193 protein-coding genes, 1 tRNA gene, 12 pseudogenes and 1 riboswitch are annotated in these 217985 nt (G+C 70.8%); of the genes and pseudogenes, 125 read left to right on the forward strand and 81 right to left on the reverse strand.

Annotated features, from left to right (window positions below; translation table 11 throughout):
* Window positions 1–403 precede the first annotated feature (403 nt).
* The 6 genes from IEZ19_RS19835 to IEZ19_RS19860 all read left to right on the forward strand — a co-directional run bounded on the left by IEZ19_RS19835 (window position 404) and on the right by IEZ19_RS19860 (window position 5597).
* Window positions 404–1201, forward strand: coding sequence for a metallophosphoesterase family protein (locus IEZ19_RS19835; RefSeq protein WP_189312567.1), 798 nt, complete (start codon window positions 404–406; stop codon window positions 1199–1201).
* Window positions 1202–1324: 123 nt separating this feature from the next.
* On the forward strand, window positions 1325–1768 hold the full coding sequence (locus tag IEZ19_RS19840; protein ID WP_189312568.1) for an SRPBCC family protein: 444 nt from the start codon (window positions 1325–1327) through the stop codon (window positions 1766–1768).
* Between the two features lie 117 nt (window positions 1769–1885).
* Window positions 1886–3106 (forward strand): ArsA family ATPase, encoded by a 1221-nt coding sequence (locus tag IEZ19_RS19845; protein ID WP_189312569.1) that lies wholly within the window; start codon window positions 1886–1888, stop codon window positions 3104–3106.
* Between the two features lie 110 nt (window positions 3107–3216).
* Window positions 3217–3714: a DUF5304 domain-containing protein gene (locus IEZ19_RS19850; RefSeq protein ID WP_189312570.1), complete on the forward strand. Its 498-nt coding sequence runs from the start codon at window positions 3217–3219 to the stop codon at window positions 3712–3714.
* Window positions 3715–3768: 54 nt separating this feature from the next.
* Window positions 3769–4722 (forward strand): ROK family glucokinase, encoded by a 954-nt coding sequence (locus IEZ19_RS19855; protein WP_189312571.1) that lies wholly within the window; start codon window positions 3769–3771, stop codon window positions 4720–4722.
* Between the two features lie 128 nt (window positions 4723–4850).
* Entirely contained in the window at window positions 4851–5597 is a 747-nt protein-coding gene (locus IEZ19_RS19860; protein ID WP_189312572.1) for an endonuclease/exonuclease/phosphatase family protein, read from the forward strand.
* Here the strand turns inward: IEZ19_RS19860 and IEZ19_RS19865 are convergent.
* Both IEZ19_RS19865 and IEZ19_RS19870 read right to left on the reverse strand, forming a co-directional pair.
* The gene (locus IEZ19_RS19865) at window positions 5594–6202 is read right to left on the reverse strand and encodes a hypothetical protein (RefSeq protein ID WP_189312573.1); all 609 of its coding nucleotides are present in this window, start codon (window positions 6200–6202) and stop codon (window positions 5594–5596) included. The two genes, IEZ19_RS19860 and IEZ19_RS19865, sit on opposite strands and share 4 nt — an antisense overlap.
* Entirely contained in the window at window positions 6195–6974 is a 780-nt protein-coding gene (locus IEZ19_RS19870; RefSeq protein WP_189312574.1) for an alpha/beta hydrolase, read from the reverse strand. Before IEZ19_RS19870 ends, IEZ19_RS19865 begins: the two co-directional genes overlap by 8 nt.
* A 149-nt stretch (window positions 6975–7123) precedes the next feature.
* Here IEZ19_RS19870 and IEZ19_RS19875 point away from each other — a divergent pair, with 149 nt between their 5' ends.
* The 5 genes from IEZ19_RS19875 to IEZ19_RS19895 all read left to right on the forward strand — a co-directional run bounded on the left by IEZ19_RS19875 (window position 7124) and on the right by IEZ19_RS19895 (window position 12149).
* Window positions 7124–7861, forward strand: a complete 738-nt coding sequence (locus IEZ19_RS19875; RefSeq protein ID WP_189312575.1) for a lysophospholipid acyltransferase family protein — start codon at window positions 7124–7126, stop codon at window positions 7859–7861.
* Between the two features lie 31 nt (window positions 7862–7892).
* Entirely contained in the window at window positions 7893–9128 is a 1236-nt protein-coding gene (gene macS, locus IEZ19_RS19880; RefSeq protein WP_189312576.1) for a MacS family sensor histidine kinase, read from the forward strand.
* Window positions 9125–9802, forward strand: coding sequence for a response regulator (locus tag IEZ19_RS19885; RefSeq protein ID WP_189312577.1), 678 nt, complete (start codon window positions 9125–9127; stop codon window positions 9800–9802). Before macS ends, IEZ19_RS19885 begins: the two co-directional genes overlap by 4 nt.
* Before the next feature lie 123 nt (window positions 9803–9925).
* Window positions 9926–10954: a 6-phosphofructokinase gene (locus tag IEZ19_RS19890; RefSeq protein WP_189312578.1), complete on the forward strand. Its 1029-nt coding sequence runs from the start codon at window positions 9926–9928 to the stop codon at window positions 10952–10954.
* A 172-nt stretch (window positions 10955–11126) separates the two neighbouring features.
* Complete coding sequence (locus tag IEZ19_RS19895) at window positions 11127–12149, forward strand: 2-hydroxyacid dehydrogenase (protein ID WP_189312579.1); 1023 nt, start codon at window positions 11127–11129, stop codon at window positions 12147–12149.
* On the opposite strand, the gene IEZ19_RS19900 is transcribed toward IEZ19_RS19895, so the two are convergent.
* Together IEZ19_RS19900 and IEZ19_RS53495 are read right to left on the reverse strand one after the other, a co-directional pair.
* Window positions 12101–13981, reverse strand: coding sequence for an anthranilate synthase family protein (locus IEZ19_RS19900; RefSeq protein ID WP_189312580.1), 1881 nt, complete (start codon window positions 13979–13981; stop codon window positions 12101–12103). The two genes, IEZ19_RS19895 and IEZ19_RS19900, sit on opposite strands and share 49 nt — an antisense overlap.
* Window positions 13982–14100: 119 nt before the next feature.
* Entirely contained in the window at window positions 14101–14157 is a 57-nt protein-coding gene (locus IEZ19_RS53495) for a trp operon leader peptide (RefSeq protein WP_189312748.1), read from the reverse strand.
* A gap of 96 nt (window positions 14158–14253) precedes the next feature.
* Between IEZ19_RS53495 and IEZ19_RS19910 the strand changes: the two genes are divergently transcribed.
* Both IEZ19_RS19910 and IEZ19_RS19915 read left to right on the forward strand, forming a co-directional pair.
* The gene (locus tag IEZ19_RS19910; RefSeq protein ID WP_189312581.1) at window positions 14254–15606 is read left to right on the forward strand and encodes a class II 3-deoxy-7-phosphoheptulonate synthase; all 1353 of its coding nucleotides are present in this window, start codon (window positions 14254–14256) and stop codon (window positions 15604–15606) included.
* A 151-nt stretch (window positions 15607–15757) separates the two neighbouring features.
* Window positions 15758–16012, forward strand: coding sequence for a (2Fe-2S)-binding protein (locus tag IEZ19_RS19915; RefSeq protein ID WP_189312582.1), 255 nt, complete (start codon window positions 15758–15760; stop codon window positions 16010–16012).
* Here IEZ19_RS19915 and bfr read toward each other — a convergent pair.
* The gene (gene bfr / locus IEZ19_RS19920) at window positions 16009–16488 is read right to left on the reverse strand and encodes a bacterioferritin (RefSeq protein ID WP_189312583.1); all 480 of its coding nucleotides are present in this window, start codon (window positions 16486–16488) and stop codon (window positions 16009–16011) included. The two genes, IEZ19_RS19915 and bfr, sit on opposite strands and share 4 nt — an antisense overlap.
* A 175-nt stretch (window positions 16489–16663) precedes the next feature.
* On the opposite strand from bfr, the gene IEZ19_RS19925 reads away from it, so the two are divergent.
* Window positions 16664–17305, forward strand: a complete 642-nt coding sequence (locus IEZ19_RS19925) for a sulfite oxidase-like oxidoreductase (protein ID WP_189312584.1) — start codon at window positions 16664–16666, stop codon at window positions 17303–17305.
* A 15-nt stretch (window positions 17306–17320) separates the two neighbouring features.
* Here IEZ19_RS19925 and IEZ19_RS19930 read toward each other — a convergent pair whose 3' ends face one another.
* From IEZ19_RS19930 to thiO, 6 genes are all read right to left on the reverse strand, one after another.
* Window positions 17321–17800, reverse strand: coding sequence for a DUF4396 domain-containing protein (locus IEZ19_RS19930; protein ID WP_189312585.1), 480 nt, complete (start codon window positions 17798–17800; stop codon window positions 17321–17323).
* A gap of 98 nt (window positions 17801–17898) precedes the next feature.
* Window positions 17899–18792 carry a deoxyribonuclease IV gene (locus tag IEZ19_RS19935; protein ID WP_189312586.1) on the reverse strand — a complete coding sequence of 298 codons (894 nt, stop codon included), beginning with the start codon at window positions 18790–18792 and terminating at the stop codon, window positions 17899–17901.
* Window positions 18793–18862: 70 nt separating this feature from the next.
* Entirely contained in the window at window positions 18863–20788 is a 1926-nt protein-coding gene (gene pknB / locus IEZ19_RS19940; RefSeq protein WP_189312587.1) for a Stk1 family PASTA domain-containing Ser/Thr kinase, read from the reverse strand.
* A 235-nt stretch (window positions 20789–21023) separates the two neighbouring features.
* Entirely contained in the window at window positions 21024–21818 is a 795-nt protein-coding gene (locus IEZ19_RS19945; protein WP_189312588.1) for a thiazole synthase, read from the reverse strand.
* Window positions 21819–21821: 3 nt separating this feature from the next.
* Window positions 21822–22034 carry a sulfur carrier protein ThiS gene (gene thiS, locus IEZ19_RS19950; protein ID WP_189312589.1) on the reverse strand — a complete coding sequence of 71 codons (213 nt, stop codon included), beginning with the start codon at window positions 22032–22034 and terminating at the stop codon, window positions 21822–21824.
* Window positions 22031–23191, reverse strand: a complete 1161-nt coding sequence (thiO, locus tag IEZ19_RS19955) for a glycine oxidase ThiO (RefSeq protein WP_189312590.1) — start codon at window positions 23189–23191, stop codon at window positions 22031–22033. Before thiO ends, thiS begins: the two co-directional genes overlap by 4 nt.
* A riboswitch (TPP riboswitch) is annotated at window positions 23189–23300 on the reverse strand. It overlaps the preceding gene by 3 nt.
* A gap of 136 nt (window positions 23301–23436) precedes the next feature.
* Here thiO and IEZ19_RS19960 point away from each other — a divergent pair.
* The 5 genes from IEZ19_RS19960 (at window position 23437) to IEZ19_RS19980 (ending at window position 28011) form a co-directional block, all read left to right on the forward strand.
* The gene (locus IEZ19_RS19960) at window positions 23437–24675 is read left to right on the forward strand and encodes an NAD(P)/FAD-dependent oxidoreductase (RefSeq protein ID WP_189312591.1); all 1239 of its coding nucleotides are present in this window, start codon (window positions 23437–23439) and stop codon (window positions 24673–24675) included.
* A 65-nt stretch (window positions 24676–24740) separates the two neighbouring features.
* A complete protein-coding gene (locus IEZ19_RS19965; RefSeq protein WP_027758504.1) occupies window positions 24741–25106 on the forward strand; it encodes an Rv2175c family DNA-binding protein in 366 nt (121 codons plus the stop codon).
* A gap of 228 nt (window positions 25107–25334) precedes the next feature.
* Entirely contained in the window at window positions 25335–25994 is a 660-nt protein-coding gene (gene thiE, locus IEZ19_RS19970; RefSeq protein WP_189312592.1) for a thiamine phosphate synthase, read from the forward strand.
* A 106-nt stretch (window positions 25995–26100) separates the two neighbouring features.
* Entirely contained in the window at window positions 26101–27024 is a 924-nt protein-coding gene (gene metF, locus IEZ19_RS19975) for a methylenetetrahydrofolate reductase [NAD(P)H] (protein ID WP_189312593.1), read from the forward strand.
* Between the two features lie 57 nt (window positions 27025–27081).
* Window positions 27082–28011, forward strand: coding sequence for an SCO2102 family sporulation regulator (locus tag IEZ19_RS19980; protein WP_189312594.1), 930 nt, complete (start codon window positions 27082–27084; stop codon window positions 28009–28011).
* 18 nt (window positions 28012–28029) lie between these two features.
* On the opposite strand, the gene IEZ19_RS19985 is transcribed toward IEZ19_RS19980, so the two are convergent.
* The 5 genes and pseudogenes from IEZ19_RS19985 to IEZ19_RS20005 form a co-directional block, all read right to left on the reverse strand.
* Window positions 28030–29526 (reverse strand): phytoene desaturase family protein, encoded by a 1497-nt coding sequence (locus tag IEZ19_RS19985; protein WP_189312595.1) that lies wholly within the window; start codon window positions 29524–29526, stop codon window positions 28030–28032.
* Window positions 29527–29572: 46 nt separating this feature from the next.
* On the reverse strand, window positions 29573–30187 hold the full coding sequence (locus IEZ19_RS19990; protein ID WP_189312596.1) for a DUF4126 domain-containing protein: 615 nt from the start codon (window positions 30185–30187) through the stop codon (window positions 29573–29575).
* Between the two features lie 444 nt (window positions 30188–30631).
* A complete protein-coding gene (locus IEZ19_RS19995; RefSeq protein WP_189312597.1) occupies window positions 30632–31261 on the reverse strand; it encodes a TetR/AcrR family transcriptional regulator in 630 nt (209 codons plus the stop codon).
* 47 nt (window positions 31262–31308) lie between these two features.
* Window positions 31309–31490, reverse strand: a pseudogene (locus tag IEZ19_RS20000) (hypothetical protein); the annotation flags it as partial.
* A pseudogene (locus IEZ19_RS20005) lies at window positions 31490–32153 on the reverse strand (ATP-binding cassette domain-containing protein); the annotation flags it as partial. The pseudogenes IEZ19_RS20000 and IEZ19_RS20005, both read right to left, overlap by 1 nt.
* Before the next feature lie 164 nt (window positions 32154–32317).
* Here IEZ19_RS20005 and IEZ19_RS20010 point away from each other — a divergent pair.
* The 3 genes from IEZ19_RS20010 (at window position 32318) to IEZ19_RS20020 (ending at window position 34517) form a co-directional block, all read left to right on the forward strand.
* A complete protein-coding gene (locus IEZ19_RS20010; RefSeq protein WP_189312598.1) occupies window positions 32318–32881 on the forward strand; it encodes an SAV_6107 family HEPN domain-containing protein in 564 nt (187 codons plus the stop codon).
* Between the two features lie 197 nt (window positions 32882–33078).
* Window positions 33079–33849: a methyltransferase gene (locus tag IEZ19_RS20015; protein WP_189312599.1), complete on the forward strand. Its 771-nt coding sequence runs from the start codon at window positions 33079–33081 to the stop codon at window positions 33847–33849.
* Between the two features lie 278 nt (window positions 33850–34127).
* Window positions 34128–34517, forward strand: a complete 390-nt coding sequence (locus IEZ19_RS20020) for an SCO2097 family morphological protein (protein ID WP_189312600.1) — start codon at window positions 34128–34130, stop codon at window positions 34515–34517.
* 107 nt (window positions 34518–34624) lie between these two features.
* Here IEZ19_RS20020 and IEZ19_RS20025 read toward each other — a convergent pair whose 3' ends face one another.
* The 4 genes from IEZ19_RS20025 to IEZ19_RS20040 form a co-directional block, all read right to left on the reverse strand.
* On the reverse strand, window positions 34625–37000 hold the full coding sequence (locus tag IEZ19_RS20025; protein WP_189312601.1) for a transglutaminase TgpA family protein: 2376 nt from the start codon (window positions 36998–37000) through the stop codon (window positions 34625–34627).
* Window positions 37001–37103: 103 nt separating this feature from the next.
* Window positions 37104–38468: a DUF58 domain-containing protein gene (locus IEZ19_RS20030; RefSeq protein ID WP_189312602.1), complete on the reverse strand. Its 1365-nt coding sequence runs from the start codon at window positions 38466–38468 to the stop codon at window positions 37104–37106.
* A complete protein-coding gene (locus tag IEZ19_RS20035; RefSeq protein ID WP_189312603.1) occupies window positions 38468–39505 on the reverse strand; it encodes an AAA family ATPase in 1038 nt (345 codons plus the stop codon). The genes IEZ19_RS20030 and IEZ19_RS20035 overlap by 1 nt, the downstream gene beginning before the upstream one ends.
* 239 nt (window positions 39506–39744) lie before the next feature.
* Window positions 39745–40293: a beta-class carbonic anhydrase gene (locus IEZ19_RS20040; RefSeq protein WP_189312604.1), complete on the reverse strand. Its 549-nt coding sequence runs from the start codon at window positions 40291–40293 to the stop codon at window positions 39745–39747.
* A 443-nt stretch (window positions 40294–40736) separates the two neighbouring features.
* On the opposite strand from IEZ19_RS20040, the gene rsmH reads away from it, so the two are divergent.
* The 16 genes from rsmH to IEZ19_RS20120 all read left to right on the forward strand — a co-directional run bounded on the left by rsmH (window position 40737) and on the right by IEZ19_RS20120 (window position 58614).
* Entirely contained in the window at window positions 40737–41693 is a 957-nt protein-coding gene (gene rsmH / locus IEZ19_RS20045) for a 16S rRNA (cytosine(1402)-N(4))-methyltransferase RsmH (RefSeq protein ID WP_189312605.1), read from the forward strand.
* 33 nt (window positions 41694–41726) lie between these two features.
* A complete protein-coding gene (ftsL, locus tag IEZ19_RS20050; RefSeq protein WP_189312606.1) occupies window positions 41727–42335 on the forward strand; it encodes a cell division protein FtsL in 609 nt (202 codons plus the stop codon).
* Between the two features lie 5 nt (window positions 42336–42340).
* Window positions 42341–44344, forward strand: a complete 2004-nt coding sequence (locus IEZ19_RS20055; RefSeq protein WP_308428978.1) for a peptidoglycan D,D-transpeptidase FtsI family protein — start codon at window positions 42341–42343, stop codon at window positions 44342–44344.
* A 171-nt stretch (window positions 44345–44515) separates the two neighbouring features.
* Window positions 44516–46045 carry a UDP-N-acetylmuramoyl-L-alanyl-D-glutamate--2,6-diaminopimelate ligase gene (locus tag IEZ19_RS20060; RefSeq protein WP_189312608.1) on the forward strand — a complete coding sequence of 510 codons (1530 nt, stop codon included), beginning with the start codon at window positions 44516–44518 and terminating at the stop codon, window positions 46043–46045.
* A gap of 4 nt (window positions 46046–46049) precedes the next feature.
* Window positions 46050–47465 carry a UDP-N-acetylmuramoyl-tripeptide--D-alanyl-D-alanine ligase gene (locus IEZ19_RS20065; RefSeq protein WP_189312609.1) on the forward strand — a complete coding sequence of 472 codons (1416 nt, stop codon included), beginning with the start codon at window positions 46050–46052 and terminating at the stop codon, window positions 47463–47465.
* A complete protein-coding gene (gene mraY, locus IEZ19_RS20070; RefSeq protein ID WP_189312749.1) occupies window positions 47465–48535 on the forward strand; it encodes a phospho-N-acetylmuramoyl-pentapeptide-transferase in 1071 nt (356 codons plus the stop codon). Before IEZ19_RS20065 ends, mraY begins: the two co-directional genes overlap by 1 nt.
* Entirely contained in the window at window positions 48517–49935 is a 1419-nt protein-coding gene (murD, locus tag IEZ19_RS20075) for a UDP-N-acetylmuramoyl-L-alanine--D-glutamate ligase (protein WP_189312610.1), read from the forward strand. The genes mraY and murD overlap by 19 nt, the downstream gene beginning before the upstream one ends.
* A gap of 75 nt (window positions 49936–50010) precedes the next feature.
* Window positions 50011–51375: a putative lipid II flippase FtsW gene (ftsW, locus tag IEZ19_RS20080; protein WP_189312611.1), complete on the forward strand. Its 1365-nt coding sequence runs from the start codon at window positions 50011–50013 to the stop codon at window positions 51373–51375.
* A gap of 6 nt (window positions 51376–51381) precedes the next feature.
* Complete coding sequence (gene murG / locus IEZ19_RS20085; protein WP_189312612.1) at window positions 51382–52470, forward strand: undecaprenyldiphospho-muramoylpentapeptide beta-N-acetylglucosaminyltransferase; 1089 nt, start codon at window positions 51382–51384, stop codon at window positions 52468–52470.
* A 26-nt stretch (window positions 52471–52496) separates the two neighbouring features.
* Window positions 52497–53291, forward strand: coding sequence for a cell division protein FtsQ/DivIB (locus IEZ19_RS20090; RefSeq protein ID WP_189312613.1), 795 nt, complete (start codon window positions 52497–52499; stop codon window positions 53289–53291).
* Between the two features lie 285 nt (window positions 53292–53576).
* A complete protein-coding gene (gene ftsZ / locus IEZ19_RS20095) occupies window positions 53577–54776 on the forward strand; it encodes a cell division protein FtsZ (RefSeq protein ID WP_189312614.1) in 1200 nt (399 codons plus the stop codon).
* Between the two features lie 10 nt (window positions 54777–54786).
* Window positions 54787–55515, forward strand: coding sequence for a peptidoglycan editing factor PgeF (gene pgeF / locus IEZ19_RS20100; protein ID WP_189312615.1), 729 nt, complete (start codon window positions 54787–54789; stop codon window positions 55513–55515).
* A gap of 6 nt (window positions 55516–55521) precedes the next feature.
* A complete protein-coding gene (locus tag IEZ19_RS20105; RefSeq protein ID WP_189312616.1) occupies window positions 55522–56241 on the forward strand; it encodes a YggS family pyridoxal phosphate-dependent enzyme in 720 nt (239 codons plus the stop codon).
* 129 nt (window positions 56242–56370) lie between these two features.
* The gene (locus tag IEZ19_RS20110; RefSeq protein WP_189312617.1) at window positions 56371–57012 is read left to right on the forward strand and encodes a cell division protein SepF; all 642 of its coding nucleotides are present in this window, start codon (window positions 56371–56373) and stop codon (window positions 57010–57012) included.
* Between the two features lie 50 nt (window positions 57013–57062).
* Window positions 57063–57347: a YggT family protein gene (locus tag IEZ19_RS20115; protein ID WP_016435858.1), complete on the forward strand. Its 285-nt coding sequence runs from the start codon at window positions 57063–57065 to the stop codon at window positions 57345–57347.
* Between the two features lie 52 nt (window positions 57348–57399).
* A complete protein-coding gene (locus IEZ19_RS20120) occupies window positions 57400–58614 on the forward strand; it encodes a DivIVA domain-containing protein (RefSeq protein WP_189312618.1) in 1215 nt (404 codons plus the stop codon).
* Window positions 58615–58938: 324 nt separating this feature from the next.
* Here the strand turns inward: IEZ19_RS20120 and ileS are convergent, their stop codons facing one another.
* Window positions 58939–62085, reverse strand: coding sequence for an isoleucine--tRNA ligase (gene ileS / locus IEZ19_RS20125; RefSeq protein WP_189312619.1), 3147 nt, complete (start codon window positions 62083–62085; stop codon window positions 58939–58941).
* Window positions 62086–62687: 602 nt separating this feature from the next.
* Here ileS and IEZ19_RS20130 point away from each other — a divergent pair.
* From IEZ19_RS20130 to IEZ19_RS20155, 6 genes are all read left to right on the forward strand, one after another.
* Window positions 62688–64070, forward strand: coding sequence for a TraR/DksA C4-type zinc finger protein (locus IEZ19_RS20130; protein ID WP_189312620.1), 1383 nt, complete (start codon window positions 62688–62690; stop codon window positions 64068–64070).
* Between the two features lie 151 nt (window positions 64071–64221).
* Window positions 64222–64761: a signal peptidase II gene (gene lspA, locus IEZ19_RS20135; protein WP_373297018.1), complete on the forward strand. Its 540-nt coding sequence runs from the start codon at window positions 64222–64224 to the stop codon at window positions 64759–64761.
* A 55-nt stretch (window positions 64762–64816) separates the two neighbouring features.
* The gene (locus tag IEZ19_RS20140; RefSeq protein WP_189312622.1) at window positions 64817–65761 is read left to right on the forward strand and encodes an RluA family pseudouridine synthase; all 945 of its coding nucleotides are present in this window, start codon (window positions 64817–64819) and stop codon (window positions 65759–65761) included.
* Window positions 65758–66228 carry a GNAT family N-acetyltransferase gene (locus tag IEZ19_RS20145; protein ID WP_189312623.1) on the forward strand — a complete coding sequence of 157 codons (471 nt, stop codon included), beginning with the start codon at window positions 65758–65760 and terminating at the stop codon, window positions 66226–66228. Before IEZ19_RS20140 ends, IEZ19_RS20145 begins: the two co-directional genes overlap by 4 nt.
* A 188-nt stretch (window positions 66229–66416) precedes the next feature.
* Window positions 66417–68003 (forward strand): Na+/H+ antiporter, encoded by a 1587-nt coding sequence (locus IEZ19_RS20150; protein WP_189312624.1) that lies wholly within the window; start codon window positions 66417–66419, stop codon window positions 68001–68003.
* Window positions 68004–68132: 129 nt separating this feature from the next.
* Entirely contained in the window at window positions 68133–68873 is a 741-nt protein-coding gene (locus IEZ19_RS20155; protein ID WP_189312625.1) for an SDR family NAD(P)-dependent oxidoreductase, read from the forward strand.
* Between the two features lie 11 nt (window positions 68874–68884).
* Here the strand turns inward: IEZ19_RS20155 and IEZ19_RS20160 are convergent, their stop codons facing one another.
* Window positions 68885–69931, reverse strand: a complete 1047-nt coding sequence (locus tag IEZ19_RS20160) for a mechanosensitive ion channel family protein (protein ID WP_189312626.1) — start codon at window positions 69929–69931, stop codon at window positions 68885–68887.
* A 106-nt stretch (window positions 69932–70037) separates the two neighbouring features.
* Between IEZ19_RS20160 and IEZ19_RS20165 the strand changes: the two genes are divergently transcribed.
* Window positions 70038–70607, forward strand: a complete 570-nt coding sequence (locus IEZ19_RS20165) for a dienelactone hydrolase family protein (protein WP_189312627.1) — start codon at window positions 70038–70040, stop codon at window positions 70605–70607.
* A 165-nt stretch (window positions 70608–70772) separates the two neighbouring features.
* Here the strand turns inward: IEZ19_RS20165 and IEZ19_RS20170 are convergent, their stop codons facing one another.
* From IEZ19_RS20170 to IEZ19_RS20185, 4 genes are all read right to left on the reverse strand, one after another.
* Window positions 70773–72431: an alkaline phosphatase D family protein gene (locus IEZ19_RS20170; protein ID WP_189312628.1), complete on the reverse strand. Its 1659-nt coding sequence runs from the start codon at window positions 72429–72431 to the stop codon at window positions 70773–70775.
* A gap of 94 nt (window positions 72432–72525) precedes the next feature.
* Window positions 72526–73368 carry a thioredoxin domain-containing protein gene (locus tag IEZ19_RS20175; RefSeq protein WP_189312629.1) on the reverse strand — a complete coding sequence of 281 codons (843 nt, stop codon included), beginning with the start codon at window positions 73366–73368 and terminating at the stop codon, window positions 72526–72528.
* Between the two features lie 95 nt (window positions 73369–73463).
* On the reverse strand, window positions 73464–74150 hold the full coding sequence (locus tag IEZ19_RS20180; protein ID WP_189312630.1) for a hypothetical protein: 687 nt from the start codon (window positions 74148–74150) through the stop codon (window positions 73464–73466).
* 66 nt (window positions 74151–74216) lie between these two features.
* A complete protein-coding gene (locus IEZ19_RS20185; RefSeq protein WP_189312750.1) occupies window positions 74217–75542 on the reverse strand; it encodes a DUF2252 domain-containing protein in 1326 nt (441 codons plus the stop codon).
* A gap of 181 nt (window positions 75543–75723) precedes the next feature.
* On the opposite strand from IEZ19_RS20185, the gene dnaE reads away from it, so the two are divergent.
* Window positions 75724–79263: a DNA polymerase III subunit alpha gene (gene dnaE, locus IEZ19_RS20190; protein ID WP_189312631.1), complete on the forward strand. Its 3540-nt coding sequence runs from the start codon at window positions 75724–75726 to the stop codon at window positions 79261–79263.
* Window positions 79264–79410: 147 nt separating this feature from the next.
* Here the strand turns inward: dnaE and IEZ19_RS20195 are convergent, their stop codons facing one another.
* Window positions 79411–79590: a hypothetical protein gene (locus IEZ19_RS20195; protein ID WP_189312632.1), complete on the reverse strand. Its 180-nt coding sequence runs from the start codon at window positions 79588–79590 to the stop codon at window positions 79411–79413.
* Between the two features lie 225 nt (window positions 79591–79815).
* Between IEZ19_RS20195 and IEZ19_RS20200 the strand changes: the two genes are divergently transcribed.
* From IEZ19_RS20200 to IEZ19_RS20215, 4 genes are all read left to right on the forward strand, one after another.
* The gene (locus IEZ19_RS20200; RefSeq protein ID WP_189312633.1) at window positions 79816–81036 is read left to right on the forward strand and encodes an NYN domain-containing protein; all 1221 of its coding nucleotides are present in this window, start codon (window positions 79816–79818) and stop codon (window positions 81034–81036) included.
* Window positions 81037–81095: 59 nt separating this feature from the next.
* Window positions 81096–82115: an ABC transporter ATP-binding protein gene (locus tag IEZ19_RS20205; RefSeq protein WP_189312634.1), complete on the forward strand. Its 1020-nt coding sequence runs from the start codon at window positions 81096–81098 to the stop codon at window positions 82113–82115.
* A gap of 79 nt (window positions 82116–82194) precedes the next feature.
* The gene (locus IEZ19_RS20210; RefSeq protein WP_189312635.1) at window positions 82195–83016 is read left to right on the forward strand and encodes an ABC transporter permease; all 822 of its coding nucleotides are present in this window, start codon (window positions 82195–82197) and stop codon (window positions 83014–83016) included.
* A gap of 34 nt (window positions 83017–83050) precedes the next feature.
* Window positions 83051–83683 (forward strand): AAA family ATPase, encoded by a 633-nt coding sequence (locus IEZ19_RS20215; protein WP_189312636.1) that lies wholly within the window; start codon window positions 83051–83053, stop codon window positions 83681–83683.
* A 233-nt stretch (window positions 83684–83916) separates the two neighbouring features.
* On the opposite strand, the gene ybaK is transcribed toward IEZ19_RS20215, so the two are convergent.
* From ybaK to IEZ19_RS20235, 4 genes are all read right to left on the reverse strand, one after another.
* Entirely contained in the window at window positions 83917–84417 is a 501-nt protein-coding gene (gene ybaK, locus IEZ19_RS20220) for a Cys-tRNA(Pro) deacylase (RefSeq protein WP_189312637.1), read from the reverse strand.
* Window positions 84418–84431: 14 nt separating this feature from the next.
* Window positions 84432–85172 carry an LON peptidase substrate-binding domain-containing protein gene (locus IEZ19_RS20225; RefSeq protein ID WP_189312638.1) on the reverse strand — a complete coding sequence of 247 codons (741 nt, stop codon included), beginning with the start codon at window positions 85170–85172 and terminating at the stop codon, window positions 84432–84434.
* A gap of 11 nt (window positions 85173–85183) precedes the next feature.
* Window positions 85184–86212, reverse strand: coding sequence for a hypothetical protein (locus tag IEZ19_RS20230; RefSeq protein ID WP_189312639.1), 1029 nt, complete (start codon window positions 86210–86212; stop codon window positions 85184–85186).
* 181 nt (window positions 86213–86393) lie between these two features.
* Window positions 86394–87971, reverse strand: coding sequence for an oxidoreductase (locus tag IEZ19_RS20235; protein ID WP_189312640.1), 1578 nt, complete (start codon window positions 87969–87971; stop codon window positions 86394–86396).
* A gap of 166 nt (window positions 87972–88137) precedes the next feature.
* On the opposite strand from IEZ19_RS20235, the gene hisD reads away from it, so the two are divergent.
* The 10 genes from hisD (at window position 88138) to IEZ19_RS20285 (ending at window position 95943) form a co-directional block, all read left to right on the forward strand.
* Window positions 88138–89463 (forward strand): histidinol dehydrogenase, encoded by a 1326-nt coding sequence (gene hisD / locus IEZ19_RS20240; protein WP_189312641.1) that lies wholly within the window; start codon window positions 88138–88140, stop codon window positions 89461–89463.
* The gene (locus IEZ19_RS20245; RefSeq protein ID WP_189312642.1) at window positions 89460–90575 is read left to right on the forward strand and encodes a histidinol-phosphate transaminase; all 1116 of its coding nucleotides are present in this window, start codon (window positions 89460–89462) and stop codon (window positions 90573–90575) included. Before hisD ends, IEZ19_RS20245 begins: the two co-directional genes overlap by 4 nt.
* Window positions 90572–91165, forward strand: a complete 594-nt coding sequence (gene hisB / locus IEZ19_RS20250; protein WP_189312643.1) for an imidazoleglycerol-phosphate dehydratase HisB — start codon at window positions 90572–90574, stop codon at window positions 91163–91165. The genes IEZ19_RS20245 and hisB overlap by 4 nt, the downstream gene beginning before the upstream one ends.
* 3 nt (window positions 91166–91168) lie before the next feature.
* Window positions 91169–91333 (forward strand): CG2302 family histidine operon protein, encoded by a 165-nt coding sequence (locus IEZ19_RS20255; protein ID WP_189312644.1) that lies wholly within the window; start codon window positions 91169–91171, stop codon window positions 91331–91333.
* On the forward strand, window positions 91330–91974 hold the full coding sequence (hisH, locus tag IEZ19_RS20260) for an imidazole glycerol phosphate synthase subunit HisH (protein WP_373297014.1): 645 nt from the start codon (window positions 91330–91332) through the stop codon (window positions 91972–91974). The genes IEZ19_RS20255 and hisH overlap by 4 nt, the downstream gene beginning before the upstream one ends.
* A 3-nt stretch (window positions 91975–91977) precedes the next feature.
* Window positions 91978–92700, forward strand: a complete 723-nt coding sequence (gene priA, locus IEZ19_RS20265) for a bifunctional 1-(5-phosphoribosyl)-5-((5-phosphoribosylamino)methylideneamino)imidazole-4-carboxamide isomerase/phosphoribosylanthranilate isomerase PriA (RefSeq protein WP_189312646.1) — start codon at window positions 91978–91980, stop codon at window positions 92698–92700.
* Complete coding sequence (locus tag IEZ19_RS20270; RefSeq protein ID WP_189312647.1) at window positions 92697–93092, forward strand: RidA family protein; 396 nt, start codon at window positions 92697–92699, stop codon at window positions 93090–93092. Before priA ends, IEZ19_RS20270 begins: the two co-directional genes overlap by 4 nt.
* The gene (gene hisF / locus IEZ19_RS20275; RefSeq protein ID WP_189312648.1) at window positions 93089–93844 is read left to right on the forward strand and encodes an imidazole glycerol phosphate synthase subunit HisF; all 756 of its coding nucleotides are present in this window, start codon (window positions 93089–93091) and stop codon (window positions 93842–93844) included. Before IEZ19_RS20270 ends, hisF begins: the two co-directional genes overlap by 4 nt.
* A gap of 112 nt (window positions 93845–93956) precedes the next feature.
* Window positions 93957–94544 carry an ArsR/SmtB family transcription factor gene (locus IEZ19_RS20280; RefSeq protein ID WP_189312649.1) on the forward strand — a complete coding sequence of 196 codons (588 nt, stop codon included), beginning with the start codon at window positions 93957–93959 and terminating at the stop codon, window positions 94542–94544.
* Between the two features lie 16 nt (window positions 94545–94560).
* Window positions 94561–95943: an MFS transporter gene (locus IEZ19_RS20285; protein ID WP_189312650.1), complete on the forward strand. Its 1383-nt coding sequence runs from the start codon at window positions 94561–94563 to the stop codon at window positions 95941–95943.
* A gap of 3 nt (window positions 95944–95946) precedes the next feature.
* On the opposite strand, the gene IEZ19_RS20290 is transcribed toward IEZ19_RS20285, so the two are convergent.
* The gene (locus IEZ19_RS20290) at window positions 95947–96345 is read right to left on the reverse strand and encodes a VOC family protein (RefSeq protein ID WP_189312651.1); all 399 of its coding nucleotides are present in this window, start codon (window positions 96343–96345) and stop codon (window positions 95947–95949) included.
* 50 nt (window positions 96346–96395) lie between these two features.
* Window positions 96396–97031: a TIGR03085 family metal-binding protein gene (locus tag IEZ19_RS20295; protein ID WP_189312652.1), complete on the reverse strand. Its 636-nt coding sequence runs from the start codon at window positions 97029–97031 to the stop codon at window positions 96396–96398.
* Window positions 97032–97101: 70 nt separating this feature from the next.
* On the opposite strand from IEZ19_RS20295, the gene hisI reads away from it, so the two are divergent.
* The 11 genes from hisI (at window position 97102) to lgt (ending at window position 106004) form a co-directional block, all read left to right on the forward strand.
* A complete protein-coding gene (gene hisI, locus IEZ19_RS20300; RefSeq protein WP_189312653.1) occupies window positions 97102–97494 on the forward strand; it encodes a phosphoribosyl-AMP cyclohydrolase in 393 nt (130 codons plus the stop codon).
* Between the two features lie 11 nt (window positions 97495–97505).
* Entirely contained in the window at window positions 97506–98996 is a 1491-nt protein-coding gene (locus IEZ19_RS20305; RefSeq protein ID WP_189312654.1) for an anthranilate synthase component I, read from the forward strand.
* Between the two features lie 41 nt (window positions 98997–99037).
* On the forward strand, window positions 99038–99676 hold the full coding sequence (locus tag IEZ19_RS20310) for a TIGR02234 family membrane protein (RefSeq protein ID WP_189312655.1): 639 nt from the start codon (window positions 99038–99040) through the stop codon (window positions 99674–99676).
* A 163-nt stretch (window positions 99677–99839) separates the two neighbouring features.
* The gene (locus IEZ19_RS20315) at window positions 99840–100103 is read left to right on the forward strand and encodes an HGxxPAAW family protein (RefSeq protein WP_189312656.1); all 264 of its coding nucleotides are present in this window, start codon (window positions 99840–99842) and stop codon (window positions 100101–100103) included.
* 95 nt (window positions 100104–100198) lie between these two features.
* Window positions 100199–100639 carry a DUF2752 domain-containing protein gene (locus IEZ19_RS20320; protein WP_189312657.1) on the forward strand — a complete coding sequence of 147 codons (441 nt, stop codon included), beginning with the start codon at window positions 100199–100201 and terminating at the stop codon, window positions 100637–100639.
* A 133-nt stretch (window positions 100640–100772) separates the two neighbouring features.
* Window positions 100773–101582 (forward strand): indole-3-glycerol phosphate synthase TrpC, encoded by an 810-nt coding sequence (gene trpC, locus IEZ19_RS20325; protein WP_189312658.1) that lies wholly within the window; start codon window positions 100773–100775, stop codon window positions 101580–101582.
* 22 nt (window positions 101583–101604) lie between these two features.
* Window positions 101605–101853, forward strand: coding sequence for a tryptophan biosynthesis modulator TrpM (gene trpM / locus IEZ19_RS53500; RefSeq protein WP_373297015.1), 249 nt, complete (start codon window positions 101605–101607; stop codon window positions 101851–101853).
* 60 nt (window positions 101854–101913) lie between these two features.
* The gene (gene trpB / locus IEZ19_RS20330) at window positions 101914–103203 is read left to right on the forward strand and encodes a tryptophan synthase subunit beta (protein ID WP_189312659.1); all 1290 of its coding nucleotides are present in this window, start codon (window positions 101914–101916) and stop codon (window positions 103201–103203) included.
* Complete coding sequence (gene trpA, locus IEZ19_RS20335; RefSeq protein ID WP_189312660.1) at window positions 103200–104018, forward strand: tryptophan synthase subunit alpha; 819 nt, start codon at window positions 103200–103202, stop codon at window positions 104016–104018. Before trpB ends, trpA begins: the two co-directional genes overlap by 4 nt.
* A 133-nt stretch (window positions 104019–104151) precedes the next feature.
* Window positions 104152–104928 (forward strand): DsbA family protein, encoded by a 777-nt coding sequence (locus IEZ19_RS20340; RefSeq protein WP_189312661.1) that lies wholly within the window; start codon window positions 104152–104154, stop codon window positions 104926–104928.
* An 89-nt stretch (window positions 104929–105017) separates the two neighbouring features.
* Window positions 105018–106004 carry a prolipoprotein diacylglyceryl transferase gene (gene lgt / locus IEZ19_RS20345; RefSeq protein WP_189312662.1) on the forward strand — a complete coding sequence of 329 codons (987 nt, stop codon included), beginning with the start codon at window positions 105018–105020 and terminating at the stop codon, window positions 106002–106004.
* 57 nt (window positions 106005–106061) lie between these two features.
* On the opposite strand, the gene IEZ19_RS20350 is transcribed toward lgt, so the two are convergent.
* The 7 genes from IEZ19_RS20350 to IEZ19_RS20380 all read right to left on the reverse strand — a co-directional run bounded on the left by IEZ19_RS20350 (window position 106062) and on the right by IEZ19_RS20380 (window position 113938).
* Window positions 106062–106874: an HpcH/HpaI aldolase/citrate lyase family protein gene (locus tag IEZ19_RS20350; RefSeq protein WP_189312663.1), complete on the reverse strand. Its 813-nt coding sequence runs from the start codon at window positions 106872–106874 to the stop codon at window positions 106062–106064.
* On the reverse strand, window positions 106871–108085 hold the full coding sequence (locus tag IEZ19_RS20355) for a CaiB/BaiF CoA transferase family protein (RefSeq protein ID WP_229840495.1): 1215 nt from the start codon (window positions 108083–108085) through the stop codon (window positions 106871–106873). Before IEZ19_RS20355 ends, IEZ19_RS20350 begins: the two co-directional genes overlap by 4 nt.
* Window positions 108082–108975 (reverse strand): ribokinase, encoded by an 894-nt coding sequence (gene rbsK / locus IEZ19_RS20360; protein ID WP_189312664.1) that lies wholly within the window; start codon window positions 108973–108975, stop codon window positions 108082–108084. Before rbsK ends, IEZ19_RS20355 begins: the two co-directional genes overlap by 4 nt.
* Window positions 108972–110345 carry an ADP-ribosylglycohydrolase family protein gene (locus tag IEZ19_RS20365; protein ID WP_189312665.1) on the reverse strand — a complete coding sequence of 458 codons (1374 nt, stop codon included), beginning with the start codon at window positions 110343–110345 and terminating at the stop codon, window positions 108972–108974. The genes rbsK and IEZ19_RS20365 overlap by 4 nt, the downstream gene beginning before the upstream one ends.
* The gene (locus IEZ19_RS20370) at window positions 110333–111508 is read right to left on the reverse strand and encodes an ADP-ribosylglycohydrolase family protein (RefSeq protein ID WP_189312666.1); all 1176 of its coding nucleotides are present in this window, start codon (window positions 111506–111508) and stop codon (window positions 110333–110335) included. Before IEZ19_RS20370 ends, IEZ19_RS20365 begins: the two co-directional genes overlap by 13 nt.
* Window positions 111509–111516: 8 nt before the next feature.
* Complete coding sequence (locus IEZ19_RS20375; protein WP_189312667.1) at window positions 111517–112632, reverse strand: ADP-ribosylglycohydrolase family protein; 1116 nt, start codon at window positions 112630–112632, stop codon at window positions 111517–111519.
* A 190-nt stretch (window positions 112633–112822) separates the two neighbouring features.
* A complete protein-coding gene (locus tag IEZ19_RS20380; RefSeq protein ID WP_189312668.1) occupies window positions 112823–113938 on the reverse strand; it encodes an ADP-ribosylglycohydrolase family protein in 1116 nt (371 codons plus the stop codon).
* A 239-nt stretch (window positions 113939–114177) separates the two neighbouring features.
* Here IEZ19_RS20380 and IEZ19_RS20385 point away from each other — a divergent pair, with 239 nt between their 5' ends.
* The 3 genes from IEZ19_RS20385 to IEZ19_RS20395 all read left to right on the forward strand — a co-directional run bounded on the left by IEZ19_RS20385 (window position 114178) and on the right by IEZ19_RS20395 (window position 121385).
* Window positions 114178–114909, forward strand: a complete 732-nt coding sequence (locus IEZ19_RS20385) for a VIT1/CCC1 transporter family protein (RefSeq protein ID WP_189312669.1) — start codon at window positions 114178–114180, stop codon at window positions 114907–114909.
* Window positions 114910–115312: 403 nt separating this feature from the next.
* Window positions 115313–119929 carry a glutamate synthase large subunit gene (gene gltB, locus IEZ19_RS20390; protein ID WP_189312752.1) on the forward strand — a complete coding sequence of 1539 codons (4617 nt, stop codon included), beginning with the start codon at window positions 115313–115315 and terminating at the stop codon, window positions 119927–119929.
* Window positions 119922–121385 carry a glutamate synthase subunit beta gene (locus IEZ19_RS20395; protein ID WP_189312670.1) on the forward strand — a complete coding sequence of 488 codons (1464 nt, stop codon included), beginning with the start codon at window positions 119922–119924 and terminating at the stop codon, window positions 121383–121385. Before gltB ends, IEZ19_RS20395 begins: the two co-directional genes overlap by 8 nt.
* Window positions 121386–121506: 121 nt before the next feature.
* Here the strand turns inward: IEZ19_RS20395 and IEZ19_RS20400 are convergent, their stop codons facing one another.
* Together IEZ19_RS20400 and IEZ19_RS20405 are read right to left on the reverse strand one after the other, a co-directional pair.
* Complete coding sequence (locus IEZ19_RS20400) at window positions 121507–122415, reverse strand: chitosanase (RefSeq protein ID WP_229840497.1); 909 nt, start codon at window positions 122413–122415, stop codon at window positions 121507–121509.
* Between the two features lie 22 nt (window positions 122416–122437).
* Complete coding sequence (locus IEZ19_RS20405; RefSeq protein ID WP_189312671.1) at window positions 122438–123352, reverse strand: rhomboid family intramembrane serine protease; 915 nt, start codon at window positions 123350–123352, stop codon at window positions 122438–122440.
* A gap of 144 nt (window positions 123353–123496) precedes the next feature.
* Between IEZ19_RS20405 and IEZ19_RS20410 the strand changes: the two genes are divergently transcribed.
* Both IEZ19_RS20410 and qcrB read left to right on the forward strand, forming a co-directional pair.
* Complete coding sequence (locus IEZ19_RS20410; protein WP_189312672.1) at window positions 123497–124222, forward strand: vWA domain-containing protein; 726 nt, start codon at window positions 123497–123499, stop codon at window positions 124220–124222.
* Between the two features lie 74 nt (window positions 124223–124296).
* Complete coding sequence (qcrB, locus tag IEZ19_RS20415) at window positions 124297–125949, forward strand: cytochrome bc1 complex cytochrome b subunit (RefSeq protein WP_189312673.1); 1653 nt, start codon at window positions 124297–124299, stop codon at window positions 125947–125949.
* Here the strand turns inward: qcrB and IEZ19_RS20420 are convergent.
* Window positions 125924–126475, reverse strand: a pseudogene (locus IEZ19_RS20420) (acyl-CoA dehydrogenase family protein); the annotation flags it as partial. The gene qcrB and the pseudogene IEZ19_RS20420 sit on opposite strands and share 26 nt — an antisense overlap.
* Here IEZ19_RS20420 and IEZ19_RS50780 point away from each other — a divergent pair.
* A pseudogene (locus IEZ19_RS50780) lies at window positions 126452–126597 on the forward strand (short-chain dehydrogenase); the annotation flags it as partial. The pseudogenes IEZ19_RS20420 and IEZ19_RS50780 sit on opposite strands and share 24 nt — an antisense overlap.
* Window positions 126598–126606: 9 nt before the next feature.
* Here the strand turns inward: IEZ19_RS50780 and IEZ19_RS20425 are convergent.
* On the reverse strand, window positions 126607–127488 hold the full coding sequence (locus IEZ19_RS20425) for a hypothetical protein (protein WP_189312674.1): 882 nt from the start codon (window positions 127486–127488) through the stop codon (window positions 126607–126609).
* 149 nt (window positions 127489–127637) lie between these two features.
* Here IEZ19_RS20425 and IEZ19_RS20430 point away from each other — a divergent pair.
* The 4 genes and pseudogenes from IEZ19_RS20430 to pepN form a co-directional block, all read left to right on the forward strand.
* Window positions 127638–128224, forward strand: a pseudogene (locus IEZ19_RS20430) (helix-turn-helix domain-containing protein); the annotation flags it as partial.
* 11 nt (window positions 128225–128235) lie between these two features.
* The gene (locus IEZ19_RS20435; protein ID WP_189312675.1) at window positions 128236–128586 is read left to right on the forward strand and encodes a chorismate mutase; all 351 of its coding nucleotides are present in this window, start codon (window positions 128236–128238) and stop codon (window positions 128584–128586) included.
* 138 nt (window positions 128587–128724) lie between these two features.
* Window positions 128725–129258 carry a response regulator gene (locus IEZ19_RS20440; RefSeq protein ID WP_189312676.1) on the forward strand — a complete coding sequence of 178 codons (534 nt, stop codon included), beginning with the start codon at window positions 128725–128727 and terminating at the stop codon, window positions 129256–129258.
* A gap of 56 nt (window positions 129259–129314) precedes the next feature.
* Window positions 129315–131795 (forward strand): aminopeptidase N, encoded by a 2481-nt coding sequence (pepN, locus tag IEZ19_RS20445; protein WP_189312677.1) that lies wholly within the window; start codon window positions 129315–129317, stop codon window positions 131793–131795.
* A gap of 70 nt (window positions 131796–131865) precedes the next feature.
* Here the strand turns inward: pepN and IEZ19_RS20450 are convergent, their stop codons facing one another.
* On the reverse strand, window positions 131866–132444 hold the full coding sequence (locus IEZ19_RS20450) for a GNAT family N-acetyltransferase (RefSeq protein ID WP_189312678.1): 579 nt from the start codon (window positions 132442–132444) through the stop codon (window positions 131866–131868).
* A gap of 182 nt (window positions 132445–132626) precedes the next feature.
* Between IEZ19_RS20450 and IEZ19_RS20455 the strand changes: the two genes are divergently transcribed.
* Both IEZ19_RS20455 and IEZ19_RS20460 read left to right on the forward strand, forming a co-directional pair.
* A complete protein-coding gene (locus IEZ19_RS20455) occupies window positions 132627–133988 on the forward strand; it encodes a pyridoxal phosphate-dependent decarboxylase family protein (protein WP_189312679.1) in 1362 nt (453 codons plus the stop codon).
* On the forward strand, window positions 133985–135448 hold the full coding sequence (locus IEZ19_RS20460; protein WP_189312680.1) for a lysine N(6)-hydroxylase/L-ornithine N(5)-oxygenase family protein: 1464 nt from the start codon (window positions 133985–133987) through the stop codon (window positions 135446–135448). Before IEZ19_RS20455 ends, IEZ19_RS20460 begins: the two co-directional genes overlap by 4 nt.
* Here the strand turns inward: IEZ19_RS20460 and IEZ19_RS20465 are convergent.
* Window positions 135445–137253, reverse strand: a complete 1809-nt coding sequence (locus tag IEZ19_RS20465) for a bifunctional metallophosphatase/5'-nucleotidase (protein ID WP_189312681.1) — start codon at window positions 137251–137253, stop codon at window positions 135445–135447. The two genes, IEZ19_RS20460 and IEZ19_RS20465, sit on opposite strands and share 4 nt — an antisense overlap.
* A gap of 161 nt (window positions 137254–137414) precedes the next feature.
* Between IEZ19_RS20465 and IEZ19_RS20470 the strand changes: the two genes are divergently transcribed.
* Window positions 137415–138107, forward strand: coding sequence for an SIMPL domain-containing protein (locus tag IEZ19_RS20470; protein WP_189312682.1), 693 nt, complete (start codon window positions 137415–137417; stop codon window positions 138105–138107).
* Window positions 138108–138294: 187 nt separating this feature from the next.
* Window positions 138295–139731 (forward strand): pyruvate kinase, encoded by a 1437-nt coding sequence (gene pyk / locus IEZ19_RS20475; RefSeq protein ID WP_189312683.1) that lies wholly within the window; start codon window positions 138295–138297, stop codon window positions 139729–139731.
* A 269-nt stretch (window positions 139732–140000) separates the two neighbouring features.
* Here pyk and IEZ19_RS20480 read toward each other — a convergent pair.
* Window positions 140001–140084 (reverse strand) — tRNA-Leu (locus IEZ19_RS20480).
* Between the two features lie 101 nt (window positions 140085–140185).
* On the opposite strand from IEZ19_RS20480, the gene IEZ19_RS20485 reads away from it, so the two are divergent.
* Window positions 140186–140845 carry an ANTAR domain-containing response regulator gene (locus tag IEZ19_RS20485; RefSeq protein ID WP_189312684.1) on the forward strand — a complete coding sequence of 220 codons (660 nt, stop codon included), beginning with the start codon at window positions 140186–140188 and terminating at the stop codon, window positions 140843–140845.
* Between the two features lie 72 nt (window positions 140846–140917).
* On the opposite strand, the gene IEZ19_RS20490 is transcribed toward IEZ19_RS20485, so the two are convergent.
* The 8 genes from IEZ19_RS20490 to IEZ19_RS20525 form a co-directional block, all read right to left on the reverse strand.
* Window positions 140918–141634, reverse strand: a complete 717-nt coding sequence (locus tag IEZ19_RS20490; protein WP_189312685.1) for an ABC transporter ATP-binding protein — start codon at window positions 141632–141634, stop codon at window positions 140918–140920.
* On the reverse strand, window positions 141631–142515 hold the full coding sequence (locus IEZ19_RS20495; protein WP_189312686.1) for an ABC transporter ATP-binding protein: 885 nt from the start codon (window positions 142513–142515) through the stop codon (window positions 141631–141633). Before IEZ19_RS20495 ends, IEZ19_RS20490 begins: the two co-directional genes overlap by 4 nt.
* Before the next feature lie 5 nt (window positions 142516–142520).
* Window positions 142521–144347 carry a branched-chain amino acid ABC transporter permease gene (locus tag IEZ19_RS20500; RefSeq protein ID WP_189312687.1) on the reverse strand — a complete coding sequence of 609 codons (1827 nt, stop codon included), beginning with the start codon at window positions 144345–144347 and terminating at the stop codon, window positions 142521–142523.
* Window positions 144348–144352: 5 nt separating this feature from the next.
* Window positions 144353–145282, reverse strand: coding sequence for a branched-chain amino acid ABC transporter permease (locus IEZ19_RS20505; RefSeq protein ID WP_189312688.1), 930 nt, complete (start codon window positions 145280–145282; stop codon window positions 144353–144355).
* Between the two features lie 114 nt (window positions 145283–145396).
* Window positions 145397–146623, reverse strand: a complete 1227-nt coding sequence (locus tag IEZ19_RS20510) for a branched-chain amino acid ABC transporter substrate-binding protein (RefSeq protein ID WP_373297016.1) — start codon at window positions 146621–146623, stop codon at window positions 145397–145399.
* A gap of 471 nt (window positions 146624–147094) precedes the next feature.
* Window positions 147095–147523: a hypothetical protein gene (locus IEZ19_RS20515; protein ID WP_229840499.1), complete on the reverse strand. Its 429-nt coding sequence runs from the start codon at window positions 147521–147523 to the stop codon at window positions 147095–147097.
* A 67-nt stretch (window positions 147524–147590) separates the two neighbouring features.
* Window positions 147591–148079, reverse strand: a complete 489-nt coding sequence (locus IEZ19_RS20520) for a PaaI family thioesterase (RefSeq protein ID WP_189312689.1) — start codon at window positions 148077–148079, stop codon at window positions 147591–147593.
* A gap of 61 nt (window positions 148080–148140) precedes the next feature.
* Window positions 148141–150420 carry an FdhF/YdeP family oxidoreductase gene (locus IEZ19_RS20525; RefSeq protein ID WP_189312690.1) on the reverse strand — a complete coding sequence of 760 codons (2280 nt, stop codon included), beginning with the start codon at window positions 150418–150420 and terminating at the stop codon, window positions 148141–148143.
* A 265-nt stretch (window positions 150421–150685) separates the two neighbouring features.
* Between IEZ19_RS20525 and polA the strand changes: the two genes are divergently transcribed.
* Together polA and IEZ19_RS20535 are read left to right on the forward strand one after the other, a co-directional pair.
* Complete coding sequence (gene polA, locus IEZ19_RS20530) at window positions 150686–153412, forward strand: DNA polymerase I (protein WP_189312691.1); 2727 nt, start codon at window positions 150686–150688, stop codon at window positions 153410–153412.
* A 252-nt stretch (window positions 153413–153664) separates the two neighbouring features.
* On the forward strand, window positions 153665–154075 hold the full coding sequence (locus IEZ19_RS20535; protein ID WP_189312692.1) for a hypothetical protein: 411 nt from the start codon (window positions 153665–153667) through the stop codon (window positions 154073–154075).
* Here the strand turns inward: IEZ19_RS20535 and IEZ19_RS20540 are convergent.
* On the reverse strand, window positions 153996–154847 hold the full coding sequence (locus tag IEZ19_RS20540) for a DUF4184 family protein (RefSeq protein ID WP_189312693.1): 852 nt from the start codon (window positions 154845–154847) through the stop codon (window positions 153996–153998). The two genes, IEZ19_RS20535 and IEZ19_RS20540, sit on opposite strands and share 80 nt — an antisense overlap.
* A 307-nt stretch (window positions 154848–155154) precedes the next feature.
* Between IEZ19_RS20540 and IEZ19_RS20545 the strand changes: the two genes are divergently transcribed.
* The 3 genes from IEZ19_RS20545 (at window position 155155) to pgfA (ending at window position 158189) form a co-directional block, all read left to right on the forward strand.
* Window positions 155155–156855 carry a lytic transglycosylase domain-containing protein gene (locus IEZ19_RS20545; RefSeq protein WP_189312694.1) on the forward strand — a complete coding sequence of 567 codons (1701 nt, stop codon included), beginning with the start codon at window positions 155155–155157 and terminating at the stop codon, window positions 156853–156855.
* Window positions 156856–157022: 167 nt separating this feature from the next.
* On the forward strand, window positions 157023–157157 hold the full coding sequence (locus IEZ19_RS20550; protein WP_189312695.1) for an SPW_0924 family protein: 135 nt from the start codon (window positions 157023–157025) through the stop codon (window positions 157155–157157).
* Window positions 157158–157199: 42 nt separating this feature from the next.
* Window positions 157200–158189, forward strand: coding sequence for a cell envelope lipid trafficking protein PgfA (gene pgfA / locus IEZ19_RS20555; RefSeq protein ID WP_189312696.1), 990 nt, complete (start codon window positions 157200–157202; stop codon window positions 158187–158189).
* On the opposite strand, the gene hrpB is transcribed toward pgfA, so the two are convergent.
* Both hrpB and IEZ19_RS20565 read right to left on the reverse strand, forming a co-directional pair.
* Window positions 158179–160719 carry an ATP-dependent helicase HrpB gene (gene hrpB, locus IEZ19_RS20560; RefSeq protein ID WP_189312697.1) on the reverse strand — a complete coding sequence of 847 codons (2541 nt, stop codon included), beginning with the start codon at window positions 160717–160719 and terminating at the stop codon, window positions 158179–158181. The two genes, pgfA and hrpB, sit on opposite strands and share 11 nt — an antisense overlap.
* 93 nt (window positions 160720–160812) lie before the next feature.
* Entirely contained in the window at window positions 160813–161676 is an 864-nt protein-coding gene (locus IEZ19_RS20565; RefSeq protein WP_189312698.1) for a class I SAM-dependent methyltransferase, read from the reverse strand.
* Between the two features lie 317 nt (window positions 161677–161993).
* Here IEZ19_RS20565 and rpsA point away from each other — a divergent pair, with 317 nt between their 5' ends.
* The 5 genes from rpsA to IEZ19_RS20590 all read left to right on the forward strand — a co-directional run bounded on the left by rpsA (window position 161994) and on the right by IEZ19_RS20590 (window position 167505).
* Complete coding sequence (gene rpsA / locus IEZ19_RS20570; RefSeq protein ID WP_189312699.1) at window positions 161994–163487, forward strand: 30S ribosomal protein S1; 1494 nt, start codon at window positions 161994–161996, stop codon at window positions 163485–163487.
* 201 nt (window positions 163488–163688) lie between these two features.
* A complete protein-coding gene (locus IEZ19_RS20575) occupies window positions 163689–165305 on the forward strand; it encodes a flavin monoamine oxidase family protein (protein WP_189312700.1) in 1617 nt (538 codons plus the stop codon).
* Between the two features lie 134 nt (window positions 165306–165439).
* The gene (locus IEZ19_RS20580) at window positions 165440–166378 is read left to right on the forward strand and encodes a PAC2 family protein (RefSeq protein ID WP_189312701.1); all 939 of its coding nucleotides are present in this window, start codon (window positions 165440–165442) and stop codon (window positions 166376–166378) included.
* 48 nt (window positions 166379–166426) lie between these two features.
* The gene (coaE, locus tag IEZ19_RS20585) at window positions 166427–167074 is read left to right on the forward strand and encodes a dephospho-CoA kinase (RefSeq protein WP_189312702.1); all 648 of its coding nucleotides are present in this window, start codon (window positions 166427–166429) and stop codon (window positions 167072–167074) included.
* Between the two features lie 50 nt (window positions 167075–167124).
* Window positions 167125–167505: a tetratricopeptide repeat protein gene (locus IEZ19_RS20590; RefSeq protein ID WP_189312703.1), complete on the forward strand. Its 381-nt coding sequence runs from the start codon at window positions 167125–167127 to the stop codon at window positions 167503–167505.
* A 157-nt stretch (window positions 167506–167662) separates the two neighbouring features.
* Here IEZ19_RS20590 and IEZ19_RS20595 read toward each other — a convergent pair.
* Window positions 167663–167923, reverse strand: a pseudogene (locus IEZ19_RS20595) (DUF6343 family protein); the annotation flags it as partial.
* A 64-nt stretch (window positions 167924–167987) separates the two neighbouring features.
* Between IEZ19_RS20595 and IEZ19_RS20600 the strand changes: the two are divergent.
* The 3 genes from IEZ19_RS20600 to IEZ19_RS20610 all read left to right on the forward strand — a co-directional run bounded on the left by IEZ19_RS20600 (window position 167988) and on the right by IEZ19_RS20610 (window position 170271).
* Window positions 167988–168953, forward strand: a complete 966-nt coding sequence (locus IEZ19_RS20600) for an acyltransferase domain-containing protein (RefSeq protein ID WP_189312705.1) — start codon at window positions 167988–167990, stop codon at window positions 168951–168953.
* Window positions 168954–169014: 61 nt separating this feature from the next.
* A complete protein-coding gene (locus IEZ19_RS20605) occupies window positions 169015–169695 on the forward strand; it encodes a class I SAM-dependent methyltransferase (RefSeq protein ID WP_189312756.1) in 681 nt (226 codons plus the stop codon).
* A gap of 111 nt (window positions 169696–169806) precedes the next feature.
* Complete coding sequence (locus IEZ19_RS20610; protein ID WP_189312706.1) at window positions 169807–170271, forward strand: DoxX family protein; 465 nt, start codon at window positions 169807–169809, stop codon at window positions 170269–170271.
* Window positions 170272–170358: 87 nt separating this feature from the next.
* Here IEZ19_RS20610 and IEZ19_RS20615 read toward each other — a convergent pair whose 3' ends face one another.
* Window positions 170359–170919 (reverse strand): RNA-binding S4 domain-containing protein, encoded by a 561-nt coding sequence (locus IEZ19_RS20615; RefSeq protein ID WP_189312707.1) that lies wholly within the window; start codon window positions 170917–170919, stop codon window positions 170359–170361.
* 148 nt (window positions 170920–171067) lie between these two features.
* Between IEZ19_RS20615 and IEZ19_RS20620 the strand changes: the two genes are divergently transcribed.
* Both IEZ19_RS20620 and pip read left to right on the forward strand, forming a co-directional pair.
* On the forward strand, window positions 171068–171787 hold the full coding sequence (locus tag IEZ19_RS20620) for a uracil-DNA glycosylase (protein WP_189312708.1): 720 nt from the start codon (window positions 171068–171070) through the stop codon (window positions 171785–171787).
* An 18-nt stretch (window positions 171788–171805) separates the two neighbouring features.
* Window positions 171806–172780, forward strand: coding sequence for a prolyl aminopeptidase (pip, locus tag IEZ19_RS20625; RefSeq protein WP_189312709.1), 975 nt, complete (start codon window positions 171806–171808; stop codon window positions 172778–172780).
* 55 nt (window positions 172781–172835) lie between these two features.
* On the opposite strand, the gene IEZ19_RS20630 is transcribed toward pip, so the two are convergent.
* Together IEZ19_RS20630 and IEZ19_RS20635 are read right to left on the reverse strand one after the other, a co-directional pair.
* A complete protein-coding gene (locus tag IEZ19_RS20630; RefSeq protein WP_189312710.1) occupies window positions 172836–173285 on the reverse strand; it encodes a GNAT family N-acetyltransferase in 450 nt (149 codons plus the stop codon).
* Window positions 173282–173695 (reverse strand): RidA family protein, encoded by a 414-nt coding sequence (locus IEZ19_RS20635; RefSeq protein WP_189312711.1) that lies wholly within the window; start codon window positions 173693–173695, stop codon window positions 173282–173284. Before IEZ19_RS20635 ends, IEZ19_RS20630 begins: the two co-directional genes overlap by 4 nt.
* 166 nt (window positions 173696–173861) lie before the next feature.
* On the opposite strand from IEZ19_RS20635, the gene IEZ19_RS20640 reads away from it, so the two are divergent.
* The gene (locus tag IEZ19_RS20640; protein WP_189312712.1) at window positions 173862–174620 is read left to right on the forward strand and encodes a nucleotidyltransferase domain-containing protein; all 759 of its coding nucleotides are present in this window, start codon (window positions 173862–173864) and stop codon (window positions 174618–174620) included.
* Here the strand turns inward: IEZ19_RS20640 and IEZ19_RS20645 are convergent.
* Window positions 174578–174937 (reverse strand): annotated as a pseudogene (locus IEZ19_RS20645) (type II toxin-antitoxin system PemK/MazF family toxin). The gene IEZ19_RS20640 and the pseudogene IEZ19_RS20645 overlap by 43 nt on opposite strands.
* 160 nt (window positions 174938–175097) lie before the next feature.
* Here IEZ19_RS20645 and IEZ19_RS20650 point away from each other — a divergent pair.
* The 5 genes and pseudogenes from IEZ19_RS20650 to IEZ19_RS20670 all read left to right on the forward strand — a co-directional run.
* A complete protein-coding gene (locus IEZ19_RS20650; protein ID WP_189312713.1) occupies window positions 175098–175406 on the forward strand; it encodes a trypco2 family protein in 309 nt (102 codons plus the stop codon).
* Window positions 175407–175421: 15 nt separating this feature from the next.
* Window positions 175422–179378 (forward strand): trypsin-like peptidase domain-containing protein, encoded by a 3957-nt coding sequence (locus IEZ19_RS20655; RefSeq protein WP_189312714.1) that lies wholly within the window; start codon window positions 175422–175424, stop codon window positions 179376–179378.
* A 4-nt stretch (window positions 179379–179382) separates the two neighbouring features.
* A complete protein-coding gene (locus tag IEZ19_RS20660) occupies window positions 179383–179838 on the forward strand; it encodes a DUF4913 domain-containing protein (RefSeq protein ID WP_189312715.1) in 456 nt (151 codons plus the stop codon).
* A 62-nt stretch (window positions 179839–179900) separates the two neighbouring features.
* On the forward strand, window positions 179901–180632 hold the full coding sequence (locus IEZ19_RS20665) for a DUF7873 family protein (protein WP_189312716.1): 732 nt from the start codon (window positions 179901–179903) through the stop codon (window positions 180630–180632).
* A gap of 361 nt (window positions 180633–180993) precedes the next feature.
* Window positions 180994–181410: pseudogene (locus IEZ19_RS20670) on the forward strand (FUSC family protein); the annotation flags it as partial.
* Window positions 181411–181449: 39 nt separating this feature from the next.
* Here the strand turns inward: IEZ19_RS20670 and IEZ19_RS54170 are convergent.
* A pseudogene (locus IEZ19_RS54170) lies at window positions 181450–181734 on the reverse strand (endonuclease/exonuclease/phosphatase family protein); the annotation flags it as partial.
* A 69-nt stretch (window positions 181735–181803) separates the two neighbouring features.
* Between IEZ19_RS54170 and IEZ19_RS20675 the strand changes: the two are divergent.
* Window positions 181804–182133 (forward strand): annotated as a pseudogene (locus tag IEZ19_RS20675) (DUF899 family protein); the annotation flags it as partial.
* Between the two features lie 153 nt (window positions 182134–182286).
* Window positions 182287–182463 (forward strand): DUF8839 family protein, encoded by a 177-nt coding sequence (locus IEZ19_RS20680; protein ID WP_189312717.1) that lies wholly within the window; start codon window positions 182287–182289, stop codon window positions 182461–182463.
* Window positions 182464–182469: 6 nt separating this feature from the next.
* Here the strand turns inward: IEZ19_RS20680 and IEZ19_RS20685 are convergent, their stop codons facing one another.
* The 3 genes from IEZ19_RS20685 to IEZ19_RS20695 all read right to left on the reverse strand — a co-directional run bounded on the left by IEZ19_RS20685 (window position 182470) and on the right by IEZ19_RS20695 (window position 185801).
* The gene (locus IEZ19_RS20685; protein ID WP_373297019.1) at window positions 182470–184332 is read right to left on the reverse strand and encodes an ABC transporter ATP-binding protein; all 1863 of its coding nucleotides are present in this window, start codon (window positions 184330–184332) and stop codon (window positions 182470–182472) included.
* A gap of 393 nt (window positions 184333–184725) precedes the next feature.
* The gene (locus IEZ19_RS20690; protein ID WP_189312719.1) at window positions 184726–185160 is read right to left on the reverse strand and encodes a hypothetical protein; all 435 of its coding nucleotides are present in this window, start codon (window positions 185158–185160) and stop codon (window positions 184726–184728) included.
* Window positions 185151–185801 (reverse strand): ATP-binding protein, encoded by a 651-nt coding sequence (locus IEZ19_RS20695; protein WP_189312720.1) that lies wholly within the window; start codon window positions 185799–185801, stop codon window positions 185151–185153. Before IEZ19_RS20695 ends, IEZ19_RS20690 begins: the two co-directional genes overlap by 10 nt.
* A 275-nt stretch (window positions 185802–186076) precedes the next feature.
* On the opposite strand from IEZ19_RS20695, the gene IEZ19_RS20700 reads away from it, so the two are divergent.
* The 3 genes and pseudogenes from IEZ19_RS20700 to IEZ19_RS50790 all read left to right on the forward strand — a co-directional run.
* Window positions 186077–186937 carry a Sco1979 family transcriptional regulator gene (locus IEZ19_RS20700; protein ID WP_189312721.1) on the forward strand — a complete coding sequence of 287 codons (861 nt, stop codon included), beginning with the start codon at window positions 186077–186079 and terminating at the stop codon, window positions 186935–186937.
* Window positions 186938–187213 carry a DUF397 domain-containing protein gene (locus IEZ19_RS20705; RefSeq protein WP_189312722.1) on the forward strand — a complete coding sequence of 92 codons (276 nt, stop codon included), beginning with the start codon at window positions 186938–186940 and terminating at the stop codon, window positions 187211–187213.
* A 91-nt stretch (window positions 187214–187304) separates the two neighbouring features.
* Window positions 187305–187688: pseudogene (locus tag IEZ19_RS50790) on the forward strand (SAM-dependent methyltransferase); the annotation flags it as partial.
* A gap of 110 nt (window positions 187689–187798) precedes the next feature.
* Here IEZ19_RS50790 and IEZ19_RS20720 read toward each other — a convergent pair.
* From IEZ19_RS20720 to IEZ19_RS20730, 3 genes are all read right to left on the reverse strand, one after another.
* Window positions 187799–189286 (reverse strand): glutamate synthase subunit beta, encoded by a 1488-nt coding sequence (locus IEZ19_RS20720; RefSeq protein ID WP_189312723.1) that lies wholly within the window; start codon window positions 189284–189286, stop codon window positions 187799–187801.
* Window positions 189287–189427: 141 nt separating this feature from the next.
* Complete coding sequence (locus tag IEZ19_RS20725; protein WP_189312724.1) at window positions 189428–189907, reverse strand: anthrone oxygenase family protein; 480 nt, start codon at window positions 189905–189907, stop codon at window positions 189428–189430.
* Window positions 189908–190081: 174 nt separating this feature from the next.
* Window positions 190082–190777: a DUF2293 domain-containing protein gene (locus IEZ19_RS20730; RefSeq protein ID WP_189312725.1), complete on the reverse strand. Its 696-nt coding sequence runs from the start codon at window positions 190775–190777 to the stop codon at window positions 190082–190084.
* Between the two features lie 159 nt (window positions 190778–190936).
* On the opposite strand from IEZ19_RS20730, the gene IEZ19_RS20735 reads away from it, so the two are divergent.
* The 3 genes from IEZ19_RS20735 (at window position 190937) to IEZ19_RS20745 (ending at window position 192591) form a co-directional block, all read left to right on the forward strand.
* Window positions 190937–191578, forward strand: a complete 642-nt coding sequence (locus IEZ19_RS20735) for a nucleoside/nucleotide kinase family protein (protein WP_189312726.1) — start codon at window positions 190937–190939, stop codon at window positions 191576–191578.
* Window positions 191579–191643: 65 nt separating this feature from the next.
* Entirely contained in the window at window positions 191644–192057 is a 414-nt protein-coding gene (locus tag IEZ19_RS20740) for a PPOX class F420-dependent oxidoreductase (RefSeq protein WP_189312727.1), read from the forward strand.
* Between the two features lie 99 nt (window positions 192058–192156).
* Window positions 192157–192591 (forward strand): CBS domain-containing protein, encoded by a 435-nt coding sequence (locus tag IEZ19_RS20745; protein ID WP_189312728.1) that lies wholly within the window; start codon window positions 192157–192159, stop codon window positions 192589–192591.
* Window positions 192592–192618: 27 nt separating this feature from the next.
* On the opposite strand, the gene IEZ19_RS20750 is transcribed toward IEZ19_RS20745, so the two are convergent.
* Window positions 192619–193746 (reverse strand): magnesium and cobalt transport protein CorA, encoded by a 1128-nt coding sequence (locus tag IEZ19_RS20750; RefSeq protein ID WP_189312729.1) that lies wholly within the window; start codon window positions 193744–193746, stop codon window positions 192619–192621.
* A gap of 215 nt (window positions 193747–193961) precedes the next feature.
* Here IEZ19_RS20750 and IEZ19_RS20755 point away from each other — a divergent pair, with 215 nt between their 5' ends.
* Window positions 193962–194756 (forward strand): methyltransferase, encoded by a 795-nt coding sequence (locus tag IEZ19_RS20755; RefSeq protein WP_189312730.1) that lies wholly within the window; start codon window positions 193962–193964, stop codon window positions 194754–194756.
* Window positions 194757–194924: 168 nt separating this feature from the next.
* On the opposite strand, the pseudogene IEZ19_RS20760 reads toward IEZ19_RS20755, so the two are convergent.
* Together IEZ19_RS20760 and IEZ19_RS20765 are read right to left on the reverse strand one after the other, a co-directional pair.
* A pseudogene (locus IEZ19_RS20760) lies at window positions 194925–195839 on the reverse strand (carbohydrate kinase family protein); the annotation flags it as partial.
* The gene (locus IEZ19_RS20765; protein ID WP_189312731.1) at window positions 195824–196732 is read right to left on the reverse strand and encodes a pseudouridine-5'-phosphate glycosidase; all 909 of its coding nucleotides are present in this window, start codon (window positions 196730–196732) and stop codon (window positions 195824–195826) included. The gene IEZ19_RS20765 and the pseudogene IEZ19_RS20760, both read right to left, overlap by 16 nt.
* Before the next feature lie 99 nt (window positions 196733–196831).
* Here IEZ19_RS20765 and IEZ19_RS20770 point away from each other — a divergent pair, with 99 nt between their 5' ends.
* Window positions 196832–197260 carry a VOC family protein gene (locus IEZ19_RS20770; RefSeq protein WP_189312757.1) on the forward strand — a complete coding sequence of 143 codons (429 nt, stop codon included), beginning with the start codon at window positions 196832–196834 and terminating at the stop codon, window positions 197258–197260.
* Between the two features lie 41 nt (window positions 197261–197301).
* Here the strand turns inward: IEZ19_RS20770 and IEZ19_RS20775 are convergent, their stop codons facing one another.
* Together IEZ19_RS20775 and IEZ19_RS20780 are read right to left on the reverse strand one after the other, a co-directional pair.
* Window positions 197302–197856, reverse strand: coding sequence for a methylated-DNA--[protein]-cysteine S-methyltransferase (locus tag IEZ19_RS20775; protein ID WP_189312732.1), 555 nt, complete (start codon window positions 197854–197856; stop codon window positions 197302–197304).
* 33 nt (window positions 197857–197889) lie between these two features.
* Complete coding sequence (locus IEZ19_RS20780) at window positions 197890–198762, reverse strand: glycerophosphodiester phosphodiesterase (protein ID WP_189312733.1); 873 nt, start codon at window positions 198760–198762, stop codon at window positions 197890–197892.
* A gap of 278 nt (window positions 198763–199040) precedes the next feature.
* On the opposite strand from IEZ19_RS20780, the gene IEZ19_RS20785 reads away from it, so the two are divergent.
* From IEZ19_RS20785 to IEZ19_RS20810, 6 genes are all read left to right on the forward strand, one after another.
* Window positions 199041–199913 carry an MHYT domain-containing protein gene (locus tag IEZ19_RS20785; RefSeq protein ID WP_189312734.1) on the forward strand — a complete coding sequence of 291 codons (873 nt, stop codon included), beginning with the start codon at window positions 199041–199043 and terminating at the stop codon, window positions 199911–199913.
* 49 nt (window positions 199914–199962) lie between these two features.
* Entirely contained in the window at window positions 199963–202119 is a 2157-nt protein-coding gene (uvrB, locus tag IEZ19_RS20790; protein ID WP_189312735.1) for an excinuclease ABC subunit UvrB, read from the forward strand.
* Window positions 202120–202276: 157 nt separating this feature from the next.
* Window positions 202277–202855: a TerD family protein gene (locus tag IEZ19_RS20795; RefSeq protein WP_189312736.1), complete on the forward strand. Its 579-nt coding sequence runs from the start codon at window positions 202277–202279 to the stop codon at window positions 202853–202855.
* Between the two features lie 53 nt (window positions 202856–202908).
* The gene (locus IEZ19_RS20800) at window positions 202909–204960 is read left to right on the forward strand and encodes a TerD family protein (protein ID WP_189312737.1); all 2052 of its coding nucleotides are present in this window, start codon (window positions 202909–202911) and stop codon (window positions 204958–204960) included.
* Window positions 204961–205180: 220 nt separating this feature from the next.
* Complete coding sequence (locus IEZ19_RS20805; protein ID WP_189312738.1) at window positions 205181–206185, forward strand: TerC family protein; 1005 nt, start codon at window positions 205181–205183, stop codon at window positions 206183–206185.
* A 256-nt stretch (window positions 206186–206441) separates the two neighbouring features.
* Entirely contained in the window at window positions 206442–207542 is a 1101-nt protein-coding gene (locus IEZ19_RS20810) for a calcium:cation antiporter (protein ID WP_189312739.1), read from the forward strand.
* A gap of 265 nt (window positions 207543–207807) precedes the next feature.
* Here IEZ19_RS20810 and IEZ19_RS20815 read toward each other — a convergent pair whose 3' ends face one another.
* On the reverse strand, window positions 207808–208854 hold the full coding sequence (locus tag IEZ19_RS20815) for a S66 family peptidase (protein ID WP_189312740.1): 1047 nt from the start codon (window positions 208852–208854) through the stop codon (window positions 207808–207810).
* Between the two features lie 99 nt (window positions 208855–208953).
* Here IEZ19_RS20815 and aroQ point away from each other — a divergent pair, with 99 nt between their 5' ends.
* Window positions 208954–209427, forward strand: a complete 474-nt coding sequence (gene aroQ, locus IEZ19_RS20820; protein ID WP_189312741.1) for a type II 3-dehydroquinate dehydratase — start codon at window positions 208954–208956, stop codon at window positions 209425–209427.
* A gap of 44 nt (window positions 209428–209471) precedes the next feature.
* On the opposite strand, the gene IEZ19_RS20825 is transcribed toward aroQ, so the two are convergent.
* The 5 genes from IEZ19_RS20825 to IEZ19_RS20845 form a co-directional block, all read right to left on the reverse strand.
* Window positions 209472–210242, reverse strand: a complete 771-nt coding sequence (locus IEZ19_RS20825; protein ID WP_189312742.1) for an amino acid ABC transporter ATP-binding protein — start codon at window positions 210240–210242, stop codon at window positions 209472–209474.
* Entirely contained in the window at window positions 210239–211165 is a 927-nt protein-coding gene (locus IEZ19_RS20830) for an amino acid ABC transporter permease (protein WP_189312743.1), read from the reverse strand. The genes IEZ19_RS20825 and IEZ19_RS20830 overlap by 4 nt, the downstream gene beginning before the upstream one ends.
* Window positions 211162–212046 carry an ABC transporter substrate-binding protein gene (locus tag IEZ19_RS20835; RefSeq protein WP_189312744.1) on the reverse strand — a complete coding sequence of 295 codons (885 nt, stop codon included), beginning with the start codon at window positions 212044–212046 and terminating at the stop codon, window positions 211162–211164. Before IEZ19_RS20835 ends, IEZ19_RS20830 begins: the two co-directional genes overlap by 4 nt.
* A 495-nt stretch (window positions 212047–212541) precedes the next feature.
* Entirely contained in the window at window positions 212542–213198 is a 657-nt protein-coding gene (locus IEZ19_RS20840) for an MBL fold metallo-hydrolase (protein ID WP_189312745.1), read from the reverse strand.
* A 47-nt stretch (window positions 213199–213245) separates the two neighbouring features.
* Entirely contained in the window at window positions 213246–213935 is a 690-nt protein-coding gene (locus IEZ19_RS20845; protein WP_189312746.1) for a maleylpyruvate isomerase family mycothiol-dependent enzyme, read from the reverse strand.
* Between the two features lie 224 nt (window positions 213936–214159).
* Between IEZ19_RS20845 and uvrA the strand changes: the two genes are divergently transcribed.
* Window positions 214160–217189 (forward strand): excinuclease ABC subunit UvrA, encoded by a 3030-nt coding sequence (uvrA, locus tag IEZ19_RS20850; RefSeq protein ID WP_189312747.1) that lies wholly within the window; start codon window positions 214160–214162, stop codon window positions 217187–217189.
* Window positions 217190–217985 lie beyond the last annotated feature (796 nt).

Raw genomic sequence — 217985 nt, forward strand, 5'->3', positions numbered from 1 at the left:
ACACACCGTGACACCATGTCAGTGCCCGAGATGAGGCGCACCGCTCAACTTCGAAGACCCTACAAAGCCGGAAGGCTGAACTCGCGCAAGACTGCTGCTCCTCATAGGGCGCCGGCGCCACGACGTTGTGTGTTGCGACGGTGCGGTCCAAGGCTCGGGCAGGTGCCCCGGGGATCACCGGGAGCCTAGGGCCCGGTGGTTGAAATCCAGAGCACGACTGGACTGCCCGGACGTTACCCGTCGGTATGGCCTCTTCGACAGAGGGTCCCGGCGAGATGTTCGCTGCGTCACACAGATGGGTGTTCCTTCGCGCACAGTAGTCCACGCTTTTCCTGACCGGCCAGTAACCAGGGGGCCGGCCGCCACTGTTCACGTATGCCGCACGCGCCTACGCTTGATCGCCATGGCACCCACACCCACCGGTAACCGAAGGAAGCGCGTCCATGTGGTCAGCGACGTGCATGGAAACGCCCGTGACCTGGCCAGAGCCGGCGAGGGTGCCGACGCGCTGATCTGTCTCGGGGACCTCGTCCTCTTCCTCGACTACGCGGACCACTCGCGCGGGATCTTCCCCGAGCTGTTCGGCGTGGAGAACGCCGACCACATCGTCGAGCTGCGCACCGCCCGGCGGTTCGAGGAGGCCCGGGAGTTCGGGGCCCGGCTGTGGGCGGGCATCGGCACCGACCGGGCCGCGGTGATCGAGAAGGCGGTACGCAAGCAGTACGCCGAGATGTTCGCCGTGCTCCCCACCCCGACGTACGCGACGTACGGCAATGTCGACATACCGCCTCTGTGGCCCGAGTACGCCGCACCCGGCACCACGGTCCTGGACGGCGAGCGCGTGGAGATCGGCGGCCGGACCTTCGGCTTCGTCGGCGGCGGTCTGCGCACGCCGATGCGGACGCCGTACGAGATCGGCGACGAGGAGTACGCCGCGAAGATCGAGGCGGTCGGCGAGGTCGACGTGCTGTGCACGCACATCCCGCCCGAGGTGCCCGAACTGGTCTACGACACCGTGGCGCGCCGCTTCGAGCGCGGCAGCCGCGCCCTCCTCGACGCGATCCGCCGCACCCGGCCCCGCTACGCCCTTTTCGGGCACGTCCACCAGCCCCTGGTCCGGCGCATGCGGATCGGCGCCACCGAGTGTGTCAACGTCGGGCACTTCGCCGTCAGCGGGCGGCCCTGGGCCCTCCAATGGTGAGCCGGTCCGGATGGGGGTGAAGTCGGCCGGTCGCCTGCGCGGTAGCCTTCACGCTGCACACTCGTGCGCACGTCCGCGCACCAGCGACCTCACTACCGGCCCGCATCTGGAGGAGCCACGGCGATGGCGGAACACACCAGCTCGAGCATCACGATCGAGGCGGCACCGGCCGACGTCATGGGGGTGATCGCCGACTTCGCCCGCTACCCGGACTGGACCGGCGAGGTGAAGGAGGCGGAGGTCCTGAAGACCGACGAGCGGGGCCGCGCCGAGCAGGTCCGGCTCGTCATGGACGCCGGGGCCATCAAGGACGACCAGACCCTCGCCTACACCTGGACCGGCGAGCACGAGGTCTCCTGGACGCTGGTGAAGTCCCAGATGCTCCGCTCCCTGGACGGCTCCTACCTCCTCAAGCCCGTGGGCTCGGGCGCGACGGAGGTCACCTACCAGCTGACGGTGGACGTCAAGATCCCGATGCTGGGCATGATCAAGCGCAAGGCGGAGAAGGTCATCATCGACCGCGCTCTGGCGGGCCTGAAGAAGCGGGTGGAGTCGGGGGAGGTCTAGTCCGGTCCTGGCTGTGGGCAGTCGTTCCGCAGGGCGATGGGGAGGGTGGGCGCAGCCTGCAGTTCCGGTTGCCGTGCGAACCTCGCCCCGCCCCTGCGTCAGTTACGGTTCACCCCCATGCGCACCCTCCTGATCACAGGCCCTGGCGGCTCCGGTCGTACCACGATCGCCGCCGCGACGGCCCTGCGCGCCGCAGGCACCGGCACCAGGACCCTCGTCCTGAGCGCCGACCGCACCGACACCCTGGGCGCGGCCCTCGGCACCGCGACGGGCCCGACCCCGGTCGGGATCACCCCCGCCCTCACCGCCTGGCGCCCCGACGCAGCCGAACGCTTCCGCGACGACCTCACTGCCTTCCAGACCCGCGCGGCGACCGTCCTCGACCTGCTCGGCACCGACCGCCTGGACGCCGAGGAACTCACTCCGCTCCCCGGCGCAGACGAACTGTCCTTCCTGCGCGCCCTCCGGGACGCCGCCCTCTCGGACCGCTACGACCTCCTCGTCGTCGACCTCCCGCCCACCCCGCAGGCCCTCGCCCTGCTCGCTCTCCCGGGGGAACTGCGCCGCTATCTGCGCCGCCTCCTCCCGCCCGAGCGCCAGGCCGCCCGGGCGCTGCGGCCCGTCCTCGGCCGGCTCGCCGGCGTCCCCATGCCCGCAGAGTGGCTGTACGAGACGGCCGCCCGCTGGGGCGTCGAACTGGCCGCTGTGGAGGCCGTCGTCGCCGACCGTGACACCGCCGTACGACTCGTCGCCGAGCCCGGCCCGGCCGGCGCCGACGCCGTACGCGCCGCCGGTCTCGGCCTCGCCCTGAGCGGCCTGCGCACCGAGGCCCTCGTCGCCAACCGCGTCCTGCCCGAGACCGACCGGGACACCTGGCCGGGCCGCCCGTCGCCCGACCATCACCCTTCAACGAGCTTCGAACCCATCTTTCTGACGCTCGTCGCTCAGCAGCGCAAGACCCTGGCCGACTGGCGGGAGGCGTACGACGTCCACCCGGTCGCCCACCTCGGCCGCGACCCGCGCGGCACCGACGACCTCACCACGCTCCACGTGCCCGGCACCGGCGCACGGCCCACCCCCGTCGAGTGGCAGGTCGCCGACCGCATCGCCGCGGACGGCGTGCTCGTCTGGCACATCCCGCTGCCCGGTGCTATACGCGACGAACTCGACCTGATCCGGCGCGGCGACGAACTCGTCATCACGGCAGGTCCGTTCCGCCGGCTCGTCCCGCTGCCCTCCGCCCTGCGCCGCTGCACCGTCGCCGGAGCCGCGCTGCGGGAGGGCGAACTGCGCATCCGGTTCGCGCCGGATCCGGACCTGTGGCCGCGCGAGAGGTGATTCCGGCTCGCCCGGCACCGGAGCGGGAGCCGAGTCCGGCCCGCACCCGGTGAAGGACGTACGCCCATTCGGGTAACGTCGTAGAGACGAACCGTAGTCAGGAGTCCGTCATGAGCGAAGAGCGCCCCACACCTGACGTTCCGGACGCGGAGGCGGCCCACGAGGTGCGGGCGACCGACGCCGACGCCTGGGCCACGGCGGTCGCCGAGGACCTGGCGGCGGAGAAGGCCCGCCGCCGCGCCGAGTACGGCCCGCCGCCGGGCTCGGCCGCCGAGGAACTGCGCAAACTCGTCGACGCCGTCGCCGACAAGCTGTCCGGCCTCCAGTCCCCGCTCCTGGGGTCGGTCGCCGGGCCCGCCGCCCAGCAGGTGGTGCGGCAGGTCGTGCAGCAGGCGAAGGCCGCCGTCGAGCCCGTCATCGAACGCAACCCGGACGTCTTCGACCACCTGGCCGCGGCCGGCACCGAACTGCTCGCCGCCTACCGCTCCGCCGTCCAGGCCCAGGAGCGCCGCTGGACGAGCCGCGCGGACGACCTGAAGGACGACCCGCGCGACGACCGTGACCGGGGCGAGGGCACCGGTGGCGGGGAACGCATCGACTTGGACTGACAGGGCCTCGGGTACGGTTGGCCGTAGCGGGGCTCGACCGAAACTGAGGGATTCATGGGACTCACCATCGGCGTCGACATCGGCGGCACGAAGATCGCGGCCGGCGTGGTCGATGAGGAAGGCAACATCCTCTCGACCCACAAGGTGCCGACCCCGAGCACGCCCGAGGGGATCGTGGACGCCATCGCCTCCGCCGTCGAGGGCGCGCGTGCCGGGCACGAGATCATCGGCGTGGGCATCGGTGCGGCCGGCTATGTGAACCGGCAGCGCTCCACCGTGTACTTCGCGCCGAACATCGACTGGCGCCAGGAGCCGCTGAAGGAGAAGGTCGAGGCCCGCGTGGGTCTCCCGGTCGTCGTGGAGAACGACGCCAACGCGGCCGCGTGGGGCGAGTACAAGTTCGGTGCGGGCAAGGGCCACCGCAACGTCATCTGCATCACGCTGGGCACCGGCCTCGGCGGCGGCATCATCATCGGCAACAAGCTGCGCCGCGGACACTTCGGCGTGGCCGCCGAGTTCGGCCACATCCGCATGGTCCCGGACGGCCTCCTGTGCGGCTGCGGCTCGCAGGGCTGCTGGGAGCAGTACGCCTCCGGCCGCGCCCTCGTCCGGTACGCCAAGCAGCGCGCCAAGGCCACCCCCGAGAGCGCCGAGATCCTGCTCGCTCTCGGCGACGGCACCCCCGACGGCATCGAGGGCAAGCACATCTCCATGGCCGCCCGCCAGGGCGACCCGGTCGCCGTCGACTCCTACCGGGAGCTGGCCCGCTGGGCCGGTGCCGGCCTCGCCGACCTGGCCTCTCTCTTCGACCCCTCCGCGTTCATCGTCGGCGGTGGCCTGTCCGACGAGGGCGAACTCGTCCTCGACCCGATCCGCAAGTCGTACAAGCGCTGGCTGGTCGGCGGCAACTGGCGTCCGGTGGCCGAGGTGATCGCGGCCCAGCTGGGCAACAAGGCGGGCCTGGTGGGCGCGGCGGACCTGGCCCGCGAGCCGGACCCGATCATGTAACGCCCACTTTCTGTCTTACGGCGACTGCGCCTACCCAGAGGGGCGCGAGGAGTGCGCGACCGGCCACAACGGACCGGCAGTCGCGTGCAGACCTCGCGCCCCGGGTTGGTGGGCGTACATTGATCCACATGCCGCCGCTCCCCAACTCCCACACAGAGCCCGACGGTTCCGCAACGATCCGCGTACTGAGCTACAACATCCGCTCCATGCGTGACGACACGGACGCCCTCGCCCGGGTGATCACCGCCTGCGCTCCCGACCTGGTCCTCATCCAGGAAGCCCCCCGCTTCTTCCGCTGGCGCAAGAAACTCGCCCGGCTCGCGGCGGCCTCCGGGCAGGTCATCCTCACCGGCGGCGCAACGGCGGCCGGTCCCGCGATCCTGTGCAACCTCCGAGCCACGGTCGAGCGCAGCGAGGACGTGCTGCTCCCGCTCACCCCCGGCCAGCACCGCCGCGGCTTCGCCACCGCCGTCGTCCGCTTCGGCGGCGTCCGGCTCGGGGTGCTCAGCTGTCACCTCAGCCTCCAGCAGGACGAGCGCTACGAGCAGGGCGGCATGCTCCTCGACCGGCTCGCCGGACTCGGCACCGAGCACGCCATCGCCGGCGGTGACCTCAACGAGCGCCCCGGCGGCCGCACCTTCCGGCGCCTCGCCGACGGCCTGCAGGACTGCTTCGCCACCGCTCCCTGGGGCGGCGAGTACACCTCCACCCCCGCCGACCCCCGCCGGCGCATCGACGCGATCTTCGCGAGCAAGGGCGTCGAGGTGCTCGGCTGCGGGGTCCCCCTCGACCTCCCCGGCGTCACGGACAAAGACATGAGGGCGGCCACGGACCACCTCCCGGCCCTGGCCGCCCTCAGAATCCCCGCGAACTAGACGACGGCCCCGCGTCCCGGATCGTCGTCCTCGTCGTCGTCCGTCTTCATCCGCGTCACCAGCGTGACGAACCCGCCGAGGAAGCCGCCGATGCCCAGCGTCGCCAGCCACCACGTCATGTCCCAGCCGAGCAGCACCGCCAGCAGGAGCAGGATCGGCCCGCCGACCACGCCCAGCCAGGCGAACCGGGCGGTCGTGTCGGAGGTGGGCAGCGGCGGCGGCTCGGGCGGCACGAAGTGGCCCTCGTCGTCCTCGTCGAAATCGTCCTCGCCCGGCTCGGGCGCCGCGTAGTCGCGCGGACCGACGCCGGGCGCGAACGCTATCGAGCTGCCCAGGGCCTTGGCGGGCCGCTGCTCCCCGGCGTCGCCGTCGCCGTCGCCGTCGCCGTCGCCGTCGGCGTCGTCGTCGGACCGTTCGTCCGTCTCGTTCGGCCCGGTCTCGGGCAGCGCGAGATCCTCGACCGGCTTGAACGGCTTGGCGCCCGGCGGGTCCGGCGGTTCGTCGCCGTATCCGGCGACGATCGCCTGCCAGGCGGCCTCCTCGTCGAAGGGCACGCCCTTCTCGTCCGGCTCGCGGTCCTCGCGGTCGGAGTCGTGCTCAGCCAACTGAGGCCGTCCCTTCCTTGCCGACACTGGGTGCGAGCCGGCCCATGAAGGCGAGGCTCTCCTCGAAGATCCGGTCCGCGTCAAAGTCCAACGTCGCCACGTGGTGGCTCTGTTCCAGCACGACCTCCGTCACGTCCCTCGACGACACCCTGCTCAGCAACCGGGCCGAGTCGGCCGGCGGCACCACATGGTCCCGGGCGCTGTGCAGGAGCAGCAGGGGCTGCGTGACCTGCGGCAGCTCGCCGTCCAGCAGGCGGAAGAACGTCCGCAGGGAGTGGGCCGCGTGCAGCGGCACCCGGTCGTACCCCAGCTCCGCCGCGCCGGGCTTCGCGATGTCGCTCGCGATGCCCTTCCTCGTGCGCACCAGGTGCCGGGCCACCGGAAGGGCGTACGCGGACAGGCCGTGCACCCTGTTCGCCGGGTTGACGACCACCACGCCCGCAACCCCCTCCCCGTGCTTCGCGGCCAGTCGCAGCGCCAGCGCCCCGCCCATCGACAGGCCCGCCACGAACACCCGCGCGCAGCGCTCGCGCAGCAGGCGCAGCTCGCGGTCCACCTCCGCGTACCAGTCCTGCCAGCCGGTGAGCTGCATGTCCTCCCAGCGCGTGCCGTGTCCGGGCAGCAGCGGCAGCGACACGGTCAGGCCGTGCGCGGCGTGGTGCTCCGCCCAGGGGCGCAGCGACTGCGGCGAGCCGGTGAAGCCGTGACAGAGGAGGACACCCACCTCTCCGCCCTCGTGGCGGTACGGCTCGGCTCCGGGGAGAACCGGCACCTTACGGGCTCCTGTTCCTGAGGAGGACGTGAACGACGACTGCGGATGTGCTTCACCGTACGCGACCGCACTGACACCGACCAGGGCCGTCGGCTCCTTCCGCGGTGCTCCGGGTTAAGGTCTGATCGACGGAAACAGGAGGCACTCGGTTGTTGTACGGCACGATGAAGGTCGCCATCGGGGGACCGCTGAGGATTGCCTTCCGACCCTGGGTGGAGGGGATGGAGAACATCCCCGCCGAGGGTCCCGCCATCCTGGCGAGCAATCACCTGTCCTTCTCGGACTCGTTCTTCCTGCCGGCGGTCCTCGACCGCAAGGTCACCTTCATCGCGAAGGCCGAATACTTCACCACACCGGGCGTCAAGGGACGGCTGACCGCGGCCTTCTTCAAGGGCGTCGGCCAGCTCCCGGTGGACCGCTCGGGCGCGCGCGGCGCGGGCGAGGCGGCCGTCAGGAGCGGCATCGAGGTGCTCGAGCGCGGTGAGCTGTTCGGCATCTACCCGGAGGGCACGCGCTCGCCCGACGGCCGGCTGTACCGGGGCAAGCCCGGCGGCCTCGCGCGCGTGGCGCTCGCCACCGGCGCTCCGGTCATCCCCGTGGCGATGATCGACACGGAGAAGATCCAGCCGCCCGGCAAGGTGATGCCGAAGCTGATGCGGCCCGGCATCCGGATCGGCAGGCCGCTGGACTTCAGCCGCTACCAGGGCATGGAGCACGACCGCTTCGTCCTGCGCGCCGTGACCGACGAGGTCATGTACGAGATCATGAAGCTCTCCGGCCAGGAGTACGTCGACGTCTACGCCACCGCCGCCAAGCGGCAGATCGCGGAGGCGGCGAAGACGGCCAAGGCGGAGGAGAAGGCCGAGAAGGCGAAGGCCGAGTCCTAGACAGGCAGTCGGGCACACCGGGGGTGGGGGCGTGGCGAGGCGCGAGCACGTCATGAGGATGTCCGTCGAACAGCCGCTGTGGCGCGCGCTCGCCGGTTACCGCGTACTGACGATGCTGTACGCGATCGGCCTGTTCGCCAGCGCGCACGACCGCTACGACCAGCCCTGGGTCGCCCTCGCCTACTTCGCCGTCCTGTTCGGGTGGACCCTGGCCACCCTTCCCCGGGTCAACAACGCGGCGAGCTGCACCAAGCGCTTCCTCGCCGTCGACCTGACGGTCGCGCTCACCGGCATCCTGCTCACCCCGCTCGCCGACAGCCATCACGTCGCCGAGGGCGGTCCCACCCTGCCGTCGATATGGACCGCGGGCTCCGTGCTGGCCTTCGCCATCAAGGGCGGCTGGCGCTGGGCCGCGTTCGCCTCCACGATCGTCGCCTGCGCCAACCTCGTCGAGCGGGGCGTCCCGGCCCGGGACACGGTCCACAACGTGATCCTCGTATGGGTCGCCTCCATCGGCATCGGGTACGTCGTCGAGGTCGCCCGCGCCTCCGAGCGCACCCTCGCCCGCGCCCTGGAGATCGAGGCCGCGACCCGGGAACGGGAGCGGCTCGCCCGCGACATCCACGACGGCGTGCTGCAGGTGCTGGCCATGGTGCAGCGGCGCGGCGCGGTGATCGGCGGCGAGGCGGCCGAACTCGGGCGCATGGCGGGGGAGCAGGAGGCGGCGCTGCGCACCCTGGTCTCCGGCGGCCTGGTCCCGGTCCCGCGGGTGTCCGAGGACGCGGGCGAGGGCGCCGTCGTACTACGGGCCGCGGCGGAACAGGACGACACCGTCGACCCCACCGCACCAGTCGATCTGCGCACGCTGCTCGCCCCGTACGCCGGTGCCCGGGTCAGCCTCGCCGAGCCCGGCGCGCCGGTGCCGCTGCCGTCCGGCGCCGCGCGGGAGCTGGCCGCGGCCGTCGGCGCCGCCCTGGACAATGTGCGCGAGCACGCCGGACCCGACGCCCGGGCCTGGATCCTGGTCGAGGACGAGCCGGACGCGGTCGTGGTGACCGTACGGGACGACGGCCCCGGCATCCCCGAGGGGCGGCTCGCGCAGGCCGAGGGCGAGGGGCGGCTCGGGGTGGTCCAGTCGATCCGGGGCCGGCTGCGCGACCTGGGCGGCAGTGCCGAGCTGAGCTCGGTGCCCGGCCAGGGCACGGAGGTCGAACTGAACGTACCGAAGAACGCCCGGAAGACGCGGGGGAAGGCGGAGCGGCGATGACGCAGCAGCAGGGCCCGATCAAGGTGATGGTGGTCGACGACCACCCCATGTGGCGCGACGCGGTCGCCCGGGACCTGGCCGAGTCGGGCTTCGAGGTGGTCGCCACCGCCGGGGACGGCGAGCAGGCGGTGCGCCGCGCCCGGGCCGCCGCGCCGGACGTCCTCGTCCTGGACCTCAACCTGCCCGCCAAGCCCGGCGTCCAGGTCTGCAAGGAACTGGTCGGCGCCGACCCGAAGCTGCGCGTCCTGGTGCTGTCGGCCAGCGGCGAGCACGCCGACGTCCTGGAGGCCGTGAAGTCGGGCGCCACGGGTTATCTGCTCAAGTCGGCGTCCACCGGGGAACTCCTGGACGCGGTGCGCCGTACGGCCGTCGGCGACCCGGTGTTCACGCCCGGCCTCGCCGGACTGGTCCTCGGCGAGTACCGGCGGCTGGCCGCCGAGCCCGGCCCCGCCGCCGACACCGACGCGCCGGACGCGCCCCGGCTGACCGACCGCGAGACGGAGGTGCTGCGCCTGGTCGCCAAGGGCCTGAGCTACAAGCAGATCGCCGAACGCCTGGTCATCTCCCACCGCACGGTCCAGAACCACGTTCAGAACACCCTCGGCAAGCTCCAGTTGCACAACAGGGTCGAGCTGGTCCGGTACGCCATAGAGCGCGGCCTCGACGAGGAGTGAGGCCGCCCGACCGAGCGGCGTTCCCACAATTCACCGGAATCACCCTGCCCGCCTCTCGCTGTGTGACGTGACTCACCCTTACCGTGAGTGAGCGTCAAGTCACAGCGGCGAAGGGACATTTCCATGCGGGTCGGAGTACTGACCGGAGGCGGCGACTGCCCCGGACTCAACGCCGTCATCCGGGGCGTCGTCCGCAAGGGCGTGCAGGAGTACGGCCATGACTTCGTCGGCTTCCGGGACGGCTGGCGGGGACCCCTCGAAGGGGACACTGTCCGCCTCGACATCCCCGCCGTGCGCGGCATCCTGCCCCGCGGCGGCACCATCCTCGGCTCCTCGCGGACCAACCCCCTCAAGATGGAGGACGGCATCCGCCGCATCAAGGACAACCTCGCCAAACAGGAGGTCGAGGCGCTGATCGCCATCGGCGGCGAGGACACCCTGGGCGTGGCGGCGCGGCTGTCCGACGAGTACGGCGTGCCCTGCGTCGGCGTGCCGAAGACCATCGACAACGACCTCTCCGCCACCGACTACACCTTCGGCTTCGACACTGCCGTCGGCATCGCCACCGAGGCCATCGACCGGCTGCACACCACCGCCGAGTCCCATATGCGGGTCCTGGTCGTCGAGGTGATGGGCCGCCACGCCGGCTGGATCGCCGTGCACTCCGGGCTCGCCGGCGGCGCCAACGTCATTCTCATCCCCGAGCACCGCTTCGACATCGAGCAGGTCTGCGCCTGGGTGACCTCGCGGTTCAAGGCGTCGTACGCCCCGATCGTGGTCGTCGCCGAGGGTGCCATGCCGAAGGACGGCGACGTCGTGCTCAAGGACGGGTCGCTGGACTCCTTCGGTCATGTGCGGCTGTCCGGCGTCGGCGAGTGGCTGGCCAAGGAGATCGAGAAGCGCACCGGGAAGGAGGCCCGCACCACGGTCCTCGGGCACGTCCAGCGTGGCGGCACCCCCAGTGCCTTCGACCGCTGGCTGGCCACCCGCTTCGGTCTGCACGCCATCGACGCCGTCCACGAGCGCGACTTCGGCAAGATGGTCGCCCTGCGCGGCACGGACATCGTCCGCGTCCCGATCGCTGACGCGACGTCCAGGCTGAAGACGGTCGACCCCGAGCTGTACGCGGAGGTGGGCGTCTTCTTCGGCTGACCCGCAGCACGTCGCACGCCGCGAGGCCCCGCGTCCCGAAGGGGCGCGGGGCTGTATCGATATGCGGCTCCGCCGCGTGGGCGCGAGCAACCACGACAGACCCGCAGCCGCCGGAGAGCCATACCCCCAACCCGCCGGGCGCCCGAACATCTTGCGCCCTATAGTCGCGGCAATGGGACAGCAAACGGCCGAACCGCCGGAGGAGATCGTCGCCTTCGGTGTCCAGTCCGACGAGAAGCCTCTCATCGAGCGCGCCTTCCGCGGTCACCACGAGGTCCGGTGCCTGGACGTCTTCCTGAACGAGGACACCGCCCCCATCGCCGCCGGACACGACGTCATCTGCACCAGCGTCAACTGCGACCTGAACCACCGTGTCCTGCAGACCCTCGCGGCCGGCGGCACGCAGATGATCGCCCAGCGCGCGACCGGCTTCAACAACATCGCCCTCGACGTGGCCGAACGTCTCGGCCTCACGGTCGCCCGCGTCTCGCACTACTCCCCGTACTCGGTCGCCGAGTTCGCCTGGACCCTCGCCATGGCGGTCAACCGCCGTATCGTCCGAGCCTCCACCCGTACGCGTGACTTCGACTTCCGTCTCGACGGTCTGATGGGCCGCGATCTGCACGGCCGTACCGCCGGCGTCATCGGCACCGGCAAGATCGGCGAGGCCTTCACGCGGATCGCGCACGGCTTCGGCATGCGCCTGCTCGGCTGGGACGTCGCCGAGAACCCCGCGTGCCTGGAACTCGGCATGACGTACGTCCCCAAGGAGCGGCTCCTCGCCGAGTCCGACCTGGTCAGCCTGCACGTTCCGCTGCTCCCCGGGACGGAGCGGCTCATCGACGCGGACGCCCTCAAGTCCATGAAGGACGACGCGATCCTGGTGAACTCCAGCCGCGGCGGCCTGATCGACACCGCGGCCCTCGTCGCCGAGCTGCGCGAGGGCCGCTTCACCGGTGTCGGCCTCGACGTCTACGAGGCCGAGGCGGGTCTCTTCTTCCTCGACAAGTCCCTGGAGGCCATGGCGGACGACACCCTGGCCCGCCTGGTCACGTTCCCCAACGTCCTGGTCACCTCGCATCAGGCGTACTACACCCAGGACGCCGTCGACCAGATCATCGGGGCCACGGTGCGCAACGTCCTCGACTACGAGGCCGGCCGCCGCTCCGAGAACGTGCTGGTGCCGCGCAGCTGACCGATCAGGTCGCGCACGACCGCGGCCCCGTCCAGCGTCAGCACCGACTCCGGGTGGAACTGCACGCCGGCGAATCCGGGACCTCGTACGGCGTGCACCTCACCGTTGTCCGCCCGGCTCACCTCGACGTCGTGCGCGGCCAGTTCGCGCAGCGCCTCGTCGTCGCAGTGGGCCACGAAACTGTTGTAGAAGCCGACGGTCTCGGTCCGGCCGAACAGGTCGACCGTCGTCTGCGCCCCCTGGTACGGCACTTCCTTGCGGACGATCTCGAGCCCCAGCTCGGCCGTGATCAGCTCGTGCCCGAGGCACACGCCGAGCACTCCGTGCCGGTGCCCCCTGATCACCTCGGCGGTCAGCTCCCGCAGGAACCGCATCTTCGGGTCGGCCAGGTCGGACGGGTCGCCCGGTCCGGGTCCGAGCACGACCGGCCCCTCGTGCGCGAGCACCGCGTCCCGCAGCCCCGGCTCGTCGTAGCGCCGCACGGTCACGTCGAGGCCGCCCGCGCGCAGCACGTGCGCGAGCATCGCCGTGAAGGTGTCCTCGCCGTCCACGACCAGCGCGTGGCCGCTCAGCACCTCCGACCGCTCCTGCATCCGCAGCCAGAACGGCGCGAGATGTGACCGGCGCCCGTCCAGCGCGGCCCGGACCCGGGGGTCGTCGGCAAGCCGCGGCCGTGCGGACTCCGCACGCGGGCGGGACGGCCGTACGCCGAGGGCGGTCAGCACCCCCGCCGCCTTCGCGTGCGTCTCCGCGACCTCGCCCGCCGGGTCCGACCCGCGCACCAGCGTCGCGCCGACCGGGACGCGCAGCCGTCCGGCCGGGTCGATGTCGGCGGTGCGGATGAGGATGGGGGAGTCCAGGGTCTGGGCGCCCCCGAAGTCACGGCCGAGCAGCGCCAGGGCGCCCGCGTAGTAGCCGCGCCCGCCGGTCTCGTGCCGCTCGATGACCCGGCAGGCGTTCTGCACCGGCGACCCGGTGACGGTCGCGGCGAACATGGTCTCCTTCAGGACCTCCCGCACGTCCAGCGACGACCTGCCGCGCAGCTCGTACTCGGTGTGCGCGAGATGCGCCATCTCCTTCAGCCGCGGTCCCACGACCACCCCGCCCATGTCGCCGACGGTGCACATCATCTTGAGCTCCTCGTCGACGACCATCGACAGCTCCTCGATCTCCTTGCCGTCGGCGAGGAAGTCCAGCAGATGCTCCGGCGTCGGCCCCTCGGCGGGATAGCGGTACGTGCCGCTGATCGGGTTCATCACGACGGTCCCGCCGGACATCCGCACATGCACCTCCGGGCTCGCGCCGACCAGCGTCCTCTCCCCGGTGTGCACGACGAACGTCCAGTACGCGCCCCGCTCGCCCTCGAGCAGCCGCCGGAACAGGGCCAGCGCGTCGGCCCGGCCGAACCCCGGGATCTCGCCCTCGTACGTCCGCCGGATCACGAAGTTCGCGCCCTCACCCCGCCCGATCTCCTCGCGCAGCACTCGCCCGACGATCTCGCCGTACTCCTCGTCCCCGACGTCGAAGCCGCCGCCCTCGACCCGCACCTCGTGCGCCGGCAGCTGGGCCAGGGCCTCCCGCAGCGGCAGCGTGTACGACTCCTCGGGGGTGAGCACCACCAGCGGTGTCCCGTCGTCGCGCACGTCGAAGCCGCGCTCACGGATCTGCCGGTACGGGATCAGTGCCAGCCCCTCGTCGGGCAGGTCGGCGAGACGGTCGTACGTGCCGACCGGGCCGAGGAACAACTCCACGGTGTTCTCGTCATGGCCCGGCGTGCGACGGCGCAGCAGGGCGAACGGGCGGGGATCGTCGAGCAGGTCGAGCAGCTGCATGGGTCCGTGTTCCTTCGGGCTGGGGCCGGCTGGGAGAGATGCCGACGGGGAGGGACGGACCCCGGAAACGCCGAAGGCCGCCCCTCGGGCGGCCTTCGCGACGTCTTGGGTACGCGCAGTCAGTGGGCCGCCGGATGAGCGGTCCACCACCAGTTCTGGTTCGAAAGCGCGAACATGCCAGGCAGAGTACCCCATGTCCGGGTGATGTACCCGGTGTCTCAATTGCTGAGCATGAGGCAGGACGCCCGACACGACCCCGTAATGTTGAGGACGTGACCGTGAACGCTAAGACCAGCGCGAGCGCTGGCAACACCTGGCGAGACCTGCCCGCGGCGCAGCAGCCCGAGTACCCCGACCCCGAGGCTCTGCGCGCAGTGATCGCGGAGCTCGAGTCGTATCCGCCGCTCGTCTTCGCGGGCGAGTGCGACCAGCTGCGTGCCCGTCTGGCGGCCGTCGCCAAGGGCGAGGCGTTCCTCCTCCAGGGCGGCGACTGCGCCGAGGCCTTCGACGCGATCTCCGCCGACCAGATCCGCAACAAGCTCAAGACGCTGCTCCAGATGGGCGCCGTGCTGACGTACGCCGCGTCCGTGCCGGTGGTGAAGGTCGGCCGGATCGCCGGCCAGTACTCCAAGCCGCGCTCCAAGCCGGTCGAGACCCGCGACGGCGTGACGCTCCCGGTGTACCGGGGCGACTCGGTCAACGGCTTCGCCTTCACCGAGGCCAACCGGATCCCGGACCCCGAGCGGCTGAAGCGGATGTACAACGCCTCCGCCTCGACGCTGAACCTGGTGCGCGCGTTCACCACCGGTGGGTACGCCGACCTGCGCCAGGTGCACGCCTGGAACCAGGACTTCGTGAAGTCGTCCCCGTCGGGCCAGCGCTACGAGCAGCTCGCCCGTGAGATCGACAACGCGCTGAACTTCATGCGGGCCTGCGGCGCGGAGCCGGAGGAGTTCCGCACGGTGGAGTTCTACGCCTCGCACGAGGCGCTGCTGCTCGACTACGAGTCCGCCCTGACCAGGGTCGACTCCCGCACGGGCAAGCTGTACGACGTCTCCGGGCACATGGTGTGGATCGGTGAGCGCACCCGGCAGCTGGACGGCGCGCACATCGAGTTCGCCTCGAAGATCCGCAACCCGATCGGCATCAAGCTCGGCCCGACCACGACGGCCGAGGAGGCGCTGCAGTACATCGACCGCCTCGACCCCGAGCGGGAGCCGGGCCGGCTGACCTTCGTCGTGCGCATGGGCGCCGACAAGATCCGCGACAAGCTCCCCGGGCTGGTCGAGAAGGTCACCGCGTCGGGCGCCAACGTGGCCTGGGTGACCGACCCGATGCACGGCAACACCTTCGAGGCGGCCTCCGGCCACAAGACCCGCCGTTTCGACGACGTGCTCGACGAGGTCAAGGGCTTCTTCGAGGTCCACAAGGCGCTGGGCACGCACCCGGGCGGCATCCATGTGGAGCTGACCGGTGACGACGTCACCGAGTGCGTGGGCGGCGGCGACGAGATCTTCGTCGACGACCTGCACCAGCGCTACGAGACGGCCTGTGACCCGCGTCTGAACCGCAGCCAGTCGCTGGACCTGGCGTTCCTCGTCGCCGAGATGTACCGGGACCAGTGAGGGACCGGTAGCCACGGCACTGGGGCGCGGATCACACACGATCCGCGCCCCTCCGCACTTTTGCGGATCCTCCGCGATGGGTAAGGTTAGGTTTGCCTCACCGATAAACGGGATGGCAACGAGGACCGATCCCGGTGGGAGGTGAATCCGCGTGTACGTCTGCAGCTGCTTCGGTGTCACCGAGGCGCAGGTCAAGCAGCACGCGGAGGACGGCGCCTGCACCCCCCGCCAGATAGCCTCCGCCTGCAAGGCGGGCACGGACTGCGGCTCCTGTGTACGGCGCATCCAGGCGATCCTCGGCCGCGGCGCATGCCCCCGCCGTGAACTGGCCGACCAGGGCAGGCCGATCCTCTCCTCGCCGCTCCCGTCCGACCCCGGCTTCGCGAGGCCGGCCGAGGCGGCCTAGGTCTCGGGCTGCTCGATGATCTGCGAGATGTAGAGCGCCTCGCCGAGCTTCTCCACCAGGTCCAGCTGGGTGTCCAGGTAGTCGATGTGGTGCTCCTCGTCCTCGAGGATCGACTCGAAGATGTTTGCGGACGTGATGTCACCCTTCTCGCGCATCATCTTGATGCCGCGCCTGAGCCGGTCGATCGCCTCCACCTCGATCTGCCGGTCGGCCTCGAACATCTCCTTGACGCTCTGCCCCACCCGCACGTGGAACAGCCGCTGGTAGTTCGGCAGCCCTTCCAGGAACAGGATGCGGTCGGTGAGCACTTCCGCGTGCTTCATCTCGTCGAACGACTCGTGCCGCGTGTACTTCGCGAGCTTGTACCAGCCGAGGTTCTCCTGCATCTTCGCGTGCAGGAAGTACTGGTTGATCGCGGTGAGCTCACCGGTGAGCTGCTCGTTGAGGATTTCGATGACTTCGGGGTCGCCCTGCATCGCAGAGGCTCCTTCCGCCTGGGAGGTATGGGGAGGTTGCGGCGGCATGATTGCACCGGCGCCGAAGATCGTCCAGTAAGTGCGCACTTAGTAAGTAAGTGCATGTTTGATGCCGGTTGTCCGGTTCGTGGACGCGTGGTCAAGGGCACTGCCCCAGGTCTGTCAGGATGGAGACATGGGTCACCCGGTGGAGCGCGCGTCTGGAGAATCAGGAGAGGCCGTACGGTCCGAGCTTCCGCCGGGGCAGCGACTGCAGCGCGGCTGGCCGGTCACGCACTACGGCCCGGTCCCCAAGTTCCGTCCCGAGCGCTGGGAGTTCAGGGTCTTCGGCGCCACCGCCGACGGTGACAAGCACTGCTGGACCCACGAGGAGTTCACGGCACTGCCGTACACGACCGTCGTGGCCGATCTGCACTGCGTGACGAAGTTCAGCATGCTCGGCGCCGAGTGGGGCGGGGTCCCGGCGAGCGCGATCCTGGACGCCGCGCCACCTGCGCCCGACGTCACCCATGTGATGGTCTGGGCGGAGTACGGCTTCAGCTCCAACCTGCGTCTCAAGGACTTCACCGCCGATCGCACGATCTTCGCGACCCACAAGGACGGCGAACTCCTCACCGCCGAGCACGGCTTCCCGGCCCGCCTGGTCGTCCCCCACCTCTACGCCTGGAAAGGCCCCAAGTGGGTGCGCGGCGTCGAGTACATGACCGCCGACCGCCGCGGTTTCTGGGAGGAACGCGGCTACCACAACATCGGCGACCCCTGGAAGGAACAGCGCTACTCCTACCAGGAAGAGCCCGGGGACGGCCCCGAGCTCTGATCCCGGTGTCGTACGTCAGTGGTACTGGTGCATCACGGCGTGCCCCTTGCCGCGCCCTATCGTCCACTTGTTGACCGGGGTCGTGACCGCGAAGGCGATGACCAGCGAGATCGCCAGCGAACCCCAGAACAGCAGGTCGTCGAGCTGGGCGTCCATCGCGTCCGGCCAGAGCACGATCACACCGTTGTCGATCAGCTCCATCACGGCGATGGACAGGGTGTCCGCGGCCAGCGCCACGCGGAAGGCGGTACGGAATCCGACGCCGGCCCTGAGGACGCTGCGAAGAGTGAGCGAGTAGCCGAAGAAGAAGGCCAGCATGATCGCGAGGACCGTGGTCGGCAGATTCCCCCACCCGAACGCGGTGCCGATCACCATCCCGAGCACCTCACCGATGGCACAGCCGGTGAGGCAGTGCAGCGTGGCCTGGACGGCCATGGCCCAGCCGGCGGCCGGCATGTGAGCCGCGTGGTGGTGTGCGTGCGCCTCGTGCGTCATCGGTGCCCCCTCTGTCGAACGACGATGTCCACGACGAGTGGGAACCGTATACCCCCATGGGGTATTCCTCAAGGGTCACCTCACGGGGGTCACCCCGGTCAGTGATCTCGCAGCCGCTTCAGCCGCGCCACGTCTGCCGCGTGCCCCTCCTTGCCGCCCGGAGTCTCGATGATCAGCGGGACGCCCGCGGTCGCCGGATGCGTCATCAGGGCGCGGAACGGGTCCTCGCCGATGTGACCGGAGCCGATGTTCTCGTGGCGGTCCTTGTGCGCGCCCGCCACGTCCTTGGAGTCGTTGGCGTGGATCAGCTTCAGCCGCCCCTCGCCGACCGTGTCCACCAGCAGGTCCAGGGTCTGGTGCATACCGCTCGGACCGGTCAGGTCGTGCCCGGCAGCGAAGATGTGACAGGTGTCCAGGCACACGCCCAGCCTCGGATGCGCGTCCAGCGCCTCGAAGTACGGCCCGAAGTCCCAGGTGCGGGAGCACAGCGACGCACCCTGTCCGGCCGTGGACTCGAGGAGCAGATACGGGTCGTCGTCGTGGGTGAGTTCGTCCAGCAGCGGAAGCAGGTGCGCGCGCACCTGCTTGAGCGCGACCTCCCGCGCCCGTCCGCCGGTCGCGCTGCCCGTGTGCACGACGACACCGAGCGCGCCGATCTCGCGCCCGCGCCGCAGCGAGTGCCGCAGCGACTCCACCGACCTTTCGACGGTCGTCTCGGTGTGCGACCCGAAGTTGATCAGGTACGGGGCATGCACATACGCCGGGATCGACTCCTCGGCACACGCCGTCCGGAACTCCTCGTCCTGTCGTGGATTGCCGGCCGGGGTGGCCCACCCGCGCGGATTGGCGACGAAGACCTGCACGGTCTCGGCCTTCAGCTCACGGGCGTAGGACAACCCCACGGAGTGCAGACCGCCGGCCACGGGCACGTGACCGCCGACGGGGTTGCGGGAGGGACCGGGGAGGGGGGTACCGGACTGCTGACTCTTCACCCGTTCAGGGTGTCACGCCGTGCCCAGGGCCCGGGACCGCCCTCCGCGAGGCTGCCGAGGCTCCGATTCCTCACCGAATGGTGATGGTGATCGTCGACCCCTTGGGTGCCGTCTCGCCGCCGTCCACCGACTGCTTCTTCACCGTGTCGCCGAACAGGCCGAGCAGCCCGCGGTCCTCCTCGACCTTGAAGCCGGCCTGCTCCAGCTGCCGCTTCGCGTCGTCGGCACTGGACCCGACCACGTTCGGCACCTCGACCATCTCGGGTCCCTTGGACAGCGTCAGCGTCACCGTGTCGCCCTCGGCGGCCTGGCTGCCGGCCGCCGGGTTCTGCCGGGCGACCGCGCCCTTGTCGAACTCGGAGTTGACCTCCTGCGGGGAGATCTTCACCATGACCCCGGCATCCTCCAGGTCCCCCTTCGCGCTGTCCGGATCCTCACCGGTGACGTCCGGCACGTCCACGGGGCTGCCCTTGCTGACGACGAGCGCGATCGCCGAGCCCGCACGGCGGGTGGTGCCCGACCGCGGGTCCGTACTGATCACCGAGTCGCGCGGCACGCTGTCGCTGAACGCGCGCGTGACCATGCCCGGCTGGAGGCCGTTCTTCCTGAGCAGCGCCCGCGCCGCGACCAGCGTGCGGCCCTCCAGGTCGGGCACCTTCACCGTCTTCGGGCCGTCGGAGATCGTCAGCGTCACCGAGCCGTTGCTGCGGATGCGCCGTCCGGCCGCGGGGTCGGTGCTGATGACCGTGCCGCGTTCCACCGTGTCGCTGTAGGCGTGCTTGACCTGCTTGACGTCGAGCCCGGCCTCCCGCAGGCGTTCCTCGGCCTGGGCCTGCGTCTTCGCCAGCAGGGGCGGGACCCGGGTGAACTGTCCGGAGTTGATGTACCAGACCCCGGTGCCGACACCGAAGACCACCAGCACCGCGACCACCAGCGTGATCAGCCCGCGCCCGGGCCGTGACGACCGCCGGGCGGGCGGCGCGGGCGGAACGTCGAGCCGGCTGGTCCGGTGGACGCTCCCGCCGGGCTCCTCCTCGTTGACGGGCAGCGTTCGCGGCACCGTCAGTGAGCGCGGGATCACGCTCGTACGGTCCTCGGCGATGTCGTGACGCGCGGAGAGCGCCTGCGGCGGCATGGCGTCCAGCTGCTCGTCCGTCAGGCCCGCGCGGGCCTCGCGCGCGCGGGCGAGCAGCGCCACCGCGTCGTGCGGCCGGACGTCAGGGGTGCGCGCTGTGGCCGCGGCGACCAGGTCGTCCAGCCCGTACGCCAGCGCCGGCACGGTGGCCGACGGCGGCGGCACGTCCTCGTGGAGGTGCTTGTAGAGCACGACCGCGGGGGAGTCCCCGTCGTGCGGCTTCTGCCCGGTCAGCATCTCGTACAGGACCACACCGCACGCGTACACGTCGACGCGCGGATCGGCGGTCCCGCTCTCGATCTGCTCGGGCGCCAGGTACGACACGGTCCCGAGGACGGCACCCGTCGTACTGGTCACGGTGTCCACGGACCGCACCAGCCCGAAGTCGGCCACCTTGACCCGGCCGTCGTCGCCTATCAGCACGTTCTCGGGCTTCATGTCCCGGTGCACGAACCCGGCGCGGTGCGCTGCACCGAGCGCGGCGAGCACCGGCTCCAGGATGTCCAGCGCGGCCCGCGGCTGCAGCGCCCCGCGCTCGCGCAGGACGTCACGCAGGGTGCAGCCGGCGATGTACTCCATGGCGAGATAGACGTACGACCCGTCGGTGCCCTGGTCGAAGACCTGCACGACGTTGGGGTGGGCGAGCCGCGCGACGGACTTCGCCTCCCGGATGAACCGCTCCACGAACGCGCCGTCCGCGGCCAGCGCCGGATGCATCACCTTGAGCGCGAGAACCCGGTCGAGCCGGGTGTCCAGGGCCCGGTAGACCGTGGCCATCCCGCCGACGGCGATCCGTGCGTCGACGCGATAACGGCCGTCGAGCACCTGCCCGACGAGAGGGTCCTGAAGGGTCGTATCCACGCAGGCGAGTGTACGAGCAGCCACGGACACACCCACCGGCTTCGCCGGCGATAGCAGCGCTACTGCAGCGGACCTGTGACGGGATCCACGAGAAGCACGTACGGGCCGTCGCCCCGCCCGCCCACGACCCGATCGCCGAGGACCACGCAAAACCCCCACGCGAAGCGGCAGCCTCTCAGCCGACAGTGAAGGGGTGGTGCGCGGGTGGGAGACGAAACGGGACTGCGACCAACGCTCAGAACGCAGGCCGCTCAGGATCAAGGTCGGCCAAGCCCGTCACCGGCGAGGACGCAGAAGCGAGGAACCGCCGAGGTATGCGCCCGGCAACCCGCGCCAGCCTCCCCGCCTCCACCGCATGCCGCATCGCCGACGCCATCAGCTCCGGCTCCCGTGCCCGGGTCACCGCCGACGCCAGCATCACCCCCGCACACCCCAGCTCCATGGCCAACGTCACATCGGACGCCGTACCGGCCCCCGCGTCCAGAATCACCGGCACGCGCGCGTGCTCGACGATCAGCTGGAAGTTGTGCGGATTGCGAATCCCGAGCCCCGACCCGATGGGTGACCCGAGCGGCATCACCGCCGCACACCCCACGTCCTCCAGTTTCCGCGCGAGCACAGGGTCGTCGTTTGTGTACGGCAGCACCGTGAAGCCGTCGTCCACCAGCGTCTCCGCCGCGTCCAGCAGCTCGATCGGATCCGGCAGCAGCGTCCGCTCGTCGGCGATGACCTCCAGCTTGACCAGGGACGTACCCAGCGCCTCCCGCGCGAGCCGCGCCGTCAGCACCGCCTCACCGGCCGTGAAACAGCCCGCCGTGTTCGGCAGCACCCGTACGCCGAGCTTCTCGAGGACCGACAGTACGGAACCGTGCACCCCGGGATCGACACGCCGCATCGCCACGGTCGTCAGCTCCGTGCCGGAGGCGACCAGCGCCCGCTCCAGCACGTCGAGGCTGGGCGCACCGCCCGTACCCATGATCAGGCGGGACGAGAAGGCCGTACCGCCGAGGACAAACGGATCGTCGGCCATGGTTCAGCCTCCTTGGACAGCGGTGAGGACTTCGACGCGGTCGCCGTCACGGAGGGCCGTGGAGGACCACTCCGCGCGCGGGACGACGGTTTCGTTGAGTGCGGCGGCCACGCCGGACGGCGCCGCGGTGAGCGTGTTCACGAGGGCGTCGAGGGCGGTGCCGGCCGCGATCTCCCGGTGCTCCCCGTTGACGGACACGGTGACGGAGGGGGTCATGCGGGCTGCTCCACGAGGACGGCGCCGAAGCGCTTCGGGGTGAAGGGACGGGCCTCCTGGGGCAGCTCCCCGGTGGCGAGGACATGCGCCACGGCGTCGCCGGTGACCGGCGTGAGCAGCACACCGTTGCGGTAGTGCCCGGTGGCCAGCAGCAGCCCGGCGAGAGCGGTCGGCCCGAGCAGCGGCGCGTTGTCGGGGGAGCCCGGCCGCAGCCCGGCCCGGGTCTCGGTCAGCGGCAGCTCGGTGATCCCCGGCATCAGCTCGTGCGCGTCCCGCAGCAGTCCGTACACGCCGCCCGCGGTCACCGTCGTGTCCCAGCCCAGCTCCTCGCTGGTGGCGCCGACGACCAGTTCGCCGTTCTCCCGCGGCACGAGGTAGACCTGGCTGCCGCGCACCACGGCCCGCACGGTCCGGCTCAGGAACGGGGCGTACCGCCTCGGCACGGTCAGCCGCAGCACCTGCCCCTTCACGGGCCGTACGGGCGGCAGGACGTCGTCGGGCACCCCGGCGAGCCGCCCGCTGAGGCTCCCGGCCGCGAGGACCACCTGATCGGCGGCCAGCTCCGTGCCGTCCGCCGTGGTCACACCGGCGGCCCGCTCCCGCACGACCCGGAAGCGCTCCGCCCACGTGCGGTGGAACACCACCCCGGCCCGCTCGCACGCGGCCACCAGCGCCGCCGCCAGCCGCCGCGGGTCGATCTGGTGGTCGCCGTCCACCCGCAGCCCGCCGCGCACACCCGGCGCCAGCATCGGCTCGAGCCGGCGGCAGTCCCGGCCGGACAGCCACTCCGAGTCCAGCCCCGACTCCTGCTGGAGGGCGTGGAGTTCGCGCAGATGGGCGCGGTCGTCGGCGTCCAGCGCGACGGCGAGCGTGCCGCACCGGCGGTAGCCGAGGTCGTGGCCGGTGAGGTCGGTCAACTCGGCCACAAAGTCCGGATAGCGGCGGGCCGACTCGAGGTTGAGGCCGAGCAGGGTCTGCTCGCCGTAGTGCAGTTCCGTGACCGCGGCCAGCATTCCGGCCGCGACCTGCGCGGCCCCACCGCCCGGTTCGGGGTCCACGACGGCCGTCGCGAACCCCCGCTGCGCGGCGCGCCAGGCCGTGACCAGGCCGATGATTCCGCCCCCGATGACGAGGACGTCTGACGTACGTGACGACATGGGCGTCCAGCCCCTCCCTTCGCCGGCATGACCCGGATCAGGTTCGTACGGTCGGAGGCCGCCAGCCTCCCTCTCAGCCCAGTGCGTCCGGGCTCCCGCGAGTGCTTGTACGTCCGCCACCCTAGCCCTTGGCTCCGCGGCTCTGTAAGGGCACCACCCCGCGGGCACGGCCCGGCGGCGGTTGTGCAAAACGTCACCGAACGCACCCACTGACTGACTCTCTGTGTGTTGTCTATGGTGATCAGGTGAGCGAGCAGACGCAGCGACAGGGCACGTCACAGGGGCGGCGCGTGGTCGTCGTCGGAGCGGGCATGGCCGGGGTGCAGACCGCGGTAGCCCTGCGTGAACAAGGCTTCAAGGGCACCGTCACCCTGATCGGCGCCGAGCCGCACCAGCCGTACGACCGGCCGCCGTTGTCCAAGGCCGTGCTGCTCGGCAAGGCCGAGGGTTCCGCCTTCGATGTCGACTTCGAGGCGCTGGGCATCGAGGTCCGGCTGGGCAGCGAGGCCCTCGGCGTGCGCCCCGGCGACCACGAACTCGACACCGAGGGCGGACCGGTGCCGTACGACGTCCTGGTCCTCGCGACCGGCGCCGAACCGATTCGTCTGCCCGGCGCGGAGGGCGTCCCCGGGGTGCATCTGCTGCGCACCCTCGACGACGCCGAACGGCTGCGGCCGGTACTCGCGCGGCAGCACGACATCGTGGTCGTCGGCGCGGGCTGGATCGGCGCCGAGTTCGCCACGGCGGCCCGTGAGGCGGGCTGCGCGGTGACCGTCGTCGAGGCCGCCGACCGGCCGCTCGCGGGCGCGCTGCCGGCGGAGGTGGCCGCGCCCATGACCGCCTGGTACGCCGACAGCGGCACCGCGCTGCGCACCCACGCGCGCGTGGAGCGCGTCGAACCCGGCGCCGTCGTCCTCGACGACGGCGCGCGGCTGCCCGCGGGCGCCGTCGTCGTGGGCATCGGCGCCCGCCCCGCCACGGCCTGGCTGGCCGGCTCCGGCATCGAGCTGGGCGCGCACCGCGAGGTCGTGGCCGACGACCACCTGCGCGCCTCGGCGCCGGACGTGTACGCCGTCGGCGACTGCGCCTCCTTCCCCTCGGGCCGCTACGGCGAGCGGCTGCTCGTCCATCACTGGGACAACGCCCTCCAGGGGCCGCGCACGGTCGCCGCGAACATCGTCGGCGAGGCGTCGGCCGTCTACGACCCGGTGCCGTACTTCTGGTCCGAGCAGTTCGGCCGCTTCGTCCAGTACGCCGGGCACCATGCGGCGGCCGACACGTTGCTGTGGCGCGGCGACCCGGCCGGGCCCGCCTGGAGCGTCTGCTGGCTGCGCGGGGACCGGCTGGTCGCCCTGCTGGCGGTGGGCAGGCCGCGGGACCTGGCGCAGGGGCGGCGGCTGATCGAGGCGGGCCGGGCGATGGATCCGGAGCTGCTGGTGGACCCGGCGCGACCGCTGAAGGAGGCCACCGTGGCCACCGCATGACGTAAAAGTCCCGGTTCGGCGGGGCTCGGCTTCCGACTGTCAGTCCGGGATGGCACGCTGTTTCCGTGACCGAGATTGACGCAAAGATCGATGCTCTCGTCCCCGCCTGGCTCACCCTCCCCGACATCGCCGAGATGCTCGACGTCGAGGTGACGCGTGTGCGGCAGCTGGTCAAGGAGGGCCAGCTCATCGCCGTACGCCGTGGTGAGAACCGGGCGCTGCACGTCCCCGCCGCCTTCATCGACGGGGACAAGGTCGTCAAGGGCCTGTCCGGGACCCTGACGCTCCTGCGGGACGACGGCTTCACGGTCGAAGAGATGATCGAGTGGCTCTTCACCCCCGACCCGACCCTGCCCGGAACCCCCGCCCAGGCCCTGAGTGAGAACCGCGGCACGGAGGTGAAGCGCCGCGCCCAGGCGCTCGCCGTCTGACCGAACACCGTCCGGAACCGGGCCGTGGCCCTTCGGGGCCACGGCCAGGAGGACGTGCGGCGTGCGGCCGGCGGGAGCAGGGCGCACGGCCCGCCGCGCCTGGCCGAATACGCTCACGCCGGGCCGTACGCCACCAGCACCCGACACGGCCGCCGCGCACGCCACCACCGGCCGACCGGGCCACGCAGGCCGGCAGGCCATCCGTACCGCCCCAGGGGGACGCACCGCATGTCCGAAACCGCCGTCACCGCCCGTGCCCGTCTCGCCGACGCCCGTGTCTATCTCTGCACCGACGCCCGAAAGCGGCAGGGTGATCTCGCCGAGTTCCTGGACGCCGTCCTGGCCGGCGGGGTCGACATCGTGCAGTTGCGGGACAAGGGCATGGAGGCGGCCGAGGAGCTGGAGCATCTCGCCGTCCTCGCCGAGGCCTGCGCGCGGCACGGCAAGCTGCTCGCGGTCAACGACCGGGCGGACGTCGCCCACGCCGCCGCATCCGATGTGCTCCACCTCGGTCAGGGCGACCTCCCGGTCCCCGCGGCCCGCGCGATCCTCGGCGACGACGTGATCATCGGCCGCTCCACGCACGCCGAGTCCGAGGCCGCCGCGGCCGCGGTCCAGGAGGGCGTGGACTACTTCTGCACCGGCCCGTGCTGGCCCACCCCCACCAAGCCCGGCCGGTACGCCCCCGGCCTCGACCTGGTCCGGTACACGGACTCGCTGGGCACCGACCGCCCCTGGTTCGCCATCGGCGGCATCGACCTCGGCAACCTCGACGAGGTGCTGGACGCGGGCGCCCGCCGCGTGGTCGTCGTCCGTGCGATCACCGAGGCCGGCGATCCGGGAGCCGCCGCGGCGGAGTTCGCCAAGCGGCTGCGGCAGGTCCCGTAACGCGGCGGGGCGACCGGATGTCCAAGGGGTGAACAATAAGTCGACAAATCGGGCAAATCACAGGCGTCCGGTTGGGGGACCGCCCGCCCCTGGCTAACCTGCCGGTATGGCCCTCGGAACCGCATCCACCAGGACCGATCGCGCACGCACCGTGCGGGACATCATCGGCACCGGCAAGACGACGTACTCGTTCGAGTTCTCGGCGCCGAAAACCCCCAAAGGCGAGCGGAGCCTGTGGAGCGCGCTGCGCAGGGTCGAGGCGGTCGCACCCGATTTCGTCTCCGTGACGTACGGCGCCGGCGGCTCCACCCGCGCGGGCACGGTCAAGGAGACCCAGCAGATCGTCGCCGACACGACGCTGACCCCGGTCGCCCACCTCACCGCGGTCAATCACTCCGTCGCCGAGCTGCGCAACATCATCGGCCAGTACGCGGACGCCGGCATCCGCAACATGCTCGCCGTCCGCGGCGACCCGCCCGGCGACCCGATGGCCGACTGGGTGCCGCACCCCGAGGGACTGACCTTCGCGGCCGAACTCGTCCGCCTCATCAAGGAGTCGGGCGACTTCTGCGTGGGAGTCGCCGCCTTCCCGGAGATGCACCCGCGCTCCCGCGACTGGGACACGGACGTCGCCCACTTCGTCGACAAGTGCCGTGCGGGAGCCGACTACGCCATCACGCAGATGTTCTTCCGGCCGGAGTCGTACCTGCGCCTGCGCGACCGCGTCGCGGCGGCCGGCTGCGAGACCCCCCTCATCCCCGAGGTCATGCCGGTGACCAGCGTGCGGATGCTGGAGCGCCTGCCACAGCTGAGCAACGCCGTATTCCCGGACGCCCTGAAAGAGCGGATCCTCACAGCCAAGGACGATCCCGCGGCGGTACGCTCCATCGGTATCGAGTTCGCCACGGAGTTCTGCGCACAGCTGCTGGCCGAGGGAGTGCCCGGTCTGCACTTCATCACGCTCAACAACTCCACGGCACCGCTGGAGATCTACGAGAACCTGGGCCTGCACCACCCACCGCAGGCCTAGACCGGCCACACCGGGATACGACACACTGCGTAGCGGTCATTGGGGAGAGGGGCGTACATGGGCTTGACGGTCCTCTACATCGCGTTCGGCGTCGTCGCACTCTGGTTGCTCGGCGAGGTGCTGCTCCAGTACAAGGCACGTCTGCGCTGGCGACTGGTTGCCTTCGCGGGATTCCTCGGTGTTGTGCTGGGCGTCCTGTCCCACTCCGTGGTCGTCATCGGTGTGGGCGCGGCCGCCTTCGTGGTCGGCCAGACCTATGTCACCCTGTCGTTCCGCCGCGGCTTCGAGGCGGGCTGGGCGGTCAACCGGCCGGGCGCCGACGGCAGCAAGCGCCGCCGCGGCGAGCCCGACTACCAGGACCCCACCCTCGAGGTGTCCGACCTGGAGCCGGCCGAGGGCGGCTACGACGACCGGGACGCGGCCTACGGCAGCGACAACGTCGCATACGGCCCCCAGGATGCCGACTACGACCGCGACGACGTGTTCACCCCGGGCGCAGCGCCCCAGCCCGCGGCCGCCGAGACGACCACCGTCTACGAGCCGCAGCCGATGCCCGACGACACCGGCTCCTACGGCATATACGGCACCGGCTCCGCCGCTCACGCCGCGGCCGGTACCGACCCGGCCTACGCGACCGCCGGCCAGCCGCAGGACCAGACGTACGGCTACGACTACTCCGGCTACGGCCAGCAGCAGTACGGCTACGACGCCACCGGCCAGCAGCAGTACGCCAACTACTCGGACCCGTACATCGGCACCCAGACCTACGGCGGGACCACCTACGACCCCGCCTACGGTCAGCAGGGCTACGGTCAGGACCAGTACGGCACCGGCACGTACGGCGAGACGCCGGCCGGCGGGGTCTGGGTCCCGCAGCAGCGCACCGACGAGAACTACGGCGGCGAACCCCCGCAGGAGCAGCCGTACCCCTACCAGGGCAACGGGCAGCAGCAGGGCAACGGGTACGACGAGCAGCACCGCTTCTGACCTCTGGCTGACGGGCTCTCACTGCGAGCCCCGGAAGTCCGGACCCTCCACGATCAGTCCCGCCACCAGTGCGCCGGACATGCCCGCGTGCGGCAGCCCGCCGCCGGGGTGGGACCAGCCGCCGACCGTGAACAGGCCAGGCACACCAGTGGTGTTGGCCGGATGCAGCAGACGCCCGCCCGCCGACGCGAGCGCCGGGGCAGGTATCGCACCGCCCACCGCGCCCGTCGTCTCCTCGATGTCGGCGGGCGTGCGCACCTCCTGCCAGAGCATGCGTTCGCGCAGGCCGGGTACGGCACGCTCGGCGACCGTGATCAGATTCTCGACGTGGGCAGCGTCCACCTCGCCCCGCCGGGCCGGGACCGCCGAGACCAGCGTGACCGCCTCATGGTCCGCGTCCGGGACCAGTGTCGGGTCGTCGGGCCGCAGCACGGTGACGGTGGGGCGGGCCGCCACCCCACCCGGTGTGCCGAACAGCAGGTCAAGCTCGGTCTCGCGGTCCTCCGCGTGCACCACGGTCCGGTGGGCCGTCCCCTCCGGCCGCCCGCCGCGCAGCGCCAGCAGCACCGTGAGGCGGCTCGGCAGCCCGCGCTGAGGCGCGACCCCGCTCTGCGGCCGGAGTGCCGTGCCGGGCAGGAACCGGCTCAGCGTCTGCGGGGCGACCCCGGCGACCACGAAGTCCGCCTCCGCCACCCGAGCGTCGGCCAGCTCCACACCGGAGGCCCGGCCGTCCTTCTCCGCCACTCCGGTGACCTCGGCGCCGAAGACGAACTCGACCCTCCGGCGCAGACACCGCTCGTACACCGCGCGCGCCAGCTCCCGGATGCCGCCACGGACGTACCAGGTGCCGAAGGCGTGCTCCATGTACGGCAGCACCGCCGCACTCGCCGGAGCGGTGCGGGGATCGAGGCCGTACGCCAGCGCGTGGCTCTCCAAGAGCGCGGCCAGGCGCGGATCACGCAGCTCCCAGGCACCGACCTCGGTGAGCGTGCCTGCCACGCGGGTACGCAGCAGGCGCTTGTGGGGGACGGCGGGGTAGGGCTCGCGCTCGGCCAGCACCTGCCAGTTCGGCCACAGCGGTTCCTCCAGGAGGGGTCTGCGGGTGCGGTCCCAGGCCTCGCGGGCCCGCACCAGGAAGTCGCCCCAGCGCTGCCCGGCACCTGCCCCGAGGGCCGCGTCCAGCGCCGTGACGACACCCGCGCGCGAGGCGTTCGGCAGGGACACCTCCGTGCCGTCCACGAAGACGTGCCGTGACGACGGATCGACCTGCGTCAGCTGGACGCAGTCCTCCAGCGGCTCCTTGCCGGTCTTCACGAACAGGTCGCGCTGGACCGCGGGCAGCGGCAGCAGTCCGGGACCGGTGTCGAAGCGGAACCCGTCGCGCTCGAACCGGCGCACCGCACCGCCGTACGTCTCCGTGCGCTCGTACACCACCACCCGGTGGCCCGCGACGGCCAGCCGGGCGGCGGCCGCCATCGCGCCCATCCCGGCGCCGATCACCGCAATCCGTGCCATGACCGCGACTTTATCGACCACCACTGACAGTCCGGTCCGCGGGCGGTCAGTCCGGTGGCCGCTCCACCCGGGAGGCCGGCCGCCGCTCCTCCCGCCGCTGGGCCCGGCGGCGCAGGAAGCGCCTGATCCGCGAGACCAGGAAGAACAGCACGACCAGACCGGCGATCAGCAGGACCGCCGCGATGATCGCCGCGGCCTCCGGACGGAACATCGCGAAGCTGACGATCCCGCCCACCCCGAGGTCCTCGGCCATGCTCACGATCATGTTGCTGAAGGGCTCCGGCGACGTGTTGATCGCCATCCGGGTCCCGGCCTTGACCGTGTGGCTGGCCAGCGCCGTCGAGCCGCCGATCAGCCCCGCCGCCACGTCCGACAGAGAACCGCTGTGCCCCGCGAGCAGTGCGCCGACCCAGGCACCGGCGACCGGCCGCACCACTGTGTGGACGGAGTCCCACGCCGAGTCGACGTACGGGATCTTGTCGGCGACCGCCTCGCACAGGAACAGCGCTCCGGCGATCGCGAGCACCTCGGGGCGCTGCAACGTCTCGGGGACGTCGTCGCTCACCCCGGTCGCACCGAAGACGCCGAGCAGCAGCACCACGGCGTAGGCGTTGATGCCGCTGGCCCAGCCGCTGGTGAACACCAGGGGGAGCACGGACACGGACGTGATCGTAACCAGTCGGCGAGGGCGCTTCCCGGGCTCGGGTGCGTACGACTGAGTACCTGTACCTAGTCACGGAGATGAGTACGCGCGCGGATGGGGGCCGACCTGCGTGAACGAGACAGTGGAGACACGGAAAGGGGCGCGGCACCGGCACCGCCGACACGGGGCGGCGGAACGGGGCCCGCGCCCTTGCCCGCTCCTTCCGCCGATTCCGTCGGCGGAAGCGAGCCACGGGGGAACAAAGGGGACCCGGAGGAAGATCCGGAGCGGGACTTCCGACGGGGGGACCGTACGGGGGAGCAACGGGGGAGTACGGAAGGCGCCGGTCCGCCGGTGGTCCGCGGCAGACGCGGCCACCCCGGACCGGCACTTTCGTGTGTGCGCGCCCAGGGGTGTGTGCCACGCGCGCGTGGCGGGCAATACGTCCGACGCGCGCGTAGCTCACCGCTTGCCGCTCACCCGCCCCTGGAGCAGCCGGGACAGGGCCGCGTGGACGTCGTCCAGTGAGCGTTCCGGCTGGAACGACTTCCAGTCCAGGGCTGCCACCAGCACCATGCCGACCAGGGCGGCGGCGGTCAGCCGGATGTCGATCTCCTCGCTGAACTCGCCGTTGTCAACGCCCTCGCGCAGCACTCCCTCGACGACCGCGACGGCCTCCTGCCGCACCACCATCAGCGTGGACTGCCAGGCGCGGTTGGTGCGCCACAGCTCGGCCACGTACAGCTGGGTGAAGGCCGGATAGCGGTCGATGAAGACGAGCCCGGCGCGGACCATCGCGTCCAGGGCGTCCACCTTGCCGCCGCCCTCGCGTGCCGTCCGCTCCGACGCTTCCCGCAGGGAGGCCGTGAGGAGTCCCACGCCGTGCCGGAGCAGTTCCTCGAAGAGGACCGACTTGCTCGCGAAGTTGTAGTAGACCGTGCCCTTCGCGACCCCGGCGCGCTCGGCGATCTCGTCCACCGTGGTGGCGGAGAAGCCCTGCTCGGCGATGAGTGTGACAGCCGCCTCGTAGAGCTTCTGCCGGGTCGCCTCGCGGCGCGTGCTGCCGCCGGACGTGGCAATGCTGCGTTCCATGGCCACGATTGTCACAGGTAAGCGCGCGTGCAGGGACTTCTTGGGGATCACAGGCTCAGCTCCGGGTGCACCCGGTCCAGTGTCCACACCTGGCGGCGCCGGGCCGACACCGCGGTGAGCGCCAGGGCGCCCGCCGTGAACGCGACCAGCACACCGCACGCCTGCCACACCGGGCCCAGGCGCCTCCCGTGATCAGCCGGCGCAGGGCCTCGACGACGTAGCTCATCGGACGGTGCCGCCGGGGGCTTCGCCGCACACCGCGACGACGGTCGTCCTGGCGTCGGCGAGGGACCTCAACAGCGCCCAGGCGTTGGCCCGTTCGGCTTCGGACAGCTTGAGGTCGGTGCCGTCGACGCCGAGCAGATGCGGGCGCACCACGAGGGCGAGTGCCACGGACAGCCGCAGTGTCTGCGGGCGGTCCAGATCGCGTACGACGGTCCGGGCGCCCTTGGGCAGGGCCGCGAGGTCGAGTCCGGCGGCGTCGAGCGCGCTGCCGACGCGCCGCCCCGCGTCCGCCGTACGCTCCCGGCGCGGACGCAGCAGTCCGCGCAGTGAGTCGCCGAACCGGCGCTGCAGCAGGGCCCGTTCGCGCAGGTGCTCCCCGGCGGTCAGTGCCGGGTCGAGGTCCGTGGCACCGGCGACGTCGGCCACGGCGCTGATCCGGCGCACGGCCGCCGCCTGCTTCGGCAGCCGTGCCCCGCCCACGGTCGCCGTCCCCTCCGTGGCCCGCATTCGGCCGGTGAGCGCGAGCAGCAGACACGTCCGGCCGGCCCCGGAGGCCCCCTGAACCGCGATCAGCGCTCCGGGCCCGGCCTCGACGGTGATCCCGGAACGCCCAGCCGCGAGGCCCCTTGAGTCCGAGGCCGTCGGCCGTGACAGCAACGCCGTCCACCGTCTCCTGAATTTGAACTGACTGGTCAGTGCAAAAATTATCTCGAACCTTCGATCGAGGCAAAGTTGCAGGTCAGAACGGATTGTCAGTGGCATACCTCACGATGGGCACATACGGCACCACCCGACAGGGGATGCCGTCACACAGACGACAGGAGGTTCGTCATGGCCAACCCGTCCGCAGCCGCCGCCCGTCGGCGCCGCGCCACCGGCCCTGCCCCCTCACTGACCGGCCCGGCGAGCGACGTGCACCCGGTGCTCCGCCGGACCACGGCCCCGCCCGCCGCCCTCGACCTGCTCGCCCAGGCCCGTGCCGGACTCGACGAGGCCGCCGTCCTCGAAACACCCAACGAGCGCTATGCGACGGCCCACCTGGCCGCCCTGCGCACCGCCGCCGCCGTGCTCGCCGCCCGGGGCCGGCCCGAGACCACGTCCCGACGCCGTGCACGCATCCGGAGCGCATGGGAAGTGCTGCCCGAGATCGCGCCCGAACTCACCGAGTGGAGTGCTCTGTTCGCCTCCGGAGCCCGGCGCCGCGCCCGGGCCGAGGCCGGCATCCAGGGCGCGGCGAGCCGCCGCGACGCCGACGACCTGATACGGGACGTGGCGATGTTCGTCCGTCTCGTCGAGCGCATGCTGGTGCTCCAGCCCGTCCTTCCCCAGCCCCGCCTGGACCCGGACGAACCGGACGGCCCACACGCCCGCAGCGACCTCCCGGACGCGGGCTGACCGACCCCGCGCGACCACCGCCGCGTCCGCCGTACGAGACGGACGCGGCAGCACGCCACCGCAGTGACCAGGTACGGCACCGGAGGCAATAGGGTGGAAGGCGCCTGAGCCTTCCCTCCGTCCGCACCCCGGACCGGGCAGGCACCCCGTTCGCGCCGCCGGGCAACAGGCGGTGCCGCGCCGAGGAGTCAACTGCCGTGTCGGACCCGATGCGACCCCGAGCCTCTCTCCGTACCGCCGTGGTCTGGGAGGTCCTCCAGGACGCCCTCGACCGCCGGGTCAAGGCCACGGGCCGGGACTCCCTCGACGTCCTCGACACCGGGGGCGGCAGCGGCAACTTCGCGGTGCCCGTCGCCCGCCTCGGGCACCGCGTCACCGTCGTCGACCCCAGCCCGAACGCGCTGTTCGCGCTGGAGCGCCGGGCCGCCGAGGCCGGCGTCGCCGACCGGGTCAAGGGCGTCCAGGGCGACGTCCACGGCCTCTTCGACGTGGTCGAGCGCGGCGGTTACGACGCGGTGCTGTGCCACGGCGTCCTGGAGTACGTCGACGACCCCGCCGAAGGCGTCGCCAACGTCGTGGCCGCCCTGCGCGCCGAGGGCGTCCTCAGCCTGCTCGCGGCCGGTCTCGGCGGCGCCGTGCTCGCCCGCGCGCTGGCGGGCCACTTCAAGGAGGCCAGGCAGGCCCTCGACGCCCCCGACGGCCGCTGGGGTACCGGCGACCCGGTGCCCAGGCGCTTCACCACCGAGCAGCTCACCGCGCTCGTGGAGGGCGCGGGCCTGGGCGTCACCGCCGTGCACGGGGTGCGGGTCTTCGCCGACCTGGTGCCCGGCGTCCTCGTGGACACCGAGCCCGGAGCCCTGGACGCCCTGCTGAAGCTGGAGGAGGCCGCGGCCCAGCTCCCGGCCTTCCACTCCGTCGCCACCCAGCTCCATGTGCTCGGTGAGACGCGGGGTGCCGCCGAGGCCTGAGCGGCCGGTGTGGAAGCGCCGCTGATCAGGGGCTCGGACGCACATGGAGTACGCCACAGGCCCCCCGATCGAGGGGTTTGCGCCGTATGATCGAGGGAGACCGCCCGGCATGACGGGCCGACCGCCGGGGAATGGAAGCCTCAGCGAGTCCGGTCCGGGCATGGCGGGTTCCGGTTGGCCAATTGGCGTAGAGGGGCGGGTTTCACGGGGGCGATTCCCTGCCTATCCTGAAGGGACCCCCCGGGTCGCCCCGGCGACTGCACGATGAGGAGGACTCCGTGCCGCTCTCGGAGCACGAGCAGCGCATGCTCGAGCAAATGGAGCGAGCGCTGTACGCCGAAGATCCCAAGTTCGCGACAGCGCTTGAGGGAAACGGGCTGCGCACGTACACCCGGCGACGGGTCTACCAGGCGGTCGTCGGGTTCCTCGTAGGTATCGCGCTCCTCATGGCCGGAATGGTCGCACAGCAGATTTGGGTCAGCGTGGTGGGCTTCCTCGTCATGCTGGGCTGTGCGGTGCTTGCCGTAACGGGTTGGCGCAAGGCCCCCAAGCCGGGTGAGCAGCCCGCGGGTGCCCCGCACGCTCGCCGTCAGGGACGGCCGAAGCGCTCCATGATGGACCGCATCGAACAGCGCTGGCAGCGTCGCCGCGACGAACAGGGCCACTAGAAGTCTCATAGAGACATCAGCACAGACATGCATGAGGGGTGACCACCCGACGGGTGGTCACCCCTCAGCCGTGCGGCGAACGTCGTGCGCCGAACCCGGTGGGGGCCTCAGCCCTGCTGCCTCGACGGCTTCCGCAGGTGCGGTCGGGATGCCGTCGCGCGCTCCTTGAGCGCTGCCCACCACACCGACACCGCCCACGCCACGCGTACCACGGACCGCGGGGCGAGCAGGGCCCGCAGACGTGCGCCCCTGCCGACCTCGGCGACGAGCGCGGGGATCACCTGGCGCACGTCCTCCGCCAGGCCGGGCGTCGGGTGCGGTCGCGGCGCGTAGAGGACCTGCTCCACCGCGCTCGCCACGCGGTGCACCGCGGCCCCCGCCACCGGGTCGAGGTGGCCGAGGCGGACGATCCGGGCGGCCGCCTTGCGCGGTGTCTGCGAGTCGTCCGGCAGGATGCCCACGTCCCAGGCGGTGTCGGTCAACTCCTCCCACACTGCCAGCATGTGGGCCGCCGCGCCCTCCTCGGTCCGGGCGTGCGCGCCCAGCCGCACGGCCCGCATCCGCCTGCGCCACAGCAGCGGCGACAACGGGATCGCCAGTACGGCCAGCCCGCCCAGCGCCCACAGGGCCAGCTCCCACAGCTTCGGGCCGCCCCCACCGCCGTTCGCGAGGGCCTGCGGCGACGGGCTGTCGCACGCCTCCCGTTTCCGGTCCAGCGCCGAGCAGCTCTGGCTCGGCGAGGCCTCCGCCGAGGGCAGCGCGGACGCCGACTGCGAGGGGCGCCCGGTGTCCGGGAGGGCGGTGCCGGGGGTGTCGGTCTGGGTGTACGCCGGCGTGGTGCCCCGGGTCGGGGTGGGCTCGAAGCGGGTCCAGCCCACGCCCTCGAAGTACAGCTCGGGCCACGCGTGCGCGTCGCGCAGACCGACCGACACCGTGCCGTCCGCCTGCGGGCTACCGGGCGCGAAGCCGACCGCCACCCGGGCCGGTATGCCCAGCGTGCGGGCCATCGCGGCCATCGCGAAGGAGAAGTGGACGCAGAAGCCCTCCTTCCGCTTCAGGAAGTTCGCTATGGCGTTGGGGCCACGGCCGACCTGGACCTGGGTGTCGTACTGGAAGCCGCCGGTCACCGCGAAGTAGTCCTGGAGCTTGACCGCCTCGTCGTAGTGGCTCGTCGCGCCCTCGGTGATCTGTTTGGCCGTCCTGGCCACCACCGACGGCAGTGAGGACGGCACCTTCGTGTACTCGCGCTCCACCGCGGCGGGCGGCGCGGGCGCGTCGGCCAGCTGCTCCGCGGTCGGCTGCACGTCCAGACTGGTGACCTGGTACGTCACACCGCGCGTCGTCTGCCCGTGGTCGCCGACGAGCGTCATGCCGAGCGGTTCGTAGCGCCACTTGCCGCCGATCCTCACCTTGCTCGGCGGATACGGCATCGGCAGCCAGTCCTGCGCGTACCAGTCCGCCGCGGAGATCACCGTCTTGACCTCGGTGCGCTTGATGCCCTGGCCCAGGCCGACCGGCGTCGGTATCGGGTTGGGCACGTCGACGATGTGCCGCTGGGTCGGCTTCCAGGTGGTGCCGTCGAAGTCGTCCAGGGACACGATCCGCAGGTACAGGTCCGAGATGTCGTTCGTGTCGGTCTTCAGGGACATGACCTGGCGGTCCTCGTCCACGTTCAGGCTGTCGCGCAGTGACACCAGAGGGTTCACCGCGGAGATCGTCCCGCCGGACCCGTTGCCCGCGCCGACGCCCGTCCCCGCGCCGGCCAGGAGGCCGCCCTGGACCGCGGGCAGCGGCAGCAGGGCGACGCAGAGCGCCACCATGCCGATCCGGCGCCCGGTGCGCACCGGCGCCACCACGCCGCCGCTCGTGTCGCCCGGAGCGCGGGGCGCTCCGCCGAAGACCCGGCCCCACTGCGAGAGCCGGTCCCGCCCCTCGGAGAGCAGCAGCATCAGATAGCCGGCGGCCGCGATCAGGAACAGGAGCCAGTCGATGCCACTGTCGGACAGACCGGCGGCGACCGAGTACAGGGCGAGCAGCGGCAGGCCTGCCGGGGCCGCACTGCGGAAGGTCACCGCCAGGGTGTCCACGATCAGCCCGATCAGCACGACACCGCCGACGAGCAGCAGCCGGATCCCGTCGGACAGCGGAGCCGGGATCGCGAACCGGCTCACGTCGTCCGAGCCCTGCTGGAGAAGATCGGCGAAGAACCGGAAGGTGTCGGGGCCGGGTATCAACCCGAGGATCGCGTGCTCGCGCGCGAAGAACAGGGTCAGCAGGACGAGCGTGACGAGAGCCTGCGCCGTCACGGTCAGCCATCGGGCGAGCGGCACCCGCCGCGCGGCCGCCCCGACCCCTGTCTGGACCGCCACCAGGAACGCCGCCTGGAAGAACCACGTCATCGGCGAGACCAACGGCAGCAGCGCGCACGCCGCCATCATCGTGGCTGCAGCGGCGACCAGCGCCAGCCGTGCCCGCCCGCTCATGAGGACACCTCCGAGTCCCTGACCGAGGCCGCGGGCGATATGCCTGTCTCCCGCCCCCGCGGCCGTACTCCGGCCCGGAGGTCGTGTCCGCGTGTACGTCCGTTCACGGTCGTGCCTCCCCGGTGCTGCCCGCCGTCGCGGTCGTGCGTTCTCGATCCGCCAGGCGCCACAGCTCGGTCAGGGCGCCGCCGCGGGGCACGCTCACGGCCGTCCAGCCCGCCTCGCGCAGCATCCGCAGCCGCTCCTCGTGCCGGTCCTCCGGGCCGGGCACGTCGGTCGGCTCCCGCACCCAGGTGTCGGGGTCCAGGACGAACGCGACGGCGCCGCCGCTTCGCTGGCGCATCTTGGCGACCACCGCGGCCTGCTCCTCGTCCAACTCGCCGAGGAACGCCACCAGCAGCCCCTCGTTGCCGCCGCGCAGCACGTCGTACGCCCGCGACAGGCCCGTGCCGTCCGAGTGGTCGATCACCGCGAGGGTGTCCATCATCAGCCCGGCCGCGTCCGCCGTCTCCTGACTGGCGCCGGCGAACCCGTCGGCGCCCTCCCCGGGCACCGAGTTGCCGGTGTCGGTCAGCAGCCGTACCGAGAAGCCGCGTTCGAGCATGTGAACCAGCACCGACGCGGTGCCCGACACGGCCCATTCGAACGCCGACTCCGGGCCCGCGCCCGCGAAGGCGATGCCCCGCGTGTCGAGCAGCACCGTGCAGCGAGCGCGCTGCGGCTGTTCCTCGCGCCGCACCATCAGCTCGCCGTAGCGCGCGGTGGACCGCCAGTGCACTCGGCGCAGGTCGTCGCCGTGCCGGTACCCGCGCGGGATCACGTCGTCCTCGCCCGCCAGTGCGAGCGAGCGCTGCCGCCCGTCGCCGTACCCCTTCGCCTCGCCGCTCAGGTGCACCGGCGGCAGCGCCTCCACGCGCGGGATGACCGTCAGCGTGTCGTACGTCGAGAAGGAGCGGGTCAGCTCGCACATCCCGAACGGATCCGTGAGGCGCAGCTGCAGCGGCCCCAGTGGATAACGCCCGCGCAGGTCCGAGCGGACCCGGTAGGACACCTCGCGGCGGCCGCCCGGCTCCACCCGGTCCAGGACGAAGCGGGGCCGTGGCCCGAGCACGTACGGCACCCGGTCCTGGAGCATCAGCAGACCGGTCGGCAGTCGCGAGACATTGTCCATCCGCAGATGGACGCGGGCCTCACTGGTCGCCGGCACCCGCGAGGGCGACAGCCGGCGGCTGCCGGCCACCCGGTAGCGCGTGCGGTAGAGCACGGCCGCGCAGATCAGGGGCAGCGCGGCCAGCAGGAGCCCGACCCGGAGCAGATCGCTCTGGCCGAGGACGTACGCGCAGATCGCCGCCGCGACACCGGCCGCGAGGAAGGAGCGCCCACGCGTGGTCAGCCCGGCCAGGGCCGTACGGACACCGCCCTTCTCCCCGCGGTCGGCCTCCGCCTGCCCCGTCCCCCCGGTGCTCATCACAGCCTCCGGGGCGGCTGCTGGCCGAACGCGGTGGCGCCCCGGCCCAGGCCGCCGAAGCCGCTCTGCTGCGGCGCCGCGGGCACCGGGGTGCGCTGCAGGATCTCCTGGACGACCTGCTCCGCCGTACGCCGGTTGAGCTGGGCCTGTGCGGTGGGCAGCAGGCGGTGCGCCAGCACCGCCACGGCGAGGGCCTGGACGTCGTCCGGCAGCGCGTACTCCCGGCCGCTGAGGGCCGCCGACGCCTTCGCCGCGCGCAGCAGGTGCAGCGTCGCGCGCGGGGAGGCGCCGAGTCTCAGGTCGGGGTGCGTGCGCGTGGCGGCGACCAGGTCCACCGCGTACCGCCGGACGGTGTCGGCGACGTGCACGCCGCGGACCGCCTCGATCAGCTTCAGGACCTCGTGCGCGTGCGCCACCGGCTGGAGATCGTCGAGCGGGCTGGCCCCGCCATGGATGTCGAGCATCTGCAACTCGGCGTCCGGGCTGGGGTAACCGATCGAGACACGGGCCATGAAGCGGTCGCGCTGGGCCTCGGGCAGCGGGTAGGTGCCCTCCATCTCGACCGGGTTCTGCGTGGCCACCACCATGAACGGGCTGGGCAGTTCATAGGTCTGCCCGTCTATCGTGACCTGGCGCTCCCCCATCGACTCCAGCAGCGCGGACTGGGTCTTGGGCGAAGCGCGGTTGATCTCGTCGCCGATCACGATCTGCGCGAAGATCGCGCCCGGCTTGAACTCGAAGTCCCGGCGCTGCTGGTCCCAGATGGACACACCGGTGATGTCCGAGGGCAGCAGGTCGGGCGTGAACTGGATACGCCGCACCGAGCAGTCGATCGACCGTGCCAGCGCCTTGGCGAGCATCGTCTTGCCCACGCCGGGGACGTCCTCGATCAGAAGATGCCCCTCGGCGAGCAGCACGGTCAGCGAAAGCCGTACGACCTCGGGCTTGCCCTCGATCACTCCTTCCACCGAACTGCGGACCCGTTCCACAGTGGCAGTCAGATCAGTAAGGCTCGCTCGATCGTCATAGGTCGTCACCCGGCCCTCCTCGGCCCGTTATTGCTCCGGGCCGACGCTCTGCGATGCGGACCGGCCCACCCCGAAACACGGACACCACGCGTGGAAAGTTCCGCGTGACGCCACACCCGCATTCTTGCCGCCGTTACCGATTCGTGTCACTCGCCTGTGGACAACTGCCCGCACTATGTCGGTCTTACGGCTTTTTTGTCCGGCCTTCGGACGCCGGACGGCGGGCTGCTGACGGGTGGCCGGACGCGTCAGGCCGGGTCGACCTCGCGCAGCAGACCCGTCCTGACGTCGAACACGAACCCGCGTACGTCGCCGGTGTGCAGCAGGAACGGCGAGGTGCGCACCCGCTGCATGGACTGCCGTACGTCCTGCTCGACGTCCCGGAAGGACTCCACCGCCCAGGCGGGGCGCTGGCCGACCTCCATCTCCAGTTCGTGCCGGAAGTCCTCGGTGAGGGACTCGAGACCGCAGTTGGTGTGGTGGATGAGCACGACGCTGCGGGTGCCGAGCGCGCGCTGGCTGATCGTCAGGGAGCGGATCACGTCGTCGGTGACGACACCGCCCGCGTTGCGGATGGTGTGGCAGTCGCCGAGCTCGAGGCCGAGCGCGGCGTGCAGGTCGAGACGGGCGTCCATGCAGGCCACGACGGCGACGTGCAGGACGGGGTGGGCGTCCATGCCCGGGTCGGAGAACGCGGCCGCGTACTGCTGGTTGGCCTCTACGAGACGGTCCGTGACGGCGCCGTCGCCCGCTATGGCGTCCTCGGGACCGGTGGGAACTGCTGCAGAAGTCGTCATACTCACGACCGTACTGGTCACGTGTGTTCCGGGCCCGCTGTGAGAGGGGACAAAGAACGTCATCGCGCCTTGTTGTGAGCTAACCCACAGGGAGGATAAAACTGCTCTGAACGGGTGATTCTTTGGGATTCGACGCTCCGCCCGCACTCCGCTGCGCGACGCGCAGGCCGGTTGATTGACCGCGAGACAGGGTGGACTAAAGTGACGCGAAGCGGGAGGCGAGACTCTCCCTGCTGGACTGATTTCCCCCGGAGACCCCGCCACCGGCGCGGACCGTCTCCCCACGTGCGCGGCCCGTACGTACGGCTCGGCCTCCTTCCGCTCCCGGTCGGCTGACGCTCTCGCCGGCAGGCCTCCCCTTCCAGGGGCACCTTCCAGCGTTGGCTGGGGGAGGGTGGGGACCCGGCGGTGCGTACGCGGCGTGCCGGACCTGAGAGGCCCCCTTGAGCGAGCGTCGACACGTCCCGGTGATGCTCCAGCGGTCCCTGGACCTGCTGGCGCCCGCCCTGGAGCGGCCCGAAGCGGTCGTCGTCGACTGCACCCTGGGCCTCGGCGGGCACAGCGAGGCGCTGCTGACCAGGTTCCCGGACGTCCGGCTCGTCGCCCTCGACCGTGACAAGGAGGCCCTGCGCCTGTCCGGGGAACGGCTCGCGCCCTACGGAGAGCGCGCCACCCTGGTGCACGCCGTCTACGACGAGCTGCCGGACGTACTGGACCGGCTCGGCATCGCGCGCGTGCAGGGCGTCCTGTTCGATCTCGGGGTCTCCTCCATGCAGCTCGACGAGGCCGACCGGGGCTTCGCCTACGCCCAGGACGCGCCCCTCGACATGCGCATGGACCAGACGACGGGCATGAGCGCCGCCGACGTCCTCAACACCTACCCGGCCGGCGAACTGGTGCGCATCCTGCGCGCCTACGGCGAGGAGAAGCAGGCCAAGCGGATCGTCGCCGCGATCGTGCGCGAGCGCGAGAAGGAGCCGTTCCGCACCAGCGCGCGGCTGGTCGAGCTGATCCGGGACGCGCTCCCGCAGGCCGCCAAGCGCACCGGCGGCAACCCGGCCAAGCGCACCTTCCAGGCCCTGCGCATCGAGGTCAACGGCGAGCTGTCCGTGCTGGAGCGGGCGATCCCCGCCGCGGTGAAGGCCCTCGCCGTGGGCGGACGCATCGCCGTCCTGTCGTACCACTCGCTCGAGGACCGCCTGGTCAAGCAGGTGTTCGCGGCCGGTGCCGCCACCACCGCGCCGCCGGGTCTGCCGGTGGTGCCCGAGCAGTACCAGCCCCGGCTCAAGCTGCTCACACGCGGTGCCGAACTTCCCACCGAGGAGGAGGTCGCCGAGAACCGGCGGGCGGCTCCGGCCCGGCTGCGCGGGGCCCAGCGCATCAGGGAGGACGCCGAGTGAGCCAGTTGGGTCTTTGGACTCACCGGAGGGCATGTGAGTAGGAAACCCGAACTGAGGGGGAGGGCCGCCCGGCTGGCACGGCTCTTCCCGGCCGGCCGGGCACAGGCGGGCCGCACCCCGTTCGTCCTTCTCGTCGTCCTGCTCCTCGGAGGCGGCCTGATCACGCTGCTGGTCCTGAACTCGGCGCTCAGCGAAGGCTCGTTCCGGCTCGACGACCTGCAGAAGCAGACGAAGAACCTCACCGACGAGGAACAGGCGCTCCAGCGCGACATCGACGCCTACTCCGCTCCGGACGCCCTCCAGCGCCGCGCCCGCGAGCTCGGTATGGTCCCCGGCGGCGACCCGGCCTTCCTCGGCCCGGACGGCACGGTCAAGGGCGTCCCGAGCCAGGCGGCGGCCACCCGCGTGTCGCGGCCCACGGTCCCCGAGGCGATCACCGTCTCGGCGGCCCCGACCGGGCAACCCCGGACCACCCCGACCACCACTCCCGCGGCGCCCACCGCGCCCACCGCGCCCACCCCGACCACCACTCCCACCGCGCCCACCGCGCCCGCACAGCCCGCCTCGACCACCACTCCCGCGGCGCCGGCCACGGCCACCACCCCCGCACAACCCGCCACGACCAAGACCCCCGGCAGGTGACGGAAGTGTCCGACAGGGAACCACCGCGCCGCCGGGTGCCAGGCCCGGCCAGGCCGTCCGCGAATCCACGGCCCCGCGCGGACCGGGCGGACCCCCGGCGCGCCGGCAGTGGCGGCGGCCGGCGACCCGGTCCGGGCGCCCGGCCGGCCCGGCGTCCGCCCGGCCGGAGGCCCGCGGGTCCGCCTCCCCTCCGGCTGGGCAGCCCCCGCCCCCGGCTGCGGCTGGTCAGCCTCGCGCTGACCCTGGTGCTGCTCGCCTTCGTCGTACGGCTGCTCCAGGTCCAGGCCGTCGACGCGAGCGCCTACGCCGCCAAGGCCGACCAGAACCGGTACGTCGTGCACACCCTGGCCGCCGAGCGCGGCCGGATCAGCGACCGCAACGGCGTGGCCCTCGCGATCAGCGAGGACGCCGACGACATCACGGCCGACCCGACGATGTTCACCCGTGAGCAGCTCGGCATCGACGACGCCCCCGAGCAGGCCGCCGCCCTCCTCGCGCCGATCCTCGGCCAGGGCCAGGCCGATCTCGTCCGGAAGCTGCGGCCCAAGAAGAAGGGCGTCCGCTACGTCAAGCTCGCCGGGCGGCAGACCCCGCAGGTCTGGAAGCAGATCAAGGACCTGAAGACCGCGCTCGCCAAGAAGGCGCAGAAGGACAAGTCCACCGTCAACGTCCTCGCCGGCGTCTTCTCCGACCCCAGCAGCCAGCGCGTGTACCCCAACGGCGACCTCGCCGCCGGGATACTGGGCTGGGTCAACGCCGAGGGCAAGGGCGGCGGCGGCATCGAGCAGCAGCTCGACAAGAAGCTCTCCGGCAAGGACGGCAAGATCCGCTACGCCCAGTCCGGCGGCCGCGAGGTGCCCACCGCGGGCTCCACCGAGACCCCGGCGGTGCCCGGCTCCGACGTCGAGCTGACCATCGACCGCGACATCCAGTGGGCCGCGCAGAACGCCATCAGCGAGCAGGTGAAGAAGTCCAAGGCCGACCGCGGCTATGTGATCGTCCAGGACACCCGCACCGGCGAGATCCTCGCCATGGCCAACGCGCCCGGCTTCGACCCCAATGACCTGACCAAGGCCGACCCCAACGCCCTCGGCAACGCGGCCCTCCAGGACGCCTACGAACCCGGCTCCACCGCCAAGGTCATGTCGATGGCGGCCGTCCTCGAGGAGAACGCGGCCACACCGTTCACGCACGTCGTCGTGCCCAACCGGCTGCACCGCGGCGACCGGCTCTTCCAGGACGACGTCGACCACGCCACCTGGTACCTCACGCTCAACGGCGTGCTGGCCAAGTCCAGCAACATCGGCACCATCCTGGCCACTGGACAGCTCGGGAAAACGCAGCCTGAGGCGAACAGGGTCCTCGCCTCGTACCTGCACAAGTTCGGCATCGGCAGCTACACCGGACTCGGCTTCCCCGGCGAGACCAGAGGTATCCTCGCGCCCGCCGACAAGTGGTCCACGTCGCAGCAGTACACGATCCCCTTCGGCCAGGGTATGTCGCTCAACGCCGTGCAGGCGGCCTCCGTCTACTCGACGATCGCCAATGGCGGCGTCCGTGTCGAGCCCACCCTGATCCGCGGCGAGCGGGGCGCGGACGGGCGCTTCACCCCGGCCGCGCAGCCCAAGAAGACCCGGGTGGTCAGCGCGAAGACGGCGAAGACCGTCGCACAGATGCTGGAGTCCGTGGTCGACGACCAGGAGGGCACCGGCACCAAGGCGCGCATCCCCGGCTACCGCGTCGCCGGCAAGACGGGCACCGCCAACCGCGTGGATCCGGCCACCGGCAAGTACCGCGGCTACACCTCGTCGTTCGCCGGATTCGCACCCGCGGACAAGCCCCGGATCACCGTCTACTGCGCCATCCAGAACGCCACCTCGGGCAGCTACTTCGGCGGCCAGATCTGCGGCCCCGTCTACAAGCAGGTGATGGAGTTCGCCCTCAAGACCCTCCAGATCCCGCCCACCGGAGCCCCGCCCGCGAATCTGCCCGTCACCTACAAGCCCTGATCAGCACCACCGGGAACGACCACCAGGAAACAGCCCGTGACAACGATCACTCCCGACCCCGGGAACCACGCCCCGTCCACGCCCTCGCTTCGCTCACGAGCGGCCGAGCCCGGTACGCTCACCGCCGTGCCACAAGCTGATCAGTCCCAAACCACCCAGAAGGGCGCTTCCGTGACCTACCCGGGGCCGCCACGACCGGTTCACGTCTCCGCCGCACCCCTCACGGAGCTCGCCGATCAGCTGGGAGCCGCCGCGCCGGACACGCCGGGCGGACGCGTCGAGGTCACGGGGATCACCCACGACTCGCGCGCCGTCCGCCCCGGTGACCTGTACGCCGCCCTCCCCGGCGCCCGCGTGCACGGTGCCGACTTCGTCACCCAGGCCGCCGGTCTCGGCGCGGTCGCCGTGCTGACCGACCCGGCCGGCGCCGAACGCGCCGCCGCGAGCGGACTGCCGGTCCTGGTGGCCGACGACCCGCGTGGACGGATGGGCGAACTCGCGACCACCATCTACGGCCGCCCCGGCGAGTATCTGCTCCAGATCGGCATCACCGGCACCTCGGGCAAGACCACCACCGCCTATCTCGTCGAGGGCGGCCTGAGGACGGTCAAGTCCACCGGCCTGGTCGGCACCGTCGAGATGCGCATCGGCGACGAGCGCATCAAGTCCGAGCGCACCACCCCCGAAGCCACCGACCTGCAGGCCCTGTTCGCCGTCATGCGCGAACGCGGTGTCGAGGCGGTCGCCATGGAGGTCTCCAGCCACGCCCTGGTCCTCGGCCGGGTCGACGGCTGCGTCTTCGACATCGCCGTCTTCACCAACCTCAGTCCGGAACACATGGAGTTCCACTCCGACATGGAGGACTACTACCGGGCCAAGGCGCAGTTGTTCACGCCGAGACGCAGCAAACGGGGCGTGGTCAACCTCGACGACGAGTACGGCCGCAGGCTCGCCGAGGAGGCCACCGTCCCGGTCGTCACCTTCTCCGCCGAGGGCCACCCCGACGCCGACTGGCGCGCCGAGGACGTGCACATCGGCCCCATGGACTCGACGTTCACGGTGCTCGGCCCCGGCGGCGAGCGCATCGCCGCCAAGTCGCCGCTGCCGGGCCCCTTCAACGTGGCCAACACCCTCGCCGCGATCGTCGCCCTGGCCGCCGCCGGCCTCGACCCGCAGTCCGCCGCCGACGGCGTCGCCGCCGTGCCGGGAGTGCCGGGACGGCTGGAGCGCGTGGACGCCGGGCAGCCGTACCTCGCGGTCGTCGACTACGCGCACAAGACCGACGCCGTGGAATCGGTCCTCAAGGCCCTGCGCAAGGTCACCAAGGGACATCTGCACGTCGTCCTCGGCTGCGGCGGTGACCGCGACCGGACCAAGCGCTCCCCGATGGGCGCCGCCGCGGCCCGGCTCGCCGACACGGCCGTACTGACCTCCGACAACCCCCGCTCCGAGGACCCCCTCGCGATCCTTGCAACCATGCTCGAGGGCGCCGCGTCCGTACCCGTACACGAACGCGGCGAGGTGCTCCTGTTCGAGGACCGGGCCGCCGCGATCGCCGCCGCCGTCGCGCGCGCACAGCCCGGGGACACCGTGCTGGTCGCGGGCAAGGGCCATGAGCAGGGCCAGGACATCGCCGGAGTGGTCCGTCCGTTCGACGACCGCCAGGTGCTCCGCGAAGCTATCCAGAAGACCCAGGGATGAACTTGTGATCGCCCTCTCTCTCGCCGAGATCGCAGCAGTCGTCGGCGGGCAGACGCACGACATACCGGATCCGTCCGTGCAGGTCACCGGACCGGTCGTCCGGGATTCCCGTGAGGTGGAACCCGGCAGCCTCTTCGCCGCCTTCGCCGGAGAGCGCGTGGACGGCCACGACTTCGCACAGCAGGTCGTCGAAGCGGGCGCGGTCGCCGTACTGGCGTCGCGCCCCGTCGGCGTGCCCGCGATCGTCGTGGCCGACGTGCAGACCGCACTCGGCGCCCTCGCCCGGCACGTCGTACGGCGTCTGGGCGCCACCCTCGTCGCCCTCACCGGCTCCGCGGGCAAGACCAGCACCAAGGACCTCGTGGCCCAGGTGCTCCGGCGCAAGGCACCGACCGTGTTCACGCCCGGCTCGTTCAACAACGAGATCGGGCTGCCGCTGACCGCCCTGTCCGCCACCGAGGAGACGAAGTTCCTCGTGCTGGAGATGGGCGCCCGCGGCCTCGGCCACATCCGCTACCTCACCGGTCTGACGCCTCCGAGGATCGGCCTCGTCCTGAACGTCGGCACCGCCCACATCGGCGAGTTCGGCGGGCGCGAGCAGATCGCGCAGGCGAAGGGCGAACTCGTAGAGGCACTGCCCGCGGCGGACGCGGGCGGAGTCGCCGTCCTCAACGCCGACGACCCGTTGGTCCGGGCCATGGCCTCCCGTACCAAGGCGAAGGTGCTCCTTTTCGGAGAGTCGGCCGAAGCGGACGTACGCGCCGAGAACGTGCGACTCACGGACAGCGGACAGCCCTCCTTCAGGCTTCACACACCCTCCGGTGCAAGTGATGTGACCATGCGCCTGTACGGTGAGCACCACGTGTCGAACGCGCTCGCCGCGGCCGCCGTCGCCCATGAGCTGGGCATGTCCGCGGAAGAGATCGCCACCGCGCTCTCCGAGGCGGGCACCCTCTCCCGCTGGCGGATGGAGGTCACCGAGCGCCCGGACGGCGTGACCATCGTCAACGACGCCTACAACGCCAACCCAGAGTCCATGCGAGCGGCCCTGCGCGCGCTCGCGGCCATGGGCCAGGGGCGGCGGACCTGGGCGGTGCTCGGCAAGATGGCCGAGCTCGGGGACGAGGCGCTCGCCGAGCACGACGCGGTCGGACGGCTCGCCGTCCGGCTCAACGTCAGCAAGCTCGTCGCGGTCGGGGACAGGGAAGCGTCCTGGCTGCAACTGGGCGCATATAACGAGGGTTCGTGGGGTGAGGAGTCGGTGCACGTGTCCGACGCACAGGCGGCTGTCGACCTGTTGCGCAGCGAGTTGCGCCCGGGAGACGTCGTACTCGTGAAGGCGTCCCGTTCGGTCGGCCTCGAGAGCGTCGCGCAGGCGCTGCTCGCGACCGGTGCCGAGGGTGAGGTCGCCGCCCGATGATGAAGCAGATCCTGTTCGCGGGAGTCATTGGTCTCTTCCTGACCCTGATCGGCACACCGCTGCTGATCAAGCTCCTCGCGCGCAAGGGCTACGGCCAGTACATCCGCGACGACGGCCCGCGCGAGCACGCCAGCAAGCGCGGCACGCCGACCATGGGCGGCATCGCGTTCATCCTGGCGACGATCGCGGCGTACTTCCTGTCCAAGGTGATCACCGGATACGCGCCGACCTTCTCCGGGGTGCTGGTGCTCGGTCTGATGACGGGCATGGGTCTGGTCGGCTTCCTGGACGACTACATCAAGATCGTCAAGCGGCGTTCGCTGGGTCTGCGGGCCAAGGCGAAGATGGCGGGACAACTGCTCGGCGGTATCGCCTTCGCCGTCCTCTCCCTGCAGTTCGCGGACTCCCGCGGCAACACCCCGGCGTCCACCAAGCTGTCGTTCATCACGGACTTCGGCTGGACGATCGGCCCGGTGCTGTTCGTCGTCTGGGCGCTGTTCATGATCCTCGCGATGTCGAACGGCGTGAACCTGACCGACGGTCTGGACGGTCTCGCCACCGGCGCCTCCGTGCTCGTCTTCGGCGCCTACACGTTCATCGGCGTCTGGCAGTTCCAGGAGTCCTGCGCCAACGCGACGACCCTGACCAACCCGGGCGCCTGTTACGAGGTACGCGATCCGCTCGACCTCGCGGTCGTGTCCTCGGCGCTGATGGGTGCCTGCCTGGGCTTCCTGTGGTGGAACACCTCGCCGGCGAAGATCTTCATGGGCGACACCGGTTCGCTTGCGCTCGGCGGTGTGCTCGCGGGTCTCGCGATCTGCTCCCGCACCGAGCTGCTGCTGGCCATCCTGGGCGGCCTGTTCGTCCTCATCACCATGTCGGTCGTCATCCAGGTCGGTTCCTTCCGGCTCACCGGCAGGCGCGTCTTCCGGATGGCACCACTCCAGCACCATTTCGAACTCAAGGGCTGGTCCGAAGTCCTCGTGGTGGTCAGATTCTGGATCATTCAGGGCATCTGTGTAATTGTCGGACTGGGTCTCTTCTACGCGGGATGGGCAGCAGACAAGTGACCGACTGGCAGGGGAAGCACGTCACCGTCGCCGGACTCGGCGTCTCCGGTGTACCGGCGGCCAAGGTCCTGCACGGCCTCGGCGCGGTCGTCACGGTCGTCAACGACGGCGACGACGAGCGGGCCCGGGCGCAGGCGGCCGAACTGGAGGCGCTCGGTGTCACCGTGCGCCTCGGTGACGGGGCGACCCTGCCCGAGGGCACCGAGCTGATCGTCACCGCGCCCGGCTGGAAGCCGGACAAGCCGCTGTTCACGGCGGCCCGGAAGGCGGGCGTCCCGGTCTGGGGCGACGTCGAACTCGCCTGGCGGCTGCGCGGCCCCGACGCCGCGCCCTGGCTCGCCGTCACGGGTACCAACGGCAAGACCACGACCGTCCAGATGCTGGCCTCCATCCTCAAGGCGGCGGGCCTGCGCACGGCGGCCGTCGGCAACATCGGCGTCTCACTGCTGGACGCCGTCCTCGGCGACGAGCAGTACGACGTCCTGGCCGTGGAGTTGTCGAGCTATCAGCTCCACTGGGCGCCGTCTCTGCGCGCCCACTCCGCCGCCGTCCTCAACCTCGCACCCGACCACCTCGACTGGCACGGCTCCATGGAGGCCTACGCCGCCGACAAGGGCCGTGTCTACGAAGGCAATCGGGTCGCCTGCGTCTACAACGTCGCCGACAAGCTCACCGAGGACCTGGTGCGGGAGGCCGACGTCGAAGAGGGCTGCCGCGCCATCGGGTTCACCCTGGGCACGCCCGGTCCCTCCCAACTCGGTGTCGTGGACGGCATCCTGGTCGACCGCGCCTTCGTCGAGAACCGGCAGAAGAACGCCCAGGAACTCGCCGAGGTCTCCGACGTCGACCCGCCCGCCCCGCACAACATCGCCAACGCCCTTGCCGCGGCGGCCCTCGCGCGTGCCTTCGGGGTGCCCGCCGCGGCCGTACGCGACGGACTGCGGGCCTTCACGCCGGACGCGCACCGCATCGCGCACGTGGCCGACGTGGACGGTGTCGCGTACGTCGACGACTCCAAGGCCACCAACACGCATGCGGCGGAAGCCTCGTTGGCGGCGTACGAGTCCATCGTGTGGATCGCCGGCGGTCTGGCCAAGGGGGCGACCTTCGACGAGCTGGTCGCCAGGTCGGCGAAGCGGCTTCGGGGCGCGGTCCTCATCGGCGCGGACCGCGCGCTGATCCGCGAAGCCCTCGCGCGACACGCGCCGGAAGTACCCGTGGTCGACCTCGACCGGACCGACACTGGGGCGATGCTCCAGGCGGTCCAGGAAGCCCGGCGCCTCGCCGTCGCCGGCGACACGGTGCTGCTGGCCCCGGCCTGCGCCTCCATGGACATGTTCACCAACTACAACAAGCGTGGTGACGCGTTCGCGCAGGCGGTTCGCGAACTCGAAGCCTGACCCGGCCGCCTGCCGGGCGACCTTGGGAGGGACGCGTGCGATCGTCCAGGCCGACGGATTGCAGCGGAGACGACGATGGCCGGTAGCCGCACCGGCGGCCGGGCCCCCGCGCAGCGGACCGTCAAGCGGCCGCCGGTCTCCCGGACGCCGCGCGAGAGCGCCGTACGACGGTTCTACGTCCGCGCGCACAAGGCCTGGGACCGGCCGCTGACCGCGTACTACCTGATCCTCGGCGGCAGTCTGCTGATCACCGTACTGGGTCTGGTGATGGTCTATTCGGCCTCCCAGATCACCGCGCTCCAGCTGTCGTTGCCCGGATCGTACTTTTTCCGCAAGCAGTTCCTGGCCGCCGTCATCGGCGGCGGGCTGCTGTTCGCCGCTTCCCGTATGCCGGTGAAGCTGCACCGTGCGCTGGCCTACCCGATCCTCGCGGGTGCCGTCTTCCTCATGGCCCTGGTGCAGGTCCCGGGGATAGGGATGTCGGTCAACGGCAACCAGAACTGGATCTCGCTCGGCGGTTCCTTCCAGATCCAGCCCAGCGAGTTCGGCAAGCTCGCACTGGTCCTGTGGGGCGCGGACCTGCTCGCGCGCAAGCAGGACAAGAAGCTGCTGACCCAGTGGAAGCACATGCTGGTGCCGCTGGTCCCGGCCGCCTTCCTGCTGCTCGGGCTGATCATGCTCGGCGGCGACATGGGTACGGCGATCATCCTGACGGCGATCCTGTTCGGCCTGCTCTGGCTGGCGGGGGCGCCGACGCGGCTGTTCGCCGGTGTGCTCGCGGTCGCCGCCACGATCGGTGTGATCCTCATCAAATCCAGCCCGAACCGGATGGCCCGCCTGCGGTGCATCGGCGCCACCGACCCCGGCCCGGGCGACAGCTGCTGGCAGGCCGTGCACGGCATCTACGCCCTCGCGTCCGGCGGACTTTTCGGCTCCGGTCTCGGCGCGAGTGTGGAAAAATGGGGACAACTGCCCGAAGCCCACACGGACTTCATCTTCGCCGTCACCGGTGAGGAACTGGGCCTCGCAGGGACGGTGTCGGTCCTCGCCCTCTTCGCGGCTCTAGGCTATGCGGGTATCCGCGTGGCCGGACGCACGGAGGACCCCTTCGTGAGGTATGCCGCGGGAGGCGTGACCACCTGGATCACCGCCCAGGCGGTGATCAACATCGGTGCGGTGCTCGGTCTGCTGCCGATCGCCGGCGTCCCCCTCCCGCTGTTCTCCTACGGGGGCTCCGCCCTGCTGCCGACCATGTTCGCCATCGGGCTGCTGATCGCCTTCGCGCGAGACGAGCCCGCTGCGCGGGCGGCGCTTGCGATGCGGCAACCCCGCTTTGGTAGAAAGCGGGGAGCCGGGGGTGCTGTGGTTGACCGGGAACCCCGGAGATGGAACACGATGCGACGGCGTGCCCCGGTGGCGCGTCCGTCCGGAGAGCGGTGAATTTCGGTGCATGTCGTACTCGCCGGCGGGGGTACCGCGGGCCACATCGAGCCCGCGCTCGCCCTCGCGGACGCCCTGCGCAGGCAGGACCCGACCGTGGGGATCACGGCCCTGGGCACGGAGCGCGGCCTGGAGACCAAGCTCGTCCCGGAGCGCGGCTACGAGCTCGCGCTGATCCCGGCTGTGCCGCTGCCGCGCAAGCCCACCCCCGAGCTGATCACCGTCCCGGGCCGGCTGCGCGGCACGATCAAGGCAGCCGAGCAGGTCCTGGAGCGCACCAAGGCGGACGCCGTCGTCGGCTTCGGCGGCTACGTCGCCCTGCCCGGCTACCTGGCCGCCAAGCGCCTCGGTGTGCCGATCGTGATCCACGAGGCCAACGCCCGCCCCGGCCTGGCCAACAAGATCGGCTCGCGGTACGCGGCCCAGGTCGCCGTCTCCACGCCTGACAGCAAGCTGCGGGGCGCCCGCTACATCGGCATCCCACTGCGCCGCTCCATCGCCACGCTGGACCGCGCCGCCGCCCGCCCCGAGGCCCGCGCCCGCTTCGGCCTCGACCCCAACCTGCCCACGCTGCTGGTCTCCGGCGGTTCGCAGGGCGCCCGCCGCCTCAACGAGGTCGTGCAGCAGGTCGCCCCCTGGCTGCAGCAGGCCGGAGTCCAGATCCTGCACGCGGTCGGCCCGAAGAACGAACTGCCGCAGGTGCACCAGATGCCGGGAATGCCCCCATACATCCCGGTAAGTTACCTGGATCGGATGGACCTTGCGTACGCCGCGGCCGACATGATGCTGTGCCGCGCGGGCGCAATGACCGTCGCCGAACTCTCCGCCGTCGGACTGCCCGCCGCCTACGTCCCGCTGCCCATCGGCAACGGCGAACAGCGGCTCAACGCCCAGCCGGTGGTGAAGGCGGGCGGCGGACTCCTCGTCGACGACGCGGACCTCACGCCCGAGTGGGTGCAGCAGACCGTCCTGCCCGTACTCGCCGATCCGCACCGGCTGTACGAGATGTCCCGCGCCGCCGCGGAGTTCGGCCGCCGGGACGCCGACGAGCTGCTCGTCGGCATGGTGTACGAGGCGATCGCCTCGAACCGCTAGGACCGTATGACGAAAGGGCAGAGAGCGTGGCCGGACCGACCACCGCCGAGCGCGGTGAACGCCAGCAGGAGTCGTCCGGCCCGCCGCCCGCCCGGCGGTTGAGGAAACTCCGCCTTCGTACGATCGTCATCCTGGCCGTCGCCCTCGTCCTCCTCGGAGCCGGATCCGTCTGGCTGTTGTACGGCTCCCAGTGGCTGCGCGTGAAGCGCGTGACGGTCTCCGGCACCGACGTCCTGACGCCCGCGCAGGTGCGCGAAGCCGCCGAAGTGCCGGTCGGGGCACCGCTCGTCTCGGTCGACACCGGCGCGATCGAGGACCGGCTGCGGCGGAAACTGCCCCGGATCGACACGGCCGACGTGGTCCGCTCGTGGCCCGGCGGAATCGGGCTGAAAGTCGTCGAACGCACCCCGGTTCTCGTTGTCCGCACGGACGGGAAGTTCCTCGAAGTGGACGACGACGGTGTGCGGTTCGCCACGGTTGGGCAGGCGCCGAAAGGCGTTCCCACGCTGGAACTGAGCGCCTCCCGGTCGGGTTCGGCGACCGCGAGCCTGCGCCGATTCGGAACCGACCGGCTCGTGCGGGAGGCGGTGCGCGTCGCCGGTGCCATTCCGGCCGCGGTCGCCCGCGACACCCGAGCCGTCAAGGTCCTTTCGTACGACGACATCTCGCTGGAGTTGAGCGGCGGCCGTACGGTTGCGTGGGGGAGTGGCGAGAACGGTCGCGCCAAGGCCCGTACGCTCACCGCGCTCATGAAAGCGGCGTCCGGTGCGCGGCACTTCGACGTCAGCGTTCCCACCGCCCCTGCGTCATCGGGGAGTTGACGCACATCAGCGCAGGCCAGCACCCTGGTTGGGCGCTGCTATGGCTGATCACATAGGGTGAAAAGAAAAACGGGAGGTTCGGCGTGTTCGTTGAACGTGCGCCACTTGTCGACTTAGTGTCCTGTTCAGAAGACTTCAAGGAACAGACACACTGGTAACCCTAAACTTCAGCGTTAGGGTTCGGGTCGGCGTTCGGACCGTCCCATTCGGCATCCGTCGTCGGATCGCGGAGCGCAGAGCTTCGGAGGCCCGGCGACACGTAACTCGAGGCGAGAGGCCTTCGACGTGGCAGCACCGCAGAACTACCTCGCAGTCATCAAAGTCATCGGTGTCGGCGGCGGTGGTGTCAATGCCATCAACCGGATGATCGAGGTCGGTCTCAAGGGCGTCGAGTTCATCGCCATCAACACCGACGCGCAGGCGCTGTTGATGAGCGACGCCGACGTCAAGCTCGACGTCGGCCGCGAACTCACCCGCGGACTTGGCGCCGGCGCCAACCCGGCCGTCGGCCGCAAGGCCGCCGAGGACCACCGCGAGGAGATCGAGGAGGTCCTCAAGGGGGCCGACATGGTCTTCGTGACGGCCGGTGAAGGCGGCGGCACCGGCACCGGCGGCGCGCCCGTCGTGGCCAACATCGCCCGCTCCCTGGGCGCCCTCACCATCGGCGTGGTCACGCGCCCGTTCACCTTCGAGGGCCGGCGCCGCGCCAACCAGGCCGAGGACGGCATCGCCGAACTCCGCGAAGAGGTCGACACCCTCATCGTCATCCCCAACGACCGGCTGCTGTCCATCTCGGACCGCCAGGTCTCGGTGCTCGACGCCTTCAAGTCGGCCGACCAGGTCCTGCTCTCCGGTGTCCAGGGCATCACCGATCTCATCACCACGCCGGGTCTGATCAACCTCGACTTCGCCGACGTGAAGTCGGTCATGTCCGAGGCCGGCTCGGCCCTCATGGGCATCGGCTCCGCCCGCGGCGACGACCGCGCGGTGGCCGCGGCCGAGATGGCGATCTCCTCGCCGCTGCTCGAGGCGTCCATCGACGGCGCCCGCGGCGTGCTGCTGTCCATCTCCGGCGGCTCCGACCTCGGTCTCTTCGAGATCAACGAGGCCGCCCAGCTGGTCAGCGAGGCCGCCCACCCCGAGGCCAACATCATCTTCGGCGCGGTCATCGACGACGCCCTCGGCGACGAGGTCCGGGTCACCGTGATCGCGGCCGGCTTCGACGGTGGCCAGCCGCCCGCCCGCCGGGAGAACGTCATCGGCTCGGCCGCGTCCTCGGGCCGCCGCGACGAGCCCGCTCCGGTACGGCAGCCCGAGAGCCGCCCGTCCTTCGGCTCGCTCGGCAGCGTGACCCCGAAGGAGGACCTGGAGCCCGTCCCCTCCGCGGTGAACGAGCCCCCGGTCGCCCCGTCGATCCCGCCGTCGCCGCGGACCTACGCGGACAGCGCGGCCGAGGAACTGGACGTGCCGGACTTCCTTAAGTGATCCTCCTGACGTGATAACTCAGCGCGACACCGTGAACGGCGCGCACTTCGCCTTCACCGACAGGTGGGGCGGGGTGAGCGCCGTTCCGTACGAGGAGCTCAATCTCGGCGGCGCGGTCGGCGACGACCCCGGCACCGTACGGGCCAACCGGGAACTGGCCGCCAAGTCGCTGGGCCTCGACCCGGCGCACGTCGTCTGGATGAACCAGGTGCACGGCGCGGACGTGGCCGAGGTGGATGGGCCATGGGGGGACCGGCCGGTACCGGAGGTCGACGCGATCGTCACGGTGCGGCGGGGCCTCGCCCTCGCCGTCCTCACCGCCGACTGCGTACCCGTCCTGCTCGCAGACCCCGTCGCGGGGATCGCCGCCGCGGCCCATGCGGGCCGGCCCGGCTTGGTCGCCGGGGTCGTCCCCGCCGCCGTACGCGCGATGATGGAACTGGGCGCGGACCCGGCCCGGATCATCGCCCGCACCGGGCCCGCTGTCTGCGGCCGGTGCTACGAGGTGCCGGAGGTAATGCGCGCCGACGTGAGCGCCGTCGAGCCGGCGGCGCACTCCGAGACGAGTTGGGGCACGCCGGCCGTCGACGTGAGCGCCGGAGTGCACGCGCAGCTCGACCGGCTCGGGGTGCGCGACCGGGAGCAGTCGCCGGTGTGCACGCTGGAGTCGCGCGATCACTTCTCGTACCGCCGCGACCGCACCACCGGGCGGCTCGCGGGCTATGTGTGGCTGGATTGATGGGGCATGACGGACCGTAAGGGCGAACTCGCCGGAAATCTGGCGAAGGTGGAGGAGCGCATCGCTGCCGCGTGCGCGGCGGCCGGGCGTAAGCGGGAAGAGGTGACCCTGATCGTGGTCACCAAGACCTATCCGGCGAGCGATGTGCGGATCCTGTCGGAACTCGGTGTGCGCCATGTCGCCGAGAACCGGGACCAGGACGCGGCTCCCAAGGCCGCCGAATGCACGGATCTGCCCCTCAGTTGGCACTTTGTCGGTCAGTTGCAGACCAACAAGGTGCGATCCGTAGTCAATTACGCGGATTTCGTGCAGTCCGTCGACCGTTCCCGACTCGTCACGGCACTCTCGAAGGAGGCGGTGCGCGCCGGGCGGGAGGTGGGCTGTCTCATCCAGGTCGCGCTCGACGCGGGCGAGACCGGGCGGGGCGAGCGCGGTGGCGTGGCGCCCGGCGGAATCGAAGAGTTGGCCGACCTCGTCGCCGGCGCTCCGGGACTGCGGCTCGACGGACTGATGACCGTCGCTCCGCTCACCGGGGAGTACGCCGGGCGCCAACAGGCGGCGTTCGAGCGGTTGATGGATTTGTCGACCTACCTGCGCAGAGCCCATCCGGCTGCGAACATGGTCTCTGCAGGGATGAGCTCGGACCTCGAACAGGCCGTGGCGGCCGGAGCGACACATGTGCGCGTCGGCACCGCGGTACTCGGAGTCCGCCCCAGGCTCGGGTAACGTCGCCAAGAAGTCGGACCACAGCAGAAAATATGGTCAATGTCGCCGAAAGGCGGGCACAACGACCTCGTGGATCGCGGGCACTTGGCAGTCGTCAGCAGATCCACCACAGAGCGGAGGACTCAGAGCATGGCCGGCGCGATGCGCAAGATGGCGGTCTACCTCGGCCTCGTGGAGGACGATGGGTACGACGGCCGGGGATTCGATCCCGACGACGACTTCGAGCCCGAACTGGACCCGGAGCCGGAGCGGGACCATCGACGACACGAAGCGTCACACCAGTCACACGGTGCACATCAGTCGCAAAGGGATGAATCGGTGCGAGTGGTGCAGCCTCCGGCGCCACGCGAGCCGGTCGCCCACGCTGCTTCGCTACCCGCGGAATCCGGGCGTCCGGCGCGCATCGCGCCCGTGTCGTCCATCACACAAGAACGTCACTCCCTGGAGAAGAACGCGCCGGTGATCATGCCCAAGGTCGTGTCGGAACGAGAGCCTTACCGGATCACCACGCTTCACCCCCGGACCTACAACGAGGCCCGTACCATCGGGGAACACTTCCGTGAAGGCACCCCTGTGATCATGAATCTGACTGAGATGGATGACACAGACGCGAAGCGACTTGTCGACTTTGCAGCCGGTTTGGTGTTTGGTCTTCACGGCAGCATCGAGCGGGTGACGCAGAAGGTGTTCCTGTTGTCGCCTGCTAACGTCGATGTCACGGCGGAGGACAAGGCCCGTATCGCAGAGGGCGGGTTCTTCAACCAGAGCTGAGACGGACGACCGGTCAGAGCAGGGAAACAGGGGAGAGGGAAGCAAGGGTCATGAGCGTGGTCCTGGATGTCATCTACATCGCGCTGATGTGCTTCCTCATCGTGCTCATCTTCCGGTTGGTCATGGACTACGTCTTCCAGTTCGCCCGCTCATGGCAACCCGGCAAGGCGATGGTGGTCGTTCTGGAGGCCACCTACACTGTCACCGATCCACCGCTCAAGCTTCTGCGGCGGTTCATTCCGCCGCTGCGTCTCGGGGGCGTGGCGCTCGACCTGTCCTTCTTCGTACTGATGATCATCGTCTACATCCTGATCTCGATCGTGAGCCGGCTGTGAGCGATGTGAACTACCGTCTTGCCGATGCCGACGACTACGTTGAGGTGAAGAGATGCCGTTGACCCCCGAGGACGTGCGGAACAAGCAGTTCACGACCGTCCGCCTCCGAGAAGGCTATGACGAGGACGAGGTCGATGCCTTCCTCGATGAGGTCGAAGCCGAACTGACCCGCCTGCTCCGGGAGAACGAGGACCTGCGCGCCAAGCTGGCCGCGGCGACTCGTGCGGCCGCGCAGAACCAGCAGAACATGCGCAAACCCCCGGAGCCGCAGGATCAGCAGGGCGGCATGCCCCAGCAGGGCGGTATGCCCCAGCAGGGCGGTATGCCCCAGCAGGGTGGCATGCCCCAGCAGGGTGGCATGCCCCAGCAGGGTGGCATGCCGCAGCAGGGGATGCGAGGTCCCGGCGCTCCGGTGCCCGCCGGCATATCGGGCCCGCCGCAGCAGCAGATGGGCGGCCCCATGGGTGGCCCGCCCCAGCTGCCGAGCGGTGCCCCGCAGCTGCCCGCCGGTCCCGGCGGTCAGGGTCCGGGTCCGCAGGGTCCCGGCCCGATGGGTCAGGGTCCGATGGGCCAGGGCCCGATGGGTGGTCAGCCCCCCATGCAGCAGCCGATGGGTGGTCCGATGGGCGGCCCCATGGGTGGTCCGATGGGCGGCCCCGGTCAGGGCCCCGGCGGCGACAGCGCCGCCCGAGTCCTCTCGCTGGCCCAGCAGACCGCCGACCAGGCGATCGCCGAGGCTCGCTCCGAGGCCAACAAGATCGTCGGTGAGGCCCGCAGCCGCGCCGAGGGTCTGGAGCGCGACGCCCGCGCCAAGGCTGACGCGCTCGAGCGGGATGCGCAGGAGAAGCACCGCGTCGCCATGGGCTCCCTGGAGTCCGCGCGCGCCACGCTGGAGCGCAAGGTCGAGGACCTGCGCGGCTTCGAGCGCGAGTACCGCACGCGCCTGAAGTCGTACCTCGAGTCGCAGCTGCGTCAGCTGGAGACCCAGGCGGACGACTCCCTCGCCCCGCCGCGCACGCCGTCGGCGCCGTCCCTCCCGCCGTCCCCGGCGCCCTCGATGGCCCCGGCCGGCGCGAGCGCCCCGTCCTACGGCGGCAACCAGACGATGGGTGGCCCCGCCCCTGCCGGTCCGTCCTACGGCGGCCAGCAGCCGATGTCCCCGGCGATGACCCAGCCGATGGCGCCGGTACGCCCGCAGGGCCCCGGCCCGATGGGCCAGGCTCCCTCGCCGATGCGCGGTTTCCTGATCGACGAGGACGACAACTGAACGGCCTGAGGGCCAGCAGCACGCCGTAGGCGTCGGCAGCATCACCAGGGCGGGGCCCCGGATACCGATCCGGGGCCCCGCCCTTGTGCTACGCGTGTTCACGTTTTTTGCGGCGTGTGTTCGGGTGTGGGGCTGCATGTCCGACGCACGGATCGCCGAACGCCCGGACCGATGAAGATTTTTCCGGGGGCCACTCGCGGGCGACGGCTCACGACGGACGGCCGACCGCTCGGGGACGAACGGTCGGCCGCGGATGGTGCTCAGCCCCCACGGGACGTCCACCCTCCAGCCGACTGGAAACGGGTGATGCGTGGGGAGGGGGAGCTATGCCTTGCGCAGGTGGAACGTCAGCGAGAGACCTTCGTCGGTGAAAGCGGAGCCGTACGTGGCATCCGCCTCACCCTGGGCGAAGTCCGTCGCGAGAACTTCCTCCGCGATCAACCCCGCATGCTCGGTCAGCGCAGCGATCACCGCAGGGTCCGTGGACGTCCACCGCAGAGCGATCCTGTCGGCGACATCCAGTCCGCTGTTCTTCCGCGCCTCCTGGATCAGCCGGATCGCGTCCCGGGCGAGCCCCGCCTGCCGCAGCTCCTCCGTGATCTCCAGGTCGAGAGCGACGGTCGCACCGGAGTCGGACGCCACCGACCACCCCTCACGCGGTGTCTCCGTGATGATCACCTCGTCCGGGGCGAGCGAGACCGTCTCACCGTCGACCTCCACCGACGCCGTGCCCGCACGCAGCGCCAGCGACAGCGCCGCCGCGTCCGTCTCGGCGATCGCCTTGGCCACGTCCTGGACCCGCTTGCCGAACCGCTTGCCCAGCGCCCGGAAGTTCGCCTTGGCCGTCGTGTCGACCAGCGACCCGCCCACCTCGGAGAGCGAGGCGAGGGACGAGACGTTCAGCTCCTCCGTGATCTGCGTGTGCAGCTCCGGATGCAGCGACTCGAACCCGCTCGCCGCGATCAGCGCCCGGGACAGCGGCTGACGCGTCTTGACGCCCGACTCCGCGCGCGTGGCGCGGCCCAGCTCCACCAGGCGGCGGACCAGCATCATGTGCCGTGACAACTCGGGGTCGATCGCGGACAGGTCCGCCTCCGGCCACGACGCCAGGTGCACCGACTCCGGCGCACCCGGGGTCACGGGCACGACCAGGTCCTGCCAGACCCGCTCGGTGATGAACGGGGTCAGCGGCGCCATCAGCTTGGTCACCGTCTCGACCACCTCGTGCAGGGTGCGCAGCGCGGCCTTGTCGCCCTGCCAGAAGCGGCGCCGCGACCGGCGGACGTACCAGTTCGACAGGTCGTCGACGAACGCCGAAAGGAGCTTGCCGGCGCGCTGGGTGTCGTACGCCTCCAGGGCCTCGGTCACCTGGTCGGTCAGCGCGTGCAGTTCGGACAGCAGCCAGCGGTCCAGGACCGGGCGGTCGGCCGGGACCGGGTCGGCCTCGGACGGAGCCCAGTTTGCCGTACGGGCGTACAGAGCCTGGAAGGCGACCGTGTTCCAGTACGTCAGGAGCGTCTTGCGGACGACCTCCTGGATGGTGCCGTGGCCCACGCGGCGTGCCGCCCACGGGGAGCCGCCGGCTGCCATGAACCAGCGCACCGCGTCCGCGCCGTGCTGGTCCATCAGCGGGATCGGCTGCAGGATGTTGCCCAGGTGCTTGGACATCTTGCGGCCGTCCTCGGCCAGGATGTGGCCGAGGCAGACCACGTTCTCGTACGACGACTTGTCGAAGACCAGCGTGCCGACGGCCATCAGCGTGTAGAACCAGCCACGGGTCTGGTCGATCGCCTCGGAGATGAACTGGGCCGGGTACCGGCTCTCGAACAGCTCCTTGTTCTTGTACGGGTAGCCCCACTGCGCGAACGGCATCGATCCCGAGTCGTACCAGGCGTCGATGACCTCCGGCACGCGCGTGGCCGTGGTCCGGCACTGCGGGCAGGCGAAGGTGACCTCGTCGATGAACGGGCGGTGCGGGTCGAGCTCGGACTGGTCGGTGCCGGTCAGCTCGGTCAGCTCCGCGCGGGAGCCGACCACGGTGAGGTGGTCCTCCTCGCAGTGCCAGATCGGCAGCGGGGTGCCCCAGTAGCGGTTACGGGACAGCGCCCAGTCGATGTTGTTGTTCAGCCAGTCGCCGTACCGGCCGTGCTTGACCGTGTCGGGGAACCAGTTGGTCTTCTCGTTCTCCGCGAGCAGGCGGTCCTTGATCGCCGTGGTGCGGATGTACCAGGACGGCTGCGCGTAGTACAGCAGTGCGGTGTGGCAGCGCCAGCAGTGCGGGTAGCTGTGCTCGTACGGGACGTGCCGGAAGAGCAGGCCGCGGTCCTTGAGGTCCTCGGTGAGCGATTCGTCCGCCTTCTTGAAGAAGACGCCGCCGACCAGGGGGACGTCCTCCTCGAACGTGCCGTCCGGGCGGACGGGGTTCACGACCGGCAGGCCGTACGCGCGGCCGACCTTGAGGTCGTCCTCACCGAACGCGGGGGACTGGTGGACCAGACCGGTGCCGTCGTCGGTCGTGACGTACTCGGCGTTGACCACGTAGTGGGTGCCGCCCGGGGTCTCCGGGAACTCCACCAGCTCGAACGGACGTCGATACGTCCAGCGCTCCATCTCGGCGCCGGTGAAGGTCTGGCCGGTGGTCTCCCAGCCCTCGCCGAGCGCCTTGGCGACGAGCGGCTCGGCGACGACGAGCTTCTCCTCGCCGTCGGTCGCGACGACGTAGGTGACCTCGGGGTGGGCGGCTACCGCCGTGTTGGAGACCAGGGTCCAGGGGGTCGTCGTCCACACCAGGAGCGCGGCCTGGCCGGCGAGCGGACCGGAGGTGAGCGGGAAACGGACGTACACGGAGGGGTCGACGACCGTCTCGTAGCCCTGCGCCAGCTCGTGGTCGGACAGACCGGTGCCGCAGCGCGGGCACCAGGGGGCGACACGGTGGTCCTGGACCAGCAGCCCCTTGCCGAAGATCTCCTTCAGCGACCACCAGACCGATTCGATGTACTCGGGGTCCATCGTGACGTAGGCGTCGTCGAGGTCGACCCAGTAGCCCATGCGGGTCGTGAGCTCGGAGAAGGCGTCGGTGTGGCGCAGCACGGACTCGCGGCACCTGGCGTTGAACGCGGCGATGCCGTACGCCTCGATGTCCTGCTTCCCGGAGAAGCCCAGCTCCTTCTCGACAGCCAGCTCCACCGGGAGGCCGTGGCAGTCCCAGCCGGCCTTGCGGCCCACGTGGTAGCCGCGCATGGTGCGGAAGCGCGGGAAGACGTCCTTGAAGACGCGGGCCTCGATGTGGTGGGCGCCGGGCATGCCGTTGGCGGTGGGCGGGCCCTCGTAGAACACCCACTCGGGACGGCCCTCGGACTGCTCCAGGCTCTTGGCGAAGATCTTCTGCTCGCGCCAGAAGTCGAGTACCGCGTGCTCGAGCGCGGGCAGGTCGACCTGGGCGGGTACCGGGCGGTACGTCGGCTCTGTCATCTGCGAGCTTCCTCCAACGGACTTGCTGCCTTCCGTCGGAGGGACGAGAGCCTGCTGCCTACGCCGTGTGCGGCGCGCTCCCGCGGTACCACCCTCCTTGGCCCGCCGGGCGGGGTGTGCGCCGGTGAGCCCCCTCATTGGGGTCGCGATGCCGGGTCTACTCGCCCTTCACGGACTTTCTTCCGGCGGCTCAGGGGTGATCTTCACGTCGCGCTCGCCCCCGGGCTTCCACCGTCCCCGGGTCGCTCTGGGCTGCGTACGCCGCTACTCGTCCCCATCCACGCTTTTCGCTCCGCCTAGTGTACGGCGCCTCGCCGACAGCGGCCGACCGGATTTCGGGCTCCGGCTGCCGGGTGGCCGGTCGGCGTCCGGTACGGCGGCGAGATGCCCCGAATGGCGAGGTACGCGCGTTCGCATCCTGGGATGCCCGACTCGGCGGATTACCCGGCGGGGAGCTGGGCACAACGCATGCAGGCTTGTGGCGCGACATGCGCGAGCCGGGCGAATCGGGTGCTGCGCCCCGTTGCCGCGGGACTCAAGTCGATTTATCGTCCCAGCACGATTCGCGCGCAAGATCACAAGTATGTGAAGGGGCCGCGGCCATGGTGGCGAAGAAGACCGCCGTACAGCAGTCGGCGTCCAGGAGCTCCAGGGGCGCGGCGGGTGCCTCCGGCGTCCTGGCCAAGGGTGTGCGAGGCAAGGACGGCGCGCAGGACGGGGTCGCGGGGAAGGCTGCGGGCAAGGCGGTGAAGACCGTGCGGGGCGCTGCCGAGGGCTCCGCCGGGAAGGCTGTGAAGAAGGCGGCGGAGCCGAGTACGGCGGTGACGGGGGAGGCGGAGGCGAAGGGCGCCGCCGAGAAGTCGACGAGCGGGAAGACGGGCGGGACGAGGACGAGTGTGGAGGCGGCGGCCAAGGAGAAGACCGGGGCCGCGGCGAAGAGCGAGGGCAAGGGCAAGGCCGGGGTTTCGAAGAAGGCCGCGGCGAAGAAGACGTCGGCGGAGAAGAGGGCGGCCACCGGGAAGGGTGGCGCGGGAGCCGCCGTCGGTGGTGCGGCGGGCGAGGAGACCGTCAGGGCGAAGAAGGCCACCGCCGGGAAGACGGGCGGTAAGGCGACTGCCAAGGATGCCGGGGAAGCGGCGGCGGAGCCGAAGGCCTCCGCGAGGAAGCCCTCGGAGGGGAAGAAGCCCTCCGGGAAGGCGTCCTCTGCGAAGGCGAGCGGAGCCAAGGCCTCCGGCGCGAAGGCGTCCGGCATGAAGGCTTCGAAGGAGAAGGCCGCCTCCGTGGAAGCCTCCGCCGACGAAGCCCCGGTCACGGATGCCCAGGTCGCGGAAGCCTCTGCCAGGAAGCCCTCCCCCGCGAAGGCCTCCCCCAAGAAGGCCTCCGCCAAGAGCGCGGTCGCCATGGAAGGCGGCTCGGGCGGCGGTGCCGCCAAGGGCGCGAGCAGGAAGAGCACGGCCAAGAAAGCGGGCGCGGCGCGTGCCGCGAAGCAGACGGGAGCCACGACGGTGGTTGCGAAGAAGACTCCTGGTACGGCCACGGCGGCGCAGACCGCCGTCCCCAAGGCACGGGTCGCCGCGGCGGCGGAGCCCGGCGAGCTCGCCGTGCGCCCGGGCGAGGACCCCTGGACCCCGGAAGAGGTCGACGAAGCGCGCGCGGAGCTGCAGGCCGAGGCCACGCGGCTGCGCACCGAGATCTCGTCGTCGGAGCAGTCCCTCGTGGGTCTCATGCGGGACTCCGGGGACGGCGCCGGTGACGACCAGGCCGACACCGGCACCAAGAACATCACGCGCGAGCACGAGATGGCGCTGGCGGCCAACGCGCGCGAGATGCTCGTCCAGACCGAACGGGCCCTGGAGCGGCTGGACGCGGGCACCTACGGACTGTGCGAGAACTGCGGCAATCCCATCGGGAAGGCCAGGATGCAGGCCTTCCCGCGAGCCACCCTGTGCGTGGAGTGCAAACAGAAGCAGGAACGTCGCTACTGAGCGCATGGGTCGTGCGGAGCGTGCCGTAGTCTCGTCCTCAGTCAGGCACCTAGGTTGAGGGACTCACGTGGCAGAGGCGGAGCGCATCATCGGTACGCCGGACACTCCGGACGACGGCGGCGAGCAGTCGGCAGCGGCCCAGGCGGCCGGCGTGACAGGTGCGTCGGTGGCGGACGTGCGGGACAGCTCGGCCGAGCGGTCGCGGCGCGGGCGCCGGATCGCCGTGCTGTTCGCGGTGGCCGTCTTCGCGTACGCCCTGGACCTGGTGAGCAAGATGATCGTGGTCGCGAAGCTGGAGCACCACGAGCCGATCAAGCTCATCGGGGACTGGCTGGAGTTCAACGCCATCCGCAACCCGGGTGCGGCCTTCGGCTTCGGGCAGGCCTTCACGATCATCTTCACCTTGATCGCGGCCGCGGTGATCGTGGTGATCATCCGCCTCGCCCGCAAGCTCTACAGCCTGCCCTGGGCGATCGCACTCGGCCTGCTCCTCGGCGGCGCCCTCGGCAACCTCACCGACCGGATCTTCCGATCGCCGGGCGTCTTCCAGGGCGAGGTCGTCGACTTCATCGCGCCCAAGGGCTTCGCGGTGTTCAACCTGGCGGACTCGGCGATCGTGTGCGGCGGCATCCTGATCGTGCTGCTGTCCTTCCGCGGCCTGGACCCGGACGGCACCGTCCACAAGGACTGAGACGGCCCGAGGGCGCGCGTACGGGGCTGTCGGAGCCGTCCGGCATACTCGACGGGTGAGCACGATTCCCGAGATCCGTACCCTGCCCGTGCCGGACGGCCTGGAGGGCGAGCGCGTCGACGCCGCCATCTCCCGCATGTTCGGCTTCTCCCGTACCAAGGCGGCGGAGCTGGCCGCCGCGGGCAAGGTCCAGGTCGACGGATCGGTGGTCGGCAAGTCCGAGCGGGTGCGCGGCGGGGCCTGGCTCGAGGTCGAGATGCCGCAGGCGCCCGCGCCGGTGCAGATCGTCGCCGAGCCGGTCGAGGGCATGGAGATCGTGCACGACGACGATGACGTGGTCGTGATCGTCAAGCCGGTCGGTGTGGCCGCGCATCCCTCGCCGGGCTGGTCGGGACCGACCGTGATCGGCGGTCTCGCCGCCGCCGGGTACCGGATCTCCACCTCCGGCGCGGCCGAGCGCCAGGGCATCGTGCACCGCCTCGACGTGGGCACGTCCGGCCTGATGGTCGTGGCCAAGTCCGAGTACGCGTACACGTCGCTCAAGCGCCAGTTCAAGGAGCGCACGGTCGACAAGCGCTACCACACGCTCGTCCAGGGCCACCCGGACCCGACCAGCGGCACGATCGACGCGCCCATCGGCCGCCACCCGAACCATGACTACAAGTGGGCGGTCACGGCCGACGGCAAGCCCTCCGTGACGCACTACGACCTCATCGAGGCGTTCCGCGCGGCCTCCCTGCTCGACGTGAAGCTGGAGACCGGCCGCACCCACCAGATCCGCGTCCACATGGCCGCCCACCGCCATCCGTGCGTCGGCGACCTGACCTACGGCGCCGATCCCACGCTCGCCAAGCGGCTCCGTCTCACCCGCCAGTGGCTGCACGCCGTACGGCTCGGTTTCGAGCATCCCGGCGAGGGCCGGTGGGTCGAGTTCGAGAGCGCCTACCCGGAGGACCTCCAGGAGGCCCTGGACCAGGTACGTGAGGAGACGTACGCATGACCACGCCGTACGAGGTGCGTGTCGCCGAGGACCCCGCCGACCGCGAGGCGTGCTTCGCGGTGCGCAAGGAGGTCTTCGTCGTCGAGCAGGGCGTTCCGCAGGACATCGAGTACGACGCGTACGACGGGACGGCCGTGCATGTGCTGGCGGTCCGCGCGGACGGCGTGCCGCTGGGCACCGGCCGGCTGCTGTACGGCGAGGAGGTGGCCGCCGAGAAGACCGGCGGCGACGCGACGGTCGGCTCGCTGGGCAGGCTCGCCGTGGCGCGGGAGGCGCGCGGGCTCGGTATAGGTGTCGCTCTGGTGCGGGCCATCGAGGAGGCCGCACGCGCGCGTGGGCTCGCGGCGGTCGACCTGCACGCCCAGACGCACGCCCTGGGCTTCTACGAGCGGCTGGGCTACGAGGCGTACGGCCCGGAGTACCCGGAGGCGGGCATCCCGCACCGGGCGATGCGGCGCGCTCTGTAGCCTGGCGCGGTCCCGTTCCGGGGGATACGGCGCTCCGTAGCCCGGCGCGGTTCGGTTCCGGGTGATGCGGCGCTTGCGCTTGCCGGGCGCGGCGCGTTCCTCGGCCCGGTGCTCAACACGGTCGGTGTGCAGGGCGGCGTGGCAGGCTTGAGCCCCGCGTGTGATCGTCGACCCCCGGAGAGCTGGCCGTGGAGCAGTTGGCCCTGTTGTTCGTGATGCTTCTCGGGGCCCTGGTGAGCGTCCCGGTGGCGGACCGGCTCGGACTGCCGGCGCCGGTCCTGATGACCCTGCTCGGGATCGTGCTCGCGGTGCTCGCCTTCGTGCCCAACGTGAACATCGCGCCCGAGCTGATCCTGCCCGCCCTGCTGCCACCGCTGCTGTACGCGGCGGTCCGGCGCACATCCTGGCGGCAGTTCGCGGCCAACAGACGGCCGATCTTCCTGCTGGCCGTGGCCCTGGTCTTCATCACCACCGTCAGCGTGGCCTATGTCGCCGGCGCGATCGTGCCCGGCCTGCCGATCGCCGGCGCCGTGGCACTGGGCGCGCTCATCGCGCCGCCCGACCCGGTCGCCGCCACCGCCGTGGCCGGACGGCTCGGACTGCCGCGCCGGCTGGTGTCGATCCTGGAGGGCGAGGGGCTGTTCAACGACGTCACGGCGATCGTGCTGTACCACGTGGCGATCGCCGCGATCGTCAGCGGGACCTTCTCGGTGTGGCAGGCCGGCCTCGACCTCGTACTGTCCGCGGTGGTCGCGCTCGTCGTAGGGCTCGTGCTGGGCTGGGTCGCGAACAGGCTGATGGACCTGCTCGGGGACGCGACGCTGCAGATCGGCCTGACACTGCTGGTGCCGTACGCCTCGTACGTCCTCGCCGAGGAGCTGCACGGTTCCGGCGTGCTCGCGGTGCTCACCACCGCGCTGTTCCTGACCGAGTACGCCACCGGCGCCGACGACGTGATGACCCGGCTCGTCGGACACACCTTCTGGGACATCGTCGACACGCTGGTCACCGGCGTCGCGTTCGGGCTGATCGGGCTGGAACTGCACAACGCGATCCGTACGGCGTCGGGGCGGTGGGGCGAGATGCTCGGCTGGGCGGCCACCATCACGGGTGTTGTCGTGTTCGTGCGCCTGGTGTGGCTGCTGCCCGCCACCTGGCTCACCAAGCGGATGCACGCGAAGCTCGACTACGACGAGGACATCCCCATGGGCTGGCGGGAGACCGTCGTCATGTGGTGGTCCGGGATGCGCGGGGTGGCCTCGGTCGCGCTGGCCCTGGCCGTGCCGCTGCACACGGACGACGGGGCCGCGTTCCCCGACCGGGACGAGATCGTGTTCATCGCGTTCGGGGTGATCATGGCGACGCTGGTGCTTCAGGGGCTGACCCTGCCATGGCTGGTGAAACGGCTGGGGGTTCAGGCCGACACCGAACGGGAGAAGGAGTTCGAGAAGCAGCTGGCGGTGCGGGCGGCGAAGGCGGCCAAGCGGCGGCTGCGGGAGATCGAGGAGGTCGAGGAACTGCCGGAGGACCTGTCCGAGCAGATGCTGCGGCGGGCCTTCGACATCGGGGCGCGGATCAGTCCGGACGTGGCGGAGGACGAGCGGCGGGAGGCGCAGCAGCAGCGGTTGAGGAGGCTGCGGCGGGTACGGCGGATCGAGGGGGAGCTGCTCAGTGCGGCGCGGCACGAGGTGCTGGCGGCGCGGAGTGAGGTGGGGGCGGATCCGGAGATCGTGGACCGGGTGCTGCGGCATCTGGACGTGCGTAGTCTGCGGTGATCTCCCCGGCACACCGCCTGCTTCGGTGGGCCGGGAGGTGCGCGTTTGCCGTGAGGTGCGGTCATACAAGCATGAGGGGATTGTGGATACCCGGAGGCCCGTTCTGCCTCGCGCTCGTACTCTCGGATCATGGCTCGCAACATTGTGATCAGTGGTGGTGGTACGGGGATCGGGCGTGCGGCGGCTCAGGTCTTCGCGGGGGACGGGGACCGGGTGCTGTTGCTCGGACGACGGGCGGAGGTGCTGGAGAAGGCCGGTGTGAGCGGGGCGCTCACCTATGCCGCCGATCTCAGTGATCCGGCGGACGTGAGAGGGGTGGCCCGATTCGTCGCGCAGGAGTTCGGGACCGTGGACGTGCTGGTGCACGGCGCCGGGGGCAACGGGATCCTCGAGGCGCCGTCGGGGAGCGACGATCCGCTCGATGTCGTCGCCCACCAGTGGACCGTCAACTTCAGGATCAACACCCTGACCGCGGCACTTCTCACGGAGGCACTGAAGCAGCGGCTCGCCGAACCGGGCGGGCGGGTGCTGTTCATCAGCTCGATCGCCGCCTTCCGGGGTTCGGGCAGCGGGGCGTACGCCGCCGCCAAGGCCGCGCTGCATCCCTACGCCCATGATCTGGCCCGGGAGTTGGGGCCGCGCGGGATCACCGTGAACGTGGTCGCGCCGGGGTACATCGAGGACACCGAGTTCTTCGGCGATACGATGGACGAGGCGCGACGGGAGCGGCTCGTTGCCGAGACGCCCACCGGCCGCGCCGGGCAGCCCGGAGACGTCGCCGCCACGCTGCACTGGCTGGCCTCGCCCGTTGCCGGGCACATCACCTCGCAGGTCATCCAGGTCAACGGAGGTGCGGAGCGCGGCCGTTGACGGGGTGCGGGTCAGCTGCCCACCGGTGGCCGGACGGCGTCCGCCGTGTTGACGCGGGGCAGGGCGTAGGGGTGTTCCTCGGTCAGCCAGCGGATCATGCGTTCGCGGACCGTGACTCGCACCGTCCACACGTCGTCGGCGTCCTTCGCGGTCATCATGGCCCGCACCTGCATCGTGTTGGGCGTCGAGTCGGTGACGGCCAGGCCGTGCTCGCGGCCGTCCCAGGCCGGGCACTCGCGCAGGATCTCGCCGAGCTTCTCGCGCATCGTCTCGACCGGGGCCGCGTGGTCGACGTGCCAGAAGACGACACCGGTCATCTGAGCGGTGCCGCGGGACCAGTTCTCGAAGGGTTTGGAGGTGAAGTACGACACGGGCATGGTGATCCGGCGCTCGTCCCAGGTGCGCACGGTCAGGAACGTCAGGGTGATCTCCTCGACGGTGCCCCACTCGCCGTCCACCACGACGGTGTCGCCGAGCCGCACCATGTCACCGAAGGCGATCTGCAGTCCGGCGAACAGGTTGGCCAGCGTGGACTGGGCGGCGACACCGGCGACGATGCCCAGGATGCCGGCCGAGGCCAGCAGCGAGGCGCCTGCCGTGCGCATCGCGGGGAACGTCAGCAGCATCGCGGCCACGGCCATCACGCCGACGACCGCCGCCACCACGCGCATGATCAGCGATACCTGCGTGCGGACGCGGCGGACCCTGGCGGGGTCGCGGTGGACGCGGGCGTAGCGGGCGTAGGACGTCTCGACGATCGCCGCCGCGATCCGGATCACCAGCCAGGCGGCCGAGCCGATGAGCACCAGGGTCAGGGTCCGGCCGATGCCGACCCGGTGTTCCATCAACAGCTTCGCCTGGTCGTAGGAACCCCTGAGCAGTGCCGCGCACAGCACCAGCTGATAAGGGATCCGGGCCCGGCGCAGCAGACCCCACAGGGGTGTCTCGCGGTGCCGTTCGTCGGCCTTGCGCAGCAGCAGGTCCGTGCCCCAGCCGATCACCAGGGTGAGGACGACACAACCGCCGACGACGATCAGTGGGCGGAACAGGTTCTCCATGCCGGAGAACGTAACCGGAGTGGGCGGTCATGAACATGTGTGTTCGGAACGGAGGTGGGTACGGCCGCGATGCGAAGCCGGCGGTCCCGGCTGGCACCATGGCTTCATGAACATCATGCTGTTTCACTCGACCTACGGCCTCAGGCCCGCCGTGCGGGAGGCCGCGGAGCGGTTGCGCGGCGCCGGGCACGAGGTGTGGACGCCGGACCTCTTCGAGGGGCGCACGTTCGAGACGGTCGAGGAGGGCATGGCCTTCAAGGAGGAGACCGGCAAGGACGAGCTGCTGAAGCGGGCCGTCCTGGCGGCGGCGCCGTACTCGGAACGAGGGCTCGTGTACGCAGGGTTCTCGCTCGGCGCCTCGATCGCGCAGACCCTCGCCCTCGGTGACGAGAGGGCTCGCGGGCTGCTGCTCCTGCACGGCACGTCGGACCTCGCGCCGAACGCCTCCGTGGACGAGCTGCCGGTCCAGCTGCACGTGGCCGAGCCGGACCCGTTCGAGACGGACGACTGGCTGAGCGCCTGGTATCTGCAGATGGGCAGGGCGGGAGCGGACGTGGAGGTGTACCGGTACGCCGGGGCCGGTCACCTCTACACCGACCCCGGCCTGCCGGACTACGACGAGGAGGCCGCCGAGGCCACCTGGCGGGTGGCGCTCGGCTTCCTGGAAACCCTCTAGTGCTGTGGCCGGTGAACCTTCCGGTCACAGCACTAGGTCAGCCGGCCTGGTGGGTGTCGCGGCTCTCGGGGCACTGGTGGGGTGGTGCGCCACCCCATGCAAGGGCGGCGCACATGCCCTCGAAGGGGCCGCTGTCGGCCGAAATCCGCTGACGGCACCCGGTGGTTACACGGGGTCGTAGGTGCGTTCGGCCTTCTGCGTGCCGCTGCGGGTGCGGTACGAACGCGTCCAGGACGAGGTCGCGTCGGCCTTCGTGCGGTCGGACAGGACGTAGTAGTCCATCTGCGCGCGGTCGGCGGTGATGTCCAGGACGCCGTAGCCGTGCCGGTCGGTGTCGACCCAGTGGACGTGGCGGTTCGCGGCCTGGATCACGGGGGCGGCGACCGCGGAGACCAGGCCCTCGGGGACCTTCACGATGTCGTCGAGGTTGTCGGAGGTCACCGAGGTCACCACGAACTCCGTGGCGGCCGAGGCCGACAGCGGGTAGGTGCCGGCGTCCACCGGCACGTCGTTGGCCCACGCCATGTGGATGTCGCCGGTCAGGAAGACGGTGTTGCGGATGGCGTTCGAGCGCAGGTGGGCCAGCAGCTCACGGCGGTCGTCGGTGTAGCCGTCCCACTGGTCGGTGTTGACGGCCAGGCCCTCCTGCGGCAGGCCGAGCAGCTTGGCCAGCGGCTTGAGGAGGTCGGCGGAGAGGGAGCCGACGGCGAACGGCGAGATCATCACCGAGTTGCCGACGAGCCGCCAGGTGGTGTCCGACCCCGTCAAGTTGGACTTCAGCCAGTCGAGTTGGGCCCGTCCCGTGATCGTACGGTTCGGGTCGTCGACCGAACCGCTGCCCAGGGAAACCTGCTGAGAGCGGAAGGAGCGCAGGTCGAGCAGGGACAGATCGGCGAGCTTGCCGAAGCGCAGCCGGCGGTAGGTGGTGCCGGCGATCGCCGGGCGGACCGGCATCCACTCGAAGTAGGCCTGCTTGGCGGCCGCCTGACGGGCCGTCCAGGTTCCCTCGGCGCCCTCGGTGTGGTTCTCGGCGCCGCCCGACCACGAGTCGTTGGCGAACTCGTGGTCGTCCCAGATCGCGATGACGGGTGCTTTGGCGTGCAGGGCCTGCAGATCGGGGTCGGTCTTGTACTTCCCGTGCCGGGTGCGGTAGTCGGCGAGCGTGAGGATCTCGTGCGTGGGCGCGTGCTGGCGTACGACGGTGCCACGCGTGCCGTAGTCGCCGGTGCCGTACTCGTAGATGTAGTCGCCCAGGTGCAGCCAGGCGTCGAGATCGCCCCGCGCCGCGAGGTGGCGGTAGGAGGCGAAGTAACCGGCCTCCCAGTTGGCGCAGGAGACGACGCCGAAGCGCAGGCCGGAGACGGTCGCGTCCGCCGCCGGCGCGGTGCGGGTGCGCGCCACCGGGGAGTCGGTGCCGCCCGCCGAGAAGCGGAACCAGTAGTCGGCGGCCGGCTCGAGACCGCGGATGTCCGCCTTGACCGTGTGGTCGGCGGCGGCCGTCGCGGTGGTGGACCCCGAGGCGACCACGTTCGTCAGCGCCTTGTCCGTGGCGACGACCCAGCTCACCGCGGTGTCCGGGCCGAGCCCCGAACCCGGTATGGCCTCGGCGGTCGGCGTCACTCGCGTCCACAGCAGGATGCCGTCGGGCAGCGGGTCACCGGAGGCGACGCCGTGCAGGAAGGCGGGGGTCTGGGCGGCGGCGCGCGCCGGAAGTGCGGCAGCGATCGGTCCGGCCAGAACAGCAGTCGCCGCCGCGGCCTTGACGACCGTACGGCGGCGTGGCGAGAGGGAGTTGCCCTCGGTTGATCTGTATCGACTGGTCACGAGCGATCAGGTTACTGATCGGTACGAACAAGAGCGGGCGAACTCGTGAAAGTTCGCCCGCTCTTCATCCGACGGCCGCTCCGCGACCGGCGGGTCAAGCCTTGAGAGCCGCGTCCACCACGGAGGTGAAGTCCGCCACCGTCATCGGCGGGTTCTGGCTGCCCGGCGTGGTGAGGATCTTGCCGTCCATCACGAAGCTCGGAGTGCCGCTCACGCCGTCCTTGTTGGTGTCGAAGGTCTTCGACATGGCCAGGGCCCAGGCGTCGTAGGTGCCGTTCTTCACGGCGTTCTGGAACTTGGCGTTGCCCTTCAGTGCCGGGACGGTGTCCGCGACCTTGATGAGGTAGTCGTCGCTCTTGAACTTGTCGTCGGTCTCCTCGGGGTGGTACTTGCTCGAGTACAGCGCGGTCTTGTACTCGAGGAAGGCCTCCGGGCCGACGTTCAGCGCGGCGCCCAAGGCGCTCATCGCGTTCTTGGAGCCCTCGCCGCGCGAGCCGATCTGGCCCTTGCCCATCGCGTCACCGTCGAGGAAGGTGCCGCCTATGTACTGGATCTTGAACTTGCCGTCGTCGATGTCCTTCTTCACGGTCGAACCGACGGTCTGCTCGAACTGGGCGCAGATCGGGCAGCGCGGGTCCTCGTAGACCTTGAGGGTCTTCTGCGCGGTGTCCTTGCCGATGACCACGGTGGTGCCGTCCGTGCCCGTCGTGTTGGCCGGAGCGACGACCTTGTCGTCCTTCATGGCCTCCCAGTAACCGGGCTTGTTGTTCTGGACGACGGCGTAGCCGATGCCGCCCGCCGCGGCCAGCACGGCCACGACCGACGCGGCCACGATGACCTGCCGCTTGACCTTGGCCCGCTTGGCCTGCTTCTCGCGTTCCAGGCGCAGCCGCTCCCGGGCCGCCGTCTTCGACGCCTGGCTGTTCCGCTTGCTCATAGTGGTGATCTCCATGTGGGACGCGCACATGTCGTACGCGGGATACGTGCGGGGGACGGGTCGTGCTCAGATGCTGTGCGGAGCGACGGTGTCGCTCAGGCGGGAGCGGCCGAGCACGGCGGTCCACGCCGTCCCAGGGAGTGCGCGAGGAGCAGGTCACGAGTGGCGGCGGTGCGCGGCGCCGGACGCGGCAGGCGGCGTACCGGAGCGAGCAGCCATACCGTCACCGCGGCCGCCGCCACCAGCAGCGGGCGGAAGGTGGTCGCGGCGACCGCGCGCAGGAGCTGGCCCAGGGCCCGCTCGCTGCGGCGCAGCCAGGCGGCAGCGAGGAGTCCGACGCCGACATGGGCGGCCAGCAGCAGCCAGGCGGCGGCCGGGTCGGCGTGCGCCAGCAGGGCCGAGGCACGGTCGTGGCCGCCGGTCACCTGGGCCAGCGGGGTGCCCACGGTACCGCCGCGGCACAGCACGTCCAGGCCGACCGCGCGCAGTGGGCCTGCGATCGGGCCGCCCGCCCGGCCGTAACAGGCGTGCTGGCCGCTGGTGAACACCGTGTCGACGACCAGTTCCAGCGGGACGAGCAGCGCCGCGATACGGCCGAAGCCGCGCTCGCGGCCCGCCAGCACGTACGCCGTGACGAAGACCCCCGCGGCGACCGCGGTCACGGTCGCCAACGGCAGCGGGACCCGGGACAGCAGCACGTGCGACGCGGTGCCGATCGTCACGACCACGGCCGTGAACAGCGCCGCGCGCACGGCTCTGAGCTGGGTCCCGGATATGTCCATAGCGCAGAAGAGTGTGTCACGTACTCATGTAAGAGGCCCCTAAAAGGTGCCTGTGAGTGCGTGCCGTCACAGACCCGGAATGCGACCGTTGCGGAACAGGTCGACGAAGATCTGGTGGTCGGCACGCGCGCGTGAGCCGTACGTGTGCGCGAAGTCCGTCAGCAGATCCGCGAAGCCGTCCTCGTCGGCGGCGATCGCCGCGTCGATGGCCCGCTCGGTGGAGAACGGCACCAGGGACTCGCCGGAGGTGTCGTCCGCCGCCGCGTGCATGGTGGCGGTGGCGCGTCCCAGGTCGGCGACGACGGCCGCGATCTCCTCCGGGTCGTCGATGTCGCCCCAGTCCAGGTCCACGGCGTACGGCGAGACCTCGGCGACCAGCTGGCCCGTGCCGTCCAGCTCGGTCCAGCCCAGCCACGGGTCGGCGTGCGCCTGCAGGGCGCGCTGGGAGATCACCGTGCGGTGGCCCTCGTGCTGGAAGTAGTCACGGATCGCCGGGTCCGTGATGTGGCGGGAGACGGCCGGGGTCTGGGCCTGCTTGATGTAGATCACCACGTCGTTCTCCAGGGCGTCGCTGTTGCCCTCGAGAAGGATGTTGTACGACGGCAGGCCCGCGGAGCCGATGCCGATGCCGCGCCGGCCCACCACGTCCTTCACCCGGTAGGAGTCCGGGCGGGCCAGGGACGACTCCGGGAGGGTCTCCAGATAGCCGTCGAAGGCCGCCAGGACCTTGTAGCGCGTGGCCGCGTCCAGCTCGATGGAGCCGCCGCCCGGGGCGAACCGGCGCTCGAAGTCGCGGATCTCGGTCATCGAGTCCAGCAGCCCGAACCGGGTCAGCGAGCGGGCGTCGCGCAGCGCGTCGAGCAGCGGGCCCTGCGCGGTGTCCAGGGTGAAGGGCGGCACCTCGTCGCTCTTGGCGCCCGTGGCCAGGGCGTGGATCCGCTCGCGGTACGCGCCCGCGTACACCTGCACCAGCTCGGTGATCTGCTCGTCGCTGAGCGCCTTCGCGTACCCGACCAGGGCGACGGAGGCGGCGAAGCGCTTCAGATCCCACGTGAACGGGCCGACGTACGCCTCGTCGAAGTCGTTGACGTTGAAGATCAGCCGGCCGTTGGAGTCCATGTACGTGCCGAAGTTCTCCGCGTGCAGGTCGCCGTGGATCCACACGCGCGAGGTGCGCTCGTCCAGGTAGGGGCCGCCACGCCTCTCGCTCTCGAGGTCGTGGTAGAAGAGGCAGGCCGTGCCCCGGTAGAAGGCGAAGGCGGAGGCCGCCATCTTGCGGAACTTCACGCGGAACGCGGCCGGGTCGGCGGCCAGGAGCTCGCCGAAGGCGGTGTCGAAGACGGCGAGGATCTCCTCGCCGCGCTGCTCGTCGTTGAGCTGGGGAACCGACATCGCGTAGTGCCTCCTGGTGCGTGACGTGTACGACAGCGTGTCTGTCGTGTCCAACGCACGAAGGTACGCGGGAGTGCCCGCGGAGTGTCAGTCCCGAGGCATAGGATTCGAGCTTGTCCCCCAGACTGCCTGCAGCCGGTCGGAAGATCGTCGATGCCTGTTTCCCTCGGAGGCCGAAACCGTGTCAAAGCCGCCCTTCACGCACCTGCACGTCCACACCCAGTACTCGCTGCTGGACGGTGCCGCGCGGCTCAAGGACATGTTCAACGCCTGCAACGAGATGGGCATGACGCACATCGCCATGTCCGACCACGGAAACCTCCACGGGGCGTACGACTTCTTCCACTCCGCACGGAAGGCCGGAGTCACCCCGATCATCGGGATCGAGGCCTATGTCGCGCCCGAGTCGCGGCGCAACAAGCGCAAGATCCAGTGGGGCCAGCCGCACCAGAAGCGCGACGACGTCTCCGGTTCCGGTGGTTACACCCACAAGACGATGTGGGCGGTCAACAGGACGGGCCTGCACAACCTCTTCCGGCTGTCCTCCGACGCGTACGCGGAGGGCTGGCTGCAGAAGTGGCCGCGCATGGACAAGGAGACCATCGCCCAGTGGTCCGAGGGGATCGTCGCCTCCACCGGCTGCCCCTCCGGCGAGCTCCAGACCCGGCTGCGTCTCGGGCAGTACGACGAGGCCCTCAAGGCGGCCGCCGACTACCAGGACATCTTCGGCAAGGACCGCTACTTCCTGGAACTGATGGACCACGGCATCGACATCGAGCACCGGGTCCGCGACGGCCTGCTGGAGATCGGCAAGAAGCTCGGCATCCCCCCGCTGGTCACCAACGACTCGCACTACACGTACGCGCACGAGGCCGGCGCCCACGACGCCCTGCTGTGCATCCAGACCGGCAAGAACCTCTCGGACCCGGACCGCTTCAAGTTCGACGGCACCGGCTACTACCTGAAGTCCACGGACGAGATGTACGCCATCGACTCCTCGGACGCCTGGCAGGAGGGCTGCGCCAACACGCTCCTCGTGGCCGAAATGGTCGACACCACGGGCATGTTCGAGAAGCGCGACCTCATGCCCAAGTTCGACATCCCCGAGGGCTACACCGAGGTCACCTGGTTCAAGGAGGAGGTCCGCCGCGGCATGGAGCGCCGCTTCCCCGGCGGCATCCCCGAGGACCGCCAGAAGCAGGCCGACTACGAGATGGACGTCATCATCTCGATGGGCTTCCCCGGCTACTTCCTCGTCGTCGCCGACTTCATCATGTGGGCCAAGAACAACGGCATCGCGGTCGGCCCCGGCCGAGGCTCCGCCGCAGGCTCGATCGTCGCCTACGCCATGGGCATCACCGACCTCGACCCGATCCCGCACGGCCTGATCTTCGAGCGGTTCCTCAACCCCGAGCGCATCTCGATGCCCGACGTCGACATCGACTTCGACGAGCGCCGGCGCGTCGAGGTCATCCGGTACGTGACGGAGAAGTACGGCGCCGACAAGGTCGCCATGATCGGCACCTACGGCAAGATCAAGGCGAAGAACGCCATCAAGGACTCGGCGCGCGTGCTGGGCTACCCGTACGCCATGGGCGACCGGCTCACCAAGGCGATGCCCGCCGACGTCCTCGGCAAGGGCATCGACCTGAACGGCATCACGGACCCCTCGCACCCGCGCTACGGCGAAGCGGGCGAGATCCGCGGGATGTACGAGAACGAGCCGGACGTGAAGAAGGTCATCGACACCGCCAAGGGCGTCGAGGGCCTGGTCCGGCAGATGGGCGTGCACGCCGCCGGCGTGATCATGTCCAGCGAGACCATCACCGAGCACGTCCCCGTGTGGGTCAGGCACACCGACGGCGTGACCATCACGCAGTGGGACTACCCGAGCTGTGAGTCGCTCGGCCTGCTGAAGATGGACTTCCTCGGCCTGCGCAACCTCACGATCATGGACGACGCCGTCAAGATGGTGAAGGCCAACAAGGGGATCGACATCGATCTCCTGGGCCTCCCGCTGGACGACCCGAAGACCTTCGAACTTCTCCAGCGCGGCGACACCCTGGGCGTCTTCCAGTTCGACGGCGGTCCCATGCGCTCGCTGCTGCGCCTGATGAAGCCCGACAACTTCGAAGACATCTCCGCCGTCTCGGCGCTCTACCGTCCGGGCCCGATGGGCATGGACTCGCACACGAACTACGCGCTCCGCAAGAACAAGCTTCAGGAGATCACGCCGATCCACAAGGAGCTGGAGGAGCCCCTCCAGGAGGTCCTGGACGTCACCTACGGCCTGATCGTCTACCAGGAGCAGGTGCAGAAGGCCGCCCAGATCATCGCCGGCTACTCGCTCGGCGAGGCCGACATCCTGCGTCGCGTCATGGGCAAGAAGAAGCCCGACGAACTGGCCAAGAACTTCACCATCTTCCAGGCCGGCGCCCAGAAGAACGGCTACAGCGACGAGGCCATCCAGGCCCTGTGGGACGTGCTGGTCCCGTTCGCCGGCTACGCGTTCAACAAGGCGCACTCGGCCGCCTACGGCCTGGTGTCGTACTGGACCGCGTACCTGAAGGCGAACTACCCGGCCGAGTACATGGCCGGTCTTCTCACGTCCGTCAAGGACGACAAGGACAAGTCGGCGGTCTACCTCAACGAGTGCCGCCGCATGGGCATCAAGGTGCTCCCGCCGAACGTCAACGAGTCCGAGTCGAACTTCGCCGCCCAGGGCGACGACGTGATCCTCTTCGGCCTCTCCGCCGTCCGCAACGTCGGCACAAACGTCGTTGAGTCGATCATCAAGAGCCGCAAGGCCAAGGGGAAGTACGCCTCCTTCCCCGACTACCTCGACAAGGTCGACGCCGTGGTCTGCAACAAGCGGACGACGGAATCGCTGATCAAGGCCGGCGCGTTCGACTCGATGGGCCACACCCGCAAGGGCCTCACCGCGCAGTACGAGCCGATGATCGACAACGTGGTGGCGGTCAAGCGCAAGGAGGCCGAGGGGCAGTTCGACCTCTTCGGCGGGATGGGCGAGGAGTCGAGCAGCGAACCCGGCTTCGGGCTCGACGTCGAGTTCACCGACGACGAGTGGGACAAGACCTATCTCCTCGCCCAGGAGCGGGAGATGCTCGGTCTGTACGTCTCCGACCACCCGCTGTTCGGTCTGGAGCACGTGCTGTCCGACAAGGCCGACGCCGGTATCGCCCAGCTCACCGGCGGCGAGCACGCGGACGGCGCGGTCGTCACCATCGGCGGCATCATCTCCGGCCTGCAGCGCAAGATGACCAAGCAGGGCAACGCCTGGGCCATCGCCACGGTGGAGGACCTCGCGGGCTCCATCGAGTGCATGTTCTTCCCGGCGACGTACCAGCTGGTGTCGACCCAACTCGTGGAGGACGCCGTGGTGTTCGTCAAGGGACGCCTCGACAAGCGCGAGGACGTGCCGCGGCTGGTCGCGATGGAGCTGATGGTTCCGGACCTGTCCAACGCGGGCACCAACGCGCCCGTGGTCCTCACCATCCCGGCCACGCGGGTCACTCCGCCGATGGTCAGCCGCCTCGGCGAGATCCTCAGCCACCACAAGGGCGACAGCGAGGTCCGCATCAAGCTCCAGGGTCCGCGCAAGACGACGGTGCTCCGCCTCGACCGCCACCGGGTGAAGCCGGACCCGGCCCTGTTCGGCGACTTGAAGGTCCTGCTCGGCCCGTCCTGCCTGGCGGGCTGAGCACGATCGGGCTCTCGACACAGGCTTCGGCGCCCCGGAGGTGAACCGAGCCACAAAAAAGAGGGGCGCACCCGGTGCGGGTGCGCCCCTCGTGTGTGCCTGGGCTTCAACGCCCTACCGGACTACGCGAGTCCGAGTGAGTCCGCCTCAGTTGTGGCCGAAGCTCTTCTTCTGCTTACGGGCAACATCGGCAGGGCTGCCCTGGATGTGCGCCGCGGGAGACTCGTGGGCCTCCGTCGACGTCCGCTGCGCCTGCTGCTGTGCCTGCTCGCCCTGCGGGGCGCGGTTCTGCGGGCCACCCTGCTTGCGGTTCTTGTTCTTGGCCATGGTGATCTGCCTCCTGTGGGGGATCTAGGGGCCAGGGCCGCCATCAGATTCACATAGGCTGACAGGAGATGCATTTCGGATAATTACCGTGTGTGACAGGGAATGTCGGGGAGCCAGACCCCGAAACGCCACGCCGAAGATCGAGTTCCGGCCGTTAACCCCCGTGTGGTCGGGCAGACTCGAAGCACAGCCCGAAGCAATCCTCCCGGGAAGAGGGTGAGTCGCGTGGACCGCTGCATCGTCCTGGTGGACGCTGGGTATCTGCTGGGGGCCGCCGCCAGTCTCCTCGCCGGCGAGCCCTCACGGTCCCGCATCACCGTGGACCACACCGCGCTCATCCAGGCGCTGCGCGAGCGCGCCGAGGCCGACACCGAGCGGCCCCTGCTGCGCATCTACTGGTTCGACGGCGCCCCCGACCGCGTCCCCCAGCCCGAGCACCGCAGGCTGCGCGTGATGCCCCGGGTCACCGTCCGGCTCGGCGCACTTACCCGCAGCGACGGACGCTGGGCCCAGAAGGGCGTGGACGCGGCCATGCACGCCGAGCTGACCGAACTGGCCCGCAACCGCGCCTGCTCCGACATCGTCCTGGTCACCGGCGACGGCGATCTGCTGCCGGGCATGATGGCGGCCAAGGAGCATGGCGTCGCCGTCCACCTGTGGGCCGTACAGGCCGCCGACGGCGACTACAACCAGTCCGAGGACCTGGTCGCCGAGGCCGACGAACGGCGCGTCCTCGACCGCGCGTGGATCACCAAGGCCGTACGCGCGAAGGAACTCGGCGGGATCTGCGCACCGCCGCCCGCGCCCCGGCCCGAGATCGCCGCGATCCTCTCCGCGCCGCTGCCCGACTCCGCGCTCGCCGCGGCGGCCGAGCGGCCCGCCGAGCAGGGCGAGCACGCGTCCGCGCCCGCCGCCTCCGAGAACGGCACGCAGGAGCGGGTGCCCGCGCCCAAGGGCGTGCCCACCCCCAAGGACCTGGCCGCGCTGCGCGCCCCCGGCGCCCAGCCCGCCCAGCACCCGGCGAGCGCGACACTGCGCTGGTCCTCCGACAAGGGCTGGGTCGACCGGCCGGGCGTCGCCGCCGAGACCCCCGACATCGCCTCCATGCCGACGCTCGCGCAGCTGACCACGGCCGAGCAGCGGTGGGCCGACCGCGAGGAGGACATCACGACGGTCGGCGGCGACCCGTACGAGGTGGGGCAGGTCTTCGCCCGGCGCTGGATGGCCCGGCTCGGCGACCAGAGCCATCTGCAGAAGCTGTCCGGCATGTACCCGCGCATCCCGCACCGCATCGACGGCGAGCTGCTCCGGTACGCGGCCCGCTTCGGGCTCCTCGCCCACAAGGACGACCAGATCGACGAGCACGACCGCTATGCCATTCGGGCGGGGTTCTGGCGGGAGATCGACGTACGGACCGCGGCCGAGCATGCGACCGCTGGAGAGTGAATAGAGCCGACGGGCCCCGGAAGCGAGGTGGAGCCCCGGACCCCGTAGGCTCGTCCCTTGTGAGTACGCGCGCGGGACAGTCACTTCGGCATCAGGGTGACGTCGTGTGTGCCGTGCGCGGGCTGACCAAGACCTACCCGGCCGTGCGCGCGCGGCGCGGGGCACCGGCGGCGCCCGAGGTGCGGGCCACGGACGAGGTCGAGCTGGCCGTACGGCGCGGGGAGATCTTCGGGCTGCTCGGGCCGAACGGCGCCGGCAAGTCCACTCTCGTACGGCAGCTGACCGGGCTGCTGCGGCCGGACGCGGGCAGCGTCGAGATCCTCGGCCACGACATCGTGCGGCACCCCGAACGGGCCGCGCGGATCCTCGCCTACCTCGGCCAGGAGTCCACCGCCCTCGACGAACTGACCGTGTCCCTCGCCGCCGAGACCACCGGCCGGCTGCGCGGTCTCGAGGTGCGACAGGCGCGGGCCGAGCGGGACGCCGTACTCGACGAACTGGGCCTCACGCCGATCGCCGGGCGGCCGCTGAAGAAACTGTCCGGCGGCCAGCGTCGGCTGGCCTGCTTCGCCGCGGCCCTCGTGGGGCGGCGGTCGCTGCTCGTGCTCGACGAGCCGACCACCGGCATGGACCCGGTGGCCCGGCGCGCGGTGTGGGCGGCCGTCGACCGGCGGCGGGCCGAAGACGGTACGACCGTGCTGCTGGTCACGCACAACGTCATCGAGGCCGAGACCGTCCTCGACCGGGTCGCCGTCCTCGACCGGGGCCGGGTCATCGCCTGTGACACCCCAGCCGGGCTCAAGGAGCGCGTCGCCGACGAGGTGCGGGTCGAACTGGTGTGGCGGGAGCGGGCGCCGCTGGAAGTGCCCGAGGTCGCCGCGCTGCGGGAGCGGGCGCTCGAGGCGGGCCGCCGCTGGACACTGCGGCTCGCGCCCGAGGAGGCCCGCGCGGTCGTCGCCACGGTGACCGGCGGGGCCGCGTTCGCCGCGCTGGACGACTTCACACTGGCCACGCCGAGTCTGGAGGACGTCTATCTGGCGCTGGGCGGGGCCGCGCGGCAGGGGCTGGTGAAGGCATGAGCGTGAGCGGAGTGGGCGCGGGAGCCGTACGGTCCCCGGGGGACGGTTTCATCACCGTACGGAAGAAGGGCAGCGCGACGTGAGTGTCGTACCCGCGGACGTTGTGCCGGGCGGTGCCCTGGCCGTGGAGGCCGCGGCACCGGGAGCGGCCGAACTCGCGCCGCGCGCCCGGCTGTGGCCGTCGCTGACGGCGGTGTACCGGGCCCAGCTGTCCCGGGCCCGGGTGGCGCGGATCCCGCTGCTGTTCGTCGCGACCTTCCAGTCGGTCGGCATCATGATCATGATGCGCGGGGTGGTGGACACGCGCGGCGAGGCCCAGTCCGTGGTGGCCGGCTCGTCGGTCGTGGTCGTCGCGTACGTCGCGCTCAACCTGCTCGCCCAGTACTTCGGACAGCTGCGGGCCAGCGGCGGGCTCGACCACTACGCCACGCTGCCGGTGCCGCCGGCCGCGGTGGTGCTGGGCGCCGCCGGGGCGTACGCCTCCTTCACCGTGCCGGGGACGCTGGTGACGGCCGTGTTCGGGTGCGTGCTGTTCGGGCTGCCCCTGACCAATCTGTGGATCCTCGTCGCGGTGATCCCGCTCGCGGGTGCGGCTCTGGCCGGGCTCGGCGCGGCGTTCGGACTGCTCGCGCCGCGTCCGGAACTCGCGACGCTGCTCGGGCAGTTGGGCATGTCGGCGGCGCTGCTGCTGGGAGTGCTGCCGCCCGACCGGATGCCGGAGATCGTACGGCTGGCACGTGATCTGCTGCCGTCGACGTACGGCGTCGAGGCGTACGCCCGGACCTTCGGGGGACATCCCGACTGGGCGTTCGTCGCCGCTGACCTGGGGGTGTGTGCCGGGGTCGGGGTGGTCTCGCTGGCCGTGGCGGCGTGGGCGTACCGCCGGGCCGCCGTCCGATGACGCGCCGCACAGGCCGACCTGGCACGATGTCAGGGTGACCGCACCACTGACGCCGCCTCCGCCACCGCACGACCAGTCCCCGCACCAGGCCTGGCAGGTACCGCCGCCTGCGGTCGGGGGCGTGTACGAACAGGACGGTCCCGGGATGAAGACCGAAGTGCGGGAGGCCGCCGTCGTCACCGTGGCGGTGGCGCTCGGCGGGGTGCTGCTCGGGCTGTTGTGGCTGTGGCTGGCGCCGCACGTGCCGCTGGTCGGGGACCAGGTGGACAAGAACTGGGTCGTCTATCTCAAGGACTCCGAGGGCGAGCAGGCGATCGGGGTGGACGGAACGTTTGCTCTGCTGGCGCTGGCGTTCGGTGCGGTCAGCGCGATCGTCGTGTTCCTGGCGCGGCGGCGTGGTGGGGTGCCGCTGGTGGTGGGGCTGGGGCTCGGCGGGCTGCTCGGGTCACTGCTGGCGTGGCGACTCGGTGTCTGGCTGGGGCCCACGCAGGACGTGATCGCGCATGCCAAGTCGGTCGGCAAGGGGGTGACCTTCTCGGCGCCGCTGAAGCTGGGCGCGTGGGGGGCGCTGCTGGCCTGGCCGCTGGGCGCGCTGCTGGTTCACCTGGGACTCACGGCGCTGTTCGGCCCCCGGGACCCGGAGCCGTACGGGCCGCCACCGGCGTAGGACTCCCCCACGGGGGCTCCGCTCCCGGACCCCGGCCTCGCCCACCCGTCACTCGACTCGGTCGGTCGAGAGCCGAGCGATCCGTCCGACTCGGTCGGCGAGAAGGAGCCGGTTCGGTCACGCCGGGCGGCGTCCGTGGTTCGAGCGGCCCTTCTTGACGCGCCACTTGCGTTTCCGCGTTTTCTTCGACATGTCCCTCGTACTTAACCGAGGAACGGGCGCCCGTCGAGGGGTCACGCACGTCCGATCGGGGCCAGTACCGCGTCGGTGAGGGTGGCCAGGTCGGTGGGGGAGAGTTCCACCTCCAGGCCGCGGCGGCCCGCCGACACGCAGATCGTGGTGTGGGACGAGGCCGAGTCGTCCAGGACCGTGGGCAGCTTCTTGCGCTGGCCCAGCGGGGAGATGCCGCCGCGGACATAGCCCGTCGTGCGCTCGGCGAGGGCCGGGTCGGCCATGGCCGCGCGCTTGCCGCTCACCGCCGACGCCAGCGCCTTGAGGTCCAGCGAGCCCGCGACCGGCACCACCGCCACGGTCAGCGTGCCGTCGACCTCCGCCACCAGCGTCTTGAACACGCGCTCGGGGGACACGCCCATCGCCTCGGCCGCCTCCTCGCCGTAGGAGGGGTGCGCGGGGTCGTGCTCGTACGCGTGGATCGTGTGGGCCACACCCGCCGCTGTCAGGGCCACCGTCGCGGGCGTGCCTCCGGACTGCTGCTTCTTCGACTTCTTCGCCACAGGATGTTCCGGTCTCAGTTCAGGCTCGTCGGGCCGCGCGTCAGCTCCGACGCCGGCAATGACGGCAGGTTACGGATGATGGCCGTCTCGGTGCGAAGGAGTTTCAGCTCGTCCCGCAGGCGCGACGCCGTGTCGGGTGCCTGGAGCAGGCGTTGCTTCGTCGGGACGTCCAGCATCGTCGCCGCGGCGACGAGGTAGGAGACCACGGAGGGTTCGTCGGGGAGCTCCGAACCCGTCGACAGCGAGCGTTCGCGCGCTCCCGCCAGCCGCTTCTGGTACTGGCGGAACGCCCGCAGCACCCCCTCGGCCAGCGCGCCCGCCTCGTCGCCCGGCTCCTCCGGCAGCTCCTCCAGTTCAGCCGTAAGGAACGGGCCCGACGCGTCCACGGACAGCAGCCGCACCCGGGTCGTACCGGTCGCCAGCACCTCGAAGGTGCCGCCCGTGCGCTCCCGGACGGTCGCGGCGTCCGCGATGCAGCCCACCCCGTGGAACGCCCGGAGGGGATCGGCGCCGAAGCCCGCCGCCGGGCCGCGCTCGGGCTGCGCCGTCGGATCCGGCATGCCCGGTGCGCTCGGCGCCACCTCGTGGCCGTCGCGGATGGCCACGACGGCGAACCGGCGCGGTTCGTCCTCGGGGGACTTCAGCAGTTCGCGCATCATGGCGCGATAGCGCTCCTCGAAGACGTTCAGAGGGAGCACCAGCCCCGGGAACAGCACCGAGTTCAGCGGGAAGAGGGGGAGGCGGACGGTGGTCACGGCGTCACAGCCTAGTGGTCACGAGCGGCGGCGTGTCCGCCGTGCTCGTTCCGTGGACCTCTGGGGGAGGGGATCAGTCCGGTTCCGGGCGCGGCGAGGTCCTCGTACAGCCGCAGGAAATGGCCGAGCGGATCGTCCGACGTCAGGTCCCACGGGAAGGACGTGACGTACGGGCCGATCAGGCGCAGCTGGCCGAGAGCGTCCTGTCGGCGGCCCAGGGACACCAGGACGTACGCCAGCAGGTTGCGCACCTCCGCCGGCCACGGGTCCCCGGCCGGGAACCGGGCGGACAGCGCGAGCCCGCGGTCGGCGGCCAGGTCCAGCCGCTTCGCCGCCACCTCGGTGCCCCGGGCCAGGCAGGTGTAGGCCGCGTGCACCGGGAGCGCCTGGACCAGTGCGTAGGCCGGCGCGTCCTGGGCGGCCGACTCGGCGAAGTCGAAGCACTCGCCGTACGAGGCGGACGCGGTCGCGCACAGATGGCGCAGGGCGGCCATGTGGCAGCCGTAGTGGTGGGGGGAACGGCGCACGGCCTCCGCCCACAGCCGTTCGAACTCCGCGTGACCGGCGTCGGTGCCGCACGCGTGGTCCAGCGCGACACGCCAGGGCACCGGGTCGCGCGGGTCGGCGCCGGCCGCCGCGGTGATCAGCGGGAGCGCCTCGGCGAGCAGGTCGGCCCGGGCCGGGGACGCCCAGCCGCGGTCCACGGCGAGCTGGGCGAGCAGCAGCAGGACGTCGGGATCGTCCGGGGCGGCAGCGCGCCACTGACCGACCCACTCGGGGCGCGAGCGTGCGAAGGCGGCGAGCCGCAGCAGATACCGGTCCCGGTGTTCCCATTCGGCGGCCTCGCGTGTGGTGGCGAGCAGCTTGGCGGCGGGCTCGTACTCGCCGCGGCCGGCCGCGACCAGCGCGGGTGCGAGGCGCTCGTCGGGGGCGTCGAGCAGTACCTCGTCGTCGGCCGGCGGTCCGGCGGGGCGCGAGGCGGTTCTTTTCGCCCGTGCGGAACGGAGCAGCGCGCGCAGCAGAGCCATGGTGTCGACCATTGAAAGACCGCAGGTCGGGGGCGCGCCAGGGGCTCCGGCCAACTCGTGGAAGGTTGTACGGGAGATGGTCAAAGGACGGCAAAAGGTGACTGTTGCTCAACTGTCGGTCACCTGCCAGGGATGTCGGACACGTCGCACAGTGCCGACAGCACCCGGAGCCCCGTCCGTCGCCGTGCGCGTCCTAACCCCGCCGCAGCAGCCGCGTCGCCCCGGCCGCCACCGTCGTCGCCAGGATCCAGCCCAGCACGATCAGTGCCGCGGCCAGCCATTGCCAGCCGCCGTGCAGTTGCCACTGGCCCGCCTGGCCCAGGTCGACGACCGGCAGCAGCAGGTCGAGCGAGAACAGGGCCGGGTTCCACGTCGGATGCCCGTCGGGGTTCACCGGCGGATGGTCCGCGTGCGCGAAGGCGAGGGTGCTCGCCGCCCACAGCACCGCCATCCACACGGCTGCCCGGCCCGGCCGGTACCCGTAGGCGACCGTCCAGTCCTGCGCGTATCCCCACAGCTTGGCGGCCAGCGGCAGCGTCTCGCGGCGCCGGCGCTGTTTGGCGAGCAGCACCTCGCGCGCGTCCTCGTCCTCCCCGGCGCCGCGCAGCACGGTGGCGAGCCGCTCGTACGGCTCCGGGTTGTACTCGGCGGTCGCCGCGGCCACCCAGCCGAGCCGCCGGTCCAGTGGGAACGGCCCCTGCGGTACGAGGTTCTCGTACCCGAAGCCGCCCATGTGCAGGTTGCCCGGTCCGGGCCAGCTGCCCGCCCGGTCGACCAGGGTGACCACCCGCGCGCCCGACAGCACGACCTTGCCGCGCTGCGGTTGCTCGCCGAGGAAGCGCAGTTCGGGCGTCTGCACCCGGCGCAGCGACAGTTCCTGCTCCTCGGTGAACGTGAACCGCGCCCGCTCCAGGTCGACCGCGTCGCCGAAGCGGCCGTCGTCGAGCCGTATCCCGCCCTCGCACTCGAACCGCTGGATGCGCGTCCCGCGCGCCGGGGTCGTTCCGCTCAGCAGCGGGCTGCCCACCCCGGCCGGGGTCAGATACAGGGTGCGTTCGACGGTCAGCTGGGGTGCGTTCAGGGCGAGCCGGGCGTACGGGTTGACCAGCTTCGCGCCGCGCAGGCTCAGCGAGACGCCGACCTTGGCGCTGCGCAGGCTCAGTTCGCCGTGCGACTCCAGCATCTCGGCCTGGAGGTCCTGGCCGACGGTCATGCCGTCCGCCGCGATCGAGCGGCCGGAGCGGTCCCGGTACACGATCGCCTGGTTGAGCAGCAGGTCGGTGCCTATGTGTGCGTCGGTCAGCCGGATGCCGTTGTGGAAGCGGCAGCGCGGCAGATGCAGATCGCCCTCGGTGTGCACCCGGGCGGCCTCCAGCCGGGGCACCGAGCAGTTCACCAGCCGTGCGGTCGTGAACCGGGCCTCGGGCAGCCGGACCTCCTGCTCGAAGCGGCAGCCCTTCATCTCGACGTACGGCGTGACCGTGCCGCCCGACAGGTCCAGGGTGCCGCTGATCTGCACTCCGGCCAGTTTCAGGGACGCCACCCGGCCCGCGAGCGGGGCAGGCCCGTCGAGCAGCAGTCGGCACACGGTGCGCGCGCGCACCGTCCGCTCGGGCCCCCATGGGTGTCCGCCGTGCGGATCGTCGACGACCGCGTCCCCGCTGCTCAGGTCGTACACGCTGCCGCTGCGGAAGGCCTGCCACATCGCGGCCTCGGTCGCGGTCAGGTCGTCCGGCAGCTCTCCGGCATGGATGCCGGCCCCCTCGGTCACCGCTTTTCCTTCTTCCTCAGAATTCACCTTTCGTAGCCCGTTCATGCCCGTTGGGTGACGCGTGGAACACTGGTAGTGAAGATGATCTTCCGGTTTTGGCCACGTTCTGTATCAGCCATTGATACGCGCGAACGGCGTCCTGCCCCGGTCTGAGAGAATTGGCATCGTGATCTCTCGAATCGATCTGCGCGGCGACGCCCTTCCCGAGGGCCCCGCCCTGCGCGACCTGCTGCCCCGAGCCGACTTCGACGTTCAGGCCGCCCTCGACAAGGTGCGTCCGATCTGCGAGGCCGTGCATCATCGTGGCGACGCGGCGCTGATCGACTTCGCCGAGAAGTTCGACGGGGTGCGGCTGGAATCCGTACGCGTCCCGGCCCAGGCGCTCACCGACGCGCTCGAGGCCCTCGACCCCGACGTCCGCGCGGCCCTGGAGGAGTCCATCCGCCGCGCCCGCCTCGTCCACCGCGAGCAGCGCCGTACGACGCACACCACCCAGGTCGTGCCCGGCGGCTCGGTGACCGAGAAGTGGGTGCCGGTCGAGCGTGTCGGCCTGTACGCGCCCGGCGGGCGCTCGGTCTACCCGTCCTCCGTGATCATGAACGCCGTGCCCGCGCAGGAGGCCGGCGTCGAGTCGATCGCCCTGGCCTCCCCGGCTCAGGCGGAGTTCGGCGGTCTGCCGCATCCGACGATCCTCGCCGCCTGCGCCCTGCTCGGCGTCGACGAGGTGTACGCGGCGGGCGGCGCCACCGCGGTCGCGATGTTCGCGTACGGCACCGAGTCCTGCGCCCCCGCGAACATGGTCACCGGCCCCGGCAACATCTGGGTCGCCGCCGCCAAACGCTTCTTCACCGGCCGGATCGGCATCGACACCGAGGCCGGTCCCACCGAGATCGCGATCCTCGCGGACGAGACCGCCGACCCGGTGCACGTCGCCTCGGACCTGATCAGCCAGGCCGAGCACGACCCGCTCGCGGCGGCCGTGCTGGTCACCGACTCCGTCGAGCTGGCGAGCGCGGTGGAGAAGGAGCTGGAGCCGCAGGTCGCGGCCACCAAGCACGTCGACGACCGGATCGTCCCGGCCCTGCGCGGCAAGCAGTCCGCGATCGTGCTGGTCGACGGCGTCGAGGAGGGTCTCAGGGTGGTCGACGCGTACGGCGCCGAGCACCTGGAGATCCAGACCGCCGACGCCGCCGCGGTCGCCGACCGGGTCAGGAACGCGGGCGCGATCTTCATCGGCCCCTGGGCGCCCGTCTCCCTCGGTGACTACGCGGCCGGATCCAACCACGTCCTGCCCACCGGTGGCTGCGCCTGCCACTCCTCCGGTCTGTCCGTCCAGTCCTTCCTGCGCGGCATCCACATCGTCGACTACACGAAGGACGCGCTGGCCGAGGTCGCCCATCATGTGGTGACGCTGGCGGAGGCCGAGGACCTGCCCGCGCACGGCGCGGCGGTCAAGGCGAGGTTCGGTTGGAAGGTGCCCGAGAGCAAGTGAGCGACGCAACAAGGATCGACGATCTCCCCGTACGGGACGAGCTGCGCGGCAAGTCCCCCTACGGCGCGCCCCAGTTGGACGTCCCGGTCCGGCTGAACACGAACGAGAACCCGTACCCGCTGCCCGAGCCGCTCGTCGAGCGGATCGCGGAGCGGGTGCGCGAGGCCGCCCGCAACCTGAACCGCTACCCCGACCGGGACGCGGTCCAGCTGCGCACCGAACTGGCCAAGTACCTGACGAGGACCGGGCATTACCCCCTCGGCATCGAGAACGTCTGGGCCGCCAACGGCTCCAACGAGGTCATCCAGCAGCTGCTGCAGACCTTCGGCGGACCGGGCCGCAGCGCGATCGGCTTCGAACCGTCGTACTCGATGCACTCCCTCATCGCGCGCGGCACGGGCACCGACTGGATCTCGGGTCCCCGCAACGAGGACTTCACCATCGACCTCATGGCGGCCGAGCGGGCCATCGCCGAGCACCGCCCGGACGTCGTCTTCATCACCACCCCCAACAACCCCACGGGCAACGCGGTCCCGCCCGCCACGGTCCTCGCGCTGTACGAGGCCGCGCAGGCGGCGAAGCCGTCGATGGTGATCGTCGACGAGGCCTACATCGAGTTCAGCCACGGCGACTCGCTGCTGCCGCTGCTCGAAGGACGGCCGAATCTCGTCGTCTCCCGGACCATGTCGAAGGCGTTCGGCGCCGCCGGCCTGCGCCTCGGCTATCTCGCCGCGCACCCCGCGGTGGTGGACGCCGTCCAGCTCGTCCGGCTGCCGTACCACCTGTCGGCGATCACCCAGGCGACCGCGCTGGCCGCCCTGGAGCACACCGACACACTGCTGAAGTACGTCGAGCAGCTGAAGGCGGAGCGCGACCGGCTCGTCTCCGAGTTGCGGGCCATCGGCTACGACGTCATCGAGTCCGACGCCAACTTCGTGCAGTTCGGCCGGTTCGCCGACTCCCACGCGGCCTGGCAGAAGATCCTCGACCGGGGCGTCCTGGTCCGGGACAACGACGTACCGGGGTGGCTGCGGGTGTCCGCCGGAACCCCCGACGAGAACGACGCGTTCCTGGACGCGGTACGAGACCTCAAGAAGGAGCTAGACGCATGAGCCGCGTCGGGCGCGTGGAGCGCACCACCAAGGAGACCTCGGTCCTGGTCGAGATCGATCTCGACGGCACCGGGAAGACCGACATCGCGACGGGTGTCGGCTTCTACGACCACATGCTCGACCAGCTCGGCCGCCACGGTCTGTTCGACCTGACCGTGAAGACCGACGGCGATCTGCACATCGACTCCCACCACACCATCGAGGACACCGCCCTCGCGCTCGGCGCCGCCTTCAAGCAGGCGCTCGGCGACAAGGTGGGGATCTACCGCTTCGGCAACTGCACGGTCCCGCTGGACGAGTCCCTCGCCCAGGTCACCGTCGACCTGTCGGGCCGCCCCTACCTCGTGCACACCGAGCCCGAGAGCATGGCGCCGATGATCGGCGAGTACGACACGACGATGACCCGGCACATCCTGGAGTCCTTCGTCGCCCAGGCGCAGATCGCGCTGCACGTGCACGTGCCCTACGGGCGCAACGCGCACCACATCGTGGAGTGCCAGTTCAAGGCGCTCGCACGGGCCCTCAGGTACGCCAGCGAGCGGGACACCCGCGCGGCCGGCATCCTTCCCTCCACGAAGGGTGCGCTGTAGGCGATGAACGGTCTCTCCACGGTCCTGATCGTCGTCGGCCTCTTCCTCGTCGGTGGCATCATCTCCTTCGTCAAACAACAGATGCCCAAGAGCCTGATCGTGCTGTTGTCGTTCGGCGCGGCCATGTGTCTCGTCGCGGGTGTCCTGCGGCTGGAGGTGTGGAATTGAGCGCTTCCTCGAAGAAGGTCGTCGTCTTCGACTACGGCTTCGGGAACGTCCGTTCTGCCGAGCGCGCTCTCGCGCGCGCGGGAGCCGACGTCGAGATAACCCGTGACTTCGACAAGGCCATGAACGCGGACGGCCTGCTGGTGCCGGGCGTCGGCGCCTTCGCCGCCTGCATGAAGGGGCTGCGCGAGGCCCGCGGTGACTGGGTCGTCGATCGCCGGCTGTCCGGCGGGCGCCCGGTGCTGGGTATCTGCGTCGGCATGCAGATCCTGTTCGCGCGCGGCATCGAGCACGGCGTCGAGACCGAGGGCCTCGACGAGTGGCCCGGCTCGGTCGAGCCGCTGCAGGCCGACATCGTGCCCCACATGGGCTGGAACACCGTCGAGGCGGCGCCCGGCTCCGAGCTGTTCGCGGGCCTCGACGCCGACGCGCGCTTCTACTTCGTGCACTCCTACGCCGTCCACGACTGGGCCCTGGAGACGAACAACCCGGTACTGCCCGCCCCCAAGGTGACCTGGACGACGCACGGCAAGCCCTTCGTGGCCGCCGTGGAGAACGGCGCCCTGTGGGCCACGCAGTTCCACCCCGAGAAGTCCGGCGACGCCGGAGCCCAGCTCCTCACCAACTGGATCGGAACCCTGTAGACCATGGCCAAGCTCGAACTCCTCCCCGCCGTCGACGTCCGCGACGGCCAGGCCGTCCGCCTCGTGCACGGCGAGTCCGGGACCGAGACGTCGTACGGCTCGCCGCTGGAGGCCGCCCTCGCCTGGCAGAGCTCCGGCGCCGAGTGGCTGCACCTGGTCGACCTGGACGCCGCGTTCGGCACCGGGGACAACCGCGCCCTGGTCGCCGAGGTCACGCGGGCCATGGACATCAAGGTCGAGCTGTCCGGCGGCATCCGCGACGACGCCTCGCTGGCCGCCGCGCTCGCCACGGGCTGCACGCGCGTGAACCTCGGCACGGCCGCGCTGGAGACCCCGGAGTGGGTCGCCAAGGTCATCGCCGAGCACGGGGACAAGATCGCCGTCGGTCTCGACGTCCGCGGCACGACCCTGCGCGGCCGGGGCTGGACGCGTGACGGCGGCGACCTCTACGAGACGCTGGAGCGCCTCGACAGGGAAGGCTGCGCGCGGTACGTCGTCACCGACATCGCCAAGGACGGCACCTTGCAGGGCCCGAACCTGGAACTGCTGAAGAACGTCTGCGCCGCCACGGACCGCCCGGTGGTCGCCTCCGGCGGGGTCTCCTCGCTGGACGACCTGCGGGCGATCGCCGACCTCGTGCCCCTCGGTGTCGAGGGCTCCATCGTCGGGAAGGCCCTGTACGCGAAGGCGTTCACTCTGGAAGAGGCCCTGGAGGCGGTGCTGTGAGCGACGTACGACGCGTGTCCACGGGCGCGCCCTGGGAGGAGCAGTTCGGCTACTCCCGCGCGGTGGAACTGCCGAACGGCCTGGTGCTGGTCGCCGGCTGCACGTCCGTCGTGGACGGTCAGATCGTCGGCGGCGGGCCGTACGAGCAGGCGGTCAACGCCTTCAACGTCGCGCTGTCGGCGCTGCGGCAGGTGGGGCTCGGGCGTGATGACGTCGTACGGACGCGCATGTACATCACGCACGCCCGGGACGTGGACGAGGTCGGACGGGCGCACAAGGAGCTGTTCGACACCGTCCGGCCCGTCGCAACCATGATCATCGTCTCCGGTTTCGTGGACCCCAGCCTGGTCGTCGAGATCGAGGTGGAAGCGTTCCGAGGAGTGTCCTCATGACCCTGGCGGTACGCGTGATCCCCTGCCTGGACGTGGACGACGGCCGGGTCGTCAAGGGCGTCAACTTCCAGAACCTGCGCGACGCGGGTGACCCCGTCGAGATGGCCAAGGTGTACGACGCCGAGGGCGCCGACGAGCTGACGTTCCTGGACATCACCGCGTCCTCGGGCAACCGGGAGACGACGTACGACGTGGTGCGCCGCACCGCCGAGCAGGTGTTCATCCCGCTGACGGTCGGCGGTGGCGTGCGTACGGCCGAGGACGTGGACAAGCTGCTGCGGGCGGGCGCGGACAAGGTGGGCGTGAACACGGCGGCGATCGCGCGCCCGGACCTGATCCGGGAGATCGCGGAACGCTTCGGCCGGCAGGTGCTGGTCCTGTCGGTCGACGCCCGCCGTACGCCGTCCGGCAGCTTCGAGGTGACGACTCACGGCGGTCGCCGCGGCACGGGCATCGACGCGGTCGAATGGGCGCACCGGGCGGCCGAGTTGGGCGCGGGCGAGATCCTGCTGAACTCGATGGACGCGGACGGCACGAAGGACGGCTACGACCTGGAGATGATCGCGGCGGTCCGCAAGCACGTGACCGTCCCGGTGATCGCCTCGGGCGGCGCGGGCAGCCTGACCCACTTCCCCCCGGCGATCGCGGCGGGCGCGGACGCGGTCCTGGCGGCGTCGGTGTTCCACTTCGGGGACCTGCGGATCGGCGAGGTGAAGCAGGTGCTCAGGGAGGCCGGGCACTCCGTTCGCTGACGGGTCGCCGAGCTTCGGCAGCCTCGGTTCCTTCTGCGGGTACGAGCAAATACGAAAGAGAAGTTGCGCAACATCTGTTGTGCAACTTTTCTTTCGTATCTAGCCTGACGGCATGGTGAGCAAGGAGAACCGTCGGATCACGGACGTCGGGACGCTGAAGGCCCTCGCACATCCCCTGCGGGCGAACCTGTACCGGCTGCTGTGCGTCGAGCGGGTGGCCACGGCGTCACAGCTCGCCGAGCATGTGGACGAGGCCGTGTCCCTGGTCAGTTACCACCTGCGCAAGCTCGCCGAGCACGGGCTGATCGAGGAGGCCGAGCCGCAGACCGGGGACGGCCGGGAGCGCTGGTGGCAGCCCGCCTCGGACGGGGTGAGCATCCGGGACGAGGACTTCCGGAGTGAACCAGGGAAGGCCGCGGCCCATCTGTCGGCCACCCGCCTCTTCCACGACCAGCGCGCCGACCACTACCGGCGCTATCTGGACGAACGGCCCGCCTGGGGGGCCGAGTGGAACACCGCTTCCGTGGACTTCGAGTCCTGGTTGCGTCTGACCCCGGCGGAACTCACCGCGCTGAAGGGCGAGTTGGAGGCCGTCCTGCGCAAGTACGACGCGCAGGGCAGGGCCGCCGAGGCCGCGGGCGAGACCGAGGGGCGCGAGCACGTCGCGCTCTACATGTACGGCTTCCCGTTCCGCGTCTGAGAGGACTCAGGATCCCGTGACCGCCCTGCTCGCCCCCTCCGCTGCCGTCGCCCCCGCCCACCGTGACCCCAACGTCCTGCGCTGGCTCGGGGCCTACACCTCCTCGATGGTCGGGGACAGCGTCTACTACATCGCCCTGTCCTGGGCCGCCGTGCAGACCGGGACGCCCGCGCAGGCCGGTGTCGTGATGTCGGTCAGCGCGCTGCCGCGGGCCCTGCTCATGCTCGGCGGGGGAGTGATCGCCGACCGGCTGGGGCCGCGCCGGGTCGTCATCGGCAGCGACGCCGTGCGGTGCGCCGCCGTCCTCGCGGTGGCCGCGCTGCTCTTCCTCACGAGCCCCGGGCTGTGGCCGCTCGCCCTGCTGGCCCTGGTCTTCGGCACCGTCGACGCGGTGTTCATGCCCGCCGTCGGGGCGCTCCCGGTCCGCATCACCGGCAAGGACCAGCTTGCCCGCGTCCAGGGCCTGCGCGGCCTCGCCATCCGCTTCGCGAGCGTCGTCGGCGCCCCGCTCGGCGGCCTCGGCGTGGCGATCGGCGGCGCGCCGGTCGCGTTCGCACTCGCCGGGCTGCTCATCGCGGTGTCGGTTCCGCTGCTGATCTCCGTACGAATACGGGAACTGCCCGGGGACGAACGGGTCGGCGTTCTGCGCGTGGACGAACGGGCCGAAGGTCTGCCCGGGGACCAACACGTCGACGATCTGGCCCGGGACGAACGGGTCGGGGTTCCGCCCGAGGGCGAACGGCTCCGGGAACTGCCCGCCGGCAGCGCCCCCACCGCGGCCCGCGCCACCACCGCCTGGGCCGATCTGGTGGCCGGCCTGCGCTACATCCGGCGTCATCGCGTGCTGGCCCCCCTGATGCTCGCCATCGCCCTCGGTGACTTCGGCTTCGTCGGGCCGCTCAACATCGGGCTGACCCTGCTCGCCGACCGGCGCGGCTGGGGTGCCTCCGGGATGGGCTGGGTGCTCGCCGGGTTCGGGGTGGGAGCGGGGGCCGCCTCGCTGCTGCTGACCGTCCGAGGGCGGCTGCCGCGCGCCGGGCTGGTCGCCGGCTGTGGCATCCTCGCCGGCTCCGTCGCCATCGGCGCCCTCGCCTATGTCCCGAGCCTCGTCGCGGCCGTCGGTACGGCCCTGCTCGTCGGGCTGCTCGCCGGGCTCAGCGGCGCGATGTGCGGCGCCCTGCTCCAGACCCAGGGCGACCCCGCCTACCTGGGCCGCGTCACCGCCGTGGCGAGCCTGGTCAGCCTCGGTCTCGCCCCGCTGAGCATGCCGTTCGCGGCCGCCGCGGTCGGCGCCTGGGGTCCGGGCCCGGTGTTCGTCGTCAGCGCGGTGGTGTGCGGGCTCGGCGGGGTCGTCGCCCTGTGCGTCCCGGGCCTGCGCCACGCCGAACTGCCCCGCTGAGCCTCACTCCCTCGGCTGCGTCAGCTGCACCAGATTGCCGACCGAGTCGTCCAGCACGGCGGTGAACACCGGCCCGTGCTCCCGCGGCGGGTGGGTGAAGCGCACACCGAGGGTGCGCAGCCGCTCGTACTCCGCCCGCAGGTCGTCCACGGAGAAGACGATGGACGGGAGTCCCGCCTCGTACAGCGCCGTGCGGTACCGGTCCGCGATGGGGTTGTGGCCGGGCTCGAGCAGCAGCTGGAGATCCGGCTGCTCCCCGCCCGGCGCGCCCACCGTGACGAACAGGTTGCCGTCGCCCAGCTCCAGACGGGTGCGGGTCTCGAAGCCGAGGACGTCCGTGTAGAAGGTGTGGGCCCGCGGCACGTCGTCGACGTACACGCCGGTCATCGCGACCTTGATCATGAGCGTCTCCCAGACCCCGAGTCCGATCCGGTCCCTGGCGGGATCCCCGGTCAGATCCCGAGCTGCTTGGACTCCTGGAGCTTGGCGATCGCGTTCTCGTCGCCGTCCAGCTCGACCTTCGCCGTGCTCTGCCGCCCGAAAGCGAACAGCAGCAGCTCCGAGGGCTCGCCCGTCACCGTCACCACCGGCGTGCCCCGGTGAGCGACCGCAGTCTGCCCGTCCGGGCGGCGCAGCACCAGGCCCGTCGGCACGCCCCGTCCCAGCAGCCGGGCCGTGCGCTCGAGACGCGACCACAGGGCGTCCTGGAAGACCGGGTCCAGCTCGCGCGGCGTCCAGTCCGGCTGGGCGCGGCGGACGTCCTCCGTGTGGACGTAGAACTCGACGATGTTCGCCGCCTCGTCGAGCTGTTTGAGCTGGAAGGGGGAGAAGCGCGGCGGGCCGGTACGGATCAGCTGGATCAGCTCCTCGTACGGCTTGGCCGTGTACTCGTCCATCACCTTCTCCAGGCGCGGGGCGAGTGGCTTGATCAGGGTGCCCCCGGCGGCGTCGGGGCGGCGCTCGCGCACCACCACGTGCGCGGCGAGATCGCGTGTCTGCCAGCCCTCGCAGAGGGTCTGGGCGTCCGGACCGGTGGTTTCCAAGAGGTCGGCGAGCAGAAGCCGTTCACGCTTGGCGAAGGTCGACATACCGTCAGCCTACGACCACGCTGTGGACACCGCACCGGCCCTGTCCCCGCGGCGCGGCACAATGGCACCCATGACCAGCACGCCCCCGCCCAGCAGCCTCGCCCCCGAGATCGCCGCCCGCCTCAGGCGCAGCGCCGACGGGCTCGTCCCCGCGATCGCCCAGCAGTACGACACCGGAGAGGTGCTCATGCTCGGCTGGATGGACGACGAGGCGCTGCACCGCACGCTGACCACCGGTCGCTGCACCTACTGGTCCCGCAGCCGCCAGGAGTACTGGGTCAAGGGCGACACTTCGGGCCACTTCCAGTGGGTGAAGTCCGTCGCCCTCGACTGCGACGCCGACACGGTGCTGGTCCAGGTGGACCAGGTGGGCGCCGCCTGCCACACGGGCGCGCGCACCTGCTTCGACGCGGACGTGCTGCTCGAGGACGCCCCCTCCGGCCCGGCCGCCCCGGCTGAGTAAGGTCGGCGGCCATGGACCTCGAGACCTTCCGCAAGCTGGCCACCGACCGACGGGTCATCCCGGTCACCCGTAAGCTCCTCGCCGACGGCGACACCCCGGTCGCGCTCTACCGCAAGCTGGCCGCCGAGCGCCCCGGCACCTTCCTCCTGGAGTCCGCGGAGAACGGCCGCACGGCGTTTCAGTGGTCTCGCTACTCCTTCGTGGGCGTCCGCTCCGCCGCCACCCTCACCACGCGCGACGGCGAGGCCCACTGGCTCGGCACCCCGCCGGTCGGGGTCCCCGTCGAGGGCGACCCCCTCGCCGCGCTGCGCGCCACCATCGAGGCCCTGCACACCCCCCACCAGGACGGCCTGCCGCCCTTCACCGGCGGCATGGTCGGTTACCTCGGCTACGACATCGTCCGCCGCCTCGAGAAGATCGGCCCCGGCGAGCGCGACGACCTGCGGCTCCCCGAGCTGACCATGCTCCTCACCAGCGACCTCGCCGTCATGGACCACTGGGAGGGCTCGGTCCTGCTGATCGCCAACGCGATCAACCACAACGACCTCGACACCGGTGTCGACGAGGCGTACACCGACGCCGTCGCCCGCCTCGACGCGATGGAGGCCGACCTCTCCCGCCCGGTGGCCCAGCCCCCGGCGGTCCTGCCGCCCTCCGAACTGCCCGAGTACACCGCGCTGTGGGGCGGCCCCGACTTCCAGGTCGCCGTCGAGGACATCAAGGAGCGCATCCGCGCCGGCGAGGCCTTCCAGGTCGTCCCCTCGCAGCGCTTCGAGACGCCGTGCACGGCGAGCGCCCTGGACGTCTACCGGGTGCTGCGGGCCACCAACCCGTCGCCGTACATGTACCTCTTCCGCTTCGACGGGTTCGACGTCGTCGGATCCAGCCCGGAAGCGCTGGTCAAGGTCGAGGACGGGCGGGCCATGGTCCATCCCATCGCCGGCACCCGGCCCCGCGGCGCCACCCCGCCGGAGGACCAGGCCCTCGCCGAGGAGCTGCTCGCCGACCCGAAGGAGCGCGCCGAGCACCTGATGCTCGTCGACCTCGGCCGCAACGACCTCGGACGGGTCTGCGAACCCGGCTCGGTCGAGGTCGTCGACTTCATGTCCGTCGAGCGCTACTCGCACGTCATGCACATCGTCTCGACCGTCACCGGCAGGGTCGCCGAGGGCCGTACCGCCTTCGACGTCCTCACGGCGTGCTTCCCGGCCGGCACCCTCTCCGGCGCCCCCAAGCCCCGTGCGATGCAGATCATCGACGAACTCGAGCCGTCCCGGCGCGGGTTGTACGGCGGCTGCGTCGGCTACCTCGACTTCGCCGGCGACTCCGACACGGCCATCGCCATCCGTACGGCCCTGCTGCGCGGGGGCACCGCCTACGTCCAGGCGGGCGCCGGCATCGTCGCCGACTCCGACCCCGTCGCCGAGGACCAGGAGTGCCGCAACAAGGCGGCGGCGGTGTTGCGCGCGGTGCACACGGCGAACCGCCTCGGCGCCCTCTGAAACGAACCCCGGGTGACGGTTCGCCCGGGGTTCAGGCGATAGTGGACTACGTGACTGCTGTTCCTCACCCCCGTACCGAAGCCGCGGGCCCCGCGCGCGCCGGCCGCCGCAGCCTCGCCGTCGCCCTGCCGGCCGGTGCGCTCGGCGCTGCCGTGGCGCTGCTGGCCACCCGGCAGCGCTGGTCGGAGGGCACCGCGACCGTCGCCGGCGGCGCCTTCCCGCTGACCGCCAAGGGCAGCGACGTCACGGGCGTCCCGGCGGCCCTCGCCATAGTGGGCCTCGCCGCGCTCGTCGCCGTCTTCGCCGTCCGCCGGACCGGCCGCTTCGCCGTCGCCGCGCTCCTCGCGCTCTCCGGCGTCGGCACCATCGCCGCCGCCCTGACAGGCGCTTCCGACGGCTCCGCCCTCGACGAGAAGGCCGCGGAGGCCACCGGCGACTCGTCGGCGACCGTGGCCGCGCTCACCCATACGGGCTGGCCGTACGTCGCGGCCGTCGGCGGCCTCCTGCTGCTGCTGGCCGGGCTGCTGGCCGTGTTCTACGGCCGGCTGTGGCCCGCCATGTCCGGCCGCTACGAGCGCGGCACCGCCCGGCAGCGCGCCACCACTGCGCCCGTCGACCCCGACCGGCCCGAGGACCTCTGGAAGGCCCTGGACCGGGGCGAGGACCCGACCGGGGCGTAGCTCCGGGGCCGTCCGGCCCGGAACGAGGGTCCCGATGGTCCCGATGTGGCGAATCAGACGCTCCACAGGTGCGACCCCAGCGCCCGGCGGGGACGCGCGTACGGGACAATGGACGGTGATGAGCGTCCGGCTCACACACGCACACAGCAACGAGGAGCAAGCAATGGCGGGCAGCAGCCACGGTCACACCCCGGCCGCCTGGACCGGTGTCATCATCGCCTTCATCGGTTTCTGCGTCGCGGGCGCCTTCGTCGTGATGGCGCAGCCGCTCGGCTTCTGGGCCGGCATGGTGATCATCGCCCTCGGCGGTGTCGTCGGCGGCATCATGCGGTCCATGGGACTCGGGCAGCCGAAGGACGTCCACGTGGTGCCCCAGCCGAAGACCGCCGCCGCGGTGACGCCCGAGCCGGCCGCCGCCAAGAGCTGACCCCGTCGTACGACGTCCTCGTTGAGGGGCGGTCCCCGGTGCCGACGCCGCTGGGGACCGCCCCTCACGCGCGTCCGCGGACCGCGAGGGGCACAATGCGAGACGTGAATGCCGACAGTCAGCACGTCGTACCGCGCGTGACCCCGCTGGGGCGGCTGGCCGTCCCGGCCGGGATCCTCGCAGCCGTCGCCGGGGCCTTCGCCTACGTCGGAACCATCGACCCGAACGAGCCCGGCCACTACCCGGTGTGCCCCCTGTACCGCCTGACCGGCCTGTACTGCCCCGGCTGCGGCGGACTGCGCAGCGCGCACGCCTTCATCCACGGCGACTTCACCGCCGCGCTCCAGGACAACGCGCCGGCTGTCGCCGCCTACCTGGGCTTCGCCGTGCTCTGGACCGTCTGGGTGGTCCGCGCCGCTCGTGGCCGTCCCCCGGGGCTCCGGCTCGGTCCGGTCCAGCTGTGGAGCCTGGTCGCGCTGATGCTGGTCTTCACCGTTGTCCGGAACCTGCCGTTCGGTGGCTGGCTCCACCCTTGATCAACTACTCGCTGTCCAGGTAGTGGGACCGCCTTCAACCGGATGTGAGGCCTACGCCTCACTCCGGATACCATCGCAATGACCACGGGTTTTCGACCCTGAAGGAACAACCGCCCGGAAGGGGGCCGCTCGCGTGAGTGTGCTCGACGAGATCATCGACGGAGTCCGTGCCGACCTCGCGGAGCGGCAGGCGCGCGTCAGCCTCGACGAGCTCAAGGAGCGCGCGGCGAAGGCGCCCGCGGCGAAGGACGGCGTGGCCGCGCTGCGCGGCGACGGCGTCAAGGTCATCTGCGAGGTCAAGCGCTCCAGCCCGTCCAAGGGCGCGCTCGCCGCGATCGCCGACCCCGCCGGCCTTGCCGCCGACTACGAGGCGGGCGGCGCGGCGGTCATCTCCGTCCTCACCGAACAGCGCCGCTTCGGCGGCTCGTTGGCCGACCTGGAGGCCGTGCGCGCCCGGGTCGACATCCCGGTCCTGCGCAAGGACTTCATCGTCACGTCGTACCAGCTGTGGGAGGCCCGCGCGTACGGCGCCGACCTCGCGCTGCTGATCGTCGCCGCCCTCGACCAGCCGGCCCTGGAGTCGCTGATCGAGCGCGCCGAGTCCATCGGCCTCACCCCGCTCGTCGAGGTGCACGACGAGGACGAGGTCGACCGCGCGGTCGACGCGGGCGCCAAGGTCGTCGGCGTCAACGCGCGCAACCTCAAGACCCTGGAGGTCGACCGCGGCACGTTCGAGCGGATCGCCCCCGAGATCCCGGAGGGCATCGTCAAGGTTGCCGAGTCCGGCGTCCGCGGCCCGCACGACCTGATCGCCTACGCCAACGCGGGCGCCGACGCGGTCCTGGTCGGCGAGTCCCTGGTCACGGGGCGCGACCCGAAGACGGCGGTGGCCGACCTGGTCGCGGCGGGCGAGCACCCCGCACTCCGGCACGGCCGAAGCTGATCACCCGCTAGGCTGACCACCGATGACTCCGACGACCTCCCGGACAACCACGGACCGGTACGCCCGCCTGGCGCGCGGCTGCCGCCCCCGTGGCTGCCGCGCCCCTGCACGAAGGGTGCACGGCCGCAGGGTCCGCTATGTCATCGGAGACGAACCCGGGCAGGTCAACGGCATGCGATGGCAGCGCCCCGTGAGGGGCGCGGGGCTGTATCCGAACATGCGACTGCGTCGCGTGGGCGCGACAAGCCACAGCCGGCCCGCAGCCGGCTGAAAAGCCCTGCCCCCACGGCGAACAGTGTCTTTTCACACGCACTCACCGTGAGGTATCCGCATGCCCAGCGAGTTCTTCTACCCCGACCCGGAGGGTCAGGTGCCAAGCCCCGAAGGCTACTTCGGGGCATTCGGCGGCAAGTTCATCCCGGAGGCCCTCGTCGCCGCCGTGGACGAGGTCGCCGTCGAGTACGACAAGGCCAAGCACGACCCCGAGTTCGCCCGCGAACTCGACGATCTGCTGGTCAACTACACCGGCCGCCCCAGCGCCCTCACCGAAGTCCCCCGCTTCGCCGAACACGCCGGTGGTGCCCGCGTGTTCCTCAAGCGCGAGGACCTCAACCACACCGGCTCGCACAAGATCAACAACGTGCTCGGCCAGGCCCTGCTCACCAAGCGCATGGGCAAGACCCGCGTCATCGCGGAGACCGGCGCCGGCCAGCACGGCGTCGCGACCGCGACCGCCTGCGCGCTGTTCGGCCTCGACTGCACCGTCTACATGGGCGAGATCGACACCGAGCGGCAGGGCCTCAACGTGGCCCGGATGCGCATGCTCGGTGCCGAGGTCGTCGCCGTGAAGTCCGGCAGCCGTACGCTCAAGGACGCGATCAACGAGGCGTTCCGGGACTGGGTCGCCAACGTCGACCGCACCCACTACCTGTTCGGCACCGTCGCGGGACCGCACCCCTTCCCGGCCATGGTCCGCGACTTCCACCGCGTCATCGGCGTCGAGACCCGCCGCCAGCTCCTCGAGCGCGCGGGCCGGCTGCCCGACGCCGCGATCGCCTGTGTCGGCGGCGGCTCCAACGCCATCGGCCTCTTCCATGCGTTCATCCCCGACGAGGGCGTCCGCCTCATCGGCTGCGAGCCGGCCGGACACGGTGTGGAGACCGGCGAGCACGCGGCCACCCTCACCGCCGGCGAGCCCGGCATCCTGCACGGCTCCCGCTCCTACGTCCTGCAGGACGACGAGGGCCAGATCACCGAGCCGTACTCGATCTCGGCCGGTCTGGACTACCCGGGCATCGGCCCCGAGCACTCCTACCTCAAGGACAGCGGCCGCGGCGAGTACCGCGCGGTCACCGACGACGCGGCCATGCAGGCCCTGCGCCTGCTGTCGCGCACCGAGGGCATCATCCCGGCCATCGAGAGCGCGCACGCGCTGGCCGGTGCCCTCGAGGTCGGCAGGGAGCTGGGCAAGGACGGGCTGATTGTGGTCAACCTGTCAGGCCGCGGCGACAAGGACATGGACACCGCCGCCCGCTACTTCGGGCTGTACGACAACGGCGTGGACGCCGCGGTCGAGGCCAACGAGGCCGACACCGCCGAGATCGAGGGGGACGCCAAGTGAGCGGAAACATCCACCTGCTGACCGACACCCTCGCCGGCGCCAGGGCCGAGGGACGGTCCGCGCTCATCGCCTACCTGCCGGCCGGGTTCCCGACCGTGGACGGCGGCATCGAGGCGATCAAGGCCGTATTCGACGGCGGCGCCGACGTCGTCGAGGTCGGGCTGCCGCACAGCGACCCCGTCCTGGACGGCCCCGTCATCCAGACCGCCGACGACATCGCCCTGCGCGGCGGGGTCAGGATCGCGGACGTCATGCGTACGGTCCGTGAGGCGTCGGCGGCCACCGGGAAGCCGGTGCTCGTGATGACGTACTGGAACCCCATCGACCGCTACGGCGTCGAGCGGTTCACCGCCGAGCTGGCCGAGGCGGGCGGGGCGGGCTGCATCCTGCCCGACCTGCCGGTCCAGGAGTCCGTGCTGTGGCGCGAGCACGCCGAGAAGCACGGTCTCGCGACCGTCTTCGTCGTCGCCCCCAGCAGCAAGGACGAGCGGCTCGCCGAGATCACCGCGGCGGGCAGCGGCTTCGTCTACGCGGCTTCCCTGATGGGCGTCACGGGCACCCGCGAGTCTGTCGGCACGCAGGCCCAGGACCTGGTGGAACGCACCCGGGCCACCGGCGCCGACCTGCCCGTCTGCGTCGGGCTCGGGGTCTCCGACCGGGCCCAGGCCGCCGAGGTGGCCGGCTTCGCCGACGGCGTGATCGTCGGCTCGGCCTTCGTGAAGCGGATGCTGGACGCGCCCGACCACGAGGCCGGCGTCGAGGCCGTACGGGAACTCGCCGGTGAGCTGGCTAAGGGTGTGCGCGGAGAGGGCTGACGTACGTGCGTGAAGAGGCCTGACGCGCGTTCCTGAGCAGGCGTGACGTAAGGGACATTCCACGCGAGTCACTCGAACGGGTGGACCTGGGACCGGGGAGGCGCGCTGCGCCTCCCCGGTTCGTTCTGGGGGTGTGAGCGAGAAGAACCGTGACGGAAAGCGCAATGCCCGCCAGCGGCTGGCGGTCGAGCGAGAGAAGCAGAAGGCCGCGGAGAGGCGGCGGCGCGCGCTGATCGTGGGCGCGAGCGTCGTCTGCGTCCTGGGACTGGCGGCGGTGATCGGGGTGATCGCCGCGAACGCGGGCAAGAACAAGTCCAGCCACAACGCGGGCCCGGTCGTGGCGCCCTCGGGCGCCCAGGGCAAGGACAGTCTCGCGATCCCGGTCGGCAAGGACAGCGCCCGGGCGACGCTCACGGTGTGGGAGGACTTCCGCTGCCCGGCCTGCCAGGCCTTCGAGACGGCGTATCGCCCGACGCTCCACGAACTGACCGACGCGGGCAAGCTCAGAGTGGAGTACCACCTGGTCACGCTGATCGACGGCAACGTCGGCGGCAGCGGCTCCCTGCGCGCGGCCAACGCCGCCGCCTGCGCCCAGAGCGCCGGAAAGTTCCGCGACTACCACGACGTGCTGTACGAGAACCAGCCCAAGGAGACGGACGACGCCTTCGCCGACAACGCCAAGCTGATCGAGCTGGCGGGCAAGGTCCAGGGGCTGAACACGCCCACGTTCCAGAAGTGTGTCGACGACGGCACCCACGACAGCTGGGTCGCCAAGTCCAACAAGGCCTTCCAGGCGGGCGGTTTCACCGGCACACCGACCGTCCTGCTCGACGGCAAGAACATCTACCAGGACCAGAGCATGACCCCGGCCAAGCTCAAGCAACTGGTGGAGGCCGCGAACCGGCGGTGAGGGGGTGAGCGTTTCCCCGTCCCCGTTATGGACCCGTAGCCGGGCTGTTTGCCGTGTGCCCGGTCCGGCACGGTAGCGTCGACCTTGCCATGGAACTTGCCTACATTCCCAGCCCGTCGCGCGGGGTGCTGCACCTCGGCCCGATTCCGCTGCGCGGCTACGCGTTCTGCATCATCATCGGCGTCTTCGTTGCCGTCTGGCTCGGCAACAGGCGCTGGATCGCCCGCGGCGGCCGGTCCGGCACGGTCGCCGACATCGCGGTCTGGGCCGTGCCCTTCGGCCTGGTCGGCGGCCGGCTCTACCACGTGATCACGGACTACGAGCTGTACTTCAGCGACGGCCGTGACTGGGTGAACGCCTTCAAGGTGTGGGAGGGCGGCCTCGGCATCTGGGGCGCGATCGCGCTCGGTGCGCTGGGCGCGTGGATCGGCGCCCGCCGCCGGGGCATCCCGATGCCGGCGTACGCCGACGCCGTCGCGCCCGGTATCGCCTTCGCGCAGGCGATCGGCCGCTGGGGCAACTGGTTCAACCAGGAGCTGTACGGGCGCGAGACGCACCTTCCATGGGCGCTGCACATCACCTCGTCCGAGGGCGGCCGGGTGCCGGGCTACTACCACCCGACCTTCCTGTACGAGTCCCTCTGGTGCATCGGCGTCGCTCTGCTGGTGATCTGGGCCGACCGCCGCTTCCAGCTGGGGCACGGCCGGGCGTTCGCGCTGTACGTCGCCGCGTACTGCGTGGGCCGCTTCTGGATCGAGTACATGCGCGTCGACGACGCCCACCACGTCCTGGGGCTGCGCCTCAACGACTGGACCGCACTGATCGTGTTCCTGCTGGCCGTGACGTACATCGTGGTCTCGGCGAAGCGCCGGCCCGGCAGGGAAGCGGTGGTCGAACCGGGCGTCGTGGACGGGGAGCCCGGGGACGAGGCTGTCGTCGAGGCGAAGCCGGAGGCCAAGGACAAGGCCGACGCCGACGCGGACGCCGTCGAGCTGACGAAACCCGAGGACGACGAGGTGCCGGAGGCGAAGGACGAGGCCCAGGCAGAGGCGGAATCCGGGGCCAAGAAGAGCTGACCGTCGGCCGTACGACGACGAGGGCGCCCGGGGTTCTCCGGGCGCCCTCGTCGCACGTCACGGCCGGTTCGCCAGGGACAGGGTGCGCTGCGCTGCCGTCACCACCGCCGCGTCGATGAAGCTGCCGTCCGGGAGGGCCTGGGCTCCCTGGTCGTTCGTTGCCGCCTTGACGATCTTTTCCGCCTGTTCCAGTTCCGCCTCCGTGGGGAGGTAGGCGCGCTCGATGATCGGGAGCTGTCGGGGGTGGATGGCGGCGCGGCCCAGGAAGCCCAGGGCGCGGCCGTGGGCGCAGGAAGCGGCCAGGCCCTCCAGGTCACGGATGTCGGGGTGCACCGACTGAGGCGGCGGAGCCAGGCCCGCGGCCCGCGCGGCGACCACGACCCGGGAGCGGGTCCAGTCGAGGCCCGCGTCCTCGCGTACGCCCAGGTCGGCCCGCAGGTCCGCCTCGCCCAGGGAAATGCCCCGCAGCGAGGGGTGCGCGGTGGCGATGGCGTACGCGCGCTCGATGCCCAGGGCCGTTTCGAGGAGGGCGTACAGCGCGAGGCCCGTGCCCCGCGCGACCCGCACCACCTCCTCCGCGGACGTCACCTTCGGCAACCGCAGTCCCGACACACCCGGCAGCTCGGCCATGGCCCGCAGATCGGCCGCCGCCCACGGCCCCTCCGTACCGTTGACCCGGACGTGCACCCGCACCGGCTGCGGCTCGGACAGCAGCTCGGCCGTCGCGTCACGGGCGTACTCCTTGCGGTCGGGCGCGACCGCGTCCTCCAGGTCGATCACCACCACGTCCGCGCCGCAGGCCAGCGCCTTGGCGACCACGTGCGGGCGGTCGCCGGGGACGTACAGCCAGGTGAGCGGGAACGGGGTCACAGGACGCCCTCCTCGCGCAGGCCGTCGAGTTCTGCCGCGGTGAGGCCCAGCTCGGTCAGGACAGCCTCCGTGTCCGCGCCGTGCGGGCGGCCCGCCCAGCGGATCCCGCCCGGCGTGGCGGACAGCCGGAACAGGACGTTCTGCATGCGCAGCGGGCCCAGTTCCGGGTCGTCGACGGTCGTGACGGTGTCCAGGGCGGCGTACTGGGGGTCCGTCATCACGTCCCGTACGTCCTGGATCGGCGCCACCGCGGCCTCCGCCTTCTCGAAGGCCGCGAGCACCTCGTCGCGGGTGCGGGCGCCGATCCAGGTGCCGACCGCCGCGTCGAGGACTTCGGTGTGCGCGGCCCGGTCCACGCCCGTCGCGAACCACGGCTCGTCGATCAGCTCCGGGCGGCCCACCAGGTGCATCACGCGCTCGGCGATCGACTGGGCGGAGGTGGAGACGGCGACCCAGGAGCCGTCGGCCGTGCGGTAGGTGTTGCGCGGGGCGTTGTTGGCGGACCGGTTGCCGGTGCGCTCCTGGACGTGGCCGAGCTGGTCGTACCAGGTGGGCTGAGCGCCGAGCACGGTCAGGATCGGCTCGATGATCGCCATGTCGACGACCTGGCCCTCACCGGTGCGCTCCCGTGCCGCCAGTGCCGTCATCACCGCGTACGCCGTGGCCAGGCCCGCGATCGAGTCGGCGAGGCCGAACGGCGGCAGCACCGGCGGGGCGTCCGGCTCCCCGGTGATCGCCGCGAAGCCGCTCATCGCCTCGGCGAGCGTCCCGAAGCCGGGCCGGTGCGCGTACGGGCCGAACTGGCCGAAGGCCGTGACCCGGGCAAGGATCAGCCGCGGATTGGCGGCGGACAGCTCCTCCCAGCTCAGATCCCACTTCTCCAGGGTGCCGGGGCGGAAGTTCTCGACGATCACGTCGGCCGTGGCGGCCAGCCGCAGCAGGGTGGCCCGGCCGCCGGGCCGGGACAGGTCGAGGGTGATGGTGCGCTTGTTCCGGCCGAGCAGCTTCCACCACAGGCCGATCCCGTCCTTCGCCGGGCCGTGCCCGCGGGACGGATCGGGCTTGCGGGGATGCTCGACCTTGATGACCTCGGCGCCGAAGTCACCGAGCAGGGTGGCGGCGAGGGGACCGGCGAACAGCGTGGCGAGATCGAGGACGCGCAGGCCGTCGAGGGGGCGGGGGGTGTCGTGCAACCCGTTCATCGTGTTCATGCCGTGTACAACGCCTCGATCTCCGGGCGGTACGGCATCGACACCGACGCCCCCTCCCGCTGCACGGAGATCGCCGCCGCCGCGGCCGCCCACGTCAGCGCCTCGCGGATGGGACGTTCCTCGCTGAGAGCCACCGCTAGCGCCCCGGCGAACGTGTCGCCCGCGCCCGTCGAGTCCACGGCGGTCACCCGGGGCGCCGGGACCACGAGCGGCTCCGCGTCCCGTTGCAGATACAGGCAGCCGACCGAGCCGAGCGTCACGACCACCTCCGGTACCTGGTCGAGCAGGGAGAGGGCCGCGTCGCGCGGGTCTGTGCGGCCGGTGAGGGTGGCCGCCTCGTGCTCGTTGGGGACCAACAGGTCGGTGGCGGCGAGGAGTTCGGCCGACAGGGGCCGGGCCGGGGCCGGGGTGAGTACCGTGCGCACACCGTGCCGGCGTGCGGCCAGGGCACCCGCGAGGACTCCGTCCAGGGGGATCTCCAATTGCAGCAGCAGGGCGTCGGCGGAGGCGATCACGCCCTCGTCGCCCGGGGTCAGGTGGTCCACGGTGCCGTTGGCGCCGGGGATCACGACGATCGCGTTGCCGCCCTCGTCGTCCACGACGATGTGCGCGGTGCCGGACGGGCCCTCGACGGTGCGCAGCGAGTCGGTGTCCACGCCGGAGTGTTCGAGGGTGTCGCGCAGCCGGGTGCCGAAGGCGTCGTTGCCGACCGCGCCGATCATCGAGACGGTGGCGCCCGCGCGGGCCGCCGCCATGGCCTGGTTGGCGCCCTTGCCGCCGGGGATCGTACGGAACTCCCGTCCCGTCACCGTCTCTCCGCGCTGCGGGGCCTTCTCCACGTACGCGACGAGGTCCATGTTCGTGCTGCCGAGTACGGCGATATGGGTCATGGGCGGGTCGCCTCCAGGTGGGTGAGGTGGGCGAGGGAGTCGAAGCCGGTGCCGTTGAAGTCGGCGACGGACGTGGCGAGCCGGTTCTTGAGCGGGGCGGTCCAGCGGTCGGGGAGGGCGGCGGGGGTGCCGGCGAGGAGGCCGGCGATGCCGCCCGCGGTGGCGCCGTTGGAGTCGGTGTCCAGGCCGCCGGACACGGCACGGCAGATGGAGCCGGTGAAGTCCCCGTTCGCGTGGGTGAGGGCGGCGGCGATCAGGGCGGTGTTGGGGATGGCGTGGACCCAGTGGTAGGTGGATGAGTGGGTGGCGTGGAGTTCGTCGACCACGTCGTCGAAGTCCTCGTGGATGTGGGCAAGTTGGAGGGCGTGGTCGATCGCCTCGGCCAGCCGGGAGCGGGGCGGGATCACCGTGCGGCCGTACTGGATGCAGGTGTGGATGTCGTGCGTGCCGGTGGCTGCGGTGGCGATGACGGCGGCGGTGAACATGGCGGCGTACACGCCGTTCGCGGTGTGGGTGAGGGTGGCGTCGCGGTGGGCCTGTTCGGCTGCGGTCGCCGGGTCGCCGGGGTTGGTCCAGCCGTGGACGTCGGCTCGGATCAGGGCACCGATCCATTCGCGGAAGGGGTTGCGGTGGCGGGCCGCGTACGGGGGTTCGACGCCGGAGAGGAGGTTGCGGTAGGCGATGCGCTCGGCGGTGAACGTGCGGCCCGCGGGGAGTTCGTCGAGCCAGAGCTTTGCGACGTCCGTGGTGGTGAAGGTTCTGCCGTGACGCTGCATCAGGAGGAGGTTGAGGAGCGGGTAGTTGAGGTCGTCGTCCTCGGGCATGCCGTCGATGTTCTCGGCGAGGGAGGTGGTGGCCGAGCGGCGGTTCCAGGGGTGGGCCGTCAGTAGTTCCTCGGGGACGCCCTTTGCTGTGAAGTAGGTATGGAGGGGCCAGTTGCCTGCGGACCTGGCCAGTTGGCGGATGCCGTGGAGGGGGAGTTTTTCGACGGGTTTGCCCAGGAGGCAGCCGACCGCCCTGCCGAGCCAGGCGGCTTCGAGGGCGCGGGGGGTGGGGGCCGGTGAGCGGGTGGGCGCAGGCGGGGACGGCGGCCAAGAGGGGCATAGAGCCCTGATCCTCGTCAGCTCCGTCGGCTCGTCGTCCCTCAACCCGCTGGGCAGATCGGCCAGTTCGTCCAGCAGATCCTCGGCCAGCAGCCGCAGATAGGGGGACGCGCGAGTCGGTGACGCGCCCGCCCGTGCCGGTGCCTCCGGCCCGCCCGCCGCACGCCACCTTGCCTCGATCGCCGAAGGCTCGCGGCCGTCCTGGCGGGCCTGGCGGAGTTCGTGGGACACCAGGTCCTCCGGCTGGACCCAGGTCAATCGGAGCATCCCGGGCCTCCGAGCTGTGCGAACGCCCGCTCATGGGCCCGGCGGTGCTGCACGTCCCGGGTGAAGATCTCCCGGGTCACCTCGGTGAGCGTCCGGGCCGGTTCCCACAGGTCCAGGCGGCTCGCCTCCGCGACCGTCTTCGACCACTCCTCCGGTACCGGTGAGCCCAGGGCTCCGGCCAGCGCGCCCGCCATCGTCGCGATGGAGTCGCAGTCGCGGCCGTAGTTCACCGAACCCAGGACCGCCCGGCGGTAGTCGCCGCCGGAGACCAGCAACATGCCCAGGGCGACGGGGAGTTCCTCGATCGAGTGCAGGCGGGACGGGCGGCGGGCGCCGAGGGAGGGGGAGCGGTAGTCGGGGCCGACCGTGTCGTACGGGGCCACCGCCTCCCGGATCGGTCCCAGTGCCGACTCGAAGTCCCCGTGGCGGGCGGCGGCTGCGCAGACCTTCTCGATCGCCGTCCGCGTGCCGTCCTTCGCCAGGGCCAGGCACGTGGACACCACCGACTCCGGTGACGCACCGGCCGACCCGGCCGCCGCGACCGCCGCCGCGAAGACACCCGCCGCCTCGCGGCCGTACGACGACTGGTGCGCGCCCGCGACGTCCAGCGCCTCGGCGTACGCGGCGGCCGGGTCGGCCGCGTTGACCAGGCCGACCGGGGCCATGTACATCGCCGCGCCGCAGTTGACGATGTTGCCGACACCCGCTTCCCGGGGGTCCACATGGCCGTAGTGGAGCCGGGTCACCAGCCATTTCTCGGCCAGGAAGACGCGCTGGAGCGGCAGCGCCTCCGCTTCCAGTTCCGGGATCCAGCGCGGGGTGGTCATCAGGTCCGGGACCAGGTGCTCGGCGATCGCGTAGGCGTCAAGGTGGTCGCGGACGTGCGCGTACACCCGTACCAGGGCATGCGTCATCAAGGTGTCGTCGGTGACGTGGCCGTCGCCCTTGTGGTACGGGGCGATGGGGCGGGCGGTGCGCCAGGCGTCGCCGTTCCAGGGGTCGACGATGCCGTGGACGCGGCCGCCGTGGCGCTGAAGGATCTGGTCGGGGGAGTAGCCCTCGACGGGGCCGCCGAGGGCGTCGCCGACGGCCGCTCCTACGAGCGCTCCCGTGATCCGCTCCTCGAGACCGGCTCCGCTGCTTTCTTCTCCTTTGGGCGTCATATCCCGAATCATCCTCCTGGAAGGGCCGGTTGTGCGGCTTCCAGGAGTTCGGCGAGTTCCACGAGGTCGGTGCCGGTGAGGCGGGGCAGCGCGCAGCCGGAGAGGATGCGGCAGGCGTCCCGCCAGGCCTCCGGGATCGCGTCGCCGCCGCCGAGCGCTCCGGTCAGGGCGCCCACGAGGGCCGGGGCCGAGTCGGCGACCCGGGACAGACAGGCCGCCGCGGGCACGGCCTCGGCGATCCGGCCGCACGCGGCGGTGGCCAGGGCCAGGGCGACCGGGACCGTCTCGGCGGCGGCGATGCCGTAGCTGTAGACGTGGTCCACGATCTGGTGCTCGAGCAGCGGGATCAGGGCGAAGGCGGACTCGGTGGCACGGGCGAGGACCAGCGCGTGCCGGGCGTTGCGGGCGATCTCCGTGCCCTCGGGCAGTTCGGCGAGCGCGGCCGTGACGCACGCGTCCACCCCGGCTCCGGCGAGGGCCAGCGCGAGCGCCGCCGCGATGGCCCGGGCGCCGTGCACACCGTCGCCGTCCTGGGTGTAGCGGGCGTCGAACTCGGCGAGATCCGCGGCGCGTTCGGGGTCGCCGGGGTGGGCCACGGCGAGGACACAGGCCCGTACGCACGCCGCGTCGTCGAAGTAGTGCGGGTTGTCGTGGCCGGTGGCGGGCGGGCGCAGACCGGTGGCGAGGTTGCCGAGTCCGGCGCGGACCGAGATCCGGGCGCGCAACGGCAGCACCGCCGACTCGATCTCGGGCGCGCGGTCGGCGGCCGCGGCCACCTCGGAGGCGACGGCGCTCCAGGTCAGGTCGATGGCGGCGCGGGTACGGCGCTCCCGGCTCAGATCGCCGAGCGTGCTGTCGTCCCCGGCCCGCAGCACCGCCTCCGCCGCGAACGCCGCCCACTCGGCGTCGTCGGAGGGGCCGAGGCGCAGCGGCTCCGGGGGCTGGTTGAGCGCGATGGGGACCGGGAGCGTCGTGGTCGCGTTCTGCTCGGCGAAGCTGTCCAGCTCACGGGTGAGCCGCCGCGTCCACTCCGGCATCCGCGCGGCCCGGTGCCGCGCGGCGGGCCATCCGGCGGCGTCCCCGGCGGCCAGCCCGAGGAGCAGACCTTCGATACGACGGGTCATGCGCGCACCTCGTCGTCCGTGTGGGGGGCCGTACGGCGCGGGGCCGGCGGGCCGTGCCGGTGGGTGCAGGGCGCAGGGGAAGCGAGCCGTGGGCGCCGGTGCGACGGCCCGCGCCTCACGGCCGCACCCAGCGCTGGTCGGCCAGGGCGTGTGCCTGTGGGTTGCGGGCGTTTGTGGGAGGGTCTGCGGTTCACGGCCGTACCTCGTGCTCGTCCGCCAGGACGTACGCCTGTGGATCCGGTGTCTGGCACTCCTCGTGCCGGACGACCTCCGGTGTTCGATCGCCCCTGCCCGCGCCCCACTTCCCGCCCTCCTCCGGCACCAGCAGTTCCGCCACGTCCAGGACGTGGTGGCCGGCCATGGAGGGCAGACAGGTGCCGCGCGCCGGGCCGATCGCCGCGGCCCAGTCGGCCGGGATCGCCGCCGCGCCCTGGGTCGCGCCGGCCAGGGCGCCCGCCACCGCGGCCGTGGTGTCGGCGTCGCGGCCCATGTTGACGGCGGTCAGGACGGCCTGCCGGAAGTCCCCGTCGGCCGCCGCGTACGCCCCGAAGGCGAGGGCCACCGCTTCGGGCGCCAGGTCGGTCCAGGGGTAGCCGCCGATGACGACGGCGGAGCGCACCGCGCGCTCCCCGCGGTGCGCCACGGCCACGGCCCGCCGCAGCGAACGGGCCGTCCAGGAGTCGTCCGGTACGACGGCCAGGGCGGAGGCGACGACCGCGATGGTCGGTGCGCCCGCCATGGCCGCCGCGACCCCGGCCGCCACCGCCTGGCCGCCGTAGATGCCCTCGCCGTCGTGGCTGACCGAGCCGTCGATCGCCACCAGGCGGGCCGCCTCGGCGGGCCGGCCCGCCGCGAACACCCCGAACGGCGCCGCCCGCATCGCGAGCCCGTCGCTCCAGGCATGGCGGTGCTGGGCCGAGATGGGCGCGGCCAGTCCCCGGCGCAGATTCTCCAGCGTGCCGCGCTCGCTGAAGCCCGCGCCCCGGAAGGGCCCCTCGTCGCGGTCGGCGATCCACTCGTGCCAGGCCGCCTCGACATGCGCCGGGGTGAGCGCCGAGCCGTGCCGGGCGAGCAGCAGCCCCGAGAAGATCGCATACTCCGTGTCGTCCGTGCCGGACGGCTTCGCGGCCACGTATCCGGTGACACGGCCCCACCGGGCGCGGATCTCGGAGGGCTTCATGTTCTCGGCGGGCGCTCCGAGAGCATCCCCCACGGCGAGGCCGAGCAGCGCGCCGCGGGCCCGCTCGCGCAGTTCGGCGGCGTCCCCGGGCGCCGGGGCCGAGGGGACGCAGGCGATCGATGCCATGGGCTGCCTCTCCGTCGGGGACCTTGGCGGATGTGTCCCACGGGAGGGGCGCGCGTGAGCACCGCGCGCCCCAGCATCACCCGGTCGACATCTGCGCATAGCTCTTCACGGATGAGCAAGAAAGGGTAAAGCAGCAGGTTAGCCCAGCCTTTCCTTGCTGGCAGGGACGAAATTATGGGCGTACGTTCGGTGTTGTCGAAAAGTAGAACGTGTCCAATGAAGCTCTTTGGGGGACTCTCATGGCCATCATCGATACCGAGGCGGCGCTGCACGAGGCGCACAGAGACAACCACACGCACCGCGATGTGAACGGCGGCTGGCTGCGCCCCGCCGTCTTCGGTGCGATGGACGGCCTCGTCTCCAACCTCGCCCTGCTGACCGGCGTCGCCGGTGGCTCGGTCGGCCACCAGACGATCGTGATCACCGGCCTCGCGGGACTCGCCGCCGGTGCCTTCTCGATGGCGGCCGGTGAATACACCTCCGTCGCCTCCCAGCGTGAACTGGTCGAGGCCGAGCTGGCGGTCGAGCGGCGCGAGCTGCGCAAGCACCCCCAGGACGAGGAGGCGGAGCTCGCCGCGCTCTACGAGGCCCGGGGTGTCGAGCCCGCGCTGGCCCGCGAGGTCGCACGGCAGCTGTCCGCCGACCCCGAGCAGGCCCTGGAGATACATGCCCGTGAGGAGCTGGGCGTCGACCCGGGCGACCTGCCTTCGCCGCTCGTCGCGGCCGTGTCGTCGTTCGGTGCCTTCGCGCTCGGTGCCCTGCTGCCCGTACTGCCGTATCTGCTGGGCGCGACCGCGCTGTGGCCGGCCGTGCTGCTGGCGCTCGCCGGGCTGTTCGGCTGTGGTGCCGTGGTGGCCAAGGTGACCGCGCGGACCTGGTGGTTCAGCGGTCTGCGGCAGCTCGCCCTGGGTGGCGCAGCGGCCGGTGTGACCTACGCCTTGGGCACTCTGTTCGGAACGGCCGTAGGATAGATCGCATGCTACTTATGCGTTGGGCGGCATAAGTAGCCGGTTACCCGCTGGTTTCGAATGCTTAACCACCGGGCATGAGCCGTAAGCGCTGCGCGCAATGACGCCTGCGGTGCACCCGCGAGGTGGGCGGCGACGCTCCCCCCGCTCCTTCGGGCCGACAGACACCGATCTGTCCACGTCGGCCCCCACAGACTTTCCGCCGCCGTGCGCGTACCCCCCGCCACCCGGCGACGTCCGCATGTTGGAACGGAGTATTCGGTTCCCGAGATCCGCCCCCATCATGTAACCTGCACGAAATTTTGCACCCCCGCAGAGGGCCAACGTCGTCCCTCGGCACATGCTCCCCCAGAGCCTTAAGAGCCTGGGAGGCGCTTCCAGCCACATGACGACGACGGGAGAGCCGATGCGTACGCCGCGCCAGCCGTCCCAGCACTCCACAAATGGCCAGAACTGGTCGTTCATGGATGCTCGCCCTGCCGCGCAGGGTATGTACGACCCCCGCGACGAGCACGACGCCTGCGGCGTCGGCTTCGTGGCCACCCTCACCGGTGAGGCGAGCCATGCGCTGGTCGAGCAGGCGCTCACCGTGCTGCGCAACCTCGAGCACCGCGGCGCGACCGGCTCCGAGCCCGACTCGGGCGACGGTGCGGGCCTGCTCTCCCAGGTGCCCGACGCCTTCTTCCGTGAGGTGGCCGGATTCGACCTCCCCGCAGCCGGGGCGTACGCCGTCGGCATCGCCTTCCTGCCCGAGGACGGGACTCAGGACGCCGTCTCACGGATCGAGACGATCGCCGCCGAGGAGGGACTGACGGTCCTCGGCTGGCGCGAGGTCCCCGTCGCCCCCGACCTCCTCGGCGCCACCGCCCGGTCGACCATGCCCGCCTTCCGTCAGGTCTTCGTGGCCGACGGACAGTCGGAGGGCATCGACCTCGACCGCAAGGCCTTCGTGCTGCGCAAGCGCGCCGAGCGCGAGGCCGGTGTCTACTTCCCGTCGCTCTCGGCCCGCACGATCGTGTACAAGGGCATGCTGACCACCGGCCAGCTCGAGCCCTTCTTCCCGGACCTGTCCAACCGCCGCTTCGCCTCCGCGATCGCGCTCGTGCACTCCCGGTTCTCCACGAACACCTTCCCGTCGTGGCCGCTCGCGCACCCCTACCGCTTCGTCGCGCACAACGGTGAGATCAACACCGTCAAGGGCAACCGCAACTGGATGCGTGCCCGCGAGTCCCAGCTCGTGTCCGACCTGTTCGGCTCTGCCGACCATGGATACAGCGGCGACAAGGGCCTGGAGCGCATCTTCCCGGTCTGTACGCCGGACGCCTCCGACTCGGCGTCCTTCGACGAGGTGCTCGAACTCCTGCACCTGGGTGGGCGTTCGCTGCCGCACTCCGTGCTGATGATGATCCCGGAGGCGTGGGAGAACCACGACTCCATGGACCCGGCCCGGCGCGCCTTCTACAACTTCCACTCCACGATGATGGAGCCCTGGGACGGCCCGGCCTGTGTCACGTTCACCGACGGCACCCAGGTCGGCGCGGTCCTCGACCGCAACGGTCTGCGTCCCGGCCGTTACTGGGTCACCGACGACGGCCTGGTCGTCCTCGGCTCCGAGGTCGGCGTCCTCGACATCGACCCCTCCCGGGTCGTGCGCAAGGGCCGGCTGCAGCCCGGCAAGATGTTCCTCGTCGACACGGTCGAGCACCGCATCATCGAGGACGACGAGATCAAGGCGACCCTCGCCGCCGAGCAGCCGTACGCGGAGTGGATCGAGGCCGGCGAGATCGAGCTGGGCGACCTGCCCGAGCGCGAGCACATCGTCCACACCCACGCCTCGGTCACCCGCCGCCAGCAGACCTTCGGTTACACCGAGGAGGAGCTGCGCGTCATCCTCGCGCCGATGGCCAAGTCCGCCGCCGAGCCGATCGGCTCGATGGGCACGGACTCGCCGATCGCCGCGCTGAGCGAGCGCCCGCGCCTGCTCTTCGACTACTTCACCCAGCTGTTCGCGCAGGTCACCAACCCGCCGCTGGACGCGATCCGCGAGGAGCTGGTCACCTCCCTGCGCTCGTCGCTCGGCCCGTCGGGCAACCTCCTCGACCCGACGGCCGCCTCCTGCCGCTCCGTCGTGCTGCCCTTCCCGGTCATCGACAACGACGAGCTGGCCAAGCTCATCCACATCAACGCCGACGGCGACATGCCCGGCTTCAAGGCCGCGACGCTGTCCGGTCTCTTCCGGGTCGGCGGCGGCGGTGACTCCCTCGCCGCGCGCATCGACGAGATCTGCGCCGAGGCCGACGCCGCCATCGAGAACGGCGCCCGGCTGATCGTCCTGTCGGACCGTCACTCGGACGCCGAGCACGCCCCGATCCCCTCGCTGCTGCTCACCGCGGCCGTCCATCACCACCTCATCCGCACCAAGCAGCGCACCCAGGTGGGCCTGCTCGTCGAGGCCGGTGACGTCCGCGAGGTCCACCACGTCGCCCTGCTGATCGGCTACGGCGCCGCCGCCGTGAACCCGTACCTGGCGATGGAGTCCGTCGAGGACCTGGTCCGTGCAGGGACGTTCCTGCCGGGCATCGAGTCCGAGAAGGCCATCCGCAACCTGATCTACGCGCTGGGCAAGGGCGTCCTCAAGGTCATGTCCAAGATGGGCATCTCGACCGTCGCCTCCTACCGCGGCGCCCAGGTCTTCGAGGCCGTCGGTCTCGACGAGGCCTTCGTGGAGAAGTACTTCAACGGTACGGCCACCAAGATCGGCGGCGTCGGTATCGACGTCATCGCCAAGGAGGTCGCCGCCCGGCACGCGAAGGCGTACCCCGCCTCCGGCATCGCGCCCGCCCACCGCGCCCTGGAGATAGGGGGCGAATACCAGTGGCGCCGCGAGGGCGAGCCGCACCTGTTCGACCCGGAGACGGTCTTCCGCCTCCAGCACTCCACGCGCACCGCCCGCTACGACATCTTCAAGAAGTACACGGACCGGGTGAACGAGCAGTCCGAGCGCCTGATGACGCTGCGCGGCCTGTTCGGCTTCACGTCGGACCGGCAGCCGATCTCCATCGACGAGGTCGAGCCGGTCTCCGAGATCGTCAAGCGCTTCTCCACCGGTGCCATGTCGTACGGCTCCATCTCGCGCGAGGCGCACGAGACGCTGGCCATCGCCATGAACCAGCTGGGCGGCAAGTCCAACACCGGTGAGGGCGGCGAGGACCCGGACCGCCTGTACGACCCGGCGCGCCGCTCCGCGATCAAGCAGGTCGCCTCCGGCCGCTTCGGCGTGACCTCGGAGTACCTGGTCAACGCGGACGACATCCAGATCAAGATGGCTCAGGGCGCCAAGCCCGGCGAGGGCGGTCAGCTGCCCGGCCACAAGGTGTACCCGTGGGTGGCGAAGACCCGGCACTCGACGCCGGGCGTGGGGCTCATCTCCCCGCCGCCGCACCACGACATCTACTCCATCGAGGACCTGGCCCAGCTGATCCACGACCTCAAGAACGCGAACCCGCAGGCGCGGATCCACGTCAAGCTGGTCTCCGAGGTCGGCGTCGGCACGGTCGCCGCGGGTGTCTCCAAGGCACACGCGGACGTGGTCCTCATCTCCGGCCACGACGGCGGCACCGGTGCCTCCCCGCTGACCTCGCTGAAGCACGCGGGTGGTCCCTGGGAACTCGGTCTCGCCGAGACCCAGCAGACCCTGCTGCTCAACGGCCTGCGCGACCGGATCGTGGTCCAGACGGACGGCCAGCTGAAGACCGGCCGTGACGTCGTCATCGCCGCACTGCTCGGCGCCGAGGAGTTCGGTTTCGCGACCGCGCCGCTCGTCGTCTCCGGCTGCGTCATGATGCGCGTCTGCCACCTGGACACCTGCCCGGTCGGCATCGCCACCCAGAACCCGACCCTCCGCGACCGGTTCGCCGGCAAGGCCGAGTACGTCGTGAACTTCTTCCGGTTCATCGCCGAGGAGGTCCGCGAGATCCTCGCCGAGCTGGGCTTCCGCTCCATCGAGGAGGCCGTCGGCCACGCCGAGGCGCTCGACGTCACGCGTGCGGTGGAGCACTGGAAGGCTCAGGGCCTCGACCTGGCGCCGCTGTTCCACGTGCCCGAGCTGCCCGAGGGCGCGGTGCGCCACCAGATCGTCGGCCAGGACCACGGCCTGGAGAAGGCCCTGGACAACGAGCTGATCAAGCTCGCCGCCGACGCCCTGGCCGCCTCCAGCGCCATCGACGCCCAGCCGGTGCGCGCCCAGGTCGCGATCCGCAACATCAATCGCACGGTCGGCACCATGCTCGGCCACGAGGTGACGAAGAAGTTCGGTGGCGCGGGCCTGCCCGACGACACCATCGACATCACCTTCACCGGCTCGGCCGGCCAGTCCTTCGGCGCCTTCCTGCCGCGTGGTGTCACGCTGCGCCTGGAGGGCGACGCCAACGACTACGTCGGCAAGGGCCTCTCCGGTGGCCGCGTGATCGTCCGCCCGGACCGGGGCGCCGACCACCTCGCCGAGTACTCGACGATCGCGGGCAACACGATCGCGTACGGCGCGACGGGCGGCGAGCTGTTCCTGCGCGGCCGTACGGGCGAGCGCTTCGGTGTCCGCAACTCCGGTGCGCTGGTGGTCGCGGAGGGCGTGGGCGACCACGGCTGCGAGTACATGACCGGCGGTCACGCGGTGGTCCTCGGCGAGACGGGCCGCAACTTCGCGGCCGGCATGTCGGGCGGTATCGCGTACGTCATCGACCTCGACCGCGACAACGTCAACGCCGGCAACCTCGCGTCGGTCGAGGCGCTCAGCGAGGGCGACAAGCAGTGGCTGCACGACGTGGTGCGCCGTCACCAGGAGGAGACCGGCTCGACGGTCGCCGAGAAGCTCCTGGCCGAGTGGGACACGGCGGTCGACCGCTTCAGCAAGATCATCCCCAGCACCTACAAGGCAGTGCTCGCCGCCAAGGACGCCGCCGAGCGAGCCGGTCTGTCCGAGACCGAGATCACCGAGAAGATGATGGAGGCGGCGATCAATGGCTGACCCGAAGGGCTTCCTGAACCACGGCCGTGAGGTCGCCGAGACCCGTCCCGTCGGTGAGCGCGTCAAGGACTGGAACGAGGTCTACGTCCCCGGCTCCCTGCTGCCGATCATCAGCAAGCAGGCCAGCCGGTGCATGGACTGCGGCATCCCGTTCTGCCACAACGGCTGTCCGCTCGGGAACCTGATCCCGGAGTGGAACGACTACGCCTACCGCGAGGACTGGACCGAGGCCTCCGAGCGGCTGCACGCCACGAACAACTTCCCGGAGTTCACGGGCAGGCTGTGCCCCGCCCCGTGCGAGTCGGCGTGCGTGCTCGGCATCAACCAGCAGCCGGTCACCATCAAGAACGTCGAGGTCTCGATCATCGACAAGGCGTGGGAGACCGGTGACGTCGCCCCGCAGATCCCCGAGCGGCTGTCCGGCAAGACGGTCGCGGTCATCGGCTCGGGCCCGGCGGGCCTCGCCGCAGCCCAGCAGCTGACGCGGGCCGGCCACACGGTCGCCGTGTACGAGCGCGCGGACCGCGTCGGCGGCCTCCTGCGCTACGGCATCCCCGAGTTCAAGATGGAGAAGCGGCACATCAACCGCCGTATCGAGCAGATGCGCGCGGAAGGCACCCGCTTCCGCACCGGCGTCGAGATCGGCCGCGACCTCATGGCGACCGACCTCAAGAAGCGGTACGACGCGGTCGTCATCGCCGCCGGCTCCACCACCGCCCGCGATCTCCCCGTCCCCGGCCGGGAGTTGAAGGGCGTCTACCAGGCGATGGAATACCTGCCGCTGTCCAACAAGGTCCAGGAGGGCGACTACGTGGTGTCGCCCCTCTCGGCCGAGGGCAAGCACGTCGTCGTCATCGGCGGCGGCGACACCGGCGCGGACTGCGTGGGCACCGCCCACCGCCAGGGCGCAGCCTCCGTCACGCAGCTGGAGATCATGTCCCGCCCGAACGACGAGCGGCACGCGACGAACCAGCCCTGGCCGACCTTCCCGATCCTCTACAAGGTCACCTCGGCCCACGAGGAGGGCGGCGAGCGCATCTACTCGGCGTCCACGACCCACTTCGAGGGCGACGAGGACGGCAACGTCCAGTGGCTGCACCTGGCCGAGGTCGAGTTCGTCGACGGCAGGCTGACCCAGAAGCCGGGCACGGAGCGCAAGATCCCCGCCCAGCTGGTCACCCTCGCCATGGGCTTCACCGGCACCGACCGTGAGAACGGCCTGGTCGAGCAGTTCGGCCTGGAGCTCGACGAGCGCGGCAACGTCGCCCGCGACGCCGACTTCCGGACCAATGTGCCGGGCGTGTTCGTCGCCGGTGACGCGGGCCGCGGCCAGTCGCTCATCGTGTGGGCGATCGCCGAGGGCCGCTCGGCGGCCAAGGGCGTCGACCGCTACCTGACCGGCGCCAGCGACCTCCCGGCCCCGATCCGCCCGACGGACCGCGCGCTGGTGGTCTGACAGCCCGGCTGAGCACCACGTCAAAAGACGTCCCGTACAAGGGCGTACGGAACACAGTACGGCGCCTGCCCCAGTCCCCGACCGGACGAAGGGGCAGGCGCCGTCGCATGTCCCGGTGTGCCTACGCCACCTTGTACGTCTCCCCGTACACCTTCCACACCAGCGGCGTCTTCAGGTCCACGTTCCCGTCGTAGAGGAACTGGCGCTGCGCCGTGTCGATGCGGGTGGTGTCGATGTCGGACTTCTTGGCCTTCATGGCCTCCCGGCGGACGTCGAGGAAGATGTCGAGGTAGTCCTTCTCGACGCCGCCCTGGGACGGGGTGTCGGCCTCCCGCATGGCCCGCTCGCGCAGACCGTAGAAGCCGTCCGCGCCCGTACCGGGGCCGTGGAAGACCATCGCGTCGTAGTAGATGAACTGCCCGAGCGTGCCGAGGCCGTCGAGCTTGGCGAGGCGCACGGCCGGGTTGAAGTAGACGCGGTCGCGTTCCGTCTCCTGCGCCTTGCGGAAGGCGGGGACCTCGGACTCCGCCTTCCACGCCGCGGTGAAGCCCGGGTCCAGGCCCTCGTGGGAGTCGGTGCCGTCGACCTTGCGCAGCGCGGGGAGGTACTTGGCCAGGCCGTTGTCCGGGTGTGCCTTCGTGTACCGCTCGACCAGCGTGAGCAGGTCGTGGGTGCCGGTGCAGAAGCCGATGATGCCGGCGGTGTAGCCCTGCCCGTCGCCGATGTCCTCGATGTAGCCGTACGCGCTGCGCCAGTCGAGGGTCGAGTTCTCGGCGCTGGCCACGATCTGCTGGGCCAGGTCCTTCTTGGCGGGCGCGGCGAGGCCGGGCGGCAGATCGGCGATGACCTCGTCGTCCTCGGCCCGCTCCGACCGCTCGGCCCGCGCCTTGGCGTCCTCGCGCGCCTGCTGGGCGGACGACGTGGGGTGCTTTGTCGCGGACGAGGCCGAGTCGCCGGGCGTGGCGACGTACACCAGCGCCGTCACGACGACCGGGACGGCCGCGAACAGCAGGATTCCGGAGCGCTTCATGACAGATAACGTAACGCCCTGATCAGGCCGCCCCTTCCGACAGTCCCGAGACCTTCGCCCACGTGAGCACCACGAGCAGCGCGAGCAGGGCCACGCACGCGACCGCCTGGACGAGGGTGCGGCGCTCGCGAGGCGCGTAAGCGTACGCCAGGGTCACCGCGCCGCCCGTCAGCAGGCCGCCGAGGTGTCCCTGCCAGGAAGTGGCCCACGCGGAGATCACCAGCCACAGCAACAGGCCCGTGATGTGCCGGTTGATTCCGGCCATGTCGTAGCCGAGGCGGCGGCCCATGACGTAGTACGCGGCGCCGAGCCCGAAGACCGCGCCGGACGCGCCGACGGTGAGGTGGTCCGGGGCGATCAGCAGGACCAGGACCGAGCCGCCGAGCGCCGACAGCAGATACAGGGCGAGATAGCGGGCGCGGCCCAGCTGGCTCTCCACCACCCGGCCTATGGTCCACAGCGAGGCCATGTTCAGCACGATGTGCACGACGCCGATTCCCTGGTCCGGCGGCATGTGCAGGAACGCACCGGTCAGCAGCCGGTACCACTCGCCGTCGACCAGTCCTTCCGGGTGATAGTCGGAGCCGTACGGATACACCCACGAGTAGTGCACACCGTCGGTCCCCACGAGCCCGGCACCGAGCATCCCGAACCGGTCGACGACGGACGAGCGCACCAACTCGGCCAGGTAGGCGACCAGGTTGAGCCCCATCAGGACGTACGTCACCAGCGGCACCGAAGAGATCCGGCCGCCGAACGCCGTCCGCGCCTGCCGCACGGACCGCGCGCCCTCCTTCACGCACTCCACGCACTGGTGACCGACGGCGGCCTCGCGCATGCAGTCGGGGCAGATGTAGCGGTCGCAGCGGATGCAGCGGACGTAGGACTCCACCTTGGGATGGCGATAGCAGGTGGTGACGGCGGACTCGGCGGTCACGGCCGGCTCCTCTGAAGAACGGGGACAGGGCGAGCCGGTGGGGACGGCGGCGAACAAAATAGCGAACACCCGTGACATCAGGCACGGGTGGGGCCCGCGATCACGTAGTCTCGGCCCCGGAACGGGAACCAGGGGGAGTCCGGTATGGCCGCGATCAGTCTCAGCAAGATGGAGGAGACCGCGCCGGCGCTGGTCCCCGCCTACCGCAGCGCCGGGATCTCGCTGACGAAGCACGGACTCGACGGGCTGCGGGCCGCCGTCTACCTCGTGATCGACTACTCCGGTTCCATGAAGCCGTACTACAAGGACGGCAGCGTGCAGGCGCTCGCGGACCGGGTGCTCGGGCTGTCGGCGCACCTCGACGACGACGGCCGGGTGCCCGTGGTGTTCTTCTCGACGGACATCGATGCCGAGACGGACATCGCCCTCGCCGACCACCGAGGCCGGATCGACCGGATCGTGGCCGGGCTCGGGCACATGGGCAAGACCAGCTACCACCTGGCCATGGACGCCGTCATCGACCACCACCTCGACAGCGGCTCCACGGACCCCGCCCTCGTCGTCTTCCAGACCGACGGCGGCCCGATCAACAAGCTCGCCGCGGAACGGTATCTGTGCAAGGCGGCCCGGCTGCCGCTGTTCTGGCAGTTCGTCGGCTTCGGTGACCCCGGCAGCCGCCAGTTCGAGTTCCTGCGCAAGCTCGACGACCTCGCGGTGCCGGGCAAGCGGGCCGTCGACAACGCCGGCTTCTTCCACGCGGGCCGGGACCCGCGCAAGGTGTCCGACGCGGAGCTGTACGACCGTCTCGTGGGCGAGTTCCCGCAGTGGCTGGCGGCAGCGCGGGCACAGGGGATCGTGCGGACGGCCTGAGCCGCCGCGTTCGCACCGTTGGCTTGGCCGCGCCGCCGTGCCACCCTGAGGGTGATCCGGTGGGGAGGCGGCGCATGACGGACGGTGCACGATCGGTGAACGGCACGCGGAACGCGGCGCGCGAGGGCGGCCCCGGCAAGGGCGAGAAGCTCGCCGACTGGGCCGACGGACGGCTCGGGCTCTATGCGCTGGCCAAGGCCAACATGCGCAAGGTGTTCCCGGACCACTGGTCCTTCATGCTGGGCGAGATCTGCCTCTACAGCTTCCTCATCCTGATCCTCACCGGCATCTACCTCACGCTCTTCTTCGAGCCGAGCGGCGCCGAGGTCGTCTACGGCGGCTCGTACGCCCCGCTCAACGGCATCGTCATGACCAAGGCGTACGAGTCGACCCTGCACATCAGCTTCGACGTGCGCGGCGGTCTGCTGATCCGGCAGATCCATCACTGGGCCGCGCTGGTCTTCGTCGCCGGAATGCTCATCCACATGATGCGGGTGTTCTTCACCGGCGCGTTCCGCAAGCCCCGCGAGGTCAACTGGGTGTTCGGCTGGACCCTGTTGTTCCTCGGCATCATCACCGGGCTGACCGGCTACTCCCTCCCCGACGACCTGCTCTCCGGCACCGGCATCAGGTTCGCCGACGGCGCGATCCTCTCGATCCCGATCGTCGGGACGTATCTGTCGATGTTCCTGTTCGGCGGGGAGTTCCCGGGCCACGACATCATCTCGCGGCTCTTCCCGGTCCACGTCCTGCTGCTGCCCGGGATCATGCTGGGCCTGGTGGTCGCCCATCTGATCCTGGTCTTCTACCACAAGCACACCCAGTACCCCGGGCCCGGCCGCGACCAGAAGAGCGTGGTCGGCATGCCCTTCCTGCCGGTCTACATGGCCAAGGCAGGCGGTTTCTTCTTCCTCACCTTCGGTGTGCTCGCGATGATCGGCGGGATCGCCAGCATCAACCCCGTGTGGGCCTTCGGACCGTACCGGCCGGACCTGGTGACGACGGGCGCGCAGCCCGACTGGTACCTCGGCTTCTCCGAGGGCCTGATCCGGGTGATGCCGGGATGGGAGATCAACGCCTGGGGCCACACGCTGGAGTTGGGCGTCCTCATCCCCTTCTCGCTCTTCCCGCTGATCATGCTCGCCATCGGCGTCTACCCCTTCGTCGAGGCGTGGGTGACCCGCGACAAACGCGAGCACCACATCCTCGACCGGCCGCGCAACGCGCCCGTGCGCACCGGCCTGGGCGTGGCCTGGCTGAGCCTGTACGGTGTGCTGCTGATCGGCGGCGGCAACGACATCGTGGCCACGCATCTGCACCTCTCCATCAATGTGATCACCTGGTTCGTACGGATCTCCGTGTTCGTCGTCCCGGTCCTCGCCTTCGTGGTGACCAAGCGGATCTGCCTGGGACTGCAGCGCCGGGACCGGGACAAGGTGCTGCACGGCAGGGAGACCGGCACCATCAAGCGGCTGCCGGACGGTGAGTACGTCGAGGTCCACGAACCCCTCGCGCAGGCCCAGTTGCACACGCTCACCCAGCACGAGCAGAACCCGCCGTACGAGATAGGCCCGCGCGAGGACGCGGGCGGGGTACGGCGCCCGGTCACCGTCTCGCAGCGAGTGCGCGCCCAGTTGGCCCGGGTGATGTACGGACCCGAGTCGCACATCCCGAAGCCGACCCGCGAGGAGTACCAGGAACTCACCAGCGGCGACCACCACCACTGACAGCACCGGCGAGGACGGTGTCCCGGCACTCCTCGGGGCTGCCCCACGCCGTGCGCAGGGCGCGGGCCTTGGTCAGCCACAGGGACAGGTCGTACTCCGCCGTGTAACCGATCGCGCCGTGCAGTTGAAGCGCTGTACGGGCCGTCCCGTACGCCGCCTCGCACGCGCGCAGCTTGGCCGCGGCCACGTCCGCCCGGGTTGTCGTCAGCGCGGCGCCGAAGAGCAGGGGGCGGGCGAACTCCAGGGCGATCTTCGCATCGGCGAGCCGGTGTTTCACCGCCTGGAACGAGCCTGTGGGGACGCCGAACTGGATGCGCTGCTTGACGTACGAGACGGTCCGGTCGAGCAGGGCGAGCCCGACGCCGAGCGCCTGGGCGGCGGTGACCAGGCGGGCCAGGGTGAGGGCGTGCTCGACGGGCGGGCCGGAGGTGAGCAGCTCACCGCCGGGGGAGAAGGGGATGAGGCGGCGAGCCGGGTCGAGGGAGGGGCGGACAGGGTTCGGGCCGAGGGCGGCCGGATCACCGTCATGGAGGGCCGGCGCCCCGGCCCCACCGCGCGGAAGGGCTCAGGCCGTACACCGGCCGGGGCGGGGGAGACGGCCCTGAAGCTGCTGGCGGAGGCGGAGCCGCCGGGGCGGTGTACGGCGCGTCATGGCTGTCACGTGTCGCACTCCAGCACCGTCCGGCACAGGCTGCAGCGCGCCCGTATCCGCCCCTTCACCGGCACCCTGATCCGCTGGTGGCAGGTGGGGCAAGGGAAGGAGACGCGCAGGTGGCCCACGCCGTCCGGGGTGAAGGTGTAGGGGACACCGGGCTGCGGGCCGGGTGCGTGCCGGCGGTCGCGGGCGTAGCGGCGGCGGCCCACCCAGCCCGCGGCGGTCAACGGCGGCTGCTGCTCGTCTTGGTGTGCCTGGGCCATGCCCTTGACGTACGCCGTGTACGCCTGCGGGCTGGTGAACCACACCGACGGGTCCTCGCCGAAGACCAGTGAGCGCTTCGCCAGGACGTAACCGAACTCCTCCGGGGTGAGATAGCCGAGCTTCTGCGACGACACCGTGTCCTCGCGGTAGGCGTCCAGCAGGAGCCAGCCCGCGCCCAGATACGTCGTCGCCGTGTCCGTGAGGATCTCGTTCTCCGCCGTGGTCGGGAAGGACAGGTCAAGACGGTGCAGGTAGACGTGCATCACCTCGTGCGCCAGCGCCGCGCCGATGTCCCGGCGGTGTGTGCGGAACCGGTCGTTCAGCTCGACGAAGTACTCGGGGCCCGCCGTGAGTTCGACGTTCGCCGCGTGCGTCATCTCCCGGAAGCTGACGATCAGGCGGGCGTCCGGCAGCCGGAAGTGCCGCACGATCTCGCGGGCCACCCGCTGCGCCCCCAGATACAGGTCGTCGGTGTCGCAGAACGCCACGTCGGCAGGGGCCACGCTGGCGGAGAAGGTCTGGATCGTGTCGTACGAGAGGCGTCGGTACAGCGCGGTGACGGCGGCGCGCACCGTCTCCAGATGCGGGAAGCCGTGCTCGACAGGTCCGCCGTTCGCCACGCCCGTACCCCCAAAGACGCCCTGGACTCCTCATCCACTCTAGGCGGGTGTGGGCGGATTTTCGTCGGCCGAAGGACGGTCCGAGGACGGTCGGAGCCCGGGACGCGCCCGCTCCGGCCTCGGTCCCCAGCCGCTCCGGCTCCGGTCCGACGTACACCGAACTCGGCTACATCGAACCCGAGGAGCCCGTCGTGCCCCTCGCGGACGCCACCGGACCCCGGACCGTCGTCGCCCGCATCGCGCGCGCCGCACGCCCCGGCAACCCCCTGCTCGAAGTGGAGACCGGCGCCGCCGTCCACGAACTCCTCGTCGCCCTGCGCCGCGCCCGTGCCGATCTCGCCCCGGACGGCGAGCAGGTGCTGCAGGCCCTCTGGCCCGCGACGCCTGCAGGGCGATGTCCGTCGCCGACCACGCCGCCCGGCACGGCATGACCCCCGCCGAACTGCGCGCCGCCGTCCGCCGGGCCGCCGGCTGCAGCCCCAAGGACTATCTGCTCGGCATCCGCCTGGGCCGCGCCAAGGAACTCCTCGCGGCCACCGAACTGTCCGTCGCCGCCGTGGCCCGGCGCGTCGGCTACGACGACCCCGCCTGCTTCTCCCGCCTGTTCACCCGCCGCGTCGGCATGGCGCCCGTCCGCTTCCGCGCCCAGCAGGGCCGCTCCGTCCCCGGGGGCTGGAGCGACCAGGTGCCCGACCCCGACGATCCGCCGGTGATCGAGGTCCCGCACGCCCCGTAGGGTTGACGTCCATGACCACCAGCAACACCGGTACCGGTGACGTCGAACCCGCCGTGCGGGAGGAACTCGCCCGGCTGCGCGACAGCATCGACAACATCGACGCGGCCGTCGTCCACATGCTCGCCGAGCGCTTCAAGTGCACCCAGCAGGTCGGCCGGCTCAAGGCCGTCCACCAGCTGCCACCCGCCGACCCGGCCCGGGAGGCGCGGCAGATCGCCCGGCTGCGCGGCCTCGCCGAGAGCGCCAAACTCGACCCGGCATTCGCTGAGAAATTCCTCAATTTCATCATCGCCGAGGTGATCAGGCACCACGAGCGCATCGCCGGGGACACGCTTGACGGTCAGCCGCCGCGGGGCGACTGACCTCGGCCGAAGCGGACGGGGGGTGACACGGGAGCTGCGGCTGTGCATGCTGCGACGTGCACTCCTCGTCATCCGGTGAGCACTCCGTGTCAGTGCGGGGTCGTAAGATGGTCGTCCACGTGGGAGGGACGTCGTGCCGTGCCCTCGGATGCCGTGATCCTCATCGTCGACGACCACAAGAACACCCTGTACGCGCTGGAGAGCGCCCTCGCCCCGCTGGGCTACCGGCTCGCCCGTGCCACCAGCGACGACGAGGCGCTCAAGCAGATCCTGCGCGGCCAGGTCGGCCTCCTGCTGCTCGACGTGCGCGTGCCCGGCGCCGCCGGCCTGGACGTGGTGCGCTACATGCGCCGCCTGGAGCAGACCCAGCACATCCCCGTCATCCTGCTCACCGGCTTCGGCCCCGATCACGAACTGACCTCCGCCGCGTTCGGCCTGGGCGTCGCCGACCTCGTCCTCAAACCCGTCGACCCCTGGGCCCTGCGCACCAAGGTCCGCTATCTGTACGACACCTACCAGCGTCTGCTCGCCCTGGAGCGGGAGCTGCGCGCGCTGCGCGCCCCCGCCGCGGCCGCCACCGGCGGCAAGGACCTCGACCACGACACCCCCGAGGCGCTCGTCCCGCCCCAGCGGGACCTCCACCGCACCGCCCCCGCGCAGGACCGGACATAAGCCGTGTACCGCTCCGCCTCTGTGCGCTGTCGGCAGCATCGGGCAGCATGGCCTGCATGTCCGTACTGACGCGCGACGAAGCGCAGCTGAGAGCAGAGTTCCTCGACGTTCACCGCTACACGATCGACCTCGATCTGACGACCGGGGACGACACCTTCGACTCCCGCACGGTGATCAGGTTCACCGCGCGGGCCGCCGGGGACACCTTCGTCGAGGTCAAGCCCGCCGAGCTGCGCTCCGTCACCCTCGACGGACAGCCCCTCGACCCGGAGAGCCTGGACCAGGACCGGGTGCCCCTGAAGAACCTCACCGCCGGCGAGCACGAGCTGCGCGTCGACGCGCGGATGAGGTTCTCCCGCACCGGCGAGGGCGTGCACCGCTTCACCGACCCCACCGACGGCGAGACGTACGTCTACACCCAGCTGTTCATGGACGACGTACAGCGGGTCTTCGCCGCCTTCGACCAGCCCGACCTGAAGGCCGTCTTCGACCTGTCCGTCCAGGCTCCCGAGGGCTGGACCGTTCTGGCCAACAGCATCACCGAGCACCTCGGCGAGGGCCGCTGGCAGGCCGCGCCCACCCCGCTGATCTCCACGTACCTCGTCGCCGTCGCCGCGGGCCCCTTCCACTCCGTGCGCACGGAGCACCGCGGCCTGCCCTTCGGCATCCACTGCCGCCGCTCCCTCGCGCCCCACCTCGACGCCGACGCCGACGAGATCCTCGACGTCACGCGCGCGTGCTTCGACCGGTACCACGAGAAGTTCGACGAGCCCTACCCCTTCGACTCCTACGACCAGGCCTTCGTCCCCGAGTTCAACGCGGGCGCGATGGAGAACCCCGGACTGGTCACCTTCCGGGACGAGTTCGTCTTCCGCTCCGCCGTCACCGACACCGAGCGGCAGACCCGCGCCATGGTCATCGCCCACGAGATGGCCCACATGTGGTTCGGCGACCTGGTCACCCTCAAGTGGTGGGACGACATCTGGCTCAACGAGTCGTTCGCCGAGTACATGGGCTACCAGACCACCCTCGAGGCCACCCGCTTCACCGACACCTGGGTCGACTTCGGCGTCGCCCGCAAGGCCTGGGGCTACGACGCCGACCAGCGTCCCTCCACCCACCCCGTCGCCCCCGAGGCCGTCGACGACACCGCCGCCGCACTGCTCAACTTCGACGGCATCTCCTACGCCAAGGGCGCCTCCGCCCTGCGCCAGCTGGTCGCCTGGCTCGGCGAGAAGGACTTCCTCGCCGGCATCAACACCCACTTCGCCCGGCACCGGTTCGGCAACGCCACCCTCGCCGACTTCATCGACTCCCTCGCCGCCGCCACCGAACGCGACGTCCACGCCTGGGCGGACGCCTGGCTGCGCACCACCGGCGTCGACAAGCTCACCCCGGTCGTCACCCCCGACGGCGGCGCCTGCACACTGACCGTCGAGCGCGCCGGCAGCCGCCCGCACCGCATCACCGCCGGCCTGTACGACCGCGACGTCATCGGCGAGGGCGACCTCACCCTGCGCGAGCGCGTCGACCTCGACATCCCGCAGACCGAACCGCAGCCCATCGGCAAGCGCCCCGCGCTGGTCCTCCTCAACGACGGCGACCTGACCTACGCCAAGGTCCGCTTCGACGCCGAGTCCTTCGAGGCGCTCCGCACGGGCCTGTCCGGGCTGCCCGAGCCGCTCACCCGCGCGGTCGTCTGGAACGCGCTCAGGGACGCGGTCCGCGACGGCGAACTCCCGCCCGCCGCCTACCTGGAGACCGCCCACGACCATCTCCCGCGCGAGACCGACCTCGCGCTCGTCGAGGGCGTGCTGGCCTTCGCCTCGGCCCAGGTCGCCAACCGCTACGTCAGGCCCGAGGACCGGCCGGCCGCCCTCGCCACGCTCGGCTCCCTGTGCCGTGACCTCATCCGGCGCACCGAGGACGGCGACAACCCCGGCCTGCGGCTGATCGCCGTACGCCACTTCATCGACGTCGCCGCCCACCCCGACACCATCGGCGCCTGGCTCGCCGACGGCACCGTGCCGGGCGGCCCGGAGCTCGACCCCGAGCTGCGCTGGCGTGTCCTCGGACGGCTCGCCGTACTCGGCGCCACCGACGCGGCCGCCGTCGCCGCCGAACTGGAGCGCGACCCGAGCGCCAGCGGCCAGGAGAACGCCGCCCGCTGCCGCGCCGCACTGCCCGACCCGGAGACCAAGCGGGCCGCCTGGGAGGCGATGTTCACCACGGACGAGCTCTCGAACTACCTGTTCACGGCCACTGCCCGGGGCTTCTGGCAGCCCGAACAGGCCGATCTGGTCCGGGAGTACGTGCCGCGGTACTACGAGGACGCGGTCGCCGTCGCCGCCCGCCGCGGCCCCGCCATCGCCTCGGCCGTCGGCCGCTGGGCCTTCCCGGGCCACGCCGTCGACGCACAGAACCTCGCCCTGGGCGAGGCCTGCCTCCGTGACGCCGACCCGGCCCCGGCGCTGCGCCGCAGACTGGCCGACGAACTGGACGACCTCGCACGGGCGTTGCGGGTGCGGGAGGCGTAGGAGGTACGGCTGTGGGGGTCGGGGCCGGTCCTCGGCCCCACCGCTCACCGTCCGGCGACGGGGACGACCCTCAGCCCCACCGCCCCCCACCACGCCGCAACTCCGCGCGCCGTACCGCCTCTTCACGCGGCCCCGGCCGCCGGTTGCCCACCGCCTCGCCCACGGCCTCCCCGGCCCCGAGGTCGAAGCCCAGCCTCTCCAGGAAGCGTTCGCCCGGCCGCCAACCCGGTGGGACGGTCGCCCTGACCAGGGAGAAGCCCTCCGCACGCGCCAGCAGGGTCTCCGCCAGCGCCCGGCCCAGCCCCAGCCGCCGTGCGGACGGTGCCAGCAGGAACAGGCCCACCGAGACCGCACCCGGCGCCGGATGATCCCGTACCGCGTCCACCAGGCCGAGCAGGGCGTCGTCGTGCTCCACCACCAGGAGGACCTTGTCGTCCGGTGAAGCGCCCTCGGGCAGCGCGTAGAACAGGCTCTGGACGTCGCCCGGGCCGGACGGCAGGCCCGTCGCCGCCACGAACCAGTCCTCGCAGGCCTGGAAGAGCTCCAGCAGGCGTGCCTCGTCGCCGGGGCCGGGCTCGCGGACCAGCAGCGGTCCACCGGGCACGGCGGGGGAGGAGCCGGGCACGTCGAGGGAGAAAGCGTCAGCCATCCCGGCGACGCTACCGCTCACCCCGCACGGCCCCAACACGTTTTCCCCGCACGGGAGTACCCACTTTCGGGTTCTGTTCGTTGGACTCTCCGGGCGCGTCGGCCTCCACGCGTACAAGCTGGAATCCCGTACACGCTGGAATCCCATGGTTGTCCCCCCGCTCGCGCTCCGGAGGAGAGCCCATGCCCACGCCGCCGCCCCTGGCCTCAGGACCCGAAGGACCCGACGCCCTGCGGCCGTTGCTCGTCACTGTGCTGGACGCGCTACGCGACGGACGCCTGGCGCGCGGTGGACCGCTGCCCGCGGGCGGCCCCGAGGCCGTCGCCGAGCGGATCGCGCACGCCGTGGGGGACCTCCTGCCCGACGAGGGCGACCCTGACGCGCTGCGCACCCTCGTGCACGCCCTCGCCGAAGGCGCCGCCGACCCCGCCGACCCGCTGTGCGCGGCCCATCTGCACGGCCCGCCGCTCGCCGTGGCCGCGGCCGCCGACCTCGCGGCGAGCGTGCTCAACCCCTCCCTGGACTCCTGGGACCAGGCCCCGGCCGCATCCGCCCTCGAAGCCGTCGTCACCCGTGAACTCGCCCACGAGATCGGCCTGGCCGACTCCCTCGTCACCACCGGCGGCACCGAGTCCAACCAGCTCGCGCTGCTGCTCGCCCGCGAGGCCCACGGCGGCAGCGTCCGACTCGTCTGCGGTGCCAACGCCCACCACTCCCTGCCCCGCGCCGCCTGGCTGCTCGGCCTGCCCGAGCCGGTGGTCGTGCCCGCGCCGGGCGGCACCCTCGACCCCGCCGCCCTCGACGAGGCCCTGACCCGCTTCTCCGGCCCCCTGCTGGTCGCCGCCACCGCGGGTACCACCGACGCCGGGCTCATCGACCCACTGCCCGAGATCGCCGGCCTGTGCGCCGCGCACGGGGCCCGGCTGCACGTGGACGCCGCGTACGGCGGCGGACTGGTCTTCAGCGACCGGCACCGCGAGAAGCTCTCCGGACTCGAAGCCGCCCACACCGTCACCCTCGACCTGCACAAGCTCGGCTGGCAGCCGGTCGCCGCGGGCCTGCTCGCCGTAGCCCGCCCCCGCGACCTCGCCGTACTGCGGCAGCACGCCGACTACCTCAACGCCGACGACGACACCGAGGCCGGGCTGCCCGACCTGCTCGGCCGGTCCCTCCGCACCACCCGTCGCCCCGACGTCCTCAAGATCGCCGTCACCCTCAGGACCCTCGGCCGCACCGGCCTGGGCGCCCTGGTCGACCAGGTGTGCGCGCGGGCCCGGGAGTTCGCCGCCCTCGTCCAGCACCACCCGGGCTTCGAGCTGTACGACCGGCCCGTCATCAGCACCGTCCTGTTCCGGCCCGTCAAGGCCACCGACGACGCCGTGGCCGCCCTCCGGCGCACCCTGCTGCACGACGGCCGCGCCGTCCTCGGCCGGGCCCGCATGGACGGCCGCCTCTGGCTCAAGGCCACCCTCCTCAACCCCCACACCCGGCCGGACGAGCTGGCCCACCTCTTGAAACTCGTGGAAGGAACCACCAACGGATGAGCCGCCCACCACACCACGAGACCGAAGCACCCCGCGACCTGGTGGGCGTCGGCATCGGCCCCTTCAACCTCTCCCTCGCCGCCCTCGCGCACCCCCTCGCCGAACTCGACGCCGTCTTCTACGAGCAGCGCCCCGGCTTCGACTGGCACCCCGGACTGCTCATCGAGGGCGCGACCGTCCAGGTCCCCTTCCTCGCCGACCTGGTGACCCTCGCCGACCCCGCCAGCCGGTGGTCGTTCCTCAACTACCTCAAGACCCGCGACCGGCTCTTCCCCTTCTACTTCGCCGAGCGCTTCCACATCCAGCGCGCCGAGTACGACGCATACTGCCGCTGGGTCGCCGGGAACCTGCCCGGACTGCACTTCGCCCACCAGGCGGACTCCGTCCGCTGGAACTCCGAACGGGACGTGTTCGAGGTCGACTTCACCCAGCTCGACGGCGACGGCGAGGCCGAGGCCCTGGGCCGTACATACACCAGGAACGTCGTCCTGGGCGTCGGCACCGCCCCCCATGTGCCGGACGCCCTCAGACCGCTCGTCGACGCCCCCGGCGTGCCCGTCGTCCACGCCGCCGACTATCTGGAGCACCGCGAGACCTTCCTCGCCGCCGGACACGTCACCGTCGTCGGCGCGGGACAGTCCGGCGCCGAGGTCTTCCTGGACCTGCTGCGCCACCGCCCGCCCGGCCGCGAGCGCCTGCACTGGATCGGACGCTCCGAGTCCTTCGCGCCCATGGAGTACTCCAAGCTCGGCCTGGAGCACTTCACGCCGGACTACACCCGCTACTTCCACGCCCTAGCCGAACCGGTCCGCGACCGGCTCGTCGCCTCCCAGTGGCAGCTCTACAAGGGCATCGACGCCGAGACCATGGCCGCGATCCACGACGAGCTGTACCGGCGCAGCCTGCACGGCGGCTGGCCCGACGCCGTCCTCACCCCGGGCGTGCACGTCCGCACCGCGGGACGCATGGCCACCAGCAAGATCGAACTCCACCTGGAACACGTCCAGCAGAACACCCGCTCCCGGCTCACCACCGACGCGGTCGTCCTCGCCACCGGCTATCGCGAACGCCCTCTCGGCCGCATCCTCGCCGGACTCGACCCCTATCTGCGCCGCGACGCCGCCGGACGCCCGCGCATCGACGAGGAGTTCCGGCTCGTCCTCGACCCGTCCGTCACGGGCGCGGTGTACGTGCAGAACGCCGAACTGCACACCCACGGCGTCGGCGCCCCCGACCTCGGCCTCGCCGCCTGGCGCAGCGCCACCATCCTCAACTCCCTGACCGGCAAGGAGACCTACCCCCTGCCCGCCCGCACGGCCTTCACCGCCTTCGGCCTGGAACCGCGCCCCCAGCTCCCCCGGGCACGGCGGACGGCGACGCTCACACCGCTCGGCGACGGCAGACGACCGGCCGACGGCGGACGAGAAACCGCCGTCGGCCCGGCCCTCCTGGAGCCCTAGAACACCGGCGTGCCGTTGCGCGTGAGCTTCCAGTCCAGCGACGCGAAGTCCTTCGGGTCCAGGACGCCCTTCGCGGTCACCCACTCCGCGATCCGCGTCCGGATCTCCGTCGACTCCGACCACAGCTCCTGCGCCGTGGCGACGTGCGGGAACGCGCCGCCGCCGTTGGCCCGGTAGTTGTTCACGGCGAACACGAACTGCTGGGCGTCGTCCAGGGCGGCACCGTTGTACGTGAGGTTCTTGATCCGCGAACCCGCCGGCTGCGCGACGTCGATGTCGTACTGGACGCCCGACACGTAGTCGTAGTTGTAGTCCGGACGGCCGTTCGCGTTGGTCAGCTTCTCCACGTCGACCACCGCGTCGGGGGCCGTCTGGACGTAGTACTCCGCCGAGTACTCGAGGTACGCCCGGACCTGGGCGCCCGTCAGCAGCTTCGCGACCAGCGTGTTGTCGTACACGTACAGGCTCGACAGGTCCCGGATGGTCACGTTGCCGGCCGGGATCTCCGAGGTGCGCGAGAACGGCGAGGCCTGCGAGACGACCGGCAGCGCGGCGTACTCGGTGCCCGCCAGGGCGGCCTTGACCACGTCCTCCTGGACCTTGTTGATCAGGTCGATGATCGGGGCGTCCTGGTAACGGGCGTCGACCGTGGTCAGCGTCACCGTCGCGCTGCCGACGACCTGGTTGACGTACTCGGCGACCTTCTCGTGCTCGTCCGTCAGCAGCTTGGTGATCTTCGGGTCCGCCACGACCGTGTTGGAGTTGCGCAGCGAGGCCGCGACCGACTCGACCTCCCAGCGGCCCTTGCTGAACACCAGCTCGATGTCGAACAGGGTGAGGCGCTCACCCCACAGCAGCGGCTCCGACAGAACGACCGTCTTCCCGGTCTGCTCGTTGGTGACCTTCTGCTCCGGGATCTCCATGTGCGCGTGGCCGACGAGGATCGCGTCGATGTCCGGTACCTGCCGCGCGACGTTGGCGGCCGCGTTCTCCACGTACGGCAGCTGGTCGCCGTACGACGACGTGCCCGAGGCGCCGGAGTGCGCCGACACGATCACGACGTCCGCACCCAGCGACTTCAGCTTCGGCACCCACTTCGCGGCCTGCTCCTCGAGGCCGGGGAACGCCAGCTTGCCCTGGACGTAGGCCTTGTCCCAGATCGCGATGCCCGGGTTGGTCAGTCCGAGGACGGCGACCTTCACCGGCCGGGCGCCGTGCACCCGGAACTCCTTGATGAAGTACGGCGGGAAGGCGGGCCGCAGCGACTTCGCGTCCACCGCGTTGGCGCCGAGCAGCGGGAAGTCCAGCTGGTCCTCGAACTTGCGCAGTGTCTCGATGCCGTAGTTGAACTCGTGGTTGCCGAGCGCCGCCGCGTCGTATCCGATCGCGTTCATCGCCTGCGCCATCGGGTGCACCGGGCCGCCCTTGGCGGTGATCGGGTCGACCTTCGCGTAGTAGTACGTCAGCGGGGTGCCCTGGATCGTGTCGCCCGCGTCGATGAGCAGCGTGTTGCAGCGGCCCTTCTCCTCGCGGATCTCGTTCACCAGCGTCGAGATACGGGCCAGGCCGACGGCGTTGCCGGCCTTGTCGGAGTAGTCCGTGTCCTTGAAGTAGTCCCAGTTGAAGACGTTGCCGTGCAGGTCGGTGGTGCCCAGCACGGTGAGGGAGTACCGCTTCGGCCGCTTCGCGGAGGCGGCCGTGTCCGTCGCGGCATGCGCCGCCGGAGCCGCCGCCTGGCCGGCCAGCGCGACCCCCGCCCCGGTGACGGCGGACTTCTCCAGGAACTTCCGGCGGTTCAACGGCATGTCTCGGTCTCCTCGGCCAACGGTCAACGACGCGCGTAGATACGCGCGTAGATTCTGACCTGGGCATGACTGACGGCAACAGGTCCAGGAGGTTGCGATCTGGTGACCTGACGGGTCAACTCGACAGGTTCAACCGGGAAAGACGTGGCAGAGTGGGACGTATGGCCACCCCGTCGCCCTCCCCCACGCCCGAGGTGCCCCGCGTCGCTGTCCGCGGCGAGGCCCACCTCGAAGTCGAGCCCGAGACCGCCGGCCTCGGTATCACCGTCAATGCCCGTGGGCGCGACCGGCGTTCCGCGCTCGACGACCTCACCCGGCGCAACGCCGAGGTCGTCGAACTCGTCAAGTCCTACGGCGAGGCCGTGGAACGCCTGGAGACCGGCTTCTTCTCCATCACGCCCGAACTGTCCCCGCACGGCCGCGGCGAACGCGTCCGCAGCTACCACGGCCGGGTGCACATCGTCGCCGAACTGTCCGACTTCACGGCCCTCGGTGAACTCGTCACACGCGCGAGCGAGTTGGAGCTCACGCGGGTCGACGGCCCCTGGTGGGGCCTGCGCCCCGACTCGCCGGTGTACCGGGAGGCGCGCCGGCAGGCGGTGCACGAGGCGATCAAGCGCGCCCGCGACTACGCCGAGGCCCTCGACACGACCCTCACCTCACTGGTGGAAATCGCGGACATCGGGGCCGACGGCGCCGAGGCGTTCTCCCGGACGGCGGGCCGCGCCCGCTCGATGGCCTTCGCCGCGGCCACCGACGACGAAACCCCGCCGCCGCTGGATCTCGAACCCCAGCGCCGGCACGTCAGCGCCCAGGTCAACGCGCGCTTTACGATCGCGCCGCCGCGACTGTGACCCGGAGAGGGAATTCACGGACCCGTCCGGACGGCCGTTGTCATGAATTTCTCCGCTGCCGTCCGTGATGCTCATAGGAGCGGGCCACCGCACAATTCAACACTTGTCAATGGCCCTTCATGTAAAGGTTGTTGAGTAGTCACGTCCGGCCAATTCTCTACCGGTCGGTAAGGCCTAGGCTCGATTCATGCGCCGAGCAAAGATCGTTTGTACATTGGGGCCCGCCACCGACTCGTACGACCAGATCAAGGCACTGGTCGAGGCCGGAATGGACGTGGCTCGTTTCAACCTCAGCCACGGCGGTTACGCCGATCACGAGGAGCGCTACCAGCACGTACAGAAGGCCGCCGACGAGACCGGCCGCAGCATCGGACTCCTCGCCGACCTTCAAGGCCCGAAGATCCGGCTCGGCCGTTTCACCGAAGGGCCCGTACTCCTTGAACGCGGCGACACCTTCACCATCACGGTGGAGGACGGTGCCGAGGGCGACCGCCACCAGTGCGGAACCACCTACTCCGGCCTCGCCGCCGACGTGACGCCCGGCGAGCGTGTCCTCGTCGACGACGGCAAGGTCTGCCTCGAGGTCACCTCCGTCGACGGCCCCCGGGTACACACCACGGTGGTCGAGGGCGGCGTGATCTCCGACCACAAGGGCCTCAACCTGCCCGGCGTCGCGGTCTCCGTGCCGGCCCTCTCCAAGAAGGACGAGGACGACCTGCGCTGGGCCCTGCGCACCGGCTTCGACGTCATCGCGCTCTCCTTCGTCCGCAGCGGCAAGGACATCCAGGACGTCCACCGCATCATGGACGAGGAGGGCCGCCGCCTCCCCGTGATCGCCAAGGTCGAGAAGCCGCAGGCCGTCGAGAACATCGACGAGATCGTGGCGGCCTTCGACGGCATCATGGTCGCGCGCGGCGACCTCGGCGTCGAAATGCCCCTCGAGCAGGTCCCGATCGTGCAGAAGCGGGCCATCAAGCTCGCCCGCCGCAACGCCAAACCGGTCATCGTCGCGACCCAGATGCTGGACTCGATGATCGAGAACTCGCGCCCGACCAGGGCCGAGGCGAGCGACGTGGCCAACGCGGTCATCGACGGGACGGACGCGGTGATGCTGTCCGGCGAGACCAGCGTCGGCAAGTACGCCGTCGAGACGGTGCGCACGATGGCCAAGATCGTCGAGGCGGCCGAGGAGGACATCCTGGCCAAGGGCCTCCCGCCGCTCACCGAGTCGAACAAGCCCCGCACCCAGGGCGGCGCGGTGGCCCGCGCGGCAGCGGAGATGGGCGACTTCCTGGGCGCGAAGTTCCTGGTCGCGTTCACGCAGTCGGGAGACACCGCCCGCCGGCTCTCCCGCTACCGCTCCCCGATCCCGCTGCTGGCGTTCACCCCGGAACAGGCGACGCGCTCCCAGCTCAGCCTCACCTGGGGCGCCGAGACGTTCCTCGGCCCGCACGTCGAGTCCACGGACGCGATGGTCGACCAGGTCGACGAGCTGCTTCTGAAGTACGGCCGCTGCGAGCGGGGTGATGTCGTGGTGATCACGGCGGGCTCCCCGCCCGGGGTCACCGGCGCCACGAACATGGTCCGCGTCCACCACATCGGCGAGGACGACAGTCCCAAGTAGGACACGGTGAGGGCTCCTCGGTGGCGAGGGGCCCTTTTCAGTGCTTCTGGTCCACGTGGGTGTCCGAGGGCTACGGAGGCTTTCTCGGCGACTGGGATGTTGAACGGGGTGCCGTGCGGGTGCAGTGCGTTCACTCGATCGGTCGTTCGGCATGCCCGGCGTTTTCTGATGGTGCGTCAGGAAACTCCCGACCACTCTGTGCCGCGGATCGTCACTGTGTGCAGCAAAAAGCGGAGGATCACGCGAACGTGATCCTCCGCCTCGGGGAGTGCCGGGTGCGGGACTCGAACCCGCACGTCCTCACGGACAGATGTGTTTGAGACATCAGCGTCTGCCTGTTCCGCCAACCCGGCAACAGCGCTGAGTCGGAGTGTACCTGGTCACCGCCACACAGTTCAGCTAGGTAGTCTTCATAGACAGCAGCACCTCCCCGGCCCGTATCAAGGAGCCCCCCGTGACCGCCGAGTCGCCCCAGCCCGTAGACGTGCCCGACGACGACAAGTCGCACGTGCCTCCGCTGACGACCCGTGTCGTCATCGCGGAGGACGAGGCCCTGATCCGGCTCGACCTGAAAGAGATGCTGGAGGAGGAGGGCTACTCCGTCGTCGGTGAGGCCGGTGACGGCGAGCAGGCCGTCGAGCTCGCCCGCGAGCACCGGCCGGACCTCGTGATCCTCGACGTGAAGATGCCCAAGCTCGACGGCATCTCCGCGGCCGAGAAGATCGCCGAGGAGTCCATCGCCCCGGTCCTCATGCTCACCGCCTTCTCCCAGCGCGACCTCGTCGAGCGCGCTCGCGACGCCGGCGCCATGGCCTACCTCGTGAAGCCGTTCAGCAAGAGCGACGTCGTGCCCGCGATCGAGATGGCCGTCTCCCGCTTCACCGAGCTGAAGCAGTTGGAGCAGGAGGTCGCCGACCTCACCCAGCGCCTGGAGACCCGCAAGCTCGTCGACCGCGCCAAGTCCATCCTCCAGACCCAGTACGGCCTGACCGAGCCGGCCGCGTTCCGCTGGATCCAGAAGACGTCGATGGACCGCCGTATGTCGATGCAGCAGGTTGCCGAGGCGGTCATCGCGGACAACGAGGAGAAGAAGGCCGCCAAGGACAAGGGCTGACCTTTCCCGGGTACGCCGAGGCCCGCGCCCCCGAACTGTTCGAGGGGCGCGGGCCTCGCCGCGTCGTACGGGTCAGTCCTCGCCGAGGTACGCCTTGCGTACGGACTCGTCGTGCAGCAGATCCTGGCCGGTGCCCGACAGGACGATGGTGCCGACCTCCATGACGTGGCCGTGATCGGCCAGCGACAGCGCGGCCTGGGCGTTCTGCTCGACCAGCAGGATGGTCGTGCCCTGGGACTTCAGCTCGGCGATCGTCGCCATGATCTTCTGCATCATGATCGGCGACAGACCCATCGAGGGTTCGTCGAGCATCAGCAGCTTCGGCTGGCACATGAGCGCGCGGCCCATCGCCAGCATCTGCTGCTCACCGCCGGACAGGGTGCCCGCGGCCTGCTTTCTGCGCTCCCCGAGGATGGGGAAGAGGTCGTAGGCGCGCTGGATGTCCTTCTCGATGCCCGGCTTGTCGGTGCGCAGGAACGCGCCGAGGCGCAGGTTGTCCTCGATGGTCATGCGGGGGAAGATGTGCCGCCCCTCGGGGGAGTGGGCGAGCCCCAGCGAGACCACCTGATGGGCGGGGATCTTCCTCAGCGACCTGCCGTTGAACCTGATCTCCCCGCCGACCGGCTTGAGCAGGCCGGAGAGCGTGCGCAGGGTGGTGGTCTTGCCCGCGCCGTTCGTGCCGATCAGGGTGACGACCTCACCGGCGTCGACCTTGAAGGAGATGCCCTTGACGGCCTCGATCTTGCCGTAGGCGACCCGCAGGTCCTCGACTTCGAGCAGTGCGGTCATCGGTCGTTCTCCTTGCCGGGCGCGGCATCCGTGGTGGTCTCGGCGTGCGCCTCCGCGGCCTCGACCTCGGCGACCTCCTCGTCGCCGGGAGCGTTCTCGAAGGGCTCGCCCAGATAGGCGGCGACGACCCGCTCGTCGCCCTGAACGGTCGCGCTGTCACCCTCGACGAGCTTCTCGCCCTGCACGAGGACGGCGACGCGGTCGCAGAGGTTGAAGATGAAGCGCATGTCGTGCTCAATGACGAGGACGGCGATGCCTTTGTCACGGATCCCGAAGACCAGTTCCTCGGTGGCCCGGGTCTCCTGCGGGTTCATGCCCGCGGTGGGCTCGTCGAGGAGGAGCAGACCCGGTTCGCTGGCCAGCGCCCGGGCGATCTCCAGCTTGCGCTGCTCGCCGTAGGGCAGGTTGCGGGCGAGGTGCTCGGCCTTCTTCTCCAGGCCCACGAACTCCAGGAGTTCCATGGCGCGTGCGTGGGAGGCCGCCTCGGCCCGGTGGAAGCCGGGGCCACGCAGCAGGGCCGACCAGAGGCCCTCCTTGGTGCGGGTGTGGCGGCCGACGAGCACGTTCTCCAGGACCGTCATGTTCGCGAACAGGCGGATGTTCTGGAAGGTACGGGCGATGCCGGCCTGGGTGACGAGGTGGGGTTTGGGCGGCAGGACGGTGCCCTTGTACTTCACTGTTCCGCTGGTCGGGACGTAGAGGCCCGTCAGGCAGTTGAAGAAGGTGGTTTTGCCGGCGCCGTTGGGCCCGATGAGGCCGACGATCTCGCCGCTGTTGACGGTGAGGTCGACGGAGCGTACGGCGGTGAGGCCGCCGAAGCGCATGGTGACGTCGCTGGCGTCGAGGACCGTCGTGGTGGTGGCGGTTGTGGTGGTGGTCATGGCGGTCACGCCCCTGCCTTGGCGACGCCGGTGGCACCTTCGGACAGCGCTGTGGCTTCGGGTACGTCGAGTTGTCCGGCTTCGTGGAATTCGAGCTGCTTCCTGCGGTCGGCGACGAGGCCTTCGGGCCGGAAGCGCATGAGGAGCATGAGCGCTATGCCGAAGAGGAGGAGTTGGTAGTCCGCCATGAACTGGAGTTTGGCCGGGATGAGGTAGAGGAGGGAGGCGCCGATGAGAGGTCCGCTGATGGTGCCCATGCCGCCGAGGATGACGGCGGCGAGGAGGAAGGCGGAGTTGGGGGGGACGGAGCCGGCGAACTGGTACTGCTCGGGGGTGACGCTGTAGGAGACGTGGGACTGGACGGTGCCGGCGAAGCCCGCGAGGGTGGCGCCGAGGGCGAAGGCGAGGAGCTTGAGGCGGAAGCCGTTGATGCCCATGGCGGTGGCGGCGGTCTCGTCTTCGCGGATGGCGACCCAGGCGCGACCGATGCGGGAATCCGCGGAGCGGCGGAAGACGGTCACGACGACGGCCGTGAACAGGAGCATCAGCAGGTAGTAGTTGGCGGAGCGGGTGAGCTGGTGGCCGAGGACGTCGTGTGGCAGACCGAGGTTGAATCCGAAGATCTCCAGGTCGGGGATGTTCGGGATGCCGTTGGAGCCGTTGGTGACGTCGGGGCCGCTGTTCCCGTTCAGGTTGTTCATGGTGATGCGGAAGATCTCACCGAAGCCGAGGGTGACGATGGCGAGGTAGTCGCCGCGCAGCCGCAGGGTCGGGGCGCCGATGACCACACCGAAGATCAGCGAGGCGGCGGCGCCGGTGAGGACGGCGGCCCAGAACGGGAAGTGGACGCCGATGGTGGACTGGGGGGAGCCGGAGACCAGGGCGGCGGCGTAGGCGCCGACGCCGAGGAAGGCGACGTATCCCAGGTCGAGGAGGCCGGCCAGACCGACGACGACGTTGAGGCCGAGGGCCACGGTCGCGAAGATGAGGATGTTCGCGCCGATGAGGGCGAACTGGTCGTTGGTCTGGGTGAAGGGGAAGCAGATCGCGGCGGCGAAGGCCGCCGCGACGGTGACGTTGCGGTGTTTGGTGGTGAGGGCCGACAGCCGCTTGAGGAGGCCGGCACGGGCCACTGCGGTGAATCCGAAGCCGGCGATGATGAGGAAGCCGACGAACAGTTCGGAGTATTCGGTGCCGATGCCGTAGGCGAAGACGTAGAGGCCGATTCCGAAGCCGGCGGCGATGATGAGGATCTCGGCCCAGGCGGGGAGGTCCTTGGCGCGACCGGGGTCGGGGGCCGTGAGTGAGTGACGGAGCCTGCCCCAGAGGCCCGGGGCGGAGTCGTTTTCGTCGTAGGGCCGGTCGACGGGGAGGCCGAAGGCTGCGATCACGGCGACGAGGGAGCCGATGCCGGAGATCCAGGCGCCGGGTTCGAGGTTGACGAGGCCGCCGAGTTCGTCGCTGATGGCGCCCATGGCGTAGCCGGTGGTGCCGAGGGTGCCGAGGGCGAGGAGGACGACGGGGCTGTTTGTACCGCCGGGGGTGAGCCAGCCGAGTCCTCGGATGCCGTAGCCGGAGAGGCCGAAGAGCAGGGTGAGGGTCGCCCCGATGAGGGTGAGGACCTGCAGGCCGCCGGGGTAGCCGGTGACGGTGAGGTCGCCTGGGAATTCCGGGGTCCAGGTCCAGGCGAGGAAGGTGCCCACGAGTGCGACGGCGGAGCCGGCGACGGTGGTGATACGGGCGACGGCGGGGGGCAGCGGAATCAACGGTGCCGCCGTGGTGGGCGACTTGGTGATGTCCGCGGTGTTGTCGGTGGGTGTCTTCGTGGTCATGGGTATCACGCCCGATCCGCGACGCGTTCGCCGAGGAGGCCTTGCGGTCGGAAGAGGAGGACGAGGATGAGGAGGGCGAAGGCCCAGACGTCCTTCCAGGCGCCGCCGCCGAAGAGGTCCATGCCGGGGATGTCGCCGATGTAGCCGGTGGCGAGGGCTTCGGCGACGCCGAGGACGAGGCCGCCGAGCATGGCGCCGTAGATGTTGCCGATGCCGCCGAGAACGGCTGCGGTGAAGGCCTTGAGGCCCATGAGGAAGCCCATGCGGAAGCCGACCTGGCCGTTCTTGAGGCCGTAGGCGACGGCGGCGATGGCCGCGAACGCGGCGCCGATGGCGAAGGCCATGACGATGATGCGGTCGGTGTTGATGCCCATGAGTTTGGCGGTGTCCGGGTCCTGGGCGGTGGCCTGCATGCCGCGTCCGGAGCGCGTCTTGGTGACGAAGAGGCCGAGGGCCGTCATGCAGATGGGAGCGGCGATGATGATGAAGAGGTCGCCGCGCTGGATGTTGGCGCCGAAGATGTCGAAGGGGCCGCCGTTGAACTGGGGGAAGGGGCGGTCCTTCTTGGCGTCCGGGTACCACTTCCAGACGATCTGCTGGAGGACGATGGACAGTCCGATGGCGGTGATGAGGGGTGCCAGGCGGGGTGCGTTGCGCAGAGGGCGGTAGGCGAAGCGTTCCGCCGCGGTGGCGACGGCGACCGAGACGATGATGCCGCCGAGGATCATGAGCGGGATGGCTACGCCCAGCGCGAAGTCCTTGGGCAGCCAGAGCCAGACGGTGAGGGCCCCGAAGCCCCCGACCATGAAGATCTCGCCGTGGGCGAAGTTGATGAGCTGGACGATGCCGTAGACCATCGTGTAACCGATCGCGATGAGTCCGTACATCGCGCCGAGGATGAGTCCATTGGCCAGCTGTTGCGGCAGTTCGTTCACCGCAGGGCCTCCGTGGAGTGGTTCGGATACGGCGCCGCGCGGGAACGCTGGTGGGCACTCCCGCGCGGCCTGATCAATGTGTGAGGTGGAGAGGAATCGTTGTTCTTTCCTCGCTCAGCCGACCTTGGGCACCCCGCTGTATTCCGGCGTCCACGCGTTGCTCTTGATCTTGTACGCGGTCATGGTGTGGTTGGTGGTGTCGCCGTACTGGTCGAAGGAGATGGTGCCGGTGACGCCGTCAAACTTGATCTTGCTCATGGCGTCCAGGACCGCCTTGCGGCCGTCCGTGGGCAGCTTGCCGTCGTTGCCCTCGACGGCGAGCTTGACGGCCTCGATGATGGACCAGGTGGCGTCGTAGGTGAGGCCGCCGTAGGCCTCGTAGGCGTCCTTGTAGCCCGCGGTCTTGTAGTCCGCGATGAACTTCTTGGCGGAGGCGAGCTGCTCGACGGGCTTGCCGACGGAGGTGGCGAGGTCGCCTTCGGCCTTCTTGTTGAGCTTGGGGTAGTCGCCGGAGTAGACGCCGTCGCCGCCCATGAGCGGGATGTTCTGGCCGCTGTCCTTCAGCTGCTGGCTGAGGGGGGCGGCGGCCGGGTACTCGCCGCCGTAGTAGAGGGCTTCGGCACCGGTCTTCTTGATCTTGGCGACTACGGCGTTGAAGTCGCGGTCGTCGGGGTTGACGTGGTCGTTGCCGACGATGGTGCCGCCGAGATTGGTGAAGTTGGTCTTGAACGAGGCGGCGAGGCCGGCGCCGTAGGTCTTCTGGTCGTCGATCAGGTAGGCCTTCTTGACCTTGGCCTTGTTGTAGAGGTAGTCGGCGGCGAAGGCGCCCTGGATCTCGTCCGTGGTCGCGGTGCGGAAGAAGGTCTTGAACTGGCGGACCCTGTCACCGGTCTTCCAGCCGTCGCCCTGGGTGAGTTCGGTGCCGGTGTTGGCGGGGGAGACCTGGGTGAGGCCGGCGTCGTTGAACGGCTTCTGCATCTGCTGGGAGACGCTGGAGTTCAGCGGGCCGACGACGCCGAGGACGTCCTTCTCGCTGATGAACTTCTGGGCGTTCTGCTGGCCGACGGAGGGCTGGGCCTGGTCGTCGAGGGGCTCGACCTTGAACTCGATGCCCTTGACGAAGCCTTCCTTGTTGGCCGTCTTGGCGGCCAGGTCGGCGGAGTTCTTGATGCCGAGGCCGAGGGCCGAGAGGTCGCCGGTGAGCGGAGCGTCGACACCGATCACAACCGTGGTCTTGTCGCCGCTGCTGCCGCCCTTGTCGTCGCGGGACCCACAGGCGGTGAGTGTCAGCGATCCCGCCGCAAGTGCGGCGGTGATAGCGATGATCGAACGTTGACGCACGAATCAGGTCCTTTCCCTGGCACGGCGGCTCCCCGTGGAACGCACCGAGTCCGGCGCCGTGGCGATAGGGCTGTGAATCCCTTGGCGCGGTGACTGGCCGTGACTCTAAGCGCGTGCAGGGAACGTGGAGGAGTGTCTGAACAAGGCTGTGACGCTCTTGTTATGACACGGCGTAATGCAGAGCGGTACTGGGTGGGGGGAATGCGCGGAATTCCAGCCGATTTACCCCGTCCGTATAGTGAGAACCTGCAGGACGCGTGGCTATGTTTTCAGGTGCGTTCAACTGTTTTGGTGATGACGCGGGGCTGGTCCCGCGGGCGACTCGGCCGACTTCCGAGTGTGGTGTGGGCAGTGGGGGCGCTGGAGTTGAGGCAGGTGGCTCCCATTGCGCGCTTATTACGCAGCGTTACGTCCAGGAAAGAGGGTCGGGTGTTTGCGGCACTTTCACATATTCCGTGACAAGAGCGACGCTCATCCCCAAGGGCCTTTGCGTGGGCCGCCCGTTCGGTACCACTCCTCGCAGCCCTCGTGCGCCTTGCGGTCGATGAGCCGGTCGGCCGCGCGGGCGTCACCGCGTTCGAGTTCGCCACGGGTGGCGTCCACGACGTCCATGAGGATGTCGTACTGGCCGTCGGACAGGCCCATCGACTGGTAGTCGCCGTAGGTGTCGTCCTTGAGCTGCCTGCGTGACCAGTACGCGACGATTCGCGTGCACAGCTCCTCGGGTGACGTGGTGCGGGGCGAGGGCCTGCCAGTTGCGGTCGCCGGACCGCTCTGGCTCTTCGCCCCGTCCGCGGCTCCGGAGCCCGCGCATCCGGCGGCCAGAGGGCTCGTCAGGAGCACCAGTCCGAGCCCCAATCCAAGTGCCGCCCGCCGAGTGGAGGCCCTTCCCGTAGCCATGCCTCGACGCTATGCGGCCAGGTGGGTGACATCAACCGGCGGACGGCCGGGGTCTGTTGGAGGAGTGTCAGTCGGCCGCGCGCGGGTGGGTTCCGTCGGTGGGCCCCGCGTCCCGCAGCAGGCAGGTCAACCGGGCGGTGCAGACCCGGCGGTCCTCCTCGTCGGTGATCACGATCTCGTACGTCGCCGTGCTTCGCCCCCGGTGCACGGGCTTCGCGACACCGGTCACCAGGCCCGACCGCACACCCCGGTGGTGCGTGCAGTTGAGGTCGACGCCGACCGCGATCTTCGAGTTGCCGCCGTGCAGCATCGAGCCCACCGAGCCCAGCGTCTCCGCCAGTACGGCGGACGCTCCTCCGTGCAGCAGTCCGTACGGCTGGGTGTTGCCCTCCACCGGCATCGTCCCGACGACCCGCTCCGGCGACGCCTCGACGATCTGCACGCCCATCCGCGTACCCAGGTGCCCCGCGGAGAACAGGGCGGGCAGGTCGACCCCGAGGGCCGCGTACTCGTCGATGATCTCCTGCGGGAACTTCACCTGCTGCTGCTCACCCATGGACCGGCTCCGTTCGGCGTACGTGTGTCTGTCGGCTGACGCTTGTCTGCTGAGCGAACGCTCAGTCGGTCGCCGATTGTTCCAGACGGACGACGACGGACTTGCTGGCCGGGGTGTTGCTGGTGTCCGCGGTGGCGTCGAGCGGCACGAGCACATTGGTCTCGGGGTAGTATGCGGCCGCGCAGCCACGCGCCGTCGGGTAGTGCACCACCCGGAACCCCGCGGCCCGCCGCTCCACACCGTCCTGCCACTCGCTCACCAGATTGACGTACGACCCGTCGGTCAGCCCCAGCTGCCCCGCGTCCTCGGGGTTCACCAGCACCACCCGGCGCCCGTTCTTGATCCCCCGGTAACGGTCGTCGAGGCCGTAGATCGTGGTGTTGTACTGGTCGTGCGAGCGCAGCGTCTGCAGCAGCACGCGGCCCTCGGGAACCTTCGGGTACTCGATGGGCGCCGCCGTGAAGTTGGCCTTGCCGGTGGCCGTCGGGAAGCGCCGCTCGTCGCGCGGGGCGTGCGGCAGGGCGAAGCCGCCCGGGCGCTCCACGCGCGCGTTGAAGTCCTCGAAACCGGGCACTACGCGCGCGATGCGGTCGCGGATCGTCGCGTAGTCCTTCTCGAACTCCTCCCACGGCACCACGCTGTCCTCGCCGAGCACCCGCCGCGCCAGCCGGCACACGATGGCCGGCTCGGACAGCAGGTGCGTGCTCGCGGGCTCCAGGCGCCCGCGGGAGGCGTGCACCATCCCCATCGAGTCCTCGACGGTCACGAACTGCTCGCCACTGCCCTGCAGATCGCGCTCGGTGCGGCCGAGCGTCGGCAGGATCAGCGCACGCGCGCCCGTGACCACGTGCGAGCGGTTGAGCTTCGTCGAGACGTGCACGGTCAGCCGGGCCCGCCGCATGGCCGCCTCGGTGACCGCCGTGTCCGGGGAGGCGGAGACGAAGTTCCCGCCCATCGCGAAGAACAGCTTGGCGTCGCCGTCACGCAGCGCGCGGATGGCCCGTACGACGTCGTAGCCGTGCTCGCGCGGGGGCGCGAAGCCGAACTCCTTCTCCAGGGCGTCCAGGAAGGCCGGGGCTGGGCGCTCGAAGATGCCCATCGTGCGGTCGCCCTGCACGTTCGAGTGGCCGCGCACCGGGCACACGCCCGCGCCCGGGCGGCCGATGTTGCCGCGCAGGAGCAGGAAGTTGACGATCTCGCGAATGGTCGCCACGGAGTGCTTGTGCTGGGTCAGGCCCATCGCCCAGCAGACGATGGTGCGCTCGGAGGCGAGGATCATCCCCAGGGCCTGCTCGATGTCCGCGCGCGTGAGGCCCGTTGCGGCGAGCGTCTCGTCCCAGTCGGCGGCACGGGCGGTCTTCGCGAACTCCTCGTACCCGTGGGTGTGTTCACGGACGAACGCTTCGTCGACGGCGCCCTCGGTCTCCACGATCAGCTTGCCCAGGAGCCGGAAGAGGGCCTGGTCGCCGCCGATGCGGATCTGCAGGAACAGGTCGTTGAGCGCGGCGCCCGTGGTGAGGCCCTTGGGCGTCTGCGGGTTCTTGAACCGCTCCAGGCCGGCCTCGGGCAGCGGGTTGACGCTGATGATCCGCGCGCCGCCCGCCTTGGCCTTCTCCAGGGCGGAGAGCATGCGCGGATGGTTCGTGCCCGGGTTCTGACCGGCCACGATGATCAGGTCGGCCTTGTACATGTCCTCCAGCAGGACGCTGCCCTTGCCGACGCCGATCGTCTCCGAGAGGGCCGAGCCGGAGGACTCGTGGCACATGTTCGAGCAGTCGGGGAGGTTGTTCGTGCCCAGCTCGCGCGCGAAGAGCTGGTACAGGAACGCGGCCTCGTTGCTGGTACGGCCCGAGGTGTAGAAGAGGGCCTCGTCGGGGGAGCCGAGGCCGGCGATCTCCTCGGCGACGATGTCGAAGGCGCGCTCCCAGCTCACCGGCTCGTAGTGCTCGCCCCCCTCGGGGAGGTACATGGGGTGCGTGAGACGGCCCTGCTGGCCGAGCCAGTAGCCGCTGCGGGTCGCCAGGTCGGCGACGGAGCGCGCGGCGAAGAACTCCGGGGTGACCCGGCGCAGGGTGGCCTCCTCGGCCACCGCCTTCGCGCCGTTCTCGCAGAACTCCGCCTTGTGCCGGTGGTCCGGCTCCGGCCAGGCGCAGCCCGGGCAGTCGAAGCCGTCCTTCTGGTTGACGCTCAGCAGCGTCAGCATGGTCCGCTTCACGCCCATCTGCTGCTGGGCGATGCGCAGCGTGTGGCCGATGGCCGGCAGTCCCGCGGCAGCGTGCTTCGGCTCCGCGACCTGCGGCGCGTCCTGAACCGGATCGCCCTTGGGCGGCTTGCTGGCCATCGCCCGCTCTCCTTACGACTGTGCGCGTGATGTACATCTCCGATCCTCGCACGCACGGGCGACAACCCTCGAAGCCGCCTGTGGATCTCCGTTCACCTGCTCCCCGCCCGCCCGCCCGCAGGCAGCGGGGGAGGTGCCGAACCGACCGCCGCCCCCTCGAACCGCCCGTACCTCACCGAAGCCGCCGATCCGCCGGAGACGAGCGGCACACGCTGCCGGAGACGAGCGGCACACGCTGTCAGTGCCGCGTGGCAGGATCGGGGACGTGGCAGAAACAGCAGCGAAGAAGACCGACAAGACCCCCGGAGGGGCCCGTCCCCGGCTGATGCTCATGGACGGGCACTCGCTGGCCTACCGCGCGTTCTTCGCGCTGCCCGCGGAGAACTTCACGACCGCGACGGGCCAGCCGACGAACGCGATCTACGGCTTCGCGTCGATGCTGGCCAACACGCTGCGCGACGAAGCGCCCACGCACTTCGCGGTGGCCTTCGACGTCTCCCGCAAGACGTGGCGCTCCGAGGAGTTCACCGAGTACAAGGCGAACCGCTCCAAGACCCCGGACGAGTTCAAGGGCCAGGTCGAGCTGATCGGCGAGCTGCTCGACGCCATGCACGCGCAGCGCTTCGCGGTCGAGGGCTTCGAGGCGGACGACATCATCGCCACCCTCGCCACCCGGGCCGAGGCCGAGGGCTTCGAGGTGCTGATCGTCACCGGTGACCGCGACTCCTTCCAGCTGGTCACCGAGAACACCACGGTGCTCTACCCGACGAAGGGCGTCTCCGAGCTGACCCGGTTCACCCCGGAGAAGGTTCTCGAGAAGTACGGCTTGACGCCCGCCCAGTACCCCGACTTCGCGGCACTGCGCGGTGACCCGTCCGACAACCTCCCCGGCATCCCCGGCGTCGGCGAGAAGACCGCCGCGAAGTGGATCAACCAGTTCGGGTCGTTCGCGGAGCTGGTCGAACGTGTCGACGAGGTCAAGGGCAAGGCCGGGCAGAACCTCCGCGAGCACCTGGAGGCCGTCAAGCTCAACCGCCGGCTCACCGAGCTGGAGCGCCAGGTTGAGCTGCCGAAGACGGTCGCCGACCTGGAGCGGGCGGCGTACGACCGCAAGACCGTCGCGATGGTCCTCGACACCCTGGAGATCCGCAACCCGTCCCTGCGCGAGCGGCTCTTCGCCGTCGACCCCGGCGCCGAGGAGGCCGAGACCACCCCGGTCGCGACGGACGGCGTGGAGCTGGACGCCAGCGTGCTCGGCACGGGCGAGCTGGCCCCCTGGCTCGCCGAGCACGGCGCCGAGGTGCTGGGCGTCGCCACCGTCGACACGTGGGGGCTCGGCACCGGCTCGGTCGCCGAGGTCGCACTCGCCGCGCCCGACGGGGCCGCCGCCTGGTTCGACCCGTCCGAGCTGGACGAGACCGACGAGAACGCGTTCGCGACCTGGCTCGCCGACGCGGCCAGGCCGAAGGTGTTCCACAACGCCAAGGGCGCCATGCGGGTCTTCGCCGAGCACGGCTGGAGCATCGAGGGCGTCGCCATGGACACGGCGCTCGCCGCCTACCTGGTCAAGCCGGGCCGCCGCTCCTTCGACCTGGACGCGCTGTCGCTGGAGTACCTGCACCGCGAGCTGGCCCCCGCGGCGGCGGCGGACGGCCAGCTGGCGTTCGGTGCGGACGACGGCGCCGAGGCCGAGGCCCTGATGATCCAGGCGAGGGCGATCCTCGACCTGGGAGAGGCCTTCGAGGGCCGCCTGCAGGACGTCGGCTCGGCGGACCTGCTCCGGGACGTGGAGCTGCCCACCTCCGCGCTGCTGGCCCGCATGGAGCGACATGGCATCGCGGCCGACCGGGCGCACCTGGAGGCCATGGAACAGATGTTCACGGGCGCCGTGCAGCAGGCGGTGAAGGAGGCGCACGCGGCAGCCGGGCACGAGTTCAACCTCGGCTCGCCCAAGCAGCTCCAGGAGGTCCTCTTCGGCGAGCTGAACCTGCCCAAGACGAAGAAGACCAAGACCGGCTACACGACCGACGCCGACGCTCTGGCCTGGCTCGCCGCCCAGACCGACAACGAACTGCCGGTCATCATGCTCCGCCACCGCGAGCAGGCGAAACTGCGCGTCACGGTCGAGGGCCTGATCAAGACGATCGCGGCGGACGGCCGTATCCACACCACGTTCAACCAGACGGTGGCGGCGACGGGCCGGCTCTCCTCCACGGACCCGAACCTGCAGAACATCCCGGTCCGTACGGACGAGGGCCGCGCCATCCGCCGCGGCTTCGTCGTCGGCGAGGGCTTCGAGTCGCTGATGACCGCCGACTACAGCCAGATCGAGCTGCGCGTGATGGCCCACCTGTCCGAGGACGAGGGCCTGATCGAGGCGTTCACCTCGGGCGAGGACCTGCACAACACGGTCGCCTCGCACGTGTTCTCCGTCGAGCCCTCCGCCGTGGACGCGGAGATGCGGCGCAAGATCAAGGCGATGTCGTACGGCCTGGCGTACGGGCTGTCGGCCTTCGGCCTCTCCCAGCAGCTGAGCATCGAGGCGGCCGAGGCGCGGGCGCTGATGGACACGTACTTCGAGCGGTTCGGCGGCGTACGGGACTATCTGCGCCGTGCGGTCGACGAGGCACGGGCGACGGGCTACACCGCGACGCTCTTCGGGCGCCGCCGCTATCTGCCCGACCTCAACAGCGACAACCGTCAGCGCCGCGAGGCGGCCGAGCGGATGGCCCTGAACGCCCCGATCCAGGGCACGGCGGCCGACATCGTCAAGATCGCGATGCTCAACGTCGACCGGGCGCTGCGCGAGGCGGACCTCAGGTCCCGGATGCTCCTCCAGGTCCACGACGAAATCGTCCTGGAGATCGCCCCCGGCGAACGGGAGGCGGCAGAGGAGATCGTCCGCCGTGAAATGGCCGACGCGGTCCACCTGAGGGCACCGCTGGACGTCTCGGTCGGTGTGGGCCCGGACTGGGAGTCGGCGGCCCACTGACGCCCGTGAGTCACGAGGGTGGTTGCTCGCCGGTCGTCCGCATTTTCTTGCCCCCGGCAACCAAATCCCGCCGCAACGCGAGCAACCACCGGAGTGTCTCCGGGTCCCACGCCCTCAAGGCGGTGGGGGAGGTGCCGAACCGGCCTGGACCCATGTCCGCCGCCCCCCCCCGCTGCCCAAGCGGCGGAGCCGCCAGCCAAATGGCCCCCGCCAAAACGCCCCCGCCAGTCCCGAGGGGCAAGGATGCGTGGCATGGGTATACGCATGCTTCACCACCGGACGGCTCCGGCACGGACCACGGCAGCGGCCGACGCCGCCACGGCCGCGCCGCTGTCGTCGTCCCCGCTGGTCCCGGCCCTCGCGGCCGACGCAAGCACCGCCCGCATCCCCACCGGCCCGGCGACGACGGTGCGCACCACAGTGGCCGGCCTCGGCCGCCGACTCACCGGCCACGTCACCCGCCCCGGCCTGGCCCGCGCCTACCGCCACTGGTCGGAACTCGGCCGCAGCTATCTCGCGCTGCTCCTCACCTTGGTCCCGCGTTCACGCCCGCAGCGCACCATCACCGTGTTCGCGGTGACCCTCACCGAGCGACCGGACGGCTCCGCGCGGCCTCGTCCCGGCCGGGACGAGCAGAAACCGGAGCCGGGCGCCACACCCTGACGCCCGCGGCGTACACCAGCAGCCCCAGCACCAGCCCCGCGCCCGCACCGAAGCACACCGTCGGCACCAGCTCCCAGGGCTTCGCGGTCGCTTCCCAGTACGCCCACCGGCGCACCACCCGCTGCGCGGCCCCCACCGCCGCGCAGCCACCGATCACGGCACCGGCCCACCACCGGTCCCGTACCGACAGCGACGGCATCCCCGCGAGCCGTGCGGGTGCCCGCCGTACCGCGTACACCACGAACGCGGCGATGACGAGGGCGGCCACCGCCGAGCCGCCGTACTGCAGGTACCAGTACAGCGGCGAGCCCGCCACCTCCCGGCCCAGGACCCGTAACAGCCGCATCCCCCATCGGTCGAGGTGAGTGAACGCGTCCCATACGACGTGCGTCAGCGCGCCGAGGGCCGCCGAGACGTACCACCACGCCACCGCACCGGCCCGCACGCGCGCGTGTGGCGCCCCGCACCGCGTCAGGGCCGCGATCCGCCCCTGCCGCCCGCGCGGCAGCAGCGCCACCAGTGGTTCGCGCACGAGCAGCCACAGCCCGACCAGCGCCCAGGCGATCGCCACATCGACGGTGAACACACCGGCGAACGAGTGCGTGACCGTCCCGAACTCCATCGCGCCCGGCAGGACACTCGCCGCGTAATAGGTCATGTCGGGGGAGAACGAACCCGCCGCGAGTACCGCGGGCACCAGCCGCCCCCGGCCGGTCCCGTCCCCGCGCACCGCGGGCAGGACGGCGGCCGCATGGCTGAGAGTGAACGGCAACAGGGCTCCCTGGAACGGCTGTCGACCGCGTTGGCGACCTGGTCATCGCGTTCGTCAAGTATGTGGGACCGATCGGGATGACAACGCGACATGGCCAATCGGTGAAAACCGGGCGTCAACGGGTGCCCACGCAAAGGAAGTTGTCGTAGGGTCGCCTGGGTCGGCGCGCCGGGGTGCCATCGAACACAGGAACGCATGACTCGACAGGCGTAACGGGGGCAACCGCGACAGCGGGTCGACCGTCACAACGGGGCGAGGCAGGCAGACGGAGACGGGCGCGACGGCGTCCATGGGAGGGGTTCACTCTATGGCGGCGCATTTCGGCAGGCGACTGCGCAAGGGGGCGGCGACGACGGCCGTTGCCGCGGCAGCGGTCGCGGCTCTGTCCGCGTCCCAGGGTCCGGGAGTGACCCACGGCAACCACGGCACACCGGCCGCCGCCGGCGCCACGTCCCCGGACTCGGCCCCCGCCGACAGCGCCACCGGCAACTCGCCGTACTACACGGACCTGCCGCCGCTCCACAGCCCCAATCCCAGCCCGTCCACCGGCATCGGCACCCCCGTCTCCCAGGGCGACGCCGAGGCGGGCATACCGGCCACCGTCCTGGACGCGTACAAGAAGGCCGAGGCTGAGCTGCGCAGCTCCAAGCCGGAATGCAACCTGCCCTGGCAACTCCTCGCCGCCATAGGCAAGGTGGAGTCGGGCCACGCGAGCGGTGGCCGCGTCGACGCCGACGGCACCACGACCACCCCGATCCTCGGCCCGGAACTCGACGGCAACGGCTTCGCGCTCATCAAGGACACCGACAACGGCGCGTACGACGGCAACAGCGCGTACGACCAGGCCGTCGGCCCCATGCAGTTCATCCCGTCCACCTGGGCCTGGGCCGGCCGCGACGGCAACGGCGACGGCAAGAAGGACCCCAACAACGTCTACGACGCCGCACTCGCCGCCGGACACTATCTGTGCCGCTACGGCTGGGACCTGTCCGACGAGGGGGACCTGCACAGCGCGATCCTCAGCTACAACGACTCGCAGGACTATCTGAACCTGGTCCTGTCGTGGCTGGAGTACTACCGCAAGGGCACCCACTCGATCCCGGACGGCACCGGCTCCCTGCCGGGTCACCGCAGTGACGAGCCCCGCGGAGCGAGCCCCGACCCGTCGCCCACGCCGCCGAAGCCGCCGAAGCCGGGCAAGACGCCGCCGGCGTCGGGCACGCCGAGCCCCGAGCCGCCCGCCACCACGCCCCCGTCGAGCACGCCGCAGACCCCCACCGACACCGTGGACCACCTGGCGGACGCCGGCACCGCCACGCTCACCGCGATGGCGGGCGACGCGTTCGCCGAGCGGATCAGCACGCGCGCCGAGACCGCGGCGGACAAGGCCGTCGGCAAGGTCCGGATCCGGTTCACGCTCATCGGCGACACGGACACGACCTTCACGGGCGGCGAGACCGTCGCCACGGTCGTCACCGACAGCACGGGCGTGGCGGTCGCACCCGCGCTCCAGGCGGGCGAGCGGACCGGTGACTTCACGGTCCACGCCGTCGTCGTGGGCCGCACGACGGTCGCGGGCCTCGACTACCACGCCGGTGTGACGCCGCGCGCCGCCGACACCCTCGCCCGCACCGGCGACACGGCGCTGACCTGCACGCCGGGCGGCGAGTTCGCCGACCAGGTCGAGGTGAAGGCGACCTACCAGGGCGCCGTCGCGGACAAGGTCGCGGCCACCGCCACGCTCATCAAGTCGGCGGACGACGCGACCGAGAACGACAAGGGCCCCTACTTCAAGGACGCCGACGGCAAAACCGTACGCACCCTGACGGGCCTTGTGACGGACGCGAACGGTCTGCTGAAGCTGCCGAAGCTGTACGCGGACGACACCACCGGCACCTTCCTGCTCCGCATCACCACCACCGGCGGCGCGACGCTCACCGTCGAGCTGACGGTCGCGGCGCCCGACACCTCGGCCAGTCCTACGCCGAGTTCCTCCCCGACGGCGTAACGGCCGCCGGGACGACGCTCGCACCAGGGCGCCCCTCCGCTTCGGCGGGCGGGCGCCCTCGTCCGTGTGTGCAACGTGTTCTCATCTCGCCCGCCCGTTGCTACGGTGCCGGACCTGACGGTGCATCAGCTCCCGATGTCCGTTCCGACCGCCCGGGGAGGCCCCGTATGCGTGCCCTGATCGCCGCCGCGACAGGCCTCGCCGTCGCGCTCGCCCTGGTCCTCACCGTCACCGCCCTGGGGTCGCCGACGGGCAGCACGTCCCCGAAGCCCCTGCTGACCACGGTGCCCGCACACCCGTGAACCCGTGACCGTCCCACCGGTCCGCCCGGGAAGGAGGCCGAGATGCGCCGCAAGGCCGGTCTGATCCTGCTCGCCCTCGCCGTGTTCTTCGCGACGCTGTCCCCGCTGCTGCGCTGGTACGCCTTCCCGCGCCTGGCCAAGATCCCCGCGAACCAGTACCAGGACATGGTCCTGGAGGCGAAGGACGCCACCCTCCTCGACTACGGCACGATGCGGTCGAAGAAGGTCCCCGAGGTCACCGTCGTGCAGACCCTCAAGGGCAACGTGGAAGCCTCGGAGAAGATCGAGCGGACCGCGAGCAGGGACGTGGTCGTCTGGGACGGCCTCTCCTACGTCCAGGGCCCCGACGGCAGGATGGTCTCCGAGATCCCCGAGCGCTACATCTTCGACGCGCACAGCCAGGAGCCCGTCCACGCCACCGGTGAGTCGGTGGACGGTGCCCCGGTACGCCGCGACGGCATCGAGTTCAAGTGGCCCTTCCTGACCGAGAAGCGGGACTACGAGTACTTCGACGCGCAGGCCCGCACCACCAGTCCCATCCACTACAAGGGCACCCAGGAGTTCCGCGGGGTGACGGTCTACTACTTCGAACAGACCGTCCCCTGGACCAAGGTCCCCTTCCCCAAGGCCATGCCAGTGCAGGGCATCACCCCCGAGTCGGTCGCGAAGACGGGCACCACGCGCTGGTACACGGTCCACAGGTTCTGGGTCGAACCCGGCACCGGTGCGCCCGTCTGCGGCGAGGAGATCCACAAGGAGGAACTGCGCGGCGGCACCCTGCTCGGCGGCCGGGACAAGGTGACGGCGTTCGTGGGGCACGTGAAGATGCGCGAGGACTACATCGAGCACACGGTGAACCTCGTCGAGTCCCAGCGCGTGCTGGTCCTCCTCATGACGTCGTACCTGCCCTGGAGCTTCCTGATCCTGGGCGCCCTGTTGCTGTCGCTCTCCCTGTACCTGGAGGCGCGCGGCAGGCGCCCGGGCGACGCGGCACCGGCTCAGCTGACCGAACCCGAACCTGTCAGCGCCTGAGCCGGGCGTTGGTGTGCCGGGTGGGCTCGGCGGTCGCCGGATCCTCCGGCCACGGATGCTTCGGATACCGCCCGCGCAACTCCGCCCGTACGCCCTTGTAGCCGTCCTTCCAGAAGGAGGCGAGGTCGGCGGTGACGGCGGCGGGGCGTCCGGCGGGAGAGAGGAGATGCACGAGCAGCGGTACGCCCGCGACGGTGGGTGACTCGTGCAGGCCGAACATCTCCTGCAACTTGACGGCGAGAACGGGCTGCCCCGGATCCGCGTAGTCGATCCGGATCCTGGACCCACTCGGTACGGCGATCCGCTCGGGCGCGAGCTCGTCGAGCCGGGCGGCGTCCCCGCTCGCCCAGGGCAGCAGACGGCCGAGCGCCGTACCGGCGTCGATCCGCGCCAGATCGGCCCGCCGCCGGGCCCGTCCCAGCTCGGGTTCCAGCCACTCCTCCACGCGCGCGTGGAGGGCCTCGTCCGACACGTCCGGCCAGGGCTCGCCGAGCCGCAGCCGCAGGAAGGCCAGCCGCTGCCGCAGCACGCGCGCCTCCGCCGACCACCGCAACAGGCCGATCCCGTCCCGCCGCAGCCCGTCGAGCAGGGCGTCGCGCACGAGCCCGGGATCCGCGTCCGGCAACGGGCGTACGGCCAACTCGACGGCCCCGAGCCGTTCGACCCGCCGCGCGACGACGTCCCCGTCGGCCCAGTGCACCTCGTCCAGCTCCTCGTAGAGGGACCCTGCCGCGACCCGCGCCAGCCCCTCGTCGATCACGGCACCGAGCCGCACGCGCGCGTGCCCCTTGCCGAGCGGCCGGTCGGCCACGGCGACGGCGATCCAGCCGGCCCCGCGCAACGGCGACCCGTCGGAAAGCTCGGCCCGCGTCCCGGAGACCATGAGATACGACCCACCGTCGAGCTTCGCGACCCGCTCGGGAAAGGTGAGGGCGGCGACGAGCCCGGCGACCTGGTCGTCGCCGAGGCGGGAAACACGCTCTGCGGCCACTTCTGTCCCTCGGTCATGGACGGGCGGGGGAGAGAACTCGGCAGAGACGGCCCGCAGTCGCCGAACTTCCGCAAGCCACCGCCTGGCATAGGCGTCACCCCCACGCCGAGCAGCCCGCAACGCACCGGCGAGATCATCGCCGTACTCCCGCGGCACCTCCTCGCTCAGCAGGGCGACAACCTCGGCCACCCTTCCGGAGGAGCCCGCATCGATGAGCGCCCGCCCCAGCCTGGGGTGCAAGCCCAACCGCGACAGCCGCACGCCCCGAGACGTGGCCCGCCCGACGGAGTCCACCGCCCCCACGGCCGCCAGGACGCCCCGCGCCGCCGCCATCGCCCCGCCCGGCGGTGGATCCAGCAACGCCAGCCCGGACGCGTCCGGGGCGCCCCAGCACGCCGCCTGGAGCGCGAACGCCGTCAGGTCGGCGACCTTGATCTCCGGCGCGGGGAAGAGGGGCAGCGTCGTGTCCTCCGCCTCCGACCAGCACCGGTACACCGCCCCCGGCGCCTCACGTCCGGCCCGCCCGGCCCGCTGCGCCCCCGCGGCCCGCGATGCCCGTACCGTCGTCAGCGCGCTCAGCCCGCGCGCGTGGTCCACCCGCGGCTCCCGCGCCAGCCCGGAGTCGACCACCACCCGCACCCCGGGAACCGTCAGCGACGACTCCGCGACGGAGGTGGCCAGCACCACCCGGCGGCGCCGTCCGGGCGCCAGCACCGCGTCCTGCACCGCGGCCGGTGCCCGCCCGTGCACCTGGAGCACCTCGACGTCGCCGAGATCGCCGGTATCCCCCAGTTGCCCGGCGACGCGCGCGATCTCACCGGCGCCGGGTAGGAAACACAGCACGTCCCCCGGCCGCTCGGCCAGCGCCCGCCGCACCACCGACGCCACGTGCGCCAGCAGCGCCGGATCGACCCACATGCCGTGCGCCGGCCGGACCGGACGCCCCGGCGGCGCCCAGACCACGTCGACCCCGTGGGCGGCACCCCGCGCCTCGACCACCGGCGCCCCGCCCAGCAGCCGTGCCCAGCCCTCCGCGTCCGTGGTCGCCGACGCGGCCACCAGCCGCAGCTCCGGCCGCAGGGTCTCGCGCACGTCGCACAGGAACGCCGCCGTCGTGTCCGCGTCCAGGTGCCGCTCATGGCACTCGTCGAGCACGACGACGTCGACGCCGGCCAGCTCCTGGTCCCGCTGGAGCCGCTGGAGCAGCACACCCGTCGTGACGACCTCCACGCGCGCGTGGCGGCCCACGACCCGCTCGCCGCGCACGGTGTAGCCGACGCTCTGCCCGACCTTCTCGCCCAGCAGCCACGCCATCCGCCGGGCCGCGGCCCGCGCCGCGATCCGCCGGGGCTCGGCCACGACGACCCGCCGCGCGGGCCCCTCACCCAGCAGCCCGGCCAGCACAGGCGGCACCAGCGTCGTCTTGCCGGTACCGGGCGGCGCCACGAGAACGGCGGTGCCGTGCTCGTCCAGCGCGGCGGTCAGGGCAGGCAGGGCACCACGTACGGGCAGTGCGTCCAGGGCGTCGTAGCGGATCACGCCCCCAGTGTCGTGCGCCCCCCGAAACCACCGTCACGCGCGCGTGCCCGGAAAAAGCCCCCCATGGCCTCCACGCGCGCGTGCGCCGGTCGCTCAGTCCCGCTCGCACACGAAGATCGCCGTCCCCGGGATCAGGCTGCCGCGCAGCGGCGACCAGCCGCCCCACTCCGAGGTGTTCCAGGCCGGCCACTCCGGCTCCACCAGGTCGACCAGCCGGAAGCCCGACGCCACCACGTCGCGCACCCGGTCGCCGATGGTCCGGTGGTGCTCGACGTACACCGCGCGGCCGTCCTCGTCCTGCTCGACGTACGGCGTGCGGTCGAAGTACGAGGCCGCCACGCTGAGCCCCTCCGGCCCGGGTTCGTCCGGGAACGCCCAGCGGATCGGGTGCGTCACCGAGAAGACGAAACGTCCCCCGGGCCGCAGCACCCGCCGCACCTCCCGCAGCACCAGCACCGGGTCGGCCACGAACGGCAGCGCGCCGTACGCCGAACACGCCAGGTCGAAGGAGCCGTCCGCGAAGGGCAGCGCGCCGGCGTCGGCGCAGACGAGCGGGAACGTTCCGCCGATGCGCAGCGCGTGCTGCAACTGGCGATGGGAGAGGTCCAGGGCCACCGGACGGGCGCCCTGCGCGGCCAGCCACCGCGCGCACTGGGCCGCGCCGGCGCCTATCTCCAGGACGTCCCGGCCCTTCAGCTCCTCCGCCGGGCCGAGCAGCTCCGCCTCCACCTCGTCGAGGCCCTCGGGACCCCATACGAAGCGGTCGTCACCGAGGAACGTGCCGTGCTCGATCTGGTACTCGTCCGCGTTCCGGTCCCACCAGCCCCGGTTGGCCCGGGAGCTCTCCGTCACTCCCGCGTCACGCCGGGTGGCTTCCGGTTCGAACGGCTCTGGCTCTTGGATGATCGGCTCCCTCGTCGTACTCTTCCGTGCAACCCGTTCAGGGGAGTGTCGCAAAAGGGGTCCCTCAGGCCTGCGTGGCCTGGTGGGACGGTTCTTGTGCCGGTTATGCGGCGATCCGCCCCGGCTGTGCGCCTTCGCGCATTGACCCTGTCCGGCTGCCCCCGTATGCTACAAGTTGCGCTGCGAGCCTGCGCTCCTCAGACGTAGCAGGCTGCGCTCGCATCTGTTGTATGTCCCCTCGGTTGTCGAGGCGCCGTCATCAGTTCACTGGTGGGGCGCTTCCTTGGCTGTCCGGCTTCTGCAGAGCGAAACGGGCTCCCGGCGTAAGCAGTACCTACGACTTCAATGTCCGTACCGGAGCCCTTTCCCACATGACGAGCAGCACCGAGACCACCGCCACCACCCCGCAGGTTGCGGTCAACGACATCGGTAACGAGGAAGCCTTCCTCGCCGCTATCGACGAGACGATCAAGTACTTCAACGATGGTGACATCGTCGACGGCGTCATCGTCAAGGTTGACCGGGACGAGGTTCTCCTCGACATCGGTTACAAGACCGAAGGTGTCATTCCGAGCCGCGAGCTCTCGATCAAGCACGACGTCGACCCGAACGAGGTCGTCGCCGTCGGCGACGAGATCGAGGCCCTGGTCCTCCAGAAGGAGGACAAGGAAGGCCGCCTGATCCTCTCGAAGAAGCGCGCCCAGTACGAGCGTGCCTGGGGCACCATCGAGAAGATCAAGGAAGAGGACGGCATCGTCACCGGTACCGTCATCGAGGTCGTCAAGGGTGGTCTCATCCTCGACATCGGCCTCCGCGGCTTCCTCCCGGCCTCCCTGGTCGAGATGCGCCGCGTTCGCGACCTCCAGCCCTACGTGGGCAAGGAGCTCGAGGCCAAGATCATCGAGCTGGACAAGAACCGCAACAACGTGGTCCTGTCCCGCCGTGCCTGGCTGGAGCAGACCCAGTCCGAGGTCCGCCAGACGTTCCTCACGACCCTGCAGAAGGGTCAGGTCCGCTCCGGTGTGGTCTCCTCGATCGTCAACTTCGGTGCCTTCGTGGACCTGGGTGGCGTCGACGGTCTGGTCCACGTCTCCGAGCTGTCCTGGAAGCACATCGACCACCCGTCCGAGGTCGTCGAGGTCGGCCAGGAGGTCACCGTCGAGGTCCTCGACGTCGACATGGACCGCGAGCGCGTCTCCCTGTCGCTGAAGGCGACCCAGGAAGACCCGTGGCAGCAGTTCGCCCGCACCCACCAGATCGGCCAGGTCGTGCCCGGCAAGGTCACGAAGCTGGTTCCGTTCGGTGCGTTCGTCCGCGTGGACGAGGGCATCGAGGGTCTGGTCCACATCTCCGAGCTGGCCGAGCGCCACGTGGAGATCCCGGAGCAGGTCGTCCAGGTCAACGACGAGATCTTCGTCAAGGTCATCGACATCGACCTCGAGCGCCGTCGCATCAGCCTCTCGCTGAAGCAGGCCAACGAGGCCTTCGGTGCCGACCCGGCCTCGGTCGAGTTCGACCCGACCCTGTACGGCATGGCCGCGTCCTACGACGACCAGGGCAACTACATCTACCCCGAGGGCTTCGACCCCGAGACCAACGACTGGCTCGAGGGCTACGAGAAGCAGCGCGAGGAGTGGGAGCGCCAGTACGCCGAGGCGCAGCAGCGCTTCGAGCAGCACCAGCAGCAGGTCATCAAGTCCCGTGAGGCCGACGCGGCGGCTGCCGCCGAGGGTGGCGAGGCTGCGGCTCCGGCCGCGTCCGGTGGCGGTTCGTACTCCTCCGAGGGCCCGGACAACTCCGGCGCGCTGGCCTCGGACGAGGCGCTTGCCGCTCTGCGGGAGAAGCTGGCGGGTGGGCAGAGCTGACGCTCGCCCCTGAAGCTTCGGCTTAGTCGGTAGCTGAGGGACCGTACCTTTTCGGGTACGGTCCCTTGGTTTTTGTAGGCCCGCGCCCGTTCGGGGCACGAGCTTGTAGAAACGTGCGGGTTACATCAATAACCCATGGGCCGTAACCGGCCATTGGGAGGCTTCCCCGGTCCTGTTCAAGATCGAAAGGGGAGCCCAGTCATGGCACAGCCTCAGGTCGGGCCGGGAACGAGTCGTCGAGCGTTCCTGCGCAGCGTCGGGGTCGCCGGTGGCGCCGGAGCCATGTTCGCCACCATGGGGGCCCTCGGCCTCGCGCCCACGGCCGCCTACGTGGCGGAGAAGGAAGCGTCCTTCCAGGCGCCGCGCCGCAGCGACTTCACCCTTCAAGGAGGCGGCGGCAAGCCCGCCAGAGTGGTCGTCGTCGGAGGCGGCATCGCGGGCCTCACCTCCGCGTACGAGCTGGGGAAGGCCGGCTACGACTGTACGGTCCTCGAGGCCCGGGACCGCGTCGGTGGCCGAAACCTCACCATCCGCGGCGGCGACCGCCTCACGGACATCAACGGCGTCAGCCAGACGGCCCACTTCAGCAAGGGCCAGTACATGAACGCGGGGCCGGGCCGCCTCGCCCAGTGGATGGTCACCCTCGACTACTGCCGCGAACTCGGCGTACCGATAGAGGTCTTCACCAACACCAATGCCAGCGCGCTCATCTACAACCCGGGCAAGGGCATGACGAAGCCGGTCCAGTACCGGACCGCGAAGGCTGACGTCTACGGCTATGTCTCGGAATTGCTCTCCAAGGCCACCAACGCGGGTGCTCTCGATGGCGAGTTGACGGCCGACGACAAGGAGCGGCTGCTGACCTTCCTCAAGAGCTACGGCTCCCTCGGCGCAGACTACAAGTACACAGGCACCGAGCACCGAGGCTTCGCCGTCGACCCCGGCGCCGCGGGCACGCCCGGCGAGGAACTCGGCGGCGTTCCGTCGCTGTCGGAGGTCTTCGCCTCCAACGTGGGCCGCTACTTCTCCTTCGAATTCGGTTACGACCAGGCGATGCTGATGGTCCAGCCGGTCGGCGGCATGGACCAGATACCCAAGGCCTTCGCGCGCGCCATCGGGCACGAGAAGATCCGCACCGGTGCGGCCGTGACCGACATCAAGAACACCACGGACGGGGTGGAGGTCACCTATACCCAGGACGGCCGTACCCGCGTGGTCGAGGCCGACTACTGCATCGCCACCCTGGCACCGCACATCCTCGCGAAGACCCCGCACAACCTCGGCACCGAGGTGCAGACCGCGCTCCTCGCCGTGAAGCCCTCCAACGCCTCCAAGATCGGCCTCGAGTACAAGAGCCGCTGGTGGGAGAAGGACTTCAAGACGTTCGGCGGTATCACCGAGACCGACCTGGACCTGGACCACATCTGGTACCCGTCCTACGGCCACCTCGGCGACCGCGGCCTGATCATCGGCTACTACAACACCGGCGCCCGCTCGGACGTGTACTCGGCGCTCACCCCGGCCGAACGGCTGGAGCGTGCCGTCGCCCAGGGCGTCATGATCCACGGCGACAAGTACCGCACCGAACTGGCCGCTTCGTTCTCCCACCAGTGGAAGCTCGCCCCGTACCTCGAGGGCGCCTGGCACTCGATGCCCGGGGGCCCCGACGCGCCGGCGTACGCGCCGCTCAACACGGCGCAGGGCAATGTGTACTTCGCCGGTGACTACCTGAGCTACCTGGACGCCTGGCAGCACGGGGCGATCACCTCGGCACGCAAGATCGTCACGGAGCTCCACGCGCGCGTGCTCGCCTCCTGACACCGCGTGGGACCCCACCGGTTCAGTCCCGCCCGAGCGCGACTCGGGCGGGACCGTGGACGGTCCCGGGGGAGCGGGAATGCCCCCGTCTCCCGGGGCGTTGATCGAGGGGAACACGAGGAGGAGCGGTCACAGTGCTTGATCCGCAGGGTTTGTACGCATGGGAGCCGAAGGGGCTGGCCGTCGTCGACATGGCGCTCGCCCAGGAGTCGGCCGGACTTGTCATGCTCTACCACTTCGACGGATACATCGACGCGGGTGAGACCGGCGACCAGATCGTCGACCGGCTCCTCGACTCGCTGCCCCACCAGGTCGTGGCCCGTTTCGACCACGACCGGCTCGTGGACTACCGGGCCCGGCGCCCGCTGCTGACGTTCAAGCGCGACCGCTGGACGGAGTACGAGGAGCCCACCATCGAGGTGCGGCTCGTCCAGGACGCCACGGGCGCCCCGTTCCTGCTGTTGTCCGGCCCCGAGCCGGACGTGGAGTGGGAGCGCTTCGCCGCCGCCGTACAGCAGATCGTGGAGCGGCTCGGCGTCCGTCTGTCCGTGAACTTCCACGGCATCCCCATGGGCGTCCCGCACACCCGTCCCGTGGGCGTCACCCCGCACGGCAACCGGACCGATCTCGTCCCGGGTCACACCAGTCCCTTCGACGAGGCACAGGTGCCCGGCAGCGCCGAGGCGCTTCTGGAGTACCGCCTCATGGAGGCCGGACACGACGTCCTGGGCGTCGCCGCGCACGTCCCGCACTACATCGCCCGCTCCCCGTACCCGGACGCGGCACTGACCGCCCTGGAGGCCATCACGGCCGCCACCGGACTGGTCCTTCCCGGCATCGCGCACTCCCTGCGCACGGACGCGCACCGTACGCAGACCGAGATCGACCGTCAGATCCAGGAGGGCGACGAGGAGCTCACGGCTCTGGTCCAGGGCCTCGAGCACCAGTACGACGCGGCCGCGGGCGCCGAGACGCGCGGCAACATGCTCGCCGATCCGGTCGACATCCCCTCGGCGGACGAGATCGGCCGCGAGTTCGAGCGCTTCCTGGCGGAGCGCGAGGGCGACAGCTAGCGACGGCCGACGGGTGCTGCGTCACCGGCGGGGCCTAAGCTTCGGGACATGCTGAAAGTTGGCCTGACCGGTGGGATCGGCGCCGGCAAGAGCGAGGTGTCGCGGCGGCTCGTCGAGCGCGGTGCCGTCCTGATCGACGCGGACCGCATCGCGCGCGAGGTCGTCGCACCCGGCACCCCAGGTCTCGCGGCGGTGGCCGAGGCCTTCGGCGAAGAGGTCCTCGCCCCGGACGGCAGCCTCGACCGGCCGAAACTGGGCTCGATCGTCTTCGCCGACCCCGAGAAGCTGGCCCTCCTGAACTCGATCGTGCACCCCCTGGTGGGCGTGCGCTCGCGCGAGCTGGAGAACGCGGCGGGGGACGACTCCGTCGTGGTCCACGACGTCCCGCTCCTCGCCGAGAACGGCCTCGCGCGGCTCTACGACCTCGTGGTGGTCGTCGATGCGAGCCCGGAGACCCAGCTCGACCGGCTCGTACGGCTGCGGGGCATGACCGAGGAGGACGCACGCGCGCGTATGGCCGCGCAGGCGACCAGGGAGAAGCGCCGGGAGATCGCGGACGTCGTCATCGACAACGACGTACCGCTGGAGGACCTGGCACGGCGCGTCGACGAGGTGTGGGCCGGCCTGGTGCGCAGGGTATGCGCGGAATCCGAGAAGTCGCCCCGGAAATCGTCCCAGGAGTCGCCTCAGGAATAGCGGGCCTCCGGCAGGGCGTTGAATGGGGTTTACGAGGGAAGGATTTCGCCGTGCCCGAGACGAGCGGTTCGAGCGGACGTACGCCGGAGACGCATGTCATCGACTTCCGTGCTGCCGAGCAACTGCTCAACGCGCGGGACCCGCGGGGTGCGGTGAAGCTGCTCGACGGAGTCATCGCCGCCCACCCCGAGAACACGGCCGCCCGCCTGCTGCGCGCGCGTGCCTTCTTCGCGTCCGCGCAACTGCGGCCCGCCGAGCTGGAGTTCACCATCGTCCTGGAGCGCGAGCCGGACAACGCGTTCGCGCACTTCGCGCTCGGCCGCACCTACGAGCGCCAGGGGCGTCATGACCAGGCCAAGCGCCACTTCCGGCTGGCCGCTGCGCTGGACCCGAACCCGGAGTACCTGAAGGCGGCGCGGTTCGATTCCTGACGCTCGATGGCCGACGGGCGCCCGGGATCGGTAGCGGCGGCTCGCGCGCTCGCGCCGGGGTGGGCGGGCTCGCGCGCAGCAGACAAGGCGGCCGCTACGGGTGGCGGTGCTGCGGCGGGAAGCGGTACGGCGGACGGCTCCTCGCGGGACGGTAGGGCGGACGGCCGTCCGGCGGGGCGTACGGCGGGACGTCCCGGCCGGGCTGGTAGTGCGGGCCCTGCCGGATGTGCCTGAGGATCATGGTCATGTCGATGGTGGCCACCACCCAGAGCACCCCGCAGGCGGCCGCCCAGCCCGGGCGTCCGACCAGCGCGAACGCCGCCATACCGAAGATCGCCCAGCCCAGCCCCCACACGCTCAGCCACAACCGGGCCCGCAGTGCACTGCGCGCCGTCGACGGCTCACTGCCTGTACGCATCGGGATCACCACTCCTGATTCAACGTACTCTTCGACGAAGCCGTTCACCAAGGGGGACCGTGCTGTGCTGCCCGACGCCGACGACCTGCCCGAGCTGCTCCTCGACCTCTCCGTACCCCACGACGACATCAACGAACTCGTCGCCCTCCGGCGCACCGTGACGGGCGACCCCGGCACCGTGCGACTCCTGGCGGAGTGCGTCGACGAGCTGGTCCGGGACATGGGGGAGCCCGGCGGGCCGTCGAGCCTCGCGGAACGGGCGGCCGAGGCTCCGGTCGGGCTCGGTGGGTACTTCACCGCGTACGTCTTCCTCGCCGCGCTGCCGCACGCGCGCGCGTACCACCGCGCCCGCGGCATCCCGGCCGACGTCTCCCGGCGCACCCTCGCCGACCTCGGCCGCAACATGGCCGTGCACCGCAGACGGCACGGCAGGGGCGGGGTCCAGGCGCCGCGCTGGCTGGTGCACCACTTCCGCGGGGAGCTGTACCAGCTGGGCCGGCTGCAGTTCGAGCGGGCGCGGCGGAGGGAGCGCACCGCTTGTCTGTACCTGCACATCCCCGACTTCCACGGGCCGCTGACGCCGGGCGCCTGTGACCGGTCGCTGACGCTGGCGCGGCGGTTCTTCGCGCGGCACTTTCCCGAGGAGCGGTACGAGACCGTGGAGTGTCACTCGTGGCTGCTCGACCCGCAGCTGAGGCGGTATCTGCCTCCGCACGCCAACATCGTCCGGTTCCAGGAGCGGTTCCGGGTCGGCCACGAGGACACGGAGCCGGCCGACAGCGAGCCGGTGCAGTTCGTGTTCGGGCATCCGGAGCTGGCGGTGGCGGACCTGCCACGCCGTACGTCCGTCGAACGGGCCGTGGGGGACCATCTGCGGGCCGGCGGTCACTGGTATGTCGGGCACGGGTGGTTTCCGCTGGGTGTGGAGAGTGCGCACGGGCCGGACTGCGCGGAGGCTTCGGATTGCGCACCGGTTCGTTCCCGGAGCGCTGAAGGTTCCCGGTCCCCGGGAAATTACTCGAACGAGTGAACTGGCGTGGTGGGGGAACGGCCGTGCGGGGGCGGCCCGTTGTTCGGGCATGACGGTTGAAATGCGTGAGGGGTACGAGGGGACAGGACCCGGTGCGATCACACCGGACGGCTGCGCGGTGGAGCTGTACTCGCGCTTGCCGGTGCGGGACGAGCCGGAGATCATCGCGGCGGCCGTGCCGGCCGGTGCACACATCCTGGAGCTGGGCAGCGGGGTGGGACGGGTGACGCACCCGCTGCTGGAGCGCGGATTCACGGTCACGGCGGTGGACGAGTCCGCCGAGATGCTGGAGCGGGTCCAGGGCGCGCGCACGATATGCAGCCCGATCGAGGAACTCGATCTGGGCGAGACGTTCGACGTGGTGATGCTCGCGTCGTTCCTGGTGCACGCCGGGGACGTCGAGGTGCGGCGGGGCATGCTGCGGACCTGCGCCCGGCACGTGGCGGAGGGCGGCAGCGTGCTGATCCAACGGGAGGGGGAGGACTACCACACCGACCTGCCGCGCGAGCGAGTCGATCCCAGCGGCTACACCCTGCGCATGCTGTCGGCGGAACCGGTCGGGGACGGCGTGAACTCGGTGCGCGCGGAGTATGTGTTCCCGGACGCGGTCTGGACGCAGACGTTTCTGGCCAGGCCACTGACGAAGGAGCAGTTCGAGGAGGCGCTGGCGGAGGCGGGACTGGAGGTGGACGAGTATCTGACCCCGGACCGGGTGTGGGTGCGGGCGGTACGGGCGGTCTGAGAAGTCCGGGCGAGCGGCGTGACAAGTCCCGGCGCGAAGCGATGAGTTCTCGGGCGGCGGTAGGTCTACCTCTGTGACAGCAACAGGGACCGCTTCACTCAGGAGAACCCCATGTCCGACTCCACCGCTTCCGTCACCTCCGTGGCTTCGGCCGCTTCCGGCACGGTCGTCGCCGAGGCCGCGACGGCTCGTGGCCGTCGTGCCCGCGTCGCCCTGCGCGGTCTGCAGGTGCTGCTCGCCCTCTTCTACGGGATCGCGAGTGCACTGCCCAAGCTGATCGCGCACTCCTCGGCCGTCGAGATCTTCGACAAGATCGGCTGGGGCAGCGCGGGCATGTACACCATCGGTGCCCTCGAACTCGCCGGTGCCGTCGCGCTGTTGGTCCCCCGCCTGCAGTCGGTGGCTGCCATTGCGCTGAGCGCGCTGATGGTGGGGGCGTTCGTCGTCCAGCTCAGCGTCTTCGACGGCCAGAACGCGGCGACCCCGCTCATCCTGATCGTCCCGCTGGCCCTGATCGCCTGGGCGCGGCGCGGACAGAACGTGGAGCTGCTGCGGCTGGTGCGACGGCGGCCATGACCCGCACGGGGTGACGGCGGCGCCCGGCGGGCCACGGGGGGGCTCGCCGGGCGCCGCCGCCGCGCGTTCGCGATGTCGCGGTGGGGGTCACCGGCTCCGGGGGCGTCCGTCCGGGCCGAGCCCGCGCAGGGCCCGGAGGCGTTCCATCTCGCGGCGGTCGCGCTTGGTGGGTCGGCCGGCGCCGCGGTCACGGATGCCGGCGGGGGCGACGGCCTCGCGGGGCGGGGGCGGCGGGGAGTTGTCGATGTAGCACTGGACGGCGACGGGGGCGCCGACGCGCTTGCGGATCAGGCGCTTGACGACGACGACCCGTTCCCGGCCCTCATGCCGCAGGCGGACCTCGTCTCCGACCCGCACGGAGTACGCGGGCTTTACACGCTCGCCGTTCACATGCACATGCCCGCCACGGCAGGCGGTGGCGCCCAGGGACCGGGTCTTGACCAGCCGCACGGCCCAGATCCAGCTGTCGATACGAACGCTCTCCCCGCTCCTCGGCCCGGCGGCCTCGGCGGCGGTGACGGCATGTCCCGTGGTCTCGCCGCCGCCCTGCACGCCGGTCTCACCAGGCGCGTCGACCCGGGCGTCAGCCGGTGCCTCGGGTGCGCCGGTTCCGCGATTCCCGTACTCGTCCGTGTCCTCCGAAGCCATGCTCCGACCTTAGCTCGCCGTACCGGCTCACCCGGAAGGGTTTTCCGCACCCCTCGGCCCAGCTGCAACGCGGTCGACCAGGCCCTGGGCAACCGACCGCCGTCCACAGCCCCCCGGGCGCACCTGTGCCCGGGCATACCGTGGCCTCATGAACAGCAACGGCCTCGTCGAGCTCGATCGGTGCGTCGCCGCGTGTCGGGCCTGCCCGCGGCTGGTCGCCTGGCGGGAAGAGGTGGCGCGGACCAAGCGTGCCGCCTTCGCCGACTGGACCTACTGGGGCCGACCGGTGCCCGGCTTCGGACCGGCCGACGCGCGGCTGCTGATCATCGGCCTCGCGCCGGCCGCGCACGGCGGCAACCGTACCGGCCGTATGTTCACCGGCGACCGTTCCGGGGACGTGCTGTACCGGGCGATGTACGACGTCGGGCTCGCCTCGCAGCCCACGTCCATCAGTGCGGACGACGGCCTGGAGCTGTACGGCGTGCGCGTGACCGCGCCTGTGCACTGCGCGCCGCCCGACAACAGGCCGACTACCGAGGAGCGCGACACCTGCCGCGCTTGGCTGGTGCGGGAGCTGAAGCTGCTGCGCCCGACCCTGCGGGCCGTCGTCGTGCTGGGTGCCTACGGCTGGCAGGCCTCGCTCCCGGCGTTCGCCGAAGCGGGCTGGACGGTCCCGCGCCCCCGGCCCGCCTTCGCCCATGGAGCCCGGGTGTCGCTCGACGACCTCACCCTCTTCGGCTGCTTCCACGTGAGCCAGCGCAACACCTTCACCGGCAAGCTCACCCCCGAGATGCTGCGGGAGGTCCTGCTTGCGGCGGCGCGGGAGGCGGGGCTCGGGAAGGAAATCGAGGCGAGCGGGGCGCCGTAGGGGCGTTACGGTGCTGCGATGCCTCCCTACCCGGAGATCGAGCCGTACGACCAGGGCATGCTGGACGTCGGCGACGGCCATCGCATCCACTGGGAGACCTGCGGAAACCCGCACGGCAAGCCCGCGCTCGTGCTGCACGGCGGGCCCGGTTCCGGCGCGTCGCCGCTCTTCCGTCGCTACTTCGACCCGGACGCGTACCGGATCGTGCTGCTCGATCAGCGGGGCTGTGGGCGTTCGACGCCGCACGCGAGTGCGTACGACACGGACATGAGCGTCAACACGACGGCGCACGTGATCGCCGATCTGGAGCTGCTGCGCCGGCACCTGGGGATCGGGCGGTGGCTGGTGTGGGGCGTGTCGTGGGGGTCGGTGCTGGCGCTGCGGTATGCGCAGACGTGTCCCGGCGCCGTGTGCGAGCTGGTGCTGACCGGGGTCGCGACCGGGTCCGACGCCGAAGTGGCGCTGCTGACCCGGGGCCTCGGAAAGATCTTCCCCGAGGCCTTCGAGCGGTTCCTGGCCGGGGTTCCGGAGGACGAGCGGGACGGCAACCTGGCCGCCGCCTACCACCGGCTGCTCGAATCGCCCGACCCGGCGGTGCGGGAGCGGGCGGCGCGAGCCTGGACGGACTGGGAGACGGCGACGATTCCCGCGCCGCCGCGCTCGGTCGAGCGGTACGAGGACCCGGTCTTCCGCATGGGGTTCGCCCGCACCGTCACCCACTACTGGGGCAACGGGCACTTCCTGCCCGACGGCGCGGTGCTGCGCGACGCGTATCTGCTCGCGGGAGTTCCCGGCACCCTGGTGCAGGGAAGTCTCGACTTCGGCAATCTCCTGGGTATCGTCTGGCGACTTCATCACGCCTGGCCGGGCAGCGAGTTGGTGGTCTTGGACCAGGCCGGGCACAACGCCGGTGCGCCGGGCGTCGTGGACGCGCTCGTGGCGGCGACGGACAAGTACGCCGGGCGCTGGAGAGGCTGCTCGCCGAACAGATGACAAGCTGCTGGCGAAGAAGGGGAGGGTACGGGGTGGAGGGGCGGACTCGAGCTGGTCAGGGCCGCCAGACATACCGGACGTCCGGCTCCCGTTCCTCGTTTCCGCCGCCGTCTGTGAACTCGACGGCGACGAAGCCGTGTCGTTCGTAGAAGCGGTGGGCGGGCTTGTTGACCTGGAAGGTCCACAGGGTGAGGCCTCCAGGGCTGCGCTCCTTGGCGAGGTCGACGAACCGGTCGCCGATGCCGTGCCCGCGCCAGTCCGGGTCGAGGTAGAGCTGGGAGAGCAGTTCACCGTTGAGCACCATCAGCCCGACGACCCCGTCGCCGGCGTCGGCCACCCAGGTCTCCCGGTACGGCACCACCACGTCCCGGATGTAGTCCCGGACTTCGGCGTCGGACCGTGGCCGCACGACGGTCGGCAACGCGGCGGTGAAGGACCGCAGATAGACATCGGCGACGGAGCCGGCGTCGGACGCGGTCGCGCGCCGGAGGGTAACCGCGCTCACGACCGCGACTCCTCGGGGACGACGGCCGTGGCGGTGATCTCCACCAGTTGCCCGGTGTACCCGAGACACGCCACCCCGAGCAGTGTCGACGCGTGCGGGCCGGCGCTGAGCCCGGACGCCTCGACCACCTCCCACACCTGGGAGAGCACGGCCGGATCACTGCTGACGACGTACACGTCCGTCGTCAGCACATGCGCCAAGTCACTTCCCACGGCAGCGAGTTGCCCACGAAGATTCGCGATCACCTGCTCGGCCTGCCGCACCGGATCCCCCGGCCCGACGATCTCCCCCTGCGCGTCGAGCGGAACGGCCCCGGCGAGAAACGCGAGCTTCGTACCGGCCTCGACCACGGAGGCATGGGAGTAGGTCGGGGGAGGGAAGAGGGCGGGGGCGGTGACGCGCTGGATCACGGGGGCTCCTGGCGTGGACGGGGCGTGGACGGCGGCAACCCACCGATCATCCGGACCACGGGGTCCTCTCCGCATCCCAATATTCGGCTCGCGGAACGGGTGGCTCGCACGTACGCTCCCCGCGACCTCCGTACCGCGACGACCGCCGACCCCGCTGGAGCCACGCATGCCGTCCGACAGCGACCGGACCTTCCTCGACACCGCCGCCGATCGCCTCGCCGCCCTCCCCACCGTCCGCGCCGTGGCCCTCGGCGGCTCCCGGGCCGAGGGCACGCACCGGCCGGACAGCGACTGGGACCTCGCCGTCTACTACCGCGGTCCCTTCGACCCCGCCGATCTGCGTGCCCTCGGCTGGGAGGGCGAGGTGTCCGAGGTGGGCGGATGGGGTGGGGGAGTCTTCAACGGCGGGGCCTGGCTGACGATCGAGGGACGGCGCGTGGACGTGCACTACCGCGACCTGGACGTGGTCGAGCACGAGCTGACGGAGGCGGAGGCCGGGCGTTTCCGGGTGGAACCGCTGCTGTTCCATCTTGCGGGGATTCCCAGCTACTTGGTGGTCGCCGAGCTGGCGGTCGACCGGGTGCTGCGCGGGGAACTGCCGCGACCGGCCGGCTATCCGGTCGAGCTGCGCCGTTCGGCCCCGGACCGCTGGCTCGGCACCGCCCGTGCGACACTCGCCTACGCCAAGGCACATCACGCTCCCCACGGTCGCCTCACGGAGGTCGCCGGCGCGGTGGCCGTGGCTGCGGCGCAGACCGCTCACGCGGTGCTTGCGGCGCGCGGGGAGTGGGTGACGAACGAGAAGCGGCTGCTGGAGCGGGCGGGGTTGCGGCGAGTGGACGCGATCATCGAGTCGCTGCAGGCCCAGCCGGACCTGCTGATTCAGGGGGTGTCGGAGGCGGAGCGGCTGTTCCAGGTGTCATGAAGACGCAGGGCCTCCGTGATCTCGCCCAGCTTCGCCGAGGACAACACGCCCGCCGACTCGATCAGGTCGTACCGGGTCACGGTGGTCAGTCAGGTGCACGGGGTGAAGCCCGGACGCGGAAACGCGAACCGCAGCACGCCCTCGAACGGCAGCCCGTCTGCGGGGCCTACGGCCACTTCGACGCCCAGGCCGCTGATGTCGGCGCCGGCCGGCGCGACGATCTGCATCGCGCGGAACCCGGACGACTCTGCTTCCGACAGCAGCACCACCGGGCGTGGTTCGTCGAAGGCGACCCACCAGACCTCACCGCGTCGCATTGTGCTCCTCGTGTCCGATCCGGCAGGCTCACGTGATCTCGCGGCCGAGGGTAGTCGCTGTATACCGGACGCGATCACCCAAGTGCTGTTCACGAGTGGGCGCGACGGGCGACAATGAGGCGCGTCGGGGATCATTCGCTTGGGCAACGGAGGCTGGGGCGTGGCACGCGACGAGCACGACGAGGACTGGTTGGACCTGGCCGATGCCATCGACGTGCTGCGAGACCAGTTGTCGGAGGCGCAGCGGCGCGGCCAGAACTCCCAACTGCGGTTCGTGCTGGGAGAGATCACCGCGGAGTTCGAGATCGAGCTGATACGGACGCGGAACGGCGGCGGGGCGCTGCGGTTCGGCGTCGTGGAGGCCAACGCCCGCGGGGAGCGCTCGGCTCGGTCCGCCCAGCGCGTGACCCTGCGCCTGAACCCGGAGCAACTCGGGGGCGGGAGCGTGGCCGTGGGCGACCTCGAGTAGTCCGGCGGCGGGCTGATGGAGGAGGGGCAGGTCGTCCAGGTCCGCAGTGCGGCCGGCTTCGGCAGCGGTTACCTGGTGGCGCCGCGGCTGGTGCTGACCGCCGGGCATGTGGTGCCTCCGCAGCACACGCCGGGTGAGATCACAGTGTCGTTCCCGGATTCCGCCGAGCGATTCCCCGTTGTGGTGCGGTGGCGACCGGACGACTGCGAACCGGACGCCGCCCTGTTGGAGATTCCGGCCCACGTCCGCAACTGGACGCCGCCCGCGACGCTGCGCGGTGCCCGGGGCCGGCGCCCGCAGCGCTGGGGCCACTGCGTGACGCGCGGGACCGAAGTGCCCATCTCCGGCATCGGATTTCCGCGGCAGCAGCGGACGACGTCCGGTCGGGGCAGGCAGCCGTTCAACGGCCGGATCCGGCCGCACGCCGGCATGGCCGTCGACATCTACGACGACGCCGCCGTCATGCCGTACGACACCGAAGGGCTCGACCACGAGACCGTGTCCCGGACCAGCCACTGGTCCGGTATGTCGGGCACGGCCGTCTTCCTGGCCGGCGACGATCTGCTGCTCGGTGTGGTGCGGGAGGACCGGCGGCCCGTCCGGGGCGTCACCCGGCTCGGCTACACCCGTAGCGAGGACCTGCTGGCCTGTGCCGGCTTCCGCGCGGTGGTCCGAGAGGCGACCTCGGCCGAGCCACAGCTCGAACCGGCCGAACTTTCCGCCCTGCTGGAGCCGGCACCTCCCAAGTTGGAGCTGACCTCTCCCACCATGCTGCTGCGGGCCGATGCCGAGGTGGTGTCGTTCCACGGCAGGGAGGACACGCTCGCCGGCCTGGAGCAGTGGTGCCTGGCCAATCCCGACGGTCCCCCCGTCGCCCGCGTCCTCACCGGTCCGGGCGGGCAGGGCAAGACGCGGCTGGCAAGACAGTTGATGGCGCGAATGCGGGACCAGGGCTGGGCGGCCGGTCAGGTGCTCCGTAAGCCGGAAGGCCTGCGGGCGCTGCGCATGGTCCAGTGCCCATTGCTGCTGGTCGTCGATTACGCCGAGACCCGGCCCGAACTGGTCAGGGAACTGTGGGAGCAGACCGAGGCGTGCGGGCATCCGGTGCGTCTGCTGCTGCTCGCCCGTTCCCTCGGTTCCTGGGGGGACAGGGCGACCGGCCGCCTCCCCGAGACCAGGCTGCACGCGCTCAGCCCCGACGCCGCCGACCGGGAGCAGGCGTTCCGTAGGGCGGCCCGGGACCTCTCCCGCCGCCTCGCGGAGGTGACCGGCTCGTCGGACATCGACTGGCCCGGACTCGTGCGCACCCTCCCTGCCACCCGTCCCGGCGCGGCCCCCGGGGCGGAGACGGCGCTGACCGTGCAGATGGCGGCCCTGGCCGCGCTGCTGCGCCACGTGCGGACCCCCGAGCTGGACGGCGGCGCGCTGGAGGCCGAACTCCTGGAGCACGAGAAGACGTACTGGCTGGACACCGCCGACGGGCGGGGCATGGCGACGTGGGACACGGAACTGCTGCACGAGGCTGTGGCGGTGGCCGTCCTGTGTCCCGCGCAGGACAAGGAGGAGGCACGGGCGACCATCGCCCGGCTGCTGCCCGACGAGCCATGGTTGATCGGCAACCTCACCGCCTGGCTGCGGGACCTGTACCCGCCGCCCGAGGGCCGCTACTGGGGCCGCCTGGAGCCGGACCGGCTGGCGGAGTTCCACGCCTCCGAGCAGATCATTCGTGAACAGGGGCTGTTATGGCGGCTGTTCGCCGGAGCCCCCGACCACCAGCGGGTGCAGATCCTCACCGTCCTCGCCCGGTCCGCCGTGGCCCACGCCAACGAGGGCCGCAAGGACAAGGCCCGCGACATCGCCGACAGGCTGCGCGAGGCACTGCGTACGGTCCCCGCCGAGGCGCCGCTGACCACCGCCATGCTGCGCGCACACTCCGACGCGCTGCCGGTACAGACCCACGTGCTGCGCGACTACGCACTCGACGTCGCCCGTGAACTGAACCGGCTGTGCCAGGCCACGGGTGACGACACGCGGGCGCTCCGCGACCGCGCCTGGGCGCTGCACAACCTCGCGCGGCGGTATCTGGCAGTCGGCGCCTCGGAGGACGCCCGGCTGGCGGTTGCCGAGGCGGTTGCGATCCGCGAACGGCTCGCACTCGACGGGACGATGACCCATCGCATGGAATCGGCCGACTCGTTGCTGGCGCTTTCGCGTGCTTCGCGGATCACCGGGCGCCTGACCGATGCGTTCGAGGCCGGTGACCGGGCGCTGAGGCTGTTCCGCGAGCTGGCGTCCGTGGACGGTGAGGAGTGGGAGAAGCGTGAGCGGGGACTGGTACGGGCGCTGCTCAACCTGTCCCGGGTGGTCTGGGAGCTCGACCCGAGCACCATCCCCTTCGACCAGGTCGCTCGGTCCGACAAGTACACGGACGAGGCTGTCCAGCTCGCCCGCGAACTGGCCGCCGACCACCCTGATCTGGACCCGCTCCTCCTCACCGCGGCGCTGACGGAGCGAGGCAGGAACCTTTGGCGCCTCCAGCGGCATTCGGAGGCGTTGTCGCTGGACGAGGAGGCGGTCGAGATGTCTCGCCGTCTGGCGACGGAGAACCCGGACGCCTACACGGCCGACCTCGCTGAGGCACTGACAGGTCTTGCTGTCGACTACAGCAACGCCTCTCGCCCACCTGGCGAGTCGGCGGCGCTGGAACGGGAAGCGATCGCACTGCTGCGTCCACTGACCGAGGAGCTTCCCGAAGTCCACTGCTCCAGTCTGGCCCAGATGCTGCACAACCTCGCCTGGAACCAGTACGACGACGGGGATCACGCCGCGGCGCTGGAATCCATCAGGGAGGCCGTCGAACTTCGCAGGGCAGAGGCGCGAGAAGCGCGCGGGATCACCGTGTCACACCTGGCGAATTCGGTGCACGCGCTCGCCACGTTCCACGCGCGTATCGGTGAGCACCGTGCGGCGGTGGAGGGGTTCGAGGAGGCTCTCCGGATCTACGCGGACTCCGAACGTCCGCTCAGCGCAAGCAGCTTGAACAGCCAGTCCGGAATCGCTCTCAACCTCGTCAGCTCTTACGACGCCCTGGGCCGCTCGACGGATGCGCTCCGCGCCCTGAACGAGGCCCTCGCCATCCGGAACCGGCTCGCCGCGTACGCCCCGAGTCTCTACATGGAGGGCCACGCGACCGGCCTCCACGATGCGGCTGACCTGTACTGGAAGCACGACCGGCAGGTCGCGAGGCGCATTCTGTTGCGGCAGGCGCTCCCGCAGTACCGCCAACTGGTCCGCGGCAACGAGGAAGGGCGTGAGTGGCTGGCCTTCTGTCTGCACGACCTGGGCGCCAGCTACGCGTCGTCCTGGGCGACGGCCGACCGGGCGGTGCCCGTGCTCCGGGAGGCGTACGAACTGCGCGTCCAGCTGTCTGCCGGCGACGCGAGACACGAGGTCACCCTGGCCGACACCTGCGCGGAGCTGGGCCATGCGCTGCTGGGAACGAGCCGGTTCCCGGCCGCCGTGCGCATCGCCGAGCACGAGGTGCGCCTCAGGCGCCGACTGCTGGCCACGAGCGGGGACGGTCAGGAGCGGCCCCTCTGCCACGCTCTCCTGCGCCTGGCAGACGCGCGGGCGATGGCCGGGCAGCCGGCCGCGGCCTGGCGCGCCGCGCTCGAGGCCGAGCGGGCCTGCGAAACACTGACCGCTCGTCCTGGCGGACCGCCGGACAGGACCGCGTGGCTGTTGTACCGGCTGGGCGGGACGCTGAGCCTGGCCGGCCGGCACGACGTGCGCCTGGCCGCCCGTGCGCTGGGGCCGGCCCGGCGAGCCGTCCGCCTCTACCAGCGCGCGGTGGCCCGGGATCCGAGCAGGCAGGCCGACCTGAGATACGCCGTCGCCGGCCTCGCGAGGGTTCTGGACCGCGTCGGCCGCCACGACGAGGCCACCGAGGTACGGCTGCGAAGAGGAGTATGACGCCATGACAGCACCACTCCACGACGAGGAGCGGGACGAGACGGCCGAGGACATCCGGCGGGACGAGGAGAACGCCGGCCGCCCGGCGGAGCTGTTCTACCCGAACGTCGGCGAGTTCGTCGAGGACCGGTTCATCTACTTCGTCCCACGTCCCACACCTCGATCCGGGCGAGTGTGGTGCCCGGAGTGGTATCGGCACGCCGAGGCGCTCGCCCGGCTGGACGCCGTGTGGCGTGCCTGGGAGGCGTTGCGCTGGGACCCGGGACTGGGAATGTCGAACTGGTGGCTCCATCACGCCGACCCGCATGTGCGTGCTCTGACGGATCCCGTCACCGGACCGTTCGCGCGCTGCGTCGCCGGCCACCAGGACCACGAGCCGCTGCCGATCGCGACACCGCCGGAAGGGTTGTTCACCGACCAGAGGTCGCCGGTCTCGAGGGACCCCTTCGCCCTCGACTGACCCTCCCTCGCCGTCGAATAATCCTTCGAGACGGGGCGGTTACCGCTGCTACGGTCCTTTCCGTGGCGAAACTCAACCAGATCATCGCAGTAGAGAAGGGCATCAAGTCCAAGGCTCATCAGGACCTGACGGCAGCTCACCAGGGGCTGCAGAAGCCCGCGTTGCTGGCCGGTATCTCACGGACGTACCAGCCGAAGGACGAGGAGGGCGAGCAGTTGCCGCCCGAGTCCACGCGGGTGCAGGTGAAGGCCGAGGACGTGCTGCGGGACACCGCGGTGACCCTGACGCGGCTGTTCGACGTGACCGCCACGAAGGACTGGGCCAACTGCACCGCGCGTGCCGACGTGAAGCTGGACGGCCGGGTGCTCGTGGCCGACGTACCCGTGTCGTATCTGCTGTTCCTCGAGAAGCAGTTGGTCGACTTGAACGCCGTTGTGCGGAAGCTGCCCGTCCTCGACGCCTCCGAGTCCTGGGCGCAGGACCCGTCGACGGACTCCTGGAAGACGGAACCCGTACGGACCCTGCGGACGAAGAAGGTGCCGCGCAACCATGTGAAGGCGGAGGCGACCGAGAAGCACCCGGCGCAGGTCGAGGTGTACTACGAGGACGTTCCGGTCGGATACTGGACGACCGTGAAGTTCTCCGGAGCGCTGCCCGCCCGCCGGGTCAACGAACTCCTCGACCGCGTCGAGAAGTTGCAGCAGGCCGTGAAGTTCGCCCGGGAAGAGGCCAACGGCACCGACGTCGTGGACCGGCGGGTCGGTGACGCGGTGTTCGGGTACCTCTTCGGGTGACGTGGAAGACTCCCCGGTCCCTCGTGACCGGGGTGCGCGAGGAGCGCAAGCTGAAGCTGAGGCTTGTCGTGATGAAGCGGGTCCCCTGGATCCGCCTTGAATCTCAGACTCTTGCTCCAGACTCAGCATTCGCCGCCGATCGCCGGAACGACCGGGCCCAGGCCCCAGCACGTCGAAATGCAGGTTCAAGTCCTGCCCGCGTAGCTCGATACGCGGTGGTCCAAAGGAAGGACGCGGCGACATCACGACTGACCTGGGCTCTCAACCGCCCCGGCGTGTGAGCATGGGCGGCACATCGGGGCCCGGGGGCAGGCTACGCCCCCGGGCCCGCTCCCGTTTCGCGGTGCGCTCCTTCTCGATCACCGTCGTCACCGTGCTCGTCCCCGCGCTCGTCATGGTCGGCGGGGAACCGCAGGCCTCCGTGAGCCGGATCGCCGAGACGCCGCCGGCCTGCGCGCTCGTGCTGGTCGTCGGACACCTGCCGATGCCGGGGCGGCGCGGAGCGGGCGCACGGGCCCGGCTCGCACAGGCGTATTTCACGCACGTGCTGTGCGAGTCCGGCGACCGGGCCGAGCGCTGGGCCCTGCGTCGCGAGGCCTACCGCACGCTCGCCGTGGCGCGCACCCGCCATCGCCCTGTCCGCCGCCGAACTGCCCACCCTCGCCCGGCACACCGAGGGCACGGACGCCGTCGCGATCGCCCTCGATGCATCGTCGACACGATCACGGCCTGCACCGCCCACCTCGACGACACGGGCCGGCTCACCCCACGCCACACTGTGCCGCCGGTGGCGGTGGATGCGTCCGAGTGGAGACCGTCACCCGATCCGCACCCACACCGGCGCGTGGTCCGACCCCGGTGCCCCGCGTCGCGGCGCCGGATCCGCGCCCACCGACGGCAACTGCGGCGCGCCCGCGCCCGGCGTCCCGGTGCCCGCCTCCGTGACGCGGTGGACCAGGTGGTGGCTGACCAGTATGTGGTCGATCAGTTCGCGGCGCCCGGAGTCGACGCGGGAGTAGCGCTCCGCCGCCGGTATCCATGCGCTGCGGCACCGGCGCGGGGCGGACGGCCGATCACCACCGCCCTCGCCCCGCACGCCCCCTACACCGTCACCGACGCCGACCTCGCCGCCACCGCCGAACTCGCCGGGGAGCACGGCCTGCCCGTGCACACGTCGTTCGCGGCCGTGTCCCGGGCGCCGTTCACGAAGATCCTGCCGTTCAAGGCGCGGATGGGCTGGGCGGTGCCCTGTCTGTCGTCCTACGACAACGACTTCAACCGCGACTTCGAGGTGACCCTGGAGCGGGACGGCGCACTGGTCGAGCGGCCCGGGCTCAGCTGCTTCCTGCGTGAGTACGACCGGATCTTCCACACCTATTCGGCCCACGACCGTGCACTCGACGGTCTGGGCTCCACCGACAGTCTGCTGGACCTGACGGCGCTGGGCCGGACCTCCACGGGCAGTGACCGTGTCCGCTATCACGACGAGTACGAAAACTGACACAAAGCGTGTCCGGAGTGCCGGAAAGTCAACGGATCCTCACCCTCCGCGTCGAGTGAGTGTCGAGTAGGTCTCAGTCCCGTGACCGGGCGAGGCGTTTCACGTCTCCAGGGCGTTAACTCCTACAAGTACGACGCTTACTGGAGGTGCAGGATGGTGAACGGGCGAACGGTGCTCGAGCGCTTTCCCGCCGGTGGACCGCGTGGCTCATGGCCGGCCGAGGAGTTCGCGCACGCGCGCCGTCTCGAAGGTCTGCCCGCCGAGGTCGTGATGGACCTCGCGACGGACACGTTCCTGGTGATAGTCCGGGGTGCCGAGGGCACGGAATAGGCGTGCTCAACCCGCCTTCGGCGTAGGCAGTTTCGCGGTGAACTGCTCCGCCTGGAGGGCGTACAGCTCCGCGTAGACGCCGCCGGTGGCCAGGAGTTCGTCCGGGGTGCCGGACTCCACCAGGCGGCCGTGCTCCAGGACATGCACCAGATCGGCGTGGCGCACCGACGCCAGCCGGTGGGTGATCAGGACCACCGTCTGCCCGCTGCCCGCCAGCGCGCGGATCTTCTCGAACACCTCCAGCTCGGCCCGGGCGTCCAGGGCCGCCGTCGGCTCGTCCACGATCAGGATGCGCCCGCGCCGGTACGCGGCCCGGGCGATACCGAGCCGCTGCCACTGGCCGCCGGACAGCTCATGCCCGCCGCTGAAGTTTCGGACCAGCAGTGTGTCCAGGCCGCGCGGCAGATCCGCGACCACGTCCTCGGCGCCCGCCTCCGCGACCGACGCGGCCAGGCGTTCCTCGGTCAGCCGCACCGAGGAACGGCCGATGGCGACATTGACGCGCGCGGTGAACGGCCAGCGCTTGAAGTCCTGCGCCACCATCGCGATCCGCTCGGCGAGCGCGTGCCGGTCGGCCCGCGCCGCGTCGACGCCGTCCCACAGGATCCGGCCCCGGTCCGGCTTGTACAGTCCCGCGAGCAGCTTGACCAGGGTCGTCTTGCCCGAGCCGTTCTCGCCGACCAGCGCCACGATCCGGCCCAGTGGCAGGGTGAGGGTGACGTCGTCGAGCGCCGGGCGGGTGGCCTCACCCGGGTAGCTGAACGTGACGTTCTCGAACCGGATCTCCCGCGGGTCCTCCGGCAGCGTCTCCCCGCCGACCGGGATCGCCCGTTCGGCCGCCTCTACGTACAGCCGTTGCAGATCGCCCACGAACAGGGCCTCCTCGTGCAACTGGTTGATCTCCAGGACGAGCGTGTCCAGGCTGGCGGAACCGGTGCGGATCGCGATCACCGCCGTACCGGCCACGGACAGGGCCATCGTCCCCGACAGCAGCAGCCCGCCGAGCGTCGCGTACGTCGCCACGGTCGCGAGCCCCGTCCAGGCCGCCGCGATCAGTCCCGTACGCGCGGCGAGCCGGGCCAGCCGGGCCTGTTCCGCCTCCGCGGTCTCCGACATGGCCCGGAAGTGCCGCAACAGGAAGGGGCCGACGCCGTGCACCCGGATCTCCGGGGCGGCCTCCGGCTCAGTCAGCAGGCCGGCGATCAGATGTCCGGCGCGGGCGTGCTGCACCCAGGTGTGGAACGACTCGTAGCGGCGCCGCGCGTTGGTCAGGGCGCCCCAGGCGCTGGGCAGGGTCATGGTCAGCAGGAGCGGCAGCAGCGCCGGGTGCAGCACCGTGAGCACGCCGGCCGCCGTGACCAGCGAGATCACGGCGTTCACCACGCGCGTCCCGTACATGATCATGCGGCGTGCGGACATGGCGCCGTACTGGGCGGTGTCCAGCAGCTTGTGGAAGGCGTGGTCCTCGATCGCGGCCAGCTCCACGGCGGCGGCCCGCTCCAGATACAGCTCGGTCGCCACACGCTCCACCTTGGGCTCCAGCCGGCCGGTGGCGTACGTCGACGCGGCCCGCAGCAGCGCGCCCACGAGCAGTACGGCGGCCATGGCGACGAGCGCCGGCGCGGCACCGCGCAGCCGGTCCTCGATCGTGCCGCCGCCGATCAGCCGCCCCAGCACGCTGTTCACGGCCAGCAGGCTCACGGCCTGGGCCGCGCCCCGGCCGGTCTCGGCGATCAGCACGGTCCGCGCGGCCCGCGGATCGGCCTGCCGCGCGAGCCGGAAACTGGAGGCAAGCATCCCGGGCAGCCGCGTCACCATGGCCCGGAAGTCCAGCTCCAGAAAGGCGTCCCGGTGCTGATTCCACCCCATGTCGTACCGCAGAGCTCCCCCGAAGAGCAGCCGCTCCGACTCGGACACCTCGGGCACAACGGGCCCCCGCCTCTTCCCCACCATCGCCCTCCCCCGGACGCGCACGAAGGGCCACTATCGCGGGGAGGCCGGGGGTGAGACAGGGCGCGCGTGGAGGCGAGCGGCGCGATGGGGCGCACGCCGGGGGTACGTGGGAGTTTTTCCGCGGGGGTGGCGCGAGCGCGGTGGAGCGGAGCGCGCGGTGCGCTGTACCGGATGGGACCGGTGCGTTTGTGCGGCCTCGTGTCCGCAGCCACCACCGGTTTCTCGGTGCCGGGCGGCACAAACGCACCGATCACCGACAAGAGACGGCCGGTGAAGAGCCGACGATCTCCGGGCAAGGCCCCGCAGGGATCACGCGCTGATGGGGCGCGACCAGTCCGGTGTGGTCCCCGTGATCCGGCACAGGGCGAGGTACAAGGGGATCGGTGGGGTGTACGGAACCGTGCCGTCCGGGCGGTTGATCAGGCGGGCCGTCGTGGGGACGGGGGCGCCGGAGGCGTAGTGGGCCGGGGCCGGCCAGGGGAGGGCGTAGTCCGAGTCGGACGGGACGATCCACCACCAGTGCGACGCGTCGGCGTACAGACAGCCCACGCGGGGGAGCCGGTGCAGCAGCAGCGGTCCGAAGTCGGCCGGTACCGCCACGGCGTCACAGCCGAGCGGGGCGGTCATGCCCTCGGGGAGAGGGAGGGGCCGGGGCGCTCCGGGCGTGCGCTGTCCGCGTTGCAGACGCACCAATGTGTCCAGTCCGATCACCTGGCCGAAGCCGGAAGCGCCGCTCACAGCCATTCGGGCCTCGCCGGTCGCCGCGTCTCGGTCTCCGGCAGCGGAAGGCGCTGCCGCTGCACACGTTCCTCCTCGCCGGAGCCCCGCGACTGCCCGGGCTTGGGACGCGTTCCCCAGCCCAGGTCGTTGCGCGGCTCGCCCAGATCGTGCCCGGCGTCGCTCTCACGCGGCAGATCGGCCCAGACCAGCAGACCGGGACCGTGCTCCTGCGCACCCCAGGCCTGGCACAGGGCGTCGACGAGAAGCAATCCCCTCCCGTGCTCCTCCTCGGGCTGCTGAGCGGACGGGTGGGGCTCGCCGGGGGCGCAGCCCTCGTCACGCACGGCTATGCGCACCGTGTCGTCGTGGTCGTGCAGTTCGCACACCACGCGACTGCTCGCCGTGTGCACGATCGCGTTGGTCACCAGCTCGGATACGACCAGCACCGCTGTGTCACAGGTGTCCGCGCACACCGACCAGCCCGTCAGCCGGGCACGCGTCAGTCGTCTCGCCTGTGCGGGAGAGCCCGGATGCGCGGCCAGCTCGAAGCGGAACCTGCGTGCGGCAACGTCCCCACCAGGGGTTGCTTCCGCAGCGGCACCGAGACCGGGACGGTCTGCGGCGGCATCTGTTCCTAAGGGCGGGGACGGAATCACGCTTGCCACTATCGCCCCGCCGTGAACACTTGGCAAGTGGCACTCTGAAAAATGCAGAGTGATGTGTGACGCCGTCAGGGCCGTGGCACACTGCTCGCAACAGCACCTCGAGCGGCGCCAGTTGGGATCATCGAAGATCCGCCGATCTTCGAATGAATCTTCGAATGGCGCCGCAGGGCTGTCAGGGTTCGGACGACATTCGGTCACTATGTGGACCGTTTTCGCCCGATTTTTCGTTCAGGATTCAGTTTTCTCGTTCGGGATTCAATCGTGGAGGTGGGAGCGTGAGCGAACCGCGGTCCGCGCCGACCGTGGGCCAGGTGGTCCTCGGCCGACGCCTGCTGGACCTGCGGGAACGCGCCGGCCTCAAGCGGGAGGAAGCCGCCCGCGTCCTCCGCGTCGCCCCCGCCACCGTCCGCCGTATGGAAATGGCCGAGGTCGCCCTCAAGATCCCGTACCTCCAACTGCTCCTGAAGGCCTACGGAGTCCAGGACGACGAGGCCGACCTCTTCGTGCAACTCGCCGAGGAGGCCAACAGACCCGGCTGGTGGCAGCGCTTCCACGACATCCTGCCGGGCTGGTTCTCGATGTACGTCAGCCTGGAGGGCGCGGCGAGCCTCATGCGGTCGTACGAGCCGCACTTCGTGCCCGGGCTGCTGCAGACCGAGGACTACGCGCGCGGCGTCCTGAAGTCGGGCGCCATCGGCCAGACCAGCCCGGAGGACATCGAGCGCCACGTCCAGCTGCGCATGCAGCGCCAGGACCTGCTCACCCGCCAGGACGCCCCCCGCTTCTGGGTCGTGATGGACGAGACCGCGCTGCGCCGCCCGGTCGGCGGCCCCGAGGTGATGCGCGAGCAGATCGACAAGCTGCTCGAGGCCACGAAGCTGCCCAACGTGACGCTCCAGGTCGCCCCGTTCGCCGGCGGGCCGCACCCCGGCACGTACGGGCCCTTCGTGCTGTTCCGATTTGCCGTGCCCGAACTTCCGGACATGGTCTACAGCGAGTACCTGACCGGCGCCGTCTACCTGGACGCGCGCTCCGAGGTGGCGACCCACCTCGAGGTCATGGACCGCATGGCGGCTCAGGCCGCTACGGCACATCGCACGAAGGAGATCCTCCGGGATCTCCGCAAGGAGTTGTGAATGGATCGCATCAAGTCCCAGCCCGGGCCGCTGTTTTGCGGACAGCGGATCTACAACGGCATGCCCGCGCGTGAGCTGGGCAGCGAGGGCTGGCACAAGCCGTGGAGCGGCGGCAACGGCGGCAACTGCCTGGAGGCGATGAAGCTGGCCGACGGCCGCATCGCCGTCCGCCAGTCGACCGACCCCGACGGCCCGGCGCTGATCTACACCCCGGCCGAGATGACGGCCTTCATCGAGGGAGCGAAGGCAGGGGAGGCGGACTTCCTGGTGTCCTGAACCACCTCCACTTGATTTTCTTTCTGGCTCGACTTCCTTAAATTGGCACTGACTTGATCTTCAACTGCGTTCGGCACTTACCGAGTTCCGCATGACCGGGCAGGACAGCGGGGCAGCGCTCAGGATCGACACCAGCAGACCGCACCCGGCCCGCATATACGACTGGTACTACGGCGGCAAGGACAACTACCCCGTCGACGAGTGGGGGTACCGCCCACTCCCTTGAGGCAGCGGGGGAGGGCCGGCAGATGCCGGCCCTCCCCCAGGGTGCCGGTGATGGCACGCGTCAATGCGCGTTCATGCACCGGGCCGCGTCGTCTCCTGCGACAGCGACCCGATCGTGCTGACCCACGCGGCGGCCCTGCTGTGCAGTACGCCCGAGGGCGTCACCGAGTACCTCCAGGCCGACGTGCGCGATCCGGCCGCGATCGTCGAGGGCGCACGCCGCGTCCTCGACTTCGACCGGCCGGTCGCCCCACGGGCCGACGGTACGGCGCGCGGCGGTGCGGTACGGCGCGACTTGGAAGAGACGGCCGGGTGAGGCACCGGTGCGCGGGTCGACCCACCCGGTCACCCCCCCGTCTCTCACACGGTCATAGGCCGGTCGTACGGCGTTATAGGCGCTGGCAACTGCGAACTCCCCCTCAGATAGCGGTCCACCGCCGCAGCCACCGCCCGCCCCTCGGCGATCGCCCACACGATCAGCGACTGCCCCCGGGCGGCATCCCCCGCGGCGTACACCCCGGGTACGTTCGTCGCGAAGTCCCGGTCCCGGGCGATCGTGCCGCGCGGCTCCATCGCCAGCTCCAACTGGTCGATGAGCCCGTCCTCCCGGTCGGGACCGGAGAAGCCGAGGGCCAGCAGCACGAGGTCCGCAGGAATCGTCCGCCCGGTTCCCGGCAGCGGCCGCCGATGCTCGTCCACCTCGACCAGGTGCAGCGACCGAACATGCCCACCCGCGTCCCCGGTGAAGCGGAGCGTCGACGCTGCGAACAGCCGCGCGTCCGCATCCGCCGCCGGCGCCGTCTCCAGATCACGTGCCTCCTCGTGCGCGGCCGACAGCCGGTAGATCTTCGGGTACGTCGGCCACGGTTCGGTGTCGTCGTCCCGCTCGGCGCCAGGCTGGGCGTAGATGTCCAGCTGCGTCACGGACGCCGCCCCGTCCCGCACCGCCGTCCCCAGACAGTCCGCCCCGGTGTCGCCGCCGCCCACGATCACGACATGCTTCCCGGCAGCGGACATCGGCGACGCCTCCAGGTCCCCCTCGCAGACCCGGTTCGCCAGCGGCAGATACTCCATCGCCTGGTGTATTCCGGCCAACTCCCGCCCGGGCGCGTGCAGTTCCCGCCATGCGGTCGCTCCCGTGGCGATCACGACGGCGTCGTACCGGGCCCGCAGCTCTGTCGCCTCGACATCCCGCCCCACCATCGTGGACGTACGGAACTTGGTCCCCTCGGCCCGCATCTGCGCCAGCCGCCGCTCCAGATGATGTTTCTCCATCTTGAACTCGGGGATGCCGTACCGCATCAGCCCGCCGACCCGGTCGTCCTTCTCGTACACGGCGACCGTGTGCCCGGCCCGTGTCAACTGCTGCGCCGCCGCCAGTCCCGTCGGGCCCGAGCCGATCACCGCGACCGTCCGCCCGGACAGCCGGTCCGGCGGCCGGGGCGGCACGAAACCGTCCGTCCAGGCCCGGTCCGCTATCGCGCACTCGACGTTCTTGATGGTCACGGCGGGCTGGTTGATCGCGAGCACGCACCCCGCCTCGCACGGCGCGGGACACAATCGCCCGGTGAACTCGGGGAAGTTGTTCGTGGCGTGCAGCCGGTCGCTCGCGGCCCGCCAGTCCTCGCGCGACACCAGGTCGTTCCACTCCGGAATCAGATTGCCCAGCGGACACGCGTCGTGACAGAAAGGGATGCCGCAGTCCATGCAGCGATCGGCCTGCTTGCTGATGATCGGCAGCAGCGCCCCGGGGACGTAGACCTCGCTCCAGTCCTGCACACGCTCCGCGACGGGCCGCCGCGGCCACTCCTCGCGCGGCGTCGTCATGAAACCCTTGGGATCGGCCATGGTCGTCTTCCTTGCGTATGCGTACGACGGGCCGTGCGCCATCGGGCGGCACCCTCCCGGCCACGATACGACTGCCGGCCCGGCCCCGCAGCGGCCGACAGCGCTTTCTGCGGGCCGGTACGCACTGCCTGGCGCCGGTTCTCAGGTGAGGGCCAGCACATACACCAGCGCCGCGGCGGCCGAGGCCAGCGTGCGGACGTGGTTCCACATCGTCCACTCGCGCACGTACGTCGGCCAGTAAGCGCTCGCTTCCGCCGTGCCGGGTTCCAGCTGCGCCAGCGTGTCGTTGCGCGGCACGTTCGCCACCATGGTCAGTCCGAACGAACCGAACAGATACAGCGCGCTGCCCAGCAGCAGCTCCGCCTTCCCCTCGTCCGGCCACAGCACGAACGTCACCACCGCGATCATCGCGCACAGCACCGCCGACCCGGCGAACACAAGCATGAAGGCCGGCGTCACGGCGGCCACGTTGATCGCGTTCATCGCCGCGACACCCTGCGCCGGCGGCAACGCGGCCAGCCCGCGCATCACGAACGTCGAGAACCCGCAGAACACCCCGGCCACCAGCCCCGTCCCGAGCGCCCCCAGCAGGATCAGTACGAAGTACGGCCCCTCGATCATGTCCACGCTCACTCCCGCCTCGACCGGGCCCCGCCCGGCCCCCACCACGGTCATCGTCACCTCAAGTGAATTCCCACATGGGAACAGTGACCATGGCCGAGGCCCGCGGAAACATGAGCGAGCGTCCAACCCGGCGGGACGAGTACGGGGTGCAAGGCGCCCCTCACTCGCTCCTCACCCAGCCTCTGCCCGAACCGCCCGCCACTCCCGCAGCACCGTTTCCACGGTCGCCGCGATCCGACGCCGCGCCTCGCAGCGGGGCACCCCGCTCATCAGCAGCTGGTCGTACGGCGTATCCACATGCCGTACGGCAGCCACGACCGCATATGTCACGGCCCCCTCGGTCAGCGCGCGTCCCGCCGCGCTGCGCCCCACCCGCCCGCTGCCCCGGACCGACGCGTGCGCCGCGATCACCCGGGCCCGGTCGGCCGAGCATCCGGGAAACAGCCGCAGGATCTCCGCCGCGAACGCCTCCACGAACCTCGCATCCTGTGCGGCCCTGCGCCGCGCGTCCCGCGCCCGGCGCCGCCGTCGTGCCTCCGCGTCGGCCAGGCACCGCTCCTCGGCCCGGGCCAGGGCGGCCTCCTCGACGAGCACACCCTGCCGCTCGTAACGCCCCTTGCGCCGGTTGAAGCGCACCACCACCGCCGACAGCGCGCTCTCCTCCCGCGATCTGCGGGTCAACGCAGTGTCGCCGCGCGGCAGGAACACCAGATGGCCGAGGTCGGCGCAGTCCAGGCAGCGCGGCGCACCGTCCTCGAGCAGGAGAAGCGGCAGCGGCCCACGACGGCAAGCGGCGCACTGCCTGCGCCGAACCGGCTGGATCACCAGAAGTCCACCGGAGGAAAGGGGAGTTGCAAGGCCTGCCATACGCGTTTCCTTCCCCGCCCGGCCGGACTCTCTCCCCTCCGGCGAGCGCCGTCCGGCTCGACGCCCCCGTACGTCACGACCTGCCGGGTTCCGCCGCGGAGGCCGAGCAGTCCCGCCTCGTCTCCCCACCCGCAAACCCATCCACCGACGCGCGGCATCATGGGCCCTGTGCGACTCGAAGCGATCACCTGGGACCGGCTGGCCGAACAGCTCGCCGAGAGACTGCTCGATCTGAAGCCCGCCGACGGCAGTCCTTGGCCCAAGGTCGCCTTCGACGGCGCGTCGGCCGCGCGCCCGGTCGACCTCGCGGAACGTGTCGCGGAAGCACTGCGCGTGCGCGGGCGCCCCTCGCTCGTCGTGGGGGCCGACGGCTTTCTGCGCCCGGCCTCGCTCCGGCTGGAGCACGGCCGCCATGACGTGGAGTCGTACTACAGCGGTTGGTTCGACACCGCCGCCCTGTGGCGCGAGGTCTTCGGCCCGCTCGAACCCGGTGCCGACGGCCGTGTCCTGCCCGACCTGTGGGACGCGGCCACCGACCGGGCCACCCGCAGTGACTACGTCCAACTCCCTCCCGGTGGCGTTCTGTTGATGCACGGTCCCCTTCTCCTGCGGCACTGGTTCCCCTTCGACCTGACTGTCCACGTCCTCCTCTCAGCGGGCGCCCTGCGCCGCCGTACACCCGAGGTCGACCACTGGACCCTCCCCGCGTTCGAGCGCTACGAGGACGAGACCGACCCCGCCGCGACGGCCGACGTCCTGGTCCGCGCCGACGATCCCCGTCGCCCCGCCTGGAGCGGCTGATCCGCTGTTCCGCGGATGTCCCCCGAACCCTGTTGTATGCGTGTGCAATTAATTAGGCTGGCGCCATGACGACCTCCTCCAGCGAACCCGTCTCCCTCGACGACTCGGTGCGTGCCCTCCTCGATGCCAAGAACTTCGCCAGTGTGGCCACTCTCGGCCCCGACGGCGCCCCGCAGAACTCGGTGGTCTGGATCAAGCGCGAGGGCGACACCGTGCTCTTCTCCTCCGTCGAAACCCGGCAGAAAGTCCGCAACCTCCGCCGCGACCCGCACGTCAGCCTCTCGGTCTTCGACCTGGCCAATCCCTACTTCTCCGTCGAGATCCGGGGTGTCGCCGAGATCGTCCCCGACGAGGGCAAGAAGCTCCCGTACGAGCTCTCGCACAAGTACCTCGGCATCGACCCGCCCGCGGAGAAGGACGACGAGGTCCGTGTGATCGTCCGGATCGTCCCGGGCAAAGTCGCGGTGTTCACGCCCTGAGGGTGCGGACACCGGGCGGCGCGCGCGAGAATGAAGGCCGCCGGGACACTGCGGTGCGTCCCGCGCCGCACCGGCCCGTCCGGCTTCGGGAGGTACCTCATGACCACCGCCGGAGACATCATGCACCGTGGCGCCCAGTGGATCCCCGCCCACGAGACCCTGGACCGCGCCGCCCAGCTCATGCGCGAACTGAACGTCGGAGCGCTGCCGATCAGCGACCAGAACGAACGCCTCATAGGCATCCTCACCGACCGCGACATCGTCATCGGCTGCGTGGCCATGGGCCACGACCCGGCCAAGGTGACCGCCGGTGAGATGGCCAAGGGCACACCTCGCTGGATCGAGTCGAGCGCCGACGTCGGTGAAGTGCTCCAGGAGATGCGGGACCACCAGATCCGCCGGCTTCCCGTCATCGAGAACAAGCGCCTGGTCGGCATGATCAGCGAGGCCGATCTCGCCCAGCACCTGGGCGAGAACCAGATCGCCGCCTTCGCCGAGGGCGTCTACGCCAGGACCACCCCGGCCACTCACTGACCGAGGGCTCAACCCGCCCCGGGCCGGTCAGAGCCAGCCGTTGCGCCGGAACCCCCGGTACAGGGCCAGACACGCGATGGATATCACGCCGATGACCAGCGGATAGCCGAACCGCCAGCGCAGCTCCGGCATGTGGTCGAAGTTCATGCCGTAGACCCCGCACACCATCGTCGGTACGGCGATCACCGCGGCCCACGCCGTGATCTTCCGCATGTCCTCGTTCTGCGCGACCGTCACCTGCGCGAGGTGCGCCTGCAGAATCGAGTTGAGCAGTTCGTCGAAGGAGGCGATCTGCTCCTTGGCCCTCATCAGGTGGTCGAGGACATCCCTGAAGTAAGCCTGTATCTGGGGGTCGACCACCCGTATCGGCCGGGTGGCGAGATCCTCGACCGGGCGGGCCAGCGGCACCACGGCCCGCTTCAGCTCCAGGAGTTCACGCTTCAGCTGGTAGATCCGCCCGGGGTCGGCCCGCGCGCCGTTCTCCGCGAACACGTCCGTCTCGACCTGGTCGATGTCCGCCTGCACCGCGTCCGTGACCGTCAGATAGTCGTCGACCACATGGTCCGCGATCGCGTGCAGCACCGCCGCCGGCCCCTTGGCCAGTTGGCCCGGATCGGACTCCAGCTCTTCGCGCAGCGGGCCCAGTGAGCCGTGCCGTCCGTGCCGCACCGTGATCACGAAGTCCCGGCCGACGAACGCCATGATCTCGCCGGTGTTGACCACCTCGCTCGTCGACGTCAGCTGTTCGTGCTCGACGTAGCAGACCGTCTTGAACACCGCGAACAGCGTTTCGCCGTACCGCTCCAGCTTCGGGCGCTGATGGGCCTCGACCGCGTCCTCGACCGCCAGCGGGTGCAGGTCGAAAAGCTCGGCGATGCCCACGAACTCACGGTCCGTCGGCTCGTGCAGCCCCAGCCAGACGAAACCGTCGCCGTGCTTGCGCACCCGTTCCACGGCGTCCACCAGGTCGCTGCCGCCGGGCTCCCGTACCCCGTCCCGGTACGTCACGCAGTTGACCACAGAGGAACCCAGTGGTGACCGGGCGGGATGGCTCAGGTCGACCCGGGGCCGCCGCCGGGTCAGCCGCGCCACCTTGCGCAGCCCGCCGACCCTGCTGAGCCCCCGGACCTTCCGCAGATTCCCTGCCATGGACATCTGGATCTCCTTGCGTGGAACTCCTCGCGCCGTGCTGTCGCGCCTTGGCGGAAAAGTCTGCCAGTCTTCCGCAATGCGCGGGTGAGCCTGTGTGAACAGGCAATTCCGCTTTGTTCCCGCCTGTGGACAGAGCATGCCCACCCGCGCGCGGGTCACCCCGCCGCACCGGAGCGTCGACCGTCCCGGACACATGCCGCACCTGGGATGATCGCCGCATGACGCCATCCGACGGGTATCTCCTCGACAACAGGCAGACCGAGGCGGGACAGCGCTTCGACGCCTTCGCTACCCTCTTCGACCCCACCACGTTCCGCCACCTCGAAGGGCTCGGCCTGGGACCCGGCTGGCGCTGCTGGGAGGTCGGGGCGGGCGGCACCTCCGTCGTGTCCTGGCTGGCCAAGAAGGTCGGGCCGACAGGCAAGGTCCTGGCGACCGACATCGACACCTCGCTGCTCGCCTCGGTGGCCCGCCCGCCCGTCGAGGTGCGCGTCCACGACGTGGGCACGGAGGAGCCGCCCGCGGAGGGCTTCGACCTCGTGCACGCCCGGCTCGTGCTCGTCCATGTCCCAGACCGTGGAAGGGCGTTGAGGTCGATGATCAAAGCGCTGCGTCCCGGCGGACGCCTCCTGGTCGAGGACGCCGACCCCGCCCTCCAGCCGCTGATCTGCCCCGACGAGTACGGTCCCGAGCAGCAGCTCGCCAACCGGCTCCGCAACGGCTTCCGCACCCTGCTCGCGGGCCGCGGCGCCGACCTGTCCTACGGCCGCAAGCTCCCGCGGCTGCTCCGGGAGGCCGGACTGCGCCGCGTGGAGGCCGACGCCTACTTCCCTGTCACCTCGCCCGCCCTCGCCGCCCTGGAGACCGCCACCGTCCAGCAGATCCGCGACCAGCTGGTCACCGCAGGCCTGGCCACCGACCAGGACATCGACCAGCACCTGGCCAACGTCGCGACCGGCAGCATGGACCTCGCCACGGCCCCGATGATCTCGGCGTGGGGGCGCAAGGCGTAGGCCCGGGGCGCAAGGCGTACGCCGGGGCGCAGCGCAAACGTCGGCGCGCTGGGCGTGCGCCGGGGTGCCGGTCGTGGCCCACACCGGCGCGGTCGTGAGACCCATGTCCCGGAGACCGGGCGCGCGGCGCCGGAAACGGAACGCGCCCGCCTTCAGCCACACCCCGTAGGGGGTCTGCCCCCCCACCAGCTCCACCGCGAGGGCACCGGCCCGGCAGCCCTCCGCCGCCGCGGCCGCGGGATCGGCGCCGACGAGCAGCGCGGCGAGGAACGCGCCGGTGAAGGCGTCACCGGCGCCCGTGGTGTCCCGGGGCCTCGCCGCCGCGGCGGGCACTCGGGCGAGCACGGTGCCGGACCGCGCCACCAGCGCGCCGTCCCCGCCCAGCTTGGCCACCACCAGCGGGACATGGCGGCTCAACTTGGCCGCCGCGTCCGCGGGATCGGGCAGCCCCGTCAGCAGGCACGCCTCGTCCCGACTGGGCAGCAGGACATCCAGCCCCTCCGCGAACTCCAGGAAGCGGTCCACCCCCAGGCTCCCGAGAAAGCCGGTCGACGCCGGATCCAGACTGACCGGGACACCACGCGCGCGTGCGGCGTCCAGCGCAACTGCCGCGAGTGCCCGGCTCGACGCGGAGAACAGCAGATAGCCGGACAGATGCAGCCGGGCGACCCCGTCGAGCGCCGCGTCGGACCAGTCGGCCGGTTCGAGCCGGAGCGAGGCACCGCTGTCCGTGAGGAAGGTGCGCTCGGCCGAGGCCCCCGCATCGACCAGGCAGATCACCGTCCCGGTCGCGGCGGTGTCGTCCAGCACGAGCCGTGGGCGCACCCCGGCCGCCAGCAGCTCACGCTCGTGCCACGCCGCCGCGTCCGCGCCCACCCGCCCGAGCAGCCGTACGTCCGCACAGCCCGCGTGAGCCGCCCAGCAGGCCACGTTGGCGCCGGCGCCGCCGGGCAGCGTCCGGATCGCGGCGGCCGTGTCGGTACCGGCGGCGAGCGGGCCCCGGTGCCGGGCGACGACATCGGTGACGACGTCGCCCACGACCAGCAGCGCCCCGGCCCTGCCCGCCGTCACCTCCGGGCCCACGCCGCCGCGACCCGCGCCGCCAGCCGCACATTGCCGCGCACCGCCGCCAGGTTGGCGCTCAGCGACGCCCCGTCCGTGTGCCGGACGAGGTAGTCGAGCAGGAACGGTGTGACCGCCTGACCGGTGACCCCCTCCTCCTCGCACGCGTGCAACGCATCGGTCAGCACGCGCGCGTGCAGTTCGGGATCGAGCTGCTCCGCCTCGGGGACGGGATGGGCGACGATCAGCGCCGACTCCGGTCCGCCGAGCGCGTCCTGCGCACGCATGACCTCCGCCGCCTCCTCCGGACTGTCCAGCGTCCAGTCGACCGGGTGCCCGGAGTCGGAGAGGTAGAAGCCGGGGAAGCGGGCCGTGCGATAACCGGCGACGGCCACGCCCAGCGTCTCCAGCCGCTGCAAAGTCGCCGGCACGTCCAGGATCGACTTCACGCCCGCGCACACCACCGTGATCCGCGTGCGGGCCAGCAGGCCGAGGTCCGCCGACTCGTCCTGCGTCACCGTCCACTCCCGGTGCACACCGCCGAGCCCGCCCGTCGCGAACACCCGGACACCGGCCAGCGCAGCCAGCAGCGCGGTCGCCGACACCGTGGTCGCCCCGCTCGCCCCCGCCGCCACCGCGAGCGGGAGATCCCGGTGACCCAGCTTGCGCATGCCGTCCTCGTTCGCGACGCGCTCCAACTGCTGTTTGTCCAAGCCGACATGGGGCCGCCCGTCCAGCACCGCGATCGTCGCGGGTACGGCACCCTCCCGGCGTACGACGTCCTCCAGCTCCAGCGCCACCCGAAGATTGCGCGGACGCGGCAGCCCGTGCGCGATGATCGTGGACTCCAGGGCCACCACCGGGCGATGCGCGTCAAGCGCCTCGCGTACTTCCTCCGACACCACTGTCACCACGCGCCCGCCTCCTGTCAGTCGGTCCTGCCTCATCTCTGGAGGGCGGCACGGCCGACTAAACGCTTGCGCTCCATGAGCACCGCCACCAGCGTGGGCCGTATGACGAACACCACGACTCGCCTCGACCATGTCGTCCTCTGGGTGAGCGACCCGGTCGCCGCGGCCGGCTTCTACGAGAAGGCGGTCGGCCTGGAGCCCCTGAGGGTCGCCGAATTCACCGCGGGAAAGGTCTCGTTCCCCTCCGTCCGTGTCAACGAGGAGACCATCCTCGACCTGGCACCCCGCACCATGGCCGAGCGCATGAGGATGCTCCCCGGCTCCGCGGAGAGCGCGGGCCACCCGGTCAATCACGTGTGCCTGTCGCTGTCGTCCGGCGACTTCGACGCACTGCGCGCCCGCCTCCAGGAAGGCGACGTCCCCGTGTCGCACATCGCCCACGACTCGTACGGCGCCCGCGGCAACGCGACGCGGAGCTTCTACTTCCGCGACCCGGACGGCAACGTCTTCGAGGCACGGCACTACGGGTGAACGGTGGCCGAGGGGCCGGCGCGGCCCCGGTCGCCCGGCGGTCAGAACAGCGGCTCGGGCAGCACGCCCTCCAGAGCGAGCAGCTTCCGCTTGGTCTCCAGGCCGCCCCCGAACCCGCCGATGCCGCCGTCGCTCTCCACGACCCGGTGACAGGGCACGACGACGGGCAGCGGATTGGCACCCATGGCCGCCCCCACCGCCTGTGCCGCCCCCGGCTGGCCGACCCGCCCGGCCAGGTCCCCGTACCCGACGACCGTGCCGAACGGGACGCCGGACGCGAGCTCGCGCAGCACCTGCCGGTTGAAGCCGGAGATCAGCGACCAGTCCAGCGGCAGTTCGAAGTCGTGCCGTTCGCCCGCGAAGTACGCCTCGACCTGGCGTATGGCCTCGGCCAGCAGGGGCGATCCGGGCGCCTCGACGGGCTCGGTGCCCAGCCGCGCCGCCAACTGCTCCAGCGCTCGGTCGCGCACCGCGTCGGTGGCGTGGAACACGACGTTGACCAGGCCGTCGCGAGTTGCCGCGAGGAACAACGGACCGATGCTGGTGCCCACGACGGCCCACACGACCTGCCGCTCGTACTGCCCATGGCTGTCCATGCGCCCCACCGTACGGCCCGCCACTGACAACGCTCAGTTCGCGCTGAGCGCCTCCCGTACGACATCGGGCTTGTTCGTGATGATGCCGTCGACGCCGTACCGGGCCACGGTCCGGGCGGTGGTCGCGTCGTCCACGGTCCAGACGAACACTCTCAGCGGCTTGCCGTGGGGTCCGTGCAACGCGTGCACGGTGGTGACGTAGCCCGGGGCGATGGACCCGTACGAGGGGTTGATCAGGTCGGTGAACCGCGCGTACGTGTGCAGGTCCCCCGCTGGGGGCGTGCCGAGGAGGCCGGTCGTGAGGCCGGGCTTCAGGTCGTGGACGGTCCGCAGACTGTCCGCACTGAAACTCTGCACGATCAGCCGGTCCGCATGCGCGCGGTCCAGCCAGCCCTCGTTGCTCAGCAGGCCGAGGGTCTGCCGTTCGATGCCCGGGTACAGCTCGGGGTTCTTGATCTCGAGGAGCAGCTTCTCGTGATTGTGCTCGACCCGGCGCATGTACTGCTTCAGCGTCGGCACGCGGGTGCCCGCGTACGCGGGGCCGAACCAGCTGCCCGCGTCCAGGCGGGCGATCTCGGCCGCGGTGAAGTCCCCCACCTTCCAGGGCGCACGGCCGGGGAAGACCTCCTCGGCGTTCGTGGTCCGCTTCAGGCTGTCGTCGTGGAGGACGACCAGTTCGCCGTCCCTGGTGCGCTGGACGTCGTTCTCGACCCAGGAGAAGCCCAGCCGGGCCGCCTCGTCGACGGCCGGCAGCGTGTTCTCGGGTGCGTAGGCGGAAGCTCCCCGGTGGGCGACGATCGTGGGCGGCTCTCGGACATCGCCGGCCCGGGCGTCGCTGCCGGGAGCCAGCACTGTGGCCGTCCCCAGGAGCGCGGTGGTCGTGGCGGCAACGGCTCGCGCGTGCATGCGTACTCCTCGAATCGGACGAACACGGACAGCACCAGAGTGACAGCAGACAGTCAACGAGGATTGCGTGCAGGATGGCCACACATCGAGCGGGTGTGCCGGAGTCCGCTCACTGATGCCGCACAACTGGGGCAAGGGCGTGTTTCTTTGCCGGATAATCGTTCGACCATTCCGGTGGGGGTCATACTCTCTGGCACAACCCGGACCGCCCGAGCGGTCCTGGGACGGGGCGCGATACAGGTATTCCGGGACACAAGAGGGTGAAGGGGCAGCCGCGTATGCAGGGCATGGTCGACGGATTCGGCTACGGGGCCGTCACGCCGTTGGTGGCCTATCTGATGGCCTGCCTGGGCGGAGCCCTCGGTCTGCGATGCACGACGAGATCCCTGCTGGTCACCCACTCCCGGCGCCCCGCCTGGCTCGCCCTCGGCGCGGCGGCGATCGGGTCCGGGATCTGGACCATGCACTTCATCGCCATGATGGGGTTCACCGTCGAGGGGACCACGATCCACTACGACACACCGATCACGTACGCGAGCCTGGGCCTCGCGATCGTCATGGTCGGCGTGGGGATCTTCATCGTCGGCTACCGGGGTGCCACGGGACCGGCCCTGTTCACCGGCGGAACGATCACCGGCCTGGGTGTCGCCTCGATGCACTACCTCGGCATGGCGGGCATGCACCTCGACGCAACCTTCACGTACAACACATTCACCGTGGCCGCCTCCGTACTGATAGCGGTCGTGGCCGCCACCACCGCCCTGTGGGCGGCCGGACAGGTGCGGGGCTTCCTGTGGAGCGTGGGCGCGAGCCTCGTCATGGGGCTCGCCGCCACCGGGATGCACTACACCGGCATGACCGCCCTAAGCGTCCACCTCCACGGCGCCGTCTCGGCCTCCGGCAGCGCCTCGCCCCCGACCCTGCTCGCACCCATGCTGATCGGCCCCCTCGCCTTCCTGCTCCTCGCCGGCGTCGTCGTGGTGTTCGATCCTCTGATGGCCATGGGCAAGCCGGTCCGAGGCCGCGTCGAGCACAAGCCGGGCATCCCCGCCCACCCCGTCGGCACGCTCTCGGACCACATCCCGCAGCCGCGCTCCGGCCGCCGGGAGACGGTGCGGCAGCCGGAGCGTCACCGGTCGCACGCCCCGTAGAACCGCTGATCGGGACCCGTTGTCAGTGGGGGGTCGTACGGTTGAAGGCATGCGGCCCGTTTCCCAGATCGAACGCACGGTGGCGCCCTTCGAGGTCGTCAGCCCCTACCAGCCCAGCGGTGACCAGCCGACGGCCATCGTCGACCTGGCCAAGCGCATCCAGGGCGGGGAAAGGGACGTCGTCCTCCTCGGCGCGACCGGCACCGGCAAGTCCGCCACCACGGCGTGGATGATCGAGAAGCTCCAGCGCCCCACGCTCGTGATGGCGCCGAACAAGACGCTGGCCGCCCAGCTGGCGAACGAGTTCCGCGAGCTGCTCCCCAACAACGCGGTCGAGTACTTCGTCTCGTACTACGACTACTACCAGCCCGAGGCGTACGTCCCGCAGTCGGACACCTACATCGAGAAGGACTCCTCGATCAACGAGGAGGTCGAGCGCTTGCGCCACTCGGCGACCAACTCGCTGCTCACCCGCCGCGACGTCGTCGTGGTCGCCTCGGTCTCCTGCATCTACGGCCTCGGTACTCCGCAGGAGTACGTGGACCGCATGGTCCCGCTCCGCGTCGGCGACGAGATCGACCGCGACGACCTGCTGCGCCGCTTCGTCGACATCCAGTACACCCGCAACGACATGGCGTTCACCCGCGGCACCTTCCGCGTGCGCGGCGACACCATCGAGATCTTCCCGGTCTACGAGGAGCTCGCCGTCCGCATCGAGATGTTCGGCGACGAGATCGAGGCCCTGTCCACGCTCCACCCGCTCACCGGCGAGATCATCAGCGACGACCAGCAGCTGTACGTCTTCCCGGCCTCCCACTACGTCGCCGGCCCCGAGCGCATGGAGCGGGCCGTCAACGACATCGAGAAGGAGCTGGGCGAGCGCCTGGCCGACCTGGAGAAGCAGGGCAAGCTCCTGGAGGCCCAGCGCCTGCGCATGCGCACCACGTACGACATCGAGATGCTCCGCCAGATCGGCAGCTGCTCCGGTGTGGAGAACTACTCGATGCACTTCGACGGCCGTCTGCCGGGTTCCCCGCCCAACACCCTGCTCGACTACTTCCCGGACGACTTCCTGCTCGTCATCGACGAATCGCACAACACCGTCCCGCAGATCGGCGCCATGTACGAGGGCGACGCCTCCCGCAAGCGGACCCTCGTCGACCACGGCTTCCGGCTGCCCTCGGCCCTGGACAACCGTCCCCTGAAGTGGGAGGAGTTCCAGGAGCGGATCGGCCAGACCGTCTACCTGTCCGCGACCCCCGGCAAGTACGAGCTCTCGCGCGCGGACGGCGTCGTCGAGCAGATCATCCGCCCCACCGGCCTCATCGACCCGGAGGTCGTCGTCAAGCCCACCGAGGGCCAGATCGACGACCTGGTGCACGAGATCCGCAAGCGTACCGAGAAGGACGAGCGCGTCCTGGTCACCACGCTCACCAAGAAGATGGCCGAGGACCTCACGGACTACTTCCTGGAACTCGGCATCCAGGTGCGCTACCTGCACAGCGACGTCGACACCCTGCGCCGCGTGGAGCTGCTGCGCGAGCTGCGCTCCGGCGAGTTCGACGTCCTGGTCGGCATCAACCTGCTGCGTGAGGGCCTCGACCTGCCCGAGGTGTCCCTGGTGGCGATCCTCGACGCCGACAAGGAGGGCTTCCTGCGCTCCGGCACCTCGCTGATCCAGACCATCGGCCGCGCGGCGCGCAACGTCTCCGGCCAGGTCCACATGTACGCCGACAAGATCACACCGGCGATGGAGCGGGCCATCGAGGAGACCAACCGCCGCCGGGAGAGGCAGATCGCCTACAACAAGGCGAAGGGCATCGACCCGCAGCCGCTCCGCAAGAAGATCAACGACATCGTCGCGCAGATCGCCCGCGAGGAGGTCGACACCGAGCAGCTGCTCGGCTCCGGCTACCGCAAGTCGAAGGACGGCAGAGGAGCAAAGGCCCCCGTCCCGTCCCTGGGCGACAAGGCGGCCAAGGGCGCGAAGGCGACCAAGTCCGCCAAGTCCGCCAAGGGCAAGGCCAAGGACGCCGTGCCCACCGACCGTCCCGCGACCGAACTCGCAGAGCAGATCGAGGAGATGACGGAGCGCATGCGCGCGGCCGCCGCCGACCTCCAGTTCGAGATCGCGGCCCGGCTGCGCGACGAGGTCTCCGAGATGAAGAAGGAACTGCGCCAGATGAAGGAGGCGGGCCTGGCCTGACCGCTACGCCCTGGGCCGGACCTCGGCATATGCGCGGAGTGTTGCAACACCGACACAAAGCGCGGGCCGGGGTTCGGCGCTGTCAGTGCCCGTGCGTAGGGTTCTGGACAACCGCGGAGTCCGCGGCAACAGGGGAAGACAGAGAGGGGACACAGCCGTGACCGTCAACATGACCAAGGGTCAGGCGATCAGCCTGGAGAAGAAGGACGGGGGCTCCCTGACCGCGGTCCGTATGGGTCTCGGCTGGCAAGCGGCTCCCCGGCGCGGGCTGTTCGGCTCGCGCACCCGGGAGATCGACCTGGACGCCTCAGCGGTGCTGTTCGCCGACAAGCAGCCGGTCGACGTCGTCTTCTTCCGTCACCTGGTGAGCGACGACGGCTCCGTGCGCCACACCGGTGACAACCTGGTCGGTGGCGTCGGCCAGGGCGGCGACGACGAGGCCATCCTCGTCGACCTCCAGCGCGTCCCGGTCCACATCGACCAGATCGTCTTCACCGTGAACTCCTTCACGGGCCAGACCTTCCAGGAAGTGCAGAACGCGTTCTGCCGGCTGGTCGACGAGACCAACGGCCAGGAGCTCGCCCGCTACACGCTCGCGGGCGGTGGCCAGTACACCGCCCAGGTCATGGCGAAGGTCCACCGGTCCGGCACCGGCTGGACGATGACCGCGCTGGGCACCCCGGCCAACGGCCGCACCTTCCAGGACCTGATGCCGGCGATCCTGCCGCACCTGTAGGCCTGTCAGGACGCTCCCGGCGCAGGACAACACGACACAGGGGGACGAAGGCGATGACGGCCGAGCTGGTACGGGGGCAGAACCATCCGCTCTCCCAGGTCCGGCTCGAGATCCGGGTCTCGGCCGGTGTGCCGGTCGTGGCGGCGGCCACGCTCAGCGACGAGAACGACAAGGCGCGCGGCGTCGAGTGGGTGGCCCACCCGGGCGCACCCACGCTGCCCGGACTCGAGGTCTCCCGCCAGGCGGCCACCGACCACCGCCTCGCGGTGGATCTGGCCGCCATGCCGGAGGCCGTGCACCGTGTCAACGTGCTGCTCGCCCTCCCCTCGGCCGGGGGCGGGCCGCTCCGCTTCGGTGCCGTCGGCGCCCCCACCGTCACGGTCACGGGCCTCGACGGCATCGGGATCGCCCGGTTCACCCTCGCCGGCCTCGACGCCGAGTCGGCCGTCGTGGCGCTGGAGCTGTACCGCAGACAGGGCGCATGGAAGGTGCGCGCCGTCGGACAGGGCTACGCCGGCGGCCTCGCCGCGCTCTTCACCGACCAGAGACTGCCCGGGGCCGCCGAACTCGCGGGTGGCATCCAGGAAGCGGTGGCCCGCGGCCTGGCCCGCTCGGTCCCGGCACCGCCCCCGCGTACGTCGGACGCCGACCGCACCCGCCGCACCGCGACCCCGGTGTCCGGCGTCGACCAGCCCGGCCCCTCGTCCCAGGGTGCCCCCGACGCCGAACCGCCGCGGCCCGCGTCGCCGTACGACGACCCGGGTCAGAGCACGTACGGTGCCCAGGCGCCCGGTGGACAGGGACCGTCGCCGTACCCGGACAGCGGGCCGGAACAGCAGGCGGGGGGAGCAGCCGCGCCCGGCCCCTCGTCCGCACCCGGTACGGGCGGGATCGACTACACGCACCCGAACCGTCGCCACACCGCTCCGCCGCCCCCTCCGCCGCAGGCACCCCCGGCCCCGTCGGGGCAGCCCGCGCGGCCGGTTGCGGGTGACGCGGCGGGCTGGTCCATGGACGAGCGGCTGTACAACCAGGTCTGGGGCATGTTCGAGGACCTGGCCCGCACGACGGCCGCCTACCGCAGCGCCGTCGAATTCGCCGACTCCCGCAGGGACAAGGAGCTCGATCACCTTCTGTCCGACCCACGCAGCAGGATCGGCGCGGCGGGGGACGCCGCGCGCGAGGCGGCCGGTGCCAGACACGCCCAACTCGTCGACGAGGCCAGGGCAGTCCTCGACCGGGACCTCGCGCAGCTCACGGCCGAGGCCGAGGTCGTGGAGCCGGCGCTCCCACCGGCGTACGCGCGCTGGGACAACCCCGTCTGGCACGGCTACCGCGTGCCCACGGACTTCCCGATGGCCCTCCGGCTGGGCGATCTGCACCTGCCCGAGAGCGTCCCGCTCCGCATACCGATGCTGGCCCGGCTGCCGCTCGAGCGGGGTCTGTGGATCGACAGCGGCCCGGCGACCGGCCTGGACGCCTCGTTCGCGGACTCTACCGACCGGCGAGGTCTCGCCATGGAGACGGCGATGGCGCTGGCAGCCCGGCTGCTCGCGGTCCACCCGGTGGGGGAGTTCGCCGTGCAGGTGATCGATCCGGCCGGTTCCGGATCGACGGCGCTCATGCCACTGGTGCGCACGGGCGTGCTCGCGGCCCCGCCGGCGGCTGGTGCGGCGGGCGTGGCGGACGTCCTGGCACGGCTCACACAGCGCGTGGATCTGGTGCAGATGGCGCTGCGCGCTGGCGCGCCCGAGTCGTTGCCGCCCGGCCTCGACACCGCCCAGCAACTCCTGGTCGTCAACGACTTCCCGCACGGCTTCGACGACCGTGCCGTGAACCAGCTGCGGTATCTCGCCGACGAGGGGCCGTCCGTCGGCGTCCATCTGGTGATGGTCGCGGACCGCGAGGACGCCTCGGCGTACGGTCCTTTGCTCGACCCGCTGTGGCGTTCACTCATGCGACTCACACCGGTACCCGACGACCACCTCGCGGACCCCTGGGTCGGTCATGCCTGGACGTACGAACCGTCACTCGTCCCGCCCGGCAGCCAGGTGCTCCAGCACGTGCTCGCCCAGGTGGCAGAGGCTCGCACCAAGTACAAGTAAAGGCGCTTGACCTGCTTATTTGGTTTTTCTTTTACTAATTGCTTTACCTTTCCTTGGTAATTGAGGTACTGTCGTCGGCACGGAGGGGAGTACTCCCTGTCTGCTGCGGCGTACCCGTCAATACGGATCGGATCGATCCCGGGGCGTCGGCCCGTCCCGGGTGGAAGAGGCCTCCGGCAGTGACGACATGATTCTTTGCCGTTTACGTACCGGAGGTGCAGTGGACGTTTCCATGACCCTGTGGGTCCTGACGGTCGCGGGGCTCGCCGTCCTGATCGCCGTCGACTTCTTCATCGGCCGCAAGCCGCACGATGTGTCGATCAAGGAGGCAGGCATCTGGACGGTCGTCTGGATCGCCCTGGCCGGGCTCTTCGGCCTCGGGCTGCTCGTCTTCGGCGGCGGACAGCCGGCGGGTGAGTTCTTCGCCGGCTTCATCACCGAGAAGTCGCTCAGCGTCGACAACCTCTTCGTCTTCGTCCTGATCATGGCGAAGTTCGCGGTGCCCTCGCAGTACCAGCAGCGTGTGCTCCTGTTCGGCGTGCTCATAGCCCTGGTCCTGCGGGCCGTCTTCATCGCCGCGGGCGCCGCCATCCTCGCCGAATTCTCTTGGGTCTTCTTCCTCTTCGGCGCCTTCCTGATCTACACCGCCTGGAAGCTGATCCAGGAGGCCCGGGCCGATGGGGAGGACGAGGAGTACGAGGAGGACCGGCTGCTGAAGGCCGCCGAGCGCAGGTTCGGCGTGGCCGACCGCTACCACGGCACCAAGCTGTGGATCCGGCAGAACGGCAAGCGCGTCATGACGCCCATGCTGGTCGTGATGCTCGCGATCGGTACGACGGACGTCCTGTTCGCGCTGGACTCCATACCGGCGATCTTCGGCCTGACGCAGGACCCGTACATCGTCTTCACCGCCAACGCCTTCGCGCTGATGGGCCTGCGGCAGCTGTACTTCCTCATCGGCGGCCTGCTCAAGAAGCTGATCCACCTCTCGTACGGTCTGTCGGTCATCCTCGGCTTCATCGGCGTCAAGCTGGTGCTGCACGCGCTTCACGAGTCCGGCGTGCACGTCCCGGAGATCAGCATCCCGGTCTCGCTCGCCGTGATCTGCGCGGTCCTGATCGTCACCACGGTCACCAGCCTCAAGGCGACCAGGAAGCAGGCGGCGGCCGAAGCGGACCAGGCGCACGTGACGAGCGGAGGCGCGAAGAACAGCATCGACGCCTGACCGTTCCGGACGTAGAAACAACCAGCCCGGGAACGGCGCGCAGCGCATTGCCGACCGCCGCTCCCGGTGCTTCGTCGAGTGCTGGGCGTTGTACCCCGCCGTCCTTCACCGGCTGCGACGTTCTGGAGATGACCGAGCTCAGGCAACCGAGCCCGGTATCCCGCCCCACCGGGGGTCCGTGCCGCGCCGGCGCCGGGCCCCCGGACACCGAAAGGACCGGAATGCGAACCACGTACGCCTCTGCCACGATCGCTGCATGATCACTAGGCTCAGGTCGCTCACCATCCAGTGGACGTTCCTCGTGCCGGTGCTCGCGGTCGTCCTTCTCGCCCTCACCTGGGGACGCGGTCTTCCCGGCGCCGTCGTCGCGCTGGTGACCGTGGTCCTCGCCGGGTCCGTCCTGGCCGCCGTCCACCACGCCGAGGTCGTGGCCCACCGCGTCGGGGAACCCTTCGGCTCCCTGGTCCTCGCCATCGCCGTCACGGTCATCGAGGTCGCGCTGATCGTCACCCTCATGGCCGATGGAGGCGCCAAGAGCGCGACCCTAGCCCGGGACACGGTGTTCGCGGCCGTGATGATCACCTGCAACGGCGTGGTCGGCCTGTGCCTCCTCGTCGCCTCGCTCCGCCACGGCACCGCCGTCTTCAACCCCGAGGGCACCGGCGCCGCCCTGTCGACCGTCGCCACCCTGTCCACGCTCAGCCTGGTGCTGCCGACCTTCACCACCAGCAAGCCGGGCCCGGAGTTCTCGGGCCTGCAACTGACCTTCGCCGCACTGTCGTCGTTGATCCTGTACGGCCTGTTCGTGGCCACGCAGACGGTGCGGCACCGGGACTACTTCCTGCCCATCACCCGGCAGGGCGAGGTCATCACCCTGGACGACCACGCGGCGGCGCCCTCCGCGCGCACCGCCTGGATCAGCCTCGGCATGCTGGGCCTCGCCCTGGTCGGAGTGGTCGGCCTGGCCAAGGGGGTGTCGCCGACCATCGAGTCCGGCGTGGAGGCGGCCGGTCTGCATCAAGCCGTCGTCGGTGTCATCATCGCCCTGCTCGTCCTGCTCCCCGAGACGATCGCCGCGCTCCGCTCCGCCCGCCGCGACCGCGTCCAGACCAGCCTGAACCTCGCCCTCGGCTCGGCGATGGCCAGCATCGGCCTCACCATCCCGGCCGTCGCCCTCGCCTCCGTCTGGCTCTCCGGACCACTCGTCCTCGGACTCAGCTCCACCCATATGCTGCTGTTCGCCCTGACGGTGGTGGTCAGCTCCCTGACGGTGGTGCCCGGACGGGCCACGCCGCTGCAGGGAGGCGTGCATCTGGTGATCTTCGCGGCGTATCTGGAGCTGGCGATCAACCCGTAGCCGTTGGCGGTCGCACGGGAGCCGTCACCGCGGGCAGCCGGAACCCGGGAGCCGGCTCCACCGCCACCACCGGCACCGGACGGGTCTCCGGCAGCAGCGCGAAGCACCCCAGGCTGAGCAGCGCGACCCGACCGCCGTCCCGCGAGCGAGGCGGCCGCGAGCCGCAGCATGGAGGGGGCCCTTGCGGAGCGTGCGTTGCGCATGTCGCGCCCCCGTAACCCACAGTTACTGTGGGTTACGGGGGCGCGCGGAGGTGAGCGAGGCCTCAGTAGGTGACGGTGATGCGCCGGGCCGGGCCGTCGACACGGATCGTGCCGCCGTACGGGATGACGAGTTGGGGATCGGTGTGGCCGAAGTCCACGTCGAACACCACAGGCATGTCGGGGGCATACATCATCAGCGCGTGCTGTACGGCTTCGCGCTGCTCCGCCGCGTAACGGGCCGCCTCCGCCGGGCTGTTGGGCCGTTCGAAGGACCAGGTCTTGGCGCGGGCCATGAGCAGTGCGGAGAAACGCCGCAGCAGACCGCGCTCACCGATGTTGCGCAGGATCCGGAAGACCTCCGTGGCGCTCGGCAGTTCCTCCGAGGTCTCCAGGAACAGCACGCCACCGTCGTACACCGCGAGGTCGTGCGCGATCTCCCGGTCGGCCATCAGCAGCCAGCCGAGGATCTCCAGGTTGCCGCCCCAACCCCGGCCCTCGACCACCCGGTCCGCGTTCTGCCAGGTCCATCCGGTGCCGGGCCGGCTCGTCGGCTCCGAGTCGAAGGTGGCCGGGTCGGCCCAGTCCCGGTTGACGTCGTTCCACCGCTCGGCGGGCCGCAGTTCGTAGGCGCCGGAGGTGAACAGGGCCGCCTTGAGTGACTCGGCGGTGTGCGGATGCATGGCACCGGGGCGGCCCAGCTCGACCATCACCGAAGCCCCGTGGTAGCCGACGATCCCGGTGTTGTACAGGAAGGCCAGCAGGTTCGTGTTGTCGCTCAACCCGATGAACGGCTTGGGGTTCGCGCGGATCAACTCCCGGTCCAGCAGCGGCAGCACGGTGATCTGGTCGTCGCCGCCGATCGAGGCGATGACCGCCCTGACGTCCGGATCGGCGAACGCCGCGTGGATGTCGGCGGCCCGCTCCCGGGGCGTCGTACCCATCTTGCGGGTCGTCGGATACTCGACCGGTTCAAGAGCGAAGTCCTCGCGCAGCCGCCGCAGACCCAGTTCGTACGGGCGCGGAAAGAGCTCTGGCAGGCCCGCGGACGGCGAAATGACGGCTATGCGGTCACCGGGCGAGGGCTTCGGCGGGTACATGATCGACGTCATTCCTGGAGGGTACGGCCGGGCGCCGCGTTCGCGCACCGTGATAAACCGGGTCTGAGCAGCGGTCGCCGGCCGACTGCCCTTGACCGGACCGGAGGAACCGTGCCCCGTACCCTGGCCAACGCCCCGATCATGATTCTCAACGGGCCCAACCTGAACCTGCTCGGCCAGCGCCAGCCCGAGATCTACGGCTCCGACACGCTCGCCGACGTCGAGGCCCTGTGCGTCAAGGCGGCGGCCGCGCACGGCGGCACGGTGGACTTCCGGCAGTCCAACCACGAGGGCGAGTTGGTCGACTGGATCCACGAGGCACGGCTTCATCACTGCGGGATCGTCATCAACCCCGGCGCCTACTCGCACACGTCGGTCGCGATTCTGGACGCACTCAACACCTGCGACGGCATGCCGGTACTGGAGGTCCACATCTCCAACATCCACCAGCGCGAGTCGTTCCGGCACCACTCCTACGTCTCCCTGCGCGCCGACGGCGTCATCGCGGGATGCGGCGTGCAGGGGTACGTGTTCGGCGTGGAGAGGGTGGCCGGGCTGCTCGGCGCGACACAGGCGGACGCGTAACGGGCGGAGGGCTCGCCGAAAGCGTTGGAAAAGCGAACCCACCTCTACAGGCGACCTGCCTCCACGATCCGCCGCAGGAAGCGCCGCGTGCGCTCCTGCTGCGGCTCGCCGAAGACCTGCTCGGCCGTGCCGCGCTCCAGCACGACACCTCCGTCCAGAAAACAGACCTGGTCGGCGACGTCGCGGGCGAAGCCCATCTCGTGCGTGGCCAGCACCATGGTCATGCCGTCGTCCTTGAGATCGCGGACGACGGCGAGTACTTCGCCCACCAGCTCGGGATCGAGGGCGGCGGTGATCTCGTCGAGCAGCAGCAGCCGGGGACGTACGGCCAGGGCGCGCACGATCGCCACGCGCTGCTGCTGACCACCGCTCAGCCGGTCCGGGTACGCGTCGTGCCTGTCCCCGAGCCCGAGCCGCTCCAGCAGATCCCGGGCGCGCGCCTCGGCCTCCGCACGGGGAACTCCGTGCACCCGGCGCGGAGCGAGCGTGATGTTCTGCAGCACGGTCATGTGCGGGAAGAGGTTGTACGCCTGGAAGACCACGCCGACACGGCGGCGCACCACGTCCTGGTCGACCCGCGGATCGGTGATCTCCTCGCCGTCCAGCCAGATCGCGCCGTCGTCGATGTCCTCGAGGAGGTTGGCGCAGCGCAGCAGCGTGGACTTGCCGGAGCCGGAGGCGCCGATCAGCGCGGTCACCGTATGCGGCGCGACCTCCAGATCGACGTCCCTCAGCACGACTGTACCGCCGAAGGCCTTGCGGACGGACTCCATCCGCAGCACGGGGGAGCCTCCGGTGGCGGACGCGTCGCTCATATCGATCCTCCCTGGGCCCGCTGCCGGTCCATCCTGGCCGTCACCCAGTCCGTGAAGCGGGTCATCGGGATGGTCAGCGCCACGAAGACCAGTCCCGCGACGATGTACGGCGTGTAGTTGAGGCTGCGGCCCACGATGATGTCCGCGGCGCGCACGGCGTCCACCGCACCGCCGATCGACACCAGCCCCGTGTCCTTCTGGAGCGACACCAGGTCGTTGAGCAACGGCGGTACCTGGCGCCGCACGGCCTGCGGCAGCACCACGTGCCGCAGGGTCTGCCGGTTGGTGAGGCCGAGCGAGCGGGCGGCGGCGCGCTGCGAGGGGTGCACCGACTCGATGCCGGCTCGGAACACCTCCGCGACGTACGCCGAGTACGTCAGCGTCAGCGCCGTGCCGCCCAGCAGCACCGGGTCGACGGTCACGCCCTGCAGGCGTAGCGCCGGGACGCCCAGCACCACGATCATCAGGTTGATGATCAGCGGCAGTCCGCGGAAGAAGTCGGTGTACGCGGCGGCCAGCACCCGCAGCGGGAAGAACACCGGACCGCGCAGAGTGCGCGCGACGGCGATCAGCATGCCGAGGACCAGCACCGCGGCACCGCAGACGAGCAGCAGCCGGACGTTCAGCCACAGCCCTTCGAGGACCTTGGGGAGCGCCTCGCGCGCGTACCCCCCGCTGAAGAAGGTCTCCTTGGTCCGCGGCCAGCCGGGCGCGTTGACGACGATCAGATAGAGGACGACACCGGTGACCAGCGTCGAGAGCGCCGCGATCGCCGTGGCGCGGCGGGCCCTGGCACGCCTGTGGCGCTCCCGCTCGAGCCGCCGCTGCGAGGGGACGTAGCCGTCCGCCCCGCCGTGGGGTATGTCGTCCTTTCCGCCCGTGTGCTTCCCCTCCTGGCCCGACTCGTCCTTGGCGACGGTCACTTGAGCACCGGGGCGTCGACGGCGTCGGAGAGCCACTGCGTCTCGATCTTCGCCAGGGTACCGTCCTTGCGCAGAGCGTCGACGGCGGTGGTCACGCAGGACGTGATCGCGCTGCCCTTGTCGAGCACGAGCCCGAACTGCTCCGGTGTACCGCCCTGGTTCTCGAACTGCCCCACGATCTTCGCGTTCGTCACCTCGGCCGCCGTGATGTAGAACGCGGTCGGCAGGTCGGTGACGATGGCGTCGACCTGACCGTTCTTCAGCGCGGACTTGGCCTGGTCGTTCTTCGCGTACACGGCGGCCTCCTGTTTCGGCTTCACCACGTCGGTGATGTAGTCGAGGCTGGTGGTGCCCACCTGGGCGCCCAGCTTGAGGTCCTTGAGGTCCGCGACGCTCGTCGCCTCGGCGGCCTTCTTGCCCTTCAGTGCGATCACCGCCTGGCGCACGTCGTAGTAGCCGGAAGAGAAGTCCACGGCCTTCTTGCGCTCGGCACTGATCGACACCTGGTTGATGTCGAAGTCGAAGGTCTTCACTCCAGGTGCGAAGGCCTTGTTGAACGGGACGCTCTGCCACACGACCGCGTCCTTGTCGTAGCCGAGCTGCCGCGCCACGGCGTACGCGACCGCCGACTCGAAGCCCTTTCCGTTGGCGGGCTTGTCGTCCTTGAACCACGGCTCGTACGCCGGCTCGTCCGTCGCGATCGTCAGCTTGCCGGACGTCTTGGTCGCCAACTCGCCCTCCGCACACACCGATCCGGTCGAACCGGACGGCTTGGCCGCCGCCTTGTCCTCGGGCTGCGGGGCACAGCCGACGGCGGTGGCGAGCAGGGCTATGGAAGCTGAGGCGACGGCGCGGCGCAGTGCGCGAGGGGCAGGATGCATGGCGGGAGAGTGGCAGCGAACACCCAGATTGTCGAGATCACGGCGGTAACTGTCCGCATGGTGGGAACGGGTGTTGCAGCCGTGTGAACGCCCCCTGCGCAGGCCCCCCGCCTGGACCGCCGGTCGAGGGCGGGGATCGGAGGACCGGCGGCCCATACCGCTCAGGAGCCGTCATCCTGGGCGGGGCTGCTTCCAGTTGACTGCGCAACAACGCAACCCGGGAGCGCGCACTGGGCACCGGCGCGTGCGAACTGTTCACATGGGGCGCGCGACACGGTGCACGCGCGGGGCACGCACCCGAGACGCGCGTGCCAGGCGTGTGCACCGAAGTCTGCGCGGAGCGTACGCCGAAAGTCACACGCCCGGTGCACGTCGAGAGTCACGCGCCGGATGCACGCCGAAAGGTGCGCGCTGGGCGTGCGCGCTCACAGCTCGCGCTCCGAGCACGCCCGACACCACGGTGCACACGCCGACTTACGTGCACGCCGCCGCAACTCACCACCCGCGCGCGTGCCACTCCGGCAGGTGGGGACGCTCCGCGCCCAGCGTGGTGTCGTTGCCGTGGCCCGGGTAGACCCATGTCTCGTCCGGGAGCACGTCGAAGATCTTCGCCTCGACGTCGTGGATCAGGCTGGCGAACGCCTTCGGGTCCTTACGCGTGTTGCCGACACCGCCCGGGAAGAGGCAGTCCCCGGTGAAGACGTGCGGGTGGCCGTGCGGGTCGTCGTAGACCAGCGCGATCGACCCCGGGGTATGTCCGACCAGGTGGCGCGCGGTGAGTTCGACCTGTCCCACACGGATCACGTCGCCGTCGTCGACGAGGACGTCGGTCGGCACCGGGATCCCCGTGGCGTCGTCGCGGCCCGCGTACGTACGCGGGCGCGTGGCCGCCACGACCTCGGCCAGGGCCTGCCAGTGGTCGCCGTGCTGGTGCGTGGTGACGACGGCCGCGATGCCGTCGTCACCGATCATGCCGAGCAGCGTCTGCGCCTCGTTGGCGGCGTCGATCAGCAGCTGCTCGTCCGTGGCCCGGCAGCGCAGCAGATAGGCGTTGTTGTCCATCGGCCCGACCGCGATCTTGGTGATCATCAGGTCTTTGAGTTCGTGCACGTCCGCCGGTCCGCCGACCGTTACCTCGCCGCTGTACGTCATGGCCGCCAGCCTATAGCGGGGGGAGCGGCCCGGGGATCGTGCACGGGCTACAGCGGAGGAAGCGCCGGAAGCGTGCCGCCCTTGACCGTCAGGCCGGAGCCGTCGCGGCGGCCGGCGAGCCAGCCGAGCAGCTCCGCGGCCGTTCCCTCGACCCCGGCCGGACCGCCCGGGGCGCCGCCACCGGTGGTCCAGATCCGGCCGTCGTCGGCAGTCAGACCGGTCGAGGGCACGTCCTTGTGACCGGCGAAGCGCTCCGCGAGGAAGTCGATCTCCCGTTCCACGAACTCCGCCGGAAGATCCTCCAGCTCGTACCCGATCCCGAGGTCCACATGGTGCAGCTCCACCTCGGCCCACCGCCGGAACGGCACGCGGGACGCCGAGTCGGTGACGCCGTTGCGCAGCTCCACCGTGCGCGACCAGTCCGCCGGTGCGGCACCTGCCTCCAGGAAACGGGCCCCGCTCTCGCGCAGGTCGGTGAGCTGGTCGGCGAGAGGACGCGGAGCGTCGCGCTCGATGTCGGCGTCCCGGGCGTCGCCGGAGACGTACATGGGACGGCCCTCGAGGACGTTCACGAGTGCGTCCGCATTACGGGCGAGGTGGGCGAGGATGTGGCCGCGGGTCCAGCCGGGCAGTCGTGACGGACCGGCCACCGCCGCGTTGTCCAGTGCGGCGACTGCGGTGAGGAGCCGTTCGGACGCGTCACGTACAGACGCCAGGTCGCGAGCGTGATCAATCATGGCGCCGACCCTAGACCCGCCACTCCTTCGGGTGAAGGTGACGAACCGGCCCCGCAAATCGAATGCACGTGCTATATCGTCGGGGGCGGCGTCGGGCATGCTGGATGGCCGGGGATTGTTTACGCATCCAGGAATCCGACCGGCGTTGTCAGTGGCTCCCTCTAGTCTGAAGAACGACGGGGGCCCCGCCCCTGTCACTTCTCTCAAGAAAGGTGCGGACCGGCGTGGCCGACCGTCTCATCGTCCGTGGCGCGCGCGAGCACAACCTGAAGAATGTCTCGCTCGACCTGCCACGCGACTCGCTCATCGTCTTCACGGGCCTGTCGGGGTCGGGCAAGTCCTCGCTGGCCTTCGACACGATCTTCGCCGAGGGACAGCGGCGCTACGTGGAGTCGCTCTCCTCGTACGCCCGGCAGTTCCTCGGCCAGATGGACAAGCCGGACGTCGACTTCATCGAGGGCCTGTCGCCGGCGGTCTCCATCGACCAGAAGTCGACCTCGCGCAACCCACGCTCGACGGTCGGCACCATCACCGAGGTCTACGACTATCTGCGTCTGCTCTTCGCGCGCATCGGCAAGCCGCACTGCCCCCAGTGCGGCCGCCCGATCTCGCGCCAGTCGCCGCAGGCCATCGTCGACAAGGTCCTGGAGCTGCCGGAGGGGAGCCGCTTCCAGGTGCTGTCGCCGCTGGTGCGTGAGCGCAAGGGCGAGTTCGTCGACCTCTTCGCCGATCTCCAGACGAAGGGCTACTCCCGCGCGCGCGTGGACGGCGTCACCGTCCAGCTGTCCGACCCGCCCACGTTGAAGAAGCAGGAGAAGCACACCATCGAGGTGGTCGTGGACCGCCTCACGGTGAAGGACTCCGCCAAGCGTCGACTCACCGACTCCGTGGAAACCGCCCTCGGACTGTCGGGCGGCATGGTCGTGCTCGACTTCGTCGACCTCCCCGGGGACGACCCAGAGCGCGAGCGGATGTACTCGGAGCACCTGTACTGCCCTTACGACGACCTGTCCTTCGAGGAGCTCGAGCCCCGCTCCTTCTCCTTCAACTCGCCCTTCGGCGCCTGCCCCGACTGCACCGGTATCGGCACGCGCATGGAGGTCGACCCGGAGCTGATCGTCCCGGACGAGGAGAAGTCCCTCGACGAGGGCGCCATCCACCCGTGGTCGCACGGCCACACCAAGGACTACTTCGACCGCCAGGTCGGCGCCCTCGCCGACGCCCTCGGATTCCGCACGGACATCCCGTTCGCGGGCCTGCCGCAGCGCGCCAAGAAGGCTCTCCTTTACGGCCACAGGACGCAGATCGAGATCCGCTACCGCAACCGGTACGGACGTGAGCGCGTGTACATGGCCTCCTTCGAGGGCGCCGTCAACTTCGTCAAGCGCCGGCACAGCGAGGCGGAGAGCGACGCCAGCCGCGAGCGCTTCGAGGGCTACATGCGCGAGGTGCCCTGCCCCACCTGCCACGGCACGCGCCTGAAGCCGATCGTCCTCGCGGTCACGATCATGGACAAGTCGATCGCCGAGGTCTCCGCCATGTCCATCAGCGACTGCGCAGACTTCCTGGGCGAGCTGAAGCTGAACGCGCGCGACAAGAAGATCGCCGAGCGGGTGCTCAAGGAGGTCAACGAGCGGCTGCGATTCCTGGTCGACGTCGGCCTCGACTACCTCTCGCTCAACCGCGCGGCAGGCACGCTCTCCGGCGGCGAGGCCCAGCGCATCCGGCTCGCGACCCAGATCGGCTCCGGGCTCGTCGGCGTGCTGTACGTCCTGGACGAGCCGTCCATCGGCCTGCACCAGCGCGACAACCACCGGCTGATCGAGACCCTGGTCCGGCTGCGGGACATGGGCAACACACTCATCGTCGTCGAGCACGACGAGGACACCATCAAGGTCGCCGACTGGGTCGTCGACATCGGTCCCGGCGCGGGCGAGCACGGCGGCAAGGTCGTGCACAGCGGCTCTCTGAAGGAACTGCTGACCAACGCCGAGTCGCAGACCGGCCAGTATCTGTCGGGCAAGAAGTCGATCCCGCTGCCCGGCATCCGGCGTCCGCACGACCCGTCCCGGCTGCTCACGGTCCACGGCGCCCGGGAGAACAACCTCCAGGACATCGACGTGTCCTTCCCGCTGGGTGTGTTCACCGCGGTCACGGGCGTGTCCGGGTCGGGCAAGTCGACGCTGGTCAACGACATCCTCTACACGCACCTGGCACGAGAGCTGAACGGCGCGCGCAACGTGCCGGGGCGCCACACGCGCGTGGCCGGCGACGACCTCGTCGACAAGGTCGTGCATGTCGACCAGTCGCCCATCGGCCGCACCCCGCGGTCGAACCCGGCGACGTACACCGGCGTCTTCGACCACATCCGCAAGCTGTTCGCCGAGACGACCGAGGCGAAGGTCCGCGGCTATCTGCCCGGCCGGTTCTCCTTCAACGTCAAGGGCGGCCGCTGCGAGAACTGCGCGGGCGACGGCACGATCAAGATCGAGATGAACTTCCTCCCGGACGTGTACGTTCCGTGCGAGGTCTGCCACGGCGCCCGGTACAACCGGGAGACCCTGGAGGTCCACTACAAGGGCAAGTCCATCGCCGAGGTCCTGAACATGCCGATCGAGGAGGCGACGGAGTTCTTCGAGGCCGTGCCCTCGATCGCCCGCCACCTCAACACGCTCAAGGACGTCGGCCTCGGTTATGTCCGTCTCGGACAGTCGGCCACCACCCTGTCGGGAGGTGAGGCGCAGCGCGTCAAGCTCGCCAGCGAGCTGCAGCGCCGGTCCACCGGACGCACCGTCTACGTCCTGGACGAGCCGACCACCGGTCTGCACTTCGAGGACATCAGCAAGCTGCTCAAGGTCCTCTCCGGGCTCGTCGACAAGGGCAACACGGTCATCGTCATCGAGCACAACCTCGATGTGATCAAGACCGCCGACTGGGTCGTCGACATGGGCCCGGAGGGCGGCGCCGGCGGTGGCCTCGTCGTTGCCGAGGGCACGCCGGAGGAGGTCGCCGGCGTCCCGACCAGCCACACCGGCAAGTTCCTGCGCGAGATCCTGGGCGCGGACCGGATCAGCGACGCCGCCTCCGTGAAGGCCCCGCGCAAGACGGCGGCCAAGAAGACGGTCGCGGCCAAGTCGACGACGAAGAAGACGGCCACGGCCAGGACGGTCAACAACACGGCCACCAAGAAGGCCGCCGCGGTCACGAAGAAGACGGCACCGGCGAAGAAGACGACCCGGGCGAGCAAGGCCTGAGCCGCTCTGCGGACCGATTCTGACAACTCATCAAAAATACGGCGCCCCGCGGGAACTCCCCGCGGGGCGTCTTTCGTGTGTGCCCAGCATGGGCGATTGCTTGGGGGTGGAAGTTCCCTGGGGGAAGAGGTGGTGCTAACCCCGAGCCGGAGGCAAGGGCGTCATCGTGAGATGGGGTCTGGAGGAAGCCCGAGGCGAGACCTGGGTACCGAGGAACACGAACCGCGTATGAGGCGTGCTGGTCGGGTGAGCCTGCACGAGAAGGTGAAGCCCGTCACTGCCATGAAGGCCAGTGCGTAAACGCGGCGGGGATCCAGGGACAGTGATCGTTCTTACCTGGGGAGGTCTGTCCGGGTGTCGGTTGTGCTGAAGACGTCGCCGCGCCGACGGGCAGCGCCGGAAGGTGCTGTCTGACCGGGCAGAAGTCAGCAGAGGTCGTAGTACCAGCCGGGATGAGTCGCGGGGCGGCGGGCTGGGAAGGGCCGAACATCGAGTGGAACGGGTGATGTGGTGGTTGCTCGTGCCGGTCACGTGGACCGCAGCAAACCTGCTTCGGCAGGGCCGCAGGGGGAGGAGCCGGTGCATCCGGCAGAGCCCACGGCGGCGCGCAGTGGCCGGTCGGCGCACTCCGTGGAAGACGTTCACCGCGAACAGGAGCCGTCCTTGTGGGAGTTGATGCTTTCGAAGGAGAACCTGCTCGCGGCGCTTGGACGTGTCGAGGCGAACCGGGGTGCTTCGGGGGTGGACGGCATGACCACGGCGGAGTTGCGTCCGTGGCTGCTGGTGCACTGGTCAG

This window comes from Streptomyces brasiliensis (assembly GCF_014647875.1).
Lineage (GTDB): Bacteria > Actinomycetota > Actinomycetes > Streptomycetales > Streptomycetaceae > Streptomyces > Streptomyces brasiliensis.

What these genes read in the sequence shown, in the direction of transcription:
- IEZ19_RS19835 (WP_189312567.1), top strand. Translation starts at nt 404, where the DNA reads ATGGCACCCACACCCACCGGTAACCGAAGGAAGCGCGTCCATGTGGTC.
- IEZ19_RS19840 (WP_189312568.1), top strand. Translation starts at nt 1,325, where the DNA reads ATGGCGGAACACACCAGCTCGAGCATCACGATCGAGGCGGCACCGGCC.
- IEZ19_RS19845 (WP_189312569.1), top strand. Translation starts at nt 1,886, where the DNA reads ATGCGCACCCTCCTGATCACAGGCCCTGGCGGCTCCGGTCGTACCACG.
- IEZ19_RS19850 (WP_189312570.1), top strand. Translation starts at nt 3,217, where the DNA reads ATGAGCGAAGAGCGCCCCACACCTGACGTTCCGGACGCGGAGGCGGCC.
- IEZ19_RS19855 (WP_189312571.1), top strand. Translation starts at nt 3,769, where the DNA reads ATGGGACTCACCATCGGCGTCGACATCGGCGGCACGAAGATCGCGGCC.
- IEZ19_RS19860 (WP_189312572.1), top strand. Translation starts at nt 4,851, where the DNA reads ATGCCGCCGCTCCCCAACTCCCACACAGAGCCCGACGGTTCCGCAACG.
- IEZ19_RS19885 (WP_189312577.1), top strand. Translation starts at nt 9,125, where the DNA reads ATGACGCAGCAGCAGGGCCCGATCAAGGTGATGGTGGTCGACGACCAC.
- IEZ19_RS19890 (WP_189312578.1), top strand. Translation starts at nt 9,926, where the DNA reads ATGCGGGTCGGAGTACTGACCGGAGGCGGCGACTGCCCCGGACTCAAC.
- IEZ19_RS19895 (WP_189312579.1), top strand. Translation starts at nt 11,127, where the DNA reads ATGGGACAGCAAACGGCCGAACCGCCGGAGGAGATCGTCGCCTTCGGT.
- IEZ19_RS19900 (WP_189312580.1), bottom strand. Translation starts at nt 13,981, where the DNA reads ATGCAGCTGCTCGACCTGCTCGACGATCCCCGCCCGTTCGCCCTGCTG.
- bfr (WP_189312583.1), bottom strand. Translation starts at nt 16,488, where the DNA reads ATGCAGGGCGACCCCGAAGTCATCGAAATCCTCAACGAGCAGCTCACC.
- IEZ19_RS19925 (WP_189312584.1), top strand. Translation starts at nt 16,664, where the DNA reads ATGGGTCACCCGGTGGAGCGCGCGTCTGGAGAATCAGGAGAGGCCGTA.
- IEZ19_RS19930 (WP_189312585.1), bottom strand. Translation starts at nt 17,800, where the DNA reads ATGACGCACGAGGCGCACGCACACCACCACGCGGCTCACATGCCGGCC.
- IEZ19_RS19945 (WP_189312588.1), bottom strand. Translation starts at nt 21,818, where the DNA reads ATGGCCGACGATCCGTTTGTCCTCGGCGGTACGGCCTTCTCGTCCCGC.
- thiS (WP_189312589.1), bottom strand. Translation starts at nt 22,034, where the DNA reads ATGACCCCCTCCGTCACCGTGTCCGTCAACGGGGAGCACCGGGAGATC.
- thiO (WP_189312590.1), bottom strand. Translation starts at nt 23,191, where the DNA reads ATGTCGTCACGTACGTCAGACGTCCTCGTCATCGGGGGCGGAATCATC.
- thiE (WP_189312592.1), top strand. Translation starts at nt 25,335, where the DNA reads ATGTCCGAAACCGCCGTCACCGCCCGTGCCCGTCTCGCCGACGCCCGT.
- metF (WP_189312593.1), top strand. Translation starts at nt 26,101, where the DNA reads ATGGCCCTCGGAACCGCATCCACCAGGACCGATCGCGCACGCACCGTG.
- IEZ19_RS19980 (WP_189312594.1), top strand. Translation starts at nt 27,082, where the DNA reads ATGGGCTTGACGGTCCTCTACATCGCGTTCGGCGTCGTCGCACTCTGG.
- IEZ19_RS19985 (WP_189312595.1), bottom strand. Translation starts at nt 29,526, where the DNA reads ATGGCACGGATTGCGGTGATCGGCGCCGGGATGGGCGCGATGGCGGCC.
- IEZ19_RS19995 (WP_189312597.1), bottom strand. Translation starts at nt 31,261, where the DNA reads ATGGAACGCAGCATTGCCACGTCCGGCGGCAGCACGCGCCGCGAGGCG.
- IEZ19_RS20010 (WP_189312598.1), top strand. Translation starts at nt 32,318, where the DNA reads ATGGCCAACCCGTCCGCAGCCGCCGCCCGTCGGCGCCGCGCCACCGGC.
- IEZ19_RS20025 (WP_189312601.1), bottom strand. Translation starts at nt 37,000, where the DNA reads ATGAGCGGGCGGGCACGGCTGGCGCTGGTCGCCGCTGCAGCCACGATG.
- IEZ19_RS20030 (WP_189312602.1), bottom strand. Translation starts at nt 38,468, where the DNA reads ATGAGCACCGGGGGGACGGGGCAGGCGGAGGCCGACCGCGGGGAGAAG.
- IEZ19_RS20040 (WP_189312604.1), bottom strand. Translation starts at nt 40,293, where the DNA reads ATGACGACTTCTGCAGCAGTTCCCACCGGTCCCGAGGACGCCATAGCG.
- mraY (WP_189312749.1), top strand. Translation starts at nt 47,465, where the DNA reads ATGAAGCAGATCCTGTTCGCGGGAGTCATTGGTCTCTTCCTGACCCTG.
- murD (WP_189312610.1), top strand. Translation starts at nt 48,517, where the DNA reads ATGGGCAGCAGACAAGTGACCGACTGGCAGGGGAAGCACGTCACCGTC.
- ftsW (WP_189312611.1), top strand. Translation starts at nt 50,011, where the DNA reads ATGGCCGGTAGCCGCACCGGCGGCCGGGCCCCCGCGCAGCGGACCGTC.
- IEZ19_RS20105 (WP_189312616.1), top strand. Translation starts at nt 55,522, where the DNA reads ATGACGGACCGTAAGGGCGAACTCGCCGGAAATCTGGCGAAGGTGGAG.
- IEZ19_RS20110 (WP_189312617.1), top strand. Translation starts at nt 56,371, where the DNA reads ATGGCCGGCGCGATGCGCAAGATGGCGGTCTACCTCGGCCTCGTGGAG.
- IEZ19_RS20115 (WP_016435858.1), top strand. Translation starts at nt 57,063, where the DNA reads ATGAGCGTGGTCCTGGATGTCATCTACATCGCGCTGATGTGCTTCCTC.
- IEZ19_RS20120 (WP_189312618.1), top strand. Translation starts at nt 57,400, where the DNA reads ATGCCGTTGACCCCCGAGGACGTGCGGAACAAGCAGTTCACGACCGTC.
- ileS (WP_189312619.1), bottom strand. Translation starts at nt 62,085, where the DNA reads ATGACAGAGCCGACGTACCGCCCGGTACCCGCCCAGGTCGACCTGCCC.
- IEZ19_RS20130 (WP_189312620.1), top strand. Translation starts at nt 62,688, where the DNA reads ATGGTGGCGAAGAAGACCGCCGTACAGCAGTCGGCGTCCAGGAGCTCC.
- IEZ19_RS20145 (WP_189312623.1), top strand. Translation starts at nt 65,758, where the DNA reads ATGACCACGCCGTACGAGGTGCGTGTCGCCGAGGACCCCGCCGACCGC.
- IEZ19_RS20155 (WP_189312625.1), top strand. Translation starts at nt 68,133, where the DNA reads ATGGCTCGCAACATTGTGATCAGTGGTGGTGGTACGGGGATCGGGCGT.
- IEZ19_RS20160 (WP_189312626.1), bottom strand. Translation starts at nt 69,931, where the DNA reads ATGGAGAACCTGTTCCGCCCACTGATCGTCGTCGGCGGTTGTGTCGTC.
- IEZ19_RS20165 (WP_189312627.1), top strand. Translation starts at nt 70,038, where the DNA reads ATGAACATCATGCTGTTTCACTCGACCTACGGCCTCAGGCCCGCCGTG.
- IEZ19_RS20175 (WP_189312629.1), bottom strand. Translation starts at nt 73,368, where the DNA reads ATGAGCAAGCGGAACAGCCAGGCGTCGAAGACGGCGGCCCGGGAGCGG.
- IEZ19_RS20180 (WP_189312630.1), bottom strand. Translation starts at nt 74,150, where the DNA reads ATGGACATATCCGGGACCCAGCTCAGAGCCGTGCGCGCGGCGCTGTTC.
- IEZ19_RS20185 (WP_189312750.1), bottom strand. Translation starts at nt 75,542, where the DNA reads ATGTCGGTTCCCCAGCTCAACGACGAGCAGCGCGGCGAGGAGATCCTC.
- IEZ19_RS20195 (WP_189312632.1), bottom strand. Translation starts at nt 79,590, where the DNA reads ATGGCCAAGAACAAGAACCGCAAGCAGGGTGGCCCGCAGAACCGCGCC.
- IEZ19_RS20230 (WP_189312639.1), bottom strand. Translation starts at nt 86,212, where the DNA reads ATGGTCGACACCATGGCTCTGCTGCGCGCGCTGCTCCGTTCCGCACGG.
- hisB (WP_189312643.1), top strand. Translation starts at nt 90,572, where the DNA reads ATGAGCCGCGTCGGGCGCGTGGAGCGCACCACCAAGGAGACCTCGGTC.
- IEZ19_RS20255 (WP_189312644.1), top strand. Translation starts at nt 91,169, where the DNA reads ATGAACGGTCTCTCCACGGTCCTGATCGTCGTCGGCCTCTTCCTCGTC.
- priA (WP_189312646.1), top strand. Translation starts at nt 91,978, where the DNA reads ATGGCCAAGCTCGAACTCCTCCCCGCCGTCGACGTCCGCGACGGCCAG.
- hisF (WP_189312648.1), top strand. Translation starts at nt 93,089, where the DNA reads ATGACCCTGGCGGTACGCGTGATCCCCTGCCTGGACGTGGACGACGGC.
- IEZ19_RS20280 (WP_189312649.1), top strand. Translation starts at nt 93,957, where the DNA reads ATGGTGAGCAAGGAGAACCGTCGGATCACGGACGTCGGGACGCTGAAG.
- IEZ19_RS20290 (WP_189312651.1), bottom strand. Translation starts at nt 96,345, where the DNA reads ATGATCAAGGTCGCGATGACCGGCGTGTACGTCGACGACGTGCCGCGG.
- IEZ19_RS20295 (WP_189312652.1), bottom strand. Translation starts at nt 97,031, where the DNA reads ATGTCGACCTTCGCCAAGCGTGAACGGCTTCTGCTCGCCGACCTCTTG.
- hisI (WP_189312653.1), top strand. Translation starts at nt 97,102, where the DNA reads ATGACCAGCACGCCCCCGCCCAGCAGCCTCGCCCCCGAGATCGCCGCC.
- IEZ19_RS20305 (WP_189312654.1), top strand. Translation starts at nt 97,506, where the DNA reads ATGGACCTCGAGACCTTCCGCAAGCTGGCCACCGACCGACGGGTCATC.
- IEZ19_RS20315 (WP_189312656.1), top strand. Translation starts at nt 99,840, where the DNA reads ATGGCGGGCAGCAGCCACGGTCACACCCCGGCCGCCTGGACCGGTGTC.
- IEZ19_RS20320 (WP_189312657.1), top strand. Translation starts at nt 100,199, where the DNA reads ATGCGAGACGTGAATGCCGACAGTCAGCACGTCGTACCGCGCGTGACC.
- trpM (WP_373297015.1), top strand. Translation starts at nt 101,605, where the DNA reads ATGACTCCGACGACCTCCCGGACAACCACGGACCGGTACGCCCGCCTG.
- trpB (WP_189312659.1), top strand. Translation starts at nt 101,914, where the DNA reads ATGCCCAGCGAGTTCTTCTACCCCGACCCGGAGGGTCAGGTGCCAAGC.
- lgt (WP_189312662.1), top strand. Translation starts at nt 105,018, where the DNA reads ATGGAACTTGCCTACATTCCCAGCCCGTCGCGCGGGGTGCTGCACCTC.
- IEZ19_RS20355 (WP_229840495.1), bottom strand. Translation starts at nt 108,085, where the DNA reads ATGAACACGATGAACGGGTTGCACGACACCCCCCGCCCCCTCGACGGC.
- rbsK (WP_189312664.1), bottom strand. Translation starts at nt 108,975, where the DNA reads ATGACCCATATCGCCGTACTCGGCAGCACGAACATGGACCTCGTCGCG.
- IEZ19_RS20365 (WP_189312665.1), bottom strand. Translation starts at nt 110,345, where the DNA reads ATGCTCCGATTGACCTGGGTCCAGCCGGAGGACCTGGTGTCCCACGAA.
- IEZ19_RS20370 (WP_189312666.1), bottom strand. Translation starts at nt 111,508, where the DNA reads ATGACGCCCAAAGGAGAAGAAAGCAGCGGAGCCGGTCTCGAGGAGCGG.
- IEZ19_RS20375 (WP_189312667.1), bottom strand. Translation starts at nt 112,632, where the DNA reads ATGACCCGTCGTATCGAAGGTCTGCTCCTCGGGCTGGCCGCCGGGGAC.
- IEZ19_RS20380 (WP_189312668.1), bottom strand. Translation starts at nt 113,938, where the DNA reads ATGGCATCGATCGCCTGCGTCCCCTCGGCCCCGGCGCCCGGGGACGCC.
- IEZ19_RS20385 (WP_189312669.1), top strand. Translation starts at nt 114,178, where the DNA reads ATGGCCATCATCGATACCGAGGCGGCGCTGCACGAGGCGCACAGAGAC.
- gltB (WP_189312752.1), top strand. Translation starts at nt 115,313, where the DNA reads ATGCGTACGCCGCGCCAGCCGTCCCAGCACTCCACAAATGGCCAGAAC.
- IEZ19_RS20395 (WP_189312670.1), top strand. Translation starts at nt 119,922, where the DNA reads ATGGCTGACCCGAAGGGCTTCCTGAACCACGGCCGTGAGGTCGCCGAG.
- IEZ19_RS20400 (WP_229840497.1), bottom strand. Translation starts at nt 122,415, where the DNA reads ATGAAGCGCTCCGGAATCCTGCTGTTCGCGGCCGTCCCGGTCGTCGTG.
- IEZ19_RS20410 (WP_189312672.1), top strand. Translation starts at nt 123,497, where the DNA reads ATGGCCGCGATCAGTCTCAGCAAGATGGAGGAGACCGCGCCGGCGCTG.
- qcrB (WP_189312673.1), top strand. Translation starts at nt 124,297, where the DNA reads ATGACGGACGGTGCACGATCGGTGAACGGCACGCGGAACGCGGCGCGC.
- IEZ19_RS20435 (WP_189312675.1), top strand. Translation starts at nt 128,236, where the DNA reads ATGACCACCAGCAACACCGGTACCGGTGACGTCGAACCCGCCGTGCGG.
- pepN (WP_189312677.1), top strand. Translation starts at nt 129,315, where the DNA reads ATGTCCGTACTGACGCGCGACGAAGCGCAGCTGAGAGCAGAGTTCCTC.
- IEZ19_RS20450 (WP_189312678.1), bottom strand. Translation starts at nt 132,444, where the DNA reads ATGGCTGACGCTTTCTCCCTCGACGTGCCCGGCTCCTCCCCCGCCGTG.
- IEZ19_RS20455 (WP_189312679.1), top strand. Translation starts at nt 132,627, where the DNA reads ATGCCCACGCCGCCGCCCCTGGCCTCAGGACCCGAAGGACCCGACGCC.
- IEZ19_RS20460 (WP_189312680.1), top strand. Translation starts at nt 133,985, where the DNA reads ATGAGCCGCCCACCACACCACGAGACCGAAGCACCCCGCGACCTGGTG.
- IEZ19_RS20465 (WP_189312681.1), bottom strand. Translation starts at nt 137,253, where the DNA reads ATGCCGTTGAACCGCCGGAAGTTCCTGGAGAAGTCCGCCGTCACCGGG.
- IEZ19_RS20470 (WP_189312682.1), top strand. Translation starts at nt 137,415, where the DNA reads ATGGCCACCCCGTCGCCCTCCCCCACGCCCGAGGTGCCCCGCGTCGCT.
- pyk (WP_189312683.1), top strand. Translation starts at nt 138,295, where the DNA reads ATGCGCCGAGCAAAGATCGTTTGTACATTGGGGCCCGCCACCGACTCG.
- IEZ19_RS20490 (WP_189312685.1), bottom strand. Translation starts at nt 141,634, where the DNA reads ATGACCGCACTGCTCGAAGTCGAGGACCTGCGGGTCGCCTACGGCAAG.
- IEZ19_RS20495 (WP_189312686.1), bottom strand. Translation starts at nt 142,515, where the DNA reads ATGACCACCACCACAACCGCCACCACCACGACGGTCCTCGACGCCAGC.
- IEZ19_RS20500 (WP_189312687.1), bottom strand. Translation starts at nt 144,347, where the DNA reads ATGACCACGAAGACACCCACCGACAACACCGCGGACATCACCAAGTCG.
- IEZ19_RS20515 (WP_229840499.1), bottom strand. Translation starts at nt 147,523, where the DNA reads ATGGCTACGGGAAGGGCCTCCACTCGGCGGGCGGCACTTGGATTGGGG.
- IEZ19_RS20520 (WP_189312689.1), bottom strand. Translation starts at nt 148,079, where the DNA reads ATGGGTGAGCAGCAGCAGGTGAAGTTCCCGCAGGAGATCATCGACGAG.
- IEZ19_RS20525 (WP_189312690.1), bottom strand. Translation starts at nt 150,420, where the DNA reads ATGGCCAGCAAGCCGCCCAAGGGCGATCCGGTTCAGGACGCGCCGCAG.
- IEZ19_RS20535 (WP_189312692.1), top strand. Translation starts at nt 153,665, where the DNA reads ATGGGTATACGCATGCTTCACCACCGGACGGCTCCGGCACGGACCACG.
- IEZ19_RS20545 (WP_189312694.1), top strand. Translation starts at nt 155,155, where the DNA reads ATGGCGGCGCATTTCGGCAGGCGACTGCGCAAGGGGGCGGCGACGACG.
- IEZ19_RS20550 (WP_189312695.1), top strand. Translation starts at nt 157,023, where the DNA reads ATGCGTGCCCTGATCGCCGCCGCGACAGGCCTCGCCGTCGCGCTCGCC.
- pgfA (WP_189312696.1), top strand. Translation starts at nt 157,200, where the DNA reads ATGCGCCGCAAGGCCGGTCTGATCCTGCTCGCCCTCGCCGTGTTCTTC.
- rpsA (WP_189312699.1), top strand. Translation starts at nt 161,994, where the DNA reads ATGACGAGCAGCACCGAGACCACCGCCACCACCCCGCAGGTTGCGGTC.
- IEZ19_RS20575 (WP_189312700.1), top strand. Translation starts at nt 163,689, where the DNA reads ATGGCACAGCCTCAGGTCGGGCCGGGAACGAGTCGTCGAGCGTTCCTG.
- coaE (WP_189312702.1), top strand. Translation starts at nt 166,427, where the DNA reads ATGCTGAAAGTTGGCCTGACCGGTGGGATCGGCGCCGGCAAGAGCGAG.
- IEZ19_RS20605 (WP_189312756.1), top strand. Translation starts at nt 169,015, where the DNA reads ATGCGTGAGGGGTACGAGGGGACAGGACCCGGTGCGATCACACCGGAC.
- IEZ19_RS20610 (WP_189312706.1), top strand. Translation starts at nt 169,807, where the DNA reads ATGTCCGACTCCACCGCTTCCGTCACCTCCGTGGCTTCGGCCGCTTCC.
- IEZ19_RS20615 (WP_189312707.1), bottom strand. Translation starts at nt 170,919, where the DNA reads ATGGCTTCGGAGGACACGGACGAGTACGGGAATCGCGGAACCGGCGCA.
- IEZ19_RS20620 (WP_189312708.1), top strand. Translation starts at nt 171,068, where the DNA reads ATGAACAGCAACGGCCTCGTCGAGCTCGATCGGTGCGTCGCCGCGTGT.
- pip (WP_189312709.1), top strand. Translation starts at nt 171,806, where the DNA reads ATGCCTCCCTACCCGGAGATCGAGCCGTACGACCAGGGCATGCTGGAC.
- IEZ19_RS20640 (WP_189312712.1), top strand. Translation starts at nt 173,862, where the DNA reads ATGCCGTCCGACAGCGACCGGACCTTCCTCGACACCGCCGCCGATCGC.
- IEZ19_RS20655 (WP_189312714.1), top strand. Translation starts at nt 175,422, where the DNA reads ATGGAGGAGGGGCAGGTCGTCCAGGTCCGCAGTGCGGCCGGCTTCGGC.
- IEZ19_RS20660 (WP_189312715.1), top strand. Translation starts at nt 179,383, where the DNA reads ATGACAGCACCACTCCACGACGAGGAGCGGGACGAGACGGCCGAGGAC.
- IEZ19_RS20680 (WP_189312717.1), top strand. Translation starts at nt 182,287, where the DNA reads ATGGTGAACGGGCGAACGGTGCTCGAGCGCTTTCCCGCCGGTGGACCG.
- IEZ19_RS20685 (WP_373297019.1), bottom strand. Translation starts at nt 184,332, where the DNA reads ATGGGGTGGAATCAGCACCGGGACGCCTTTCTGGAGCTGGACTTCCGG.
- IEZ19_RS20690 (WP_189312719.1), bottom strand. Translation starts at nt 185,160, where the DNA reads ATGGCTGTGAGCGGCGCTTCCGGCTTCGGCCAGGTGATCGGACTGGAC.
- IEZ19_RS20705 (WP_189312722.1), top strand. Translation starts at nt 186,938, where the DNA reads ATGGATCGCATCAAGTCCCAGCCCGGGCCGCTGTTTTGCGGACAGCGG.
- IEZ19_RS20720 (WP_189312723.1), bottom strand. Translation starts at nt 189,286, where the DNA reads ATGGCCGATCCCAAGGGTTTCATGACGACGCCGCGCGAGGAGTGGCCG.
- IEZ19_RS20725 (WP_189312724.1), bottom strand. Translation starts at nt 189,907, where the DNA reads ATGATCGAGGGGCCGTACTTCGTACTGATCCTGCTGGGGGCGCTCGGG.
- IEZ19_RS20730 (WP_189312725.1), bottom strand. Translation starts at nt 190,777, where the DNA reads ATGGCAGGCCTTGCAACTCCCCTTTCCTCCGGTGGACTTCTGGTGATC.
- IEZ19_RS20735 (WP_189312726.1), top strand. Translation starts at nt 190,937, where the DNA reads ATGGGCCCTGTGCGACTCGAAGCGATCACCTGGGACCGGCTGGCCGAA.
- IEZ19_RS20740 (WP_189312727.1), top strand. Translation starts at nt 191,644, where the DNA reads ATGACGACCTCCTCCAGCGAACCCGTCTCCCTCGACGACTCGGTGCGT.
- IEZ19_RS20745 (WP_189312728.1), top strand. Translation starts at nt 192,157, where the DNA reads ATGACCACCGCCGGAGACATCATGCACCGTGGCGCCCAGTGGATCCCC.
- IEZ19_RS20750 (WP_189312729.1), bottom strand. Translation starts at nt 193,746, where the DNA reads ATGTCCATGGCAGGGAATCTGCGGAAGGTCCGGGGGCTCAGCAGGGTC.
- IEZ19_RS20755 (WP_189312730.1), top strand. Translation starts at nt 193,962, where the DNA reads ATGACGCCATCCGACGGGTATCTCCTCGACAACAGGCAGACCGAGGCG.
- IEZ19_RS20770 (WP_189312757.1), top strand. Translation starts at nt 196,832, where the DNA reads ATGACGAACACCACGACTCGCCTCGACCATGTCGTCCTCTGGGTGAGC.
- IEZ19_RS20775 (WP_189312732.1), bottom strand. Translation starts at nt 197,856, where the DNA reads ATGGACAGCCATGGGCAGTACGAGCGGCAGGTCGTGTGGGCCGTCGTG.
- IEZ19_RS20780 (WP_189312733.1), bottom strand. Translation starts at nt 198,762, where the DNA reads ATGCACGCGCGAGCCGTTGCCGCCACGACCACCGCGCTCCTGGGGACG.
- IEZ19_RS20785 (WP_189312734.1), top strand. Translation starts at nt 199,041, where the DNA reads ATGCAGGGCATGGTCGACGGATTCGGCTACGGGGCCGTCACGCCGTTG.
- uvrB (WP_189312735.1), top strand. Translation starts at nt 199,963, where the DNA reads ATGCGGCCCGTTTCCCAGATCGAACGCACGGTGGCGCCCTTCGAGGTC.
- IEZ19_RS20800 (WP_189312737.1), top strand. Translation starts at nt 202,909, where the DNA reads ATGACGGCCGAGCTGGTACGGGGGCAGAACCATCCGCTCTCCCAGGTC.
- IEZ19_RS20810 (WP_189312739.1), top strand. Translation starts at nt 206,442, where the DNA reads ATGATCACTAGGCTCAGGTCGCTCACCATCCAGTGGACGTTCCTCGTG.
- IEZ19_RS20815 (WP_189312740.1), bottom strand. Translation starts at nt 208,854, where the DNA reads ATGACGTCGATCATGTACCCGCCGAAGCCCTCGCCCGGTGACCGCATA.
- IEZ19_RS20825 (WP_189312742.1), bottom strand. Translation starts at nt 210,242, where the DNA reads ATGAGCGACGCGTCCGCCACCGGAGGCTCCCCCGTGCTGCGGATGGAG.
- IEZ19_RS20835 (WP_189312744.1), bottom strand. Translation starts at nt 212,046, where the DNA reads ATGCATCCTGCCCCTCGCGCACTGCGCCGCGCCGTCGCCTCAGCTTCC.
- IEZ19_RS20840 (WP_189312745.1), bottom strand. Translation starts at nt 213,198, where the DNA reads ATGACGTACAGCGGCGAGGTAACGGTCGGCGGACCGGCGGACGTGCAC.
- IEZ19_RS20845 (WP_189312746.1), bottom strand. Translation starts at nt 213,935, where the DNA reads ATGATTGATCACGCTCGCGACCTGGCGTCTGTACGTGACGCGTCCGAA.